Source organism: Enterococcus saigonensis (assembly GCF_011397115.1).
GTDB classification, from domain to species: domain Bacteria; phylum Bacillota; class Bacilli; order Lactobacillales; family Enterococcaceae; genus Enterococcus_C; species Enterococcus_C saigonensis.
Genome location: NZ_AP022822.1, coordinates 1,307,501 through 1,538,186, shown reverse-complemented (window position 1 = coordinate 1,538,186; position 230,686 = coordinate 1,307,501). Strand labels below are relative to the sequence as shown.

At 35.9% G+C, this 230,686-nt stretch carries 212 protein-coding genes, 1 tRNA gene, 1 other RNA gene and 1 pseudogene (2 of these 215 cut by a window edge); 152 read left to right on the top strand and 63 right to left on the bottom strand.

Annotation, left to right across the window (positions count from 1 at the left end):
- The 8 genes in view from EsVE80_RS07225 to EsVE80_RS13855 are tightly spaced (at most 57 nt apart) and all read left to right on the top strand, a layout consistent with a single transcriptional unit that may run on beyond the window.
- On the top strand, positions 1–751 hold the 3' portion of the coding sequence (locus tag EsVE80_RS07225; protein WP_173103118.1) for a PTS sugar transporter subunit IIC. The gene continues 584 nt to the left of window position 1, outside the view; only the last 751 of its 1,335 coding nucleotides appear in the window; its start codon lies off the left edge, out of view; its stop codon occupies positions 749–751.
- Positions 752–772: 21 nt separating this feature from the next.
- Positions 773–1,648, top strand: coding sequence for an ROK family protein (locus EsVE80_RS07220; protein ID WP_173103117.1), 876 nt, complete (start codon positions 773–775; stop codon positions 1,646–1,648).
- Entirely contained in the window at positions 1,649–2,998 is a 1,350-nt protein-coding gene (locus EsVE80_RS07215; RefSeq protein ID WP_173103116.1) for a glycoside hydrolase family 1 protein, read from the top strand.
- A gap of 43 nt (positions 2,999–3,041) precedes the next feature.
- On the top strand, positions 3,042–3,362 hold the full coding sequence (locus tag EsVE80_RS07210) for a PTS sugar transporter subunit IIB (protein WP_173103115.1): 321 nt from the start codon (positions 3,042–3,044) through the stop codon (positions 3,360–3,362).
- Between the two features lie 2 nt (positions 3,363–3,364).
- Complete coding sequence (locus EsVE80_RS07205) at positions 3,365–3,673, top strand: PTS lactose/cellobiose transporter subunit IIA (RefSeq protein WP_173103114.1); 309 nt, start codon at positions 3,365–3,367, stop codon at positions 3,671–3,673.
- A gap of 57 nt (positions 3,674–3,730) precedes the next feature.
- The gene (locus tag EsVE80_RS07200; protein ID WP_173104153.1) at positions 3,731–4,702 is read left to right on the top strand and encodes an alpha/beta hydrolase; all 972 of its coding nucleotides are present in this window, start codon (positions 3,731–3,733) and stop codon (positions 4,700–4,702) included.
- A gap of 6 nt (positions 4,703–4,708) precedes the next feature.
- Entirely contained in the window at positions 4,709–6,439 is a 1,731-nt protein-coding gene (locus tag EsVE80_RS07195) for a DUF4091 domain-containing protein (RefSeq protein ID WP_173103113.1), read from the top strand.
- Positions 6,432–8,072 carry an alpha/beta fold hydrolase gene (locus EsVE80_RS13855; protein ID WP_232061143.1) on the top strand — a complete coding sequence of 547 codons (1,641 nt, stop codon included), beginning with the start codon at positions 6,432–6,434 and terminating at the stop codon, positions 8,070–8,072. The genes EsVE80_RS07195 and EsVE80_RS13855 overlap by 8 nt, the downstream gene beginning before the upstream one ends.
- Here the strand turns inward: EsVE80_RS13855 and EsVE80_RS07185 are convergent.
- Positions 8,059–9,018, bottom strand: coding sequence for an IS30 family transposase (locus EsVE80_RS07185; protein WP_000222573.1), 960 nt, complete (start codon positions 9,016–9,018; stop codon positions 8,059–8,061). The two genes, EsVE80_RS13855 and EsVE80_RS07185, sit on opposite strands and share 14 nt — an antisense overlap.
- Positions 9,019–9,248: 230 nt before the next feature.
- On the opposite strand from EsVE80_RS07185, the gene EsVE80_RS14070 reads away from it, so the two are divergent.
- From EsVE80_RS14070 to EsVE80_RS07155, 6 genes are all read left to right on the top strand, one after another.
- On the top strand, positions 9,249–9,392 hold the full coding sequence (locus tag EsVE80_RS14070; RefSeq protein WP_173103112.1) for an LPXTG cell wall anchor domain-containing protein: 144 nt from the start codon (positions 9,249–9,251) through the stop codon (positions 9,390–9,392).
- A 3-nt stretch (positions 9,393–9,395) separates the two neighbouring features.
- Positions 9,396–10,388, top strand: a complete 993-nt coding sequence (locus EsVE80_RS07175; protein WP_173103111.1) for an alpha/beta hydrolase — start codon at positions 9,396–9,398, stop codon at positions 10,386–10,388.
- A gap of 155 nt (positions 10,389–10,543) precedes the next feature.
- The gene (locus EsVE80_RS07170) at positions 10,544–10,711 is read left to right on the top strand and encodes a hypothetical protein (RefSeq protein ID WP_173103110.1); all 168 of its coding nucleotides are present in this window, start codon (positions 10,544–10,546) and stop codon (positions 10,709–10,711) included.
- 282 nt (positions 10,712–10,993) lie between these two features.
- Entirely contained in the window at positions 10,994–11,365 is a 372-nt protein-coding gene (locus EsVE80_RS07165) for a hypothetical protein (RefSeq protein ID WP_173103109.1), read from the top strand.
- The gene (locus EsVE80_RS07160) at positions 11,366–11,677 is read left to right on the top strand and encodes a hypothetical protein (protein ID WP_173103108.1); all 312 of its coding nucleotides are present in this window, start codon (positions 11,366–11,368) and stop codon (positions 11,675–11,677) included.
- 190 nt (positions 11,678–11,867) lie between these two features.
- On the top strand, positions 11,868–13,652 hold the full coding sequence (locus tag EsVE80_RS07155) for an FAD/NAD(P)-binding protein (protein WP_173103107.1): 1,785 nt from the start codon (positions 11,868–11,870) through the stop codon (positions 13,650–13,652).
- A gap of 24 nt (positions 13,653–13,676) precedes the next feature.
- On the opposite strand, the gene EsVE80_RS07150 is transcribed toward EsVE80_RS07155, so the two are convergent.
- From EsVE80_RS07150 to EsVE80_RS07135, 4 genes are all read right to left on the bottom strand, one after another.
- On the bottom strand, positions 13,677–13,946 hold the full coding sequence (locus tag EsVE80_RS07150) for a hypothetical protein (RefSeq protein ID WP_173103106.1): 270 nt from the start codon (positions 13,944–13,946) through the stop codon (positions 13,677–13,679).
- A gap of 2 nt (positions 13,947–13,948) precedes the next feature.
- Positions 13,949–14,311, bottom strand: coding sequence for a hypothetical protein (locus EsVE80_RS07145; protein WP_173104151.1), 363 nt, complete (start codon positions 14,309–14,311; stop codon positions 13,949–13,951).
- Between the two features lie 364 nt (positions 14,312–14,675).
- Positions 14,676–14,981 (bottom strand): hypothetical protein, encoded by a 306-nt coding sequence (locus EsVE80_RS07140; RefSeq protein ID WP_173103105.1) that lies wholly within the window; start codon positions 14,979–14,981, stop codon positions 14,676–14,678.
- A 111-nt stretch (positions 14,982–15,092) separates the two neighbouring features.
- A tRNA-Leu gene (locus tag EsVE80_RS07135) sits at positions 15,093–15,176 on the bottom strand.
- A 179-nt stretch (positions 15,177–15,355) separates the two neighbouring features.
- Here EsVE80_RS07135 and EsVE80_RS07130 point away from each other — a divergent pair.
- Complete coding sequence (locus EsVE80_RS07130) at positions 15,356–16,294, top strand: DNA/RNA non-specific endonuclease (protein ID WP_173103104.1); 939 nt, start codon at positions 15,356–15,358, stop codon at positions 16,292–16,294.
- 61 nt (positions 16,295–16,355) lie between these two features.
- On the opposite strand, the gene EsVE80_RS07125 is transcribed toward EsVE80_RS07130, so the two are convergent.
- Positions 16,356–16,802: a hypothetical protein gene (locus EsVE80_RS07125; RefSeq protein WP_173103103.1), complete on the bottom strand. Its 447-nt coding sequence runs from the start codon at positions 16,800–16,802 to the stop codon at positions 16,356–16,358.
- Positions 16,803–16,901: 99 nt separating this feature from the next.
- Entirely contained in the window at positions 16,902–17,429 is a 528-nt protein-coding gene (locus EsVE80_RS07120) for an HdeD family acid-resistance protein (RefSeq protein WP_173103102.1), read from the bottom strand.
- A 154-nt stretch (positions 17,430–17,583) separates the two neighbouring features.
- Here EsVE80_RS07120 and EsVE80_RS07115 point away from each other — a divergent pair, with 154 nt between their 5' ends.
- Complete coding sequence (locus EsVE80_RS07115; protein WP_173103101.1) at positions 17,584–18,060, top strand: hypothetical protein; 477 nt, start codon at positions 17,584–17,586, stop codon at positions 18,058–18,060.
- Positions 18,061–18,108: 48 nt separating this feature from the next.
- Here EsVE80_RS07115 and EsVE80_RS07110 read toward each other — a convergent pair whose 3' ends face one another.
- Complete coding sequence (locus EsVE80_RS07110; RefSeq protein ID WP_173103100.1) at positions 18,109–18,705, bottom strand: nitroreductase family protein; 597 nt, start codon at positions 18,703–18,705, stop codon at positions 18,109–18,111.
- A 173-nt stretch (positions 18,706–18,878) separates the two neighbouring features.
- Between EsVE80_RS07110 and lepB the strand changes: the two genes are divergently transcribed.
- The 6 genes from lepB to pheT all read left to right on the top strand — a co-directional run bounded on the left by lepB (position 18,879) and on the right by pheT (position 30,978).
- Complete coding sequence (gene lepB / locus EsVE80_RS07105; protein ID WP_173103099.1) at positions 18,879–19,430, top strand: signal peptidase I; 552 nt, start codon at positions 18,879–18,881, stop codon at positions 19,428–19,430.
- A gap of 127 nt (positions 19,431–19,557) precedes the next feature.
- Positions 19,558–23,094: a PD-(D/E)XK nuclease family protein gene (locus tag EsVE80_RS07100; RefSeq protein WP_173103098.1), complete on the top strand. Its 3,537-nt coding sequence runs from the start codon at positions 19,558–19,560 to the stop codon at positions 23,092–23,094.
- Positions 23,087–26,767 carry a helicase-exonuclease AddAB subunit AddA gene (addA, locus tag EsVE80_RS07095; protein WP_173103097.1) on the top strand — a complete coding sequence of 1,227 codons (3,681 nt, stop codon included), beginning with the start codon at positions 23,087–23,089 and terminating at the stop codon, positions 26,765–26,767. The genes EsVE80_RS07100 and addA overlap by 8 nt, the downstream gene beginning before the upstream one ends.
- 60 nt (positions 26,768–26,827) lie before the next feature.
- A complete protein-coding gene (locus EsVE80_RS07090; RefSeq protein ID WP_173103096.1) occupies positions 26,828–27,151 on the top strand; it encodes a winged helix-turn-helix transcriptional regulator in 324 nt (107 codons plus the stop codon).
- A 359-nt stretch (positions 27,152–27,510) separates the two neighbouring features.
- The gene (pheS, locus tag EsVE80_RS07085; protein ID WP_173103095.1) at positions 27,511–28,554 is read left to right on the top strand and encodes a phenylalanine--tRNA ligase subunit alpha; all 1,044 of its coding nucleotides are present in this window, start codon (positions 27,511–27,513) and stop codon (positions 28,552–28,554) included.
- A gap of 6 nt (positions 28,555–28,560) precedes the next feature.
- Positions 28,561–30,978 carry a phenylalanine--tRNA ligase subunit beta gene (gene pheT, locus EsVE80_RS07080; protein WP_173103094.1) on the top strand — a complete coding sequence of 806 codons (2,418 nt, stop codon included), beginning with the start codon at positions 28,561–28,563 and terminating at the stop codon, positions 30,976–30,978.
- Between the two features lie 145 nt (positions 30,979–31,123).
- Here the strand turns inward: pheT and EsVE80_RS07075 are convergent, their stop codons facing one another.
- Complete coding sequence (locus EsVE80_RS07075; RefSeq protein ID WP_173103093.1) at positions 31,124–31,792, bottom strand: YoaK family protein; 669 nt, start codon at positions 31,790–31,792, stop codon at positions 31,124–31,126.
- Positions 31,793–31,975: 183 nt separating this feature from the next.
- Positions 31,976–32,986: a tryptophan--tRNA ligase gene (trpS, locus tag EsVE80_RS07070; protein ID WP_173103092.1), complete on the bottom strand. Its 1,011-nt coding sequence runs from the start codon at positions 32,984–32,986 to the stop codon at positions 31,976–31,978.
- Positions 32,987–33,325: 339 nt separating this feature from the next.
- Between trpS and EsVE80_RS07065 the strand changes: the two genes are divergently transcribed.
- The 8 genes from EsVE80_RS07065 to cbpB all read left to right on the top strand — a co-directional run bounded on the left by EsVE80_RS07065 (position 33,326) and on the right by cbpB (position 39,844).
- Positions 33,326–34,063 carry an amino acid ABC transporter ATP-binding protein gene (locus EsVE80_RS07065; RefSeq protein ID WP_269474232.1) on the top strand — a complete coding sequence of 246 codons (738 nt, stop codon included), beginning with the start codon at positions 33,326–33,328 and terminating at the stop codon, positions 34,061–34,063.
- A 66-nt stretch (positions 34,064–34,129) separates the two neighbouring features.
- A complete protein-coding gene (locus EsVE80_RS07060) occupies positions 34,130–34,936 on the top strand; it encodes a transporter substrate-binding domain-containing protein (protein WP_173103091.1) in 807 nt (268 codons plus the stop codon).
- Between the two features lie 12 nt (positions 34,937–34,948).
- Positions 34,949–35,596: an amino acid ABC transporter permease gene (locus tag EsVE80_RS07055; RefSeq protein ID WP_173103090.1), complete on the top strand. Its 648-nt coding sequence runs from the start codon at positions 34,949–34,951 to the stop codon at positions 35,594–35,596.
- 14 nt (positions 35,597–35,610) lie between these two features.
- Positions 35,611–36,267, top strand: a complete 657-nt coding sequence (locus tag EsVE80_RS07050) for an amino acid ABC transporter permease (RefSeq protein ID WP_173103089.1) — start codon at positions 35,611–35,613, stop codon at positions 36,265–36,267.
- A 252-nt stretch (positions 36,268–36,519) separates the two neighbouring features.
- Positions 36,520–37,332 carry a glutamate racemase gene (gene racE / locus EsVE80_RS07045; RefSeq protein ID WP_173103088.1) on the top strand — a complete coding sequence of 271 codons (813 nt, stop codon included), beginning with the start codon at positions 36,520–36,522 and terminating at the stop codon, positions 37,330–37,332.
- 4 nt (positions 37,333–37,336) lie between these two features.
- Positions 37,337–38,689 (top strand): ribonuclease PH, encoded by a 1,353-nt coding sequence (gene rph, locus EsVE80_RS07040; RefSeq protein ID WP_173103087.1) that lies wholly within the window; start codon positions 37,337–37,339, stop codon positions 38,687–38,689.
- A gap of 45 nt (positions 38,690–38,734) precedes the next feature.
- Positions 38,735–39,247 carry a metallophosphoesterase gene (locus EsVE80_RS07035; protein ID WP_173103086.1) on the top strand — a complete coding sequence of 171 codons (513 nt, stop codon included), beginning with the start codon at positions 38,735–38,737 and terminating at the stop codon, positions 39,245–39,247.
- A gap of 99 nt (positions 39,248–39,346) precedes the next feature.
- A complete protein-coding gene (gene cbpB, locus EsVE80_RS07030; protein WP_173104149.1) occupies positions 39,347–39,844 on the top strand; it encodes a cyclic-di-AMP-binding protein CbpB in 498 nt (165 codons plus the stop codon).
- A gap of 76 nt (positions 39,845–39,920) precedes the next feature.
- Here the strand turns inward: cbpB and EsVE80_RS07025 are convergent, their stop codons facing one another.
- From EsVE80_RS07025 to fabI, 3 genes are all read right to left on the bottom strand, one after another.
- Positions 39,921–40,838, bottom strand: a complete 918-nt coding sequence (locus EsVE80_RS07025; RefSeq protein ID WP_173103085.1) for a mechanosensitive ion channel family protein — start codon at positions 40,836–40,838, stop codon at positions 39,921–39,923.
- 154 nt (positions 40,839–40,992) lie between these two features.
- Positions 40,993–42,714 carry a Na/Pi cotransporter family protein gene (locus EsVE80_RS07020; RefSeq protein WP_173103084.1) on the bottom strand — a complete coding sequence of 574 codons (1,722 nt, stop codon included), beginning with the start codon at positions 42,712–42,714 and terminating at the stop codon, positions 40,993–40,995.
- A gap of 312 nt (positions 42,715–43,026) precedes the next feature.
- A complete protein-coding gene (gene fabI, locus EsVE80_RS07015) occupies positions 43,027–43,782 on the bottom strand; it encodes an enoyl-ACP reductase FabI (protein WP_173103083.1) in 756 nt (251 codons plus the stop codon).
- A gap of 207 nt (positions 43,783–43,989) precedes the next feature.
- Between fabI and EsVE80_RS07010 the strand changes: the two genes are divergently transcribed.
- A complete protein-coding gene (locus tag EsVE80_RS07010; RefSeq protein WP_173103082.1) occupies positions 43,990–44,424 on the top strand; it encodes a 3-hydroxyacyl-ACP dehydratase FabZ family protein in 435 nt (144 codons plus the stop codon).
- Positions 44,425–44,492: 68 nt separating this feature from the next.
- On the opposite strand, the gene EsVE80_RS07005 is transcribed toward EsVE80_RS07010, so the two are convergent.
- Positions 44,493–45,236: a peptidylprolyl isomerase gene (locus EsVE80_RS07005; protein WP_173103081.1), complete on the bottom strand. Its 744-nt coding sequence runs from the start codon at positions 45,234–45,236 to the stop codon at positions 44,493–44,495.
- Between the two features lie 174 nt (positions 45,237–45,410).
- Between EsVE80_RS07005 and EsVE80_RS07000 the strand changes: the two genes are divergently transcribed.
- The 17 genes from EsVE80_RS07000 (at position 45,411) to pcp (ending at position 64,781) form a co-directional block, all read left to right on the top strand.
- Positions 45,411–46,502 carry a DUF871 domain-containing protein gene (locus tag EsVE80_RS07000; RefSeq protein ID WP_173103080.1) on the top strand — a complete coding sequence of 364 codons (1,092 nt, stop codon included), beginning with the start codon at positions 45,411–45,413 and terminating at the stop codon, positions 46,500–46,502.
- A 204-nt stretch (positions 46,503–46,706) separates the two neighbouring features.
- Positions 46,707–47,327 (top strand): NUDIX hydrolase N-terminal domain-containing protein, encoded by a 621-nt coding sequence (locus EsVE80_RS06995; RefSeq protein WP_173103079.1) that lies wholly within the window; start codon positions 46,707–46,709, stop codon positions 47,325–47,327.
- A 20-nt stretch (positions 47,328–47,347) separates the two neighbouring features.
- Positions 47,348–48,283 carry an alpha/beta hydrolase gene (locus EsVE80_RS06990; protein ID WP_173103078.1) on the top strand — a complete coding sequence of 312 codons (936 nt, stop codon included), beginning with the start codon at positions 47,348–47,350 and terminating at the stop codon, positions 48,281–48,283.
- Between the two features lie 91 nt (positions 48,284–48,374).
- The gene (obgE, locus tag EsVE80_RS06985; RefSeq protein WP_232061139.1) at positions 48,375–49,688 is read left to right on the top strand and encodes a GTPase ObgE; all 1,314 of its coding nucleotides are present in this window, start codon (positions 48,375–48,377) and stop codon (positions 49,686–49,688) included.
- Positions 49,689–49,861: 173 nt separating this feature from the next.
- Positions 49,862–50,434: a DUF1269 domain-containing protein gene (locus EsVE80_RS06980; RefSeq protein ID WP_173103077.1), complete on the top strand. Its 573-nt coding sequence runs from the start codon at positions 49,862–49,864 to the stop codon at positions 50,432–50,434.
- Positions 50,435–50,518: 84 nt separating this feature from the next.
- On the top strand, positions 50,519–51,457 hold the full coding sequence (gene rnz / locus EsVE80_RS06975; RefSeq protein ID WP_173103076.1) for a ribonuclease Z: 939 nt from the start codon (positions 50,519–50,521) through the stop codon (positions 51,455–51,457).
- Between the two features lie 5 nt (positions 51,458–51,462).
- Positions 51,463–52,254 carry an SDR family NAD(P)-dependent oxidoreductase gene (locus EsVE80_RS06970; RefSeq protein ID WP_173104147.1) on the top strand — a complete coding sequence of 264 codons (792 nt, stop codon included), beginning with the start codon at positions 51,463–51,465 and terminating at the stop codon, positions 52,252–52,254.
- Between the two features lie 158 nt (positions 52,255–52,412).
- Complete coding sequence (recJ, locus tag EsVE80_RS06965; protein ID WP_173103075.1) at positions 52,413–54,713, top strand: single-stranded-DNA-specific exonuclease RecJ; 2,301 nt, start codon at positions 52,413–52,415, stop codon at positions 54,711–54,713.
- Positions 54,714–54,724: 11 nt separating this feature from the next.
- Positions 54,725–55,237: an adenine phosphoribosyltransferase gene (locus EsVE80_RS06960; RefSeq protein WP_173103074.1), complete on the top strand. Its 513-nt coding sequence runs from the start codon at positions 54,725–54,727 to the stop codon at positions 55,235–55,237.
- Between the two features lie 372 nt (positions 55,238–55,609).
- Entirely contained in the window at positions 55,610–56,509 is a 900-nt protein-coding gene (trhO, locus tag EsVE80_RS06955; protein ID WP_173103073.1) for an oxygen-dependent tRNA uridine(34) hydroxylase TrhO, read from the top strand.
- A gap of 233 nt (positions 56,510–56,742) precedes the next feature.
- Positions 56,743–57,906 (top strand): radical SAM family heme chaperone HemW, encoded by a 1,164-nt coding sequence (hemW, locus tag EsVE80_RS06950; RefSeq protein WP_173103072.1) that lies wholly within the window; start codon positions 56,743–56,745, stop codon positions 57,904–57,906.
- Positions 57,907–58,073: 167 nt separating this feature from the next.
- Positions 58,074–59,114, top strand: coding sequence for a heat-inducible transcriptional repressor HrcA (gene hrcA, locus EsVE80_RS06945; protein WP_173103071.1), 1,041 nt, complete (start codon positions 58,074–58,076; stop codon positions 59,112–59,114).
- 34 nt (positions 59,115–59,148) lie between these two features.
- Positions 59,149–59,682, top strand: a complete 534-nt coding sequence (gene grpE / locus EsVE80_RS06940) for a nucleotide exchange factor GrpE (RefSeq protein WP_173103070.1) — start codon at positions 59,149–59,151, stop codon at positions 59,680–59,682.
- Between the two features lie 46 nt (positions 59,683–59,728).
- Positions 59,729–61,558, top strand: coding sequence for a molecular chaperone DnaK (gene dnaK, locus EsVE80_RS06935; RefSeq protein WP_173103069.1), 1,830 nt, complete (start codon positions 59,729–59,731; stop codon positions 61,556–61,558).
- Between the two features lie 144 nt (positions 61,559–61,702).
- Positions 61,703–62,869: a molecular chaperone DnaJ gene (gene dnaJ, locus EsVE80_RS06930; protein ID WP_173103068.1), complete on the top strand. Its 1,167-nt coding sequence runs from the start codon at positions 61,703–61,705 to the stop codon at positions 62,867–62,869.
- Positions 62,870–63,056: 187 nt separating this feature from the next.
- Positions 63,057–64,121, top strand: coding sequence for an iron-containing alcohol dehydrogenase (locus EsVE80_RS06925; RefSeq protein WP_173103067.1), 1,065 nt, complete (start codon positions 63,057–63,059; stop codon positions 64,119–64,121).
- Positions 64,122–64,136: 15 nt separating this feature from the next.
- Positions 64,137–64,781 carry a pyroglutamyl-peptidase I gene (gene pcp / locus EsVE80_RS06920; RefSeq protein WP_173103066.1) on the top strand — a complete coding sequence of 215 codons (645 nt, stop codon included), beginning with the start codon at positions 64,137–64,139 and terminating at the stop codon, positions 64,779–64,781.
- Positions 64,782–64,890: 109 nt separating this feature from the next.
- Here the strand turns inward: pcp and EsVE80_RS06915 are convergent, their stop codons facing one another.
- Both EsVE80_RS06915 and EsVE80_RS06910 read right to left on the bottom strand, forming a co-directional pair.
- Positions 64,891–65,628, bottom strand: a complete 738-nt coding sequence (locus EsVE80_RS06915; protein WP_173103065.1) for an amino acid ABC transporter ATP-binding protein — start codon at positions 65,626–65,628, stop codon at positions 64,891–64,893.
- A 1-nt stretch (position 65,629) separates the two neighbouring features.
- Complete coding sequence (locus EsVE80_RS06910) at positions 65,630–67,783, bottom strand: amino acid ABC transporter substrate-binding protein/permease (protein ID WP_173103064.1); 2,154 nt, start codon at positions 67,781–67,783, stop codon at positions 65,630–65,632.
- 344 nt (positions 67,784–68,127) lie between these two features.
- Here EsVE80_RS06910 and uvrB point away from each other — a divergent pair, with 344 nt between their 5' ends.
- From uvrB to whiA, 7 genes are all read left to right on the top strand, one after another.
- Positions 68,128–70,122, top strand: a complete 1,995-nt coding sequence (gene uvrB / locus EsVE80_RS06905) for an excinuclease ABC subunit UvrB (protein ID WP_173103063.1) — start codon at positions 68,128–68,130, stop codon at positions 70,120–70,122.
- Between the two features lie 52 nt (positions 70,123–70,174).
- The gene (gene uvrA / locus EsVE80_RS06900) at positions 70,175–72,994 is read left to right on the top strand and encodes an excinuclease ABC subunit UvrA (protein WP_173103062.1); all 2,820 of its coding nucleotides are present in this window, start codon (positions 70,175–70,177) and stop codon (positions 72,992–72,994) included.
- Between the two features lie 184 nt (positions 72,995–73,178).
- Positions 73,179–74,390, top strand: a complete 1,212-nt coding sequence (locus tag EsVE80_RS06895) for a carboxylate--amine ligase (RefSeq protein ID WP_173104146.1) — start codon at positions 73,179–73,181, stop codon at positions 74,388–74,390.
- 5 nt (positions 74,391–74,395) lie between these two features.
- Positions 74,396–75,115: an amino acid racemase gene (locus tag EsVE80_RS06890; RefSeq protein ID WP_173103061.1), complete on the top strand. Its 720-nt coding sequence runs from the start codon at positions 74,396–74,398 to the stop codon at positions 75,113–75,115.
- Between the two features lie 203 nt (positions 75,116–75,318).
- On the top strand, positions 75,319–76,203 hold the full coding sequence (gene rapZ / locus EsVE80_RS06885; RefSeq protein WP_173103060.1) for an RNase adapter RapZ: 885 nt from the start codon (positions 75,319–75,321) through the stop codon (positions 76,201–76,203).
- Complete coding sequence (locus EsVE80_RS06880; protein ID WP_173103059.1) at positions 76,200–77,186, top strand: gluconeogenesis factor YvcK family protein; 987 nt, start codon at positions 76,200–76,202, stop codon at positions 77,184–77,186. Before rapZ ends, EsVE80_RS06880 begins: the two co-directional genes overlap by 4 nt.
- A 50-nt stretch (positions 77,187–77,236) precedes the next feature.
- Complete coding sequence (whiA, locus tag EsVE80_RS06875; protein ID WP_173103058.1) at positions 77,237–78,172, top strand: DNA-binding protein WhiA; 936 nt, start codon at positions 77,237–77,239, stop codon at positions 78,170–78,172.
- 199 nt (positions 78,173–78,371) lie between these two features.
- Here whiA and EsVE80_RS06870 read toward each other — a convergent pair whose 3' ends face one another.
- Positions 78,372–78,890: a DsbA family protein gene (locus tag EsVE80_RS06870; protein ID WP_173103057.1), complete on the bottom strand. Its 519-nt coding sequence runs from the start codon at positions 78,888–78,890 to the stop codon at positions 78,372–78,374.
- A gap of 203 nt (positions 78,891–79,093) precedes the next feature.
- Here EsVE80_RS06870 and cdaA point away from each other — a divergent pair, with 203 nt between their 5' ends.
- The 3 genes from cdaA to glmM are packed head-to-tail and all read left to right on the top strand — an operon-like array spanning position 79,094 to position 82,449.
- Positions 79,094–79,978: a diadenylate cyclase CdaA gene (gene cdaA, locus EsVE80_RS06865; protein ID WP_173103056.1), complete on the top strand. Its 885-nt coding sequence runs from the start codon at positions 79,094–79,096 to the stop codon at positions 79,976–79,978.
- Positions 79,975–81,063 carry a CdaR family protein gene (locus tag EsVE80_RS06860; protein ID WP_173103055.1) on the top strand — a complete coding sequence of 363 codons (1,089 nt, stop codon included), beginning with the start codon at positions 79,975–79,977 and terminating at the stop codon, positions 81,061–81,063. Before cdaA ends, EsVE80_RS06860 begins: the two co-directional genes overlap by 4 nt.
- Before the next feature lie 33 nt (positions 81,064–81,096).
- A complete protein-coding gene (gene glmM, locus EsVE80_RS06855) occupies positions 81,097–82,449 on the top strand; it encodes a phosphoglucosamine mutase (RefSeq protein ID WP_173103054.1) in 1,353 nt (450 codons plus the stop codon).
- Between the two features lie 170 nt (positions 82,450–82,619).
- Here the strand turns inward: glmM and EsVE80_RS06850 are convergent, their stop codons facing one another.
- Both EsVE80_RS06850 and glmS read right to left on the bottom strand, forming a co-directional pair.
- On the bottom strand, positions 82,620–83,816 hold the full coding sequence (locus EsVE80_RS06850; protein ID WP_173103053.1) for an amidohydrolase family protein: 1,197 nt from the start codon (positions 83,814–83,816) through the stop codon (positions 82,620–82,622).
- A gap of 187 nt (positions 83,817–84,003) precedes the next feature.
- Positions 84,004–85,809 carry a glutamine--fructose-6-phosphate transaminase (isomerizing) gene (gene glmS, locus EsVE80_RS06845; RefSeq protein WP_173103052.1) on the bottom strand — a complete coding sequence of 602 codons (1,806 nt, stop codon included), beginning with the start codon at positions 85,807–85,809 and terminating at the stop codon, positions 84,004–84,006.
- A 393-nt stretch (positions 85,810–86,202) separates the two neighbouring features.
- On the opposite strand from glmS, the gene EsVE80_RS06840 reads away from it, so the two are divergent.
- From EsVE80_RS06840 to yihA, 7 genes are all read left to right on the top strand, one after another.
- The gene (locus tag EsVE80_RS06840; protein WP_173103051.1) at positions 86,203–86,493 is read left to right on the top strand and encodes a hypothetical protein; all 291 of its coding nucleotides are present in this window, start codon (positions 86,203–86,205) and stop codon (positions 86,491–86,493) included.
- Between the two features lie 24 nt (positions 86,494–86,517).
- Positions 86,518–87,549 carry a signal peptide peptidase SppA gene (gene sppA, locus EsVE80_RS06835; RefSeq protein ID WP_173103050.1) on the top strand — a complete coding sequence of 344 codons (1,032 nt, stop codon included), beginning with the start codon at positions 86,518–86,520 and terminating at the stop codon, positions 87,547–87,549.
- Between the two features lie 3 nt (positions 87,550–87,552).
- The gene (locus tag EsVE80_RS06830; RefSeq protein ID WP_173103049.1) at positions 87,553–88,146 is read left to right on the top strand and encodes an RDD family protein; all 594 of its coding nucleotides are present in this window, start codon (positions 87,553–87,555) and stop codon (positions 88,144–88,146) included.
- A 24-nt stretch (positions 88,147–88,170) separates the two neighbouring features.
- Positions 88,171–89,118, top strand: coding sequence for a hypothetical protein (locus EsVE80_RS06825; RefSeq protein WP_173103048.1), 948 nt, complete (start codon positions 88,171–88,173; stop codon positions 89,116–89,118).
- A 116-nt stretch (positions 89,119–89,234) separates the two neighbouring features.
- On the top strand, positions 89,235–90,518 hold the full coding sequence (gene tig / locus EsVE80_RS06820) for a trigger factor (RefSeq protein WP_173103047.1): 1,284 nt from the start codon (positions 89,235–89,237) through the stop codon (positions 90,516–90,518).
- Between the two features lie 215 nt (positions 90,519–90,733).
- On the top strand, positions 90,734–91,972 hold the full coding sequence (gene clpX, locus EsVE80_RS06815) for an ATP-dependent Clp protease ATP-binding subunit ClpX (protein ID WP_173103046.1): 1,239 nt from the start codon (positions 90,734–90,736) through the stop codon (positions 91,970–91,972).
- A gap of 59 nt (positions 91,973–92,031) precedes the next feature.
- Entirely contained in the window at positions 92,032–92,616 is a 585-nt protein-coding gene (gene yihA / locus EsVE80_RS06810) for a ribosome biogenesis GTP-binding protein YihA/YsxC (RefSeq protein ID WP_173103045.1), read from the top strand.
- A 7-nt stretch (positions 92,617–92,623) separates the two neighbouring features.
- On the opposite strand, the gene EsVE80_RS06805 is transcribed toward yihA, so the two are convergent.
- Positions 92,624–92,788: an SPJ_0845 family protein gene (locus tag EsVE80_RS06805; RefSeq protein WP_173103044.1), complete on the bottom strand. Its 165-nt coding sequence runs from the start codon at positions 92,786–92,788 to the stop codon at positions 92,624–92,626.
- 133 nt (positions 92,789–92,921) lie between these two features.
- On the opposite strand from EsVE80_RS06805, the gene EsVE80_RS06800 reads away from it, so the two are divergent.
- Positions 92,922–94,256, top strand: coding sequence for a hypothetical protein (locus EsVE80_RS06800; protein ID WP_173103043.1), 1,335 nt, complete (start codon positions 92,922–92,924; stop codon positions 94,254–94,256).
- A 3-nt stretch (positions 94,257–94,259) separates the two neighbouring features.
- Complete coding sequence (locus EsVE80_RS06795; protein ID WP_173103042.1) at positions 94,260–94,457, top strand: hypothetical protein; 198 nt, start codon at positions 94,260–94,262, stop codon at positions 94,455–94,457.
- A 71-nt stretch (positions 94,458–94,528) separates the two neighbouring features.
- On the opposite strand, the gene EsVE80_RS06790 is transcribed toward EsVE80_RS06795, so the two are convergent.
- From EsVE80_RS06790 to EsVE80_RS06780, 3 genes are read right to left on the bottom strand one after another with little or no spacing between them, the layout of a single operon-like run.
- Positions 94,529–96,448, bottom strand: coding sequence for a PTS fructose transporter subunit IIABC (locus EsVE80_RS06790; RefSeq protein ID WP_173103041.1), 1,920 nt, complete (start codon positions 96,446–96,448; stop codon positions 94,529–94,531).
- A gap of 46 nt (positions 96,449–96,494) precedes the next feature.
- On the bottom strand, positions 96,495–97,412 hold the full coding sequence (pfkB, locus tag EsVE80_RS06785; protein WP_173103040.1) for a 1-phosphofructokinase: 918 nt from the start codon (positions 97,410–97,412) through the stop codon (positions 96,495–96,497).
- Positions 97,409–98,164: a DeoR/GlpR family DNA-binding transcription regulator gene (locus EsVE80_RS06780; protein WP_173103039.1), complete on the bottom strand. Its 756-nt coding sequence runs from the start codon at positions 98,162–98,164 to the stop codon at positions 97,409–97,411. Before EsVE80_RS06780 ends, pfkB begins: the two co-directional genes overlap by 4 nt.
- Before the next feature lie 185 nt (positions 98,165–98,349).
- Here EsVE80_RS06780 and EsVE80_RS06775 point away from each other — a divergent pair, with 185 nt between their 5' ends.
- Positions 98,350–99,813, top strand: a complete 1,464-nt coding sequence (locus tag EsVE80_RS06775; RefSeq protein ID WP_173103038.1) for an alpha-amylase — start codon at positions 98,350–98,352, stop codon at positions 99,811–99,813.
- A gap of 21 nt (positions 99,814–99,834) precedes the next feature.
- Positions 99,835–101,898 carry a hypothetical protein gene (locus tag EsVE80_RS06770; protein WP_173103037.1) on the top strand — a complete coding sequence of 688 codons (2,064 nt, stop codon included), beginning with the start codon at positions 99,835–99,837 and terminating at the stop codon, positions 101,896–101,898.
- 46 nt (positions 101,899–101,944) lie between these two features.
- Here EsVE80_RS06770 and EsVE80_RS06765 read toward each other — a convergent pair whose 3' ends face one another.
- The gene (locus tag EsVE80_RS06765) at positions 101,945–103,471 is read right to left on the bottom strand and encodes a ClC family H(+)/Cl(-) exchange transporter (protein WP_173103036.1); all 1,527 of its coding nucleotides are present in this window, start codon (positions 103,469–103,471) and stop codon (positions 101,945–101,947) included.
- Between the two features lie 249 nt (positions 103,472–103,720).
- Between EsVE80_RS06765 and pcrA the strand changes: the two genes are divergently transcribed.
- The 13 genes from pcrA to EsVE80_RS06700 all read left to right on the top strand — a co-directional run bounded on the left by pcrA (position 103,721) and on the right by EsVE80_RS06700 (position 120,995).
- Complete coding sequence (pcrA, locus tag EsVE80_RS06760; RefSeq protein WP_173104145.1) at positions 103,721–105,934, top strand: DNA helicase PcrA; 2,214 nt, start codon at positions 103,721–103,723, stop codon at positions 105,932–105,934.
- Positions 105,935–105,997: 63 nt separating this feature from the next.
- A complete protein-coding gene (gene ligA, locus EsVE80_RS06755) occupies positions 105,998–107,983 on the top strand; it encodes an NAD-dependent DNA ligase LigA (protein WP_408639875.1) in 1,986 nt (661 codons plus the stop codon).
- A complete protein-coding gene (locus EsVE80_RS06750) occupies positions 107,973–109,070 on the top strand; it encodes a CamS family sex pheromone protein (protein ID WP_173103034.1) in 1,098 nt (365 codons plus the stop codon). Before ligA ends, EsVE80_RS06750 begins: the two co-directional genes overlap by 11 nt.
- Before the next feature lie 96 nt (positions 109,071–109,166).
- A complete protein-coding gene (gatC, locus tag EsVE80_RS06745) occupies positions 109,167–109,472 on the top strand; it encodes an Asp-tRNA(Asn)/Glu-tRNA(Gln) amidotransferase subunit GatC (protein ID WP_173103033.1) in 306 nt (101 codons plus the stop codon).
- On the top strand, positions 109,472–110,941 hold the full coding sequence (gene gatA, locus EsVE80_RS06740; RefSeq protein ID WP_173103032.1) for an Asp-tRNA(Asn)/Glu-tRNA(Gln) amidotransferase subunit GatA: 1,470 nt from the start codon (positions 109,472–109,474) through the stop codon (positions 110,939–110,941). Before gatC ends, gatA begins: the two co-directional genes overlap by 1 nt.
- Positions 110,941–112,371, top strand: a complete 1,431-nt coding sequence (gatB, locus tag EsVE80_RS06735; RefSeq protein WP_173103031.1) for an Asp-tRNA(Asn)/Glu-tRNA(Gln) amidotransferase subunit GatB — start codon at positions 110,941–110,943, stop codon at positions 112,369–112,371. The genes gatA and gatB overlap by 1 nt, the downstream gene beginning before the upstream one ends.
- Before the next feature lie 7 nt (positions 112,372–112,378).
- Positions 112,379–113,431 (top strand): diacylglycerol kinase, encoded by a 1,053-nt coding sequence (locus EsVE80_RS06730; protein ID WP_173103030.1) that lies wholly within the window; start codon positions 112,379–112,381, stop codon positions 113,429–113,431.
- A gap of 144 nt (positions 113,432–113,575) precedes the next feature.
- The gene (gene rlmD, locus EsVE80_RS06725; protein ID WP_173103029.1) at positions 113,576–114,955 is read left to right on the top strand and encodes a 23S rRNA (uracil(1939)-C(5))-methyltransferase RlmD; all 1,380 of its coding nucleotides are present in this window, start codon (positions 113,576–113,578) and stop codon (positions 114,953–114,955) included.
- A gap of 177 nt (positions 114,956–115,132) precedes the next feature.
- Positions 115,133–115,939 carry a bifunctional hydroxymethylpyrimidine kinase/phosphomethylpyrimidine kinase gene (gene thiD, locus EsVE80_RS06720; RefSeq protein ID WP_173103028.1) on the top strand — a complete coding sequence of 269 codons (807 nt, stop codon included), beginning with the start codon at positions 115,133–115,135 and terminating at the stop codon, positions 115,937–115,939.
- Between the two features lie 275 nt (positions 115,940–116,214).
- The gene (alsS, locus tag EsVE80_RS06715) at positions 116,215–117,867 is read left to right on the top strand and encodes an acetolactate synthase AlsS (RefSeq protein ID WP_173103027.1); all 1,653 of its coding nucleotides are present in this window, start codon (positions 116,215–116,217) and stop codon (positions 117,865–117,867) included.
- 74 nt (positions 117,868–117,941) lie between these two features.
- Entirely contained in the window at positions 117,942–118,655 is a 714-nt protein-coding gene (budA, locus tag EsVE80_RS06710) for an acetolactate decarboxylase (RefSeq protein ID WP_173103026.1), read from the top strand.
- Between the two features lie 385 nt (positions 118,656–119,040).
- A complete protein-coding gene (locus EsVE80_RS06705) occupies positions 119,041–119,724 on the top strand; it encodes an ABC transporter ATP-binding protein (protein WP_173103025.1) in 684 nt (227 codons plus the stop codon).
- On the top strand, positions 119,721–120,995 hold the full coding sequence (locus EsVE80_RS06700; protein ID WP_173103024.1) for an ABC transporter permease: 1,275 nt from the start codon (positions 119,721–119,723) through the stop codon (positions 120,993–120,995). The genes EsVE80_RS06705 and EsVE80_RS06700 overlap by 4 nt, the downstream gene beginning before the upstream one ends.
- 171 nt (positions 120,996–121,166) lie before the next feature.
- Here the strand turns inward: EsVE80_RS06700 and EsVE80_RS06695 are convergent, their stop codons facing one another.
- Positions 121,167–122,486, bottom strand: coding sequence for a metallophosphoesterase (locus tag EsVE80_RS06695; protein WP_173103023.1), 1,320 nt, complete (start codon positions 122,484–122,486; stop codon positions 121,167–121,169).
- Positions 122,487–122,805: 319 nt separating this feature from the next.
- Between EsVE80_RS06695 and EsVE80_RS13995 the strand changes: the two genes are divergently transcribed.
- Complete coding sequence (locus EsVE80_RS13995; RefSeq protein ID WP_269474231.1) at positions 122,806–122,934, top strand: hypothetical protein; 129 nt, start codon at positions 122,806–122,808, stop codon at positions 122,932–122,934.
- Positions 122,935–123,180: 246 nt separating this feature from the next.
- On the opposite strand, the gene EsVE80_RS06690 is transcribed toward EsVE80_RS13995, so the two are convergent.
- Together EsVE80_RS06690 and lexA are read right to left on the bottom strand one after the other, a co-directional pair.
- Complete coding sequence (locus EsVE80_RS06690) at positions 123,181–123,393, bottom strand: hypothetical protein (RefSeq protein ID WP_173103022.1); 213 nt, start codon at positions 123,391–123,393, stop codon at positions 123,181–123,183.
- 121 nt (positions 123,394–123,514) lie between these two features.
- Positions 123,515–124,135 (bottom strand): transcriptional repressor LexA, encoded by a 621-nt coding sequence (gene lexA, locus EsVE80_RS06685; protein ID WP_173103021.1) that lies wholly within the window; start codon positions 124,133–124,135, stop codon positions 123,515–123,517.
- A 168-nt stretch (positions 124,136–124,303) separates the two neighbouring features.
- Here lexA and EsVE80_RS06680 point away from each other — a divergent pair, with 168 nt between their 5' ends.
- From EsVE80_RS06680 to nth, 8 genes are all read left to right on the top strand, one after another.
- A complete protein-coding gene (locus EsVE80_RS06680; protein ID WP_173103020.1) occupies positions 124,304–124,546 on the top strand; it encodes a DUF896 family protein in 243 nt (80 codons plus the stop codon).
- 87 nt (positions 124,547–124,633) lie between these two features.
- On the top strand, positions 124,634–126,628 hold the full coding sequence (gene tkt, locus EsVE80_RS06675; protein WP_173103019.1) for a transketolase: 1,995 nt from the start codon (positions 124,634–124,636) through the stop codon (positions 126,626–126,628).
- A 253-nt stretch (positions 126,629–126,881) separates the two neighbouring features.
- Entirely contained in the window at positions 126,882–127,778 is an 897-nt protein-coding gene (locus EsVE80_RS06670) for a glucosaminidase domain-containing protein (protein WP_173103018.1), read from the top strand.
- A gap of 170 nt (positions 127,779–127,948) precedes the next feature.
- Complete coding sequence (gene cysK, locus EsVE80_RS06665) at positions 127,949–128,881, top strand: cysteine synthase A (protein WP_173103017.1); 933 nt, start codon at positions 127,949–127,951, stop codon at positions 128,879–128,881.
- A gap of 270 nt (positions 128,882–129,151) precedes the next feature.
- Positions 129,152–129,595 (top strand): Fur family transcriptional regulator, encoded by a 444-nt coding sequence (locus EsVE80_RS06660; protein ID WP_173103016.1) that lies wholly within the window; start codon positions 129,152–129,154, stop codon positions 129,593–129,595.
- Positions 129,592–129,969 (top strand): RidA family protein, encoded by a 378-nt coding sequence (locus EsVE80_RS06655; protein ID WP_173103015.1) that lies wholly within the window; start codon positions 129,592–129,594, stop codon positions 129,967–129,969. The genes EsVE80_RS06660 and EsVE80_RS06655 overlap by 4 nt, the downstream gene beginning before the upstream one ends.
- A gap of 117 nt (positions 129,970–130,086) precedes the next feature.
- Positions 130,087–130,773: a DnaD domain-containing protein gene (locus EsVE80_RS06650; protein WP_173103014.1), complete on the top strand. Its 687-nt coding sequence runs from the start codon at positions 130,087–130,089 to the stop codon at positions 130,771–130,773.
- Between the two features lie 3 nt (positions 130,774–130,776).
- Entirely contained in the window at positions 130,777–131,427 is a 651-nt protein-coding gene (gene nth / locus EsVE80_RS06645; protein ID WP_173103013.1) for an endonuclease III, read from the top strand.
- A gap of 66 nt (positions 131,428–131,493) precedes the next feature.
- Here nth and EsVE80_RS06640 read toward each other — a convergent pair whose 3' ends face one another.
- Both EsVE80_RS06640 and recU read right to left on the bottom strand, forming a co-directional pair.
- Positions 131,494–133,791 carry a PBP1A family penicillin-binding protein gene (locus EsVE80_RS06640; RefSeq protein WP_173103012.1) on the bottom strand — a complete coding sequence of 766 codons (2,298 nt, stop codon included), beginning with the start codon at positions 133,789–133,791 and terminating at the stop codon, positions 131,494–131,496.
- On the bottom strand, positions 133,781–134,416 hold the full coding sequence (gene recU, locus EsVE80_RS06635) for a Holliday junction resolvase RecU (protein ID WP_173103011.1): 636 nt from the start codon (positions 134,414–134,416) through the stop codon (positions 133,781–133,783). Before recU ends, EsVE80_RS06640 begins: the two co-directional genes overlap by 11 nt.
- 62 nt (positions 134,417–134,478) lie before the next feature.
- Between recU and EsVE80_RS06630 the strand changes: the two genes are divergently transcribed.
- From EsVE80_RS06630 to EsVE80_RS06595, 8 genes are all read left to right on the top strand, one after another.
- Positions 134,479–135,021 (top strand): DUF1273 domain-containing protein, encoded by a 543-nt coding sequence (locus tag EsVE80_RS06630; RefSeq protein ID WP_173103010.1) that lies wholly within the window; start codon positions 134,479–134,481, stop codon positions 135,019–135,021.
- Between the two features lie 76 nt (positions 135,022–135,097).
- Positions 135,098–135,529, top strand: coding sequence for a cell division regulator GpsB (gene gpsB, locus EsVE80_RS06625; RefSeq protein ID WP_173103009.1), 432 nt, complete (start codon positions 135,098–135,100; stop codon positions 135,527–135,529).
- A gap of 20 nt (positions 135,530–135,549) precedes the next feature.
- Positions 135,550–135,914: RNase P RNA component class B (gene rnpB / locus EsVE80_RS06620), an RNA gene on the top strand.
- 147 nt (positions 135,915–136,061) lie between these two features.
- A complete protein-coding gene (locus tag EsVE80_RS06615; protein WP_173103008.1) occupies positions 136,062–137,225 on the top strand; it encodes a THUMP domain-containing class I SAM-dependent RNA methyltransferase in 1,164 nt (387 codons plus the stop codon).
- Complete coding sequence (locus tag EsVE80_RS06610) at positions 137,222–138,721, top strand: carboxypeptidase M32 (protein ID WP_173103007.1); 1,500 nt, start codon at positions 137,222–137,224, stop codon at positions 138,719–138,721. Before EsVE80_RS06615 ends, EsVE80_RS06610 begins: the two co-directional genes overlap by 4 nt.
- A 240-nt stretch (positions 138,722–138,961) precedes the next feature.
- Positions 138,962–139,618: an HD domain-containing protein gene (locus EsVE80_RS06605; protein ID WP_173103006.1), complete on the top strand. Its 657-nt coding sequence runs from the start codon at positions 138,962–138,964 to the stop codon at positions 139,616–139,618.
- A 148-nt stretch (positions 139,619–139,766) separates the two neighbouring features.
- Positions 139,767–140,120, top strand: coding sequence for a hypothetical protein (locus EsVE80_RS06600; RefSeq protein ID WP_232061137.1), 354 nt, complete (start codon positions 139,767–139,769; stop codon positions 140,118–140,120).
- A gap of 12 nt (positions 140,121–140,132) precedes the next feature.
- The gene (locus EsVE80_RS06595) at positions 140,133–140,357 is read left to right on the top strand and encodes a hypothetical protein (RefSeq protein ID WP_173103005.1); all 225 of its coding nucleotides are present in this window, start codon (positions 140,133–140,135) and stop codon (positions 140,355–140,357) included.
- Positions 140,358–140,464: 107 nt separating this feature from the next.
- On the opposite strand, the gene EsVE80_RS06590 is transcribed toward EsVE80_RS06595, so the two are convergent.
- A complete protein-coding gene (locus EsVE80_RS06590; protein WP_173103004.1) occupies positions 140,465–140,773 on the bottom strand; it encodes a hypothetical protein in 309 nt (102 codons plus the stop codon).
- 86 nt (positions 140,774–140,859) lie between these two features.
- Here EsVE80_RS06590 and EsVE80_RS06585 point away from each other — a divergent pair, with 86 nt between their 5' ends.
- From EsVE80_RS06585 to EsVE80_RS06570, 4 genes are all read left to right on the top strand, one after another.
- Positions 140,860–142,011, top strand: a complete 1,152-nt coding sequence (locus EsVE80_RS06585; protein ID WP_173103003.1) for a VanZ family protein — start codon at positions 140,860–140,862, stop codon at positions 142,009–142,011.
- A 57-nt stretch (positions 142,012–142,068) separates the two neighbouring features.
- On the top strand, positions 142,069–143,418 hold the full coding sequence (locus tag EsVE80_RS06580) for a DEAD/DEAH box helicase (RefSeq protein ID WP_173103002.1): 1,350 nt from the start codon (positions 142,069–142,071) through the stop codon (positions 143,416–143,418).
- 185 nt (positions 143,419–143,603) lie between these two features.
- On the top strand, positions 143,604–144,722 hold the full coding sequence (locus tag EsVE80_RS06575) for a C45 family autoproteolytic acyltransferase/hydolase (RefSeq protein WP_232061135.1): 1,119 nt from the start codon (positions 143,604–143,606) through the stop codon (positions 144,720–144,722).
- Positions 144,723–144,736: 14 nt separating this feature from the next.
- Positions 144,737–145,612 carry an AraC family transcriptional regulator gene (locus tag EsVE80_RS06570; RefSeq protein ID WP_173103001.1) on the top strand — a complete coding sequence of 292 codons (876 nt, stop codon included), beginning with the start codon at positions 144,737–144,739 and terminating at the stop codon, positions 145,610–145,612.
- Positions 145,613–145,737: 125 nt separating this feature from the next.
- Here the strand turns inward: EsVE80_RS06570 and EsVE80_RS06565 are convergent, their stop codons facing one another.
- Positions 145,738–146,169, bottom strand: a complete 432-nt coding sequence (locus EsVE80_RS06565; RefSeq protein ID WP_173103000.1) for a GNAT family N-acetyltransferase — start codon at positions 146,167–146,169, stop codon at positions 145,738–145,740.
- A gap of 84 nt (positions 146,170–146,253) precedes the next feature.
- Between EsVE80_RS06565 and EsVE80_RS06560 the strand changes: the two genes are divergently transcribed.
- The 4 genes from EsVE80_RS06560 (at position 146,254) to cls (ending at position 153,125) form a co-directional block, all read left to right on the top strand.
- Positions 146,254–147,309: a DUF7278 family profilin-like fold-containing protein gene (locus EsVE80_RS06560; protein ID WP_173102999.1), complete on the top strand. Its 1,056-nt coding sequence runs from the start codon at positions 146,254–146,256 to the stop codon at positions 147,307–147,309.
- Positions 147,310–147,583: 274 nt separating this feature from the next.
- A complete protein-coding gene (alaS, locus tag EsVE80_RS06555) occupies positions 147,584–150,226 on the top strand; it encodes an alanine--tRNA ligase (protein WP_173102998.1) in 2,643 nt (880 codons plus the stop codon).
- 253 nt (positions 150,227–150,479) lie between these two features.
- Positions 150,480–151,625, top strand: a complete 1,146-nt coding sequence (locus EsVE80_RS06550; RefSeq protein ID WP_173102997.1) for a cation diffusion facilitator family transporter — start codon at positions 150,480–150,482, stop codon at positions 151,623–151,625.
- Between the two features lie 33 nt (positions 151,626–151,658).
- On the top strand, positions 151,659–153,125 hold the full coding sequence (cls, locus tag EsVE80_RS06545; RefSeq protein WP_173102996.1) for a cardiolipin synthase: 1,467 nt from the start codon (positions 151,659–151,661) through the stop codon (positions 153,123–153,125).
- 89 nt (positions 153,126–153,214) lie between these two features.
- Here cls and EsVE80_RS06540 read toward each other — a convergent pair whose 3' ends face one another.
- Entirely contained in the window at positions 153,215–153,616 is a 402-nt protein-coding gene (locus EsVE80_RS06540; RefSeq protein WP_173104142.1) for a ribonuclease HI family protein, read from the bottom strand.
- A gap of 70 nt (positions 153,617–153,686) precedes the next feature.
- Between EsVE80_RS06540 and EsVE80_RS06535 the strand changes: the two genes are divergently transcribed.
- The 16 genes from EsVE80_RS06535 (at position 153,687) to EsVE80_RS06460 (ending at position 168,946) form a co-directional block, all read left to right on the top strand.
- On the top strand, positions 153,687–154,109 hold the full coding sequence (locus EsVE80_RS06535; RefSeq protein WP_173102995.1) for an EbsA family protein: 423 nt from the start codon (positions 153,687–153,689) through the stop codon (positions 154,107–154,109).
- Between the two features lie 21 nt (positions 154,110–154,130).
- Positions 154,131–154,820, top strand: a complete 690-nt coding sequence (locus EsVE80_RS06530; RefSeq protein WP_173102994.1) for a CBS domain-containing protein — start codon at positions 154,131–154,133, stop codon at positions 154,818–154,820.
- Between the two features lie 15 nt (positions 154,821–154,835).
- Positions 154,836–155,297, top strand: coding sequence for a signal peptidase II (gene lspA, locus EsVE80_RS06525; protein WP_173102993.1), 462 nt, complete (start codon positions 154,836–154,838; stop codon positions 155,295–155,297).
- Positions 155,294–156,199: an RluA family pseudouridine synthase gene (locus EsVE80_RS06520; RefSeq protein WP_173102992.1), complete on the top strand. Its 906-nt coding sequence runs from the start codon at positions 155,294–155,296 to the stop codon at positions 156,197–156,199. The genes lspA and EsVE80_RS06520 overlap by 4 nt, the downstream gene beginning before the upstream one ends.
- A 239-nt stretch (positions 156,200–156,438) precedes the next feature.
- Entirely contained in the window at positions 156,439–156,975 is a 537-nt protein-coding gene (gene pyrR, locus EsVE80_RS06515) for a bifunctional pyr operon transcriptional regulator/uracil phosphoribosyltransferase PyrR (RefSeq protein WP_173102991.1), read from the top strand.
- A gap of 32 nt (positions 156,976–157,007) precedes the next feature.
- Positions 157,008–157,934: an aspartate carbamoyltransferase catalytic subunit gene (locus EsVE80_RS06510; protein ID WP_173102990.1), complete on the top strand. Its 927-nt coding sequence runs from the start codon at positions 157,008–157,010 to the stop codon at positions 157,932–157,934.
- Positions 157,935–158,022: 88 nt separating this feature from the next.
- The gene (locus EsVE80_RS06505; RefSeq protein ID WP_173102989.1) at positions 158,023–159,303 is read left to right on the top strand and encodes a dihydroorotase; all 1,281 of its coding nucleotides are present in this window, start codon (positions 158,023–158,025) and stop codon (positions 159,301–159,303) included.
- Positions 159,304–159,305: 2 nt separating this feature from the next.
- On the top strand, positions 159,306–160,403 hold the full coding sequence (locus EsVE80_RS06500) for a carbamoyl phosphate synthase small subunit (protein WP_173102988.1): 1,098 nt from the start codon (positions 159,306–159,308) through the stop codon (positions 160,401–160,403).
- Entirely contained in the window at positions 160,381–163,563 is a 3,183-nt protein-coding gene (carB, locus tag EsVE80_RS06495; protein ID WP_173102987.1) for a carbamoyl-phosphate synthase large subunit, read from the top strand. The genes EsVE80_RS06500 and carB overlap by 23 nt, the downstream gene beginning before the upstream one ends.
- An 80-nt stretch (positions 163,564–163,643) precedes the next feature.
- Complete coding sequence (locus EsVE80_RS06490; protein ID WP_173102986.1) at positions 163,644–164,414, top strand: dihydroorotate dehydrogenase electron transfer subunit; 771 nt, start codon at positions 163,644–163,646, stop codon at positions 164,412–164,414.
- Entirely contained in the window at positions 164,411–165,337 is a 927-nt protein-coding gene (locus EsVE80_RS06485) for a dihydroorotate dehydrogenase (protein ID WP_173102985.1), read from the top strand. Before EsVE80_RS06490 ends, EsVE80_RS06485 begins: the two co-directional genes overlap by 4 nt.
- Positions 165,338–165,339: 2 nt before the next feature.
- Entirely contained in the window at positions 165,340–166,062 is a 723-nt protein-coding gene (pyrF, locus tag EsVE80_RS06480) for an orotidine-5'-phosphate decarboxylase (RefSeq protein ID WP_173102984.1), read from the top strand.
- The gene (pyrE, locus tag EsVE80_RS06475; RefSeq protein ID WP_173102983.1) at positions 166,055–166,690 is read left to right on the top strand and encodes an orotate phosphoribosyltransferase; all 636 of its coding nucleotides are present in this window, start codon (positions 166,055–166,057) and stop codon (positions 166,688–166,690) included. Before pyrF ends, pyrE begins: the two co-directional genes overlap by 8 nt.
- Before the next feature lie 184 nt (positions 166,691–166,874).
- The gene (locus EsVE80_RS06470) at positions 166,875–167,417 is read left to right on the top strand and encodes a sigma-70 family RNA polymerase sigma factor (RefSeq protein ID WP_173102982.1); all 543 of its coding nucleotides are present in this window, start codon (positions 166,875–166,877) and stop codon (positions 167,415–167,417) included.
- A complete protein-coding gene (locus EsVE80_RS06465; protein WP_173102981.1) occupies positions 167,414–168,229 on the top strand; it encodes a PH domain-containing protein in 816 nt (271 codons plus the stop codon). The genes EsVE80_RS06470 and EsVE80_RS06465 overlap by 4 nt, the downstream gene beginning before the upstream one ends.
- A 21-nt stretch (positions 168,230–168,250) precedes the next feature.
- Positions 168,251–168,946, top strand: a complete 696-nt coding sequence (locus tag EsVE80_RS06460; RefSeq protein ID WP_173102980.1) for a carbonic anhydrase family protein — start codon at positions 168,251–168,253, stop codon at positions 168,944–168,946.
- Positions 168,947–168,999: 53 nt separating this feature from the next.
- Here the strand turns inward: EsVE80_RS06460 and efbA are convergent, their stop codons facing one another.
- Entirely contained in the window at positions 169,000–170,700 is a 1,701-nt protein-coding gene (gene efbA / locus EsVE80_RS06455) for a fibronectin-binding protein EfbA (RefSeq protein WP_173102979.1), read from the bottom strand.
- A gap of 111 nt (positions 170,701–170,811) precedes the next feature.
- Entirely contained in the window at positions 170,812–171,207 is a 396-nt protein-coding gene (locus EsVE80_RS06450; RefSeq protein WP_173102978.1) for a DUF1622 domain-containing protein, read from the bottom strand.
- Between the two features lie 382 nt (positions 171,208–171,589).
- Between EsVE80_RS06450 and EsVE80_RS06445 the strand changes: the two genes are divergently transcribed.
- The 18 genes from EsVE80_RS06445 (at position 171,590) to EsVE80_RS06360 (ending at position 192,674) form a co-directional block, all read left to right on the top strand.
- Entirely contained in the window at positions 171,590–172,165 is a 576-nt protein-coding gene (locus EsVE80_RS06445; RefSeq protein WP_173102977.1) for a hypothetical protein, read from the top strand.
- A 342-nt stretch (positions 172,166–172,507) separates the two neighbouring features.
- On the top strand, positions 172,508–173,545 hold the full coding sequence (trpX, locus tag EsVE80_RS06440; RefSeq protein WP_173102976.1) for a tryptophan ABC transporter substrate-binding protein: 1,038 nt from the start codon (positions 172,508–172,510) through the stop codon (positions 173,543–173,545).
- A gap of 1 nt (position 173,546) precedes the next feature.
- Entirely contained in the window at positions 173,547–174,428 is an 882-nt protein-coding gene (locus EsVE80_RS06435) for an ABC transporter permease (protein WP_173102975.1), read from the top strand.
- A 3-nt stretch (positions 174,429–174,431) separates the two neighbouring features.
- Entirely contained in the window at positions 174,432–175,196 is a 765-nt protein-coding gene (locus EsVE80_RS06430) for an ABC transporter ATP-binding protein (protein ID WP_173102974.1), read from the top strand.
- Positions 175,197–175,578: 382 nt separating this feature from the next.
- Positions 175,579–176,445, top strand: coding sequence for a shikimate dehydrogenase (locus tag EsVE80_RS06425; RefSeq protein WP_173102973.1), 867 nt, complete (start codon positions 175,579–175,581; stop codon positions 176,443–176,445).
- 14 nt (positions 176,446–176,459) lie between these two features.
- Positions 176,460–177,485: a 3-deoxy-7-phosphoheptulonate synthase gene (aroF, locus tag EsVE80_RS06420; RefSeq protein ID WP_173102972.1), complete on the top strand. Its 1,026-nt coding sequence runs from the start codon at positions 176,460–176,462 to the stop codon at positions 177,483–177,485.
- A 3-nt stretch (positions 177,486–177,488) separates the two neighbouring features.
- Positions 177,489–178,553 carry a 3-dehydroquinate synthase gene (aroB, locus tag EsVE80_RS06415; protein ID WP_173102971.1) on the top strand — a complete coding sequence of 355 codons (1,065 nt, stop codon included), beginning with the start codon at positions 177,489–177,491 and terminating at the stop codon, positions 178,551–178,553.
- Positions 178,553–179,719 (top strand): chorismate synthase, encoded by a 1,167-nt coding sequence (gene aroC, locus EsVE80_RS06410; RefSeq protein WP_173104141.1) that lies wholly within the window; start codon positions 178,553–178,555, stop codon positions 179,717–179,719. Before aroB ends, aroC begins: the two co-directional genes overlap by 1 nt.
- A gap of 13 nt (positions 179,720–179,732) precedes the next feature.
- Positions 179,733–180,824: a prephenate dehydrogenase gene (locus tag EsVE80_RS06405; protein ID WP_173102970.1), complete on the top strand. Its 1,092-nt coding sequence runs from the start codon at positions 179,733–179,735 to the stop codon at positions 180,822–180,824.
- Positions 180,825–180,843: 19 nt separating this feature from the next.
- Entirely contained in the window at positions 180,844–182,136 is a 1,293-nt protein-coding gene (aroA, locus tag EsVE80_RS06400; protein ID WP_173102969.1) for a 3-phosphoshikimate 1-carboxyvinyltransferase, read from the top strand.
- Positions 182,129–182,638: a shikimate kinase gene (locus tag EsVE80_RS06395; RefSeq protein ID WP_173102968.1), complete on the top strand. Its 510-nt coding sequence runs from the start codon at positions 182,129–182,131 to the stop codon at positions 182,636–182,638. The genes aroA and EsVE80_RS06395 overlap by 8 nt, the downstream gene beginning before the upstream one ends.
- The gene (gene pheA, locus EsVE80_RS06390) at positions 182,635–183,459 is read left to right on the top strand and encodes a prephenate dehydratase (protein ID WP_173102967.1); all 825 of its coding nucleotides are present in this window, start codon (positions 182,635–182,637) and stop codon (positions 183,457–183,459) included. The genes EsVE80_RS06395 and pheA overlap by 4 nt, the downstream gene beginning before the upstream one ends.
- 111 nt (positions 183,460–183,570) lie before the next feature.
- Positions 183,571–184,791 carry an LCP family protein gene (locus EsVE80_RS06385; RefSeq protein ID WP_173102966.1) on the top strand — a complete coding sequence of 407 codons (1,221 nt, stop codon included), beginning with the start codon at positions 183,571–183,573 and terminating at the stop codon, positions 184,789–184,791.
- A gap of 161 nt (positions 184,792–184,952) precedes the next feature.
- Positions 184,953–185,801, top strand: a complete 849-nt coding sequence (locus EsVE80_RS06380) for a DegV family protein (RefSeq protein ID WP_173102965.1) — start codon at positions 184,953–184,955, stop codon at positions 185,799–185,801.
- 309 nt (positions 185,802–186,110) lie between these two features.
- On the top strand, positions 186,111–186,590 hold the full coding sequence (locus tag EsVE80_RS06375) for a DUF6530 family protein (protein ID WP_173102964.1): 480 nt from the start codon (positions 186,111–186,113) through the stop codon (positions 186,588–186,590).
- Between the two features lie 18 nt (positions 186,591–186,608).
- The gene (locus tag EsVE80_RS06370; protein WP_173102963.1) at positions 186,609–188,861 is read left to right on the top strand and encodes an AAA family ATPase; all 2,253 of its coding nucleotides are present in this window, start codon (positions 186,609–186,611) and stop codon (positions 188,859–188,861) included.
- Positions 188,862–189,064: 203 nt separating this feature from the next.
- Positions 189,065–190,807, top strand: a complete 1,743-nt coding sequence (locus EsVE80_RS06365; protein ID WP_173102962.1) for an ABC transporter ATP-binding protein — start codon at positions 189,065–189,067, stop codon at positions 190,805–190,807.
- On the top strand, positions 190,800–192,674 hold the full coding sequence (locus EsVE80_RS06360) for an ABC transporter ATP-binding protein (protein WP_173104140.1): 1,875 nt from the start codon (positions 190,800–190,802) through the stop codon (positions 192,672–192,674). The genes EsVE80_RS06365 and EsVE80_RS06360 overlap by 8 nt, the downstream gene beginning before the upstream one ends.
- A gap of 88 nt (positions 192,675–192,762) precedes the next feature.
- On the opposite strand, the gene EsVE80_RS06355 is transcribed toward EsVE80_RS06360, so the two are convergent.
- Entirely contained in the window at positions 192,763–193,314 is a 552-nt protein-coding gene (locus EsVE80_RS06355; RefSeq protein ID WP_173102961.1) for a TIGR01440 family protein, read from the bottom strand.
- Between the two features lie 113 nt (positions 193,315–193,427).
- Here EsVE80_RS06355 and EsVE80_RS06350 point away from each other — a divergent pair, with 113 nt between their 5' ends.
- From EsVE80_RS06350 to EsVE80_RS06315, 8 genes are all read left to right on the top strand, one after another.
- A complete protein-coding gene (locus tag EsVE80_RS06350) occupies positions 193,428–193,652 on the top strand; it encodes a hypothetical protein (protein ID WP_173102960.1) in 225 nt (74 codons plus the stop codon).
- A 128-nt stretch (positions 193,653–193,780) separates the two neighbouring features.
- Complete coding sequence (locus EsVE80_RS06345) at positions 193,781–195,304, top strand: ABC-F family ATP-binding cassette domain-containing protein (RefSeq protein WP_173102959.1); 1,524 nt, start codon at positions 193,781–193,783, stop codon at positions 195,302–195,304.
- 185 nt (positions 195,305–195,489) lie between these two features.
- On the top strand, positions 195,490–196,053 hold the full coding sequence (locus EsVE80_RS06340; protein ID WP_173102958.1) for a GNAT family N-acetyltransferase: 564 nt from the start codon (positions 195,490–195,492) through the stop codon (positions 196,051–196,053).
- A gap of 4 nt (positions 196,054–196,057) precedes the next feature.
- Positions 196,058–196,555: an AAA family ATPase gene (locus EsVE80_RS06335; RefSeq protein WP_173102957.1), complete on the top strand. Its 498-nt coding sequence runs from the start codon at positions 196,058–196,060 to the stop codon at positions 196,553–196,555.
- Positions 196,556–196,817: 262 nt separating this feature from the next.
- Positions 196,818–198,278 carry a ribosomal protection-like ABC-F family protein gene (abc-f, locus tag EsVE80_RS06330; protein ID WP_173102956.1) on the top strand — a complete coding sequence of 487 codons (1,461 nt, stop codon included), beginning with the start codon at positions 196,818–196,820 and terminating at the stop codon, positions 198,276–198,278.
- Positions 198,279–198,388: 110 nt separating this feature from the next.
- On the top strand, positions 198,389–198,655 hold the full coding sequence (locus tag EsVE80_RS06325) for a DUF3781 domain-containing protein (protein WP_173102955.1): 267 nt from the start codon (positions 198,389–198,391) through the stop codon (positions 198,653–198,655).
- A gap of 625 nt (positions 198,656–199,280) precedes the next feature.
- The gene (locus tag EsVE80_RS06320; protein WP_173102954.1) at positions 199,281–200,744 is read left to right on the top strand and encodes an APC family permease; all 1,464 of its coding nucleotides are present in this window, start codon (positions 199,281–199,283) and stop codon (positions 200,742–200,744) included.
- A gap of 873 nt (positions 200,745–201,617) precedes the next feature.
- Positions 201,618–202,607 (top strand): IS30 family transposase, encoded by a 990-nt coding sequence (locus tag EsVE80_RS06315; RefSeq protein ID WP_002337512.1) that lies wholly within the window; start codon positions 201,618–201,620, stop codon positions 202,605–202,607.
- 238 nt (positions 202,608–202,845) lie between these two features.
- Here EsVE80_RS06315 and EsVE80_RS14065 read toward each other — a convergent pair whose 3' ends face one another.
- The 13 genes and pseudogenes from EsVE80_RS14065 to EsVE80_RS06255 form a co-directional block, all read right to left on the bottom strand.
- A complete protein-coding gene (locus EsVE80_RS14065) occupies positions 202,846–203,361 on the bottom strand; it encodes an IS30 family transposase (protein WP_173102953.1) in 516 nt (171 codons plus the stop codon).
- Positions 203,333–203,890 carry an IS30 family transposase gene (locus EsVE80_RS06305; protein WP_173102952.1) on the bottom strand — a complete coding sequence of 186 codons (558 nt, stop codon included), beginning with the start codon at positions 203,888–203,890 and terminating at the stop codon, positions 203,333–203,335. The genes EsVE80_RS14065 and EsVE80_RS06305 overlap by 29 nt, the downstream gene beginning before the upstream one ends.
- Positions 203,891–203,952: 62 nt before the next feature.
- Positions 203,953–204,408, bottom strand: a complete 456-nt coding sequence (locus tag EsVE80_RS06300) for a GNAT family N-acetyltransferase (RefSeq protein WP_031644628.1) — start codon at positions 204,406–204,408, stop codon at positions 203,953–203,955.
- A gap of 363 nt (positions 204,409–204,771) precedes the next feature.
- Positions 204,772–205,266, bottom strand: coding sequence for an ECF transporter S component (locus tag EsVE80_RS06295; RefSeq protein ID WP_173102951.1), 495 nt, complete (start codon positions 205,264–205,266; stop codon positions 204,772–204,774).
- 54 nt (positions 205,267–205,320) lie between these two features.
- A complete protein-coding gene (locus EsVE80_RS06290) occupies positions 205,321–206,109 on the bottom strand; it encodes a hydroxymethylpyrimidine/phosphomethylpyrimidine kinase (RefSeq protein ID WP_173102950.1) in 789 nt (262 codons plus the stop codon).
- 264 nt (positions 206,110–206,373) lie between these two features.
- The gene (locus tag EsVE80_RS06285) at positions 206,374–207,492 is read right to left on the bottom strand and encodes an AI-2E family transporter (RefSeq protein ID WP_173102949.1); all 1,119 of its coding nucleotides are present in this window, start codon (positions 207,490–207,492) and stop codon (positions 206,374–206,376) included.
- Positions 207,493–207,668: 176 nt separating this feature from the next.
- On the bottom strand, positions 207,669–208,628 hold the full coding sequence (locus EsVE80_RS14060) for a metal ABC transporter solute-binding protein, Zn/Mn family (RefSeq protein ID WP_408639874.1): 960 nt from the start codon (positions 208,626–208,628) through the stop codon (positions 207,669–207,671).
- Positions 208,602–209,438 (bottom strand): annotated as a pseudogene (locus EsVE80_RS14055) (metal ABC transporter permease subunit); the annotation flags it as partial. The pseudogene EsVE80_RS14055 and the gene EsVE80_RS14060, both read right to left, overlap by 27 nt.
- Positions 209,435–210,154: a metal ABC transporter ATP-binding protein gene (locus tag EsVE80_RS06275; protein ID WP_173102947.1), complete on the bottom strand. Its 720-nt coding sequence runs from the start codon at positions 210,152–210,154 to the stop codon at positions 209,435–209,437. The gene EsVE80_RS06275 and the pseudogene EsVE80_RS14055, both read right to left, overlap by 4 nt.
- 144 nt (positions 210,155–210,298) lie before the next feature.
- The gene (locus EsVE80_RS06270; protein ID WP_173102946.1) at positions 210,299–211,159 is read right to left on the bottom strand and encodes a sce7725 family protein; all 861 of its coding nucleotides are present in this window, start codon (positions 211,157–211,159) and stop codon (positions 210,299–210,301) included.
- Positions 211,159–211,830 carry a hypothetical protein gene (locus EsVE80_RS06265; RefSeq protein ID WP_173102945.1) on the bottom strand — a complete coding sequence of 224 codons (672 nt, stop codon included), beginning with the start codon at positions 211,828–211,830 and terminating at the stop codon, positions 211,159–211,161. Before EsVE80_RS06265 ends, EsVE80_RS06270 begins: the two co-directional genes overlap by 1 nt.
- Before the next feature lie 131 nt (positions 211,831–211,961).
- The gene (locus EsVE80_RS06260; RefSeq protein ID WP_173102944.1) at positions 211,962–212,306 is read right to left on the bottom strand and encodes a hypothetical protein; all 345 of its coding nucleotides are present in this window, start codon (positions 212,304–212,306) and stop codon (positions 211,962–211,964) included.
- A gap of 6 nt (positions 212,307–212,312) precedes the next feature.
- Positions 212,313–212,957 (bottom strand): endonuclease III domain-containing protein, encoded by a 645-nt coding sequence (locus tag EsVE80_RS06255; protein WP_197745913.1) that lies wholly within the window; start codon positions 212,955–212,957, stop codon positions 212,313–212,315.
- A gap of 70 nt (positions 212,958–213,027) precedes the next feature.
- On the opposite strand from EsVE80_RS06255, the gene EsVE80_RS06250 reads away from it, so the two are divergent.
- Positions 213,028–213,594, top strand: coding sequence for an SOS response-associated peptidase (locus EsVE80_RS06250; protein ID WP_173102942.1), 567 nt, complete (start codon positions 213,028–213,030; stop codon positions 213,592–213,594).
- Positions 213,595–213,648: 54 nt separating this feature from the next.
- Here the strand turns inward: EsVE80_RS06250 and EsVE80_RS06245 are convergent, their stop codons facing one another.
- From EsVE80_RS06245 to ahpC, 12 genes are all read right to left on the bottom strand, one after another.
- Positions 213,649–215,004 (bottom strand): TrkH family potassium uptake protein, encoded by a 1,356-nt coding sequence (locus EsVE80_RS06245; protein ID WP_173102941.1) that lies wholly within the window; start codon positions 215,002–215,004, stop codon positions 213,649–213,651.
- A 231-nt stretch (positions 215,005–215,235) separates the two neighbouring features.
- Positions 215,236–215,871 (bottom strand): V-type ATP synthase subunit D, encoded by a 636-nt coding sequence (locus EsVE80_RS06240; RefSeq protein ID WP_173102940.1) that lies wholly within the window; start codon positions 215,869–215,871, stop codon positions 215,236–215,238.
- 5 nt (positions 215,872–215,876) lie between these two features.
- On the bottom strand, positions 215,877–217,253 hold the full coding sequence (locus EsVE80_RS06235) for a V-type ATP synthase subunit B (RefSeq protein WP_173102939.1): 1,377 nt from the start codon (positions 217,251–217,253) through the stop codon (positions 215,877–215,879).
- Entirely contained in the window at positions 217,246–219,027 is a 1,782-nt protein-coding gene (locus EsVE80_RS06230; protein WP_173102938.1) for a V-type ATP synthase subunit A, read from the bottom strand. Before EsVE80_RS06230 ends, EsVE80_RS06235 begins: the two co-directional genes overlap by 8 nt.
- Before the next feature lie 14 nt (positions 219,028–219,041).
- Positions 219,042–219,353, bottom strand: a complete 312-nt coding sequence (locus EsVE80_RS06225) for a V-type ATP synthase subunit F (RefSeq protein ID WP_173102937.1) — start codon at positions 219,351–219,353, stop codon at positions 219,042–219,044.
- Complete coding sequence (locus EsVE80_RS06220) at positions 219,343–220,335, bottom strand: V-type ATPase subunit (RefSeq protein WP_173102936.1); 993 nt, start codon at positions 220,333–220,335, stop codon at positions 219,343–219,345. The genes EsVE80_RS06225 and EsVE80_RS06220 overlap by 11 nt, the downstream gene beginning before the upstream one ends.
- Before the next feature lie 50 nt (positions 220,336–220,385).
- Positions 220,386–220,982 carry a hypothetical protein gene (locus EsVE80_RS06215; protein ID WP_173102935.1) on the bottom strand — a complete coding sequence of 199 codons (597 nt, stop codon included), beginning with the start codon at positions 220,980–220,982 and terminating at the stop codon, positions 220,386–220,388.
- Between the two features lie 27 nt (positions 220,983–221,009).
- On the bottom strand, positions 221,010–221,480 hold the full coding sequence (locus EsVE80_RS06210; RefSeq protein WP_173102934.1) for a V-type ATP synthase subunit K: 471 nt from the start codon (positions 221,478–221,480) through the stop codon (positions 221,010–221,012).
- Positions 221,477–223,453 (bottom strand): V-type ATP synthase subunit I, encoded by a 1,977-nt coding sequence (locus EsVE80_RS06205; protein ID WP_173102933.1) that lies wholly within the window; start codon positions 223,451–223,453, stop codon positions 221,477–221,479. Before EsVE80_RS06205 ends, EsVE80_RS06210 begins: the two co-directional genes overlap by 4 nt.
- Positions 223,443–223,763, bottom strand: a complete 321-nt coding sequence (locus tag EsVE80_RS06200; protein WP_173102932.1) for a hypothetical protein — start codon at positions 223,761–223,763, stop codon at positions 223,443–223,445. Before EsVE80_RS06200 ends, EsVE80_RS06205 begins: the two co-directional genes overlap by 11 nt.
- Before the next feature lie 315 nt (positions 223,764–224,078).
- Complete coding sequence (gene ahpF, locus EsVE80_RS06195; RefSeq protein ID WP_173102931.1) at positions 224,079–225,608, bottom strand: alkyl hydroperoxide reductase subunit F; 1,530 nt, start codon at positions 225,606–225,608, stop codon at positions 224,079–224,081.
- 126 nt (positions 225,609–225,734) lie between these two features.
- Positions 225,735–226,298 (bottom strand): alkyl hydroperoxide reductase subunit C, encoded by a 564-nt coding sequence (gene ahpC, locus EsVE80_RS06190; protein WP_173102930.1) that lies wholly within the window; start codon positions 226,296–226,298, stop codon positions 225,735–225,737.
- 240 nt (positions 226,299–226,538) lie between these two features.
- Here ahpC and EsVE80_RS06185 point away from each other — a divergent pair, with 240 nt between their 5' ends.
- On the top strand, positions 226,539–226,814 hold the full coding sequence (locus tag EsVE80_RS06185) for a hypothetical protein (RefSeq protein WP_173104139.1): 276 nt from the start codon (positions 226,539–226,541) through the stop codon (positions 226,812–226,814).
- 91 nt (positions 226,815–226,905) lie between these two features.
- Here the strand turns inward: EsVE80_RS06185 and EsVE80_RS06180 are convergent, their stop codons facing one another.
- Positions 226,906–227,544 carry a thermonuclease family protein gene (locus EsVE80_RS06180; protein WP_173102929.1) on the bottom strand — a complete coding sequence of 213 codons (639 nt, stop codon included), beginning with the start codon at positions 227,542–227,544 and terminating at the stop codon, positions 226,906–226,908.
- A gap of 267 nt (positions 227,545–227,811) precedes the next feature.
- Between EsVE80_RS06180 and EsVE80_RS06175 the strand changes: the two genes are divergently transcribed.
- Positions 227,812–229,152 (top strand): amino acid permease, encoded by a 1,341-nt coding sequence (locus EsVE80_RS06175; RefSeq protein WP_173102928.1) that lies wholly within the window; start codon positions 227,812–227,814, stop codon positions 229,150–229,152.
- Positions 229,153–229,233: 81 nt separating this feature from the next.
- On the opposite strand, the gene EsVE80_RS06170 is transcribed toward EsVE80_RS06175, so the two are convergent.
- Positions 229,234–230,208: a hypothetical protein gene (locus tag EsVE80_RS06170; RefSeq protein ID WP_232061296.1), complete on the bottom strand. Its 975-nt coding sequence runs from the start codon at positions 230,206–230,208 to the stop codon at positions 229,234–229,236.
- Positions 230,201–230,686, bottom strand: partial view of a viral A-type inclusion protein gene (locus EsVE80_RS06165; protein WP_173102927.1) — the 3' portion only. The gene runs 384 nt beyond the window's last position; the window shows 486 of its 870 coding nt (coding positions 385–870); the start codon falls outside the window, past its right edge; its stop codon occupies positions 230,201–230,203. The genes EsVE80_RS06170 and EsVE80_RS06165 overlap by 8 nt, the downstream gene beginning before the upstream one ends.

The window sequence follows — 230,686 nt, the reverse complement described above, 5'->3', positions numbered from 1 at the left end:
TACATTAGTTTTTTGTCTTCGCGTAGTGTTTGGTTATACTGCTTCAGGAAGTATTTTTCAATTCTTTATTGATGTAATTAATGCACCGTTAAACTCTTTGGTGGCAAGTCCAATTTCAATCATCATTATCATGGAACTACTGGCAGTATTATGGTTTTTTGGAATTCATAATGCCGTGTTACAAGGACCACTAGGTGCTATTAGTATGACTATGATTGTTGGAAACATGACGGCTTTTCAAAGTGGTGAAAAATTACCTTATTTATTACCATCTGTTATTTATATGGGCATGTATGCGGCCGGTTTTATGGGATTCGTCACATTTTTCATGATTCGTTGTCAATCAGCCAAAATGAAGCAACTTGGGAAACTTTCGTTTATTCCGTCAATCTTTAATATTACTGAGCCCTTGATGTTTGGGATGCCGATTATCTTAAACCCTATTTTCTTTATTCCGCAAGTATTTACACAATTAATTGCAGGTTTTGTAACCTGGGGACTAACAAGTACGATTTTGCCGATTTCCCTTAATCCAACAATGTCGTTATTGCCTTGGACAACACCAACTTTTATAAAAATGCCATTTGCTGGTGGTTTAAATTATACAATTTTGATGCTTATTTGTTTAGGTATTGGAATCGTGATGTGGTATCCCTTCATTAAAATTGCAGATAAAAAAGAATATGAATTAGAACTAGCATTAGAAAAAAATGGAACAAAAATTGAAAAGAAAGATGAAATGGAAGCATAAAGATTTTGAGGTAAAGATAAGATGAAAACATTAAGCATTGATATTGGAGGAACAACTATTAAATCAGCAGTAATCGATAATGGACAACTATTTGATAAAAAAAGTTTTCCCACATCTAAAAACTTAGCTGAATTAGCAGAGCTACTTCAAACTTTGATTAAGAACTATCAGAATAACGAGTCCTTTGAAAAGGTTGCTTTGGCTGTGCCAGGAGCTGTTTTAGAAACTGGCATTGTAAAATTTGGTGGGGCGGTCACTTACTTGAATCAAGTTGATTTAATCTCACTTGTTCAGTCTTTTTTTCCAGGAAAAGTTGTTGTCGAAAATGATGCTAAGGCGGCTACTCTTGGAGAGATGAAAAGAGGAAATTTACAGGGGGTAGAAAATGCAGCTGCGCTCATTTTAGGAACGGGCGTTGGGTTAGGTATTGTTATCAATGGAAAATTATACAAAGGCGAACATAGGCAAGCTGGAGAAATTAGCTTTTTGGTGCGGGATCGTCAAATAGTAGGGATAGATTCATTTGTTGGTTCAGGTCTTTCGGCAGTCGCTTTAATTGCGAAACTTGCAAAAGTATTAGAAGTACCAAAAGATGGAAAACTGGTTTTTGATGAACTAAAGAAAAATACAAATCCTGAAGCTGAAGAAATATTAAATGCGTATTGCCAAGAAATTGCACTCCTTTGTTTTAATCTACAAACAATCTTGGATTTAGAAAAAATCGTGATTGGTGGAGGAATTAGTCAGCAGAAGAGCCTTATCGATAAAATTCAAATGAATTATAAACAATTATTCTTGGTTTCACCACTAATTGAACAAACGTTAAGTAAGATCTCAATTGAAGCGGCAAAATTTAAGGCAGATGCAAATCTGTTTGGGGCAGCGGAGGTAAAGTAGATGAAAGAAAATTTTTTATGGGGCGCATCAACCAGTGCTTATCAAGTAGAAGGGGCCTGGAATGAAGCGGGCAAAGGGCCATCTGTTCAAGATGTCAAAGAAATTCCAGAAGGAACAACGGATTTCAAAGTTGCAGTTGATCATTATCATCGCTTTAAAGAGGATGTGCAATTGTTTAAAGAGCTTGGTCTTAAGGCGTACCGATTTTCTATTTCGTGGAGTCGAGTGATGCCAAATGGTCAGGTCAATGAACAAGGTATTGCGTTTTATGAAGCTTTAATCGATGAATTAATAAGCCAGGGGATTAAACCAATTGTCACCGTTTTTCATTTTGATCTGCCTGTGTATGTGGAAAAAAAAGGAGGGTGGGAAAATCGTGAGACGATAACTGAATTTTCAAAGTATTGTCAGTTATTGTTTGAACGCTTTGGCGAAAAAATTCCTTATTGGCAAACAATCAACGAGCAAAATGTGATGGCACTTGCAGGCTCTGTAATTGGTACAAGTAAAAAATCAATGAAAGAAAAATTCCAAGAAAACCATCATATGTTAGTAGCTCAAGCTTTAGTGACAAAATATTTTCATGAGCAAGATTATGCAGGGAAAATCGGACCAGCACCTAATATTGCCAGTGTTTATCCCGCTACAGATAAGCCAGAAGATCAATTGGCAGCTTTTTACATGAGTGCTTTACGAAATTGGCTGTTTTTAGATGTTGCGGTTTATGGAACTTACAACCACAACGCCTGGCATCTATTAGAAACGATTGGTGCTGCTCCTAAAATTACAAAAGAAGATCAAGCCATCTTGGCTTCTGGTACTTGTGATTATATAGCTATCAATTATTATAATACGATGACTGTTTCTGCTTATTATGAAAAAGAAAATAAAATTGATCAACAGTCAGGATTTGGAATACCAGGTTTTTTTCAATCGGTAGAAAATAAGCATTTACCTTTAACTGAATTTGGTTGGCCTATTGATCCAAAAGGGTTTCGCTTTACCTTAAATGAAATCTATTCTCGATATCGCTTACCTGTATTGATTACGGAAAATGGCATTGGTGCCAAGGATACCCTAACAATTGATGGGAAAATTCATGATAAGTACCGAATTGATTACTTACAAGAGCATATCAAACAAATGGAACTGGCAGAAAAAGACGGCGTTGAAATTATTGGATATTGTCCTTGGAGCGCGCTTGATCTGATTAGTACACACGAAGGCATTGAAAAACGGTATGGTTTTATTTACGTTAATCGAACCGAAACGTCCTTGTTAGATTTAGCACGTTACAAAAAAGATAGTTTTTATTGGTATAAAAAAATAATTGAAACAAATGGTTTGTAAATCTTGAAGTTTGTAAAAATTAGTTAGTAAAAGAGGGATAGTTATGACAAAAAATATTATGTTAGTATGCTCAGCTGGAATGAGCACAAGTATGCTTGTAACAAGAATGGAACAAGCCGCAAAAGCGAATAATTTAGAGGTTAATATTTTTGCTCGTTCTGCCTCAGAGGCAGAAACAATTATTGAAAATGAAAAATTGGCTGCAATATTATTAGGACCGCAAGTAAGATTTATGCTACAACAATTTAAAGAAAAAGTAGAACAATACCATACACCTGTAGCGGTCATAAATATGAGTGATTATGGCATGATGAATGGTGAAAAGGTACTGCAATTTGCGATGGAAATGATTGGAGGCGCATAATATTGGAAGATAAAGATTTACAAATAATCATGAGTTTGATTGTGAATGCAGGAAATGCAAAAAGTGATGCAATGGAGGCAATCCAATTTTCAAAAGAGAAAAACTTTGAGTTGGCTGATCGAAAAATTAAAGATGCAGAAAATGCGTTAGTAGCGGCGCACCATTCCCAAACTAGCTTATTAATAGATGAAGCTAAAGGGGATCATAAAAATCTCACATTATTAGCCGTTCATAGTCAGGATCATTTAATGACTGCGATTGCATTTACAGATTTAGCAAAAGAGATCATAGCAATATATAGAAATTTGTAAAGAAAAATCAGAATCAAGGGATGTTTTTTATACTAACAAAGAAGGTTGCGATTGAATATGGTATACAAAAAAGAAGTAATTTTCGATGAGGAAGCAAATTCGGGAATTACACTTTATCTTAACGACTTATGTGCTGAAAATGAACTGAGAAAAAAACCATTTATTCTAGTAATTCCAGGCGGGGGATATAGTTATTGTAGTGATAGAGAGGCTGAACCTATTGCATTATCTTATGTGGTACAAGGTTTTCATGCTGGTGTATTACGTTACCATGTTGGAAAATATCGGGACTTCGAAAAATCATTACAAGATGGCAAGAAAGCCTTAGATGTCATAGAGCAAATTGATGAAAAATTCAACGTTTCCCACGATAAAATTGCTATCATTGGTTTTTCTGCAGGAGGGCATCTTGCCGCAGCAATGTGTACTTTATTAAAGAAAAAGCCTACTCTTTGTATTTTAGGATATCCAGCAATTTTATCTTCTTTTGCAGAAGTAATGAAGATTAGTGCACCTTCTTTAGACCAGTGCGTCTCAAAGGATACGCCACCAACTTTCCTTTTTTCAACTTTTGAAGATAACGTTGTTCCTATTGAAAATTCTTTGTACTATTTAAAGGCTTTAGAAGAAAATGATATTCCCTTTGAGAGTCATATCTATCAAAAAGGGCTACATGGTTTGTCCTTAGCGAATTCGTTGACTGGGGATAATCCTAAGATGATTGACTCGCGATTTTCTCATTGGCTAAATTTATCTTGTGAGTGGATGAACTTGAATTGGAGCCATAAAGCAACAACAAATAGTTGTAAAAAAAGTATGATAGAAAGTTGTGTTCAAGAAATCATAAGTGATGACAGAAGACGTCAGAAAGTTTTGGAGTTATTTCCTAAAATACAAAATAAGAGTTATTACAAAATCGTTCGCAAATATACTTTACAACAACTGCATCATTTTGCTCCAGAAGAATTTACGAATGATAAAATAAAACGATTAACAGCGTTAATTCAAGGAAAAAATGAAATAGGGTGAAAATAAATGGAGTGTCTAATTGTATCCGAAAGTTATAAAGCATCCACCAAGTTGTTACAAGGAATACCTGAACAAATGGAAAAAATTGAAGCTGCCTACAATCAAACAGTGGCTTTTCAAATTTTACTACACAATGGTCAAAAAAATCATTATCTGTTGAACGAACAATTTTCTATTCCAGATGAGATTGAAACACCAATGTATCGAATTGCAATTAATACACAATTGAATTATCAGGCTCAGTTTGTGGAATACTATTTAGCAAAAGATAATATCGCTTATGCGGATAAGTTAATAGAAGAAAAATCATATACATGTGATGGAGATCGCTATGCACCAATTTATGTAGAAATCCCAATAGATGAAACAATTTCTAAAAAAAATTATTCTATAGAAATTTTGGTGTTTCAATCATTTATTAATCAAGATGATCGATTGATAGCTCGAAAACAGATTGATCTTGCTATTTCAGATTTTAAGTTTCCCAAAAATATAAAAGACAATTTCAAACTGGATATATGGCAACAGCCTTCTAATTTGGCAAGAACATTTAAGGTTCCTCTTTTTGGAGATGAACATTTTAAATTGATAGACCAAATGGCAAAAATTTTAGCGGGTATCGGTCAAAAGTCAGTAACAATCATTGCAGGTGAAATTCCCTGGAAAGGCTGGTTTAACTATATTGTAAAAGATTTTCCAGCCAATCTATATGAATATTCAATTGTTCCCATAAAAAGAAATAAAAACGGTGAAATCATTTGTGATTTTTCACTACTTGATCGCTATCTTAATACCTTTTTCAAATATGGAATAGACTGGGAGATAAATATTTTTGGATTACTAGGTGTGTGGACACCACCGTTTTTTCCGTTGAATAACGATATGGAACATCCAGAAAAACTGGTTCTACGATATTTTGACGAAGAATCTAGTAAGATGAAATTCATTAAGGATAAAGAAGATTTTCAAACATATTTTCGATTATTGGTAGATCATATGGTTGAACTTGGATTATGGGATAAAACGTATTTCAATGCTGATGAACCAAAATTTAATGAAGTTGATAAATTTCAAAGTTCTTTAAAAGCCTTAAAGGAAATTGAACCATCTATAAAAATAAAAGTAGCATTTGATAAAGAACCTGTATTAGAAGCTTTAATTCAAGATGTGGACTATCCGGTAACGTCTTTTTACTGTACTACTAAGCACTATAAAGAATTATCGGAAAAATTTTCTGAGAAAACGCAATACTATATTTGTAATTATCCAACAAAACCAAATACTTTTTTGCACAGCCCATTACTTGAAGCACGGGTACAAGGGCTATTGGCTTATTATTTAAAAACAAATGGGTTACTCCGGTGGGCATTTAATTGTTGGCCAATCCATGCTAGAACGGATATTCGTTATAACACAGCTGCATTACCCATAGGAGATAATTGTTTGGTTTATCCGGGATATAATGGAAATATTTTACTGTCATTACGATATAAGCAATTAAAAAGAGGGATAGAAGACTATTGGTTACTAAAAGAACTGGAAAATTATGATGAGCAGATAGCCGAGAAAATAGTTTCAGCGTTTTTAGAGAAAAAAAGTCCAAGCAAGTGGATGATGAACAGTCACGAAACAGATTCAAGTGTATTCAATTTAAGTGATGAAAAATTTTATATTTTACAAGAGACAATTATAAGCAAATTAATTGAAGTCAATCAAGGGAGAAAAAATGATGAATAAATCACGTACTATGCTCTTCGTTGCTACAATAATACTTTTTAGCGTCCCTTTTCGTTCCATTTTCGTAAACGCAATGACAGTAGAAACTGACCAGTCTAATAGTAGCGTTTCATCTTCTACTGAAGTAGTAGAAACAGAGGCATCTACAAATGAGAAAACGAGTTCCAGTGAAGAAAACGACTCAAGTCAGACTGATTCAAGACAAAGTAGTACTAGTACGCTTGATTCTACTGAAGAAAGTAATGATGAAGTAAACGATGCAACTTTATCAGACGATAATACTAATGATGATTCTGAGATTCTTGCTGCTATTGGAAAAGGGACGAATTTTAAAGCTAAATTATATTTAAATTATTTTGGGACAAAATTAGATGAGGCGTTTGAAGAATCAGGTGGTGGAGATTTCGTTAGTCTTTTTTTCAATTTGTATCGTGATCAATTAGATAAAGCAAAAAGTCAATTTGAAATAGAGGAATTAACCATTAAACAATTAATGTCAACATATATATTGTATGACATTGCCTTTGCTAAAAATAGTCATTTTATGTCCTTGATGGCAAATAATGATGGGACAACACCAGCAGAATACACAGGTTTTTATCCCAACACAAGTATTTTAACGGGCTCAGCTTTAGATCATCAAACGGGAAAACCGATGCATTTACAAGCGTATTATGTTAATCAAAAATCCAATAAAACAGTAGTGATCCATGGCGGGTTTCGTGGGAATTGGGATAATGGTGTTGTTACGCCAGAGTATGATATTTTTTATCAGGCGGGTTACAATTTACTTTTTGTTGATCCTCGGGCCACAGGTGCTAGTGATGGTGAATATGTTACGTATGGTCAATATGAATCTGATGATGTCTTATACTGGATTAATCAAGAAATTTCGGATAAACCACAACAAGGAATCTTGTTATATGGAGGTTCCATGGGAGCTGCGACAATGATGTCAACATTAGCAAAACCTATTCCTAAAAATGTCAAAGGAATTATTGAAAATTGTGGCTTTCAATCTATTGACAAGCAATTGAGGTATACCTACACCAACCTCGTTGCGCCTTTACTAGCAAATTTTGCTTTTCTTATTGACCTGGATATGGTTCCAGATCAAGCTCACGAAGATCTGTATATGAAACTATTAAAAGAAAATTACTTTGATCAAGAACTACACCTTAATACAACAGCAGAGTTGCCAGCTATTGGTATGAGTGAAACGAGTATTCCTAAATTAATAATCCACGGAACTAATGACAATGTTGTACCAGTTTCAAATGCCCAAAGTCTTTATGCTTTATCAAAAGGGTATAAAGATTTAGTTCTTGTTGAAGGTGCGGGGCATGGAGAAGCTCAAAAAATTGATCCAAAAACATATAACACACACGTTAACAATTTTTTAAATGTTGTTTTTAATGATCACGTTAGAGTTATATACGTAGATGAACAAAATCATAGTTTGCTGTCTAAAAGTGAGTTGGTACTTTCAGGGTTTTACGGTGATGATTATAAAACTGAAAGAAAGTCTTTTAATGGTTATACTTTAGTTTCAGTTGCAGGCAAGGAAAACGGAATTTTTAGTGAAAAGATACCTACTGTAACTTATATATTCTTAATTGTCAAATTAAGTTAGACAAATCATCAATACTTACGTAACTCAAAAATACTTCCAAAGGTGTTCGATAATTCAGTGATTTTCTAGGAATATTATTTCGTTTCGATGCGACAGATTGAATAAAAGATTCATCTACTGAATTGAAATCCATAGATTTCAATAAACCATCTCTACGTAACAATCCGTTAGAATTCTCGTTTAGGCCTCTTTGAGACGGCGTTCCTGGATCAGCGAAATAAATGGCAATATCATTGGCATTACTGATCTGTTTCCAATTTGAAAATTCCTTTCCACAATCAAAAGTGATGGATTTGAATAGATTTTTCGGTACAGATTCAAACCAATGATTTAATTTGTTTTCAATATCAATCGCTTGTCTACCACACGGTTTCAATGTGATGATAACTTTTGATAATCGTTCAACTAAGGTAATTACAGCACTTTTATGTTTCAAACCTACGATAGTGTCACCTTCAAGGTGACCAAACTCATTTGAGAATTGGCTATAATCTTTTTCACGTTCATGAATAGAGCGACGGAAAGCTTGTTTTCCACGTCTTTCTTGATGTCCATTTGGTTTACGCTTGCCTTTCATCGGTAAGTCAGAAGGATTAAATAGCCCCTTTTTGAACATACGATAAATGGTACGAGCAGAACAACGAATAGGAAACGCTGCACGACCAACAATCACATCGGGTGTCCATCCTTGAACAACCTTTCTTTGAATATATTCTGATTGTTCCTCAGGTAAAACAAGCGGGCGTCTACCACAGTTTGATTTGTTTTTCTTATACTGTTGATAGTACTCTAAGGCTGATTTTCCTTGCTTGAAGAACAGGTATACTTTATGGATCGTTTGTCTTGAACGATTCAAGCAATGCGCAGTTTTCGCAACAGATTGATTTATTTTGAAATAAGACTCTATCATTACAAGTTCATCCGTTGTAAGATGGGTATAGGTCATTTGTACTCACTCCTTATAATTCTTTGGACGGAACTATTTTGAGTGTAGCACAAATGACTTTTTTAGTTGTCTAGCTTAATTTTACAATCGGCGAATATAAAAAAGATGATATAACTACTAATGATTCCAACACTAATGGCCAAAACACAGATACAAGCAGTACACCAAGTACAGACAATCAGATTTTACCGTCTAATACTACAACGGATACTACTTCTAGTTCTACAAAAGTGAAACAAACAAAAAGCACAAATAATCAAGACTTAAAACGTTATCCCAATACGGGAGAAAAGCGATCTACGACATTTGTGGTAGTCGGTATATTACTTATCGTATTCGTTTTAGGTAGTGTTTATTGGCAAAAAAGGAGATAATATATGAAGTGGTTTAAACGTATTCTTTTAAGTTTACTAATTCTTCTAGGAATAATCATTATTGGGAGTTGGCTAACTCTACAGCTCACACCAAAACCGGTTAGTTTATTCGTTCGTAAGCAATTTGATACGAGCCAAAAGACACAAGTTTATGATAGACCGAACTTTTTTAACGAAAATATGCAAGAAATAACCATCACAACTGATGAAAAATATCCGTCAGAAAATGAAAATAATATTTTGGATGTCTATGCGCCCAAAAATTTAAAAGAGAATGTACCTGTTTTATTTTGGGTACATGGTGGTGCATATGTGGGTGGTGATAAAAGAGATTGCAAAGACTATTTAACCATGTTGTGTGCGCAAACAAAAACAATAGTGGTTAATCTTAATTATGCACTTGCGCCTGAAGCCAAACATCCAACACCTGTTCAACAGCTAAACGAAGCAATTGTGGCAATAAAGCAAAGTAAGCTTCGGATTGATTGGGATAATATTCGTTTAGGTGGTGATTCAGCAGGGGCCCAAATTGCCAGCGAATATCTGCTTAGCTTAACAAATAATAATTTGCAAGTAAAAAATCATTTGAAACCAGCCCTGGAAAGTTCTCAAGTTCGGAAATTTATCTCGCTTTCTGGTCTTCTTGAACCTGATAAATTCACAGAGATTGATGACACCGTTTCAAGCTTTTTATTTAAACAAAGTGGTTGGGCTTATTTTGGAGATAAAAATTTTTCAAATAGGGAAGAAATCAAAAATTTATCTTTGGCAAAACACGCAAAAGAGTTTTCCCAAGACTTCTTTTTCACTGATGGTAATCAAAAGACGTTTACAAAACAGATGGATAAGACTGTTGATGCTTTGAAAAAGCAAAATTTGTCAGTAACAAAGATTTCTTATGACAAACCAGAATTAGGTCATGAATATCAGTTTGATTTTAATAAACCAGAAGCTGAAAAGACGTTTAAAAAATTAGTTCATTTTTTAAACAGTTAAATAGCGTTGAACATTCTATTTTGATGATAGCTTAAATAAGATATAAGCATAAGCAGTATAATTGTTTACGAATAAAAGAATCAGGTATAATAATTGTACCAATTTCCTACAAGAAAAAATTCGCTAAACCGTCCTGTCTTACAAAGGAGTGTATTATGAAAAATCTACTTGCGTCAGGTTTTCTCTTTGTGGGTGGCTCAATTCTTATGACTGTGACTGAGATGGGGAAAGTTGTTCCGTTACTTGGTGCTGCTTGTTCCATAATAGGTGTGGGGCTATTAGTATTTTTTGTATTTAGTAATGATGGAAAATATGATAACTGAAAAAAACTACCCAAAGATACAATCCTTTGGGTAGTTTTTTTGTACTAAGACCAACTGGCATCGTTCTTATTTTACTTTTTGAAGGAAGTATATAAGAACTTGGTAAGAAAGTTATTTACCGTTTTCTTACGATAGTTGCTTTAAATAATTTATTTGATAGTGTTGTAAGTAGTCGTTATTACTTATTTGGGATTAGAGGAGGTGATAGTCTTGCAAGAAGGACAAGGGATGGTAAGCTATTGCCGTCATAAGAAAATAATCAAAAATTAAGGAGTAGCGAAAATGTATATAATCAAAGGAAATGCACGAAAAATAAATCATGTGTGGGAACACATAAAACGACACCATACAGGAGAAAAAATTGCAGTGGTTGGTTTTCCTAATAAGTTGCCTGAAAATTATTTGCGTAACAAACAAGTTATTTTTTATGAAAGTTTAACACATAAAGATGAGTGGCTGATACAAGCTGAAAAGTTTTTAACTAACTTTGAAGAAGAGTATGATGGTGTCATTTTTTACATCGATTGTACCTTAAAAGAAGCCGAAAATTTAAAGAAAGTTGCAACAAAATTTCGTAGTTTAATAACCGTAACTGTAGCAAGTGATTCGCCAATTACAATTGAAGAGTATCTTCTTAGTCAGCAGGTGGCTTAAATGTGGCGTCCTGTTATAGCTGAGAAGACAATCAAGAGTGGTATTTTGGTTAGTAGTTTGCGTTTAATGAATAATTCGCAATGGCGTTTAGATAAAAATGTGCAGGAGTTGTCTAAATTAGGACGACAAATTTCTAATATTATGGCAATGCACATGGTTTCAGATGAATTAATTATTGGTGTTCCGCAAAGAAGACAACAGGTGCTGCTATTTGAAGTGCCTCGCTATGATGAAGAAGAGGGTTTTCACATTCTAAATCAAATTAGTGAATCAACAGAAGGTTATTTTATCCGAACTGAAAAGATTGCATAAGAAAAGATGAGTCCAATTCTGGGCTCATTTTTTTATAATTAGAGTTTAGATTTGCATGCGCTACCATTATTCTTTAATCTAAGAGTAGTAAATAAAAACATATAGAATAGCTGACCTGATAATAAATCAAATTAGATAGGTAAGAAAATGATTACTTTCAACTATTTCATAATAAAAAGGAGGACAAGAAATGAAAAAAATTGCGATTATCGGTGGTGGACCGTTTGGGTTAATTGCTTTAAATACTTTAGTTAAAAAAGCAGTCGCACTTAATGAAGAAGTAACCATTTTAATTTTTGATCCTCATGGACCAGGAGGCAAAGTATGGCGTAGCAATCAAAGTAGTGAAGTGATAATGAATACGGTCATGCAACACGTAACACTATTTTCAGAAGATGAAGGGCCTAATCTTGGAGAATGGAGTCAAAATGAAGCAATAGATTTTTTAGCTTCACTAAATTTATTAGCGGAAGAAGAATTTCTCTTTGAGACAAATTTGGCTAAAAATGATTATTGTTCACGTCGGTATTACGGGATCTATCAGCGGTGGTTTTTTTCTGAAATCTTAAAGAAAATACCAGAATCTGTTACGGTACATTTTATGAAAGAAAAAATCATAGATTTAACAGTTGTAGCAGATAAAATCATTTTAACAGGAGAAAAGACATATCCTGTTTCAGATGTAATTTTGGCAACAGGACACGCATCCAATCAAGATAGTAAAGAAGAGAAAAAAAATCGAACTTTCGCAAAAGCCAATAAATTATTCTATCAGGGTCCAGCTAATCCTGTTGATGTGCCATTAGAAAATTTGGTACAAGGGGCTATCATTATTCGAGGGGTAGGACTGAGTTTTTATGACTACTTATCTTTATTGGTCAATAAATGGGGAGGCAAGTTTATTGAAAAAGAAGGTGAAATAATTTATCAGCCCTCAGGTAGAGAAGAAAAAGTTATCGTTGGTTCGGGTAGAGGCGTGCCTTATCGTGCACGCCCAATCAATCAAAAATTGCCTGGAGAAGAGGCACAGCCACAAATTCTAACAAAAAAATTTATGACCCAATTCCAAGGGTCCGTCACAGAGATAGTTGATAGATTAAAAAAAGAAGCGGAATTGGTTTATTACAAAATAGCTCTTAAGAACAGTAACGTTGATATGGTCAAATTTTTGTTTGATTATCAGAAACAAGATACCAATACACTTTTGAAAAAATACTGCATTCCAAAGCATTATAAATTAGATTGGGACAAACTTTTGAACCCTGCTCAAGATATTCCTGCAACAGATTTTTCTGAATTCATTTTTAATTATTTACAAGAAGATATTAAACAAGCAGAACTAGGAAATAAAAGAGGTGCAATTGCCGCGGCAATAGATACGTTTAAAGAACTCCAGGCGCCTTTTAATTATATGTTAGATCATGAAAAATTTGCGCCAAAAGAATATTATCAAGATTTTTGGGGAGATTTTAATCGAAGCTACAGCTTTTTAGCAATTGGTGCGCCTGTTATTCGACAAAAACAACTAGCAGCTTTTTATAAAGCTGGCTTTGTCGATTTTTTAGCCCCTGAGATGGTAGTAGAACAAAAGAATGGAGAATTTATTGCATACAGTAAAAAAGATAAAAAGCGTTGCTTTAAAGGAAAAAATCTAATTGAAGCGCGCTTACCAAAGACGGATTTAGCAAAAACGAAAAATCCACTAATCAACAAAATGCGTGACAAAGGCTACTTAGCCCCTCATATTGTTATTTTTGAAGGAGAGAAACATGAGACAGGGGCGCTATTAGTTCATCGCCAGACACATCAAATAATTGACAGTAAAGGAAAACTGCAGCCTCATATTTTTTGCTATGGCATTCCCTTGGAGGGACTGGATTGGCTTAATGCAGCATCGCCGCGACCAAAGAGTCATGATCGTGTATTTTATTTAGCTAATCAAATAATTGAAACAATCTACGAAAAGAAGCAGTAAAATGCTTCTTTTTTCAGTTAGAAATTAAATATGTTTAGGCGGATATAAGCTGTTTTCAAATGCAATAACAATTTGTGATTTCCCAAGGAGACTATATTTTTTTACGATAAACTGCTTACGTGAGTTATAATAACCCGCAATTCTAATTGTACTGCCGATAGCTACATCGGCTAAAAAATTCAGCGCATGGGTAGCAATTAGGCAATGAAAGTCATTTAATTGAAAGTAGACCAAAGGCTGATCAGATATTTTTAAGATTTTGATTTGATGAACAGTACCTTTTAAATTCATCATCACTATTCCTCCAATTCGGACCATTTTGGCACAGTTGTAAAAGCGACATTTCTTATTTCATCGTAATCAACTTTTTGATTTGCAAGATAAATTCCTAATTCATCATAGCCTTGTATTTTGCCGATAATATCAGGAAAATAGTGGCCTTCCTCGTCTACTTCTTCTTTTTGAATGGCAATCCAGCGATCTTTCAACTGGGCTTCATATAAGATTTGGTCGATTCTTCTTTTGTCCATCGCAATTTTAGCAGGCCAGATATGTACCTTTTTTGCTTTTGACACGGCTAACTGACGAGTGTGTTCTGATAAATAAAAACCATTCCATTTTAATAGTTTACGATCTTGATAAGAGGACAATAAAATCACTTCCAACTAATTTGATAACTTAATTATACGAACACGCGTTTGTTTTGTAAAGAAAAAAACAAAAAAGTTCTTTAAAATGGACAATAGCCCTCTCTATTACTAGAGAAGGCTATCTGACTAATCAATATTATTATTTAAGGTTGGATCAAGACTATTACTAAAAATTCAAGTTATTTCTCGTTTAAACGATGTATTCCCTAACCTCTAATACATCCATGTAACTCCTAAGTTACGCCAGTTTGATTAAATTCAACGAAATAAATTAATCTATCGCATAACAATATTTTTCGCGTAGGATTAAGTATAACAGATTATTAGCAGACTAATTATTTTAAGATAGAACTTATAAAATAATTAATACTTATTAGAAATTAGAAAAAATTAGATTATTCGCTCCAATGAAGTTTAAAATATAAAGGAACAGGACAATGGCATTAATTAGAAAAGAAAATACCATTATACCAAAACGAATGGTGAAATACGAATATCCTTCCGGTCGATAGCCCGTGTGCCGTTTGCCATGATAACCAATTAGCAACAGTAGTAATAGAACTGTCATTACTCCCTGAAAAATCAATCCTAAAAAACGCAAGGTATTAGAATTATTATTTAGTTGTAAAAAATAAGCGCCTAAAGTTAAGGCATCAATTAAAATAGCGATAAATGGCATAAAATTTCTCCTAACTAATTTGTATTGGTTAAAAAATGCTTAGGAATAAAATATTTTCCTTCAGTACAGTAATCTTGCGACAAAAACTTGGAATTATTTTACTCATAAAAATGCGGAGTAAGGGATTTGAACCCTCACGTCCATCATGGACATATGCGCCTGAAGCATACGTGTCTGCCGTTCCACCAACTCCGCATAAATTGAAACTATGATTTATTTTATGTCAATGAAATTTTTATTTCAAGGAAAAGGACTAGTAATTTTTGGCAGATGAAAAGAAAAAATACAAGGAGTGGAATATTTCTGCTTGTTTTCTAAAAAGCCATTTGCTAGTGTATAAAGGTGATTTAAATTTATAGAAAAGAAGGAAACAGATGGATACTATTTTAATATTAGGTGGCCTATTGGGAATAATCATCGGGATTATTTTTTTGATTCAAGCTATAAAAAGGCAGCGTAAAAAAAAGCCGAGTTTAGTTTTAATGGCTACAGCAGTAGTCGCTTTATTAACAGGAAGCGGACTGTTAGAGCCAGTTAATCAACAGCAGGTTACAAATAAAGATAAAGATACAGCAGAATCCACAATAATTACTACAAGCGAGTCACAATCAGATCTTTTTGACGCAACGTCTCAGACAGTCGATTCGACAAAAAATGATTCAAAACAGAATAGTCGCCAACAGAGTAGTGCTAAACTACAGGCTTTAAAAAATAAATTAGCGCTGTTAAATTTTGATGGGCAACAAACGATTGAAATTAATCATGGTCGCCCAACTTTTTCAAAGGCAGAATTATCTACTAAAGAAGGTGCATGGGAAAAATACTATCCACTGGATACGTTGAATCGAGCAACTGGGGCTGAAGCGTTACTAAATCAAAGTTTGATGCCCACAAAAAAGCGTGGTGATATTTCAAAAGTAACACCTACTGGTTGGCGAAATAAAAAAATAGGCGGTAGCTATTTGTATAATCGTTCTCATTTAATTGGATTTGCTTTAGCAGGAGAGAACGCAAATTGGCAGAATTTGATTACTGGTACGCGCCAACTTAATAACCCTGAAATGTTACGCTTTGAAATGGATATTAAGTATTATTTGGAGCAAGATAAAGATCATTTTGTCCGTTATGAAGTAACACCCATATTTCGCAATAACGAACTTTTAGCACGCGGGGTTCATTTAATGGCGCAGTCAGTAAATAGCGATACCATTCAATTTAATGTTTATATTTTTAATGTTCAAGATAATGTGAAACTAAATTATGCTGACGGTACCAGTCAAATAGTAAAAAGTGGTAGTTCAGCTGAAAAATAAAGACTAAGAGTAAAAAATAGCCCACTAGATGATTGAGTTGTAATCAGCCAGTGAGCTATTTTTAATTTAAAACTAAAAGATTGTTAGTTTTTTGATAGTGGTTGAGTAGTTCGTCAACTTTACTCAAACGTCTTGTAATCCGATGGAGTAACTCTTTTGGAGCGTTATTTTTTTCCTGGGCTCTTTTGGCAAGGAGTAAAATACACCGTTCTTTATCCAAACGATTTTGGGTGTGATACAAAGTGGCTAAGCGTTCTGTATATTCATAACGCTGATAAGCGGTTCCTTCACAAAGATAAATTAATAAATCTTCTGCTTGATCATAATTCTTTAAATAAAAATAATTTAAAGCTTCACGATACAATTTTAATTCAAAATCTTCTTTGGTATTATCAAAAGGATGATTTTCCATCCATTCTTTTACAGAAACTTTTCTTAATATCTGCCCCCGATCGTCTTTTACGATAATTACAGGTTGTTGCTTTAGTTGGCTTTTTTCAATTGGCATATTTTCACCTCCCGTATTCGCTGATAACAACAGTATTATAACGGGGAATGATTAAAAAAAGCGGCGAAAAACTTTAAAAAGATTGTCATAATGATGATTTTAAAGATTTCTTAAACGGAAAAAATCAATTAAGCGCGAAACGCCTAAGACAACTAATAATCCACCGAAAATTTGGAAAACGAGTAAAACACTACGAAATGGATTAAATAAGAGTAATGCACCGGCGATAATCATTAAGATGCTAAAAATAAACCATCCAGTGCGAGCTACGCCGTCTTTTTTTAATTGTAATTCCTGCATCAATTGGGTAATTCCACTGATTAGAATAAATAGCCCTAGGAAAAAGGGAATAATAGAAACAATTCCCTTAGCAAAAATCAAAATTAACAAGGCAGCTACTAAGAGTAGAATACCCGTTGTTAGTTGAGAGCTAGAATACCCCCCTTTTTTTGCGCGCTGATTGTTGATTAAGTTAATAATACCCATAACGCCAAAGAAAGCTGCGAAAATGTAGACGATTATATTGAAGAAAGGTTCTGGTTTGATCAAGATTAAAACACCTAAAATACTATAGCCAATCCCACTTAACAATAAGTTTTCCCGAAATGTTTTAAAAAAATTATCCATATTAACACTCCTCTATCTTTTTTCTTCTTTTCTTATTGTATCGAAATTTAAGAAATAAAGAAAATAGTAGCTTCTTTTCTCTGAAGATAGGGTACTTCGAATTTTGCTGGTAACGTTTTTATGGTAAGATTAAAGTAAAAGGAGGGGAGAATAGTTGGCAACATTTACAATTTTACTGTTAATTTTTGTGCTGGTGTTGTTTGCGTACTTATTCTTAATAGAAAGAGAAATTATCTTTAAATCTAGACGTAAATCTACGAGCTTTTATTTAATTCTAGTTTTAGGCTTGGGCGCTATTCTCATGGTTATAGTGAATCCGACAACTTTAGATGAGAATGTTCGGGGCATTCTAGCAGGGTTAATCATTTTAAGTTTTTTAATAGATGCTAAAGGCTTTGCTGAAAATCATATTAGTGTTAACCCAATGGATAAAAGAGGTATTCCATATACTGAAGTTGACCGAATCGTTTTGTTAAAAACTAAAAATCAAGTAAAAGTGAATTTTTTTAGACGGGGTATGCGTGGTCCATTATTTGTTTTAAACGAACCGTTAGAAGAAATTGTAGAATTTTTAGCAACACATTTAAAAGAAGGGACGCCAATTGACATTTTATTAGACGAAAAAAAATAGGCTAGCGCCAAACAATTGTTTAGCGGCTAGTCTATTTTTGTGTTTAAATTATTTAAAAGTTAAGAAACGTTCGTCGTCACTTAAAAATTCTTTTTCACCAGCTTCGGCTTCTTTTGAACCGAATACTAATTGAGAGCGTAATTGCCAATTTTCAGGAATATTCCATTCTTTTGCAACTGCTGCGTCAATTACTGGGTTGTAATGTTGAAGGTTGGCACCAAGACCTGCTTCTTCTAAGGCAGTCCAAGTATTTGCTGTTGCAATTCCGTTTGATTGTTCTGCCCAATCAGGAAAGTTATCAGCATATAAAGCAAACTGTTCTTGTAAAGTTTTTACTGTATCTGTGTTTTTAAAGAATAAAACTGTACCAAAACCGGCTTTAAAACCAGCTAATTTTGCTTGTGTGTTAGGAAATGCTTCTGCAGGTGTTAGCGGTTTTAACGCTTCTTCAGTCATTTCCCATAATTTTTCGTGTGCTTGCCCAAACAAGATTACGACACGGGGAGATTGTGCGTTAAATGCAGTAGGACTATATTTAACTGCTTCTTTAATAAGATTTTCAATTTCTGTTTCCTTAAGTTCAACGTTGCGTCCTAATGCGTAGATTGAACGACGATTTTTAATTGCTTCTAAAAAGTTTGACATGTAATAACCACCTTTTTTTAATTAAGTAACACCGTTAGTATACATACTTACATTTAGTTAGTAAACTAATATGCTCATTTAAATTTTTCTTATTACTAGTCGCAAATTTTGGTGAAAAAAGGACACTATGGTAATATTAATTTAGGAAAATATGAGGAAGAAGGATAACACGTTTGAAAAATAAAAATTATGAATGGCTCAAATCAGCACTCTTTTTAATTGGCTTAGTTGTGATATTAGTAGCAGTACGTTTATTTATTTTTACACCGGTAGTTGTTAAAGGGGATTCAATGGACCCTACCTTGCAAGATGGAGAACGGGTAATTGCGTTGTTAAATACTAAAGTGAAAAGGTTTGATATTGTAACTTTTCCCGCACCAGATGAACCAGACAAATACTATATTAAACGAGTAATTGGCTTACCAGGAGATGAAATTAGTTATCAAAATGATCAACTATTTATTAATGGAAAAAAGGTTGCAGAACCTTATTTAGCTGAGTACAAAAAACAATTGACTGATGGAATGCCGTTAACATTAAGTCCAAATCAAGAAGCCAGTTTTAAATTTGAAAAAGTACCCGCGGGTAAAATTTTAGTTTTAGGGGATAATCGACGGATTTCAAAAGACACACGCTCCATTGGATTTATTGATGAGAGTACAGTTTCTGGAGATGTCAAATTTGTTTTTTGGCCTTTAAAAGAAATTGGATTTATTAATAAATAAGTAATGTTTAAGAGTGAAAATAAAGTTGATAATTGAACGAATGCGTTCAAGTTGTCAGCTTTTTTTTGTTATACTAGGCTAGTAACAAGACAACTTCAATTGCTTTTTCCAAGAAAGGAAGTTTGACATGACTTTACAATTTCTAATTGGCAATGGTGCTTTAGATCATCGCCAATCGTATATAAAAAAAGCCCAAGAATGGTTGAATCAAGATACAGAAAACCAAGTCTTTTTCTTGGTGCCTAACTACAATAAGTTTGAACAAGAACAAGAGATTCTAAAAGCGTTGAAACCAGAAGATACGACTTCTTTTTCAACAATTCGTGCTCAAGTTTTTAGTTTTTACCGCTTAGCTTGGTTTTATCTGCAAAAAACGGGACAATTAGCCAACCAAACACTTTCAGAGGCTGGTAGTCTGATGCTGTTGCAAAAAGTATTGGAAGAAAGTAAAGAAGATTTATTACTGTATCGTGGTGAAGTTGAAAAATTAGGTTTTTCGACTAAGTTATTAGGGTTATATCAAGAATTAAAAGTAGGTAATCTCACACCAGAAGATTTGGTTACCACTTTGTCTGGGGTGGAAGCAAATGCGGATCAGCGTTTGAAATTTGCCGAATTAAGTTTAGTTTTGTCACAATATGAAGCAGAATTAATAAAGCGTGAATTACAGGTAGTAGATCCCTTAGCTTTGTTGACGGCTTATTTAAATGGTGAAAATAGTAGCAGCCTTTTTGGTCCGCCTGATTTAAGTAAAACGTTATTTATTGCTACTGATTTTCAAACACTTTATGCTCAAGAACGCTGCTTATTAACAACACTCGCTAAAAATGGTCATGTTTTATTAGATTTAGTATTAGATAAGGCGTACGTAGAAAATCCACCGGAGTCTTTAGATTTATTCCATGATACCGGAAAGATTTATTATCAGCTTTTACAAACTGCCCGTGAAAATGGGACAAAAATTTTAATTGATTTAAAAGCTGCACCGTCAAAGGAAGATACTTTGCAGGAAGCAGTAGAAAGTTTTTGGCGTAAAACCCAAAACGGAGGTGATGGCGCTACTTTTGCTTTGCCAAAAGAAAGTATTCATCTTTGGCAAGCATTAAAACCGACCGATGAAGTTAACCGTGTGGCCACTGAAATCCGAAAGCTGGTTGCTAGTGGACAATATCGCTATCAAGATATTCAAATCCTAACCAATGATCTAGAAACATATGGACATTTGATTGCACCAGTTTTTAATGAATTAGCCATTCCTTTTTATTTGGATCAGCAGATTTCCATGGCGCAGCATCCCTTAGTAGAATTTTTACAGGCGCTATTTGCTCTAGGTGAGTATCATTATCGTTTAAGTGATATTATGCGACTTTTAAAAACAGAACTGTTTATTCCGGATTATTTTTTTGAAGAGCAAAATGACGGCTTGCAAACTTATCGCAATATTGTAGATCAGACGGAAAATATTGCTTTAAAATTCAATTTTCAAGGGAGTTTTTGGACGCGTAAAGAAGATTGGCAAATCATTCAATATGATTTTGAAAATACAGAACAAGAAGATGCTGACGAATTGACGCGACAAAGCAATCGACTACGGAGGGCTTTTGCCGCTAAAATTGCAGAATTTTTGCAACGTTTACAAAAAAGTAAAACAGCAAAAGAAGCTGTCGAAAAACTGTATCAGTTTTTAATAGCGATTAAAGTAGATGAGCGAATTAAAGATTGGCGTGAAAAAGATATTGCAGCTGGCAACTTGGAACTGGGGCGCAATCATGAACAAACATGGTCAGCTTTGATGGCGCTCATGGATGATTATGTTGAAATTTACGGAGAAGATCCTTTTAATTTAGCGAATTTTAGCTTACTTTTTACCACGGGACTGGATAGTACTTTTTATGGGAAAGTTCCTTCTGCTATTGATCAGATTCAGTTAAACCAGCTAGATTTAGCTCGGATTGGCCAAGCAAAAATTACTTTTGCTATTGGTTTAAACGATAAGAATTTTCCTACTCTGGTTTCAGATGACAGTCTATTAACGGTAGAAGACAGAGAGATTTTAAATACTCGTTTAACAAGTGAAAAACAACTACGAGATCTTAGGACAGAAAGCGTGGCCAAAGCACCTTTTGTTGCGTACAAAGTCTTTTTATCCGCTTGCGATGAACTATTCTTAAGTTATGCTACCAATCATGATACGGAACAAAATTTACGTATATCGCCGTATTTGCAACGTTTTGTTGCGCAAGGTGACTTAAAGGTTATAGCGTTAGAAGAATTAACTTTAGTAAGTGAACCGGAAAATTTTGTCTCGACTTATCGTAATTTGGTTGGGCAATTGAATTTATTATATCGTCTTGCTAAAGATGAAAAGGTGGAGTTAAGCTCAAAATGGCGGACTTTGGAAAATATATTGCTTAGCTCATCTTATAAAAAATTAGCACGGCGCGCTTTTGAAAGTCGCAATCACATTAATGTTCCGGTAACATTACCAAAAGATGTGGCAGAAAAGCTTTATGGTAAAGACTTATACTCTTCAATTTCTCAAATGGAAAGTTTTTATCAGTGTAGTTACCGTTATTTTGCCAATTACGGATTACGGTTGAAAGAGCGGGAATTATTTGGCTTAGACGCTCTTACAACAGGGACGCTGTTCCATGACGCATTGGATTTATTTTTGCAAGCTGTTTTTGCAAAACAGAAGTTATTAGTAGAGTTGGATGAAAAAGAAGCACAACAATTAATCGACACTGTTTTACAACAGATTTTTGCTGAGCCTCGATTTATGATTTTACAGAGTTCTGCCCGAATGCATTATTTACGTTACCGTTTAGGCAAGACAATAAAAAAAGTAATCTGGGCGTTGCATAAACAAAGTCAGCGGACCAAAATGACCCCGTTAGCAACGGAAATTATATTTGGTCAATTAGCTGGAACTAATGGGATTAAAGGCATTGAAGCTTCTTTATCAACAGGCGGAAAATTGGCAGTGCGAGGGAAAATTGATCGTTTGGATACAGCACAATCCAATGATCATACCTGGCTTGGGGTTATTGATTACAAATCGGGTACAAAAGACTTCAATTTAACAGATGCTTACTTTGGCTTAGCAATGCAATTGCTGACTTATTTAGATGTGGCATTGGTAAATGCGGCTGAATTAGTAGGTACACGTGATGTGAAAGCTGCGGGTGCTTACTATATGCGAATTCATGATCCGGTACTAAAAGCAGAAGAAGCGAGCTTGGCTGAAGTATTGAAGGCATATAAATATAAGGGGATTTTCGCAGAAGACAGTGAATTATATCCACTTTTGGATAATACCTTAGATATAAAGGAACGTTCCACTATTTATCCAATTTTAAGTAATAAAGACGGTATCTTGACTAAAGAAAGTAATTCAACAGCTTTTTATCAAGCAGAAGAGTTGGAATTATTACGACAACATAACCGCAATTTAATGAAAAATGCCGCTGAAAATATTGTGACAGGTGAAATTACTTTGAATCCTTATAAAAAAAATAATGGTGAAAAAGCATGTAATTTTTGTCCTTTTCGCAGTCTATGTGGTTTTGATGTGATGCTTACGCAAAATGATTATCATGAAATTCCTAATTTATCAAAATCAAAAATTTTAGAAGATATTAAGGAGGAAAACGGCGATGCCTAGAACAAATTCAGTAATTCCAGTTAGACCGGAAAATGAACGCTTTACAGACCGTCAATGGCAAGCCGTTTTTGACGGTGGAGATAATTTATTGGTTTCTGCTTCAGCAGGATCTGGTAAAACAACTGTCTTAGTTCGACGTGTGATTGAAAAATTGAAAAGTGGTGCGGATATTGATCGTCTACTTATTGTTACGTTTACCGAAGCTGCCGCAAGTGAAATGAAAGAACGAATTGAAAAAGCGCTTCGACAAAGTATTAATCAAGAAAATAATAATCAGTTGCGGGCTCATTATGTAAAGCAATTAGTGTTATTACCGCAAGCGAATATTTCAACACTTCATGCGTTTTGTATGACAGTGATCAAACGTTTCTACTATTTGATTGATTTAGATCCAGTTTTTCGCCTTTTAAGTGACGAAACCGAAAAATTACTGTTACAAGAAGAAGTTTGGTCGCAGTTAAGAGAAGCATACTATGCCAATGACGACGAGGACTTCTTTAAATTGACGGAAAACTTTGGTAGTGATCGTTCAGATGAAGGCTTGACAGATTTAGTCATGCGCTTGTATCAATTTTCCTGTGCAGCACCAGATCCTACTTGTTGGTTAGATGATTTACCACAAAATTACCAAGCAGCTGAAGGATTTCAAGAGACTGCATTATATCAAACTGGAATAAAACCTACTGTATTGGCAGAATTAGAATTGGCAGTAGAAAATTACGAGCAAGCCATTGTTATTTGTCAAAATGAAGAAAAGTTTGTCAAAGATGTTGAATTGTTAAAAGGACAGTTAGGTCAGGTTAAGCAGCTACAAGAGGCACTCTTAGCAGATGATATGACAGCCCTGTTTGCACAAATTGAAGGATTAGATTTGAAAACGAATATTCGGAAAAAAAGAGGAGAACTTGCAGATCTTTCTCTGCATGTCAAAGAACTTCAAAAAACTGCAAAAGATAGTGTCACTCAAGTGGTCTCCTATTTTCCTTACCCTGAAGAGATTATAAATGAGCTGTTGGCAAAATCTTATGAATTGGTATTAAAAATGAGTGAGGTGACAAAAGCCTTTAGCCGCGCTTATACACAAAAAAAATTGGCCAAAGGCGTATTAGACTTTAATGATTTAGAACATTACACATTGGCAATTTTACAAGTTGTAGATAGTCCTGCAACAGCTTATTACAAAGCTAAGTTTTCTGAAGTAATGGTGGATGAATATCAAGATATCAATCGTTTGCAAGAAGCAATTTTAAGTTATGTGCGAGACAATACAGAAAATGCTGGCAATATGTTTATGGTAGGTGACGTTAAGCAATCGATCTATGCTTTTCGTTTGGCAGACCCCACCTTATTTATTGAAAAATATAATGATTATGGCGATGAAAAAAATGGGCGTAGAATTGTCCTAGCAGAAAATTTCCGGTCGCGTAAAGAAGTCTTGGATTTCACCAATTTGGTTTTTGAACAATTAATGGATGAACAAGTAGGTCAAATTAATTATGATGAAGCGGCAGCACTGACTCCAGGCTTTCCTAATTTTCCCGCAAGCGATGCATTTCACACAGAATTACTCTTATTTGAAAAAGGGACAAAAGATGCTGTTAAGCATTTTGAGACACGCCAAGCTGGTGAAATTCAACTAACTGCTCTAAAAATAAAAGAATTAATCTTTCAATCCTTTAAAATTTATGATAAAGACAAAAAAAAGATGCGTCCATTGGAATACGGAGATATTGTATTACTTACGCCAACTAAGGGAAACAATCAAGTTATTGTTGATACTTTTTATGATTTGGGGATCCCTTTGGAAATTACCGATGCAGAAAGTTATTTTCAAACTACCGAAATTCAAACAATCATTAGTTTATTAAAAATTATTGATAATCCTTATAATGATATTCCACTGGCTTCTGTACTTCGTTCGCCAATTGTGGGGCTATTAGAAGATGAGTTAGCACAAATTCGTTTGCAAAATAAAAATGGCTTTTACTATGAAGCTTTAATTGCTTATGGCAATTATGGTGAAAAAGAACAATTGAAAGAAAAAATCAAAGTCTTTTTAACTCAGCTAAAAAGTTGGCGCGCTTTTTCAAAACGAAACGCTTTACCAGATTTAATCTGGCGCCTTTATGAGGAGTCAGCTTATTTAGATTATTGTTTAGGTTTACCAAATGGTATTCAGCGTCATGCAAATTTAATTGCTTTAGTAGAACGAGCGAAAAACTACGAGAAAAGTAATTTTCGGGGCTTATATCAATTCATTAGTTTAATTGAGAAAATGCAAGAAAAAGATTTGGACTTGGCAGAACCTGCGACAAAATCAGTAGAAAATGCCGTTCGGGTCATGACAATCCATGGCAGTAAGGGGTTAGAGTTTCCGATTGTCTTTTTATTAGATATGGCACGCGATATTAATCGCTTAGATTTTAACCGCAATTATATTTTTGAAGAGCAGTTGGGGGCAGGAATTAAATATGTTGACCAACAAAGACAAGTAAGTTATGAAACTATGCCTTATCAAGGAATTAAGCAAGTCCGTTTAAATAAAGCATTTTCAGAAGAAATGCGAAAACTTTATGTCGCTGTAACCCGGGCTGAACAAAAGCTGTACTTAGTTGGTTCTTATGAAAATAAAGAAACAGCTTTACAGTCTTGGCAAATGGCCCTAACGCAGGAAAAACGTGTGTTAAATCCGGCTTTACGCTTAAAAGGGAGTCATGTTTTACTGAATTGGGTGGGCATGACTTTGATGCGACATCCAGATATGGAAGCTGTTTTTAGTGAAGCAAAAGATCGCAGCTACACAGTAAACAGTCCAGCTCATTTTACAATTCACTGGTTTAATCAAGAAGAGGTTAAAAATTGGCGGGAAAATTATGCAGGTAGTGTACTTTCTCCGTTAGAGCAGACAAGTAAAGAAAGTATGGAGCCAGATTTAACAGTGGTCAAAGAACGTCTGGATTTTATTTATCCCTATGAAAAAGCAACACAGACAACTAGTTATCAATCTGTAACAGAGATTAAGCGAGTTTTCGAAGATCCTGATAATACACAAGAAAATCGTTTGGACTGGCAAAGCAACCTGGAAAAACAAACTACTATCAATCGTTATACAGCTGAAAACTTGACAACACCAAGGTTTATATCAGAAACCAAAACGGATGCTGCCAGTGTCGGAACAGCCACACATACGGTTTTACAACTTTTAGATTTAAAAGAAGCCCCTACTGAAGCTAAATTAGAACAATTTATTGCAAAACTTGTAGCTGAGAAGATATTAACGACAGAGCTTGCAGGAGAAGTAAGTGTGCCAGACATTCTTTGGTTTTTTGAAACTCCCCTTGGTCAAAAGTTGATTGCGCAGCATGAAAAGTTGCATCGTGAAGAACCTTTTGCGATGCTGCAAAAAACAACGGCAATTTTTAATGATTATGATAATAAAGATGATGAATTATTGATTCATGGTATTATTGATGGTTATATTTTAACTGATGAAATTTTGCTTTATGATTTTAAAACAGATCATCTTTGGGAAGGAAATAAAGAACAGTTGGTAAAACGTTATCAAGGACAAATTAATCTTTATCGCAAAGCTTTGATGGAAACTTATGATTGTCCTGTTACTGAAGCTTATTTGGTTTTTTTAAAGGGACGTAAAATAATCTCACTTTTGTAATCTTTTGTGCTTACAAAATGTAAGAAGCGTGCTATAATGTGTCAAAAGAGGTGACCGAAGATGGAACAAGTTGTGGAAACAGAATTTTGTTTATGTCCGAAATTTGAAAAAGCTTTTTCAATTTTGGGGAAAAAATGGAACGGTTTGATTCTCGATGTGTTATTAGAAGATGGGTCCCAGCGTTTTGTTGATTTAGCAAATAAAATTCCAGAAGTAAGCGATCGTGTATTAGTGGAACGCTTGCGGGAACTAGATGCTGAAGGTATTGTAGTCAAAGAAGATAATTTGTATCAGTTGACAGCAAAAGGCCGCGATCTAGAAACAAGTTTGATTGCTGTTAAGGATTGGGGCAATAAATGGATCGATACTTCCGAATGCAGTTGATTTTCAGCCAAAAGTTTTGTACACTATATGCAATTGGATAAAAAGCAATGATGGAAACAAGTAATTTGGCTGATTCGGAAAAAGGGATACCTGTCGCTGACTGAAAGCAGGGACCGCAATCGAAAAATGAAATTCACTTCCTAGCTTGCTTAGTGAGAGCTAAGCCGGTTGTCTAGCAATCGTTATTAAAATTAAGTGCGTCATTTTTTGACGAATTAGGATGGTATCGCGAGACCTCGTTCCTTTAAGGAATGAGGTCTTTTTTTATTGTTAAAGCCAAAAGTTCAACAATCACATTTGTAACTATAAAATTTATCAATGTAAAAATAGTTGAACTTTTTAATTAAGGAGGAACAAGCATGTCTTTACAAGCCAAACTGGAATCATTGAAAAATGAAACCTTGGAAAAAATTGATAACGTCAGTGATTTACAGGCGTTAAATCAAATCCGAGTAGAAACATTGGGCAAAAAAGGTCCAATTACAGAAGTTTTACGCGGAATGAAAGATTTATCAATAGAAGAACGTCCAAAAGTTGGTAGTTTTGCAAATGAAATTCGTGACGAACTAACCCAAGCCATTGAAGCACGTAAACAATTATTGGAAGATGAAGCCTTGACTGTTGCTTTGGCAAAAGAAAGTATTGATGTAACATTACCAGGTCAACAAGTTCAAAAAGGAAACCGCCATGTTTTAACACAAATTATGGAAGAGATTGAAGACATCTTTATTGGTATGGGCTATCAAGTTGTAGAAGGTTATGAAGTTGAAAGTGATCACTATAACTTTGAACGAATGAATTTACCAAAAGAACATCCTGCCCGAGATATGCAAGATACATTTTATATTTCTGAAGATATTTTAATTAGGACCCACACTTCCCCTGTTCAAGCTCGAACAATGGAAAAACATGATTTTTCAAAAGGTCCATTGCGCATGATTTCACCGGGAAAAGTTTTCCGTCGCGATACTGATGATGCTACTCACAGTCATCAATTTCATCAAATTGAAGGTTTAGTTGTTGATAAACATGTGACGATGGGGGATTTAAAAGGTACTTTGGAAGTAATGATGCAAAAAATGTTTGGGGAAGATCGCAAAATACGTTTACGCCCAAGTTATTTTCCTTTTACAGAACCTTCTGTTGAAGTAGATGTTAGCTGTTTTAAATGCGACGGTGCTGGCTGTAATGTGTGCAAATACACTGGCTGGATTGAAATTCTAGGTGCAGGTATGGTGCATCCTAATGTCTTGAAAATGTCTGGAATTGATCCAGAAGAATATTCGGGCTTTGCTTTTGGGATTGGACCAGACCGCGTGGCAATGTTACGTTATGGCGTTAATGATATTCGGAACTTCTATCAAAATGATTTGCGGTTTTTAAGTCAATTCAAAGGAGAGTAAAAATTTATGTTAGTTTCTTATAAATGGTTAAATGAATATTTAGACCTTTCTCAAATTTCTCCCAAAGAATTAGGAGATAAAATGTCTGTAACCGGCATTGAAGTAGAAGGTATTGAGGTCCCAGCAGAAGGATTAAAGAAAATTGTCGTAGGAAAAGTAGAAAAATGCATTCCTCATCCTAATTCAGATCACTTGTCTATTTGTCAGGTGGACATTGGTGAAGAAGAGTTGTCTCAAATTGTTTGTGGGGCACCAAATGTCAAAGAAGGAATTAAAGTGATTGTTGCACTACCAGGGGCCCGAATTGACGGCAATGTGAAAATCAAAAAAGGGAAAATGCGTGGCGAAGTTTCAAATGGGATGATTTGTTCTTTACAAGAACTAGGAATTTCTGAAAATGTAATTCCTAAAGAATTTGCAGATGGTATTTATTATCTGCCGCAAGATGCTGTTGTAGGAGAATCGGTTTTTCCATATTTGGATTTAGATGATAGCATCATTGAATTATCTATTACGCCAAATCGCGCAGATGCTTTATCCATGCGAGGAGTAGCCTATGAAGTGGGGGCTATTTATAATCAAAAACCTCAATTTGAAAATGAAGATTTAGTTGAAAGTAATACTGCTGCAAGTGACAAAATAAAAGTTCGCGTCACCGATGAAAAGGATGCACCAGCTTATCAAATTCGGATTATTGAAAATGTGAAAATAGCACCATCTCCACAATGGTTGCAAAATCGCTTGATGAATGAAGGTATTCGGCCAATTAATAATGTTGTTGATGTTACCAACTACATTTTATTATTATTCGGGCAACCCTTGCATGCTTTTGACTATGCTAAATTAGGTAGTCAAGAAATTTTGGTTCGTCGCGCTAATGAAGAAGAAACTCTTGTTACTTTAGATGGTGAAAAACGAAAGTTAACCCAAGAAAATATTGTGATTACAAACGGAACAAAACCAGTAGCTTTAGCGGGAGTAATGGGTGGTTTAGATTCTGAAATTACAGCAGAGACTACCACAGTAGCACTAGAAGCTGCTTTGTTTGATCCATTGTCAATTCGCCTAACATCAAAACAGTTTAATTTACGCAGTGAATCTTCTGCTCGTTTTGAAAAAGGAATTAACAAAGGGGATATCACTAAAGCATGTGACGCAGCGGCTGCATTAATAGCTAAACTTGCTGGAGGAACAGTTTTAAATGGCAGTGTTATTGGTTCAACAATACCAGTAAAAGACGCAGTAGTAGAAATTAGCTTGGCAAAAATTAATCGTGCATTAGGAACGAATCTAAGTGTTCCAGAAGTTGGCGAAGTTTTTGACGCATTACAATTCTCTTATATAGAAAGTGATGAACGTTTTACTGTGACAATTCCGCCACGACGTTGGGATATTCACATTGAGGCAGATATCATTGAAGAAGTCGCACGGATTTATGGCTACGATAAAATTCCAAGTACCTTGCCAAGTGGACAGACTGTCGCTGGAGCTTTAACTAAAGAACAATTAAAAACGCGAGAAGTACGCAACGTTTTAGAAGGTGCTGGTGTAACAGAGGCGATTAGTTATGCCTTGACAACAGAAGAAAAATCACGTCAATTTATGATGCGTCAAAGTAATATTACCCGTTTAGATTGGCCCATGACCGAAGACCGTGCTGTTCTACGAATGAACTTAATTAGTGGCTTGTTAGATGATGTTGCCTACAATGTTGCGCGTAAGAATGAACGGATTGCGTTATATGAAATTGGACGTGTTTTTTATCAAGATACCGATCCATTGAAAAATTTGCCGGTAGAAGAAAATCACGTTGCCTTTGCATTATCTGGTTTGTGGCAAACAAAAGATTGGCATAAATCTGGGGAGAAAGTTGATTTCTTTTTAGCAAAAGGAATTGTCGAAACATTACTCGCTACTTTTGGAGTCAAAGACGTTTCCTTTGAAAAAACTACAGCGATGAAAGAAATGCATCCAGGCCAAACTGCTGAAATTTACCTTGGTTCAGAGAAGATTGGCTTTGTTGGTCAAATACACCCGACAGTTGCCAAAACATATGATATTGGGGCAACCTTTGTAGCTGAGTTGAATTTAGTTGCGTTGTTAGCTGCTGAAAAGGCACCACTTGTTTATCAACCAATTTCTAAATTCCCGACAGTCACTCGTGATATTGCGATGGTAGTAAAAGAAGCAATTGCTAACCAAGACGTTGTGGCGGCGATTAAGACAGCTGCAGGTAAGTTTTTAGAGGAAGTTACATTATTTGATGTTTATCAAGGCACCAATATTAAAGAGGGGTATAAATCATTAGCTTATAGCTTAACTTTTGTAAACACAGAAGCAACTTTAACGGATGAAGAAATTAACAAAGCGATGGAAAAAGTTACGAAAAACTTGACTGAGAAGTTAGCCGCAGAATTACGTTAATTTAGTCCGAAAATTGCAGTAAATTAAAGAAATGATTACTTATCTTTAAAAACTAAAAGCCATTGCTGCTATTACGAGCAATGGCTTTTAATTTCTAAAAATTACACTTGCTTTCATTCGTTAGATAAAATTAAGTAAGGGTATATTAATTCTTTTTTGTATGGAGGATAAACAGAGAAATTGTCAAAAAAACCGCGGATAGAACAATTGTTGCTGTATGAAAAATATTACCAAAAAAACTTGTTAGTACCGCACCGAAAATAAAACTTAAAATAACAATAGCAGTGTCTGTAAATTTAGTTCGTGCTTTTATGTCGTAGTGAACAAAAGCATCCCACGCCTTTTCTCCTAAAGTACGTAAGTTTCCTGTCATCATTAAAGAGGTAAAGGGTTCACCATGGAACTTGCGAAATTCTTGTAACTGGGCTGCTGCGACAAAAGACAGTAGTGCACTTGCTAGTTTATGGGAAATGTAAGGGGATAAAAGAGCAGTTGTTAGCATCAAAGAAATTTCAATGGTCAACACTATTTTTTTTCGTCTGCGCAAATAAGGTTCATCTGTTAGCTGACGCTGTAAAAAACGCGTGGCAACACTACCGATAAAAAAGGCACCAATTGGTATGATAAATCGAAGTGCAGTCCTAAAATTGCCACATCCCAAATTTAAACCAAGCAAAATAAAATTCCCAGTTTGCAAACCAGCAAAAACTTCACCATGAAAAAGATAGGTGTAGGCGTCTAATCCGCCAGTTGATGCGGCCAAAAAAACTCCAATAGTTAAGCGTTCATGCAAGGGATAATCTGTATCCTTCAATTTTATCACCTCGTAATCTTTACTGCTTTAATTTAATCTCACTAAAGACATTTGACAACTGATTTGTCTTTGAAAACACAGCAAAATTAAATTTGAGATTGCTAAAGAAAAAAAGCCATACTTTTTGACCAGAGAAGATATTTCTGCGTGACAAAAAGTACAGCTTACAAGTTAAATTTTATGTTAATTAAAATAAGCGATGCCCATAGCTTTTTTTACTTCAGCCAGTGTTTGGGCGGCAACTGCTTCTGCTTGTTTAGAACCTTTATTTAAAATTTCCATAATCGCAGAAGGATCTTTTGCCAATTCTTCACGACGGGTGCGGATTGGGGCAAATTCAGCTTCCAAAACATCAATCAAATAGCGTTTGATTTTAACATCGCCTAACCCTCCATGACGATAGTGTTCCTTTAATTCAGTAATGTACTTTTTATCTGTACCAAAGACATCTAAATAAGTAAAAACCATGTTCCCTTCAACTTGGCCAGGATCTTCCACGTGAATGTGATTAGGATCTGTATACATACTCATGACCTTTTTTTTGACTACATCAGCAGAATCTGCGATATAAATACCGTTACCTAAAGATTTACTCATTTTACCATTCCCGTCAATTCCTGGTAAACGTCCCATTCCTTTGGGTGGTAACACTGCTTTTGGTTCAACTAAAACAGGACGATACGTATTGTTAAAGCTGTGGACAATTTCTTGTGTTTGCTCCAACATGGGTTTTTGATCTTCTCCAACAGGAACCAGATTCGCTTTAAAAGCCGTAATGTCAGCTGCTTGAGAAACTGGGTAAATGAAAAATCCTGTTGGCACACCTTCTCCAAAGTTTTTTTGTTCAATTTCGCTTTTAACAGTTGGATTGCGGCGAACGCGACCGACTGAAACGAGATTTAAAAAGTACATCGTCAATTCTGCCAATTGTGGGATTTGCGATTGAATAAAGAGGGTTGATTTATTTGGATTTAAGCCAACTGCCAAATAATCCAGGGCAACTTCTAAAACATTAGAAGATACTTTTTCCGGATTTTTAGCGTTATCCGTTAAGGCTTGCATGTCTGCAATCATAATGTAAAGGTCATTATTTGAATCTGCCTGCATTTCTACTCTTTTTTTTAGCGAACCGACATAATGACCTAAATGTAGTCGTCCTGTGGGGCGATCCCCTGTTAAAATGGTATTTTTCAAAAATCGTCACCTTTTTCTAATTTCTATTCTCACATATGTCAGTGTACCTTTTTTTAAACTTTCCGGCAACTGACAAAAAAGCAAATAACTGGAAATTGATGCTTAAAACTGGGAAAATGAGGAGCGGTCAAACGAATAGAGTCTTTATCTTAGAAAGCGCACACAAGTAACATTTTGATGTTAAAAAAACTGCCAAGTTACGTTAATATTATTGTCAGAAAAATTAGTCAATTCTATTTTTTTTTGCAAAAAAACTTTACAAACGTTTTTTAATTTGCTTATAATACTACTTAAACTAAAAGATCAATAAATTTTAAACTTAAAACAGGAGTGACGCCAATGTCTATGATCGAATTTCAAAACGTAGAAAAATACTACGGTAAATTCCATGCGCTAAAAAATATTAATTTAAATTTCGAAAAAGGGGAAGTAGTCGTAGTAATCGGACCGTCTGGATCCGGTAAAAGTACGATGTTACGCTGTATCAATGGTTTGGAAAGCATTTCTTCCGGTCATTTATTAATTAATGATCAGGATCTTTACAGTAAAAATATCAAATTAACGGAGATTAGAAAAAACATTGGGATGGTGTTTCAGCACTTTAACTTATATCCTAATAAAACAGTGTTAGAAAATATTACATTGGCTCCAATTAAAGTTTTGAAACAAAATGAACAGGATGCAATTGCTTTAGCAGAGCGTTTGTTAGATCGTGTAGGCATGCTAGACAAAAAAGATTCTTATCCTTCTATGCTATCTGGCGGTCAACAACAACGGGTTGCTATTGCTCGCGGTCTAGCGATGCAACCACAAATGCTTTTGTTTGATGAACCAACTTCAGCATTAGATCCTGAAATGATTGGAGATGTTTTAAACGTAATGAAAAAGATTGCCAAAGACGGTATGTCCATGATTGTAGTTACTCATGAAATGGGTTTTGCCAAAGAGGTGGCTGACCGTGTTGTCTTTATGGCTGACGGAGAAGTGGTAGAAGAAAGTCGGGATGTGGAGAATTTCTTTAACAATCCACAGACAGATCGGGCAAAACAATTTATTAGTAAAGTAATTAATCATTAAGAAAGTAATAATCATTAAGCTTGTTCTTGGCTTTGTTTTGCAATTGTAAGGATCGGAGGAAAGTGAATGAAAAAAATCTTTTCATTTGTATTTGGTTTTGCAACGGTGCTGTTTTTACTAAGTGGTTGTGGTAAAAGCGTTGCAGACCAAGATATTTCAAAAGTTAGTAAAGAAAACAATCAAATCATTTGGGGCGTAAAATACGATACCCGTTTGTTTGGCATGATGGATGTCACAACTAATGATGTAAAAGGTTTTGATATTGATATTGCGCGGGCCATTACAGAAAAAATTCTTGGTCGTGATGGGAATGCAATTTTTGTTGAAGTAACTTCTAAGACGCGAATTCCATTGTTAAAAAACGGAAATATCGATGCCATAATTGCGACTATGACCATTACAGAAGAGAGAAAAAAACAAGTGAATTTTTCACAAGTTTATTTTGATGCTGGTCAGTCACTGTTAGTACCAAAGGATAGTAAAATTACCGATGTTGATAGTTTAACAGGAAATGATACTGTTCTGGCCGTTAAAGGATCAACTTCTGCAGTCAATATTCGGCAACATGCACCAGATGCTAAGATTTTAGAGTTGGAAAATTATGCTGAAGCTTTTACTGCTTTACAGTCTGGCCAAGGAGATGCTATGACGACTGATAATGCAATTTTATTAGGAATGGCTTCAGAGAATAAAAACTATAAATTGACCGGAAGTACGTTTACACAAGAGCCATATGGTATTGCCATTAATAAAGGGCAAGATAACTTTTTAAAAGAAGTAAATAAAGCCTTAGATGAAATGCACCAAGATGGTACGTATGATGAAATATATAATAAATGGTTCCCAAATGATAATACTGGGAAAGTAAAATAAAGGAGGCCAGTTATGCTGACATTATTTCAAGAATACAGTGGTATGTTTTTTGAAGGGTTCAAATTTACAATCTATTCCAGTATAATTGCCCTTTTCTTTAGCTTAATTATTGGTACATTAATGGCAATTTTACAATTGTCTAGTAACCGGTTAATAAAGTTTTTGGCACAGGCGTATGTTGAATTTTTCCGTAACATTCCCTTATTAATTATTGCAATGTTTTTCTTTGTTGTAGTTCCTTTATACTGGGTGCAAATTGACGGATTTCAAGCTGGAACTATCGGTCTAATTATTTATACATCAGCTTTTATCGCAGAAACAGTGCGTTCTGGAATTCAAACTGTGCCAAAAGGACAGACAGAAGCAGGACTTTCGCAAGGACTGACTTATAGTCAAACAATGCGTTACATTGTGCTACCGCAAGCATTTAAGATTGTGGTGCCGCCATTAGGAAATCAGTTTATCAATTTAGTAAAAAACTCTTCTGTCTTAGCCATGGTTGCTGGTCTTGATTTAATGTATCAAGGCGACTTAATTGCTAGTACGACGTTTAATACTTTTGACACTTATATTATTGTTGCTTTGTTTTATTTGGTTTTAACATTGCCACTTTCTTATTTGATGAATCATTTAGAGAAAAAATGGGCCATAACTGGCTAGAAAGGAGCGGTTAAATGAACTTTTTTGATGCATTTTCTTTTGTTAATATGCGTTTTTTGATGGATGGTTTACGAGTGACTGTCGAGGTTTCAGTGCTATCAATTATTTTTAGTTTTATCATCGGTGGTTTTATCGGCGTTATTCGTTTTAGTAATATTCCCTTTCTATCTAAAATTTTAGGTGTAGTTGTTGATATTATTCGAAATTTACCACTATTACTAATAATTTTCTTCACGTATTTTGCTTTACCACAAATTGGTATCTGCTTTGATATTTTCTGGTCAGCAGTGGTGGCATTGAGTATTTTTGAGTCTGCAATGCTTTCTGAAGTTTTTCGCGCGGGGTTGAATGCCGTACCAAAAGGTCAGATGGAAGCAGGGTTATCGACGGGATTAACATACGTGGAGACAATGCGCTCAATTGTTGTTCCTCAAGCTTTTAAATCAATGATTCCAGCAATTGTCAGCCAGTTAATTTCGTTAATTAAAGATACTTCGCTTGCTGTGATTATTTCGTTACCGGAACTAACACACAATGCAAAGATTATTTATGGTCAAAATGAAAATTATGTTTTACCAATGTTTTTAGCTATGACAATCGCTTATTTCATTGTCTGTTATGCTTTGTCTTTAGTTTCTAAATATTTGGAAACAAGACAATATAATTATTAAATCTTAAAATCCAGTGGCCTTTTCTTAGAGTTAATCTTTGCTAATTCAAGAAAAAGCTACTGGATTTTTCTTGAATTAGCAAAGTCAATTCAGAATGATTTTATAAAGACCGCTAATTTTTCTCTTTACCAACCAATGGATCAAAGGAGACGGGACTTGAAAAAAAACATAAAAAAAGGGAAAATAGAGACACTGAAATGAAATAAAACAAGTTTGGAACAATCAAGTTTCAAATTCTAAGGGATGAAGAATATGGGAAATAAGCGCGCAATCGGTCTGATTGATTCCGGTGTGGGCGGATTGACCGTTTTAAAAGAAGCATTAAAACAATTGCCAAATGAAAATTTGATTTATCTTGGTGACACGGCTCGTTGTCCTTATGGTCCCCGACCTGCAGAGCAAGTGATTGCGTTTACAAGACAGATGACACGATTTTTAATCCAAAAAGAGATTAAACTTTTAGTAATAGCTTGTAACACTGCGACAGCAGTTGCATTAGATATTATTCGTCAAGAAATCCAAATTCCAGTAGTCGGCGTTATTTTGCCAGGAACAAGAGCTGCTGTAAAAGCAACTAATAACTATAAAATTGGTGTAATCGGAACCGAAGGAACTATTAAAAGTGCTTCTTATCAAAAAGCACTTCAAAGCAAGACGCCCAATATAACTGTTCATAGTTTGGCTTGTCCTAAATTCGCCCCGTTGGTTGAAAGTAATCAGTTTTCTTCACCTGTGGCAAAAAAAGTAGTAGCCGAGACATTGTTGCCTTTACAATATAGTGGGATGGATACATTAATCTTAGGGTGCACCCACTATCCTTTATTGCGTCCAATTATTCAAAACATCGTAGGAAGTAATGTGCACTTAATTGATTCGGGCGCGGAAACAGTAGGGGAAGTTAGTGTTTTGTTGGACTACTTTGCAATAGCTAATAGTAGCGATAATAAAACGCCTAATTATGAGTTTTATACTACTGGTTCAACAAAAATGTTTGATGAAATTGCTAATGAATGGTTGAATGATATTTTTGTTCAATCAAAACATGTAGATTTGGAAGGGAATTAGAAGAATGAGACATGATGGTCGCCAAGTACAACAGATTCGTCCTGTAATAATTAAGACAAATGTATTTAAACATCCTGAAGGTTCGGTGGTTATTTCATTTGGAGATACGCAAGTAGTTTGTTCTGCTACAATTGAGGAACGCGTGCCACATTTTTTAAGAGATACTGGTAAGGGCTGGGTAAATGCAGAGTACAGTATGCTCCCTCGGGCGACACAGACTCGCAATCGGCGCGAAAGTGCCAAAGGAAAGTTATCTGGTCGAACGATGGAGATCCAACGTTTAATCGCACGCTCATTGCGAGCTGTTGTTGATTTAGAAAAATTGGGTGAAAGAAGTATTATTGTGGATTGTGATGTACTACAAGCTGATGGGGGAACTAGAACAGCCAGTATTACGGGGGCATTTGTTGCTTTGCGCTTGGCGATAAATAAACTCCTTCAGGCTAATGTGTTAACAGAAGACCCGATTAAAGAACATTTAGCGGCTATTAGTGTGGGCATTTTATCTGATGGGACGTGTGTAACAGACTTGGATTATGTTGAAGATTTTGAAGCGTCTGTTGACATGAATGTCGTTATGACAGAAAGTGGTCAATTTGTAGAGTTGCAAGGAACGGGAGAAGAAAGTACTTTTAATGGTGAAGAATTAAATGAAATGTTAGTTTATGCAAAACATGCCATTAACGACCTAATTGCTTTTCAAAAAGAAGCATTGTTGGGTAACGTAGCTTTAAAAGAAGTGATAATAAATGAGAATCCTAAAACAATTGTTATTGCTACTAAAAATCCTGGTAAGGCAAAAGAATTTGATGCTTTGTTTAGCGCGGCTGGTTACCAGGTTAAAACGTTATTGGACTACCCGGAAATTCCTGAAGTAGAAGAAACTGGACATACCTTTGAAGAAAATGCTCGTTTAAAAGCTGAAACGATTGCTCACCTTTTAAACCGACCAGTATTGGCAGATGATTCTGGTTTATCAGTCGATGCTTTAAACGGAATGCCTGGCGTGTATTCAGCGCGATTTGCTGGTGAAATGAAAAGCGATGCTGCCAATAACGCTAAATTACTTCATGAATTAACACATGTTCCAGATGAAGATCGTACTGCACATTTTCACTGCACATTGGTTTTTGCTGCTCCTGAAAAAAATAGTTTATCTGTCTCAGCAGATTGGCCGGGGCGGATAGGCAGAATTCCAAGAGGTGATGACGGTTTTGGCTATGATCCGCTATTTATTCCGCAAGGGATGGAAAAAACAGCGGCTGAATTAAGTCGTACTGAAAAAAATGCAATTAGTCATCGGGGACAAGCTATGAAAAAACTGCAAAAAGAGTGGCGTACATGGTTAGAAGCATAAAACGTCTTTTTAAAATTTTTAAAAAGAAAATAAAAGGAGTGGACTATGAAATATTTAGTAGTTAGTGATAATCATGGTGATCGGGAAATCTTAGTTGATATCTTAAACCATCGTCGTAACGAAGTGGATTATTTCTTTCATTGTGGCGATTCAGAATTACCGAGTAATGATGAATTGTTTCAAACTTATAATGTCGTTACAGGTAATTGTGATTTTGATCCTGGCTTCAAATCATATCTAGTGGTTAAAACGCCACAGGATATAATTTACATGACTCATGGACATTTATCGAATGTTCGTTTTGGTTTAACCCAAGTTTCGCTAGAAGCCAAAGAGAAACAAGCAGATATTTGTCTTTTTGGTCATACCCATCAAATTGGTTGTGAAGCGGTAAAAGGATGTTTGTATTTAAACCCAGGCAGTATCTCGCAGCCAAGAGGACCTATTCAAATTCAAAGCTATGCCATTATTGAAAGTACGACAGATAGCTGGGAGATACAGTATTACGATCGCACTCATATAGCAGTTAGCGAATTGAACTTCCGTTTCAAAAAATAATCTGTAAGATTTTCATAAGGCGAATGAGACAAGATGTTTCCCCTTACAATTTTTTTGTACAATAAGATTGTAGGTTGGGTGGAAATGGAGGCAATCAATTTGATAGGAACCACTGTCCAAGAACTTTTGTTAGAAAATCAAGATAATTTTTTAGTGCCAGCAGAAAACGTTGCATCATTGCTATATTCTAATCCTTTAGATCATGCATTATTAGTTTTATCAAAAGTAGGCTATTCGAAAATTCCGGTTTTAGATAAAGATGATCGATTTGTTGGCTTAATCGGTTTAAATGATATTGTTGGAAAAATGATTGATTTAAGAAAAATTGATACCGATAATTTGGCTGGATTAACAGTAGCAGATGTAATGGAAATTGGAGTAGATTATGCTAGAGATGATGCTGATTTGGAAGATATCTTACATCTATTGGTGAACAATGCTTTTTTACCAATTGTAAATAGCGAACGTATTTTTGTGGGGATAATTACCCGTAAAGAAGTATTGAAAGCGACTAATCATTTGGTTCATGAGCTTGAAAAGCGTTATAGTTTGGTTGAAAAAGCAGAAAAAAAGAAGGATAAACTCTTCGTTATTTAAAGACTAAGAATTCGTAACAAAGGCTCCGTCAACAATGTTGGCGGGGCCTTTGTCGTAAAAGAGATTAATATATAACTTATTTTGCTGCAGGTAAAATTGGGGTTGATGGAATCGTGAGTTCGTCGGCATTTAATTCAATAATTGCGGCCGCTAGTAAGTCTTCTTTTATTTTGAACTGCTGACCATTTAACACGTAAAAAGTAGTACGAATCGCGTAATTACTATTACCTAAATCAACTAAGCCAAAAATAGTTGGTTCTGTTTGGATTTCCGCTTGATACGTTTTGGAAATTTTATCATTTGCACGTTTAATCGCACTTTTAATTTTATCTAGGCCTTCGTTAGGGTCAATACGAACGTCCACAATTACTTGCATATTTGAACGTGAGTTATTGCTAATAGTCGTAATATTGCGATTAGGGATAAAGTGGACAGTTCCATTAGCCGAGCGTAATTCTAGTGTACGAATGCCTACAGAAGTAACTGTCCCTTCAATGGCTAAATTACTCAAAATAATATAATCACCTACGTCAATTTGTTGCTCCATAATGATGAAAAAGCCGGTAATGATATCATTCATAAATCCCTGGGCACCAAGACCAATTGCTAAGCCGGCAATTCCAGCTCCAGCTAGAAGTGAACCGACGGGCACACCTAGAGTGGATAGTAGGGAATAGATGAAAAAAAAGCCCAACGTATAATGAATGACATTGCGAATTAAAGTGTTTAATGTATTCATACGACTTTCACTGAATTTTTGCCTTTTTTGATAAGATTGATAACTGCGTTCGACTAAAAAATCACAAAGCCGTAATAGAGCACTGAATAAAATAATCAAAAAAATAATCATTAATCCTTTTGAAATTAATAGTCCTGTTACGTTCTCCCAATTAATAGTTCCCCACCAGCGTTGAAAGGCGTTTAATTGTCGGACTGCCGGTTCAGTAATAGCAGAACCAGTAGAGTCTGTTGTTTGTGCTGCAATGTATAACATCAAAATCCTCCCTTAAATATCTTTTATTCTAATTGTAATAAATCATTTGCACTATTTATCTTAACAAAAAGGCTATAAAAAAACTGCCAATTTGCTGACAGCTTTTCATTTTTTTAATTCTTAGAGAGTATTAAGTTTTTGTAGGGACAGACAACTAATGGTTATTTGTTTGTTGTAAATAAGTAACTGGCGCTTTAAAACCGTACACATTTCCTAAAATATACTTGGCAATATGCAAGGTGCGATCGCTGCTTCGTTCTAAATTCGAACTGATATCAATAAATAAGACACTATCAGCTGCCCTGCCGTGGCCTGAACTCATTAGACGGAAATATTTTTTTCTCAGTAAATCAACTAGTTCATTTACCTCTTTTTCTCGCAAAAGAATCTTTGCCGCAAGATCATGGTCATCTGTTTCTAAAACGATGAGCGCATCTCGAATATTTTTTAAAACCTTATCAAATAATAAAATTAAATCTTCATCATATAACAGTAGGGTTCTACGACTATTTTTTGACATATTACCATTGCGTTTTTCTTTGTTACGTTGTTTTTGCTCTAAATGGCAAGCTTCTTCGATGAAACTGATAATATTTTTACAATGGTCACCAATCCGCTCAAAGTCTTTGGTGAATTCTAGTAACATCGCTTGTTCCTGACTTTCAGTTTGTGAAAGTGCCACAGTAGCAGTTTTAGCTAAATAATCAGTTAATTCCACATCAAATTGATTGATAGCATCTTCGTATTGTAAAACATCATCTTTTCCATCTTCGGTGGGGGTAGCATAGAATTTTTTTGTAGCAGTTAATGCCTCAAGTGCATAATTTCCCATTTGAATAACTTCGTTTGAAGCTTGACGCAAGGCGATACTTGGGGAAGTATATAAAAAGTCTTCGTTTAACTCCACCATACGAATATCTAGCGATTTTTCGGTACCTGGAATAATTTTTTTCACGAGCAGTTCAATTTGCGGAATAAACCAAAATTGAATAGCTAAATTAGAAATATTAAACAAACCATGAGCAAAGGCTATTTGCATACTGGGATTTAATTTTAAAACATTTGTCATCGTAATAACTACCCGCGTAAAAGGTGCTAGTAGTATGGTAAAGATAATTGCGCCTACTAAATTAAAGACTACATGCGCCCCAGCAGTTCGCTTAGCTGCGATGCTTGCACCCAGCGCTGCAATTACGGCTGTGATTGTAGTACCAATGTTATCCCCAAATAAAATTGGCAAGGCAGCGCCTAAAGCTAGACTATTTTGGGCATAGAGTTGTTGTAAAATTCCAATTGTGGCGCTAGAACTCTGCAAAACCATTGTTAAAAGGGTTCCAATGCCCACGCCTAATACCGGATGGTGGGAGACATTAATCATTAAATCGTTAAATTGTGGTAAATCTTTTAAAGGCTCCATACTCGTTCCCATTAATTTAAGACCAAAGAATAAGCAGCCAAAACCAAATAATATTTGCCCCGTATTTTGAAATAGTTTTCGTTTGGTAAAAAACAAAAGAATAGCCCCAATACCAATGATAGGTAACGCGTATGCACTTAAGTTAAACCCGATGATAAAGGCTGTCACTGTTGTTCCTACGTTAGCGCCCATAATAACGCCGATGGCTTGACGCAATGTCATAAAACCAGCGCTCACTAGACCAACAGTTAGGACTGTTGTTCCAGAACTACTTTGAATTAAGCCCGTAACAACAATCCCCGCTAAAACAGCGCGCAAGGGGGTCGAAGTGAATTTATTCAACACTTCGCGTAGACGATCACCAGCAGCTTTTTGTAAACCATCTCCCATGTATTTAATACCAAATAGAAAAATTCCCAGACCACCTAAGAAGCTAAAAAGCATTTCTTGATACGACATATAATTTCCTCCAGCATTTTTTTGACCAATTAAAATTAGCATAGCGAAAGTAAAGGGCACTGTAATCGTTTTCTTTAATATTGGAATTTGCTGATTTTTACAAGAACATCGAAAAAAAGGGGAGAAACGAACGGTAACAGTAGATTATACTCTCGTTTTTTTGAGTACAAGTTTTTCGCTATTAACTCGATAAAGTCAATTTTATTACAAAAAATGTCCGCCAAAAAAGACCATAGTTTTTCAACTTGCCTTAAGCTCAAGGTAAAACAAAGTTTAAGGCTGCTTTAAAACTATGGTCTTTCATAAAGCTAACTAAGACAAATGGACTCCTTTATCGACAAAAATAATTTCCCCGATAATACCGCTAGATGCTGGACTAATTAGGAAAGCACAGGTATTTCCGACTTCTTCGATTGTTACGCCAACGTTATCTGGCGTTCTTTCTTCAGATAATTGGATTAGTTTTTGATAATCTTTAACGCCTGTTACAGCTAAAGTTTTGATCGCGCCAGCAGAAATACCGTTTACTCGAATACCTTCTGGTGATAATTCAGCCGCTAGATACCGGACTGAGGCCTCTAGCGCTGCTTTTGCAATGCCCATCATATTGTAATTTGGCACAGCCCGTTGTGAGCCTAGGTAGCTCATAGTTACGATACCGCTATTTTTAGCTAAAATATTTTTCGCGTAGCGTGTTACTGCGATCAGTGAATAAGAACTAATATCTTGAGCTAGTGCATAACCCTCTCGCGCAATATCAACAACACTACCAGACAGATCTTCTTTATTCGCGTAAGCAACAGCGTGCACAACGCCGTGAATTTCACCGGCGTAAGCACCAATGTTTGCAAAACATGCTGCAATACTTTCATCACTGGCAACATCACATTGAACTTTAAATGCTTCAGTTCCAACAAGTTTTTCTAATTGTTTGGCCATGCGGTCGTTTTGATAAGTATAAATAACTTCTGCGCCTTGCTCTTGTAATGCTTTGGCGCAGCCCCAGGCGATAGAACGCTTATTGGCAACGCCCATAACGACAACTTTTTTTCCAGCTAATAAACTCATGTGTACACTCCTTGAATAATCAAAATAAATAATTCCATTATTTGTTCCATATGATTTCTTATTATTAGATAAAATTGTTTGATTGTCAAACTATTTTTTTAGCTAGGTTTATAAATTTGCATCAAATAAAGAGATATGATACTTTGATAATCAAAATAGATTGTTTTATACTATTTTACAAACAAGAAAAAAACAAGGAGGGTTCTTATGAACCAAACATTAACAGTTACCGAGGTTAAGGAATTGATTCCAAATCGCTTCCCCATTTTATATATTGATAAAGTTACTTCGCTTTTAGCAGGAAAAGAAATCGTTGCAGAAAAGCAGCTTACTTACAATGAAGATTTTTGTCAGAGCCAGCCGGATAACCCTCATATGCCGGGAACTTTAGTTCTAGAAACTTTGGCACAAGCCGGTTCAATATTAATTTTAAAGTCACCAGAATTCCTAGGACAGACAGCTTATATTGGTGGCATTAAGGCAGCTCATTTTTATGAGCTAGTTCGTCCGGGAAATACTTTGACTTTACGATTTACAATCACAAAGATGAAGGGCAATGTTGGGACTGCTAATGCTGTGGCAACGATAGCAGATAGAAAAGTCGCCGATTGTATTTTCACATTTATTGTAGGAGCAAACTAAATAAATACTAAAATTTCATAAAAAAATCCTACAAAGAGAGATGCAGGCATTTTCTTTGTAGGACTTTTTTATTTTGTTTTAGCTTCTTGCAAAACTTTAATCGTTTTGATTTTTACAGGTGTTTCTGGTTTATCATTACCGTCAGTTTTTACAGCCGCAATTTTATCAACTACATCCATACCCTCTGTAACTTGACCAAAAACTGTATAGCTGCCATCCAAAGAAGGATATCCTCCTTTTTTATACGCTTCAATAATTTTGTTAGGAATCCATTCTTTTAAAAGACCATCACTCATATCATCTTTATTTTGAACGATATAAAATTGACTGCCAATACTATTAGGTTGTTGAGATTGTGCCATAGCTAGTGCTCCGCGAATATGATAAAGCTGGTTGGAAGGTTCTGCACCAAAACCTTCACCCCAAATACTTTCGCCACCAGTACCGTCACCTTTAGGGTCGCCACCTTGAATCATGAAATCATTAATCACGCGATGGAAAGTTAAACCATTATAATAACCTTTTTTAGCGTGTGTTATGAAATTTTCGACAGCTTTTGGTGCAATTTCTGGAAATAATTTGATTTTGATATTTCCTTTATCTGTTTGCAATTCAACTAAGTCTTCATTGTCTTTTACTGCAGGATCTAGTTGAGGTAAATCCAATTTATTGACGTCAATTTTTTCTGAAGTTTCAGTAGTTGTTGCTAAAGAGGAACTAGAAGATGCAGTATGGTTATTTGAATTGCATCCTGCGATGACAAAAAGTGTTGAAAATAACACTGCCGTCCCAAAAATATGTTTTTTAATCATGTGTGTAGCTCCTTTTATCTATGATAGTTAAAGGATAACAAATAAAAAAATGTTTGACCAGTCGTGAGTAACGCTCAAAATAAAAAGATAAATACAAAGGTGTAGACCAATTAAAGCGCTTTTGTTATAATGTAAGAGCATTCAAAATTGTAAACCTCAAGGAGGAAATTGGTAATGGGAAAATTAGGAATCTCAGTTTATCCGGAACGTTCAACATTTGAAAAGGATAAAGCATATTTAGATTTGGCACATAAATACGGTTTTAAACGCGTCTTCACCAGCCTTTTGGAAATTGATGGTGATAAAGAAAAAGTTTTGACCGGCTTTAAAAAAGTCGTAGATTATGCCAATAGTTTGAAAATGGAAGTTATGGTCGATATTAATCCTGGTCTTTTTGAGCAATTGGGTATTTCTTATGATGATCTTTCTTTTTTCGATGAGATGGGTGCATATGGGGTTCGTTTAGACCTTGGCTTTACTGGAGCAGAAGAAGCGAAAATGACGCGTAATCCCTATGGAATCAAAATTGAAATTAATATGAGCCAAGGAACAAATTATGTCGATAATATTATGAGCTACTCGCCTAATACTAATAACTTGTTAGGTTCGCATAACTTTTATCCACATCGCTACTCTGGTTTGAGCTATGATCACTTTGTCTTTTGTTCTGAAAAATTCCGTAAATATAATCTAAATACAATGGCTTTTGTCAACTCCCATGCTGCGACTTTTGGTCCTTGGCCAACACAAGATGGTCTATGCACATTAGAAGATCATCGTAATTTAGAAATTGCTACGCAAGTCAAACATTTCATGTTAACTGGTTTAATTGATGATATTTCAGTGGGGAATGCTTACGCATCTGAAGCAGAATTAAAAGCAATGTCAGAAGCTTTCTTTGCCGAATATCCTAGTTTGAAAGTTGATCCTGCCCAGGATATTACAGAAGATGAACGGATTTGTTTGTTTGACAATTTGCATAGTTATCGTGGTGATCGTTCAGAATATATTTTACGCTCAACAATGACACGTGTTTATTACAAAGATAAACCATTTCCAGCTCATAATACCTTAGATATGTCACGTGGGGATGTATTAATTGATAATGTGGGCTATGGCCAATATAAAGGTGAGACACAAATTGCCTTAAAAGAGATGAAAAATGATGGGCGCGTAAATGTCGTAGGACGTATCAGCGCTGATGAACTATTTTTATTGAATTTCTTAAAACCTTGGTCAAGTTTTAAATTAATTGAAAATAAATAATAAGTATACTTAATACCCGGTTGCATCGATTTTTAGCTAAACAAAAGGTAAGTTTTATTTTTTTGTCTGGCGATGATGCAAACTGGGTTTTTTTAGTTAATCTTTACCAAAGTAGCATCATTTTTCAATATTTTCATAATTCTTTTTCCGTGGTGCCCTATAGTTAAAGTTTTTTTGTATAATAATGAAGTTGGAGGTGTGAGGATGAAAAAGCAACTGGCACTTTTATTAAATGAATTACAAGGAATAGGTCAATCGGGAAAAAAGTATGGGCGTGATGTCTTTGACCAAGAACGCTATGAGCAATTGTTAATAGTAACAAGTAAGTTAATGAATTTATTGACAAATTGGGATGACGAACAGATTCAACAATATCTTTATACAGATGATGGTTATGCTACTCCTAAAGTAGACGTTCGTAGCGTTGTTTTTGTGGAGGATAAACTTTTATTAGTAAAGGAAAAAAGTGATAATAGTTGGACACTTCCAGGAGGCTGGGGAGATATTGGCTATTCGCCTTTTGAAGTTGCTGCAAAAGAAACGCTAGAAGAAGCGGGGATTTCTGTTAAGCCCTTGCAGTTAATAGCTGTTAAAGATAAGACCAAACATGATTATCCAGAAAGTTTGACCTATGTCTATAAACTTTTCGTCTATTGTGAAGCTTTGGATACAACCGTTACGCCTGGTGTAGAAACTCGAGATGCTGATTTTTTTGATCAAACAGAATCGAAAAAATTAAAATTATCTCTGGCACGAACTTCAAAAGAAGATATTAAAGAAGCCTTTGCTTACCACCACCAACCAAAAAACACTGTTTGTGATTAATCTGTAAGTGAGGAAAAGAAATGAAAAAAGTATGGATTACCATTGGTATTGTGTTAATAGTAATAACAGGTGGACTAACATTTGCGGGGAATTATTTCTATAATTATGCTTTTGTACCGTCTGAAAAAGACTTTTTAGCCAATGATAACGAGGCAGAGGCTGCTGCTGATAAGAAACCCACCGATGCCGCTTTAACGTGGTTTAATGGTAGTACGAGAAAAAATTGGTATATAACAAGCGCTGAGGGATTAAAATTGCGAGGTATCTATTTGCCAGCAGATCGAGATAATAACAAAACAGCAATTATTGCTCATGGTTATATGGGAGATGCAGAATCTATGTATCAGTTCGCCGATATGTATCACAGACTTGGCTATAACGTGTTAGTACCAGATGCAAGAGGACACGGAAAAAGTCAAGGGGACTATATTGGTTTTGGCTGGCCCGAGCGCAAAGACTATCTCAAATGGATTAATACGGTTTTAACGAAATCCAGTTCTAAAGAAACTATTATTTTACATGGTGTTAGTATGGGGGCAGCAACGGTGATGATGACTTCTGGTGAAAAATTACCATCTAATGTTAAAGCTATTATAGAAGATTGTGGCTATTCCAGTATTCAGGATGAATTGATTTACCAATATCATCAACTGTTTGATCTGCCAACATTTCCAATCATTCCTGTTACCAATTTAGTAACACGATTGCGGGCTGGTTTTTTCTTTACTGAAGGAGACGTAACAAAGCAACTTGCAAAAAATGAAACACCAATGTTATTTATCCACGGTTCTGCTGATAATTTCGTACCTTTTAACATGTTGGATAAGGTTTATAATGCAACAAATGGACCAAAAGAAAAATGGGTAGTAGAAGGTGCGGCGCATGCACAAAGTTTTAATAAAGACTCAAAACGTTATCAAGAAAAAATTAAGAGCTTTTTAAGTCAGTACGAATAAAATGCTATAATTTTAAAATTATAGACAAATGAGCATAAGGTCGTTACAATAATGAAGACTTAATTTATGGGAATAGAATGGAGGACAAAAAATGTCCATGTTTTTAGATCAAGTAACAATTGATGTCAAAGCTGGTAAAGGTGGCGACGGAATGGTTGCTTTTCGTCGAGAAAAGTATGTACCAGATGGTGGACCAGCCGGTGGTGACGGTGGTCGTGGTGGTGACGTTATTTTAGTTGTTAATGAAGGTTTGCGCACCTTGATGGATTTTCGTTTTAATCGTCATTTTAAAGCCACTCCAGGTGAAAATGGTATGAGTAAAGGGATGCACGGTCGAGGTGCAGAAGATACTTATGTGAAAGTTCCACCAGGCACAACCGTTCGTGATGCTGAGACAGGTGTACTTTTAGGAGACTTAGTCACAGAAGGTCAAACACTCGTAGTAGCCCATGGTGGACGTGGTGGACGCGGAAATACTCGTTTTGCCTCACCCCGTAATCCAGCACCCGAGCTTGCCGAAAATGGCGAACCTGGGCAAGAACGTAAAATTGAATTGGAATTAAAAGTTTTAGCAGATGTGGGTTTAGTAGGATTTCCTTCTGTCGGAAAATCAACGTTACTTTCTGTAATTTCTTCGGCTCGTCCTAAGATTGGTGCGTATCACTTTACTACGCTTGTTCCCAATTTAGGAATGGTGACAACAAGTGATGGTAGAAGTTTTGCTGTGGCTGATTTGCCTGGTTTAATTGAAGGAGCCTCGCAAGGAGTCGGTTTAGGCACACAATTTTTGCGCCATATTGAACGCACACGTGTTATTTTACACGTGATTGACATGAGTGGTATGGAAGGACGAGATCCTTATGATGACTATCTGGCAATTAATAAAGAGTTGGAAAGTCATAATTTGCGTTTATTGGAGCGTCCACAAATCATTGTAGCAAATAAAATGGATATGCCAGAATCAGCAGAAAATTTAAAACAATTTAAAGAAAAATTACAACTGCTGAAAACAGATGAATTTGCAAATGATATCCCAATTTTTCCAATTTCTGCTGTGTCTAAAAATGGCTTACAGGCATTATTGAATGCGACTGCTGACTTGTTGGAAACAACACCAGAATTTCCTTTATATGACGAAGAAATGGAAGAAGATGTGGTACATTATGGTTATCAATCAGATACCCCAGAATTTGAAATTACGCGGGAACCAGATGCAACATGGGTGTTAAGTGGTGACAAGATTGAGAAGTTGTTCCAAATGACAAATTTTGCTCATGATGAAACGGTAATGCGTTTTGCGCGTCAATTACGTGGACTTGGTGTTGATGAAGCACTGCGAGCGCGAGGAGCAAAAGATGGCGACATCGTCCGCATTGGTAATTTTGAATTTGAATTTGTTGAATAGTTGATGGTAGAAAAGCAAAACAATTTGAAATAATCTAAAACGGCCCTTAAGGCAATCATTTAGATATATTTCATTTTGGATTGCTTTTCTTTTTTCTTTCCTTGATTTAACTGGTACACTCAATTAAAGAAAGAAATTTGTAATAGCAGTGAGCTATTGTAAGGAGGAAAAAAATGAGTAAACGTGTTATTGTAATGAATTTCGAGGTTTCATCTGAAAGTTACCAGGCTTTTTCAGAAGTGAAACAATTAGTGTTAAAACGAGAATTAAAAGGTGAGCAAATGGCAGTGGTTACACATCAAGATGATGGTAGTCACCAATTTAAAATTGAAGATTTTATGGATTTTACTGGTAATGATAATGCCTCTAAGGGCGGTTTCATTGGGATGTTAGTCGGTGTGCTCATTAGTCCTTTGGCAATTTTACTAGGTTGGTTTGGAGGTAGCATGATAGGTGCTACACGGGATGCAAAAGAAATCAGTGAAGCACAAGACATATTCAAATTTTTACTTAATAAAATTGCACCAGGACAGACCGGATTAATTATAATTGCAGAAGAAGATGACAATCGACCTTTGAATAAAATTGTATTTGAACAATTGCATGGCGAAATTACGCGTTTTGATTTTGAAGAAGTGCAAGCTGAAATCCAAAAAGCACAACAAGTAACAAAAGAAACTAGCGAGAAAGCCAAAGATAGTTGGAAAAAAAGCCATTCTGAAGAAAACTCAGAAGAAAAAGAATAGAACAATCTTAAATTTTGGCTTTGAAGCGTGGTATACTACTAAAGAACCTCTCATGGTTAAATTTTTAGAAAGCCAGGTTGAATAATGGAATTAGAGTTTTTAGGAACTGGTGCTGGTGTGCCGGCAAAACATCGAAATGTGACGAGTATCGCGTTGAAATTATTAGATGAACGCAATGCTGTTTGGCTATTTGATTGTGGGGAAGGAACGCAGATGCAGATTTTGCGGACTAATATTCGTCCTCGCAAAATTGAAAAAATTTTTATTACTCATTTACACGGCGATCATATTTTTGGATTACCGGGTTTGATTAGTAGTCGTTCTTTTCAAGGAGGAGACGACGTGCTTGAAATATACGGACCAACAGGTATTAAGCAATTTGTGTTGAACGCTCTAAAAATTTCTCAAACTCGTTTGGCGTACAAGCTTAAATTTATCGAAGTTAAGCCGGGTGTTGTTTTTCGAGATAATCAGTTTACTGTTATTTGTGATTTATTAGATCACGGAATTGATAGCTATGGTTATCGGGTAGAAGAGCATGATCACGATGGACAATTACAGGTAGATAAATTAGCAGCTTTGAACATAAAACCTGGGCCAATTTTTGGACAACTAAAAAGAGGTGAAACAGTAACACTTGCAGATGGGCGTATGATAAGGGGCAAGGATTTTGTAGGTGCTGCCAAAACAGGACGAATTGTGACAATTTTAGGGGATACACGAATAAGTAGTGCTTCAGTTACTTTAGCTGAATATGCAGACGTTTTGGTTCATGAAAGTACCTTCAATAAAAACGAAGCAATAATGGCTCGAAATTATTTTCATTCTACTACCCATCAAGCGGCAGAAGTTGCCAAAAAAGCGCAAGTTAAACGATTAATCTTAACGCATATTAGTGCGCGTTATTTAGCACAAGATGCTCTTAATTTGGAAAAGGAAGCGCAAGAAATTTTTACGAATACAAAAATTGCCAAAGATTTTGATATTGTTGAAATTCCCTTTCAAAATGAAATAAAGGAATGATCATGATGGATTTGCAAGATAAAGTAGTTTTAGTTACAGGTGGTTCTGGTGGTTTGGGCGAACAACTTTGTTACGAAGCGGCAAAAAATGGGGCAATCGTAGTTGTTTGTGCTCGCCGGATTAATTTAATAGGTAAAGTAAAAGAACAATGTGAACGTTTGAGTGGGAAAGATGCTTTTGCCTTTCAGTTGGATGTTGCACAACCTGAAAGTGTTGAAGCAATGTTAAATAAGGTACAAACAGAAATTGGTCGCATTGACGTCTTAATTAACAATGCTGGCTTTGGAATTTTCGATGATTTTGTTTCTTTTGATATGGCAAAAGCCTATCAAATGTTTGAAGTGAATGTTTTGGGCATGATGGTTTTAACACAAAAGGTTGCATTAATGATGTTAGAATCTAACAGTTCAGGAAGTATCGTTAACATTGCTTCAATGGCTGGGAAAATGGCCACACCTAAAACAGCTATTTATTCAGCTACGAAATTTGCTGTGTTAGGCTTTTCTAATGCTTTGCGTTTAGAGTTAAAACCAGCAAACATTCACGTTATGACGGTTAATCCAGGACCAGTAGCAACCCATTTCTTTGAACAAGCTGACCCTAGCGGCAATTATTTAGAAAATCTAGGTAATTTCGTCTTAGAACCAGATAAATTAGCTCAAGCTATTATTAGAGGTGTCAAAAAGCATAAAAGGGAAATCAATCGCCCCCACCTTATGCAAGTAGCGAGTCAGCTTTATACGCTATTCCCACATGTTGGCGACTGGCTAGCCGGTGGGCTATTTAATCAAAAATGACAAAAAGAGTTAACCATCAATTTGGTGGTTAACTCTTTTTGTTTGATTGGTTTACGCATATGTCGTTATTTTTGCTTTAAATAAAATTCATTCATCATGGCGGAAAACTTTCCAACCTGTATTCTCTTTGCTATAATAATCTGGTTGGGAGTGATTTTTTGAGTAGCTCTATGTATAATTGGCAACTTCCAGAAGCCAAGGAAGTGCCAAAAGAATTTATTCAGATTTGTGAGAAATATAATTTAAATACAACTTTGGCAAAACTAATTTGGCAACGTGATATTCAAACCGAAGATCAGTTGATGGCCTTCTTACAACCTCAACTTAATCAGTTGCATGACCCATTTGAATTGTTTGGAATGGACAAGGTTGTTGATCGCGTCCAGGCAGCTGTCATGAATGGTGAGCGAATTTTGGTTTATGGGGATTATGACGCTGACGGCATAACAAGTACGACAATTATGACAGAGACATTAGAGCTTCTAGGAGCTGATGTTTCCTTTTATTTACCGAATCGTTTTAAAGATGGCTATGGCCCTAATTTGAAAGTTTACCAAGAAAAAATTGCTGCGGGAATTCAGTTAATTATTACGGTCGATAATGGAGTTTCAGGCCACGAGGCAATTAGCTATGCTAATTCACAAGGGGTAGATGTTATTGTGACTGACCATCACGAATTACCACGAGAATTGCCGGCAGCTTTTGAGATTATTCACCCGCGACACCCAGCTGGAAATTATCCATTCGGTGAATTGGCAGGTGTTGGGGTGGCATTTAAAGTAGCTTGCGCTTTATTAGAAGAGGTACCAGCTGAATTTTTGGATTTAGTTGCTATTGGAACAGTTGCAGATATGGTTTCGTTGACTGACGAGAATCGGGTTTTAGTAACGTATGGTCTAAAAGTTTTGCAACAAACAGAAAGATTGGGTTTACAAGCGCTACTAAAAATCAGCGGTATTGAAGAAAATAAACTAGATGAGCAAAGTATCGGTTTTGCTTTGGCACCTCGCTTAAACGCGATTGGTCGTTTATCCGATCCGAATGAAGCGGTAACTTTGTTAAAAACGTTTGATGCGGTCCAAGCGGAATCTCTAGCAAAAAAATTAGATGAAATTAATCAAAAACGCAAATTGCTAGTGGAAGAAATTACCAAAGAAGCACTGGCATTAATTAATCCGCAAGATGCAATTCATATCGTTGCCAAATCTGGTTGGCATGAAGGTGTGTTAGGAATTGTTGCAGGAAGGATTTTAAAAGAAACTGGAAAACCTGCGCTTGTTTTAACCATTAAAGAAGATGGAATCGCCAAAGGTTCTGGTCGTAGTGTGGAATCTTTAAATATGTTTGCCATGTTAGATGGCATGCGCGAATTATTTACAAGTTTTGGGGGGCATCATGCTGCGGTCGGGGTTAGTGTTCCGCTTACGTCATTAGAAGAATTCAAAGACAAGGTTGCTGACTTTGCTCAGGAACATAAAGATTTACTAACTGGCAACACACTAGTAATTGATAGTATGATAAATGTTGCCGATGCAACTATTGCCCTCGTTAAAGAATTGAAAAAATTGGCACCTTTTGGTATGGATAATCCACAACCGTACTTTATGTTACAAGGCGTCCATGCAATTGACTTAAAAACAATCGGAGCTAATAATACCCATCTGAAGTTCAACATCATTGGTAGTGAACAAACACCATTGACTACGATCGGTTTTGGCTTTGGGAATCAATTAGCTGCAATGGAAAATAATGAACTTTCTGTTGTTGGTCAGTTGCAAATTAATGAATGGAATGGGCGGCAGTCTCCTCAATTGCAATTAGTAGATTTTACTGCTGTGGGATTACAAGTAATCGACTTAAGGGCAAAGAAAAAATGGCAACAACTTCATTTTTCAACTGATACACTTTGTATTTACTTTGGCAATAAAATACCTTCAGAGATAAGTGATCAAATTGTAACAAATGTGCATCATTTCAAAGATCTACCAAATTTAAATCTATTAGTGCAAGAAAAAAACTATTCTAGTGTGGCTTTTTTAGATTGTCCTAATGAGGCAACCTTATTAAAAGAAATTATATCATTAGCTGATTTTCGTCAGTTATATTTAATTTTAACTGCCAGTGATGATGCCTATTTAGATGGATTGGGAACTCGGGAACAATATAGTCGGCTCTTTAAATTAATTGCGCAACAAGACACTTTAGATGTTCGTTATAAACTAACTAATATTGCGCAATTTTTAAAAATACCAGAAAAACTGCTAATTTTTATGATTCAGGTGTTTTTTGATTTAGAATTTGTTACAATAAGCGATGGTCTTTTACGTCAATTAGACGTTGGTGAAAAAAAAGATCTAACTACTAGTGAGATATATAAACGTAGACAACAAAAAATTAAAACAGAAGAATTTTTATTGCTAAGTGATATGGCAACTTTAAAAACTTGGTTTGAAAACTAGGAGGAAAAAACATGGATTTAAAAGATTACATTGCAAGTATTCCCGATTACCCTTCAGAAGGTATTATTTTTCGCGACATCTCACCTTTAATGGCTGATGGTATGGCTTACCGTGAAGCGACAAAGCAAATCGTAGATTATGCTAAAGAAAAAAGAATTGATATGGTTGTTGGACCAGAAGCACGCGGTTTTATCGTCGGTTGTCCAGTTGCTTATGAATTAGGGGTTGGTTTTGCTCCGGTTCGTAAAAAAGGAAAGCTACCACGAAAAACTATTGAAGTTACTTATGATTTGGAATACGGTACAGATACATTGACATTACATGAAGATGCGATTAAGCCTGGTCAACGTGTTTTAATTTGTGATGATTTACTGGCAACTGGTGGGACGATTAAAGCTACTACAGAATTAGTTGAAGAATTAGGCGGTGTAGTTGTAGGCTGTGCTTTTTTAATCGAACTAATGGACTTACATGGTCGCGACAAAATTAAAGACTATGATATGATTACCTTAATGGAATATTAAACGCTATTTACCTTGCAATCTTTATTGCAAGGTTTTTTGTTTTATTGCTAATTATTTTAGCGGAAATGACGTAATTATTGTCGAGAAGAAACTATAGTAACTATGAAAAAATGATAGTGTTTTTACCTAATAATGAAATAACAGATTTTAAAACTATTAAATTTACGCATGTATAACTTTTTTATATTTGTGAAGGATTTCCTTTTTTAGGTTGAAAAACAAATACAGCAAAAACTGTTTATTAAAGGCAAAATTGAAAAGTGATGAAATTTTTTTATTGGAAAAAGGTTCATTTTGAGATGCTTGCCACAAGCAGAGAAATTTCTTCTAAGTTTTTGATTAGTTATACTTACACATGAAAGGGGAATAGGTATGAATTATGAAGTGTTACTTTACTATAAATACACAACAATCGAGAATCCGGAAATCTTTGCACAAGAACATCTAGCATTTTGCAAAGAATTGGGACTAAAAGGGCGAATTTTAGTGGCAGAAGAAGGCATTAACGGGACTGTTTCAGGACTAAAAGCAGCAACTGCTGTTTATAAAGAAGTGTTAAAATCAGATCCACGTTTTAAAGATATTATTTTTAAAAGTGATGAGACAGATGAACATGCCTTCAAGAAAATGTTTGTCCGCTCTCGTCGAGAAATTGTATCGTTACAGTTATCTGAGGATTTTAGTCCTAATGAAGTTACTGGTAAGTATCTTTTACCAAAAGAATTTAAAGAAGCGTTGTTGGATGAAGATACAGTTGTAATTGATGCACGTAATGATTATGAGTATGATTTGGGTCATTTTCGTGGAGCCTTGCGGCCGGACATTCAAAATTTTCGGGAATTACCACAGTGGATTAAAGAACACAAAGAAGAATTTTTAGAAAAGCGAGTTGTTACTTACTGTACTGGTGGAATTCGCTGTGAAAAATTTTCCGGTTGGTTAGTAAAAGAAGGATTTAAAGATGTGGGGCAATTACATGGTGGAATTGCAACATATGGCAAAGATCCTGAAATTCGTGGAGAGCTATGGGATGGTAAAATGTATGTCTTTGATGAACGAATTAGTGTAGAAATTAATCAAGTAGACAAAAGAGTAGTAGGTCGTGATTGGTTTGACGGGACTCCTTGTGAGCGTTACATTAATTGCAGCAATCCAGAATGTAATCGCCGCATTTTGGCTTCTATCGAAAACGAGAGAAAATATTTTGGTGCTTGCAGTCAAGATTGTCGTAATCACCCCCGAAATCGTTACGTACAAAAAATGAACGCGTAATAAACAAAATGATAGGAAGTAAAAAGGTTGAAATTAATTTCAGCCTTTTTTATAATTCCCGATTATTAGGGCATCAATTTAGTTTGTCAGTTAATTTTAAAAATAGCGATACATCTTTAAAAGAGTTGTTTAAAAAAGCACCATTTTTCCACGAAGAAATTTACTTATGGTAAGATAGACAAGAAAATGAAACGATTATGAAAAAAGCAATGTTAATTGAGAGGAACTAAGGCATGCAACAAATAAAAGAACAAAGAGATATGGCGATTTCAGCTTATATCCACATCCCGTTTTGTGAACACATCTGTTACTACTGCGACTTTAATAAAGTTTTTTTAGAAAGACAGCCAGTCGACGAATATATTTCATGTCTTTTAAAAGAAATGAAACTAACCCTAGAAAAAAATCCAATAGAAAAAAGTCCAACTTTATATGTTGGGGGTGGAACACCAACTTCACTTTCAGCTACGCAACTAGAGACGCTTTTAGGAGGAATTAATGCGCTTTTCCCAATGGAGACTGTTACGGAATTTACGGTAGAGGCTAATCCGGGAGATTTGACTATAGATAAATTGAAAGTGATGAAAGATTATGGTGTAAACCGTCTTTCAATGGGCGTGCAGACCTTTGACGATGTTTTACTAAAAAAAATAGGGCGCAAACATACAGTCAAAGATGTTTACAATACAATGGCCTTTTTAGAAAAAGCGGACTTTCAAAATGTCTCAATTGACTTAATTTATGCGCTTCCGGGTCAAACATTAACAAGTTTCCGTGATACATTACGGCGAGCTATTGAATTAGATTTACCTCATTACTCTTTGTATTCTTTAATTTTAGAAAATAAGACGATGTTTATGAACTGGGTTAGACAAGGACGACTAGAAATGCCTGATCAAGAAATTGAAGGTCAAATGTTTGAAGAGACTATGTCAGCTATGTACAACACAGGGAAATTCCAATATGAAATTAGTAATTTTGCCAAACCCGGTTTTGAATCCCAACATAATTTAGTTTATTGGAACAATGAGCACTACTTTGGTTTTGGTGCTGGAGCAAGTGGTTATCTTGGGAAAACTCGCTACAAAAATTTTGGCCCAATTCAGCATTACTTAAAACCATTACGACAAAATCAATTACCTATTTATGAAACAGAAGAGTTAAGCCGCCATAATCAAATTGAAGAAGAAATGTTCTTGGGATTGCGTAAAAAAGCAGGGATTTCAAAAGCACATTTTATGGAAAAATTTGGTGTTGATATGACAACTATTTATGGGAATGTGTTGACTAATTTAGTAAAAAAAGATTGGCTGATTGAAACAAAGGATACTGTTAGACTTACTCAAAAAGGGTTATTGATTGGAAATGAAATTTTTGAGAAGTTTTTGTTAGATTAATTTTTTAAATAGGTGTAAGCCTTGATATGATTAAGTAATTACGTTAGCACTCTATGCAATAGAGTGCTAATTTTTTATGGCTTAATTCTTGACATTAAACTTTCTTGTGGTATATTAATAGGTGTTAGCACTTAGATAGATGGAGTGCTAAATACGAGGTGATGAATATGTTGACAAAAAGACAACAAGATATTCTGCGTCTCATTATCCAGCATTATACTAAGACCGGTTTGCCGGTAGGTTCCAAGTCTTTAATGGCAGCAGGGATTAATGCCAGCTCGGCAACAATCCGTAATGATATGAAGGCTTTAGAAGAAGCAGGTCTTTTACAAAAGACACATTCTTCTTCTGGGCGTATTCCTTCTATGATAGGGTACCGTTATTACGTTGACCATCTATTGAAACCTGCTCGAGTAGCAAAAACGGATATGCAAGCAATTAAGCGTTCTTTTGGAAAGGAATTTCATGAGATTAATGATATTATTCAACAATCTGCCGAGATTTTATCCAATTTAACGAGCTACACAGCATTATCCCTAGGTCCTGATATGAAGGATAGACGTTTGACCGGTTTTCGAATTGTCCCGTTAAATACACGTCAAGTAATTGCGATTATTGTAACGGATCAAGGCAATGTTGAAAGTCAAGTTTTTGCTCTGCCGCAAAGTGTCAGTGGAGCTGACTTGGAAAAGATGGTACGGATCATCAACGACAAATTAGTGGGTGAACCGTTACTAACGGTTTACCAACGTCTACGTACTGAGATTCCGATGATCTTGCATAAATACTTTCAGACAACAGAAGGTATTTTAGATTTATTTGATTTGATGTTGGGTCAAGTTTTTGAAGAAAAAGTTTTTGTTGGCGGTCGTATGAACATGATTGATTTTGAGCCTTCACAAGATGTGAATCAGTTTAAGTCAATTTACCGCTTTATGAAAGACCCTGAAGAGCTGGTTCAGCTTTTGATTCCACCAACAGACAGCATTGATATTCGTATCGGTGATGAGTTGGGTAATGACTTATTTCATAATATGAGCCTAATTCAAGCCAGTTATGATATTTCCGGTCATGGTAAAGGTGTGATTGCATTATTAGGCCCTGCAAGTATGCAGTATTCTAAAATGTTTGGTTTACTTGATGTGTTTTCCAGAGAACTAGCTGAGAAGTTGGCGGAATATTATCGTTCGCTAGACGCAACAAGTTAAAAAAAGAAATTTGCGTAGAAAGGTGGCAAGTTCAGTGTCAGAAAAAGATCAAGAATTGAAAGATCAAGAGGTAGCAGAGACTGCCGAGCAAAAAGATTTGGAACAAGAATCTGTCACAGATGAATTAGCTGAGCTGACAGAGAAAATTGATGAAATGGATGATCAATTGTTACGAGCACGAGCGGAGATTGCAAATATTACCAATCGTAATCGTAATGAAAGAGAGCTTTTACAACGTTATCGTTCACAAGACTTGGCAAAAAAACTATTGCCAGCCATTGATAATTTGGAACGAGCAATGGCGACAGATGTGTCAGATGAGCAAGGAATCAATTTGAAAAAAGGCGTTGAAATGACATTAGCTAGTTTGCAACAAGCTTTAAAAGAAGAAGGAATTGAAGAGATTGCCGCTGAAGGTGAAACTTTTGATCCAAACTTCCATCAAGGTGTGCAAACTGTTGAAGCAAGTGAAGATGCACCTGCCAATACAATTGTGCAGGTACTACAAAAAGGCTATAAGCTACACGATCGTGTGTTACGGCCAAGTATGGTTATTGTAGCCCAATAAATTAAGAGTAACTCTAATTGATTAAATTATTAAGGAGCGTTTTATTATGAGTAAAATTATTGGTATTGACTTAGGTACAACAAACTCTGCAGTCGCAGTTCTAGAAGGCGGCGAAGCAAAAATTATTGCAAATCCAGAAGGTAATCGGACAACGCCATCTGTTGTTTCCTTTAAAAATGGCGAAATTCAAGTTGGGGAAGTAGCAAAACGCCAAGCAGTTACAAACCCTAACACCGTTTCTTCCATTAAACGCCATATGGGTGAAGCTGGATATAAAGTAGAAGTAGAAGGTAAATCATACACTCCACAAGAAATTTCAGCAATGGTATTACAATATATTAAAGGGTTTGCTGAAGATTACTTAGGCGAAAAAGTAGAAAAAGCGGTTATTACAGTTCCTGCATACTTTAATGATGCACAACGTCAAGCAACAAAAGATGCTGGTAAAATTGCGGGGCTTGAAGTTGAACGTATCGTAAATGAACCAACTGCAGCAGCTTTGGCTTACGGTTTAGATAAAACAGATCGTGACGAAAAAATCTTAGTCTTTGACCTTGGCGGTGGTACTTTTGACGTATCAATCTTAGAATTAGGCGATGGTGTTTTTGATGTATTATCAACTGCTGGTGATAACCATTTAGGTGGGGATGACTTTGACAATAAAATCATCGATCATATGGTAGCAGAATTTAAAAAAGACAATGGCATCGACCTTTCCAATGACAAAATGGCAATGCAACGCTTGAAAGATGCTGCTGAAAAAGCGAAAAAAGACTTATCTGGTGTAACTAGCACACAAATTAGCTTACCATTTATCACTGCAGGGGATGCTGGTCCATTACACTTAGAAATGACATTAACACGGGCAAAATTTGATGAATTAACAGCTGACTTAGTTGAACGGACTAAAGTTCCCGTTCGTCAAGCTTTAAAAGACGCTGGCTTATCACAATCAGAAGTAGATGAAGTAATTTTAGTGGGTGGTTCAACTCGTATTCCCGCGGTTGTTGAAGCAGTTCGCAAAGAAACAGGGAAAGAACCAAATAAATCTGTTAACCCTGATGAAGTAGTTGCAATGGGAGCTGCTATTCAAGGTGGTGTTATTACAGGTGATGTGAAAGATGTCGTTTTATTAGACGTTACACCATTATCATTAGGTATCGAAACAATGGGTGGGGTCTTTACGAAATTAATCGACCGCAATACAACAATTCCAACAAGTAAATCCCAAGTATTTTCAACTGCGGCAGATAATCAACCTGCTGTTGATATCCATGTGTTACAAGGTGAACGTCCAATGGCTGCAGATAACAAAACATTGGGTCGTTTCCAATTGACAGATATTCCGGCTGCCCCTCGCGGTATTCCTCAAATCGAAGTAACTTTTGATATTGATAAAAACGGGATTGTAAATGTATCAGCAAAAGACTTGGGTACACAAAAAGAACAAAAAATTACTATCAAATCTTCATCAGGTTTATCAGACGATGAAATCGAACGCATGGTAAAAGATGCAGAAGCGAATGCAGAAGCTGACAAAGCTCGTAAAGAAGAAGTTGACTTGCGCAATGATGTAGATGCCTTATTATTCTCTGTTGATAAGACATTGAAAGAATTAGAAGGTAAAGTTGACGCGGACGAAGTGAAAAAAGCAGAAGATGCGCGAGATGAGTTAAAAGCCGCTGTTGAAGCCAATAATTTAGAAGAAATGAAAGCAAAACGTGATGCTTTAAGTGAAATCGTACAAAATTTAACAGTTAAATTATACGAACAAGCAGCACAACAACAAGCGAACGAAAATCCATCAGAAGCACAAGGTGGCGCAGATGACGTTGTCGATGCTGATTTTGAAGAAGTTGACGGCGAAGATAAATAATTTTGTAAAAGTGAATTAATTCGCTGTGTAGGAATTAGAAAAAGCCAAGGCCTAGCTTTGGCTTTTTCTATGAGATAGTTTAGCTTCCTTTTAAAATGTGTTAAAATACCCAAGTGAGACTAAATGTATGTGGAGGGAAAGCCTATGGCAGACAAACGTGATTATTACGAAGTTCTCGGGCTGCAAAAGGGAGCTTCCGATGACGAAATCAAAAAGGCATATCGCAAGCTTTCCAAAAAGTATCATCCTGATATTAATAAAGAACCTGATGCAGAAGAGAAGTTCAAAGAAATTTCTGAAGCTTATGAAATCTTAAGTGATCCACAAAAACGAGCAGCTTATGATCAATACGGTCATGCAGGTACAGACCCTAACTACGGTGGCGGTTATGGCGGTTTTGGTGGCGGTAACTATGGCGGGTTCAGCGGTGGCAGTTTTGGTGGATTCGAAGATATCTTCGAATCTTTCTTCGGGGGTGGCGGTGGTCGTTCCGCAGATCCGAATGCACCAAGGCAAGGTGCTGATTTACAATACGCGGTTAATTTAAAGTTTGAAGAAGCCATTTTTGGGGTGGAAAAAACAGTTAAATACAATCGTGAAGAAGTTTGTCATACTTGTGGAGGAAATGGTGCTAAACCAGGCACACAACCTGTGACATGTTCTAAATGTCATGGTTCTGGTACGATTAACGTCGAACGTCAAACACCACTAGGTCGAATGATGAGCCGCCAGACTTGTGATGTATGTCATGGAACTGGTAAAGAAATTAAAGAACCATGTCCGACATGTCACGGATCAGGTCATGAAAAGAAAGCGCATGAAGTCAAAGTAAATGTCCCTGCTGGGGTTGAAGATGGGCAACAAATGCGCCTACAAAATCAAGGAGAAGCCGGTGAAAATGGCGGACCTTACGGAGATTTATATGTTGTCTTTCGTGTAGAAGAAAGCGATATTTTTGATCGTGATGGTGCTGAGATTTATTACGAATTACCGCTTAATTTTGTTCAAGCAGCGTTAGGAGATGAGATTAACGTGCCGACAGTCCATGGCGAAGTGAAATTAAAAGTGCCGGCTGGAACGCAAACAGGCACGAATTTCCGTTTGCGAGGGAAAGGTGCACCGAAACTACGCGGAAGCGGGAATGGTGATCAACATGTAAAAGTAAAATTAATCACTCCCAAAAATCTAAACGAAGAACAAAAGCAAGCGTTGCGTCAGTTTGCTGAAGTTAGTGGTACAAAATTGACGGAGCAACAATCAGAAGGTTTTTTTGATAAAATGAAAGATGCTTTTGGTGGTAAGAAGAAATAAATAAAAAGAGTTCATCAGATTTCTCTGATGAACTCTTTTTCTTATTACTGGTCCATAAAAAAGCTTACCAACAGAAAAAAAGTAATGATTATTGCGTTTGTTTAAAATGATAGTAAATAAATGAAGTTCGTGAAGCTTTTTGTTTTTTGGGTTATAGTTAAAATATACCGACAAAAGGAGTAGTTGTATGCGTATTTTTGCAAGTCCTCAAACATATATCCAAAGATTCAATGCCTTTGAAACAGAACTTTTCCGCTTGAAACGATTAGGAGAAAAAGCTTTAATCGTGACGGATTCATTTGTTATGCATATAGCTGGGGAAAAGTTGATTGATAATTTAAAGAGAGTGGATATTAAAAGTATAGCTGTTTTGGTTGATAAAAGCAGTCAAACAGATTTTTTATTAAAAATGGAAACGACGATTCAGAATGGTAACTTTCAATTTGTCATTGCTTTAGGTGGTGGCAAAGCAATGGATTTGGGCAAAATTGTAGCAAATATCAATCGTCTACCAATTGCTGTTTTACCAACGTCAGCTGCTACTGATGCTGCTACATCGCGGATTTCTGTTATTTATGATGAAGCAGGAAACTTTTTACACTATGATTATTATGATAAAAATCCTGAAATAATTTTAGTAGACACTAAAGTTATTTTTGCCGCACCGCAAGCAATGCTGGTGTCTGGTTTTGCAGATGGCATTGCAACGTATATTGAAGCGCGAAGTGTTTGGGAAGATTGTGGATTAAGCGTTATCGGCGCAAAACCGACGCTTGCGGCTTTAAGTTTGGCAAAAACGTGTCATGAAGTTTTAATACGTGATATTAAGCCTGCGCTGCAAGCGCAAAAAGATGGAATAATAAATGAGGCTTTTGAAAATGTCGTAGAGTGTAATATTTTATTAAGTGGCTTGGGTTTTGAAAATGGTGGTTTAAGCCTGGCGCATAGTTTTCATAATGTCATAATGGGCGATAATCAATTAAATGTTACGAGAAGTCATGGACAAATCGTTGCAGTAGGACTACTAATGCAGTTGCTCGTTGAAAAAAGGATAACAGAGTTTAATAGACACCAGCAATTATTTACCAGTCTAAAATTACCAACTAGACTACCAGAACTTGATTTGCATTTATCTCAAACTGTAATCAAGGATATAGCAAAGAAAATTTTATTAACTAAAGATGCCGGAAATTACCTTAACAAGCAGATAGATGAAGCAAAAATTGTCACAGCGTTAACCAAATTAGCATAGAAAGTAGAGAGTGAGATGAAGATTTTAATAACAGGGTTTGATCCTTTTGGGAAAGAAAAAATCAATCCCGCTTTAGAAGTAGTAAGACGTTTGCCAGATGAAATCTTAGAGGCGAAAATTATTAAATTAGAAATTCCGACAGTATTTGAAAAAGTTGGTCTAACTATTGAAAAAGCTATTAAAGAAAATCAGCCGGATGTCGTAATTAATATTGGTCAGGCTGGGGGGCGTTTTGCAATTACTCCTGAAAAAGTAGCGATTAATCTAGCGGATGCGCGTATCGCGGATAATGCGGGATATCAACCGTTAGACAAAACAATATTTTCTGATGGGAAAACAGCGTATTTTACCCAATTACCGGTAAAGGCCATGGTAGCTGCCATGCAAGCAGAAAAAATTCCAGCTGAAGTTTCTTATACTGCAGGTACTTATGTATGTAACTACGTTATGTATTATGTTCAATACTTAATTGATAAAAAATATCCGAGTTTGAAAGGTGGCTTTATTCATGTACCGTTTATTTTCGAACAGGTTGTTGGCAAACCACAACAGCCTGCAATGAATTTAAATGACATGGTAATTGGTTTAACAGCAGCAATTGCAGCAGTAGTTACTCATAGCAAGGAGGATATTAAAATGGTTGGTGGTACTGAACATTAATAACCTTTTACATGAAAAGACAAAAGATTGTACACATCTATCAAAATCAAAAGTAAAAAAAGCAATCATTCAGCTGAGGATTACTCATATGAATGATTGCTTTTATCGTTTAAACATTTAAAACTTTATCTAAAAAGTCTTTGGTTCGAGGGTTAGTTGGATTATTAAAAACTTCATCTGGTGTACCATCTTCCAAAAATTTGCCACCGTCACAAAATAAAACGCGATTGGCAACTTCTTTTGCAAACCCCATCTCGTGAGTAACAATGACCATAGTCATGCCTTGTTTGGCTAATTTTTTCATAACGTTTAAAACATCGCCGACCATTTCTGGATCAAGCGCAGAGGTTGGTTCGTCAAATAGCATAATGTCTGGATTCATTGCTAAAGCACGGGCAATTGCGACGCGTTGTTTTTGTCCACCGGATAAACTACCTGGTAGCGCATCTTTTTTGTCAGCTAAGCCGACAGTTTCCAATAAACTAACTGCTTTTTTTTCGGCATCAGTTTTTGACATCCGACCAAGATCGGTAGGAGCCAAAGTAATATTTTGCATTACAGATAGGTGTGGAAACAAATTGAAGTGTTGGAATACCATCCCGATATGTTGGCGAACTTTATTAATGTTAGTTTCTTTTGCCATTAAGTGAGTACCGTCAATTTCGATATCCCCACTGGTTGGTTCTTCCAGCCGATTTAAACAACGTAAAAATGTGCTTTTACCGGAACCAGAGGGCCCGATGACACAAACAACTTCTCCTTCGTTAATTGTAATGCTCATATCATTTAAAACGGTATTATCACCATATTTTTTGACCAAGTTGGTTACTTTTATTTTTTCTGCCATTTTATTTCACCTTCTTTTCTAATACTTTCGCTAGTCGCGTTAAGGCTGTAATTACGATTAAATACATTACGCCAATGATTAAGTAGACATAAGTACTTTGCATATTACGGGCCACGATGATCTTACCAGTTTGTAGCAATTCAACAACCCCAATAACAGAAATAATGGTTGTGTCTTTTAATGAAATAACAAATTGGTTAACAAAAGATGGAATCATAATTTTAATAGCTTGTGGTAAAATAATTTTTCGCATGGTGTGTGTGTAACCTAAGCCCAAACTACGGGAAGCTTCCATTTGGCCCACAGGAACTGCATTAATACCCCCGCGGACAATCTCCGCAATATAGGCACTTGCGTTTAGAGTTAATGTGATAACTCCAGCAGTATAGTCTGGAATGGTAAAACCAATTGCGTCAGATAATCCAAAGAAGATAAAGAAAGCAAGTACCATCATTGGTATTCCTCGGATAATATCAACGTAGATCGAAGCAAAAATACGTAATCCTTTTACCGGTGCCACACTAAAGAGGCCAAAAATAACCCCAATTATCAGCGCCAAAACAAAGGAAATTAAAGCAAGTGAAATTGTTTTCCACAAACCTTCAAGTAAAACTTTCCAGTTGTTTTTCAACAAACCAGCAATGGTTGATTCATCCACTGTAGCTTTTTTTTGTTCATTACCATCAGCGATGTATTTGTCTAAAATTTTGTCATATTCCCCAGTTTTTTTCATTTCTTTTAAAGCTTCGTTAAACATCTCTAAAAGTTCAGGAGATTGCCCTTTTTTAACAGCAAAGCCATATGAACCACCACTTTCACGTTTGATTGGGGTAGTTAGTTTTTGTCCTTGGCTAATGGCATAACCAATTACAGGATAGTCATCCATAATGGCATCGATTTGACCACCACGGACAGAATCATAAAGTCCATCAGCAGTATCGTATTGTTTAATGGTATAGCCGTATTTTTCTTTGTTTTTTTGAAGAAAATCGGCACTTTCAGTTCCAATTTTTGCGCCAACTTTTTTACCTTTTAAATCATCATAACTTTTGATTTCGGTATTTCCTTTTTTAATCGCTAACTGGATTCCTGATTCAAAATAAGGATTAGAAAAATCAAAACTTTGTTTACGTTCGTCGGTAATGGTCATTCCTGCAATCATGGCATCCGCTTGATTACCTTGAACAGCTTGGACGGCACCAGCAAAACCAATATGATTCCACTTTAATTTAAAACCTTGCAGTTCGGCTGCTCTATTTAGTAAATCAACATCAATACCTTCATACTTATTATCTGTATTTTGAAATTCAAAGGGGGCAAATGCTGTATCACTAGCAATTACATATTCTTCTTTTTTCGGTTCAATTTTTTTCATCTCAACATTGGCGGTATTAGCGTCACTTTTGGCAACGTACTTTGCCACGATTTTGTCGTAATCACCATTAGCTTTTAAATCTTTTAATCCTGCATTGAATTTTTTTAGCAACGCTGCATTTTGATCTTTTTTTACTGCAAAACCATATGAATTCCCTTTTTCTTTATCCCCAACTAATTGCAAGGGTTGACCTTGGGTAATAGCATAGCCTAAGACTGGTTCGTCATCAAAAATCGCTTGTACTGTATTGTTATTTAGTGAACCGTATAAAGCATCAGCTGCATCATACAATTTGATACTGTAATTGTATTTTTCTTTATTTTCTTCTAAGAACGTTGCAGATTCAGTTCCGACTTTTGCACCAACCGTTTTTCCCTTTAGGTCAGTGTAATTTTTAATTTTGGTATCATCTTTGGCAACGGCCATTTGAATGCCACTATCATAATAAGGATCTGAAAAATCAAAGGATTTTTTGCGTTCGTCAGTGATACTCATTCCAGCAATCATACCGTCTAATTGATTGGACTGAACGCCTTGAATCGAGCTGTCAAAGCCTAGCGGTTTTAGTTCAATTTTAAATCCTTGATCTTTGGCGATGGCATTAAGTAAGTCAATATCAATTCCAACATATTCATTTTGCTCGTTTTGAAATTCAAAAGGGGCAAATGTGATATCTGTTCCGATTTTGTATGTTTCCTCTGCCGCAGCAGCGGGTTTATTGACAGCTAAAGTTAAAAAACCTGCCAAAAAAGATAAACATAAGATCAGTTTTCTTTTCATAAATAATTCCTCCTATTAAATAGATGTTAAAAAACTTCTATCTGCGAAAACGCAGAGAGCTAAGTTTTAACGGCATATAAAAATTTACATATGAAATATTATATTCAGTAATTGGTTAGTTAACAATGTTTTTTGCTAATTATGAGAAAAAAAGTCTCAAAAAAGTTACAACCCATGTCACGAAAAGTAACATTAAGAAAAGATTCAAAGGTGGCAGAAAACTAGCGAAAATATGTTCGGTATGGTAAAATATTTCGTGGATAAAATGCGTATTTATTTTCTTTTATGTAGGAAAAGAATACAATTTTTGTAGGAATAAAATATTTTTAAGGAGGAAGATGTGAATGATTGATCGAGTAACCTCCAATCAATTTAACTTGGTTTCAAAATATGAGCCGGCCGGTGATCAACCAGAAGCGATTAGCCAACTAGTAGCAGGTGTTAATGCGGGAAAAAAAGCGCAAGTATTGTTGGGTGCTACCGGTACTGGGAAAACGTATACTATTTCAAATGTTATTAAAGAGGTTAATAAACCGACTTTAATTATTGCCCATAACAAAACTTTAGCAGGTCAGTTATATGGGGAGTTTAAAGAATTTTTTCCTGATAATGCTGTTGAGTACTTCGTTAGTTACTATGATTACTACCAACCAGAGGCTTATGTTCCATCTTCTGACACTTATATCGAAAAAGATTCAAGTATTAATGACGAGATTGATAAATTACGCCATTCCGCAACGAGTGCCCTTTTGGAACGTAATGATGTTGTGGTAGTAGCTTCTGTTTCATGTATTTTTGGTTTAGGCTCACCCATGGAGTATCAAAAACAAGTTGTTTCTTTGCGAGTGGGAATGCAGATTAGCCGAGATCAGCTGTTGAGAGATTTAGTAGAGATCCAATTTGAGCGTAATGATATTGATTTTCAACGCGGTCGCTTTCGGGTTCGAGGTGACGTGGTAGAGATTTTCCCTGCTTCAAGAGACGAACGGGCATTACGGATCGAGTTTTTTGGTGATGAAATTGATCGAATTCGCGAAGTTGATGCACTAACTGGTGAAATAATAGCAGAGACAGAACATGTTTCTATTTTTCCGGCAACACACTTTGTCACCAATGACGATCATTTAGAGACAGCGATTGCTTCAATCCAAAAAGAATTGGACTTAAGATTAAAAGTTTTAAGAGAGAATAATCAATTACTAGAAGCACAGCGATTGGAACAGCGAACGAATTATGACATCGAAATGTTACGAGAAATGGGTTATACTTCTGGAATTGAAAACTATTCACGACATTTAGACGGTCGTAAAGAAGGGGAGCCACCTTATACTTTAATTGACTTTTTTCCAGATGACTTTCTGATTGTTATCGATGAATCCCACGTGACTATGCCACAAATCCGCGGAATGTATAATGGGGATAGAGCACGCAAACAAATGCTGGTAGATTATGGTTTTCGCCTACCTTCTGCTTTAGACAATCGTCCCCTTCGACTAGAAGAATTTGAAGAACATGTTAATCAGATTATTTATGTATCAGCTACACCGGGTCCATATGAAGAGGAGCAAACAGATACAGTAGTACAACAAATTATTCGTCCGACTGGGTTGTTGGATCCGTTGATTGAAGTTAGACCAATTATGGGACAGATTGACGATTTAGTTGGAGAGATTAATGAACGTTCTGCCAAAGATGAACGGGTCTTTGTTACAACGCTGACAAAGAAAATGTCAGAAGACTTAACGGACTATTTTAAAGAACTTGGGATTAAAGTTAAGTACCTTCACAGTGATATTAAAACATTGGAGCGGACAGAAATTATTCGAGATTTACGTTTGGGTAAATTTGATGTGTTAGTAGGGATTAACCTATTACGAGAAGGTTTAGACGTACCAGAAGTGTCTTTAGTTGCCATTTTAGATGCCGACAAAGAGGGATTTTTAAGAAGTGAGCGTTCTTTAGTACAGACAATTGGCCGTGCCGCCCGTAATTCCGAGGGTAAAGTTATTATGTATGCGGATAAAATCACCGACTCTATGCAAAAAGCGATGAACGAAACTGCTCGCCGTCGGAGTATTCAGGAAAAATATAACAAAGATCACGGTATTGTACCTAAGACAATTATTAAAGAGATTCGTGATCTAATTGCCATCACCAAAGCTAGTGATGCTGCCGGTGAAGAGGTTACTTTGGCAAATTACGATGAATTAACTAAAGAAGAAAAAGATATCTTGTTAATTAAGTTGGAAAAAGAAATGAAAGATGCTGCTAAAGCGTTAGATTTCGAGACAGCAGCGACTTTACGGGATACTATTTTAGAATTGAAAGCAACAGAATAAATTGAGATTGGAGCGTCTTTTGGCGCTTTTTATCTCATTAAGGAGTAAAAATATGGCAAATGATAAAATTATAATTCATGGCGCCAGAGCCCATAATTTAAAAAATATTGATGTTACAATCCCTCGGGATGAACTTGTCGTAGTGACCGGGCTGTCTGGTTCGGGGAAAAGTTCACTTGCCTTTGATACATTATATGCTGAAGGGCAAAGACGTTATGTCGAAAGTTTGTCTGCTTATGCAAGACAATTTTTAGGGCAAATGGACAAGCCAGATGTTGATAGCATTGATGGGCTGAGTCCGGCTATTTCTATCGATCAAAAAACAACAAGTAAAAATCCCCGCTCTACAGTGGGGACTGTTACAGAAATTAATGATTATTTGCGTTTATTGTATGCTCGTGTCGGACACCCAATTTGTCCCAATGATCATATTGAAATTACGAGTCAATCGGTCGAGCAAATGGTAGACGAAGTCTTAACTTTACCAGAGCGCACGAAGATTCAAATTTTAGCACCGGTTGTCTATCAAAAAAAAGGACAACACAAAAAAGTTTTTGAATTGATTCAAAAAGAGGGATATGTTCGCGTGCGTGTAGATGGTGAAATTTATGACATCAGTGAAGTGCCCGAATTAGAAAAGAATTTGAAGCATGAAATTGCGATCGTAATTGACCGAATTGTTGTAAAAGATGGCATTCGTTCCCGTCTATTTGATTCATTTGAAGCTGCGCTGCATTTAGCAAAAGGGTATGCTGTGGTGGATGTAATCGGTCAGGAAGAAAAGTTGTTTAGTGAACACTATTCTTGCCCTTATTGTGGTTTTACTGTAGGAGAATTAGAACCGCGTCTGTTTTCTTTTAATGCACCTTTTGGAGCATGCCCTGAGTGTGATGGATTAGGAATTAAATTAGAAGTAGATTTGGATTTAGTAATTCCTGATCAAAGCAAAACGTTAAGAGAAGGCGCAATTATTCCCTGGAATCCAATCAGTTCACAATATTATCCAGAAATGTTAGCACAAGCCTGTGATAGTTTTGGAATCGATTTGGATACACCTTTTGAAAAACTCCCTGAAGAACAACAACAAATTGTCTTACGGGGCTCAAATGGTGAGACATTTCATTTTCATTATGAAAATGACTTTGGTGGTGTCCGTGATGTAGAAGTCCCCTTTGAGGGTGTTTTAACAAATATTAAACGACGTTACCATGAAACCAATAGTGATTTTACCCGCGATCAAATGCGACTTTATATGACAGAACTTACCTGTGAAGCGTGTCATGGCTATCGCTTAAATCCGCAAGCTTTGTCTGTACAAGTTAACGGTACTCATATCGGTGAAGTCAGCGAAAAGGCTATTCATGGAGCATTAAATTTTTTTGAAACAGTAAAACTCACAGAACAAGAACAAATGATTGCCAAACCGATTTTAAAAGAAATCGGTGATCGCTTGAACTTTTTACAAAATGTCGGGTTGGATTATTTAACATTAAGTCGTGCCGCTGGAACATTATCTGGTGGGGAAGCGCAACGGATTCGCTTAGCAACACAAATTGGATCAAACTTATCTGGTGTATTATATATTTTAGATGAACCTTCTATTGGCTTGCACCAACGAGACAACGATCGTTTACTCGATTCATTGCGTAAAATGCGCGATTTGGGTAATACTTTAATTGTCGTAGAACATGATGAAGACACTATGCGTGCTGCAGATTATTTAATTGATGTGGGACCTGGTGCGGGTGCACAAGGTGGCGAAATTGTAGCTGCTGGTACACCAGATGAGGTCGCAGCTAATCCTGATTCTATTACCGGACAGTATCTGTCAGGTAAGAAGGTTATTCCAGTTCCTGAAAAACGTCGGAAGGGCAATGGAAATAAATTAAAAATCACCGGCGCGGCAGAAAATAATTTAAAAAATGTGAATGTAGAGTTTCCTTTAGGCAAATTTATCGCAGTCACTGGTGTTTCTGGTTCTGGAAAGTCAACGTTAGTGAATGAAATCTTGAAAAAGGCATTGGCACAAAAAATTAACCGCAATTCGAATAAGCCTGGAAAATTCAAAAAAATGACCGGCTATGAGTCAATTGAAAAAATAATTGATATCGATCAAAGTCCAATTGGTCGTACACCTCGTAGCAACCCAGCTACTTATACAAGCGTTTTTGATGATATTCGTGATTTATTTGCTAAAACCAATGAAGCAAAAATTAGAGGCTATAAAAAGGGGCGGTTTAGCTTTAACGTAAAAGGTGGTCGTTGTGAAGCTTGTCGTGGCGATGGAATTATTAAAATTGAAATGCATTTTTTACCAGACGTATATGTTCCGTGTGAAGTGTGTCATGGGAAACGGTATAATTCTGAAACCTTAGAAGTACATTACAAAGGAAAAAACATTGCTGAAATTTTAGATATGACAGTTGAAGATGCCGTGGAATTTTTTAAACATATTCCCAAAATTCATCGCAAGTTACAAACAATTGTGGATGTCGGATTAGGGTATGTTACTTTAGGGCAACCAGCAACAACATTATCTGGCGGAGAAGCACAACGGATGAAGTTAGCCAGTGAGTTGCATAAAAACTCCAATGGAAAAAGTTTTTACATTTTAGATGAACCAACTACTGGGCTTCATACTGATGATATCGCGCGTTTGTTAAAAGTTTTGGAGCGGTTAGCTGATGCAGGAAATACGGTTTTAGTGATTGAACATAACTTAGATGTCATTAAGTCAGCCGACCATGTTATTGATCTTGGACCAGAAGGCGGTGATGGCGGAGGGATGATTATTGCCAAAGGAACTCCAGAGCAAATTGCTAAAGTAAAAGAAAGTTATACAGGTCATTACCTAAAGAAAGTTCTAATATAAATCACTAATATTTCTTTTAGAAAGAGTGCAGTCAGAAGATAGCTTTTGATTGCTCTTTTTCTTTATGGTATGATACGAATGTTGTATCAATGCAAGTTTTTGACATTATTTAAAGTAAATCATGAAGTGAGTGTGGTAAAAAGTGGAACAACAACCTTTTGTCCCCATATTATTAGGTAGTGATATGAATGTTTATGGTATGGCCAGAGCATTTTATGAAGAGTATGGTATGAAATCAACGGCATATGCTTCTTTTCAGCTAGCACCAACAAAGTATAGTAAAATCGTAGATGTACATGTAATTGCAGGTTTTGATCAAGATCCTGTTTTTAGCGAAAAATTATTGGAATTGGCTAAATCTAAATATAATGATCCTAGCATAAAGTATTTATTGGTAGCCTGTGGCGATGGCTATGCTGAATTGTTATCCCAGCACAAAGAGGACCTCAAAGATTATTATGTTTTTGCTGCCAACGATTATTCTTTATTTGAAAAATTAATCAATAAAGTTAGTTTTTATGATATTTGTGAAAAATATCAGTTGCCTTATCCTAAGACATTGATCATTACAAAAGATATGGTTGTAGAGGGGAAATTAAATCAAGATTTGCCTTTTGATTTTCCAGTCGCTTTGAAGCCGGCTAATAGTGTGGAATGGTTATCGGTGGATTTTGAAGGTCGTAAAAAAGCATTTATTATTGATAATTTGACAGAATTCAATACGATTTTAGATCGTTTATATAAAGCTGGTTATAAAAGTGAAATGATTGCTCAAGATTTCATCCCTGGCGATGATAGTAATATGCGTGTATTAAATGCGTATGTTGATCAAAAAGGGAATACACGCTTTATGTTTTTGGGACACCCACTATTAGAAGATCCTGCACCTGCAGCTGTAGGAAACTATGTTGTGATTGTGCCAGATGAAAATGATGAAATTTATCAAACAATCAAAAACTTTTTGGAAAAGATTGATTATGTTGGTTTTGCCAATTTTGATATGAAATATGATCGACGTGATGGTCAATATAAATTATTTGAAATTAACTTACGACAAGGCCGTAGTAGTTTTTTTGTCACTTTAAGCGGATTTAATTTGGCTAAATATGTGACAGAAGATTTGGTGTTTAATAGTGTTTTTAGAGAAACTGAATATGGTCGGAAAGAGAATCCAAATGCAAAAGTTTGGTTAGGTGTACCAAAAAAAGTTTTTCGGAAATACGCTAAGGATAATGCAGATAAGCAATATGCAGAAAAATTAATTAAAGAAGGTCGTTATGGTACGACGTTATTTTATGAAAAAGATTCATCTATTCGTCGCTATGTATTGATGAAATATGCTTTCCACAATTACGTAACCGGCTTTAAGAAATACTTCAGTGAGAAAGAAGGCTAAATTTCGTGGAAAATTTTTTTAGTATTTTAGGCGGAATGGGAACACAAGCGACAGAAAGTTTTGTTAGACTTTTAAACCATCGTACTATTACTCATAAAGATCAGGATTATTTAAATTATGTTCTATTTAATCATGCGACAGTTCCTGATCGTACAGCTTATATTCTAGACGAAACTGCAGAAAATCCATTGCCTTTTTTATTGGATGATATTGCAAAACAAAATTTACTAAAACCAAATTTTATTGTCTTGACTTGTAATACAGCGCATTACTTTTTTGAAACGCTACAAGAGGCAACTAAGATTCCGATTTTACACATGCCAAGAGAAGCTGCTATTGAGATGAGTCATCGTCAAAATGGCGGTAAAGTTGCTTTTTTGGGAACAGAAGGCAGCGTGAAAGCTGGGGTTTATCAACGAGAATTGGAAAAAGTCGGCTTTGAGGTAATGTTGCCAAAAACCCAATTACAACAAAAAGTGAATGACTTAATTTATCGTGATATTAAAGAAAATGACTTTTTAAACAAAGACTTGTATTACGAAATATTAGCTGAAGCGATTGAAAAATGCGGTTGTGCCAGTGCTGTTTTAGGTTGTACTGAACTATCTTTAATGGAAGAGTTTGCTACTGGTCATAAGTACAATGTCGTGGATGCACAATCAATTTTGGTGGATCGAACCATCGAACGAGCCTTATCAGACCGTAAAAAAGCAGACCATTCATAGGAAATGGTCGCTTTTTTACTTACTAAAAATTTAGCGCTTTAAAACCTACAATACATATATAAATAAAAGTTTAAGGTTGAGTGGTGAGCATTACGATTTCTTGGGTAATTTCATTGCTAATGATACGCCCGGAATGTTATAATGTTTATGAGGAATCGTCGTTTCTTTGAAACGGCGATTTAACTATGAGGGGAGTTTTTAATATGCAAGACAACTTAAAACTAGTCATTATCACTGGTATGAGTGGTGCAGGCAAAACAGTTGCAATTCAAAGTTTTGAAGATATGGGGTATTTTTGTATCGATAATATGCCTCCGTCTTTAATTCCTAAATTTTGGGAACTCATTAAAGAATCAGGTAAAGTAACGAAAATTGCATTGGTAGTTGACTTACGCTCGCGTTCTTTTTTTGAAGAAATTCAAGAAATGTTAGTAGATATCGAAAATACTAATTTTATCGACACACAGGTATTATTCTTAGATGCTTCTGATGAAGAACTAGTATCCCGTTATAAAGAAACGAGACGTGTTCATCCATTAGCCATGGAGGGTTTGATTACTGAAGGTATAAGAAAAGAACGCGCCATTTTAGAAGATTTAAAAACAAAAGCGACTTTTGTAGTGGATACGACAAACTTAACTCCGCGTCAATTAAGAGAAAAGATAAATCAAGAATTCAAAACTTCAAGTGAAAGTGGTTTTCGTGTTGAAATGATTTCCTTTGGGTTTAAATATGGTTTGCCAATTGATGCTGATATTGTAATGGATGTTCGTTTTTTACCCAATCCGCATTATATTCCAGAACTACGGCCGTTAACGGGTAAGGATCCAGCAGTTTATGATTACGTGATGTCTTTTCCTGAAACAGAACAGTTTTATCAACAATTTTATCAATTGTTAGAAACGATTATGCCGGGCTATGTTAAAGAAGGAAAAAGTAGTTTGACGATTGCAATTGGATGCACTGGTGGGCAACACCGTTCGGTTGCGTTGACTGAAAGAGTCGGACAAGCGTTGAGTAAAAATTATAAGGTCAATATTACGCATCGGGATAAGGATAAACGTAAAGAGACGGTGAATCGCTCATGAAAATGAAAACATATCGAATTCGCAAACCAAAAGTTGTCGTAGTAGGTGGCGGAACAGGATTGCCCGTCATTTTACGGGGGTTAAGAAACCAAGGAATTGATATTACGGCAGTTGTTACTGTTGCTGACGATGGCGGTAGCAGTGGTGAAATTCGTAATTCTATTGCTATGTCACCACCTGGAGATTTGCGAAATGTGTTAGTTGCGTTATCTGATATGCCAAAACTTTATGCAGATATTTTTCAATATCGTTTCAAAAAAAGTGATAAATTTTTAGCTAACCATGCCTTAGGGAATTTAATCATTGCAGCGATGTCTGAAATGCGAGGAAGCACTTATGAAGCTATTCAGTTGCTGACAAAAATGATGCATGTTGATGGTAATATTTATCCTTCTAGTGAAAAACCGTTAGTTTTACATGCCATTTTTAAAGATGGAACAGAAGCAATTGGAGAATCAAAAATTGCGCTTGATCGTAAAACTATTGATCATGTTTTTGTTCGTAATCAAGATGGAGATAGTGAACCAAAAGCTGCACGAAAAGTGGTCTCTTCCATCATGGAGGCCGATATGATTGTTTTAGGACCAGGTAGTCTATTTACGAGTATTTTACCGAATTTGATGATTTCAGAAATTGGCAAAGCGTTGTTGGAAACGCAGGCTGAAACTGTTTATATTTGCAATATTATGACACAAAAAGGCGAAACAGAACATTTTACAGATGCCAATCATGTTCAAGTCCTTCATCAACATTTAAAAAAACCGTTTGTAGACACTGTTTTAGTGAATACTGAAAAAGTACCAGAAGGTTATATGGATCCTGAAGTTTATGATGAATATTTAGTACAAGTAAAGCACGATTTTAAAAGTTTACGACAAGAAGGTTGTCGAGTTGTCTCAGCAGACTTTTTGCAGTTGCGAGATGGTGGCGTCTTCCATGATGGTGAAAAAGTCGTGGAAGAACTATTACGTATTTTGTATTAAGGACTACTTTATAACGACAAATAAATTTTTAGCGGAAAGGAGTGACTGAGATGTCGTTTGCTGCGGATGTAAAAAAAGAATTAACAACTTTAGAAGTTCATAGAGAACATGCTAAAGCAGAATTGGCGGCTTTGATCAGAATGAATGGATCGGTGAGTTTAAGTAATCATCAATTTGTTTTGAACATTCAAACTGAAAATGCAGCGATTGCTCGTCGAATTTATTCGCTATTAAAAGATCATTTTGGCGTACGAAGTGAGTTGTTGGTACGACGTAAGATGAAATTAAAAAAGAACAATGTGTATATCGTTCGTTTGAAAGAAAAAACACAAGAAGTTTTAAATGAGCTCGCCATTATGGATGGCATTATGTTTCAAACGCATATATCAGATGAGATTATGGGAAATGCACAAAAAATGCGTTCTTATTTGCGAGGCGCTTTTATGGCCTCAGGTTCTGTAAATAATCCAGAAACCAGTCGTTATCATTTGGAGATTTACTCTCTTTATGAAGAACACAATCAAGATATTTGTGAGATGCTCAATTACTATGGCTTAAATGCACGTACCTTAGATCGACGCAATGGCTATATTTCGTATTTAAAAGGAGCTGAAAAAATTGCCGACTTTTTAACATTGATTGGCGCTACTAATTCTATGTTGAAATTTGAAGATGTGAGAATTGTTCGTGATATGCGCAACTCAGTTAATCGTTTGGTTAATTGCGAGACGGCCAATTTGAATAAAACGATTGACGCAGCATCAAAGCAAATTGAAAATATTGAATTTATCGAGCAACGTGTTGGTTTGCAGGCTCTACCTGAAAAATTGCAAGAAATTGCTGAACTGCGACTTGAGCATCCTGAAGTTAGTTTGAAGGAGCTTGGAGAAATGATTCCTTCTGGTGCGATTTCAAAGTCAGGTATTAATCACCGTATTCGCAAAATTAATGAGTTTGCTGAGCGCTTGCGTGAACAAGTAAGTTAATTTTAAAAATGACATGTATGGAATAAAGTCATTTGTTGTAGATTTTTTGCTCTGGAATAAAGGAAGCTGTATTTAGTGTTTTGGCTACACATTGGACTTTTTTGCCAAGAATAATTAATAATTCACAATAAAAACCGAAGTTCTCAATGTTGTCACCAATAAATAACGTGACAGACAAATGAACTTCGGTTTTTATTCTTTAATAATGAAGGTAATTCAATAATGTGGTTTCGCTGATACTTTCATCAAAAATGTGGTTATCAATAATCATCGTTGGGACAAATTGTATATTAGCTCTTTTTGCTTCATCGCGGATTGCTTTTTGAGTTAGTTCATCGGCATAATTAACCAATTTTAAATTGTTTTCAGCAAACTCAGCTACCGCATCTAATGACAAATTCCCCCATGAATCTTGAGATAAAAAGATTTTTTTGATATCTGCTAAAGCTTTTTTCTCATCTCCTTTAGTGATATATTGGTGCATTACATTGCCTCGTTGCAAGCTTTCTTTTTCTTTATCATAAAGTTTGATGACGCGTTTTACATTACCATTTGCCACTTCTTGTTTTAATAAATCTTCATGGTCTAAAAACCACTGGCGGCAATAAGGACAGCGCAAATTGATGAATTCGATTATTGTTTTTTTTGCATTTTTATTGCCAATCATAATCCCAACATCGGTGTTTGTTTCATTTGCATTAATAATACTAATATCCAAGTTATCTCATCCTTTCATATTTCCTTTTATTTAGTGTAACGAAAAGTAAATAAAATGGGAAATATTGTGTTTAAGTAGACCAATCTGGATTTAAAATAAAACGAGGTTATGAAAAAAATGTAACTTCCATTGTTTTGCAGGTGAGAGGATAAGAAAGCTGTGCTATACTATTGAAGTAAGTCAATTGTAAAGGGAGTCTGCCTATGTCATTTAGCATTCAAGAATTATTTAATATCGATTATTGGAAACAAATGCTTAATGTCGATATTTTTTCTTGGAACTTTTTTGTTAATATCTTGGATATTCTGGTTGTCTGGTATATTGTTTATAAGTTGATTCAACTTGTCCGGGGAACTAAAGCAATTCAGCTATTTAAAGGGGTGGCAATTTTTATTGCAATTCGTTTTGGAGCTGAGTTAATTGGTCTACACACTTTATCCTGGTTAATGGATCAAGTTATTACTTATGGGGTAATTGCAGCCATTGTCATTTTTCAGCCAGAAATAAGACGTGGCTTGGAACATCTTGGACGCAGTACATTCTTCAAAACTACAAAGCAAGAACAAAAAGAAGGTGAACAGTTGATTACATCGCTAGATAAAGCAATTCAATATATGTCAAAACGTAAAATCGGTGCATTAATTACGATTGAAAGAAATACTGGTTTAGAAGAATATATTGAAACAGGGATCCCGCTAGAAGCAGATATTACCGGTGAACTTTTAATTAACATCTTTATTCCCAATACCCCGCTACATGATGGGGCGGTAATTATTCGGAATGATAAAATTGCGGTTTCATGTGCTTATTTACCATTATCAGAAAGCATGTTAATTCCAAAAGAATTTGGTACGCGACACAGAGCTGCCGTGGGAATTAGCGAAGTGAGCGATGCGATTACAGTTGTTGTTTCAGAGGAAACAGGTGGTGTTAGTATTACCTTAAACAATCAACTGTTATCAGAATTATCCCAAGAAGAATATTTGAAAATTTTACACAGAGAATTAATTCCAGAAGAAAAAACAGAGACAAAGAAAAATCAGTTGCAATCCTTTATCGAAAGTATCGCTAAAGGAGGTAAGAAATGAACTCAAGTCGTAAAAGCAATCTTTTGTATGGCTTCATCGCGTTGGTTTTTAGCTTGATTTTGTTTTTTAATGCCAATGGACGTAATGTTCAAACTACTTTGAACACCAATCCGGAAAATTTTGAAGAAACAGTTAATAAAGTACAAATTCATCCTGTTTATGACTCAGAAAAATATTACATCTTAGGTTTTGATCCGTATGTTTCGGTGAAACTAAGTAGCGCTAATCGTATTCAATTAAACGCCGAAGCTAATCCTGATACACGTGGCTTTCGTGTAGTTTGTGATTTAACGGGTTTGGGTGAGGGGACTCATGAAGTAAAATTACGTATCCAAAACGGCAGTAGTGCAGTGGGATATACTATTAATCCTGCTAAAGTTACAGTAACAATTGAAAAAAAAGTAACACAATCTTTTAAAATCCACCCTGTTGTTTCCTCGTCTAATTTAGGAGAAGGATTCTCTGTGGACAGCGTAACGGTGACTCCAGAAGAAGCTCAAATTACAACCGGTGAAAAGACTCTAGCGCAAATTGATCGTGTTGTTGCAACTGTCGATCCTTCTAAAACAGCTAGTGCTGATTTCAAAGAAAATGCAACCATTGAAGCTTTGGATAAAGAAGGTAATCGCTTAAGTATTATTTCAGATCCACAAGAAGCTCAAGTAGTTGTAAAAGTAAAAGCGCCAGAAAAAATTGTCAGTCTATATGCTTCCCAAGTAGGCACACTGCCAAATGGTATTTCGCATTACGATTTCAAGTTAGAGAGTCTTTCGACAATATTAAGAGGACCACAATCAAAACTAGAGGCAATTGAAAGTATTGCATTACCAGTAGATATTACGAATATTACAGAAAAAACAACGAGGGAAGTCGTGGTTCCAACTGAAGACGGCGTTGTTGCAGCGCCAAAAACTGTCAAAGTGGAAATCACTCCAATTCGTAACACAACGCACACGGAAACTGAAACTACTTCTGGTAGACAATCTTCAAGTACTTCTAACGTTGTGGAAACAACACCGTCGTCAACAACGGCGGAGACACGTGAAACGAGCGAATCAGCTGTTGACTCAACGGCAAACGAATAAAATTAACTAAAACAATTTTGTGAGGTAAGAAAAATGGGTAAATATTTTGGTACTGATGGTGTACGGGGCGTAGCAAACGTTGAATTGACACCAGAGTTAGCATTTAAATTAGGTCGTTGTGGCGGATATGTTTTAAGTCAACATGAAGATAGCGAACATCGCCCCAAGGTTTTAGTAGGCCGTGATACACGTATGTCTGGTCAATTATTAGAAAACGCGCTTGTTGCAGGCTTATTGTCTGTGGGAATCGAAGTTTTTACGCTTGGCGTGATTTCTACACCAGGTGTTGCATATTTAACTCGTGTTCAAAAAGCAAGTGCAGGAGTCATGATTTCAGCATCACATAATCCTGCAGAAGATAATGGAATTAAATTTTTTGGGAGTGATGGTTTCAAGTTGGTCGATGATCAAGAGGCTGAGATTGAAGCTTTATTAGATGCCCCACAAGACACATTACCACGTCCTTCAGCAGAAGGCTTGGGAACTGTTGAAGAATTTCCAGAAGGTCTTTTAAAATACTCACAATTTTTAGAGCAAACTATTTCAGGAGATTTATCAGGTCTAACTGTTTGTATTGATGCTGCAAATGGAGCTACAGCTACAAGTGTGAATCGTTTATTTGCTGATCTAGAAACAGATTTTTATACAATGGGTACATCACCAAACGGCTTGAATATTAACGACGGTGTCGGTTCAACGCATCCAGAAAAATTGGCGGCCTTTGTTGTTGAAAAAGGTGCGGACGTTGGCCTTGCCTTTGATGGAGATGGCGATCGTGTCATCGCGGTAGACGAGTTAGGAAATATTGTTGATGGCGATAAAATTATGTACATTTGTGCGAAATATTTAGCAGCTAAAAAACGGTTGAAACAAGATACAATTGTGACAACGGTAATGAGTAATCTAGGTTTTCATAAAGCAGTAGAGGCAATTGGACTAAAAGATGTCATTACACAAGTTGGGGACCGCTACGTTGTTGAAGAAATGCGTAAAAATGATTATAACTTTGGTGGCGAGCAATCTGGCCATATGGTTTTCTTGGACTTCAATACAACAGGTGATGGTATGCTTTCTGGAATCCAATTATTAAGTATTGTCAAAGAAACAGGTAAAAAATTATCTGAATTAGCAGCGGAGGTAACGATTTATCCACAAAAATTAGTTAATATTCGCGTTACAAACAAAAATGGAGCAATGGAAGTTCCGGCGATTAAAGCAGTTATTGAAGAAGCTGAAAAAGAAATGAATGGTGAAGGACGCATTTTAGTCCGACCTTCAGGTACAGAACCATTATTGCGAGTGATGGCCGAAGCACCAACTGATGAATTAGTTAATTACTATGTTGATAAGATTGCAGCTGTTGTTCAAGCTGAAATTGGTGCATAATAAATAAGGATGAACGTCAAGTTGCGTACCGTGATTTTGACGTTCATCTTTTTTTAAATTTTAATATCTGTTACTATCAAAAAAATATGTTGTATTTCAATTCCTCTGGTTATTATGAATCAAAGAAGTGCCGTTTTATAAAGGCGGAGTAATTTTGGATACAACAAGTATCATTTCACTTTATTTCCCTTAAAATAGCTAGCAGCAACCGGCACTTTACGTGCTACAAATTCGGCAGTAGAACTGGCGTTAACCAAAGTGAAGCTGGCAGGCATGCCAATTTTTAACCAACCACTGGGCGTGATTATTTTTTTACCTGTCACTAATTCTAGACTTTCAGTTAGATCTTTTTGTGAAGTTAAGTCAAAAATTTCTGCATAGCGATTCAGCTTATCAATTACATCACCATTACCAAATGGTGACCAACAATCATAAATGTTATCACAGCCGATAAGTGTTTTAACACCGGCTTTTTTTAATTCAGTCAATGGTGGGATAACAAAGTTAAGTGGAATGCTAGAGATAATCGTGATTTGATTATCTGCCAGACGCGAAAGTAATTCAGCACGCTCCATAGAATCTAAATCACGCAAACCATAAGCGTGGCTAATAGTTACCTTGTCTTGCCATTTTGTTTCCTCGGTTAGAGTTACAATTTTATTAAAAGCTTTTCTAGCAGCGTCACCTCGTTCGTGAAGGTGATAGTCAATCGGAACATCAAATTCTGTTGCTAAATTAAAAGTTTGATTTAATGACTGCTCTAGATTGTTATCAATACTAATCGGATCGACTCCCCCAACGAGGTTAGCGCCGTTTTGTAAGGCATTTTTCATTTCGCCATAAGCGTTTGAAAGAATAAGTCCATGTTGCGGAAATGCAACCAGTTCATAGTCAAGTTTGTCCTGGTAATTTATTAAAACTTCTTGTGCAGCTTCTAAATATCGTTGCCCAACGAGAGGATGAATATCAATATGGGAACGAAAATGAGTAACACCAGAGTCGAGTTCCAAGTTAATTAAATTTTTCATTCGGTTGGAAAAATCTAACGGCGCTTTTTCTAAATACGAAAATTCTTTTGTAAAACGTTCTACACGATTTTTTGCTGGTTCGATGGGTGACCAAGGTAGCCCTAATTTGCTTTTATCAAAATGGATATGCATTTCCCGCAATTGAGGTAAAATTAGAGCATTTTGGCCATTGACAATAGTATAACCCGAGCTATTGATTGCGTGATTTTTTTCAAAAATGTCTGTAATAATCCCATTTTCAACAGCGATCGTAACGTTTTTAGTAGCAGTGCCATAAGTAAAATTGTTTTCTGTCAAAAAGCTGGTTTCCATTCGAACATCTTGTAATAAAAATTTCATAGAACACCTCCAGATTAGTTTAAAGATAACTTGAAAATGGAAAAAAAGCGAATTTTAAAATTTTAACCAGATAAAACGAAGACTCGCCAACTACTTAGAAACAAGGACAAAAACTCGTAAGAAAACCGTAATGTTAAAAAGAGTCTGTAACAAATTTGTTACAGACTCTTCAATCGATAGTTTGATTTTATTCGACGGTGACAGATTTAGCGAGGTTTCGCGGTTTATCAACATCGTATCCTCTTTGTAAAGTAGCAAAATAAGCTATTAACTGGGTTGGCACTACTGCTAGTAAACTTGTTAATAAGGGATGAACAGTTGGTAATAAAATTTGATCATCTGGTTTAGCCAATCCTTCACTTGAAATAACAAGTGTATTGGCTCCGCGGCTTTTGACTTCTTGTAAATTCCCTCTTGTATGTTGTCCGGTAACAGCATCTGTAATGATTCCAATCACTGGGGTCCCTTCTTCAATCAGTGCAATCGTTCCGTGTTTCAATTCACCGGCAGCGAAACCTTCAGCTTGAATATAAGAGATTTCTTTTAATTTTAATGCGGCTTCCATGGAGACATAGTAATCATTACCTCGGCCGATGTAAAAAGCGTTGCGAGTAGCACTTAAATAGTTCGCCGTTAATTCTTCCAAGTGTTCTTTTTCATTAATCATGGTTTCCATTGCGGTTGCAATTAAACCAAGCTCGTGAAATAGATCAAATTCAACTGCATTTGCAATTCCTTTTTCCGTACCTAAAGCTTTTGCTAAGACAGCCATGACTGCGATTTGTGCTGTATACGCTTTGGTAGAAGCAACGGCAATTTCTGGACCAGCATGTAATAGCAAAGTATAAGTTGCTTCGCGGGATAAGGTAGAACCAGCTACATTTGTAATAGTTAAAGAAGGGTGGCCTAATTCGTTTGTTTTGACTAAAACTTGACGACTGTCGGCGGTTTCACCACTCTGGCTTAAATAAATGAAAAATGGTTTTTTGGATAAAAGTGGCATATTGTAGCCAAATTCACTTGATAAATGAATTTCTACTGGCAAGTGTGTTAGAGTTTCAAAAAATTTCTTAGATGCCCACCCAGCATGACTACTTGTCCCGCAAGCGACAATATAAACGCGATCACTGCTTTTTAAGGTTGTTAATAAATCTTGGTCAATGGCAATTTCACCGTCAATCGTTTGATATTTTTGTACGATTTTACGCATTACAACTGGCTGTTCATCAATTTCTTTTAGCATGTAATAAGGGTAGGTGCCTTTTTCAATATCGCTAGCATCAAGTTCTGCAACGTAATAGTCTCGTTTGATAACTTCACCAGCAGGATTTTCAATGATAGCATCTGTTGCAGTTAAAGTCACCATTTCACCGTCCATTAATTCAACGAAGTGGCTCGTTTGGTCTAGCATTGCTAAAGCATCACTACATAATACATTGAAGTTCTCTCCTAAACCAATCAAAAGAGGACTTTTATTTTTTGCAACATAAATTGTTTCGCTGTCGTTTGTATCTACAAGAGCAAAGGCATAAGAACCTTCTATTAAGCTTAGTGCCTTTTTAAAGGCTGCTTTTGTTTGTAATCCTTGTTTTTTAAAAAGCGCAACTAGGTGAACTGCAATTTCAGTGTCAGTTTGCCCATAGAATATATCTTCTGATAAATAGCTTTGGCGTAAAGCATCGTAGTTTTCAATGACACCATTATGAACCAAAATTAATTCACCGTTTTCACTAGTGTGTGGGTGAGCATTTGATTCTGTTGGTTTGCCATGCGTTGCCCAACGTGTATGTCCAATTCCCATAGTGCCATTAATACTAGGGGTTAACTTTTCTTCTAAATTTTTGATTGGACCGATAGATTTTACTAGATGATTGCTACTCCCGGCAACATAGATACCAGCTGAATCATATCCTCTATATTCTAAACGTTTTAAGCCGTTTAAGATAATTTTTGTTGCGTCGTTTTTTCCAACGACACCGACGATTCCACACATGTATAAAACCTCTTTCTTATTTTAGACTTGTTTTCTTTTTATCTGTTTATTCGTTTGATGTCACATTCAGGTAAAAGATAAACATTAATTGGTATAGATTTATTTTTTATTGGTCTAATTACCAAGACATCCAAAATGATATTATTTATCGTGGTTTTTGTCAATGATAATTTTCTTATTTATAATTGGTATAGTCTTTTTTGGCGGTAAACCAATTTTGTATATTCAAATATGTGTCTCGTTTTTTTTTTTCTGATTTTGCAAATTTTTATTTAAGCGCTGTTTTTTTTGTAAGCTTTTCGCTACAATGAAAAAGAAAAACTTTTTTCTCGTCATAATTCAGCTGAGAAATTAGATTAACAGTTTACCGAGCTGAAATAAAAGGAGGACCAAATGGAAAATACAGTACGTTGTATGTCATTTAAGCAATTGAAAGCTGCTATTGCAAAGTTAGAGACCACAGCTGGCATCACGGAAGAAACTAAGATTTTTTTAGATACAGGCTGGGATAGCCTGCAAGAAATTTCCCCAGAAAGCATTGAAATAAAAAAAGCGCGTTATTTTGAGGTGCAAGATCCGGTCAGTAAAGAATATTTTGGTGGTTTTGCTTTAACTGAAAAAGCAGAGAAAGTAAAGGCTACGGGGGAAGAAGAAACAGTTATTGTCATTGAAAATTTGTATTAAATATTGCGTTAAAAGGAGTAGAAAATGAATAAAAGAAGATGGATTGCAGTTGTTATTGCCGTAGGATTGTTTATTTTTTCAGCCATATCTTCTCGCGTTGCCACGCATAATGAAGAAGATACTCAAAAAACATTAGCTGGAATAAATGCGTTATTATATGGCTCTAACCAATTAGAAAAAAAGGTAATAGAAGAAGGAGATGCGTCAAAACAAATCGTCAAATTGACGGTTGATGGAACAATTGCAGATACCGGTACTGGTGGTATTTTCTCAACGGCAACGTATAGTCACCAAGATTTTTTAGAGCAGTTAAAAGAGATTCAAACAGATAAAACAATTAAAGGAATTTTATTAGAAGTAAATTCACCTGGTGGTGGAGTTTATGAAAGTGCTGAGATTGCCAAAGAATTTGCTAAAATTAAAAAATTAAATATCCCTGTCTATGTAAGTATGAAAAATATGGCAGCAAGCGGTGGCTATTACATTTCGGCTGCTGCAAATAAAATTTTTGCTACTGATGAAACAGTCACCGGTTCAATCGGTGTAATCATGTCGGGAGTAAATTATAGCGGATTGATGGAGAAACTAGGGATTACTGATGAAACTTATAAAAGTGGTGCTTTAAAAGACATGGGATCTACCACTCGGAAGCCAACAGAAAAAGATAAAGAAGTATTGCAAACATACGTTAATAATGCTTATAACCGTTTTGTCAAAGTAGTTGCCAAAGGACGTGGCATGTCAGAAGAAGCGGTTCGGAAAGTTGCTGACGGTAGGATTTACGATGGTGCACAAGCAAAAGCAATTGGTTTAGTTGACGAAATTGGTTTTCCAGAAGATGCTTTAAAAGCTTTAAAAAAAGAGCAAAAATTAATTAACGCCCAAGTAATCGAGTATGCAGTTGGCGATACAGGTTTTTATTCATCTTGGTTAGGTAGTAAAGCAGCAAAATTGCAAGGACTTGCGCCAAGCGAGAGTAGTACAGTGTTGCATTTGTTTGAATCACTAGGAAATGCTCAAGCACCAAAGCCTCTTTATTATTATGGAGGTGAATAATTTATGAATGATAAAATACAAGGGCCAAAAGTATTTAAAACAACGGAAGGTAAAGAACGCTTTACAAAAGAGGAAGTTAAAAAGCAACAGAAAACTTGGCGTCCTTTATTACATGAAAAGACTGAAAATAAAAAGTTTTTTCCAAACTATTTCTATGCTGGTTTTTGGATTCGTTTGTTTGCCTATTGCATTGATTTAATATGTGTTAGTGCAATTACAAATGGTACAGTTGGTTTAGCTTATCGCGTGGCTGCTGTAAAAATATCAAATAGTTTTTTAAGTTTTTCTAGTCTTTTGGCGTTGGCCATTTATTTAGCCTATTTCACTTTATTAACCAAATTGAATCATGGGCAAACCATCGGGAAAATGATTTTTGGTATTCGAGTAGTTTCTTTAACAGAAACTGAGCTTTCTTGGGGTACTGTTATTATCAGAGAAACGGTCTGTCGTTTTATTTTAAAAGGATTTCCTTTTATTTTAGGGTACGTTGTAGCTGCTTTTACCGATCACAAGCAGCATGTAGGGGATTATTTTTCAGATACTTCAGTAATCACAATTAATGTTTTAAAAGCTTTTAATAAAGAAATGCGGGCTTAATTTCAAAAAAAGCAGGTGTAGTAGATGGGCGAAAAAATTGATTTCCCCGACGAATTAAAACGACATATTCGATTAGCAAAAAAAGCGATAGAAGAAAAAGAATATTTAGTTAGTATTAGATATTTGCAAAAGGCATATGAGATGGACATGTCATTTGAAATTAATCAATTGTACACTGAAGCGTTACTAAAGTGCGAAGACTTTGAAAGTGCATTACAAATAGCGCAGGATTTTATTATTGAGTATCAGCAAACAACTTTAACGCTAACAAAATACGTGCGAATTTTATTGTTGAATCAACATTTCTTAAAAGCTAGAAAATTGATTTTACAAAGTGTTTTTTTGACAAACGAACAAACAAAAACATTCATTCAGCAAGTGAATCAGTTAGAAGCAGCCGTTGATTTACTAGATCCAGAAAATATACAACAAAAACGACAATGGCTAAATAGTTGGGATGAAAAGGGCGCGCCCGTCATAACAGCTGATTGGGAAGCATTTCAGCGACAGGTGACATATCGACAATTTATCGCAATGATGCAAGACTTTTTACCAAAAAGTAAAAATGATTTTTTACGTCCACGTTTGATAGAGGAACTTGTTTTGTTAAAGTGTGATAAAACAATTACATGTTCAAGTTGGGACGGAAAAGCTACTGCTGTTAATTTAATGGAAATAACACTGCCTGAAAAAGTTGCGAGTTATCAAGAATTGAAAAAATACTTTGAAACAGAAGTTGCTGCACAGGACAGCCAAATGGCAGAGTTTTGTTTAAATGAGTTAAACGCACAATTAGCTATAACTTATCCTTTTGTCCCTTTTGTATCTGATACCAAAAAGTGGGGAGAAAGTTATATTTTAGAATACCAGGCCATGATGGGAAGCAAAAGAGCAAAAATAATCTTACAGAACTTTGCAGATATTACTGAACAAAAGGCACAAATCCGGCAAATTTATCAGAAGAATTTCTAAAGTTTTTTTACTTTCAGTAACCTTAAAATGTTTACAATTCCCAAGGCTTAGTGTAATATTTAAAAGTATGCATGAAAGTATTTCATAGTAAAATTAGTTTATTCGGAGGGAAACACATGACTGCAAAATGGGAAAAAACTGGCACCAATGATGGTGTATTAACATTTTCAATCGATCAAGCTGAAATCCAAAAAGGCTTGACACAAGCATTCAACAAAGTAAAAGGTAATTTAAACGTACCTGGCTTCCGTAAAGGGAAAGTTTCACGCCAAGTATTTAACCGTATGTATGGCGAAGAAGCGTTATATGAAGACGCATTGAACGCTGTTTTGCCAGAAAATTATGAAGCTGCAGTTAAAGAAGCAGGAATCGATCCAGTTTCTCAACCAAAAATTGACATTGATAGCATGGAAAAAGGTCAAGATTGGGTAATCAAAGCTGAAGTTACTGTTAAACCTGAAGTGAAATTAGGCGATTACAAAGACTTAACTGTTGAAAAACAAGATCGTAGTGTTACAGAAGCAGACGTTGATGCAAAATTAAAACAAGAACAAGAACAACAAGCTGAATTAGTGATTAAAGAAGACGAAGCAGCTGCAAATGGCGACACAGTTGTAATTGATTTTGAAGGTTTTGTTGATGGCGTTGCGTTTGAAGGCGGCAAAGGCGACAACTACTCATTAGAATTAGGTTCTGGTTCATTTATTCCTGGCTTTGAAGAACAATTAGTTGGTCATAAAGCAGGCGATGATGTGGAAGTGAACGTGACTTTCCCTGAAGACTATCAAGCTGAGGATTTAGCAGGTAAAGAAGCTATTTTCAAAGTTGTTGTTCATGAAGTTAAAACAAAAGAATTGCCAGAATTAGACGATGAATTTGCTAAAGATGTTGATGAAAACGTTGAAACTTTAGCGGAATTAAAAGAAAAATACATGAAAGAATTAACCGAAGCAAAAGAAAAAGCTGCTGAAGATGCTAAGGATGAATTAGCGATCCGCACGGCTGTTGAAAATGCTGAAATTCTTGATTTACCACATGTAATGGTGCATGATGAAGTACACCGTTCAATGGATGAATTTTTAAACAATATGCAACGCCAAGGTATTTCACCTGAAATGTACTACCAATTGACTGGTTCAACTGAAGCAGACTTACACAAACAATTTGAAGGCGAAGCTGAAAACCGCGTTAAAACAAACTTGGTGATTGAAGCTATTGCTGCAGCAGAAAACTTGGAAGCAACAGAAGAAGATGTTGAAAAAGAAATCGCTGAATTATCTGAAGCTTACAATATGCCAGTTGATCAAATCAAACGTGTTTTAACAGAAGATATGCTAAAACATGATATCACAATGAAAAAAGCAGTTGAACTTGTAACAGGAACAGCTGTAGAAAAATAATTTCTAAGATTGAAGCTACCAGCACAAGCTGGTAGCTTTTTTAATTTGCAGATGTGAAAGATATTAAAATTATTATATAAAAAATGTTTGTCCTTAATTACAATGAAAGCAACTACTTTTTCTTTCGCAAATAGTATGCTATCATAGTCTAAGACTGTTTAAATCAGTTATCCATCACTCGTTAAGAGGGCGGAAATTTTTCAAGGGGTGAGACCATGTACGACAACACTAACGGAAATGAAACTGTACGTTGTTCATTTTGCGGTAAATCGCAAGAGGAAGTTCGTAAGATCGTCGCCGGTCCCGGGGTCTACATTTGTAACGAGTGTATCGACTTATGCAAAGAGATCATTGACGAGGAGTTCCTGGATGAAGAAGTGCGGGAATTCATCGATGTACCTAAACCAAAAGAAATTCTAGCAATTTTAAATGACTATGTAATCGGACAAGACCGGGCAAAAAGAGCCTTGGCGGTTGCGGTTTACAATCATTACAAACGGGTAAATGCAGAAAGTAGCGAAGATGACGTTGAATTACAAAAAAGTAATATCTGCTTAATTGGGCCAACTGGATCTGGTAAAACTTTTCTAGCCCAAACATTAGCTCGTTCACTGAATGTTCCGTTTGCAATTGCAGATGCTACTAGTTTGACAGAGGCTGGTTATGTTGGTGAAGATGTCGAAAATATTTTATTAAAACTTTTACAAGCAGCTGACTTTAATGTTGAAAGAGCACAAAAAGGGATAATTTATATTGATGAAATTGATAAAATTGCCCGTAAAAGTGAGAATGTTTCGATTACACGTGATGTATCTGGTGAAGGTGTACAACAGGCCTTGCTTAAAATTTTGGAAGGTACTGAAGCAAGTGTACCTCCACAAGGTGGAAGAAAACATCCGCATCAGGAAATGATTCAAATTGATACAACCAACATTTTATTTATCGTTGGTGGAGCTTTTGATGGAATTGAAACAATTGTTAAAAATCGGATGGGTGAGAAGATTATTGGTTTTGGTACCAATAATAAAAAGATTGCCGAAGATGAGAGTGTCATGCAACATATTATTCCTGAAGATTTATTAAAATTTGGCTTGATTCCAGAATTTATTGGTCGTTTGCCTGTTATGGCCGCGCTAGATAAATTGACCAATGATGATTTGGTTCGTATTTTAACAGAACCGAAAAATGCCTTAGTTAAACAATATAAAAAGTTAATGGCTTTAGATGAGACTGAATTAACTTTTGAGCCAGCAGCACTAAAAGCGATCGCAGCAAAGGCAATTGAGCGTAATACTGGTGCGCGTGGTTTGCGTTCAATCATCGAAGATATTATGATGGATGTTATGTTTGACGTACCAAGTGATGAGGACATTAAAGAAGTTATCGTTACTGAAGATGCTGTCACTGGCATTGGTGCACCAAAAGTTATTTATGCTGAGAAAAAAGCGGGATAAATTACGAAAAAGCTGGGACTGGTGCCCAGCTTTTAGCTTGATTTAAAGGAGTGAAGTAGATGAAAGTTCATAACGCAGAAATTGTGATTAGTGCTGTTTCTCCAAAACAATATCCTGAAACAGATTTACCCGAAATTGCTTTAGCAGGTCGGTCAAATGTGGGGAAATCATCTTTTATTAATACATTAATCCAACGGAAAAATCTTGCCCGAACTTCTTCTAAACCCGGTAAAACGCAAACCCTTAATTTTTACTTAATTGAGGACACATTACACTTTGTTGACGTTCCAGGTTATGGTTACGCTAAAGTGTCTAAGAGCGAGCGGGCTAAATGGGGACAGATGATTGAAACTTATTTGACCCAGCGGGAACAATTAAGAGCGGTAGTATCTTTAGTAGATTTACGCCATGCACCAAGTCAAGAAGATATTCAAATGTATCAATTCTTGAAGTATTATGATTTACCAGTAATCGTAGTTGCAACAAAAGCAGATAAAATTCCTCGTGGTAAGTGGAATAAACATGAATCCGTCATCAAAAAAGCCTTGGATTTTGATAAATCTGATACTTTCATCATTTTTTCTTCTGTGACCAAAGAAGGAAAAGAAGAAGCTTGGCAGGCAATTGAGCAAGCAATCAAATAGAGCCGAATCATTTTTGATTCGACTCTGTTTTTTTGCTTTTTTTGTTTTGTTCTTTTTTTGCTTCTGGTTTTAAAAAACGGGAAATATCAACTTCTTCTTTCTTATCTGGTAAGATAACTAAATCATCAAACATTTTATCTAAAGAATCATCGCGTTCAAATTTCAAACCCATCTAAATCCCACCTCCAGTTAGAGTTTAACATGTTTTGATAGCTTTTTTAAGAAAAAGCGATTCCTTTTTGCTTTTTTTTAAAGCTGTTATTGGTTATAATGAAATTATAGAAAGATTAGAAGGTGGTGAGATAGTGAAGCTAACATATAAGATGTTTATTACAGTTCAATACATTAATTTAAATAAGCAGATGATTAAGCGTCATTTACAAGATTGGCTAGTTTTTATTCGTTTGCTATATCAACCGGAGCAAATGATCGTGAATCACGAAAAAATACAATCTTTTTCTTTAAAGAAAGTCCATCATCTTTTGAATCACTTAACTGAACAGGAAGATTTAGAGTTTATTGTAAAAAACGGACCCAATGAATCCTATTTTCATTTAGTAGATGGAAACCTGTTGGAAAAACATCTCATTTCACAAGATATTTTCCTAACTAATCAACAAATGATCTTAAATTATATTGAAGTTAAAATGAGTAAGCGGGGTTTATTCGGCTATATTCGTAGTTATGATGAGTATTTATACCATAATACAGATGAAATTGAAATGCGGCAAGTTTTTCAACCCCTGTCAGAAATTGAAAAATTACCTAAAATTCGCAATAAAGAAAATGAAACCGTAGTGGATTGTAATCAATTTGCTGGTTACGACATTTTTTACCGTGGCTTTTGTCTGACATCTTGTTGGCGGATTTACTTCACTTCTCGTTACCATAAAATCATACCCTTAGCTGTCTTAGAAGAAGTGCAGCAAGTTGAACAGGTAACCAAAACGGCAGAAGATGTTTGGTTTGTTGAGCTATATAAAGATCCCTACCGTTGGCAAGAGGAATTGAATTTGGGTTACCAGCGCCTATTTAGAGATCAGATGGGGATTGATCAATTAGCTTGGGATAATGGAGTTGGTATATTACGTGAACCATTAATTGAATATGCATACACAGATAACATTATTCAAACAGTACAATACCAAAATGATCGGTTGCAACCAACGCCTAAAAAGAATGCGACACATTTTGTAACGCGAGTATTCGATATTGTTCATGGAAATTATCAAGAAAAACGTGTCAAAGGCGTATTAAATGCTCAAGCTTATTTTCCTTGGATTGATGAACAAGGAATGAAAATGATGAATTATCTCGTTTTAAATCCGCAATATTCTCTTGATGAAGGTTTTTGTGCATATGAATTCTATTTGCGAAATTACCTAGAGATTAATGTAACAGACGAGCGATACCACGAATATCTAGCTATTCTAACTATTTATCTACCAGATGATTTTCTAGCTAAAGTACCCTATAAAGTTTTAAAAGAAGAAATGAAGGATGTTCATTTTACGCGATTGAAAAAGCGCAAACAACGGGTTTATTTTGATATTAAAAAAGGCGAAAATCATTTGCGAGTTAATTTTGTAGGATTTTCGGCAATGAAAAATACGAATGAAATTAGTCATGTAGGGGGTTAAAAAATGGAAGATTTGTTGTTTAAAAAATATATGGTACCAACAGGTATACTGACAATATTATTGTTGATGCTTCCGGATTTTTTTATGAAGATTCCTTTGGCTCTGGTGATTATTTTATTTGGGAGCTGTCTATGTATATACAAATATTGGCAATTAGAAGTAAAGTTGGAAATTAGAAAAATCAGGAGTAGAGAAGAGTGATATAGTAAAAGAATATTGTTTTCATAAAAAAACCAACGATGTGTTACATACATCGTTGGTTTTTTTCTTTTTTAATTAACGTCTTTTTTTAATAAGCCGAAAACAATCCCTGAAATTATCGCGCCAATCGCAATAAAGACAAGATATAAAATCGGATTACTTACCAAGAATACTACGAAAATACCACCATGAGGTGCAAGTAACAAAATATCTTTTGCTCCCACTAAAGCCCCGGTAATTGCTGAACCAATGATGAAACTAGGAATTGCTCGGAGTGGGTCTGCAGCAGCAAAGGGGATTGATCCTTCTGTAACAAAAGATAGACCCATTACGATGTTTGTTAAACCAGCATCTTGTTGATCTTTAGTAAATTTATTTTTAAACAAACGTGTTGCAACAAAAATTGCCAATGGCGGTACCATCCCACCAGCCATAACAGAAGCCATTACCACACTACCACCAGAAGCAACTGTATTAGCTAACGTTGCTGTACCAAAAACATATGCTGCTTTATTAATTGGACCACCTAAGTCAGCTGCCATCATCCCAGCTAGTAAAGCTCCAAGTAAAGCTGCGTTAGAACCGCTCAAACCTGTTAAGAAACTATTTAAGGCATCATTGATCACTTTCATTGGTACATTGATGATAAGCATTAGAAAACCTGTAATCAGAAGACCAAATACGGGATAAAACAAGATAGTCTTAATTCCGTCAAGTGATTTTGGGAGACCTTTAAACAGTTTTCGTAAGAATAAGATAACGTAACCGCCAAGAAAACCACCAATTAGAGCGCCTAAAAAGCCAGCGCCACCTGCATTGGCTAAAGCACCTGCAGCAAAACCAACGATTAAACCAGGTCGATCAGCAATACTTGAAGCAATAAAACCGGCTAAGACTGGTAACATAAAGCCAAAGGCGGCACTACCAATTTGGTTAAACCAAGAAGCCTGGATATTGTAGTTACCAAGTTGCGCTAAGCTATCTTGAGGAACGCCCATAAATTGGTCAATCATAAAGGATAGGGCAATGGCAATACCACCACCAATAACAAATGGCAACATATGAGAGACACCATTCATTAAGTCTTTGTAGATTCGTTGGCCAACAGTTCCATCGGCACTTTCATCTGAACTATTAGAAGCAGAACCATCTCCTTTAAAGACCGGAGCTGAACCACTCAAAGCTTCGTTAATTAAAGTTTCAGGTTTACGAATACCATCACTAACAGGACGATTTACGAGATGTTTACCATCAAAACGATCCATCTCAACTTTTTTGTCTGCTGCAACAATGACACCATCTGCACGTGCAATGTCTTCAGCTGTTAAACGATTTTTAATACCTTCTGAACCGTTTGTCTCTACTTTTATGTCGACGCCCATCTCTTTAGCTTGTTTTTTCAAGGCATCTTCAGCCATGTAAGTGTGCGCGATACCCGTAGGACAAGCTGTAACAGCCACAATATATTTGCGATTAAAACTTTTCAATTCCTCTTCTTCAGCAACTTTTTTTTCTGCTTTTTCTTCTTCTTCTTTTTTTGCTTCTGCATTGGCAAATAGCTGTTGTATCTCATCAGGTGTTTTCGCTGATTTTAATTGGGCGACGAAATCGGCATCAATTAGTAAGCGAGAAAGGGCAGCTAGGGCTTGTAAATGCGTATCATTTGCGCCTTCTGGGGCAGCAATCATGAAAAATAGGTAAGTTGGTTGTCCATCAAGTGCTTCGTAATCAACACCTGCATTACTTTTAGCAAATAATACAGTTGCCTCTTTAACAGCTTTATTTTTTGCATGGGGCATTGCAATGCCATCGCCTAAACCAGTTGAAGTTTGTGCTTCTCTGGCTAAAATACCGTCTTTGTATATCGTGATGTCAGAAATTCGACCCACATCATACATTTTTTGGACCATTTCATCAATTGCACCTTTTTTGTCAGTGGCCTTAAGATCCATAATCATGGCATCTTTGATCAATAAATCATTGATATTCATTTTTTTCCTCCTTTGTATTAAAACAGCAGCTTATTTTTACCAGAAATTAATCGGCAATTTTTTCAATTACGACTTCGGCTAATAGTTCTTGAATGAAGTCCGCTTGAGCCAAATCATCAGAAAATGCTGTAGCACTTCCGCAAGCAACACCCCATTTAAACGCGTTTACTGCGTCTTTATTTTTGCTATAGGCGCCAATGAAACCCGCAATCATAGAATCACCAGCACCAACTGAATTCTTTAGCGGACGTTTTAAAACGTTAGATTGATAAACGCCATCTTTGGTGAAGAGTAGCGCGCCATCGCCAGCCATTGAAATGATGGCGTTTTGGGCTCCAGCTTTCAGTAGCTTTTTCCCAAAAGGAATGATGTCTGTAACAGTATTAAAAGTAGTATGATAAGCTTCGGCTAATTCATGGTTATTTGGTTTTACTAATACGGGTTGATGAACCAGAGCATCCATTAAATCTTGACCAGTTGTGTCAATGACAAAATTTGCTTTATTTTCTTTTACTAATTGAACAAGTTCTTGATAAAAACCATTTGGTAAACTTGCAGGAGCACTGCCGGATAAAACAACAATGTCATCGTTAGAAATATTGCTTAATTTTTCTTTTAAATCACCAATATCTTTTGTTGAAATGTCAGGACCTAATCCATTGATTTCAGTTTCAGCTTTTGCTTTTAACTTAATGTTAATTCGAGTATCTGAAGTAATTTGGGTGAAGTTTTGTTGAATTCTTTCATGATTTAACCAGTCGGAAATAAACGTGCCGGTAAAACCACCTAAAAACCCTAAGGCGATATTTTCAATTTTGTTCCGCTTTAATATTCGAGAAACATTGATTCCTTTGCCACCAGGTAATTTCAAATCTTTTTTCATTCGGTTTACTTCACCAATTTTTAAGTCATCCACATGGACGATGTAATCGATAGAGGGATTTAGCGTTACGGTGTAAATCATTTTTTTGCCTCCAATATTTTGACTTCACGATACAATTCTACGTGTTCTTCAGGACAGTAATCCGTCAGAATTGTAGCTGCATCGAGTGGTGCAACTTTTGCAAAACTAATTTGGTTGAATTTACTATGGTCTGCCAAAATAAATCCTTCTTCTGCTTGTTGCAAAGCTATTTTCTTTAAAATAGCTTCTTCTGGATCAGGAGTAGTAAAACCTGCAGTTAAATCAATGCCATTCATGCCTAAAAAGGCCTTATTAAAATTAAACTCAACTAATTGTTTTAAGCTAGTGTTTCCTAATGTGGCATTGGTCGAGAGTTTAATAGCACCTCCCAAGATAATGGTATCAATATTTAAATCAATCAATTGTGCTGCATGTTTAACAGAATTCGTTACGACTTTCAACGGCGTTCCAGTTGGCAGCAGAGGGATAAGTTCTAAAGTGCTGCTACCAGCATCCAAATAGATAACGTCATCTTTTTCAATTTGTTTTACTGCCAATTTAGCAATCGTTTGTTTGGCAGAAACGTTTTCTTTTGTTTTGGTCTGCATGTCTGCTTCAAAACTGATGTGTTGCCCTACTCGTTTTGCTCCGCCGTGAATTCGAATTAGCAATTTTCTATTTTCTAATTCTTGTAAGTCTCGACGAATCGTTGACTCAGAGGCATCTAGCAGATTCGTTAATTCGTGCAATTTGACGATATTATTTTGAGCTAGGAGTTGCAAAATCTTTTGTTGTCTCTCTTCTGTAAGCATTTACAATTCCTCCTTCGACCATATAGTAGCATGTTTTTCTTTCAAATTCAACAATAAACGGTCAAAAACATTCAAAACGAAGCAACAAAGTCGGTGATGATGATGAAACTGTTGCTGTGTAAGGGTTAACAATTGATAAAAGTAAACTTTTTTGGCTTAATCATAAGTAGAAGGGTGTTGGTAAAATGAATAAAACTATCTTGCAAGCATTTCAGTGGGAGCTAGAAGCAAATAGCAGTCATTGGAAGTCTTTAGAAGCAGAAATTGATTATTTTAAAAAGCTAGGAATAAACGCCTTGTGGCTACCTCCAGCAGCCAAAGGTTCCGCAGGAGTAGATGATGTTGGTTACGGCACGTATGACTTATATGATTTAGGAGAATTTGATCAAAAAGGTTCCGTCCCCACGAAATACGGTACGAAAGAAGAGTATCTATCTGTGATAAAAAAATTACAAGAAAATCAAATTGAAGTGTATGCAGATATTGTTTTTAATCACTTTATGGGTGCGGATGAAACAGAAAAGGTTGCGGCTGTTAAATATAGTTGGGATGATCGCAATCAACAAATTAGTGATGAAGAAGAAATTGAGGCATGGACGCGTTTTACCTTTCCAGGACGTAATGGAAAGTATAATGATTATATTTGGACATGGCGTAATTTTTCTGGAGTTGATTATGATGTGCACAATAAGGATCATGCGATTTTTAATCTCGCCGATAAAGGATGGGTTTCAGATGTAGATTCTGAAAATGGCAATTTTGACTATTTGATGGGTTGTAATCTAGATATGACGTTTGAAGAGACGATTGAGCAATTAGATCAGTGGGGAAAATGGTTTTTAGATCAAACCAATGTGGATGGCTTCCGTTTGGATGCAGTAAAACATATTCAATTTGATTTTTTTGTAGATTGGCTATTAAAACGACGAGAAGAAAAAGGATCGCCACTTTTTGTTGTGGGAGAATACTGGTCAGATGAACTAGATAAGTTAGAAAACTATATTGATTCTTCTGGGAATCTCATTTATTTATTTGATGTGCCATTACATTTTAATTTTTATCAAGCTAGTCGGGGAAATGGTAACTTTGATTTACGTGAAATTTTTACCGGGACTTTAGTTGAATCAAGACCAGACTATGCCGTAACTTTTGTCGATAATCACGACACGCAAATAGGCCAAAGTTTGGAGTCTTGGGTTGATGGTTGGTTTAAAGTTCATGCTTATGCCTTGATTTTATTGCGCAAAATTGGGACACCAACTGTTTTTTGGGGGGATTTATACGGAATTCCAGCACAAGAAGTGGGACCAGTAGGTGAGCAACTTGAGTTTCTTCTCAAAATCCGACAACACTTGGCATATGGTAATGAAATAGATTATTTTGATGATCCAAACTGCATTGGTTGGGTTCATACGGGAGATTTTGATAAAGAGTTGTCTGGTTTTGCTGTCATCTTAACTGATTCTGAGGCTAATCAAAAAGAAATGACAATTAGTGCTATTCATGCTGGAAAAACGTTTGTAGATGTTTTGAGAAACAATGATACTAGTGTTGTTTTGGATGACAATGGTCGCGGTATTTTCCCAGTAAATGGCGGACAGATATCTGTATATGTTAACGAAGACGTAGCAGAAAAAATTTGGAACTAGCAGATAGAGGAGTGCATTTAAATGAAAAAATTGGGGATTTGGTTTGGTTTATTGTGTATTTTGCAAGGTGTGGTGCCGATGCAAGCGGTAGCGGAAAGTTTGGCGGAAACAAAAAGCAGTGTTAGCAGTCAAACTAAACTAACAACCGCAGAATCAATTGATTCAACTTCAGAAAGTTTTACAGGGGAAAGTTCTGCAGAAAATGAGATAGAGACAAGCGAAATAGACACAAGTAGTAGTAAAACAGAAGAAACAAACGAGAGCAGCTCAACTTTAATCGACGAGAGAACAGATTCAAGTACTATTCAAAGTGCAGTGGTGCAATCAGAAGAAGATTTCCACAAAAAGGCAAAGTTAACTCGGAATAATTTATTGAAAGCAGAATATGTCACTTTGACAAATAAGCATTCTTCTTTAAAAATTTATCAAAATTTAGCTGATTTAAATGCTTTTACAACCCCCGAAGCAGAGTGGTTAAATAAGACCTACCGTGTTACTGAAACTGCCAATTTAAATAATCAAGATTATTATTTAATTTCTGATGGTCGCAGTAATCTCGGTTATGTGCTGGTGGGTGATGTTATTGCTACAAGTTTCTCGCAAGGATCAGAGATTCCTTTAGAACAAAAGAAGTATTTTGTTGCAACAGAACAAAAAAATGCTTTGTTTTCAGACTTTCAATCTGCACCGAAATCTACGCAAAGTATCTTGCGTAGAACACTGAAGGCGACAGGATATTATATGGATTTTGATGGGACTTGTTACATCACATTAGTCGATCAAAATAATAATAAGATTGGGATGGTTGATCAGAAGGTCTTAAAAGAAACCACTGCTGGGGGAATTTATCAAGCAAACAGACAATATGTAACCTTTGTAAAATTAAATAGTGATATTTATAATAACTTTGATTTTGCCTTTCGTAGTAAAACAAATTCATACTATTTAAAAACGTATGAAGCTAAAGGTTTTTATCTTCACTTTAACGGCAAAAAGTATTATACAGTCTATGATAATAAAGGAAAATGGATTGGCTATGTACCAGAAGATACTGTGAAATCCGGTAATGGTAAAGGTGGAATTTATCAAAGCAGTAATCGTTATATTACCTTTACTAGTGCTAATTATGCGATGTACAGTAATTTTGACTTTAAAAAATTACGTACAACCAAGGCACTCTACAAAAGAACATACCAAGCTCGTGGTTACTATGAACATTTTAATGGTGCAAGGTATTACACAGTTTACGATAATAAAGGAAAATGGTTGGGGTATGTAAATGCTGCTAGTGCCAAAACTGGTAACGGTAAAGGTGGAATCTATCAAAAACTTGGAAACGACGGCGTGGTTATTTCTCGAAATTACGCAACGTACAACGACTTTAATTTTAGAAAACGGGGAACAACAGCATCTGTTTTTAATCAAAATGTTCAAGTTCGTGGTTATTACCAACATTTTAACGGAGCGAAATATTATACTCTTTATACTGCTAAAGGGAAGTGGATAGGCTATGTTAATAGTGCTGCAATACGGATTAAAAAAGGTGTGGCTGCGTATTTAGGAACTTCTAGAAGCCGTGTTTTGAATCATCTAACAGCTAATGAAAAAAATGGATTTTACGTTGGTACACGTTATAGAGGGCTAGGTTATGGTGGTATTAGTAACCAAGAAGTCTTTATGCAGCCAAAAGGACGTCCAAATCAATATGGACAAGGCATGAACTGTACGGGATTTGTAGCAGCTGCGATGCGTAACAGTGGTGCAAACTTAGCTCCCATTACCCGCTTGGGGTATGGCGGTGCGGCTAATGCGACGCTATGGCGGGATGCATTAAAGAAAAATTCCAAGTATTACACTTACGGCTCCATCAACGCATTATTGAAAAGCGGGCGAGCTAAAAAAGGGGACATTTTGTACCTCGAAGGACGTTGGGGAGAATATGGTGCAGACTGTCATATCGGAATTTTTTGGGGGAATAATGGTCATCAAAATCGATTCTGGCATCAAGTTTTGGCGGGTAATATGATTTCTAACATTTTCTCGGGTACACCGTATTCGATGATTTACTTATTTCCGCAAGAGTAAAAAAACGTGAGATTCTCTTTGAATCTCACGTTTTTTTTATTTATTTTTATATTTGCTCGTTAATTTTACGAATAATCTCACCAGCGTGGGTTGTATCAGTCAAAATCTCTAATGTATCGCCCATTTTCATGACGGTATCGCCGTGAGGGAGAATTTCACGATCGCCCCGATGTAAAAGTGCTAAAAGCATATGGTCAGGCCAATCAAAATCACGGACTAAAGTTCCATCTAATTTGCTTCCAGCCAAAACAGGAATTTCGACCGTTGTTCGTTGTCCGCTTAAATGTGTCTTTTTGCCTTTTACCAGACGTTCTAAAAGAGCTTCATAAATTGGATCACCGCCTAAAATATCCACTACAACATACGCTACGAGTGCAGTTAGTCCTAAAGGCATTAAATGGACGAGGGAACCAACCATTTCAGTGACTAAAATTATAGCAGTTAGTGGTGCTTTACCAATAGCCGCAAAATATCCAGCCATAGCAATTACGATAAAATCTTTAATAAAGGTTGGTTCTAAATTAAAGAAAATCACAGAAAAATTGGCAAATAGACTGCCTATTACTGCTCCTAAAGTTAATATAGGCAAAAATATCCCCCCCGGAAGACCTGAACCATAAGAAATCATCGAAAAGATAAAACGTAAACTAAGCAGACAAAATAAAGCAATTAGCGTGGGTGAGTGTTGTCCTAAAGCAAGGATAATCTGATTTCCGCCACCAAGATAATAAGGAAAATAAAGACCAATAGGAATGATTAAAAGAAATGGAACAATACCACGTAAATAAGATGGCAAAGGGAGAAAACTATACCACTTTTCTAACGCTAGTAAAATAATTTGATAGAAGCGGCCTAAAATTCCCAATACAATTCCTAGTAAAATTAATAGCCAATAATGTCTTAAAGGCAAAGAGGGAATATCACCTAGATGTAGCACTGGTTGGAGTCCAAAAATAGTTAAGGAAACAAAATTGGACATTAAGGCAGCGGCAAAAGAGGTTAACCAAACCAAGGGTGAAAAATTGTGATGAACTTCTTCAACCACAAATAATAATCCCGCAACAGGTGCATTAAATGCTGCCGCTAAACCAGCTGCAGCACCGCTAGATAATAAAATTTTTTCTTCGCTTTTGCCAACTTTCATTTTTGTGGCGACACCCTGAGCACAACTTGCACCTAATTGAATCGAAGGGCCTTCACGACCAAGAAATAGGCCTGTACCGACACTTAAAATACCCCCGATAAATTTTTTCCACAAAACTGACCACCAGGAAATAGAAACCTCATCTTTTAATTGTCCTTCAACTTGGGGAATTCCGCTTCCTTTAATATTAGGTTCGCTTTTTATCAATCTTCCCACAAACCAAGCACATAAAAGCATGAACAATCCCCAAGGTAAAAGGAAAATAGGTTGCAGCTTCAGTTGTTGATAAATAATCGGTAGTAATTCACCAATTTTTTCAATGCAAAGGCGAAACAGGCTTACAACTATCCCGGCCAAACTACCAACTAAAATTCCCTTTCCGATATATTTTATTTTTGTTTTATCTAACGTATCAAAAAAATTTTTCATTTTAACCCCGCCATTTCATTCATCTACTTGTCAAAATAGACTGCGTTATTATCATAGCGGATTTTTTTAAGGAGAACAAATAAATATTGAGGGTCGAGAAATTGTTCTTAAATTTTAGCTCATTCAGTTTTATAAAAAAACTAATATTTCTTCTTTTTCAATTTATCCAATGAAGCTAAAATGCTATAATTAAAAAGATTGAATTAGAGAGGATGTTGTTATGTGTCACCCAATCCATTATTAGAGGGAATGAATCCTCGTCAAAAAGAAGCGGTAAAAAAAACAGAAGGACCCTTATTGCTTATGGCAGGGGCCGGAAGTGGTAAAACACGCGTGTTGACGCATAGAATTGCGTATTTAATTGAGGAAAAAGAAGTGAATCCTTGGAATATTTTAGCGATCACGTTTACAAATAAAGCGGCAAAAGAAATGAAAGAACGTGTTAATAAGATTATCCCGGCTGGTGGAGAAGATGTCTGGGTTTCTACTTTCCATTCAATGTGTGTACGTATATTACGGCGTGAGGTAGATTATATTGGTTACTCACGGAATTTTACCATCATAGATGGCTCTGAGCAATTGACCTTAATGAAGCGTGTTTTAAAAGAATTAAACATCGATCCCAAAAAATATGATCCTCGTTCTATTTTAGCAGCTATTTCAAATGCGAAAAATGCACTTTTAACCCCCAGTGACTATGAAGCACAACAGGGCGCTTTTTTTGAAGAAATAGTTGCTCGTTGTTATGACATGTACCAGCAAGAGCTAAGAGTTAATGAATGTATGGATTTTGATGATTTGATTATGAACACCATTCGCTTATTTAATGAGCATCCAGAATCATTACAGTATTATCAAAACAAATTTCATTATATCCATGTCGATGAATATCAAGATACAAACCATGCCCAATATACATTAGTGAATATGTTAGCTGCGCGTTTTCGTAATTTATGTGTTGTCGGAGATGCAGATCAAAGTATTTACGGTTGGCGTGGAGCCGACATGCAGAATATCTTAGATTTTGAAAAAGATTATCCTGATGCTAAGGTCATTTTATTAGAGCAAAATTATCGCTCGACTCAGAATATTTTAAATGCTGCGAACCAAGTGATTCAAAATAATCAAAATCGTAAGGAAAAAAAACTTTGGACAGAAAATGATTTAGGGGAAAAAATCACGTATTATCGTGGTGATAATGAGCGAGATGAAGCCCGGTTTATCATAAGTGAAATGCAACAAAAACGTCGTGAGCAACAACGTGATTATGGTGATTTTGCTATTTTATATCGGACAAATGCCCAATCTCGTGTAGTAGAAGAAACATTATTGAAATCAAATATTCCCTATAAGATGGTGGGAGGGCATAAGTTCTACGATCGCAAAGAAATTAAAGACATTCTGGCCTATTTACAAGTCATTGCAAATCCAGCTGATTCGTTAAGTTTTGAACGAATTGTGAATGTTCCTAAACGAGGTATTGGTGCTACTTCACTAGAAAAATTACGGCAATTTGGCAATCTTCATGGTTTTTCGCTTTTAGAAGCGGCGACAAATGCAGCACTAGCTAACATTAGCGGTAAGGCTGGCAAAGAGTTGGAAGCTTTTGCAGAACTTATCGCTAACTTTCAAAAAATGCGCTCCTTTTTAACAGTGACTGAATTGACAAAAGAAGTCTTAGCAAAAAGTGGCTACGAAGATGAATTAAAACGACAAAATACTTTGGAGTCTCAAAATCGTTTAGAAAACTTGGAAGAGTTTTTGACTGTAACACAGGAATTTGATAAAAATTATGAACGAGAAAATAGCGAAGATTTGGAAAATGCGGCTGATAAATTATCTGTCTTTTTAAATGATCTAGCTTTATTGTCAGACGTGGATAGTTTTGAAGAATCAAATAGTCAAGTTACCTTAATGACGCTTCATGCTGCTAAAGGATTGGAATTTCCAGTTGTCTTTTTAATCGGCTTAGAAGAAGGTGTATTTCCATTATCGCGAGCGTTAATGGAAGAAAGCGAACTTGAAGAAGAACGACGCTTAGCCTACGTAGGAATCACTAGAGCTGAAGAAGAATTGTACTTAACCAATGCCTTTACCCGAACACTCTATGGTAAAACTCAATACAATCGGCCCTCTCGTTTTGTAGAGGAAATTGAAGAAGATTTATTGCAAAAAAGCGGTCAAGTTGCACAACCTACCAATAGTCGTCCTTTTTCTGGTCGAAAGGCTCAAGCAACACGAAATTATCAACAACCTTCCATTTCAGGTGTGAGTGCAAAACAAGGCACTGGCGGTGAACAAGCAGCGTGGCGAGTGGGTGATAAATTACGTCACAAGAAATGGGGAATCGGAACTGTTGTGAAAGCAAATGGTGCCTCAAAAGATATTGAGTTAGATGTTGCTTTTCCAGAACAAGGAATTAAGCGTCTTCTAGCAGCTTTTGCCCCGATTGAAAAAATTTAGTTTGAAGAAAGGAAATACGCTATGTCAGAATCTATAGCAAAGTTGGCCGATCAAGCGGCTAGAATGCGGCAAGAATTAAACAAATATGCTTATGAGTACTATGTTAAAGATAATCCGACAGTAGAAGATTATGTCTATGATAAACTTTATCACGATTTAGTTGCGATTGAAGAAAAATATCCCGAACTTATAACCTCGGATTCCCCTACCCAGCGAGTAGGTGGACAAGTATTACAAGGATTTGAAAAAGTTGTTCATGACGTACCTTTATACAGTTTGAATGATGTTTTTACTAAAGAAGAGATTGTCGCTTTTATAAACCGTGTAAAAAAAGAGTTAGGTGAAAATGTCACTTTCGTTTGTGAACTTAAAATTGATGGTCTTTCTATAACACTGCGTTATGAAGATGGGCTTTTTGTAAGAGGTGCTACGCGGGGGGATGGTACGGTTGGTGAAAACATTACCGAAAATTTGAAAACAGTTCGCTCCATTCCACTACGTCTCCAAGAACCTTTAACAATTGAAGTTCGAGGGGAGTGTTTTATGCCTAAAAAATCTTTTGTGACGCTGAATGAAAAACGAGACGAGGCTGGACAAGCCATTTTTGCTAATCCACGTAACGCAGCAGCAGGAAGTTTGCGACAATTAGATCCTAAAGTTACAGCCACGCGAAATCTAGATACTTTTTTATATACAGTAGTGGATTTTGGACCGTTACATGTCGCTAACCAGTTTACCGCTTTAAACCAATTAGAAAATGTCGGATTTCACGTTAATCATGAGCGGCGTTTATGTAAAAATGTAGAAGAAATTTGGGAATATATTGAAGAATTCCAAGAACGTCGCACTACACTCCCTTATGAAATTGATGGGGTAGTAATCAAAGTCAATGATTTTCACCAACAAGAAGAATTAGGTTTTACAGTTAAAGCACCGCGTTGGGCAGCGGCTTATAAATTTCCACCAGAAGAAGCCCAAACAAAATTATTGAAAATTGAATGGACGATTGGCCGTACAGGGGTTGTAACACCCACTGCTGTGATGACACCTGTACGTGTAGCTGGAACGACGGTTAGTCGGGCAAGTTTGCACAATGTTGATTTTATAAAGCAAAAAGACTTACACAATGATGATATGGTGACAATTTATAAAGCCGGAGACATTATCCCAGAAGTAGCGCAAGTCGTTTTATCCTCTCGAAAAAAAGATAGCTTACCTGTTTTTATCCCCACAAACTGTCCAGTTTGTGGGAGTGAATTAGTTCACTTAGACGATGAAGTGGCTTTGCGGTGTATTAATCCGAAATGTCCAGCCTTAATTAAAGAAGGATTACGTCATTTTGTTACACGTGATGCGATGAATATTGATGGTTTAGGTCCAAAAGTACTCGCTCAAATGTATGATAATAATTTGCTCACTGATGTTGCAGGATTATATAGTTTAACGAAAGAACAGTTATTGACTTTACCAAAAATTAAAGAAAAATCTGCTAATAATATTTTAAAAGCGATTGCTGCTAGTAAAGACAATTCAGTGGAGCGTCTGTTATTTGGTTTAGGGATTCGTCATGTAGGGGCAAAGGCCGCACGAATATTAGCAGAAAATTTCGGTGATTTAGAGTCAATTGCTAAAGCAGATAAGGTTAAGATTGTAGCTCTAGATACTTTAGGTGAGACGATTGCGGATAGTGTTGTGACTTATTTTGAAAATGAAGAAGTACAAGAGCTCTTACAAGAGTTAAAAACTGCGGGTGTTAACTTCACATTTAAGGGCCGAATTGTCAAACAACTAGAAATTGATTCGCCTTTCAATGGAAAAACAATTGTTTTAACAGGTAAATTGACACATTACAATCGAAATGATGCAAAAGAAAAAATTGAAAATCTTGGTGGAAAGGTAACCGGAAGTGTCTCTAAAAAAACTGATATTGTTGTAGCTGGAGAAGATGCCGGAAGTAAGCTTATAAAAGCAAAAGAGCTAGGTATTACTGTCTGGGATGAACAACAGATGGTAGCAGCGTTAGATGGGAGTTCTGTTAATGAAGATTAAATCGTTATTTTTAGCAAGTGCATTATTGGTGCTCCTTACTGGTTGCGGCAATTTAGATAAAGGCGTTAGTAATGTAGATAACGGAGGTAAAACCGAGGGTGGTAATATGACGACCGGACGAATTGATCGTTCAGAATATCAAGCAGTAATCAAAGATGGTCGTTATAAAACTAGTGCAGCCAGAGAGCTAAATGCCACTAAATTAAATAGTGGTTATAACCAAGATAATTTTGAAACGGGTTTATTACGGTTATCTCATCAAACTTTTTCGCCAGATAAATATTTTTTTCAAGAAGGTCAAAAATTAGACTATGATACCATTGAAAAATGGTTAGAGCGTAATTCCGATGAAAATAACCAAGGGTTAAATCCTGCTGATAATAATCAACCCATCATTTTCCAACAATTAATGGAACAAGATTTTCTAAAAGAAGATGGAAAAACATTAGCTGGCATGTCGTTAGGATTTGCTTTTAATTCAGTCTATTATGGAAATGATAGCCAAACAGTTATTTCCAGAGATGAGTTAATGGCAAATGCTCGAAAAACGATTAATGCAGTATTAACCAGAGTACGCAAAATGGATGGTATGAAAAATATTCCGATAGTAGTTGGTATTTTTGAGCAAGCATCAAAAGAAGATATTAATGGCGGTAGTTACATCTATACTGCTGTTAGTAAAAATGGCGATACGACAATTGCTGATTTCAAAAGCGTTAACGAAAATTATCTAGCTCTTCCAGTAGCAGCAGATAGTAAAAATAGTGCAACACAAGATGGTATGAGTACAAAGTTCAATTCATTTCAGTCTGCAGTTCAAAACTTCTTTCCAAACTTAATAGGCGTTACTGGTGAAATTTATTATGTGGATGAGCAAGCAGAAAAACTAACAATTAATATTGAAACAAAGTATTACAGCAAAACCGAAATTACAAGTTTTACTCAATATGTTGGGAAACAAGTTGAGTCCATTTTTGATTCAGTTAATGGTAATATAGAGGTTCAGATTAATTCTGTGGAGGGACCACAAGCCTTTGTAGCGAAAAAACCTGACCAAAAAGAGATTATTTCCTATATTTTTAATTAGTGACTTGAAAAATAAGCAGAATTATTTCATTATAGAAAAGAAAAAGTATTTTAAACATGATGTTTAAGTATTTAAAGGTAAGAAAGAAGGGGTAGTATGGCAATCAGTGAAGAACAAGTTAAGCATGTAGCCAAACTTGCAAAACTTTCATTTTCTGAGACAGAAGCAGCAGAATTTACCGATCAATTGGGTAAAATAATAGAAATGGTAGAACTTTTGGAAGAAGTAGATACTACCGGGGTTCCATTTACGTCAAATGTGGTGGAAACCGTTAACGTGATGCGCCCTGACCGTGCAGATGCCGGAATGAATCGGGAAGATTTAATGAAAAACGTACCAGAAAAAGAAGACGGCTTTATTAAAGTGCCGGCAATTATTGATAATGGGGAGGCTGGCGCTTAATGGAAAAATTGTATGACAAGAACTTAAGCGAGTTACACGACTTACTTGTTTCAAAAGAAATCACGGCCACTGATTTGACTGAAGCAACAATTGCACGAATTAAAGAAACAGAAGCAAATGTTGATGCTTTTATTACAATTAGTGAAGAAAAAGCGATGAAACAAGCAAAAGCTTTAGAAATAAAAGGAATTGCTGAAGATAATGTACTAGCAGGTATCCCGATTGGCATTAAAGATAATATTGTATCAAAAGATATTTTGACAACCGCGGCTTCCAAAATTTTATCTAATTTTGAACCTATCTACGATGCAACTGTAATGGATAAAATTTATCAATCTGATATGATTCCTGTTGGTAAGCTGAACATGGATGAATTTGCTATGGGTGGCAGTAGTGAAACTTCTTATTTTAAGAAAACTAAAAATGCTTGGGATGCCACCAAAGTTCCCGGTGGCTCTTCTGGTGGCTCTGCAGCAGCAGTAGCAGCAGGGCAAGTTCCAGTTTCGTTAGGTAGTGATACAGGTGGTTCTATTCGTCAGCCTGCTGCCTTTAATGGTATCGTTGGGATGAAACCAACTTATGGTCGGGTTTCTCGCTTTGGTTTGATTGCTTTTGCATCTTCTTTAGATCAGATTGGCCCATTAACACGAAACGTTAAGGATAATGCTTTAACTCTAAATGCCATTAGTGGCTATGATGAAAAAGATGGTACTAGCTCGGGTATTTCTGTCCCTGATTTTACTTCAAATCTTGAAAAAGGCGTTAAAGGTTTAAAAATTGGATTACCTAAAGAATATCTTGGTGAAGGTGTGGAACCTGGTGTTAAAGCAGCTATTGAAAAAGCTGCAGCGACCTTTGAAAAATTAGGTGCAACTGTAGAAGAGGTAAGTTTACCGCATTCAAAATATGGCGTAGCAGTTTATTATATTATTGCCTCTTCTGAAGCAAGCTCAAATCTACAACGTTTTGATGGTATTCGTTATGGATATCGTGCTGAAAATGTAGAAAATTTAGAAGATGTTTACGTAAAATCACGTAGCGAAGGCTTCGGTACAGAGGTAAAACGTCGGATTATGTTAGGGACGTTTTCATTAAGTGCAGGTTATTATGACGCTTATTTCAAAAAAGCTGGGCAAGTCCGGACACTAATTAAACAAGATTTTGATAAAGTCTTTAATGACTATGATTTAATTATTGGTCCAGCTTCACCAACAGTTGCTTTTGGCTTGGGTGAAAAAATTAACGATCCAATTACCATGTATATGAGTGATATTCTAACTATTCCAGTTAACTTAGCTGGATTGCCTGGTATGTCAATTCCAGCTGGATTTTCAGAAGGCCTACCTGTGGGATTACAAATTATCGGGAAACAATTTGATGAAGTAACCATGTATCAAGCAGCTGCAGCTTTTGAAGGTGCTACTGACTTCCATCTACAAAAACCAGTGATTTTAGGGGGGAATAAGTAATGAATTTTGAAACAGTTATTGGGTTAGAAGTTCACGTAGAACTAAAAACCAACTCTAAAATCTTTTCGCCTGCACCGGCGCACTTTGGAGCAGAACCAAACAGTAACACAAATGTGATCGACTGGGGTTATCCAGGTGTATTACCCGTTATGAATAAAGCTGCCGTTGAGTTTGGAATGAAAGCAGCTTTGGCTTTGAACTGTGAAATTTCAAAAGAAACCCATTTTGATCGTAAAAACTATTTTTATCCCGATAATCCAAAAGCGTACCAAATTTCTCAGTTTGATCAACCAATTGGACACGACGGTTGGATTGAAATTGAAGTGGATGGCAAAAAGAAAAAAATTAGAATTGAACGAGTTCATTTAGAAGAAGATGCTGGTAAAAATATGCACGGCATTGGCGGCTACTCGTATGTTGATTTGAATCGGCAAGGAACTCCGTTGATTGAAATTGTTTCAGAAGCAGATATGCGTTCGCCAGAAGAAGCCTATGCTTATTTAGAAGCTTTGCGATCCATTATCTTGTTTACAGATGTTTCAGATGTAAAAATGGAAGAAGGCTCAATGCGTTGTGATGCCAATATTTCTATCCGTCCTTATGGTCAAGAAGAATTTGGCACTAAAACAGAATTGAAAAACTTAAATTCTATGAGCTTTGTAAAAAAAGGTTTAGCTTTTGAAGAAAAGCGTCAGGCAAAAGTTTTACTTTCAGGTGGCGAAATTCAACAAGAAACACGCCGCTTTGATGAAACAACGAATAAAACAATTTTGATGCGGGTCAAAGAAGGTTCAAGTGATTACCGTTATTTCCCAGAACCAGATATTCCTCGTTTTGTCATTGATGATGAATGGATTAGTAAAGTGAAAGCAACATTACCAGAACTACCAGCTTCTCGTCGTTTACGTTACATTAATGAATTTGGTTTGCCAGAATACGATGCCAAAGTCTTAACTTTAACAAAAGAAATGTCTGATTTCTTTGAAGCGACATTACAAGCAGGAGCTGATGCCAAACTTGCTTCAAACTGGCTAATGGGAGAAGTTTCTGCTTATCTTAATAGTGAAAAACTAGAATTAGGTGAAACAAAACTCACGCCAGAAAACTTAGCCGGTATGATTGTTTTAATCCAAGATGGTACAATTAGTTCAAAAATTGCCAAGAAAGTCTTCCGTGAATTAATTCAAAATGGTGGCGAGGCTAAAGCTGTTGTAGAGGCAAAAGGATTAGTACAATTGTCTGACCCTGCACAACTATTACCAATCATCAATGAAGTTTTGGATCAGAACGCACAATCAATTGAGGATTTTAAAAATGGAAAAGATCGTGCAGTCGGCTTTTTAGTGGGACAAATCATGAAACAAACGAAAGGGAAAGCGAATCCGGCCGTGGTTAACCAATTGTTACAGACTGAATTGGCCAAACGCTGATAAGAGTATGAAAAAGGCACGCGTGATTTACAATCCAACTTCAGGTAAAGAAGCAACAAAACGTAGCTTAGCTGATATATTACAAGTATTAGAACAAGCTGGTTTTGAAGCCAGTGCTTTTGCAACAACTCCTGAACCAAACTCAGCTAAAAATGAAGCTTGTCGGGTTGCTAAAGCTGGTTTTGATTTAATTGTAGCAGCCGGTGGTGACGGTACCATTAACGAAGTCGTTAATGGTATTGCGCCATTAAAAAAACGTCCTAAAATGGCAATTATTCCGGCTGGGACTACGAATGATTATGCTAGAGCGTTAAAAATTCCTCGTGATGACTTAAAAGCGGCAGCAGAAGTTATTTTGAAAAACCAAACAATCAAAATGGATATTGGTCAAGCAAAAGAAAATTACTTTATTAATATTGCAGCCGGTGGGCATTTAACGGAATTAACCTATGAAGTGCCTTCAGAATTAAAAAGTATTTTTGGGTACTTAGCTTATCTAGCTAAGGGGGCTGAATTATTACCTCGGGTGAAACCAATTAAAATGCATCTGAAATATGATGAAGGCGAATATCAAGGTGATGCTTCGATGTTTTTCTTAGCTTTAACAAATTCAGTCGGTGGTTTTGAACAAATAGCACCAGATGCTAAGTTAGATGATGGTAAATTTTCATTAATTATTGTGAAAACTGCAAATATTTTCGAAATTGTCCATTTGGTGGCTTTGATGTTAAATGGTGGTAAACACATTAATGATAAACGTATTATTTATACAAAAACAAGCTATTTAGAAGTAAATACTGTGGGCGAAAAAAACCGCTTAATGATTAATTTAGATGGCGAATATGGCGGAGATGCTCCCATGACCTTTGTTAATCATCATCATCATATTGAGATGTATGCTAATTTGGATGCTATTCCAGATGATGCGGTGGTAGGGTATGAGGAAGAAGAAGCTGATTACGAAGAGGTTAGTCGTGACTTTATTAAAGAAGTTGAAAAATTAACCGATGAAGATATTGACGGTGATGGTCAAATTGCTGACCAAAATGATAAGAAATAATTATAAACTCCACATTCACTAAGTTGGATGTGGAGTTTTTGGTTGTATAAGTCAAACTTATGCCTTAGAATGAACAAGGATTGTTTTAGAAAAGTCAGTCAACAGCCTTTCTGGTTGTTTTTTGTTTTAAACTTAGGAGGAACTATGAAAAAAACAGATCACGTATATCCCGTAGAAAAGAATAATGCATATGAAGTTACTATTTTAGATTTAACGTATGAAGGAATGGGCGTTGCTAAGATTGACAACTATCCTTTATTTGTTGATAACGCACTTCCTGGTGAAAAAGTTATTTTAAAAGTAATTAAAGTTGGAAAAAAATTTGGTATTGGGAGAGTTGTTTCGTATTTAGAAAAAAGTGCAAAACGTGTTGAAGTTGCCAATGAAGATTTATTGCGAACAGGTATTGCACCATTAAGTCATTTGGCGTACGAAGAACAATTACTATTTAAACAAAAGCAAGTCGAAAATGTTTTGCAAAAAATTGCTAAGATGCCTGCTATTCCTGTTTTACCAACGATAGGAATGGCAAAACCGTCAGGCTACCGCAACAAAGCTCAAATCCCAGTACGTCGAAAAGATGGACAATTACAAACAGGTTTTTATCGTAAAAATAGTCATGATTTAGTAGCGATTGAAGATTTTTATATTCAAGATCCCGCAATTGACGCAGCCATTATTAAAGTTCGTGATATTTTAGAACGTTTTAAGGTAAAAGCGTACAATGAGCAACAACATGAAGGTTTATTGCGTCATATTGTTATTCGACAAGGTCACTATTCTCGTCAAATGATGGTTGTTTTAGTCACTTTACGTAATAAATTCTTCAAAGCCGAAGAAATTGCGTCCCAAATTCACAAAGAAATCCCTGAAGTTGTTAGTGTTATACAAAATATTAATACGGAAAAGACAAATGTCATTTTAGGCGAACATGAAAAAGTTCTTTATGGTCAAGATTATATTGAAGATACATTATTGGGAAAAACTTTCCGCATTTCAGCAAAATCTTTCTATCAGGTTAACACCGAACAAACAGAAGTATTGTATGAAACAGCTTTTGAAATGGCAGCACTAAAGCCTAATGATGTTGTGATCGATGCTTATGCTGGTATCGGTACAATTGGTTTGTCCGTTGCAAACCGGGTCAAACACGTTTACGGTATGGAGTCTATTGCAGAAGCTGTTGCAGATGCAAAGAAAAATGCCGAGTTAAATGAAATTGACAATGCAACTTACCTTGTCGGCGATGCAACAAAGGTAATGGGGCAATGGGTAAAAGAAGAAATGCAACCAGCTGTGATCTTTGTTGATCCCCCTCGTAAAGGATTAACAACAGATTTTATTACCGCGGCGTGTGAGATGAATCCAGAAAAAATAATTTATATTTCATGTAATCCAGGCACAATGGCGCGAGATTTAATTGATTTTAAGGCAAAAGGGTATACATGTGAGAAAATCCAACCCGTAGATTTATTCCCGCAAACCACTCATGTGGAAGCAATCGGGCTTTTAACTAAAAAATAATCCTAATTTGCAACTAAAAATAGCATGCAATAGAACAGAAGATTACTTCTTCTGTTCTATTTTATTGTCCTAAAACAGCTAAGGATTGATGTAATTTGAATACACAACATTTCGTTACGTATTTTTTTTGCAAAAGAGTATAATGAAAGGATAAAAGAATAAAGGAGATTGACAACGATGGAACAATACCCACAAGCTTTAACTATTGCAGGTTCTGATAGTGATGGCTCAGCTGGCATGCAAGCAGATCTACATACTTTTTTTGCAAGAAAAGTGTATGGTGCATCTGTATTGACGGCTTGTGTAGCAGGTAATTCTTATGGAATTGGGGCAAGTGTAACTTTACCGACAGAATTTATTGATAAACAATTTGAATTGCTAGCAGCCGATTACCAGATTCGTGCCAGCAAGACTGGAATGCTTGCCAATTCAGAATTAATACAGGCAATCGTTAGAAATTATCGTCAGTATGATTTTGGTCCTTTGGTGGTAGATCCTGTTATTATGACAAAACATGGTAATATGCTAATCGAAGAAGACGCTTTAGCAACGTTAAAAAAAGAGTTGATTCCTTTAGCTTTTGTTTTAACACCGAACTTTTACGAAGCAGAAAAACTAACAGATATGAAATTGGATACAGCAAAAGACTTTGAAATAGCTGCTCGCATTTTACAAAAAATGGGTGCTAAAAACATCGTAATCAAAGGTGCTCATCAAGATGGGAAACAAACAAAAGTTGTGGATTACTTGTTATTAGAAACAGGAGAAAGTCATTGGTTGGAGGCACCATACCATAAAACAGAACGGATAAATGGTACCGGAGACTCCTTATCGGCTTGTATTACTGCTGAGTTAGCCAAAGGTCAAGAAGTATTAATAGCAGTAAAAACCGCTAAAGAATTTGTCAATAAAGCAATTGCAGCTGAATTAGTTATTGGACACAAGTTTGGTCCGATTAATCACTGGGCTGGTAATGATTTTTAAGAAAGAGTAGTATGATTTGAGTGTGACGCAATAGAAGTTTGGTGTCTTATCGCAATAAAAAGGGTGCAGTGATGCATCCTTTTTCATTTGTTCTAAATATTTACGCAAACGATTTATTTGAAGTGAACGAATACACGGATCAATATCAAATGAATTGAAAAAAACATTAATTTTCAGTAAAACAATAATCGATAGTGTTACATTGTTGATAATTAAATAAATAAGTGCTAAATTATTATTTGATAATGATACAGTTTTTAAGGAGATGTAGTACAGTGGGTAAAAAAGGTGCAGAAATTATTGTTAATAGTTTGGAAAATCATAACGTTCCATTTATCTTTGGCATTCCCGGCGCAAAGATTGATGGTGTTTTTGATACGTTAGAAGATCATGGTCCCCAGTTGATTCTAGCGCGTCACGAACAAAACGCTGCTTTTATGGCGCAGGCAATCGGGCGTTTGACTGGTGAACCGGGCGTAGTAGTAGCAACCAGTGGCCCAGGAGCCAGTAATCTAGCAACAGGGTTAGTAACTGCAACTGCTGAAGGCGATCCTGTATTGGCTTTAGCAGGACAAGTGAAACGCTCTGATCTTTCCAAATTGACACATCAAAGCATGGATAATGCAGCATTATTTGCCCCAATTACCAAATATAGTTCAGAAATTCAGGATCCAGAAAATCTTTCAGAGAGTATTGCCAATGCTTATCGGATTGCCAAAACTGCTAAAAAGGGCGCAAGTTTTTTATCAATTCCACAAGATGTCACAGATGGTATAGTTAACAGTGAAGCAATTAATCCATTGTCAGCACCAAAGTTGGGTGTTGCTCTTAATGAGGATATTGATGAATTAATGCGACGAATTAATGAAGCCAAATTGCCCACGTTGTTGGTTGGAATGCGTGCTTCGGGTCAAAGGGAAACAGCTGCAATAAGAAGATTAGTTGAAAAAACGGGAATGCCGGTTGTGGAAACTTTTCAAGGAGCGGGTATTATTTCACGAGAATTGGAGGATCATTTTTTTGGGCGTGTTGGCTTATTTCGAAATCAACCAGGAGATATGCTGTTAAAACGTAGTGATTTAGTAATAGCAATTGGCTATGATCCAATTGAATATGAAGCCCGTAATTGGAATGCTGAAAAAGATGCTCGAATTATCGTGATCGATGAAGTACCAATGGAGATTGATCAATATATGCAACCAGAATTAGAATTAATTGGTAGTATTGCCCAAACAATTGAAAAACTAAGTGGTGCCATTAAAAAATATCAACTATCAGCAGATGCGAAATACTATCTAGCTACTTTGCAAAGTAAATTAACTGTAGTTACGCGCCAAAGTACGACTCAGCCAGGTCGTGTTCATCCACTAGAAGTTATTGATACTCTACAAAAAAATGTTTCCGATGAAATGACGGTGACAGTGGATGTTGGCAGTCACTACATTTGGATGGCACGGCATTTCCGGAGTTATGAACCTCGAACACTATTATTTAGTAATGGGATGCAAACGTTAGGCGTTGCTTTGCCTTGGGCTATTTCAGCTGCATTGGTACGACCAAATACGCAAATTTTTTCTATTTCAGGCGATGGTGGATTTTTATTTTCCGCGCAAGAACTCGAAACCGCTGTACGGCTAAAACAAAAAATTATTCATTTAATTTGGAATGATGGTAGTTATAATATGGTGGAATTTCAAGAAGAAATGAAATACAATCGTTCTTCTGGTGTTCACTTTGGTTCAGTTGACTTTGTTAAATATGCTGAAGCATTTGGCGCTAAGGGATTACGTGCAACTACTAAATCTGAGTTAGAGTCAGCAATTCAAGAAGGTTTGTCAACACAAGGACCAGTTATCATTGATATTCCTATTGATTATACAGACAATAAAGAATTGGGTAAAACAGTTTTACCCGATCAGCTTTATTAAAATTTTAGATAAATACTAGCAATGAAAGATGGTTACAGCGACTTTATTAAGTCTGAAATAAAAGGAGATTGAATATGTTAGTGAAAGCTCAAAATTATATTTATCAACACGGGACATTAGGGGCTTTGATGCAAGATTTAATGGATGGAACAGAAAAAATCGGGACCTTGTCTCACTATGGAGATTTTGGTTTAGGAACGTTGGAAGGCGCGAATGGAGAAGTTATTTTCCTAGATGGTGTAATTTATCACGCAGACGAAACGGGAACTGTCCATCAACTAAGTGGAGATGAATTGACCCCTTATGCAGCAGTTACTCATTTTGAATCAGATCTTCAATTTTTGCTATCTAATATGGCAGCTGACGAGTTAAAAGTAGAAATATTGAATAAAATAAGTCATAATTTGTTTGCCGCTGTTAAAATAACTGGAACATTTAGTTATATGAAGGTGCGGATAGCACCAAAACAAGTAAAACCTTACCCAAAATTCGTTGAAGTAGCTCGACATCAACCAGAATTTGAAGCTGATAAAATAACAGGAACAATTGTAGGTTTTTATACACCGCAACTATTCCACGGAGCAGCAGCTGCGGGATTTCATTTGCATTTCATTAGTGATGATCATAAATTTGGCGGTCATGTCTTGGATTTTAAGTTGACGACAGGACAAATTGATTTAATGGAGTTAGCTGAATTTCGGCAACATTTTCCAGTTGAAAGTTCTGATTTTTTAACCAATGAAATTAAAATAGATGAAATTTCAAAAGATATCAAAGAAGCTGAATAAGGTAAGAATTTCGGATAAACTTATGTATTTTTTGCGACACGTGACAGGTTGCTAACGAAGATTTAATTTGGCTGTAGGTTGAAAGATTCATAAACGAAACCTACAAAGATGGTCAAAGTAACAGTACGACGTTTTGATCAAATTTTTAGATGAGAATAAGATAGTGCTAGATTTGAAAAATAGTCTTCTAGCGCTATTTTATTTTGCTTTTAAACTGATAGTAACCAATAAAATATTTTATTTAAAGTAACAGACTAAAAGACTAGAAAAAAATACACCCTAAGTCTGATTTTTCTCAATTGTTAGAGCGGTAGACTGAATAAGTGAAGAAAATGCCTGTTATCTTATCAGTCATTGAGAAAAGTAGTTTTGAAGGAGGGTAAAAATGGAAGTGATCGAAACATTAAGTGTAGGAAAAACCTATGGTTCAGGGGATACTGCATTCACTGCATTAAAAGAAATTAGCTTAAAAATTGAAAAAGGGGAATCGGTGGCAATTATCGGAAAAAGTGGGTCAGGCAAATCAACTTTGATGCATATATTGGCACTGTTAGATAAGCCAACAACTGGACAAGTCAAAATTGTTGGTCAAGGAACAACTGATATTAAAAAGAAAGAGTTAAACAAATTACGCAATCAGACCTTTGGCTTTGTATTCCAACAATTCTTTTTGAACGCCAAAGATAGCGTCTTAGATAATGTTATTTTGCCGTTAAAAATTGCAGGTATTACGGGTAAACAACGTCAAGAAAAGGCAATGGCTGCTTTAGCCGCAGTAGATTTAGCTGATAAATCACAAAACAAAGCCACTAATTTGTCCGGTGGTCAAAAACAGCGAGTCTGTATTGCTAGAGCATTGGTTAACGATCCAGAAATTATTTTTGCAGATGAACCAACAGGAAATCTGGATTCTGCCACTGGTGAGAAGGTAGAAGAATTGCTTTTTCGTCTAAATCGACAAAAAGGTATTACTCTAATTATCGTAACTCATGATCCAGATCTTGCTGCGCGCTGCGATAGACAAATCCACATTAAAGACGGTTTTATTGTCAAGGAGGAACGGGCATGAATTTATGGGATACAATAACTTCTGCTAGTGCAAATTTATGGCGGAATAAAGGACGAACTATTTTAACTATTTTAGCAATTTTCATTGGTGCATTCACCATTTCAATGACGCTAGGCATTAAAGCTGGTGTGAACGATTATGTCGATAAGCAGGTGAAAAATGTGGGACGTGACGACTTATTAATGATTAATAAGGCCGTCAAGGAAGGACCAAGTCAAGAAAGTGATGAGCCGCAGGAATATACAGAAGAACAAGGAAATGCAGAAGATTCCTACTTATTGGACGAAAAAGATGTAACAAAAATTGCTAATACTTCTGGTTTAATAGATGTAAAACCAGCCGAATCTTTTAGTGCGGATTATATTGTTGGTAAAAATAATAAAAAGTATGTGTTAGCCGCATCGAGTACAGACGGTATTGCTGTTGATTTAAAAACAGGTAAGCAGGTAAGTCAAAAAAATGGCCCTTATGAAATTATCTTAGCCGCAAACTATACCAAAAGTTTGGGTTTTAAAAATGCGAAAGAAGCTTTAGGTCAAAAAGTTAAGTTGGCAGCTTCATCACAAGCGACAAAAACGCAGTCAGAAGTTGAAGCAACGATTGTTGGAGTACGCAATCCAAGTATCGTGAATAATGGTAATTCTGTCGTAAGTAAAAGTTTGTCTGAAAAATTAATCGCAATTAATAAAACAGGTTTGCCTAAAGGCATGCAAAATCAATATTACTCTATTTTAGCTACCGTAAAAAAACCAACTGAAAAGAATATCATAAAGTTAAAAGAAAAATTGTCTAAACAAGGATATGTGGCTAGTACTTTTGCAGATCAGGTAGGTATGATTCATTCAACGGTTGATGCGATTACCGGTGTTTTAACGTTATTTGGTGCTATCGCATTACTGGCGGCCAGCTTTGGTATCATTAACACGTTATATATGTCCGTACAAGAACGTACACGCGAAATCGGATTAATGAAAGCAATGGGGATGGGTAAAGGAAAAGTTTTTTTAACATTTAGTATTGAAGCGATTTTAATTGGTTTTTGGGGTTCTGCATTGGGTGTTACCGTTGCGATGGGGACTGCAAAAGTATTGAATAAAGTAGCCACAGACTCCTTTTTACAAGGATTAGATGGCTTTAATTTATTGCAGTTTAACTTTTCATCTATTGGTATGATTATGATAATTATTATGTTAATTGCCTTTTTAGCAGGAACATTTCCAGCTAATCGCGCAGCACGTTTAGATCCAATTGATGCATTGCGCTATGAGTAAAAATTTTTGTTTTAAGGAGATAGCTGCTTTTTTGTGAAATGGAAATAGCGGTTAAAAGCGTAAGAATTCAGCTATAACTGATTGCCAAACGATTAGCTGATTTAAGCTTAAACTAGCTTTTATAGGCAAAAAACTTCAGGAAACCGCTTATGTGGCATTTCCTGAAGTTTTTTATTTGAGTTTAATTCTTAATTTTTGATCAGGTAAATTTGTATCATTGATTGCAGAATCAACATATTTTTGTAGAAAGGGTGTGTATTTAGCTACTTCTTTATAAGCAGGTGATTTTTTTAGTTGCGTTCTTTTTTTTAACGAATAATTGTCTTGACCAGTAAAATAATTGTAATTCACTTCGCCTATTAAATTGGCTGCCGGTTCCAAAATACTCTTATTGCGAATATTTTGATCTAAAAGTTGCTGATAGGCTAATCTTTCCCCATCTTTTAGGAAAAGCTGTTTTAAATAGGTGTTATGATAACGGAGATCTTTAGCAGTCTTTTTATTTTCCTTAGCCCATAAGTCGACATCAACCGTTTTGCGCGTATAAGAAATGTTGTCTGGTGTAAGCTTTAATTCACCATAAGCATGATCGGCAATAGCAAAAGAACTAGTAACAACTTCTATAATATCGGTTTCTCTAGTAGGATCTTTTATAATATCTTGAGCATGAATATGACCGGAGAAAACTATTGGCACATGATAGTGTGCTAAAAGACTTTTAAGCGTTTGAGCATTTGACAAAACGTAACCTTTGTAAACAAGAGGATTATGAATAAAAAGATTATGGTGCATAAAGACAATTGGAATTCTTTTGTTGTTTTGTGCTCCTTTTAAACACTCTTTTAGCCAAGTCAATGTTTCTTTGGTTATTTGGCCACCCGTATGAGGTTGCGCACGACTTGGCTGGATGGGATACTCATTTGTATCCAAAAAAATGAAGTCGTATTTTTTATTAATTTTAAGCGCATAACTCAGAGAACTTTTGTCTACACTAGTTGCAAGGTTATAACCATCTGGAAAAAATTTTTTAAAATCAGCAGGTGAAATTTGGGCAATACGTTTCTTAGTATCTCCACTATACTTGCGTGCCCAGCCATCAAAAATATCGTGGTTTCCTGGAATTGCTAAAACTTTTATACCAATCTTTTGTAAAGGAGAAAAAATTTTTGCCATTTCTTTGGCACTTTGCTTTTCGCCGTTAAGTGTTAGATCGCCCGTTAAGATGATTGCTTTTGGCTTTACTTTTTTTGCTTTGTCAATAAAGGCAGTTAAAGCTTCTTGTTGATAATCCAAATCCTTACCGGCTGCAGTCTTTTTGATAAATTGAAATTCTTTCCCATCATCGTGAAGAGATGGGGCAATAAAATGAATATCCGTAGCTACCCAAAAAGTATTGTTTTTTGAATCGAATGCTGTTTTTTCAGCCTCTTTGTAGCAACCTGTCAAAACTACTCCTGTTAGAGTCAGTAGTAGCATTAGTATTTTTTTCATCTTCCACACTCCCGCAGGTTATCATAGCACAAAGTCGTTAATGATGTTAAAAACTTACCAAATTTTCAGTACAAGATTAACGAGTTGTGATGTTTTCAGAAATGTGATTCACGCATCGCTTTTTCTAAAAGCTATTAACGCCAGTACTGAATACTTTCAATAAGTTAGCCGGGTATCATTTTTACCAAGCTATCATTGGAAGATAGCGAATCTAACTTCCTTATCAAACATGCAGTATTTGCTTTAAGGAATTCTATCTTGTATAATCAGTAATCACAGGCTTTAAAAGTAATAGCTAAGGTAAACTAAGGAGAAAAAAATGAATCAAAAAGAAAAGATGCTCGAGTTAATTAAGAAAAAACAAGGCGGTGGCCGAGTAAAAGAAATGCAAGCACCAAAAAATGATCGTAAAAATATGCGAAAAGGTCCTAAAATTTATAACAAATAAGTAAAAATCGTACTCTCTAGTTGAGATAGTACGATTTTTTTATTTGCAAGTATTCGCGTAATAAAAAAATAGCAATATCTATAAAAAGTCTCGCAACGATTATATTTGTATTATTTAAGTAGCTTCATTTCAATTATTATGTTGTCAGACACAAAAAAAGATTTGACGTAAAAGTCCTGAGACTAATCTGTCAAATCTGAAAAATAATTTCTTATCAAAGTAATATTGAATGGCTATTAAGAAATTTTATTTGTATTGATGATAGGTATTTTGGCCTTTTTGGTTATAAGGATAAAATTTACGAATACTTTGACGATATTTTTTTTCGTCCCACATGGTAAACCAAATTAAAAAGGGAGGTACAAAAATCAAAGCGGCTAATGCAATACCATAGTGACTAATGACAAAGCTGACAATTAAACCCAAAACGATTAAAGAAATATTACGAAATGTATTCATCCTTTTCACCTCAATTAAAATATACGAACAAACGTTTGTATATTGATTATACGAAAGTATGTTCGGTTTGTAAAGTAAAAAAATAAATCCTCGAAAATTTCGAAGATTTATTTTTACCTTCTTAAAGTAAATCACGATAAAGGCCAACTACTAAACCCAAGATTTTAACATTTTGCAAGATGATAGGCTCCAGATAATCATTTTCTGGTTGAAGTCGGATATAATCACGTTCTTTGAAAAATCTTTTACAGGTTGCTTCGTCTTCATCAGTCATGGCAATTACAATATCTCCATTATTGGCGGAGGCTTGTTTTCGAACGATGACTTGATCGCCATCCAATATACCAGCATTAATCATACTTTCACCACGGATTGTTAGCATGAACAAAGAGCCACTGTCGTTTAATAAGTGTGGTGGAATTGGGAAAAAGTCTGATGCTTCTTCTACGGCTAAAATTGGTTCACCAGCTGTTACAACACCGAGCATTGGAATTGTTTCTGGTTGAGCTCCGATTTTTTCAAGCCCTAATTCGGTTAATTCAATTGCCCGTGGTTTTGTAGGGTCACGTAAAATTAAACCTTTCTTTTCTAAACGGGAAAGATGACCGTGAACAGTTGATGTGGAGGATAAAGAGACTGCTTCACCAATTTCTCGCACAGTAGGAGGATAACCTTTTTGCGAGACGCGATCGTGAATAAATTTTAAAATTTCAATTTGGCGATTTTCTGTGCGTTTAGCCATACTGCACCTTCTTTCTTTAATAATTTAAGTTTAGCATAAAGTATAAAACAAATCAAACAGACGTTCGCTTTGGGTTTGTGGTTGTCAGAGCGCTTTTTTTTAGCTAAGATAAGAAAAGAGTTGTGTTACTAAATAGTTTAAAGTTCATAATAAAAAGGGGATTTTAAAATGCTATCACAAGAAAAATTAGCACGTATTAATGAGCTGGCAAAAAAGAAAAAAGAAGCTAGCTTAACTGATGCAGAAGCACGCGAACAAATAAATTTACGTGAAGAGTATCTAAAAGCTTTCCGTTCAGGTATGCGACACCACATTGAAGGAATGAAAGTTGTTGATCCTAAAGGAAACGATGTAACACCGGATAAATTAAAGGAAATTCAAAAACAAAAAGGTTTACACAATCGGGATTGATATTTAATTGCTTTTCTAGTAATAATCCGCTACAATGAGGATGTAAACAATAAAGGTAAAAAAAACCTAAAATAGGAGGAAGCACAATTGTTTGATAAAATCGATGAATTGAGCGTTAACACCTTACGTACATTAAGTATTGAAGCAATTCAATCTGCAAATTCTGGTCATCCAGGGTTACCAATGGGAGCTGCACCGATGGCTTATGCTCTTTGGACAAAACATTTGAAAATTAATCCTGCCACATCTCGTAACTGGGCTGACCGTGACCGTTTTGTATTATCTGCAGGTCATGGTTCAGCATTACTTTACAGTCTACTACATTGCGCAGGTTACAAAGTTACAATTGATGATTTAAAAAACTTTCGTCAATGGGGTAGTAAGACACCTGGACATCCGGAGGTAAATCATACGGATGGTGTTGAAGCCACGACTGGTCCTTTAGGTCAGGGTATTGCAATGGCTGTTGGTATGGCAATGAGTGAGGCGCATTTAGCAGCTACTTATAATCGTGATAATTTTAATATCATTGATCACTACACTTACGCACTTTGTGGTGATGGTGATTTAATGGAGGGTGTCTCACAAGAAGCAGCGTCAATGGCTGGACACATGAAATTAGGCAAACTTGTCGTTTTATATGATTCAAATGATATTTCTTTGGATGGACCAACTTCAAAAGCTTTCACAGAAAATGTTGGAAAACGTTTTGAGGCTTATGGTTGGCAACATATTTTAGTAAAAGATGGCAATGATTTAGAGGCAATTTCTGCTGCAATTGAAGAAGCTAAAGAAAACGCAGACCAACCAACACTGATTGAAGTCAAAACAATTATTGGCTTTGGTGCACCGAATGAAGGTACAAATAAAGTTCATGGAGCTCCCCTTGGAGTAGAAGGCATCGCCGCTGCTAAAAAAGCTTACGATTGGAATTATCCCGATTTTACTGTACCTGAGGAAGCTTCAAAACGTTTTAAAGAAGCAATCAATGATCGCGGACAAAAAGCAGAAGATGCTTGGGATAAAATGTTTGCAGCGTATACGCAAGAATATCCACAATTAGCAGCACAATTTAAGGCTGCTTTTGCTGGGGAACTTTCTGATGGTTGGGATGCACAATTGCCTGTTTACGAAGAAGGAACGTCACAAGCAAGCCGTGTATCAAGTAAAGAAATGATTCAAGCTTTATCTAAAGCTGTGCCAACTTTATGGGGCGGTTCAGCAGATTTGTCATCGTCTAATAATACTATGGTGGCAGCAGAGAAAGATTTTGAACCTGGTCAATACGAAGGTCGTAATATTTGGTTTGGCGTTAGGGAGTTTGCCATGGCAGCTGCTATGAATGGTATTCAACTACATGGGGGCACCCGCGTGTACGGTGGAACATTCTTTGTGTTTACAGATTATTTGCGGCCAGCATTGCGCTTATCAGCAATTCAAAGTGCACCAGTTGTGTACGTTCTTACCCATGATTCTGTGGCTGTTGGTGAAGATGGACCAACGCATGAACCAATTGAACAGCTAGCAAGTGTGCGCTGTATCCCGAATGTTCAGGTTATTCGTCCGGCTGACGGAAATGAAACAAGAGCAGCTTGGAAAATTGCGATGACAACGACAAACAAACCAACTGTTTTGGTTTTAAGTCGCCAAAACTTACCGGTTTTACCTGGGACAAAAGAAAATGCTGATGAAAATGTTGCAAAAGGTGGTTATGTTCTTTCACCGCAACAAGGAGAAAAACCAGAGGGAATTTTACTTGCAACTGGTTCAGAAGTTGACTTAGCAGTGCAAGCGCAGGCAAAATTGCAAAAAGCTGGAAAAGATGTTTCGGTTGTGTCATTGCCGAGTCTTGATTTATTTGAAGCTCAAAGTGCAGAATATAAGGAAAGTGTTTTACCGCATGATGTAGTAAAACGAGTTGCAATTGAAGCGGCTTCCCCCTTTGGATGGGAAAAATATACGGGCTTTGCGGGAAAAGTAATTGCAATTAATCACTTTGGTGCATCTGCTCCTGGCGAAAAGGTACTTAGTGAATTTGGATTTACTGTTGAGAATGTCGTCGATGTTTACAATTCATTATAATTAAACTATTAAAAGACTCTTATAAGCTGATTTTCCTAACGGTTTATAAAGAGTCTTTTTTGTTTTTGTGGAAAAATAGACGAATTTTCGAAAAAAACATTTAAAAAACTTTTTAAATGTTGCGTATATTAAATATTTGTTACAAAGAGAGAATCATTTGATTAGCAAAAAAAATCAAGCTATAATACATATACTTAGTTATCTTTATATTTATCTTAATTTTATATAAGTTTTTATCATCAGGAGGAAGAAAATGTCAGAGTATCGTACCCGTAGTGAAAGACATCAAAAAAAACAAGTGACTTTTCAATATAAATTTACTGGTAAAAAAGCAATGTCACTAGTTGGTGTAGGCTTGGCATGTACACCAAGAGTGATGGCACTAATGCCAGCACACAGTGTACATGCAGCTGAATTACAAAGTCAAGGCGTAGATAACACGGCCAATCTAATTAATCAGATCGGTGGGGCTGCCTCTCAAATTGCGCAAGAAAATGACTTATATGCTTCTGTTATGATTGCCCAAGCAATTCTAGAAAGTGGAAATGGATCTTCTGTTTTGGCACAGGCGCCATACTATAATTTGTTTGGTGTAAAAGGAGCGTATAATGGACAGTCAGTCACTTTTCCTACTCAAGAATACTTAAACGGCCAATGGATAACCATGAACGAACCATTCCGTCAGTATAATTCTTACTGGGAATCTTTAGCTGACCATGCTTATGTATTACGCAGTACAAGTTTTGCTACTGGGACAGCTCACTATGCAGGCGCTTGGAAGAGTAATACTGCAAGTTATCTAGATGCGACAGCCTATTTAACTGGACGTTATGCAACGGATCCTACGTATAATCAAAAATTGAATTATTTAATTACAGCTTATAATTTGACGCAATATGACACACCAGCTTCTAGCTATGGTCAAACGAGTTATACTGTACAAGCACAAACAAATGTGCATGATGAAACTTCCGTTGAAAATACTGTGCCTGCTTCACAAAGCCAAACAACAGGTAGTGTATACACGGTTGTTTCAGGAGATACACTCTGGGATATCGCTGCAAAGTATGGTACGACTGTTGACCAACTAATGTTAAACAATGGACTATCCAGTGATACAATTATGGTTGGGCAACAACTTAATGTATAAATTTAATAATTAATAACCGCTTCTATTCTAAAACTACCGGCTAAATGAATTTCTGGTTAGTAGTTTTAGAATAGTTTTTTTAAGACAAAATATTCGCACAAAGGTAATAATTTCGTTATTATGTAAATAAGTACAGCTGTTTTTTTCAGCTAATACAAGGAGGAAGTAACATGAGTGAAATTTATCAATCTGTTTTGGATTTAATTGGTCAAACTCCCATTGTAAAACTTAATCATTTAGTTTCAAGTGATGATGCTGAATTGTATGTAAAATTAGAATTTTTCAATCCTGGTAGCAGCGTAAAAGACCGCATTGCCCAAAGTATGATTGAAAAAGCCGAAGCACAAGGAAATTTAAAACCTGGTGGAACAATTATTGAACCCACTTCTGGAAATACCGGTATTGGCTTAGCGATGGTTGGCGCTGCAAAAGGCTATAATGTCATTTTAGTTATGCCAGACACCATGAGCATTGAACGTCGCAAATTAATGCAAGCGTATGGCGCAAAATTAATTTTGACTCCTGGGTCAGAAGGGATCACAGGCTCCATTAAGCGTGCAGAAAAAGAAGCAAAAGAAAATGGCTACTTTTTACCTTTGCAATTTGAAAATCCAGCTAATCCAGAAGTTCATGAAAAAACAACAGGGAAAGAAATTGTTGATGCGTTTGGTGTCGGTGGATTAGATGCTTTTGTAGCAGGTATAGGTACAGGTGGAACGATTACTGGAGCGGGACATGAATTGCGCCGTATCTATCCAGAAATTAAAATTTATGGGGTAGAACCAGCCGAATCAGCGGTTCTAGAAGGCGGAAAACCAGGTCCTCATAAAATTCAAGGAATTGGTACTGGATTTGTTCCAGATACGTTAGATACAAAGGTATATGATGAAGCAGTAGCAGTATCAAGTGATGATGCGATTGCCACAGCTCGTAAAATGGGAACAAAAGAAGGTATTCTGGTAGGGATTTCCTCCGGAGCTGCCATTAAGGCTGCTGTTGATGTTGCAAAAAAACTTGGTAAAGGTAAAAAAGTTCTAGCAATTGTACCAGATAATGGCGAACGCTATTTATCAACTGTTCTTTATCAGTTTGATGAGGAATGATTTTTTAATAAAGTAAGCTGACAAAAAACTCTTGAGTATTGTATCGACCATAAGAAAAGTTAGGTTAAATAGCCAATTTTTCTTATGGTCATTTGTATTTAAGCGTTTTTTTGTTACTAAAAATTAGTATTAGATATTGTTGTTGCTTTGTTTTTGAGTTTTGTTCAAATTTGACCTATATTGATTTAGAATTTTAATCAGAGTCTTTTCTTTTGTCGCTGCACATAGTATTATTACACTATAAGATGAGAAAGAAGAGGAGGGGATTAAATGGAGGAACGTCTGACTGTTACAGAAGCAATTGAAAAATTAAAAAAAGATAATATTCGAGTGACTCCACAGCGACAAGCCGTTTTAGAATATTTAATTGGCCATAGATCCCATCCAACTGCTGATGAAATTTATCACGCTTTATCACCTTCGTTTCCTAGTATGAGCGTTGCTACTGTATATAATAATTTACGCTTATTTACTGAAATTGGATTTGTTCAAGAAATGAAATATGGTGATGCTTCTAGTCGCTTTGATTTTGCCGCTAAACCACATTACCATGCAATTTGTACAGACTGTGGTAAAGTAGTTGATTTCTTTTACCCATCATTAGAAGATGTTGAGATTGCTGCGAGTCAATTGACCGGTTTTAAAATTAATGATCATCGTTTGGAAGTATATGGATTATGTCCAGACTGTCAAGAAAAGGAGAACACAAAATGAAAGATGTCGTGACAAATTTAGCGCCCCAAGCCATTGGACCATATGTACAAGGAAAGATTGTAAATGGATTTTTATTTGCTTCAGGTCAGATTCCGCTGGATCCAAGTACTGGAGAAATAGTAGGGACAACAATTTCAGAGCAGACAACCCAAGTATTCAAAAATATCCAAGGCTTATTGAAAAGTTGCGATTTGACACTGGAGAATGTCATTAAAACAACGTGTTTTTTAAAAGATATGAATGATTTTTCGGCTTTTAATGAGGTCTATGCTTCATATTTTAATGGTTCTTTCCCTGCCCGTTCAGCAGTACAAGTGGCAGCTTTACCAAAAGATGCCATGGTCGAAATTGAAATTGTGGCAGTTGTGAAGTAGTACTTTGAACCGACTTTTATCAGCTAAAGTCAGTCCAGCCTGCTAGGTTGAGATTGGCTTTTTTTTCGCAGTAAAATAAAAATTACGCTATACTAGTAAAAAGAAATGAGGGATACAATGTTAGCTTTAGACGATTATTTTGCTGCTGGACAAACAGTTATTTCTAATTTGATTTTAGATTACTATCACGAATTAGGCTTAAGCAGTGAAGAACTAGTTTTTTGGTTGCAACTATACCGTCACCATGAACAAGGAGATCATTTTCCTGATTTAAGCCAAATCGCAACCGAGATGGGCGTGGCGCAACAGCAAATTTTTGAACTTCTGAACCAGTTGGTTTTAAAGCAGGTCATTAAAATTGAAACGGTAGTAGTAGACAATAAGCAACAAGACCATTATCTATTTACACCGATTTTTGAAAAAATTGCGCAATTACTAGCTCAGAAAAAAAAAGACAATAAGCAACAAGGACAACAACAAGAAATTTCACAAATGTTTTTGCATTTTCAACAGGAATTTGGGCGCCCTTTGTCATCATTTGAATATGAACGAATTGCTCAGTGGTTGGAAGAAGACAATTATAGTCCTGAAATTATTATATTAGCTTTAAAAGAAGCTGTATTAAATAACGCACGTAGCTTACAGTATATTGAAAGTATTTTATCAAGTTGGCGCAGCAAAAATATTCAGTCTGCTCAAGATGTGGCCAGTGATAAAACCCGCTATCAGAAGCAAAAAGCAAAGCCGAATAGTAATAAAGAACTTTCACCTTATTCCTTACAAAATTGGCTGAAAGGAGAATGATCCATGCTAAATGTGGAAAAAACGCGGTATGCTTTAAAGGTTATGGGCGAAATGTTCCCTGATGCGCATGGTGAATTGATTTATAATACACCATTTCAGTTGTTAATTGCTGTTATTTTAAGCGCTCAAGCCACAGATGTTTCTGTTAATAAGGCAACACCGGCATTATTTGCATCATTTGGTACAGCTGATACTTTGGCAGCAGCATCCTTAGATGATATTATTGCTAAAATTAGAACAATTGGTTTATATCGTACCAAAGCAAAAAATATAAAAGCTTGTGCGAATATTATTGCCACAAAATATGGCGGCATTGTACCGAATGATCGCAAAATTTTAGAATCTTTACCTGGGGTTGGTAGAAAAACGGCAAATGTAGTATTAGCAGAAGCATATGGTGTACCGACTATTGCTGTTGATACACACGTTGAACGAGTCTCCAAGCGTTTGCGAATTTGCAAATTGAATGCAACCGTTGGAGAGGTTGAAAAAACGTTAATGAGAAAGTTGCCGCAGGATGAATGGATTAAAGATCACCATCGCATGATTTTTTTTGGTCGTTATCACTGTCTAGCTCGTAATCCTAAATGTGAAGTATGTCCTTTGTTAACTATTTGTCAAGAGGGTAAAGAGCGAATGAAAATGAAAAATTAAAAGACTGTGGCCGTAACAAATAATCGTTACGACCACAGTCTTTTTCTAGCTAAAATTTACTATTAACTAGTTACCGCCACCTGCAGAACTAGTAGAAGGTGGTGTTGTACTGCTGTCTGGTGTCGATGATGATTCTGGTGGTGTTGTACTACTTTCTGGTGGCGTTGATGGATCTGGTGTAGGTGCAACACTACTACTTTGTTCTGGTTCAGTCGCAGCAGTAGACTCTTCTGTGCTTGAGCTTGATTCTGATTGCGTTTCAGAAGTTGCTTTTGAACTTGGAATGGTTTGGCTTTGAGAATACGAAGGCTGAGTTTCAAGCGATTGTTCATATTTATCGCGCCAATACAATTCATTGCCCACCCGAATTAAATCATCTGGAATTTTCCAATCATTATTTTCACCATTTTGTGCGACATACTGCATCAATTCACGATAAACATCTGAGGCGATCATATTTGATTCAGATGTGATTGGTGTCAGGTGTTTTTCATAACCTGTCCAAACAGAAATGGCATACTGCCGATTGTAACCTACAAAAGTGACATCTGGAGAAATACCGTCTGTCATTCCGATTTTTTCTAAATCTTCATCAGAATAGTTAGAAGTTCCAGTTTTACCGGCTTGAATTAAGCCATCAATCATAGCGTTCGTACCGGTACCTTGTGTAATCACATCTTTCAAAATGTCTGTAATCATATACGCTGTACCAACAGCCATCGCTTTTTTTCCTTCCGGCTTAAATTCATCAGAGGAGCCATCTTGGTAAACAATTTTATTCACATATTGTGGTTTATAATATGTGCCGCCATTAGCAAAAGCTGCATATGCAGCTGCCATTTTAAGAGAGGAAACACCGTATTTTGTTCCATCTTGAGCAGTATTACTTGAAATAGCGTTCGATTGCACCAAGTCTTTATATTGTATACCTAAACCATTTAAAAACTTCGTAACATTCTCTTTGCCGACATCGTTGAATAATTTGACAGCTGGAACGTTCCGTGATTCGTAAAGTGCTGTTCGTAGTGAAATATTCCCCATATATTGTTTGTCCCAATTGTTAACACTAATATTTGTACCGTCATACTTGTACGGTGCATCATCAATGCGTTTAGCTGTTGATAAATTCAAATTCTCAAAAGCAGGACCATAATCGGTGATTGGTTTGACCGTAGAACCAAAATCTCGAGCCGTGCTGACAGCTTGATTATTCCCAAAAACAACATTATCCGGAACATTGCGGGCACCAATTTGAGCTAAAACTTTGCCTGTATTAACGTCGACCATTGTGGTAGCAACTTGCAATTTCTCATCTGGATAATTGACGTATTTGTCTGTATTCACGATTTCATATAATCGTTTTTGAGCATTTAAATCTAAATTAGTATGAATTTCAAGGCCATCTGTATAAACATCCTTGCCCGTCGTGTTCTTAACTTCTTCAATAACTTCTTTGACATAATTATCTACTAACTGTAAATTTTCACTTGATTTTTCCAGATCCTTCAGTCCATCTTTAATAGGTTTTTTTATAGCTGCTTGATACTCATTATCAGTGATTTTATTATTTTCCTTCATCGTGTAAAGAACGGTGTCCCGACGTTCTTTTGCTGCTTCAGGATGCTGATAAGGATCATATGCGTTTGGCGCTTGCGGCATGCCAGCTAGAAGTGCTGTTTGAGCTAAATCAAGATCTTTTAAGTCTTTGCCATAATAAGTATCTGCAGCGGTTTCCATACCATACAAACCATTGGCCATATAGACTTTATTGATATAGTAGGTCAAAATTTCTTGTTTGGATTTTTCTTGCTCTAATTGCAAAGCTAACCAAGCTTCTTGTGCTTTTCGCTTTAAGGTCTGATCGGATTTTTTCGTTGAAAAGTAAGAAAGTTTAATTAACTGTTGTGTAAGTGTACTCCCACCTTGTAGACCACCTTTTGTTACGTTAGACAAAGCAGAGCCGACAATACGAATCGGGTCAACGCCAATATGTTTGTAAAAACGACGGTCTTCAACAGAAACTACAGCATCTTCTAATAGTTGTGGAACGTCTTGAGCGGAAATTTTTTTGCGATTTTCTGAACCTAAGTCAGCAATAATATCGTTATTACTTGCGTATATAACTGAAGAAACAGAAGCGTCTAACTTGTTGTCTTCAATTTTAGGAGCATCTTTAGCGTAAAACCAAAAAAGACCCATTCCTGAAAGTAGGCCGATACACCCAATGATGAAAAAGCCAATTAGACATTTTAAAATAACTGATCCAATAGAATTCTTTGTCTTCTTTTTCACCTTTTTTGGTTTCTTTTGTGGCGCGTTATTGCCACTGTGGCGAGACGCCCGTGATGGTGTGTCATTTCCCATTTTTATTTGACTCCTTTAAAACAAATTTTTCTACTGCCTCAAGATACGGTATCCGTGGGGCTATTTTAGGTGTAATTTCGATTCCAATTTTTTCAATCACAGTCAAAGAAATCGATTTTTTGCCATTTTTTTGTTGTGTCCACAATGAAATCAAGTTTTTACTATCTAGAAAAAAACAACGATGTAATGAGGAAAACCAAAGCAAAACAAAACAAATACCTCCTTGCGCTAAACAAGCTTCCATATGCCGAATTTGATGGTCATGGAAGTTTTTAAAAGGAAAAGATGTTTTATTTTTTGTTTCTTTCGCCTCAAAATCCAAATAAAACCCGCGATAAACGCCATTATAATCTGTGGTAGATGCTTCTTTGAAATAAGCTTCTTTAATAACCGCTGCACTACGTTTTGGATAATCCACATTCACGATTTGAATGGGAGTGGGCTTTTTATGAACCACTGCTTGGTTGTGCGTTAAATAGTAAAGGTTACTTTCATTGATTGCCTCTTCAAAACGCATACCGCGATTACTAAAACTAACTGGTTCTTGAGTTTTAGATTTTGTTTGTTTATGCTTAGCAGGTAGCGCAGCTTGATAAATTTGACCGTTGGGGTACTTTAAAACCATATTCGTCACACTCCTACCGGTGTATTATACCAAAAAGCCAAAAGGAAAGAAAAGGTATCGTTATGGAAACTATAAAAACATTATTATTAACAGGTTATCGTAGTTATGAATTAGGCGTCTTTCAAGATAAAGACCCTAAAATTTCAATTATTAAGAAAGCCATAAAAAACAATTTGGTGCCTTATCTTGATGCAGGATTAGAGTGGGTAATCGTTAGTGGAAATCTTGGTGTTGAAATGTGGGGAGCAGAGTTAATGAGTGAGTTGAAAGTAATATATCCAAATTTACATCTAGGAGTTATCTTTCCTTTTGAAGAGTTTGGAAAGCAGTGGAATGAAGGGAATCAAGAAAAGTTAGTCTTTTTAAGACAAGAAGCTGACTACGTAGAAGCAGTTAGTCACAAACCATATCACAGCCCACAACAATTACAAAATCATACAAAATTTTTATTGCAGCACACAGATGGAGTTCTAGCTGTTTTCGATCCGGAATTTCCAGGAAAACCGAAATATTTACTTGATGATGCCCAGAAAATTGCAGAAAATACCGAATATCTTATTCAACTAATTACTATGGATGATTTACAAAATACCTTCTACGAATGATTTTGGTTGCTTTCTATCTTATTTTTGATAGAATGTTTTAAGAGAGTTTCTAAAAATAAATGAGGTGTATGAATTAATGGCGAATTTAAACTATAGTCCAAAAGACATTTTGCAACAAGAATTCAAAACGAAAATGCGTGGTTATGATCCTGTTGAGGTCGATGAATTTTTAGATAACGTCATCAAAGACTATGAAGCATATAACAAAGAAATTTTAGCATTACAAGAAGAAAATGATCGCTTACAAGCTAAATTGAGCCAGCAAGCAGCAAACCCAGCACCTGCACCAAGTCGCGTGCAAACAGAAGCGCCGAAAAGTCAAACCGTGACAAATTTTGATATTTTAAAGCGTCTTTCTAACTTAGAAAAAGAAGTTTTTGGTAAAAAATTGGATCAAGATACTACAGCAGATAGAACAGAAGTAGCAACACGTGTCTCTCAATCGTTAAACGGTAATTATACAAATGATGAAAATAGTGATGATAACGAACGGACACGTCGTTTTTAAAAAATTTAATGAAATCTGTGATTTTCGGGTAATCGCGGCCTAGTAATAGGCTGAGGAAAGTCCATGCTCGCACAAGCTGAGATGCTTGTAGTGTTCGTGCCTGGCGAAATCATAAGCCAGGGTACTATTTTAGTAACGGCAGGAAAAATTCCTAAGGCGCAAGCTATGGATAAGTATCCTTGAAAGTGCCACAGTGACGAAGCGTCAAAGGAAACTTTGGCGGTGGAACGCGGTAAACCCCTCGAGCGAGCAACCCAAACAATGGTAGGGGCACTTCTTTGACGGAATTAAACGAATACAAGAAGGCATCTTCATGGTGCAGATAGATGGTTACCCCGTAATTTTTGACCCTGAAAAAATTACGGACAGAACATGGCTTATAGAAAATCACAGGATTCAGGGCTTATTTTGAGACTAAATTAAAAGCTGGACAGTGGGTTCAGCTTTTTTTCTTTGCAATCATTTGCATTCAAGAGATAGTCGTGTTTCAATACATTTAAGAACATTTATGCTTGCGGATAAAGGAGAATTTATGAAAGAACAAACATTTAATTTAGTAGCGACCTGTGCCAGTGGTTTAGAAGCGTTAGTAGGAAAAGAATTACGAGATTTAGGAATTGAATGTCAAGTCGAAAATGGCCGTGCGCGTTTTAAAGGTGATTTAACAACGATTGCAACTGCAAATTTGTGGCTGAGAACGGCAGACCGAATTAAAATCGTCGTAGGTGAATTTGATGCTTATACTTTTGATGAGTTATTTGAAAAAGTTAAAGCCCTGCCTTGGGAAGATTTATTACCACTGGATGCGGAATTTCCCGTTAGTGGAAAGTCGATTAAATCAAAACTTTACAGCGTGCCTGATTGTCAAGCAATTACAAAAAAAGCAATTGTTGATCGCTTGCGTTTATATTATCATCGGCCTGCACACGTACCGTTAGCTGAAACAGGTGCGCTTTTTCCTGTAGAAGTCGCACTTTTAAAAGACCATGTGATGGTGACCTTGGATACAACAGGACCAAGTTTATTTAAGCGGGGCTATCGTTTGGAAAAAGGTGGTGCACCGTTAAAAGAAAATTTGGCAGCAGCGTTGGTAATGCTAACCAATTGGCGCAAAGATCGTCCTTTTGTTGATCCTGTTTGTGGCTCTGGTACAATTTGTATTGAAGCGGCATTGATTGGTCACAATATTGCTCCTGGCTTTAATCGTGAATTCTTGTGTGAAACATGGGATTGGGTAGATGCAACTATTTTTGAAAAAGTTCGTACGGATGCTGATAATGCAGCGGATTATGATATAAAATTAGATATTAGCGGCTATGATATTAACGGCAAGATGATTGAAATAGCTAAAGCAAATGCTGAAGAAATCGGTTTGGGAGATTCAATTACGTTCAAACAACAAGCCGTAAAAGATTTTACCACGGATAAAGAATATGGGGTTATTGTAGCGAACCCACCTTATGGCGAACGACTAGGTGAGACAGAAACAGTACAAAGACTATACAAAGAAATGGGGACGGTATTACGTCCATTAAAAACTTGGAGTAAATATATTTTGACGAGTGATTTACAATTTGAATCATTTTATGGTGCTAAAGCAACAAAAAAACGCAAATTATATAACGGTGCTCTGCGCACAGACTTATTCCAATACTGGGGGACGCGACCACCAAGAGTCAAGGAGGAAGTAGAATGAAAGAAAAAGAATTCTTAGCGGAATTAGCAGAAATTACTTTATTAAATCAAACCTTAGCCTTGTTAGACTGGGATAGTCAAACTGGCATGCCAGAAGAAGCCGCAACCGAGCGTGGCGAAGCTAGTGGCTATCTAAGCGGACTAGCTTTTGAAAAGCAAACAGGGCCAAAATTAAAAGAAGCGCTAGACTATTTCAGCGCCCACAATGACGAGCTTTCAGAAGTTGGTAAAACTATTTTTACAGTAACAAAAAAAGACTATGACCAGTTACATGCCATTCCCAAAGAGTTGATGGTGGAACGCAGTCGTCTATATAGCGAAGCTCATACAGCTTGGGTAAAAGCTAGACAATCTAAAAATTTTGCAGATTTCAAACCAGCTTTGGAAGAAAATATTCGTATTACAAAAGAATTAATTCCCTATTATAAAAAAGATGAAGCAACGGATTACGATGTTTTGTTAAACTTATTTGAACCAGGAATGACTTCGGCTGTTTTAGATGAGGTCTTTAGTGAACTTAGAGATGGGCTAGTAAAGATACGCCAATTAATTGCGCAAAAAGGTATCACCCCAGATACCAGCTTTAAAAATAGAACCATGACCACAGCGCAACAAAAAGATTTTGTCAAAAACTTGGTAGCACAACTTGGCTTTGACTTTAATCGAGGGCGTCTTGATGATACCGTTCACCCTTTTGCAACGCGACTTGCCCATAATGATGTCCGAATTACGACACGCTGGAACGAACAAGATTTCACCATGGGGATTTTTGGTGTCATTCACGAAGCTGGACATGGTATTTATGAACAAAATATGGCAGGAAAATACAATATGACGCCGGTTTATGATGCGCCATCGATGGGGATTCACGAATCTCAGTCACTGTTTTACGAAATTATTTTAGGCAGTAAACGTAGTTTTTGGCAAAAACAATACCCGATTTTTCAAGCGGCTGCTGAGGGGACTTTTGATGATATTGATTTTGAAGCATTTTATCGTTCATTAAAGGCCACGGCAGCAAGTCTAATCCGAATAGAAGCGGATAGTTTAACTTATCCGCTCCACATCATTATTCGTTATGAATTAGAAAAGGCGCTCTTTAACGGTGATTTGACAGTAGCTGAGCTACCAAAAGCCTGGAATGACAAATATGAAGAATATCTAGGGATCAGACCAGATAACGACTTAGTAGGTGTTTTACAAGATGTTCATTGGTCTGGTGGAATGTTTGGCTATTTTCCTTCATACGCTTTGGGATATATGTATGCGGCGCAATTATTACACGCCATGGAAAAAGAATTGGCTATTGATAACTTGTTAATCAAAGGTGATTATGCGCCTATTAAAAATTGGTTAACAGAACATATTCATCAGTTTGGAAGAAGCAAGACACCTAACGAGTTAATCAAAGCAGCAACAGGTGAAACTTTGAATCCACAATATTTGCTTAATTATTTATCCGAACTTTATCAAAATGTTTATCAAATTAAAGCGTAAAAATTATAAATGATCTAATCTTTTATTAAACATACAACTAGGCAAATAAATAATGCCAGGCAGCCTGCCTGGCATTATTTGGGGAAGTGGCTAGAATTTGTTTGCATCAATTACCATTGTGGCATTGAAGGTAAAAGATTGAAATTATCCTGAAACAAGAGACCACTCTTTTGTCAGTGTAAACGCTTTTTATAAATTGTGAAAATTCGAATTTGCATATTGGTGTATGAAGGAGAAAATATGGACAAGATAACTCGAATTATAGCGTATGCTAAGACTAAACTCCAAGAGGATTTAACCGGGCATGGGTTTGATCATGCACAGCGGGTAGCGACACTAGCCCACCAGATTGCAAAAAAAGAAAAGGCTCAGGTAGATGAAATTACCCTTCTTGCCTCAGCTTATTTACACGATACAATTGACGATAAAGTTGTACCAGATGTGGCAGAAGCTTTGGCACAGTTGCAAATGTTTTTAGCAGAAATCGAAATAAGCGCAAAACAGCAAGCAGAAATTATTTTTATTATCACACACATGTCCTTTTCAAAAGAACTGGAAGAAAAAGTGACATTATCTACTGCCGGTAAAATCGTTCAAGATGCTGATCGTCTTGAAGCGCTTGGTGCAATGGGAATTTTACGAACAGCTTATTTTGGCGGCAGTCATCAACATCCTTTGTATGATCCGGCAATAAAACCAGTTGTTTTTACAGATAAAACCGAGTACCGAAAAGGCAGCACAGTGATTAATCATTTTTACGAAAAGTTGTTTTTATTACCGAAAAAAATGAATACTAAAACAGCTTATGAAGAAGCATTAAGGCGACAGAAATTTATGGAAACTTTTTTAACTGAGTTTTACCAAGAGTGGGAGCCGGAAAAAGCCAATTTCTTTTAAAAGAAACTGGCTTTACCTTTTTAATCCTCGGTAATGCGCGTTTAAAGACGAAAAATGAATTAAAAGCAACGATCTGTTTTCCACCACAACACTTTTTATTTTATTTTAGTCGGAATATCTCCTATAATCGAATTAAGGAGGGATGGAGATGTTCTATCAACAAGCTATGGAACCAGCAGAGCTTTTAAATACATTGGCTGTTAATAGTGAATGCTTTTTTGTAATTAAAGCGCAATTGCCCAATAAAGCTTACCATGTTGCAGTCTATAAGTATGATAAAGAATACTTCTTACTCTTAGACCCTCGTTTATTTCAACAGATTATTAAAACTAAAGCAGAGGTACATGGGGATGAAGATGAAGTGCTACCTTATATCGAAGAAGCTTTAGAAGATAATCTTTATCAGTTAGTGGCAGAGGATTATGTAAAACTAGATCTACACACACTAACTCATTTGGCTAAAAAAAATACCGTCAGTATTCGGTTTTACGAATTTTACTAGGAGAGGATAAAAATGAAAAAGACGGAGTATCTAACGTTTAAAGATGAAAACTTCATTAAATTGTTACAAAATTTAGGAGATGACTATTCTGCAGCAGAGTTAATTGACGAACAAAATGACGTAGATGTTGTGGTGTTATCTCAAGCAGATTTTGAGTATTTGGTTAGTCAATTAGATGAAGAAGAGCGTAGTCAATATCTTGAAGATAACGATGAATCTGAGTTTATTGAAGATTAGATTTATATGTACCCAAAAGACCCAAACAAGCGGGGCTAAATTATTGTATTTAGGTGTAATTAGCGCAGCAGTTTGGGTTTTTTATTGCCAGTAAAACAACGTTACTGTTATGACTTAATACGCTTATAAGCACGGAAAATATTAATTATAACTAAAATAACCCCAACTCCTAAGGGGATGTATAGTAACCAAAATGGATAGCTTAATACTAAGCTTTCACTAGCTTCTAGTAAATTATCTTGTTCTTTAAAGGCGTATTGCAATACTTGGTAACTAAACGCCACCATAAAACCTGCGATTATAAACAAAACAAATCCCAAATATGGAATTTTACTTTTTTTGCGTAAGAACAAGATAACACCATATAAAACCATTAATCCAATAGGAACTCCCAATGCAAAATATCCATTTAACATAGTTGCACCTCCTATAATGATCATACGCTAAAGTGATTTTTTTGGGAAATATTTTAAAATTTATCTAGAAAAAGAAAGGAATTTTTATGTCTGCCTATATTGTACCTCTCAAAACGGCTCTTTTGATCTTTCCCTTTTTAGCCTTGTTTATTTCATCATTTTTCTTTATTTATGAGTATCGCAAATTCGGACGATTTATTTTTAGTCGAGCTTTGATTATGTATTCTTTTGTCTTTTATTTGTTATGCGCTTATTTTTTGGTAATTTTACCACTACCACCGATTAATGAAGTTGCTCATTATACCAGTCCGCACTATGAACTGCGTTTAGGAGCTTCTTTATATAATTTTTTAAATCAAACTGTTTTAAAAGTTAATGACCCTAGCACGTATCTGGCTGCTATGAAACAAGGTGTCTTTTTAGAGCCCGTGTTTAATGTGTTTTTACTATTACCTTTTGGGATATACTTACGCTATTTCTTCGGTTTTTCTTTAAAGAAAACTATGTTGGCTAGTTTTTTACTATCTTTATTCTTTGAAGTTACCCAACTGACAGGACTTTATTTTATTTACCCGCGAAATTACCGGTTGGCTGATGTAAATGATCTTTTACATAATACATTAGGGGGAACCCTTGGGTATTTGGTTGAACCATTGTTTACTTTATTATTGCCTTCAAGAGAAGAGTTAGCGGAGACAGCCTATGAAAAAGGCCGAGATGTTACTCTTTTTCGTCGCTTTGTTGCATTTTTTTTAGATTGGTTTTTCATTTATTTCTTTACTTTTGTAATTACAGTCAGTTTGCGGTTAATTACACACGATTATACTATTGATTTTAGTGATACTCCTTCTTGGTATTTTGGTACTATTTTTGTTTATTTCATTCTTATGAATTATGGCTTAAATGGCCAGACACTAGGGAAAAAAGTTGTCAGAATACGTGTTGTTGAAAATAATCATCAACATATTACACTTAAGGCCTTAATAAAACGTTATGGTTTGTTGTATTTAATCTATGGTGGTATCGGCCAAATTGGGACGATGTTTGCCCCGTTAGTGAAAAGTAACAACCACTTTTTAGTCGGAATAGCTTCTATAATTACGATTGGAGCAGCTATTATTCAAGGTTTGTTTGTTATTAACGTGATTTGGTCTGTAATTCGTAAGAAAAGACAATTGTTTTATGAAAAAAGAAGTGGAACTTATGTGATTAGCACAATTTTACCAAAAGAAATCTGACGTCGTGAACCATTTGTGCTATAATCCCTAAGAACATTATGAAAAGAAGGTGGAAATATGCAATTTACGGATTTTCAATTTAAGCCCTTTATATATGAAGCTCTTAAAGATAAAAAGTTTGAAAAACCAACAGAAGTTCAAGAACGGCTAATTCCTGTCATCCAACAAAAACGAAGTGTTGTCGGTCAATCGCAAACCGGTACAGGCAAAACACATACTTTTCTATTGCCTTTGTTTGATGCCATTGATGCAACAAATGAAACGGCTCAAGTTGTCATTACAGCACCCAGCCGAGAGCTAGCAAACCAAATTTATACTGCTGCCAAACAAATCGCAGGTTTTTCTAATCCTGTTATTCGGGTAAGCAACTTTGTCGGTGGAACCGACAAACAACGGCAAATTGATAAATTGAAACATCAACAACCTCATGTCGTGATTGGAACCCCAGGGCGTTTATTAGATATGATTAATGAACAGGCTTTGTTTATTCATAAGGCTTTTGCATTTGTAGTTGATGAAGCAGATATGACATTAGACATGGGTTTTTTGCAAGAAGTCGATCAAATCGCGAGTCGTTTGCCAGAAAAGGTTCAAATTTTAGTTTTTTCAGCCACGATTCCAGAAAAATTACGCCCTTTTTTAAAAAAATACTTAGAAAATCCGGTTATTGAGGAAATCCAACCCAAAGCAGTTATAGCTGATTCTATTGATAATTGGTTAATTGCCACTAAGGGAAAAGACAAGAATCGCTTAATTTTTCAATTGTTGACGATTGGACATCCTTATATGGCTTTGGTTTTTGCTAATACGAAGCAACGGGTTGATGAAATTAGTGAGTATTTAAAAGAACAAGGATTAAAAGTTGCCAAAGTTCATGGGGATATCACACCTCGTGAACGCAAGCGTATTATGCGTAGCATTCAAAATATGGACTTCCAATATGTGGTCGCAACGGATTTGGCAGCAAGAGGAATTGATATTGAGGGTGTATCGCACGTCATTAATGCAGAAATTCCAAACGATTTAGAATTTTTTATTCATCGTGTTGGCCGGACGGGGCGTAATAATCTAGCAGGGACAGCGATTACTCTATATGGTCCGCAAGATGAAGAAAAAGTAGCAGCAATTGAAAATATTGGTGTAAGTTTTAAACCAAAACAAATTAAAAATGGTGAGATTGTAGATGGCTATGATCGTAATCGACGGAAAAAACGTGAACAAATAAAAAAAGATGAGTTAGATCCGACATTGATTGGTTTAGTGAAAAAGAAAAAGAAAAAAATTAAACCAGGTTATAAGAAAAAAATTCAATGGGCAGTTGATAAAGATAAAAAGCAAAAGCGTAAAGTCGAAAAGCGGCAACAGTTACGTACAGCACGAAAACACAAGAAAAAATCAAGTCAATAAATCTAAAAGAAGTCATGGTGCGCTGCACGATGGCTTTTTTGCTAGTTTTATAGTCTATAGTTTGAAAAAAATTTTACAATAAGGTTTTTTGTTAAAAATAGCAGAAATTATCATGCTGGTGTTTTCCTTTCTTGTTACACTAAAAGAAAGGTTTCTTATAATGCGAAAAAGGAGTGACGGTTTTTATGAAAGAAGTCGTGACAACTTATGCGATGAGTTTAACTGGTACAAATTATGAAATTGGGTATCAATTGGGACAAGAAGTATTGAAACAACCTGCATTATTAGCTTTGCATAAACAAAAAAAGACAAATTTTTCTCCAAAAGAACTTATTTCTGCAATCCGGTTGTTTGATCAGTGGTGTCCTGGTTTAACAGCAGAACTAACGGGTTTTGCTGATGCATTAAATGTCACTGCACACGAGATATTTTTTTATAGTATGACGTACTTGATTCCTCGTTGTAGTCAGATCGTCATTTTACCTAATCGTAGTGCAGACAATATCCCTTTATTAGCGCGTAATTATGAATTTAGCGCAAAATCAGAAGATTTTTGTATAATGAAAACAGCGGTGAAGGGACGTTATGCTCATATTGGAACTAGCGTTTTACATTTTGGCCGAGACGAAGGGTTAAATGAACAAGGATTGGCCGTAAGTATGAGTTCATCTGGATTTCCAGTAGGCGCACTAAATTATATGCGAAAACCAAAATTCAAAGGGTTACAGTTTTGGGCAGTTATTCGCACTTTATTAGAAAACTGCCGGAATGTTGACGAGGCATTAACTTTTTTAGCTGAAATGCCTATCGCATATAATATTAATCTAATGCTCGTAGATAAGTCAGGTAAAGCCGCTTTATATGAAACTTTGGATGGTAGAACACAGTCACAAGTAATCGATGCAGAATCTTTTAATCAAGTGCTTTTTGCGACAAATCATCCACTCTTTGCAAGCTTACGACAAATCGAACCAGAAATAACAGTGCATTCTGCCAAACGTTATGAATATATCGCAAAAAAATTAAAAAATGAAAACAAAGTGAGTTGTGCTATGCTAAAAGAAATGTTAGTGGCAAATTATCCTGCTGGTTTATGCTGTCACTTTTTTCAGGAGTATTTTGGAACGACAAAAAGTATGATTTTATCACCGACAAAAAGAGAAGTTGAAATTTTGTGGGGAGGCGAAGTGAGCAACGGTTGGCAGAAGTATTCGTTTGAAAAGTCTTTTACTACAGACCAACGCCAAATCTTTTACCATAATGAAAAAGCCCCTAAAGGAACTTTTGAATGGGTAAATAATTAAAGGAGCCAACGAATATGAATTATCGAAAAGCTTTGGAGAAAGCTATTACTTATATCGAGAATCACTTGTCTGAAAATATGACAGTTGACCAAGTAGCACAAATAGCTGGTTATTCCTATTATCATTTAAATCGACAATTTACAGCAGTTATAGGCGAGAGTGTTGGTAGTTATATTAAAAAGCGACGCTTGGCTAGAGCTGCTAAACAACTACTTAATACGCAAGAAAAGGTTATCACCATTGGGTTAGAGGCTGGTTTTGAATCTGCTGAAGCATTTAGTCGCGCATTCAAACAACTATATCAGGTTAGCCCACAGTTGTATCGTAAAAATCGTTTGGATATTTTTATCGGAGCTAAAGCCCGTTTAGATGAGGGATTGTTGGATCATCTTGCCGCAAATGTTACTGTTCACCCACAAATTGTTACGTTGTCAGAAATAAAAGTTGCCGGTATCCGTGGTCAAACGACTCTAAAGGATAATAAGTTAAAAGAGCTTTGGGATCACGCAAGTCCTCGCTTTAGCCAAATCCCCCACCAAGTAAATAATGCCAGAGGTTTTGGTATTTGCGAAGCCTGCCAAGAAAACACACTTTATACCATGAATGCAGATGTCCTTTTTACAGAAGTGGCAGGAATTGAGGTGCATTCTTTTAACGGATTAGCAACAACGTTTACCCGAAAAATTTTACCAGCAGGACGCTATGCTGTTTTTACACACCGTGGGTCGTTAAAAATGTTACCCAAAACATTTGATTACATTTGGGGCACTTGGTTTTTAACAACTAATCACAAGCTAGATTATCGGGAAGATTTTGAAATATATGATACGCGCTTTTTAGGCTATGATCATCCTGAAAGTGAAATAGACATATACATTCCAATCCACTAAAAATCTTTGTTTATGCCAGGAAACTTGTAAAAGATTCTGTCTTTTTGCAAAAGGGAAGAACATTGGTCCTTTTGAAGCTTCACTTTTTATAATGGGAGGAAAGAACGATTTTTATTGTACAAAAGCTATAATTTCTTAGCCATTTTCTGACAGAGAAGACCATCTTCGATAAAAACCTCGCTGATAATTTGATAACCTAATTTTTGATAGAAGGCGACCGCTTCAATTTCTGCTGTCAGCTGAGAAAAAGAATGGCCATCTTTTTTTGCTTGTGCTTCATAGACCGTTAATAATTTTCGTCCGTAACCGCGTTTGCGATAAGCTTTTAAAACACAAAAGCGATCGGGTTGGATGGTTTTCTCATCTAATGCTTGATAGCGAATAGTGGCTATAGGATTGTCAGCGATAAAAAGGACAAAATACTTTCTTTTCGTATCATCTAAACTATCAAATTCTAACTCTGGTTTAATTTTTTGTTCTAAAACAAAAACACAATAGCGGAGATAAAGTGCTGTTGTCTGTAAAACACTTTGACACCCGAAGGAAATTTTGTCCATAATCTTCTCCAATCATGATATACTGAATTTTAGCAAGTCAATAAAAGAATAACATGAAAAGTCATAGTTTAAAGGGGAATTTCGATGAATTTGTTTGAAATGTTACGCTGGAATAATTGGAAAAATTTAACAGACGAAGCAAAAATTCAAGCCTTCCAACAAGTCTTGATGTATTTTGTTAGTCCATTAAAAGAAATCACCAATCTTGAATTATTGACTTATCAATTAGATGGTGTAAAATGTCGGACTTTTGAATTGGAAATTGACGGCGAAATTTTTGTTTTTGTCCCAGGTCAGAGTGAAGCTATTTTAGGCTGGGATTTAGGCATACAGGGTTTACCAACGAATGCCTGGGCTATTTCAGACAAAACAGCTTTAAATGAAAATGACGAACAAATTATGAAAGAATATCATTTGAATGATTTAGATAGTTGGGATTTATATGTTAATTTACATACTTCACCATTAAGAAAAACCGATATTCCACCAATGCTTGTACAAAAACATGCATTACCAGTAGGAACACGTTATTTAGGGATGTTAGATACCGTTACAGGTGAATTTACAGGAGATATGGAAAAATTTAGTCTTTTCGAGTCAGAAGTAAAAGAACATTTTATGGCACCTAAAACATTTGCAGAAAGTCTAAGTTATTCCTTGCCTTACCATGTTTTATCACCAAATTCTTTTTATTTAGAGCTAGCTGATGGTACAGATAGCTACTACGTATTTGAACATTTTGAATGCACGCAGAAAAGTTTAATCCACACATTGCAAAATGAAGGCTTCGATTTATTAAATGAAGATCAATGGGAATTTATGGTCGGCGCGGGGACACGCAAGCTTTTTCGTTGGGGAAATAATGCTGATGTGGACGAAAGTTATTGGGGAAGACAAGTGAAAACTTTAAAACAAGGCGCTAATATGTTTGGTGTAGTTATCAACGGGGGAGCTAATCGTTACGAATTAATCACCAATACCGTGTTGAAAATGGATCACAGTCAAAAAAGTGCAATTCCTCTTTTAGGACTATTGCCAGAGGCGACATATTATCGTGCTAATCGTCGAATAAAGGAAGAAGAACAATTAATGCCACAAGACTTTTTATATCGTAAAGCAATTTTAATTGAATTAGAATAAATCGTTGACAAGTATAAGTTTGTCCCCTATACTTTGTAAGGAAAAAGGATATGACCTAACAGTTTCTTTGTTACAGAAAGCTTTTAATTGCTGAGAAAAAAGCACAAACCTGTTTGTAGTTGCTCCCTTTTTATAACTCAGTAGCAATACTGACGCAACTCTGCGTTATAGAGTTTAAGAGGTAATGAATGACATCATTGCAAACAAGGTGGTACCGCGGTTTTCGTCCTTGTCTTGCAGTGGTGTCTTATTTTTTTGGAAAGTAGGAGAAGTGATGAAAGAATTAACTAGCGGCCAGGTCCGCCAAATGTTTCTAGACTTTTTCAAGTCAAAAGGACACAGTGTTGAACCGAGTGCATCTTTAGTACCAGTAAATGACCCTACTCTTTTATGGATTAACTCTGGGGTAGCCACTTTAAAAAAATATTTTGATGGCTCTGTTGTTCCTGAAAATCCGCGTATTACAAATGCGCAAAAATCAATTCGAACTAACGATATTGAAAATGTAGGTAAAACTGCTCGTCATCATACAATGTTTGAAATGTTAGGGAATTTTTCAATTGGGGATTATTTTAAAAAGGAAGCAATTCATTGGGCTTGGGAATTTTTGACTAATGAAAAATGGATGGCTTTTGACCCTGAAAAGTTATATGTAACAGTTTATCCTAAAGATACAGAAGCAAAAAGGATTTGGCATGAAGAAGTTGGTCTACCACTTGATCATATTGTTGAAATTGAAGATAATTTTTGGGATATTGGTGCTGGTCCAAGTGGCCCGGATACTGAAATTTTTTACGATCGAGGCGAAGAGTTTAACGATTTAGCAGCTGATGACCCTGAAAACTACCCTGGTGGAGAGAACGAGCGTTATCTTGAAATTTGGAATTTAGTATTTTCTGAGTTTAACCATAAACCTGATGATACGTACGAACCATTACCGCATAAAAATATTGATACAGGAATGGGATTAGAACGTATGGTTTCCATCGTTCAAAATGCCCCAACTAACTTTGAAACAGATTTATTTATGCCGATTATTAAAGAAGTGGAAACTTTAAGTGGTAAATTCCAATATAGCGATGCGCCGCAGACAGATATCTCATTTAAAGTAATTGCTGATCATATTCGTGCTTTGGCTTTTGCTATCGGTGACGGGGCATTACCTTCTAATGAAGGCCGTGGCTATGTCTTGCGCCGCTTGTTACGTCGGGCAGTTATGCATGGTAAGAAATTAGGCATAGACGAAGCTTTCTTGTATAAATTAGTGCCAGTTGTTGGCAAAATTATGGCTAGCTATTACCCGGAAATTTTGGAACAACAAGAATTTATTGAAAAAGTAATCCGGACTGAAGAAGAACGCTTCCATGAAACAATTAACGAAGGTTTGGAAATTCTGACACAAGTTATTGAAAAAGTGAAGGTAGGGAAAAAAGATACCTTAAGTGGACAGGATATTTTCAAATTGTATGATACGTATGGTTTCCCGGTAGAATTAACCGAAGAAGTTGCAGAAGACGAAGGATTGAAGGTTGATCACGCAGGTTTTGAAGCAGAGATGCAAGCCCAAAGAGAACGTGCGCGTGCTGCAAGAAATACGGATACGTCCATGGGAGTTCAATCTGCGTTGTTAACTGAAATTAAAGTAGATAGTAAATTTGTTGGTTACGATAATTATGAAGCAGAAAGTGAATTGCTGGTTTTAATTCAAGATGAGGCAATTGTTAGTAGCGCAAATACCGGAGAAGCACAATTAATTTTTGCTCAAACTCCATTTTACGCCGAAATGGGTGGGCAAGTTGCGGATACAGGTATTGTTTGTGATACTGAGGGAAATATTGTAGCAGAAGTACACGATGTAAAAAAAGCACCAAATGGACAATTTTTACACACTGTAACACTGCAAGCCCCCGTGACAGAAGGAACTTCCTATTTCTTACAAATTAACGTTGCTCGTCGGAATCGTATTATTAAAAATCATACTGCAACCCATTTGTTACACAAAGCATTAAAAGAAGTATTGGGCAATCATGCAAATCAGGCAGGTTCATTAGTGGCACCAGGTCACTTGCGGTTTGATTTTACCCACTTTGGTCAAGTAACGACAGAAGAATTAAGCCAAATGGAAGCAATTGTTAATCAAAAAATATGGGAAGCTTTACCAGTTGTTACGATTGAAACGGATATTGATACTGCAAAAGGTATGGGAGCAATGGCGTTATTTGGTGAGAAATACGGTCATGATGTTCGTGTTGTGAATGTTGCAGACTGGTCAATCGAGCTTTGTGGAGGGACGCACGTAGCTAATACAGAAGATATTGGGATTTTTAAGATTGTTTCTGAATCTGGTATCGGAGCAGGTGTACGCCGAATTGAGGCTGTAACAAGTAAAGAAGCCTACGAATTACTTGATGGTGAAGAAACACAACTAAAAGAAATTGCCACAATCGTGAAATCACCACAATTAAAAGAAGTTGTTGCAAAAACAGTGCAACTACAACAACAATTAAAAGATTTACAAAAAGAAAATGAACAATTGGCAAGCAAATTAGCCAATCAACAAGCTGGGGATATTTTCAAAAATAGCGAAACAATAAATGGCATTTCTTTTATTGCAGCAGAAGTAAAAGTTAAAGATATGAATCAATTGCGACAACTAGCCGACCAATGGAAACAAAAAGCTACCTCAGATGTTTTAGTATTAGCGAATGCTGTGGGTGAAAAAGTGAATTTATTGGTTGCAATGAGTCCACAAGCAATTGCACGGGGACTAAAAGCAGGCGATTTAATTAAAGTCATTGCGCCACTTGTTGAAGGTGGCGGTGGCGGTCGTCCTGACATGGCGCAAGCCGGTGGTAAAAATCCAGCAGGAATTAACGCTGCACTGGCAAAAGTAGCAGATTTTTTACAACAAGTTTAATCTAAATTAGCAAACTTCTTACGACGCTAATTTTTTATAGTAAAAAATGACCCGAACTATAAATGTATTTTTTCTTCTTGTTTAGCAGGTTAGAAGAAAAAGTCTCTTATTAGAGAAGTATACATGATACGTTCGGGTTATTATTTGTGTTGTTTTTAAGGTGAAAATAATTGATCACGAATAGTCTTAAGTTTGTTTGAAAGTGATAAAAAGGGTAAAATAAAGAGAAGTTTAGTTGAAGGGGTTTGCAGCAATGCTAAATTATTTTATGAAAAAAGTCGAAACAAAAGATTCAGAGAAAACCCGAACGGCCTTTGGTTTTTTAGCGGGAAGTTTGGGACTTATTTCAAATAGTCTTTTATTTGTTATGAAATTTCTTATAGGACTTTTTGCTCAAAGTGTCTCAATTATGGCAGATGCCATTAACAGTTTAAGTGATACTGCATCTTCTGTTTTAACTTTAGTCGGCTTTCATATTGCTGCTAAACCAGCTGACAAAGAACATCCTTATGGCCATGAGCGATTTGAATATATTAGTGGTTTTATGATATCCATTATTATTACTTTTGTTGGTTGTCAATTCTTAATTTCATCTGTTGAGAAAATAATAGATCCTAGTAAAATTAAACTTTCACCTTTAGTTTTTATTATTTTGTTATTATCGATTGGTATTAAAATTTGGCAGAGTTTAATGTATCAAAAGCTTTCAGCTACAATTGACTCAGAAACATTAAAGGCCTCTTCACAGGACAGTCTAAATGATGTTATGACAACTGCAGCAGTTCTTATCTCAGCTTTTGTTGAACTTTTCACTGGATTGCATGTTGATGGTTGGATGGGACTTGTTATAGCGTTATATATACTCTACAGCGGTTTAAAAATGGTAAAAGAGTTCATTGATGAGTTATTGGGAAGTCGCCCAAGTACAGAAGAAATTTTGAAAATGGAAGAACGTCTTAATGAATACCCTGATATTTTGGGATATCACGATTTACTGGTTCACAGTTATGGTCCGAAAAAGCAATTTGCTACAGTTCATATTGAAGTGGATGATACATGGAGCTTAAATTATGCGCATAATATCATTAATAATATCGAAAAAGACTTTCGTGAAAAACTGAAAGTTGAACTGGTTTGTCATCTGGACCCGGTAGCTGTGAAAAGTCCTGAGTATCAGCAGAAGTGGGAATTAGTAAAGGCAGCAATAACGGCACTGCAATTGGATTTACGTGTTCATGATTTTCGTATTGAAAAAGAGCAATTATCATTTGATGTAGTGGTACCTCCTAAGTGTCCTCAAAGCGATTCTGAAATTCGAGAGGAACTGAAAAAATACTTAACCAAACAACTGGGGCCAATAACATTAGAAATAACTTTTGATCATAATTACTTATTATAATTGATCTGAAACTAAGCGAAAGGAGTTCAGCCAATGACTATTCAACAGGACTTAAGTATTTTACAATCTGTTTTTTTACTTGTAATTTTCATTAATACAATTGGAGCTTTGGTTACAGTATTTCGTAAACCGCGTTCTATTACAAGTATTTTAGCATGGTCTTTGACATTGATTTTTATTCCCATTATTGGATTTATTGTTTATTTATTTTGTGGTCGAGGAATAGATGGAGAGACTGTCTACAAATATGATGTAGAAACCAATCGTAAAGTTAAAGAAATCAACAACCTCATTCATCAAAATAATAAGCGATACGATGTAGAAGCGGTAGAAAAAGAATTAAAATTATTAGAAAGATATTTAAAGGCTGTTGATGAATCCCCGCTGACTAGGGGGAACAGCGTGAAAATTTATACAGATGGCAATGAAAAGTTTGAAGCTTTGTTTGAAGACATTAGGGCAGCTGAAGATAATATTCATGTTGAATACTATGCTTTTTTTTCCGATAAAATCGGGCAGCAATTTTTACAATTATTAATTGAAAAGGCAAATGCAGGGGTGGAAGTTCGCCTTATTTATGATCCTTGGGGTGCAAAAGGTTCCAATGACAAATTTTTTCAGCCTTTAGTTGCTGCTGGTGGAAAAGTCGCAGCTTTTATCACTTCAAGAGACTTAATTCGCAAAACGCGGTTAAACTATCATTTGCATCGTAAAATTGTTGTCATTGACGGCAAGATTGGCTGGACTGGCGGTTTTAATGTAGGAGATCAGTATTTAAGTCGCAGTGAAAAATTTGGCTATTGGCGTGACACACACGGACGGATTGTTGGGACAGCTAGTTTTAGTTTACAAGAAATCTTTATTCGAGATTGGAATGCATCGGTTAAACAAAAAAATGATCAGCTGGATTATGAAAAACGTTATTTTGTTGTTACAGAAGATACGGGTGGAGAAGCTGAAATTCAAGTTGTAGCAGATGGACCAGAAAATAAACTCGACATTTTAAAAAGCGCCTTTGTAAAAATGATATTGTCAGCTGATGAAAAAATCTGGATTCAAACACCTTATCTGATTCCAGATGACGTCATGTTTAATGCGTTAGTTACAGCGGCTCGTTCAGGCGTAGATGTGCGCATTATGATTCCCAACATGCCCGATCATCCGTTTATTTACCGCGCTACACAATATTATGCTAATTTATTACACAAGATGGGAATCAAAATTTTCCATTATGAAAATGGCTTTTTACATGCTAAAACAATTATTATGGATGATAATTTATGCTCTTTTGGTTCAACGAATCAAGATATCCGCAGCTATGAATTGAATTTTGAAGTTAATGCTTTTGTATACGACGAAATATTGACTAAGCAGCTGCAAGAAATTTTTTTAGCCGATCAAGAAAAATGCTATTTACTAACTGATGAAATAATTGCAAATCAATCTTATTGGTTACGCTTTAAGCAAAATTTCTCTCGCTTATTGTCCCCAATTTTATAAAAAGGGCCACCCACTATAAAAATTCAATTGGAAATTCACTTTGAATTTTTATAGTGGGTGGTTTTATCTTTTGTATTAAAATTTTAAATTTATTGTCTTAATGCTTTTTGGAGACCTTGTTTAGCTAATTGATCGGCGCCTTTGTTCTTGCTTTCGGGAATCCATTGTAAAATTAGCAAAGAAAAGTTTGCCAACAAAGCTTGAATTTTTTGAAAAATTTCTTGGAAATTTTCGTTATTAGTGTAGTTTTTATCTACGGTTTGGACTAAAATCTTACTATCAGAGTAAACAAAAATTGTTTCATTGGTATAATGGTGTTGAATCAAATAAGTTAATAATTCATAAAAAGCGTAAAACTCAGCTTGATGGTTACTCATTATCGCTAATGGAAGAGAAATTTGTTTGTGTAGATTATCTGAAACTATCAGTAATCCAGCCCCGCTTGGACCTGGATTTTCTTTTGTAGCGGCATCGATATAGGCTTTCATCAACAAATTACATCATCCTTTAAATAAAATAAGTCACGCTTTAACTTTAGCAGAAGAGGAGCAATTTACAAGCATGAAAAATAGAAAATATCGTTGGCAGCCAGAAATTGCGGTTAGTATCATTTATTGGTCACTGACATTGATTGTACTTTTTTATAGTTTGACATTGTCGTTAGAAAATACTAGACCTTATTGGAAAAGTAATTTAGTCATGGTCTTCTTTTTTGTCTGTGTTATAATTGGCTGTCTACGTCGATTTGTATTGACAGAGGACCATATTACAGTTTTTTATGCTCGCTTTTGGAAAAAGCAAGAATTTTATTACCGTAACATCAGTCAAATCGCTATTTTAAAAAATGGGATTGAGTTTTTGTACTTAGGAGAAGAATATCATTTTCTTATGCGCAAAAAAACCAAATCAGCTTTAATTACGGAACTCAAAGCCCATATACCAACTGAAAACTTTGTGACAAAAGACAGTGATCTCTTTCAATAAATTCAAAAAGGAGTATTCATTATGACCACAAATGCAGATTTATTTCTAGCTAGTTTTAATCGAATTAATAAATGGTTAAAAGATCAGTTGAACAACCCTAAAAATATGGGATTTAGTGAAATGGTACGGCGGCTAAGTAAAAAGCCAGAATTTTTAACCAATGATTATGTTGACGATCTATTACAAATGGCGCAGTTACGCAATGCTATTGTCCATGATCAAATTAGTACAGATTTTGTGATTGCCGAGCCTAATGAATGGGTAGTGAAACGAATTACAGAAATCGAAAGAGCGTTGTTGCAACCGGAACTGGTTTTACCTCGCTTTCGTAAAAATGTAACAGGGTTTGAAATCACTTTGCCGATTCATGAAATTTTAAAAACAATTGCCCAAAAACGTTATTCACAATTTCCTTTATATGAAAAAGGACAATTTAAAGGGCTCATCACGTTAAGAGCACTGGGCTATTGGTTTGCTAAAGAAAGTCTAAAAGGCGAAATCGTTTTAGGAAATCGTTTAGCTAATGAATTGCTGATCGAAGATGGCAAGATAACCAATTATCAGTTTGTTGACAGTGAAACTACTGTCGCAGAAGTGGAAAATATGTTTCATCAAAATGGATTGTTAGAAGCAATCTTAATTACTCGAGATGGAAATCCTAATGGTAACCTGTTAGGGATTATACGTCCCCGAGATTTATTTAATATTTAGAAATGAGTTGAATGTATGATACTTTTTATTCTTATTGCCGTACTTTTGATCACAATAGATCAAATTGTTAAAGCTTGGATTGTTGCTAATATTTCTTTAGGGACATCTATGTCAGTTATCAAAAATGTTTTTTCACTAACCTACTATCAAAATACCGGGGCAGCTTGGAGTATGTTAGAAGGACAAATAATTTTTTTTGCGATTGTCACAATTATTGCTGTCGGCGTGTGCGGATACTTATTATATAAAAATCGCAACGGTGCCAAAATTTATTCTCTGGGTTTAAGTCTAGTACTTGCTGGAGCATTAGGAAATTTCATCGATCGTATGCGCTTGGGTTATGTAGTGGATATGTTTCAAACTGACTTTGTCTCATTTCCTATTTTTAATGTGGCAGACTCATGTTTAGTAATAGGGGTTATTTTAATTTTTGTATATATTTTATTTGAAGAACGCTTTAAAGGAGTAAACGCATGAACGAACTTTTGATCGTGATAAAAGAAAACGGACCACGTATTGATAAAGCGTTAACGACATATTTACCAGATTACACGCGCTCGCAAATTCAGCAGTGGTTAAAAGAAGGTGTCGTCTTTTTACACGGACAGCCTTTAAAAGCTAATTATAAAGTTAAGGCCCAAGATGAAATTGTTATTTGTATTCCTGAGCCAGAAACATTAGATTTAAAACCGGAAAATCTTGACTTAGAAATTGTCTATGAAGATGAAGATGTAGCTGTCGTAAATAAACCTCAAGGAATGGTGGTTCATCCTTCTGCTGGACACAGCCATGGGACATTAGTTAATGGTCTTTTATACCAACTGAATAATTTATCGACAATCAATGATGTTTTACGTCCTGGTATTGTTCACCGTATTGATAAGGATACTTCAGGACTGTTGATGGTAGCTAAAAATGATGCCGCGCATGAATCTTTAGCTAGTCAATTAAAAAATAAAACGAGTTTGCGAAAATATGTAGCGTTGGTGCACGGCAACATTACGCACGAAAAAGGGACGATTGAAGCTCCAATCGGACGCTCTAAAGTTAATCGTAAGATGCAGGCTATTCGAGAAGATGGGAAGCTGGCTGTTACACATTTTACAGTTTTGGAACGTTTCGGCGATTTTACCTTAGTAGAATTACAATTAGAGACAGGACGTACTCACCAAATACGAGTACACATGCAATACATTGGTTTCCCGCTTGCAGGAGATCCAACTTATGGACCCAAGAAAACTTTAACAGGTAACGGGCAATTTTTACATGCGAAGTTACTTGGCTTCACGCATCCGCGTACCAAAGATAAAATGGTATTTGAAGCACCTTTACCGGAAATTTTTGAAAAAACATTAAAAAATTTACGAAAAAAAGATTGATTTTTGATTTAAAGAAGTGTAGTCTTGTTATAGAAAATTAAATAGTAATCCTTTAAGAATAGTCCCGTGAGGCTAAGAAGGAGACATGCAAGATTTTTAGTAAGGTGCGCCTTAGTAAAACTTGCTGGATAAGTTGTAGTATAAAAAGGTCAGTATACCTAGATACTAATTCGATTATCACTCCTGCCTAACTTCGGGCAGGAGTTTTTTTGTCTTTTAAACAAACGAGGAGGAAAAATATGGTAGCAAAAGAAGTAGTAGACGCAGTAACTATGAAACGGGCTTTGACTCGGATTACCTACGAAATTATCGAACGCAATCATGGAATTGAAGATTTAGTTTTGGTAGGAATTAAAACACGAGGTATCTACATTGCTCAACGTATCGCTGAACGTTTACAACAATTAGAAGGTGTTCAAGTCCCAGTGGGAGAATTAGATATTACGCTATATCGAGACGATGCAAAAAAAGAAGAAGATCCAACTGTACATGCTTCTGATATTCCGGTTAACTTAGAGGGGAAAGAAGTTATTGTTGTGGATGATGTCTTGTTTACTGGTCGAACGATTCGTGCCGCTTTGGATGCAGTAATGGATTTTGGCCGTCCACGTAAAATCTCTCTAGCGGTACTAGTTGACCGTGGTCATAGAGAATTGCCGATTCGCGCCGATTACGTTGGAAAAAATATTCCGACTTCCTTAGCTGAAGAAATTATTGTCGAGATGGAAGAAGTAGATGGAAAAGACCGGATTGTTATTAATAAAACAGACCAATAAAAAATTTTAGAGAGCAAGTAGGAGGAAAAAAGATGATCATCCAACAAGAAAGAATCAGTTTAAAACACTTATTAACAGTTGAAGCTTTAACTGACCAAGAAGTCATGGGACTAATCAGACGAGGACAAGAATTTAAAAATGGTGCAAAATGGACACCTGAAAAAGATCAATATTTTGCGACTAACTTGTTCTTTGAAAATAGTACGCGTACTCATAAAAGTTTTGATGTAGCAGAAAAAAAATTAGGCATTGAAGTCATTGAATTTGATGCTTCGACAAGTTCTGTTCAAAAAGGAGAAACCTTATATGATACTGTTTTGACGATGTCTGCATTGGGTGTCGATGTAGCAGTTATTCGTCATGGGGATGAAAACTATTACGATGACTTAATTCAAAGTAAAACGATTCAATGCGGTATTATTAACGGTGGCGACGGAAGTGGACAACATCCAACCCAATGTTTATTAGATTTGATGACCATCTATGAAGAGTTCGGTCGCTTCGAAGGCTTAAAAGTTGCAATAGTCGGTGATATTACCCACTCGCGGGTAGCTAAATCAAATATGCAAATGTTGAAACGTTTGGGAGCACAAGTATTCTTTTCTGGTCCTGAACAGTGGTATGATGAAGAATTTGAAGTCTATGGTCATTATCTTCCTTTGGATGAACTAGTTAGTGAAGTAGATGTGATGATGATGTTACGTGTGCAACACGAACGTCATGATGGCAATGAAAGTTTTTCAAAAGAAGGCTATCACGAGCAATATGGGTTGACCGTAGGGCGCGCGAAAAAGATGAAAGAGAATGCAATTATTATGCATCCAGCACCAGTTAATCGCGATGTCGAGTTGGCAGATTCATTAGTTGAAGGATATCAAGCACGAATTATTCAACAAATGACTAACGGTGTTTTTGTTCGAATGGCAATTTTAGAAGCCGTCTTAGCAGGTAGAGCTTAAAAGTAAACATAAAGGAGATGCGCTAGCAATTAGCCATCTCCTTTCCATTAAACATAGCAATTTTCTTAATAAGTTTAGGAGGAAGAATATGAAAACACTCATTAAAAACGGTAAAATTAATACTTATGAAAATCACTTAACCCCAGCAGAAATTTGGATTGAAAACGGCGTAATTAAAGCAATTGGGACAAATTTTGAACCAACCCTTTTTGATGAAGTGTTTGATGCAGACGGACAATTAATAACACCGGGACTTGTAGATGTTCACGTTCACTTAAGAGAACCAGGGTTTGAATATAAGGAGACGATTAAAACTGGTAGTCTAGCAGCTGCTCGTGGAGGTTTCACCACTGTTTGTGCAATGCCCAATTTAAATCCAGTCCCAGATACAGTCGAAAAATTTCAAAAAGTTCAAGCGATAATTAAAGAAGATGCTGTAGTTAAAGTCTTACAATATGCGCCAATTACTGAAGAATTGCGTAGTGAAGTTTTAACAGATCAAAAAGCGTTGAAAAAAGCAGGTGCTTTTGCCTTTACTAATGATGGAGTAGGGGTTCAAACTGCTGGAACGATGTATTTAGCAATGAAAGAAGCTGCCGCAAACAACATGGCGCTAGTCGCCCATACAGAAGATGAATCCTTGCTTTTTGGTGGCGTCATGCACGCGGGAAACAAAGCTGACGAATTGAATTTGCCAGGGATTTTGAGTGCAACCGAGAGCTCCCAAATTGCTCGGGACTTGATTTTGGCTGAAGAAACTGGTTGTCATTATCATGTTTGTCATGTTTCAACTAAAGAAAGCGTCCGAATTATTCGAGACGCTAAAAAAGCGGGTATTCACGTTACAGCAGAGGTTTCCCCTCACCATCTAATCTTGTCTGAAGATGAAATTCCAAATGATTTTGGATATTGGAAAATGAATCCACCATTACGTGGTTCAGATGACCGACAAGCTCTAATTGAAGGCCTATTGGATGGCACAATCGACTGTATCGCAACCGATCACGCGCCGCATGGCTTTGAAGAGAAAAATCAGAGTTTTCTAAAAGCACCATTTGGCATTGTTGGTTCTGAATATGCTTTTCAGTTAATTTACACGCATTTTGTTAAAACTAAAATTTTCACTTTAGAACAAGTTATTGCTTGGATGGCGACGAAACCTGCAACAATTTTTGGCTTAAAAGCAGGGCGCCTACAGATTGGTCAACCTGCGGATTTAGCAGTTTTTGCCATTGAAGAGGAATACGAAATCGACTCTGAAAAATTTTTATCAAAAGCAGTTAACACACCATTTGACCATAGTAAAGTTTATGGAGATACTCTTTTAACTTTTGTTAATGGTCAAAAAGTTTGGCAAAAAGGGGAATAAATATGAAACGTTGGTTAATCTTAGAAGACGGTACCTACTTTGAAGGGGAAGGATTTGGTGCTAGCAACAATGTATTTGGTGAAATTGTGTTTACAACTAGTATGACTGGCTACCAAGAAACGATTACCGACCAAAGCTTTAATGGACAAATTATTACGTTCACCTATCCAATGGTAGGAAATTATGGGATTAACCGGGATGACTATGAGTCAATTGCACCAACTTGTAAAGCAATAGTTGTAAAAGAACATGCACGACTTGCCAGTAATTGGCGAAACCAGATGACGCTAGACGAATTTTTAAAACATAAAGAAATTCCTGGTATTGCAGGAATTGATACCCGAGCTTTAACGAGAAAAATTAGAAAATACGGAACGATGAAGGCTAGCATTGTGGCAGAAGAAGATTTTACTCATGCATATGATCAATTAAAAGCTGCCGTTTTACCAACCAATCAAGTTGCTCAAGTTTCTACTGCTAAACCTTATCCAAGTCCTGGAGTTGGACATAACGTTGTTGTTATCGATTTTGGTTTAAAGCATAGTATCTTACGGGAACTCTCAAAGCGTCATTGTAACTTAACTGTTTTGCCATACGATACTGATGCGACTACAATTTTAGAGCTATGTCCAGATGGTGTTATGCTAACCAATGGACCGGGAGATCCTAAAGATGTTCCAACAGCGATAAAAATGATTCAGGAAATACAAGGGAAAGTCCCAATTTTTGGGATTTGCTTGGGGCATCAATTATTTTCATTAGCAAACGGTGCCGATACATTTAAAATGAAATTTGGCCACCGAGGCTTAAATCATCCAGTACGTGAAATTGCAACAGGACGAATTGATTTCACTTCACAAAACCATGGTTATGCCGTGGATGCTCGTTCAATTGACAACAAACGACTAATGGTGACGCATGTAGAGGTTAATGATGGGACAGTAGAAGGCGTTCGCCATAAAGACTTTCCTGCATTTACAGTCCAGTTTCATCCTGATGCAGCACCTGGTCCACATGATGCGCTACACTTATTTGATGAGTTTATTGAAATGATGGATGCATGGAAGGAGCAAAATAATGCCAAAGCGTACAGATATTAAAAAAATTATGGTAATCGGTTCTGGCCCGATTATTATTGGCCAAGCGGCTGAATTTGATTACGCTGGTACACAAGCGTGTCTGGCATTGAAAGAAGAAGGCTACGAAGTTGTGTTGGTCAACTCCAACCCCGCCACGATTATGACAGATAAAGAAATTGCAGATAAAGTTTATATTGAACCGATTACTTTTGAATTTGTTTCTCGTATTTTACGAAAAGAAAATCCTGATGCGTTATTGCCAACATTAGGCGGACAAACCGGTTTAAATATGGCAATTGAACTCGCGGCTTCGGGAATTTTAGCTGAATTAGAGATTGAACTTTTAGGGACCAAGCTCGCAGCTATCGATCAAGCCGAAGATCGTGATTTATTTAAAAAATTAATGGAAGAACTGGGACAACCTATCCCAGAATCTGCCATTATTCATACAGTTGATGAAGCAATTATTTTTGCCAATAAAATTGGTTATCCAGTTATTGTTCGGCCTGCATTTACATTAGGTGGCACAGGTGGTGGAATGTGTGATAACGAAGAAGAACTACGATTAATTGCTGAAAACGGGTTAAAGCTATCACCTGCAACCCAATGTCTAATTGAAAAAAGTATCGCAGGTTTTAAAGAAATTGAATATGAAGTAATGCGAGATTCTGCAGATAATGCGATTGTCGTATGTAATATGGAAAATTTCGATCCAGTGGGTATTCACACGGGAGATTCCATTGTTTTTGCGCCAAGTCAAACATTATCAGATATTGAATACCAACTTTTGCGAGATGCCTCGCTAAAAATTATTCGGGCATTAAAAATTGAAGGTGGGTGTAATGTTCAATTAGCTCTAGACCCCCACAGTTTTAATTATTATGTTATTGAAGTAAACCCACGAGTATCACGTTCTTCTGCTTTGGCAAGTAAGGCAACTGGTTACCCAATTGCAAAACTAGCAGCTAAAATCGCAGTTGGTTTAACACTGGACGAAATGAAAAATCCAGTAACTGAAACTACTTATGCGGAATTTGAACCTGCTTTAGATTATGTGGTAGCTAAAATTCCTCGTTGGCCATTTGATAAATTTGAAAAGGGTGAACGAATACTCGGTACCCAAATGAAAGCTACCGGCGAAGTAATGGCAATTGGACGAAACATTGAAGAATCATTATTAAAAGCCGTACGCTCATTAGAAATTGGGACCTCTCATATTGAGCTAGCCCAATTAGCTGAATTAACGGATAATACACTGACAGAAAAGATGATAAAAGCACAAGACGATCGCTTATTTTACGTAGCAGAAGCTATACGTCGCCATTATCCGATTGAAGAAATCGCGAAAATGACCAAAATCGATCTGTTTTTCTTAGATAAATTACTGCACATTGTTGAGTTGGAAAAAGCGTTAATGACGAAACCACAGAATCTTAGTATTTTAAAAGAAGCCAAACAGAATGGTTTTGCAGATAAAAAAATCGCTGAACTTTGGAACATGTCTGAAAGTGAAGTTCGCAACTTCCGTAAAGAGAAAAACATAGAGCCAGTATATAAAATGGTAGACACTTGTGCAGCAGAATTTGAATCAGAAACCCCATATTTTTACAGCAGTTATGAATTTGAAAATGAAAGTAAAGTGTCTGATAAGTCTTCGGTTTTAGTATTGGGATCAGGACCGATTCGAATTGGTCAAGGAGTCGAGTTTGATTATGCAACAGTTCACTCCGTCAAAGCAATTCAGGACGCTGGTTATGAAGCTATCATTATGAATAGTAATCCCGAAACAGTTTCTACAGACTTCTCTATTTCCGACAAATTATATTTTGAACCGTTAACTTTAGAGGATGTTTTAAATGTAATTGAACTGGAAAAACCAATTGGTGTCATTGTACAATTTGGTGGGCAAACGGCGATTAACTTAGCCGAACCTTTACAAAAAGCCGGTGTGAAAATTTTAGGTACCAGTATTGAAGATTTGGATCGGGCAGAAAATCGGGATCTATTTGAACAAGCGCTAAAAGAATTGGAAATTCCACAACCACCTGGAGAAACTGCAACAAATCAAGCAGAAGCCGTAGCGATTGCTAAAAGAATTGGTTATCCGGTGTTAGTTAGACCTAGTTATGTTTTAGGTGGTCGTGCTATGGAGATTGTGGAAAATCAAGCTGATCTTGAAGATTACATGAAAAATGCTGTTAAAGCTTCGCCAGAACATCCAGTTTTAGTGGACCATTATCTAACTGGTAGCGAATGTGAAGTTGATGCGATTTGTGACGGGAAGACAGTTCTAATCCCAGGTATTATGGAACATATTGAACGAGCGGGTGTACATTCTGGAGATTCAATGGCCGTCTATCCACCGCAGTTTTTAAGTCAAGAACTTCAAGATACCATCGCAGCATATACAGAAAAATTAGCTTTGGGACTGAATTGTATTGGTATGATGAATATTCAATTTGTTATTAGTGATAATAAAGTTTATGTTATTGAGGTAAATCCTCGAGCTAGTCGAACTGTTCCGTTTTTGAGCAAAGTTACAGGAATTCCAATGGCACAAATCGCCACGAAAGCTATTTTAGAAGAAAGTATCCTAGATCAAGGTTACAAAAATGGCTTGTATCAAGAAGATGACTACGTCCACGTTAAAGCTCCTGTTTTCTCTTTTACAAAATTGCAAAAGGTCGATACTTATTTGGGTCCTGAAATGAAATCCACAGGTGAGGTAATGGGAAGTGACCGCAACTTAGAAAAAGCGCTATACAAAGCTTTTGAAGCAGCAGGTTTAAAAGTTCCTGAATTTGGCTCTGTCTTATTTACTATTGCAGATGAGACAAAAGAAGAGGCATTAACTTTAGCTAAACGTTTTGCAGAAATTGGCTTTACTTTAATTGCAACAAAAGGAACAGCTAATTACTTTACCTCAGCTGGATTACGAGTTAAAGAAATTGCTAAGATTTCGGAATCAGAAGATACAAATGTTGTTGAATTAATTCGTAACAACCAAGCACAACTTGTGATTAATACGATGGACAAGAACCGTCAAAGCGCCTCTATTGACGGCTTCGTTATTCGCCGTGAGTCAGTCGAACACGGGGTGCCGCTATTAACATCTTTAGATACAGCTGATGCTATTTTAAAAGTAATGGAAGACCGTGCATTTTCGACAAAAGCAATCTAAACAAAGGAATATACGAATATTTGTATTCGTATACTCCATTTGTGAGAATAATGCGTATTTTGAATACCAGGGGGAGTAGCATGAAACAAGGAATGTTGACAGTTTTAACGCAACAAGAAATTGCGCCTAACATATTTGAACTGGTTTTACAAGGTGAGCTAGTAAAAGCAATGAGAAAACCAGGTCAGTTTTTGCATATTTTAGTACCAAGAAAAGATTTGTTATTACGTCGTCCAATTAGTATCAATCAATTTGATGTTGCGAGTTTAACGTGTCATTTGATCTATCGCATCGAAGGGCAAGGCACAAAAGCATTTACAGAATTATTACCTGGCGAAAAACTCGATTGTCTAGGACCCCTGGGAAATGGTTTTGATATTAGTCAACTTCAAAAAGGAGACACTGCATATATCATTGGTGGCGGGATCGGTATCCCTCCATTGTATGAATTATCACGACAGTTAGTAAAAAAAGGAGTAGAACCAATTCATTTTTTAGGTTTTGCAAAAAAAGAAGTTGTCTATTATGCTGAAAAATTCCAAGCTCTGGGTGAAACCCACTTTGCCACTGACGACGGTAGTTTTGGCATTCAAGGAAATGTATCTCATCTTTTAATTGGAAGAATAGAAAAACCTGATGCTGTGTTTGCTTGCGGTAACAACGGTATGTTAAAAATGGTAGACGAAAAATATCAAGAACATCCTAATGCACAGATTTCAATGGAAGCACGAATGGCTTGTGGGGTCGGTGCTTGTTATGGCTGTGTTTGCCACGTTAAAAATGAACCGACTAAGAGTGTGAAAGTTTGTGATGAAGGACCAATCTTTAAGACGGGGGTAATCGTGCTATGAGTAATCCGTTATATATTCAATTACCCGGACTTGATCTTCAAAATCCAATTATGCCGGCCAGTGGTTGTTTTGGTTTTGGTAATGAGTATGGAAAATTTTATGATTTAAATCAACTTGGTGCTATTATGATTAAAGCGACAACCCCTGAAGCAAGATTTGGCAATGAAACACCACGAATTGCTGAAACTCCTAGTGGTATGCTAAATGCAATTGGTTTACAAAATCCTGGTCTAAAGGTTGTTCAATCTGAAATTTTGCCTGATTTGCATGCTCGTTATCCGGATTTAAATATTATTGCCAATGTAGCGGGCTCATGTGAAGAAGACTATGTGACTGTTTGTCGAGAAATTGGTGATGCACCTAATGTGAAAGCAATTGAATTAAACATCTCTTGTCCCAATGTAAAACATGGCGGTATTGCTTTTGGCACAGATCCGAATGTGGCTGCCAGTTTGACAGAAGCTGTTAAAAGAGTTGCTAAAGTTCCGATTTATGTTAAATTATCACCTAACGTTACTGATATTATTCCTATTGCAAAAGCAATTGAAGCTGCAGGTGCCGATGGTTTTACTATGATTAACACGCTGCTAGGTATGCAAATCGATTTAAAAACACGTCAACCTCTTTTAGCCAATCAAACCGGTGGTTTATCTGGCGCAGCAATTAAGCCGGTTGCAATTCGTTTGATTCATCAAGTTTTTCACGCGACCAATATTCCAATTATTGGAATGGGTGGTGTACAAACGGTAGATGATGTGTTAGAAATGATGATGGCCGGTGCGAGTGCTGTGGCAGTTGGAACAGCTAACTTTACTGATCCTTATGTTTGCCCGAAATTGATCGAGGCACTACCAAAAAGGATGGCAGAGCTAGGCATTAACAATTTAAGTGAACTAATTCAACAAGTAAGAGAGGGAAAATAAAAATGAATGAACGTCCAATTATTGCGCTCGATTTTTCAAGTCGTGGAGAAGTTGAGCTATTTTTCAAAAAGTTTCCAAAAAAAGAACCACTATTTGTAAAAATTGGAATGGAGTTATTTTACCATGAAGGACCGGAAACAGTTCGTTGGTTGAAAAGAAATGGACACGATGTTTTCTTAGATTTAAAACTTCATGATATTCCTAATACAGTTGAAAAAGCGATGCGCGGATTAGCAGGTCTGGGAGTAGATATTACTTGCGTTCATGCAGCTGGTGGTGTGAAAATGATGACTGCTGCTATGCGTGGTTTAGAAGAAGGCACTCCAATGGGAAAAAAACGACCTAAACTCTTGGCGATTACACAGCTAACTTCAACTACTGAAAAAGAAATGCACGATGATCAGTTAATTGAAGTACCTTTAGACCAAAGTGTTATCCATTATGCGCAGTGTGCTAAAAAAGCTGGACTTGACGGTGTAGTTTCTTCAGCTTTAGAAGTAGCGGCAATAAAAAACGCAACTAGTGATGAATTCATTTGTTTAACACCAGGTATTCGTCCTACGGGCAGTGAAGTTGGTGATCAAAAGCGCGTGGTAACACCTGGTAACGCTCGAAATATTGGGTCTAATTATATTGTGGTAGGACGACCAATAACACTTGCTGAAGATCCTTATAAAGCATATACTCAAATAAAAAATGAATGGAATGGTATTGAAAATGACTAGTTTAGAAACCGCTATTGCAAAAGACTTATTAGATGTAAAAGCTGTATTTTTGAGCCCGAACGAACCATTTACGTGGGCCAGTGGCATCAAAAGTCCAATTTATTGTGACAATCGGATTACTATTAGTTATCCTAAAGTACGTAAGCAAATTGCACAGGGATTGGCTGATAAAATTAAAACTCAGTTTCCGGATGTAGAAGTAATTGCTGGCGCTGCAACTGGCGGAGTACCTCATGCGGCTTGGGTAGCAGATATTTTAGATTTACCAATGGTTTATATCCGTGCTAAGGCAAAAGACCACGGCAAAGGTAAACAAATCGAAGGTTGCATTGAAAAAGGGCAAAAAATGGTGATTATTGAAGATCTTATTTCCACCGGTGGGAGCGTACTTGGAACATGCGAAGCAGCTAAAAAAGAAGGTGCAGATGTTCTAGGTGTTGCAGCAATCTTCACATATGAACTTCCAAAAGGGAAAGCCAATTTTGAGTCTGCAGAAATGCCTTTAGTTACGCTAACGAACTACTCAACTTTAATCGAAGTAGCATTAGATAGTAACTACATCAGCAAAGCAGATCTTGAATTATTAAAAGCGTGGAAAGAAGACCCTGAAAATTGGTTAACTAAATAAAATGAAAAAGTTGTGGTTCTTGTAATTTAGTAGAATCACAACTTTTTTATCTATTACTTTAAGATAAGTATATCCAGGTACCTTTTCTTATCTTTTACGAATGTTTATTACATAAAGTTTTCAAATCATGATAGAAATGATAAATTCATTTCGTATATTAAGCGAACAATGAGGGGGAGGTAAGATGAAAGACGAAGAAATCATATCATTAATTAGGCAACATGATTTTACTGGGTTAGAAAAAATGATTGAAATTTACGGTGAAACTATAATTAAAACAATTCGGGGCGTGCTATCTGAAAGTTCTGAGCGAAATTTATGGTCGGACTGTGAAAATGAAGTTTTCTATACTTTGTGGAAGAAAATCCCAAGTTATGTAAAGGAAAAAAGTAGTTTGGCAACATTTGTAATGGTTGTCACGCGTAATAAAGCTATCGATTTCAAACGTAAGCAGTGCTTACAAATTAGTCGGCAAGCCAATTTAGAAACTGAGAAGATCGATAAAAATTATAATCAAGAAGTCTGTCCTTTGATGAAAGAACAATTCCTTGAATTGTTGGATGTTTTAAGTGCCCAAGATCAACTTATTTTTCTCCATTACTATTTTTACCAGACACCGCCAGCAGATATTGCCAAGCTTTTAGGAATTAAAACAAGTGCCATCTACAATCACCTAACTCGTGGGAAAACACAGTTGCAAAATGCACTGAAGGAGGAATTAGCATGAGTTTTAAAGAAATAATTTACGAAGAAAATGCCAAATTACAGCCAGGATATTTAAATACTAATGAAAAGAAAAGCTTATTTAACCGCAGTAAGTATTATATTCTCTTTCAAGAAGTCAAAGAAAAGTTGCAGCCTAAATTAGCTACTGGAGAAAAAATCACGGGCTATTTACCTATGACTAGTGGTGAAAATTCAGGGTTTATGAGTGCAGGTCCGATGGGCATGAGTTATGCCCGAACACCACAAGCAAAAAAATACGTCGACAACTTCAATGATACACGGGGAAATCGTCTACTAATTTTTACCGATACACGTTTGATTTTTCTCACTGTTTTAGATTTTTTTGAAACCAACTATTTTTCTAGTTTTCCTTACGAAAAAATAAAAGGGATCACGACTAAAAAATGGAGCATACATTATTGGGATGAAAAACGCAAACGTCAGACAGTAAATTGGTTTTTTCTTGATTTTGCTGCAGATACGAAAATTTTCAATGAAGTTTTAACCGAAAAAGATATGTTGTTGTTTAAAGAAAACTGGCAAAAAATTGCCAAAATGCGCGTTATACCAGAGACAGGCAAAGTTTTACGCAATCAAAAAATGGATATGTTCTTCAGTAATTTACGACTCTGGTATAATTTATTGCAAGGGGCCAATGTATTATTCATTGTGCTAGCTATCATTCTTATTTTAGCTATTTTATTCTTACTTGGACCGGGAAAAACATTATTTAGTGGTATAATTTTACCGAATTTTGAGTTTTGGAATTTGCCACAACTAAACAGATTTGATATGCTATTTAAAATCTTTTGATAAATCTTGTGAGGTGGCACAATGAAACGAAACTTAGATGTTCCTTGGAGTTATGGAGGAAAAAATGGTCCAGAATATTGGCATACCCTGTGTGATTGGTATGCACAAGGAGCAAAATTTGCTTATCAATCGCCAATTGCAATTGAAACAAATGATACAGTTATGGGTGATAAAAAACATCAATTGACTTTTTTTTATCAAGTTGAAAGATTTACTGAAAAGGAATTTAAAAATACTATTCATTTTGTTCCTTTTGATTGTCAGAGTTATGTCGTATTTGCAGGCGAAAAATATGGTTTAACTGATATCCATTACCATCTGCCTAGCGAGCACATCTTAGACGAGCAACAAGCACCTTTAGAAATACATTTGGTACACATGAAAAGTGACGGTACTAACCTGGTAGTAGGTGTTTTGTGTGATATTATGCCAGGCATTTTACCAGAAGGACCACTAAAAAAGGCACAACGTTGGGATCTAAACGAGCATATTGAAATTTTCAATCCAGAGCTATTTTTACCCAAACAGCGATCTTACTTTCATTACGTAGGTTCACTGACAACGCCGCCGACAAAAGGCCCAATTAACTGGTTTGTCTTTAAAGCACGTCATCAACTATCACGAGCGTTTTTATCACAGTTTCAAGAAGAAATTTTAAAAGGAAATAATCGTCCGCTACAAGATAAGAAAAACCGTATCGTTTATTTTTGTGAATAAAAAAGTCCGAACATGGCAACCTTGCTTGAGAAGGAGGTCTGTTCGGACTTTTTCTATTGTTTTTTCAGTCGTGTGATAATGTCTGATTCTGGGGTAATGTAATACGTTTTTTGATTTTCATAAATAACATAGCCAGGTTTTGCTCCATTTGGTTTTTTAATGTATTTTACTTGAACTAAATCGACTGGTACCCGCGCAGAATGACGATATTTAGAAAAATATGCAGCCAGTTCGGCGGCTTCTAAAATGGTGTTCTCACTTGGTTGGCTACTTTTAATAATTATATGTGATCCTGGAATGTCCTTGGTGTGTAACCAGTAATCTGTTTTACGCGCAGTTTTTAAGGTTAGCTGGTCATTTTGCAAGTTGTTTTTTCCAACTAAAATAGTTGTACCGTCACTTGAGAGATATTCATCCGGCTTTGATTTTGTCGTTGCTTTTTTACGTTTTGTCGTCTTCTTTAAATACCCTTGGGTAGTTAATTCTTCACGAATGAAATCTAAATCCATAGGCCCTGCAATTTCAATTTGTGCCAAAACAGATTCTAAATAAGCAATTTCAGCTTTTGCTTCATCAATTTGTTGATAGACCAATTTGACTGCATTTTTTAACTTCTGATAGCGGTGAAAATATTTTTGGGCATTTTGGCTAGGAGATAAAGCTGGGTTTAACTTAATTGCAATCGGACGATCTTCATCATAATAATTCATTAGTGTAACAGCACGTACGCCTTTTGGTACTTCGTGTAAGAAAGTTGTCAAAAGTTCTCCTTTTTGCCGATATTCCTCAGCTTTTTCAGATTCTTTTAACGTTTGCTGGCGTTTTTTAAGCTTAGTCTGATTGCGGACTAATTCATTCTCAACTTTTTTAAGCAATTGTCCGCCTTGTTGTTTAACACGATCACGTTCTGCTTTATCACCATAAAAAGCATCTAGTAGTTCACTGTAATTTTTATAGGTGGTGGTACTAATAGCATTTTCTGCTAAATAGCTAAAAGGAACTGGTGTGAAAAACTCCTTGGTTTCAGTCACTGTTAATGTAGGAATTCCAGAATGTAAACTGTCGAAAAATTGATGCCAAGTCATTACTTTATCGTTTTCATTTTTTCTTAGACGAAATGCTAATTCTTGCGCGGTGTCAAAACCTAAACCCTGAAATTTTTGCTGTAACGCTTTTGCAGTAATTTCCGGCAACTTTGATAGTGCATCAAAAAGTAAAACATCTGAGACAGTAAATGGATTTAATGAATCTTGTTTAGGCGGAGTGATATAGACAGCTCCAGGTAAAATAGAACGATACGTATTTTGACTGCTTCCAATATGCTTGATTGCGTCTAAAATTTTACCGTTAGCTTCGTTTAATAGCAAAATAGTACTGTGACGACCCATTAACTCCACAACTAGTAGAATGTTTTGCAAATCTCCTAATTCATCTCGTTTATTAAAAGTAAAGTGAACTACACGATCATTTTCAATCTGAGAAATATTCGTTAAAATCGCGCCATCCAAATATTTTCGAAGCATCATAACAAAATTTGGTGGTGTTTCCGGATTTTGATAGGCAATGTCAGTTAATTGTATCCGCGCATAACTGGGATGAGCAGATAAAAGAAGTTTATGGTTTTTTCCTTTTGAGCGGATAACCAAAATAATTTCATTTTGATAAGGTTGGTGAATTTTTGAAATACGGCCACCAACTAATAAATCAGTTAATTCATTTGTAACTAAATGGGTAAAAACACCATCAAAAGACATAGTGTAACCTTCTTTCATGCCAGAATAACTATATTATAGCAGATAAAAGCCAGATTCTACGATTAAGAATCTGGCAACTGATAGCTATCAGAAAAGAGTACAGTCCGTAAGTTATTTTTTATGAAGCTTTTTCATTGTTTCTTCGTTATCAAGAGCGTCTTGAATTTCTCGATGTAAGAAATAAGAAATTACTGTTCGGATAATCACGACTGCTGCAAGACGTAAGATATCAGCAGAAGTGGGATTTATAATAGACTCAATAATATCTGCTGCAATTAATATCTCCAAGCTCAATAAGACGTAACTCCCCAAAAAATTACGAATAAAGTTATTATGCCGTGCTGCTTCAACATGGTTGGCATGGGAACATTCAGATTTAATAAAATCATACCCAGCAATAATTACGCCCCAAACTAAAACTAATATGGATAAAAAATTAAGAAAAACGATGATAATATCAAATAATGGCACTGCTAGATGCATTATGGTATGACCAATATTATCCACTCGTTGTCCTCCTAAAGTTATTTTAAGTACTGATATTATGATAGCGAATATTTAAAGAATTGCCAACTATCTTGACGATTATCATTAATCATTGCTACTATTAAAGAGGATTAATAAGAAATGTTGTTACGAAATTTGATTTTCCTAACTGATACTCGTATTTGTATAATATTTTTAGATTTGTATTTTTTTATACTTGGAAAGCTTGACATATTTCATACTTTTTAACGCAAACTGCAAGAAAGGTGGAACCTCACCTTTTTAAGCCTAAGCAGTTTCTTTGGCTAGATTCTTGTTGTGGTATTTGATACAAGACGAGAATTTTCCAACAAGGTAGGTCATTGATCTTTTTTTCCTTATAAATTTTACTAGGAGAGACACAATGAAGATAATTCAAAATTTTTTTATCAGCGCTAAAGCGGGTTTTAGACAAATATGGGATGATTTTGCTAGTTGGGCTGAAAAAAACCAACGCAAAGCCCTTTTAACAGTGTTAGGTTTACTTATAGGTGTGACTCTTTTTTCTGCCATCATGGTTGTGGCTGTAGCTCATATCCGGCAATCTGAATATGTAGAGTTAATTCATCCCACTATTAAGAGTAAAAAAATTAAGACTTTTGCTTATGGTAGCGAAGATCAAGAAATAAAAACGACGAATGCCATCTCTGTCATGTTTGCGCCACCTTATGGTCGTGACTACGAGCAAGTGATGAATACATTGGCAGCAAAAAAAGGCGATGAATTAAACAGAACTTTTTACTATTATCCTTTAGTCTATGATACCCAAAATTTAGCCAAAAAATATAAAGTAAATCCAAGCAAAGTGACCTTTGTTTTCTTTGAAAAAGGAGTAGAAAAAAATCGGTTTGAAGTAGATGGACTATCAAATTATGCAGATGAATTCATCCCGGAATTAAATCGACTACCAATGTGGAATATTAAAGACTTAGATGATTAATCTGTTTAAATCTTCTGAAATTTTAAAGTTAGTATTGACGCTCGGAAAATTCTACGGTATTCTTAGCTATAATAAAACAAAACGAGGTGAACTATCATGAGACTATTTACTGCAACCAAAAGAAATTTATTAACATGGCAATTTTGGCGTAGATAGTTGTATTGATGGACTTTTCCATAGATACAACTTTTTAGAGAACTCTAAAACTTGTATCTATGCTGGTAATATTGAGATGAATCCGCATAGAGACAACTCTATGCGGATTTTGTTTGCTTGTAGCAATTTCCGCGATTAGAGGAAATTGCTTTTTTCATCTCAAAAAACATTTTAGGAGGAAATTTTATGAAAAACAAAGGATTAATGTACACTGTAATTGCGTTGGGGGTTGTCTTAGTAGGATTTTTAGTTTTTCAAGCGTTTGGAAGCTCAAAATCAAGCAATCAAAAAATGGAAAACAATAACGAAAAAGTCTATACTGTCGGCGTTTTACAATTTGTTAGTCACCCTGCTTTGGATCAAATCTATGAAGGGGTTAAAGAAGGACTAAAAAAAGAAGGGTATGAAGAAGGGAAAAACCTAAAAATTAATTTTCAAAATGGACAGGCAGATCAAAGTAAGTTGGATACTATGAGTAAACAATTAATTAGCGATGATGCAGATGCTTTAGTTGGGATTGCTACTCCAGCAGCACAAGCTCTAGCCAATTCCACTACCACTATTCCAATTGTTTTAGGGGCAGTAACAGATCCTAAAGGTGCGGGGTTGGTGAAGAGTAATGAAAAGCCAGGAGGAAATATTACAGGAGTCTCTGATCAACCTCCAGTAGCTTCAATTATCCAATTAGCACATAAACTAATACCGACAGGAAAAAAAGTTGGACTTTTGTATTCTTCATCTGAAATGAATTCAAAATTCCAGACGGGGCAAGCAGAAGCTGAAGCGAAAAAACTGGGCTTAGCAGTTGAACGTAAGGCCGTAACTTCAACCAATGAAGTAGCGCAAGCTGTACAAGTATTATCACAATCCGTTGATTTTATCTTTATTCCCAACGACAATACTATTGCTAATGCTATGGAAACCGTAAACCAAGAAGCAGATAAAAATAATGTTCCTGTTTTTCCATCTGTTGATACAATGGTTGAACAAGGGGGTCTTGCTACAATCGGTATTAATCAAAAAGAACTTGGAATTAAGACTGGTGAAATGGCCGCAGCAATTTTAGCCGGGAAATCAAAACCTGAAGATACAGCAGTGTATACCTTTACGAAAGGCGATACAATTATTAATAAAGATCAGTTAGCAAAATTCAACTTGACTTTACCAACAGACTTAAAAGAAAATGCGAAACTAGTTCAGACAGCTAAAGGAGACAAGAAATAAGATGATTGTTTCAACAATTGGTCAAGGACTGTTATGGTCTTTGTTGGGAATCGGGATCTACTTAACTTACCGTATTTTAAACTTTCCTGATATGACTACAGAAGGAACATTTCCATTAGGAGGAGCCATTTGCGTCACTGCAATTACCAGTGGCATCCATCCTATCATTGCAACGTTATTAGGCGTTATCGCCGGGATGATAGCAGGCTTTGTAACGGGTATTTTGTTTACCAAAGGAAAAATTCCTGTAATTTTAGCCGGAATTTTAGTTATGGCAGGATTAAATTCAGTTATTTTATTCGTCATGAAAAGTCCTAACAAAGGATTAAGTAATTTTCCACGAATTCAAACTTTTTTTACAAATTTAAATTTACCTAATTATTTTGATATTGTTATCTTAGGACTGATTGCAGTAGTTATTACCATAATGTTAGTACTATTTTTCATCAATACCGATTTGGGTCAGGCGTATATTGCAACTGGCGATAACGAGGTAATGGCACGTTCTTTAGGTATTGAAACGGATCGGATGAAAATTTTGGGATTAACGATTTCAAACGGGGTAATTGCGTTATCCGGAGCTTTAATTTCACAAAATGATGGCTATGCTGATGTTTCAAAGGGGACCGGTGTAATTGTTATCGGACTTGCGTCTATTATTATCGGAGAAGTGCTATTTGGAGAATTAGCCTTTTTGGAACGACTAATTGCAGTTGTAGTGGGTAGTATTATTTATCAAGCAATCATCACCTTAATTATTTATTTAGGCTTTGATACGACTTATTTGAAAATATTTTCTTCCACAATCTTGGCAATTTGCTTAATGATTCCAACGCTAAAGGAAAAATTGAATTTAAAAACCGGTTTGGAAAAGGAGGCGTAGCCAGTGAGTGTATTACTAATTGAACATGCTATCAAAAAAATTAGAAATGGCGTCGCTGATGAACGTACGATTTTAAACGATGTCAGTTTAACTTTAAATTCTGGTGACTTTGTCACAATCGTTGGGGGAAATGGAGCAGGGAAAAGTACTTTATTTAATACTGTTACAGGCACGTTGCCTTTGAATGGTGGTCAAGTTTTTTTAGACGGTAAAAATGTTACTAATTTAGGTGAAGAAAAACGCGCGAAATACTTAGGACGAGTTTTTCAGGACCCTAAAATGGGGACAGCTCCTCGTATGACTGTAGCAGAGAATTTACTTTTAGCAGAACGCAGAGGACAAAAACGGCTTTTGCGTTCTCGGAAACTAAATGAACGCAAAGCGTATTTTAAAGAACTGTGTGCAAAAGTAGGAAATGGTCTAGAAGATCATTTAGATACGCCAACGGGTCATTTGTCTGGTGGTCAAAGGCAGGCTTTAAGTTTGCTAATGGCTACCATTGAAAGACCCGAACTTTTATTGCTTGATGAACATACAGCAGCTCTTGATCCGAAAACTTCAAAAAATATCATGTCACTAACCAATGATTTAGTAGCAGAAAATAATTTAACGTGTATGATGATTACCCATCAAATGGAAGATGCTCTAAAATATGGAAATCGCTTGTTACTGTTGAAGAAAGGGGCAATTGTCAAAGACTTAAATAAAGCTGAAAAAGAGAAGCTTACATTGACAGATTTGCTATTGTTTTTTGAAGAAGATTTGTAAAAAGTACTGAAAGAAATATTACTTCTTACGAAAATTAGTTGACAGACCTAAAAATTCGCACTATACTTAACAACATCTTAATCAGTTCGGAGGTCTTTTTTATGTTACGAAAAAGCAAACCACAACTGAATAATTATTACTTTAGCTATTTTAGATAGTTTGTATTCATGAAGACATGGATACAAACCAAAGCAGTTTGTATCTATGATGGCTAGGGGATTTTGTAATGACTTTACAGCCACGTAGATCAAGAATCTATAGTGGCTATTTTTATACCATTGAAAGAGTATCTTTTTCATGTCAGGTGTTCACTGTAGATTGCTGTATCTTAGGTGGACACTTTTTTTGTACCCATAGGTTTAAAAATTAAGGAGTGGAGAAAATGAAAGTAACTGGTTACACTCGTTTAGCAGGGCTTATTGCTAACCCGGCCAAACATAGCATTTCGCCGTTAATGCATAATGCAGCTTTTAAAGCAAATGGTATTGATGCCGTTTATTTATCTTTTGAAGTCGAAAAAGCACAATTGGAAGCTTCCCTTAGAAGTATCACAGCCCTTGATATGATTGGGGTAAACGTTTCAATGCCGTATAAAATGGCGGTCATTCCTTATTTGAATGAATTAAGTGCTGCAGCCCAATTGATTGGCGCTGTTAATACCATTGTACCCACTCATGATGGTGCCCTCGTTGGACACAATACAGATGGCAGCGGCTTTATGCGTAGCTTGGCTGATATCGATGTGGATATCATTGGAAAAGAAATCACGATTATTGGAGCAGGTGGGGCAGCGACTGCTATTTGCGTTCAGGCTGCCTTAGATGGCGTTAAAAAAATTAATATTTTCAATCGCCAAGATAATTTTTTCATTCAAAGTCGAAAGAAGATTCAAACAATTGCACAAAAGACGCAATGTGAGATTCATTTACACGATTTAGCTGATACAAAAGTAGTAAATAATGCAATTAGTCGCAGTAGCTTGTTAGTAAATGCGACTGGCGTTGGGATGAAACCAAATGAAGATAGAACCGCAATCACTGACTTTAGTGCTTTCCACCAAAAATTAGCTGTCTATGATGTCGTTTACAATCCCAGGAAAACAAAATTATTACAAATTGCCAAAGAAAAAGGACTAAAACATACTAACGGTTTAGGTATGCTATTGTACCAAGGTGCCGATGCGTTTGAATTGTGGACGGGCCAAAAGATGCCGCTAGAGACGATTAAACCATTAGTAGAAAACAGTTAAAGGAGAATATTAAAATGATTGTAATTATGAAACCAGGGGCTACAAAAGAACAAGTAGAGTTAGTAGTAAAACGAATCCAAAAAGAAGGACTTGACGTAAACATCGATCAAGGGACTGAACATATTGTAATTGGTTTAAAAGGCGACGTTAGAGGAATTCAGGATGTGCCGTTTAACACTTATGAAGGCGTAGAAAAAACGTTAAAAATTTCCAATACGTACAAATTAACTTCTCGCGAATTTCACCCTGGTAATACTATTGTTGATGTCGATGGTGTAAAAATCGGTGATGGAAGCTTTGTCACAATGGCTGGACCTTGTTCCATTGAAGGACTAGAGCAAATTCGTGAATGTGCCAAAATTGCAAAAGCTGGAGGAGCGAAAATTTTACGAGGAGGAGCCTTTAAACCAAGAACTTCCCCATACGCTTTCCAAGGTTTGGAAGAAGAAGGCTTAAAATATATTCGTCAAGCAGCTGACGAATTCGATATGAAAGTTATCACAGAGGTAATGGATGAAGGGCATATTGAGATGGTGGCAGAATACAGTGACATTTTACAAATCGGCGCACGTAATATGCAAAACTACAAATTATTACAAGCTGTCGGCAAAACAGGAAAACCAATCGGCTTAAAACGAGGTATTGCAGGTACGATTGACGAGTGGTTAAATGCGGCGGAATACATTGCTGTTCAAGACAAATCACCTGTAATTTTCATTGAACGCGGAATTCGGACGTATGAAACTGCTACCCGCAACACATTTGACTTATCAGCTGTGCCTTTAATTAAAAAATTAAGTCATTTTCCAATTATTGTTGATCCAAGTCACGGTACGGGCGTTTGGGATTTGGTTGCGCCAATGGCTAGAGCTGGGGTAGCTGCAGGAGCTGATGGCATGATTGTTGAAATTCATCCTGATCCTAAAAATGCTTGGTCTGACGGACAACAGTCATTAAACGAAGAAAACTACATGAGGATGATGAAAGAAGTTGATATTTTGACTGCTGCGATGGAAAAAATTAAAGAAATCGAGGGCTAGTTTATGCGCGTTAATTTAAAGGAACATTCCTATGAAATAATAATAAAACGTGGTGCATTAGAACAATTAGGGACATGGGTCAGTTCTTTATGGATGCCGCAAAAAATCGCTGTCATTACCGATAGTAATGTTGCCCCTTTGTATAGTGAAATTGTGATGAAGCAATTAACAGCAGCTGGTTTTGCACCACATCTAGCTGTAGTTCCTGCTGGTGAAACGAGTAAATCTTTAAAGCAAGCAGCGCGATTATATGACTTTTTAGCAGAAGCTGGTTTCACCCGTAGTGATGGTATTGTTGCTTTAGGTGGGGGTGTGGTTGGTGATTTAGCTGGTTTTGTTGCTTCGACGTTTATGCGTGGGATTCATTTTTTGCAAATTCCTACAACTTTATTGGCTCAAGTAGATTCTAGTATTGGTGGTAAAACAGGAGTTAATACACAAAAAGCAAAAAATTTAGTCGGAACTTTTAATCAACCATCGGGAGTCTTAATCGACCCTGATGTTTTAAAAACATTAGAAATACGACGCGTGCGCGAAGGAATTGCAGAAATTATTAAATCGGCAGCAATTGCAGATTTAGTTTTATGGAACAAATTGACCGACTTAAAAGATGAAGCAGATTTATTAAAGCAGGCAGAGGAAATCATTACAGCTGCCCTTGAAATAAAGCGTCATGTGGTACAAGAAGATGAATTTGATAACGGAATGCGCCTCATTTTAAATTTTGGTCATACGATTGGACATGCAATTGAAAACACGGCGGGATATGGCGTGGTCAGTCACGGAGAAGGTGTTGCTTTAGGCATGATAAAAATCAACCATATCGCAGAGGCAAAAGGATTATCGCCACTGGGTAGCACAAAACAGTTGCAATTAATGATTGAAAAGTTTCATTTGCCTACAAATTTACCAAATTGGGATGAAACGGCACTTTATAGCGCGATTACACATGATAAAAAAGCTCGTGGTACTACCTTAAAAATAATTTTGCTAGAACAAATTGGGAAAGCAAAAATTGTTGAAATACCCTTAATTGAAATGAAAGATTACTTAAAGGAGGCGTTATGATGCGTTATTTAACAGCAGGAGAGTCTCACGGACCGGAATTAACTGCCATTATTGATGGTTTACCCGCTGGTATGCCATTACTAGCAGCAGATATCAATTTAGAGTTAGCGCGACGTCAAGGTGGCTATGGTCGCGGAGGACGTATGAAAATCGAAAAAGACCAGGTACGTATTACTTCTGGTGTACGCCATGGTAAAACATTAGGTTCGCCAGTTACTTTAGTTGTGGAAAATCGTGATTGGAAAAATTGGCAAACCGTTATGGCTACTGAAGAAGTAGATGCCAAAGAGCAAAAGCTTCGCCAAGTTACACGACCGCGTCCAGGTCATGCCGATTTAGTTGGAGGGATGAAGTATCACCACAAAGATTTACGGAATGTCTTAGAGCGCTCTTCGGCAAGAGAAACCACTATGCGAGTTGCTGTTGGTGCGGTAGCAAAAAAATTATTAAAAGAACTTGAGATTGAGATAGCTGGACACGTCACGGTTTTAGGAGGCATTAAAGCATCCATTCCGGCAGAAATTAGTATTGCAGAAGTAAAAGAGCGTTCTGAAAATTCCGAAGTTCGCGTAATTGATCCGACAGTGGAAGAAAAAATGAAACAATTAATTGATCAGACGAAAAAAAATGGCGATACAATCGGCGGTGTTGTGGAAATTTTAGTAGGAAATATTCCCGCTGGTCTAGGAAGTTACGTTCAATGGGATACCAAGTTAGATGCCAAACTGGCCCAAGCTATTGTGGGAATTAATGCTTTTAAAGGTGTAGAATTTGGCGTTGGTTTTGAAGCCGCAAATGTACCTGGTTCTAAAGTAATGGATGAAATTATTTGGTCAAAAGAAACTGGTTACCGCCGCAAAACCAATCATCTGGGTGGATTTGAAGGCGGAATGACAAATGGTGAGACAATTATTATTAAAGGCGTGATGAAACCAATTCCAACTTTGTATAAACCGCTAATGAGTGTTGATATCCAAACAAAAGAACCTTATAAAGCAAGTGTAGAACGTTCTGACAGTACTGCTGTGCCAGCGGCAAGCGTTGTTTGTGAAAATGTTGTTGCTACTGTTTTAGCAAATGAAATTTTAGCTAAATTTTCAAGTGATTCTTTTGAAGAGTTAAAAACTTCTCTGGCACAATATCGCCAGTATGTTAAAAACTTTTAGGAGGTCTTTTGAGATGAAACAAAAGGTGCTCATCGTAGGATTGGGGTTAATTGGCGCCTCTCTTGCTTTAGCGATAAAAAAAGAACATCCCAAAGTCAGCATTACGGGTTTTGATCTACATGAAAAAACTTGCAAAATTGCTTTGAAAAAGAGGATCGTTTCACATATTGCTACAGATTTTTCTGAAAGTGCTCAAACTGCTGACATCATTATTTTGGCGGTTCCGGTTTTTAAGACAATGGATTATTTAGAAAAATTATCCTCTTTAAATTTAAAAGAAGATGTCATTGTAACAGACGTCGCTAGCACTAAAAGTAGAATTATGCAAATGGCCTCTCATTTACCATTTACTTTTATCGGTGGACACCCAATGGCTGGTTCCCACAAGTCTGGCATAACTGCTGCAGATAGTAATTTATTTGAAAATGCCTACTATATTTTTACAAATCAATACGCAAAGAAAAGTATCATTTTGTTATTGGAACAACTACTAGCTGGAACACGAGCGAAATTTGTTGAACTAACTCCAGATGAACATGATCAAATCACTGCTATGCTTAGCCATTTACCTCACATTATTGCTGCAGGATTGGTTACACAAGGTGACAGTTTTAACCAAAAACACCCTCGTGCTAAACAATTAGCAGCCGGAGGATTTCGTGATATCACTCGGATTGCTTCTTCTGATCCAGTCATGTGGACCGAAATATTATTAAGCAATAAGCAGGCTATTTTACAACAGTTAAACGAGTGGCAAACAGAGATTAACAAAGTCCAAAATTGGCTTACAGCTGACGATGAAAATGCGATTTTTACTTTTTTTAATCAAGCTAAAGATAACAGAGATCGTTTGCCGGTCCATAAAAATGGGGCTATCCCAGCTTTTTACGATTTGTTTATTGATATTCCGGATGAGCCTGGTGTAATTGCTGAGGTAACGGGCCTATTAGGTCATCATCAAATTAACTTAATAAATCTGAAAATTCAGGAAACAAGAGAAGATATTCATGGAATTTTACAAATTAGTTTCCGCAACGAGCGCGACTTAACTCGAGCACAGGTGTGTGTTTTACAAAATACACCATATCCCGCTAGAATTAAATAAAAAATAAAAGGAGGTCATTATGGAATTATTACATGCACAAAAAGGTTTACAAGGAAGTATCACTGTTCCAGCCGATAAGTCAATTTCTCATCGTAGTATTATGTTTGGCGCTTTAGCAATGGGCCAAACCACAATTAAAAATTTTTTGCGGGCACAAGATTGCTTGAGTACATTAAATGCTTTTAAAAAATTGGGCGTCCCCATTAGCGATGATGGTAAGACAATTACGGTTACAGGAGTGGGATTTAATGGTTTAAAGGCTTGTGATAAAGCCATTGATATTGGAAATTCTGGTACTACGATTCGTTTAATGATGGGAATTTTGGCGGGACAGAATTTTACCACCACGTTGTTTGGTGACGAATCTTTAAACAAACGACCAATGCAAAGAGTTATGGCCCCATTATGTCAGATGGGCGCATCACTTACAGGAGATAATGCTAGTGAGTTTCCACCAATTAAAGTTATGGGGACAAATCATTTACAACCAATTTCTTATCACATGCCTGTTGCTAGTGCCCAAGTCAAATCGGCTATTATTTTTGCAGCACTTCAAGCTAGGGGAACTTCAATTATTGTCGAAAAAGAAGTTTCTCGTAACCATACCGAAGAAATGATTCGTCAATTTGGCGGAAAAATCATTTCAAAGGGAAAAGAAATTACAGTAAGTGGCCCCCAGACTTTTACAGGACAAAATATAACCATTCCCGGAGATATTTCTTCAGCTGCTTTTTTCTTAGTTGCAGGTGCGATTGTTCCAAATAGTCAGTTAATACTAAAAAACGTTGGGATGAATCCAACTCGAACGGGTATCATTGATGTTTTAAACCAAATGGGTGCGAATTTGAAAATTGAAAACTACGATGAGAAAAATCAAGCAGCTGATTTAATGATAAAATCTTCAGAGTTGACTGGAACGATTATTGCAGGAAAAATTATTCCTCGTCTAATTGATGAGTTACCCATTATCGCATTGCTTGCGACACAAGCACAAGGACAAACAATTATTAAAGATGCGCAAGAGCTAAAAGTGAAAGAAACTAATAGAATTGACGCTACTGCAGAAGAATTACAAAAAATGGGAGCAGATATTCTGCCAACTGATGATGGGTTAATAATTAACGGTCCAACTTCATTAAAAGGTGCGCACGTATCAAGTCGTGGTGATCACCGCATTGGCATGATGCTGCAAATCGCAGCTTTAATTGCAACAGGAAAAACAAAATTAGATCGTCCTGAAGCAATTGATATTTCTTATCCTGAATTCTTTGATGATGTCAAAAAAATTGTAGTAGGTGAAAGCAATGAGTAGTATTTTATTGATTGGTTTTATGGGGGCAGGCAAGTCAACTATCGGTAGCCTACTAGCTGAAGCGTTAGGACGACCACTGATCGATTTGGATGATTTGATTACTGATAAAATCAGAATGCCAATTAATGACTATTTTGCTCAGTTTGGTGAAGAAGCTTTTCGGCAAGTGGAATCAAGTGTTTTAAAAAATAATCTTACAACTGAAGCAATAATTGCGACTGGTGGAGGCGTTGTAGTGAATACAATAAATCGTAGTCTTTTAAAAGCACATCCTAACGTCGTTTATTTAAAAGCTGAACCTAAAATATTAGTTGCCCGAATCAAAAATGATACCAAAAATATCCGTCCACTAGCAACAGAAAAAAGTGAGGCAGAGATTGTCTCCTTACTAAAGGAACGGCTCAATTATTATGAAGAGAGTGCCGCCCTTAGCATCGAAACTACAAACCGCCATCCAAAAGACATTGTGGAAGAAATCATAGAAAGGTTGAGTAAGGTATGAAGATTGGTTATTTGGGACCGGAAAGTTCTTTTTCTCACCAAGCTGCAAAAAAACAATTCGCAGCAGCAGACTTGGTTGCCTATGCTTCAATTCCAGCTTGTCTACAAGCGGTGCTTAATGACGAAGTAGAATTTTCAGTTGTTCCGATTGAAAATTCTTTAGAAGGATCCGTTCATGCTACAATTGATACTTTGTCTCAAAATACCCAATTACAAGTCGTTGCAGAAATTATTTTACCGATTAAACAACAGTTGTTAGCGGTAAACGAAAGCAATTTTAAAAAAATCTATTCTCATCCGCAAGCTTTAGCTCAATCACAGATTTTTTTGGCTACTAATTACCCAAACGCAGAGTTAGTCCCAACCGCCTCTACAACAGCAGCTTGTGATTATGTTGCAAATAATGGCGAGGAAGAAATTGCGGCAATTGCCTCTTGTGAAGCGGCAACTGTTTATAACTTAAAAATTATCAGTCACCAGATTCAAGACAACGATTTTAATCAAACGCGTTTTTGGGTTGTTGGCAACCATCAAACTTTCTCTTTTGGAAAGCCAGAAAAAATGTCACTAATTTTAACTTTGCCATCTAATCATGCCGGTGCCTTGCATCAAATGCTTGCAGCATTTGGATGGCGTCAAATTGACTTGAGTAAAATTGAATCTCGTCCGCTTAAAACCAGTCTTGGTGAATATTTTTTTGTAGTGGATCTTCGATTAAATTGTCCGCAACAATTAATTGAAAATGCGCTTGAAGAAATACAACTCTTAGGAGGACAAATTGCTCGTTTGGGTGTTTATCCTATTACGAGTGTTACCACCTAACATAATTGCAAGAAATGCTATGAAATGCTTAAGTTTTTTCATAGCATCTTTTTTTGTCGTACAATTAGAGTAAACTTGTGGAGAAACGATTTACTTTTGGAGGTAAGCAACATGAGCCGCATGGATCGCTATAAAAAAATACACGAAGAAACTAGTAAAAAGGAGAGCTTATTTGCGCGTAAGCAAATTATAAACAATGATGAAACCGGAAAGTCTGCTCATCATAAAATAGATGACTATCAAGAAGATAGAGCCGCGACTGAATCCCCTTATAAAAAAAGAAATAAAAAATCACTGCCGCGCTTTGATATTACAAAACGAAATAATAGTCAGACTAATCATAATGGTCGTAATAACAAAGAATACGGTAATTCCGCTGAACCTAAAAATACAAAAACAATACACCAAGTAAAATCACAAAAAACAAAAAAACCAAAGAAAAAACATCCAGTTATTCGTTTTATCATTGGTCTCTTACTTTTTCTACTTATTTATAGTGGCGTTGCCTTTGCGATGGGAAAAATGGCAGCTTCTTCTGATAGAGAGATTTCAAAACAAGAAGCTGAAACCTTTAACGGCTTCACCGCAGCTGATGGCGCTAACAATATTTTGCTCCTTGGAAGTGACAGCCGCAAAGGAGAGACTGCGCGAGCAGATACGATTATGGTATTACAGTTAGATGGACCAAGTAAAAAGCCGAAGTTGATTTCATTTATGCGAGATACATTAGTTGATATACCAGGAGTTGGACAAAATAAGATTAATGCCTCTTATGCTTATGGCGGAGCTGATTTGGTTCGACAAACTTTATCACAAAATTTTGGATTAGAGTGTAAATATTACGCTGTAGTTGATTTTAAATCATTTGAAAAGGTCATTGATACACTATTTCCAGGAGGCGTAGCTATTAATGCCGAAAAAGATATGAGCACAAATTTAGAGGTACCAATCAAAAAAGGACAACAAGATATGGATGGTTTGCACCTCTTACAATATGCGCGTTTTCGGATGGATGAAGAAGGTGATTTCGGTCGGGTAAGACGTCAGCAACAAGTGATGAATGCCATTTTTAGTCAAATGAAAAGTCCATTAGCGATTGCTAAACTGCCTTATGCTGCTGGTAAAGTCTTAGGCTATACAGGAACAGATCTTAAAACCAGTTTTCTTGTTAAAAACAGTTTTAGAATTTTAAAAGGAGCAGGTGGAATCGACCGCTTAACTGTACCGGCTAAGGATACATGGGAATATGGTACTACCGCTGAAGCTGGTAGTGTTTTAGTTATAGATAAAGCAGCTAATAAAACAGCAATAAATAATTTTTTAGCAAAATAGTTTTTTAGTTTCATTAACAAAAAAGGATTGGACGAAATAAGCTAATCCTTTTTTGCTATTCACTTTCTTTTAAAGAGAATCTGGTATAAACTATTTTCCTGCAACGTAGTTTATGCTATATTTGTAGAAGTAGTGAAATTTTCTTGAAACGAGGATTATAAATGAAATTAGCAGTAGTAACAGATAGTTCTGCATTTCTACCTGAAACCATCCAAAATCATCCCGATTTATATATTATTCCGGTACCTGTTATTATTGACGGCCAGATCTACAACGAAGGGATTGATATTCAAGCCGATGAGTATTATACCATGTTAAATAGCAGTAAAGAGTTCCCTACAACTTCACAACCTGCACTGGGAGAAGTAATTGAACTTTATGAAAATTTAGTCGCAAAAGGGTACGATACTATTTTAAGCATTCATTTATCTGGAGGTATTTCCGGATTCGTCGCAACTTTGAATACCATTAAAGATGAAATTAAAGGTGCTAAAGTCATTCCTTATGACTCCAAAATTACCAGTATGCCAATGGGACATATGGTAGAAAGTGCTCTGCAACTAAAAGATGCTGGAAAAACATTGACTGAAATTATTAGCCATTTAGACATCATTCGCGATAATACTTATGCCTATCTAATTGTCGACGACTTGAATAATCTAGTACGTGGTGGACGTTTAACAAATGGGGCTGCCTTAATTGGAGGCTTATTAAAAATAAAACCAATTTTAACGTTTAATGACGGTAAAATCGAGTTGTTTGAAAAAATACGTTCTAGTAAAAAAGCTTTTAATCGGGCTGAAGAAGTAATTGGGCAGCGTGATCAAGAGATTAATCGTCCCGTTAAGTTATACGTTATTCATGCAAATAACTTGACTGTTGCTAAAGAAGAAAAACAAAAATTGGCAGAAAAATACCCAAATGCAGACATTGAAATTGGTTATTTTGGGCCAGTTATCGGAACGCATTTAGGCGAGAAGGCAATTGGGATTGCAATCTCAGCTGTATAAAGAATTTTTTATGTTAATTAAAGAGACCGACACAAAAATCACTTAAATTTTTGTGTCGGTCTCTTTTTAAAATACGTAGTTGATAAAACTTAAAGTGAATCTAGCCTAATAGAAAACAGCGCACTTTTTGTCCGACGTTTAGCTATCCCACTCTTTAGTCTTAGAGGAGATTTCTATTTGAAGAAAGCTAAATAAGTCAAAATAATTGGCAATTTATCCATCCTTTTTTATACTTTAGTAAAGTAGTATTTTAGTAAATTACTAAATGAAAAACTGCAAAATTATAAGAGGTTAAAAGGAGTGGTTAGAATGGAAATTCCAACAAATTTAAAACACAAACCTGTTTTAGTGGTAGAAAATTACGATAACGCCGATGGTAAACAAGCTTTTGAATCGGATGCAAAGGGACTTTCATTAGGCCTAGCTCAATGGAATGATCGCGGAAAAGTGGATATTTCTGGTAAAGTTTGGCGACACACTGGCGAGAAGTGGTCACGTCAATCTGAAGAACTGCCAATTAATCGTATTTTAGATTTGGCAATTTTAGTGGCACAAGCAAGTATCTATTTTCAGGATGCCTATCGCTATCCAAAATTCTATGATCCAGAAAACCCAATTGTCGATATCATTGGTGTCCAAGGAAACCGCATGACTGTTGAGGTAGATACCAATAATCCCATGATTGATGAAGATATCAAGCTTTTTCATGATACATGGCAAAAAGACGGTGAAATTTTAGGAGAACGATTTCGGATTTTAAAACGTTTATTAGAGGAAGCTGGATATTAAAACAAAGTAGGTGAAATTATGTCTATGCCGTATGAAGTTACAAATGGCCGTGTTTTTAGTCGCTTAGAAAAACAAATGATTTGGCAAAAACCAAAAACTCATCAAACGAGTGAAATTGAATTACGTATTGCTTCAGAGATTAAAAATAACTGGAACGATATTGAAATGAAGATTATGAATATCTTATTAGAAGGTGATGCTGGTTCTGGTAAAACACAACTAGCTAAGGCTTTATCTTATGATTTACAATTACCTTATACAAAAGTCACTTGTTTTGCTGACATGGATAAATCTGATGTTTTCGGAGCTCTGCTCCCTGTAGTGGCAACAGATGATCAAACAGATGGGGAATTGCTCGAAGCAATTTATCAAACCGATAGTTTGAACGCAGTTTTAGAGTTAATTGCGCAACACTATAGTATCGATTTAGGAGCAGCTAAATTGCGATTAGCAGAACTTGTGGAACGTATTGACGCGCATGAACAAGAAGCTATCCATTATAAATTTTATCCTTCTGAAATTGTACGCGCTGTTGAAAAAGGTTATTTATTGGAAATTCAAGAACCTACCGTCATACGTGATGCTTCTGTCTTAGTCGCTTTGAATTCCGCTTTAGAACCAAATGGAATGCTAAATCTACCTACTGGTATAATAAGGCGTCACTCAGACTGTGTAATTGTAATTACGACAAATCGTAATTACCAAGGAAATCGTCCGCTAAATGAGTCTTTACGTGACCGGATGCAGCATGCAGAACGTATGGACTTACCAGAAATTTCTGTTATGGTACAACGGGCAGTAGCCAAAACTAGCGTTACTAATTTAGTCCTACTTACCAAAATGGCAGAAATCATCCGCTTACTAGATGAATTAGCAAAAGTTAATACTATTAAAGGTGTAGCGGGAATGCGTTCTTATTTTTATTGGGTAAATACACTGAAACAAGGACAAGATATTTTCCAGACACTTTATCCAAAGGTTATTTATAAAATAACAACCGATCCTAGTGAAATTGCACTACTTGAACAAGGATTAAATGATAGTAAGCTTCTTGTATCATTAAGACAAATACTTCTACCAGATGCTAATCAAACGTTGAATGAAATAAAGGGCAGTAAAATTTCTGCTGAAGAAGCGGATAAACGTAATATTGCTGAAGAAGCACCAAGTGAGTCTGTTTTAGTGACTAATGAGCCAGATGAGGCAGACTTAGAAAAGGATACTAAAAAAAATAAAGAAGAGCATCAAAAAAATTCACCAAAGGAAAAAATTACAAAAGATCAACCGCAAGTAGCCGAAGAGCACAACGCACATGATGGCCTGAGTGAGTCCGGTAAAGAAAATTTAGAGGGGATTTCAGAAGAGCAAAATGTTGACATTGCGGCATATGAGAAATCAGAAAAAGAACTGCGCAAGGATTTGAATAAAGCTGCTCGAATTGCTATGAAGGGTACTATCCATGAAAAAGAAGGATTAATCATCCACAGACCTCAATTTACAAAAGAGGATATCACCAATGCCCAGATTTTAACACAACGTGTAATGCCGATAGTCACGCGATTAACAAAGAAAATTACAGATATTTTGGAAAATGAACAAAGCGAAATATTTGGTAAGTCAAAATATAGCGGGACTCGTTTTGATGCCAGCCGGGTGGCCTATGGCGATTATCGTACCTTCGATAAAAAAAATTCCCCTCATGAAGAACCGTCACTTGCTGTGGCGCTAAGAATTGATGAATCAGGCTCGATGTTAAAAGATGAACGCATAGCAAGTGCGCGATTAGCTGCTTTAGCCGTAGCGAGTTTTGCTGAAAAAGTTAATATTCCCTTAATGATTTATGGTGATACAGCAGACTTATCGCAGCGCGAAAAAACTTCACTATATTCCTATAAAGAGTTTAGTGAGGATTATTCTTATCTTGGAGCCAGACTTGTGACCATGAAACCACGACAAAATAACCGTGATGGTGTTTCTTTACGCCTATTGAGTCAAAAACTTGCAGCAGAAGATGCTACTACAAAATTATTGATCAATATTTCTGATGGACAGCCCAAAGCTTTGCCTGATTACACTGGTGCAAAAGCCAAAGTAGATATACAAGCTGTAATGACCGAATTTGAACGTCAGGGCATTATTTATTTAGCTGCCGCAATCGGAGATGATAAAGAAGCCGTCAAGAAAATTTATGGTAGTGAACGTTTCTTAGATATTAGTGACTTACAAACTTTCCCAGAAGATTTAATTCAATTAATTTCACGATATTTGTAACCATAAAATTATTATGTAAACACGGATTTCTTTCCAATGAAATTTCATGTTGAAATAATTCCTTTTATGAGAAAAATGAGAAATTTATTGTTTGAAAGAGCTGTTTTTATCCGTTAAAGTAATAGTAGACTCACTAATCGTTCTTGCGATTAGTGTCTATTTTTTGTCGTTTTATAACTTGAATCAAAGAAAGGACGGAGGGTATGATAAGAAAATTATTGGCCAACGTTGGTCAGTATAAAAAAGATAGTCTATTAACACCTTTGTTTGTTGCCGGAGAAGTCGCTCTTGACGTCATTATGCCATTAATTATGGCAATGATGATAGATCAAGGAGTTGAAAGAAGCAATAGTAGTGTCATTATTAAATTGGGCGCTGTATTATTTTTATGCGCATTAATTGCATTAGTTTTTGGTGCGTTAGGCGGACGAACCGCAGCAATCGCTTCAGCCGGATTTGCGCGGAATTTGCGTCATAATTTATTTAGTCGGATTCAAGATTTTTCATTTTCGAATATTGATCGTTTTTCAACATCTAGTTTGATTACACGCCTAACGACCGATGTGACAAACGTCCAAAATGCATATCAAATGATTATTCGTATTCTTGTCCGCAGTCCGCTAATTTTGATTTTTTCACTGATTATGGTTAGCCTCATTAATCCACAATTGATGCTTATCTATTTAGTTGTATTGCCATTTTTAGCAATTGGCTTGGCTATTGTGATTCATTTTGCTCATCCCTTATTTATGAAAGTTTTCCGTATTTATGACAAACTTAATAACGTCGTTCAAGAAAACTTACAAGGGATTCGCGTGGTGAAATCTTACGTACGCGAAGAACAACAAGAAAAAGCCTTCGATGAGGTTTCTACTGACGTTTACAAGAATTTTACCAAGGCCCAGCGAATTGTCGCGTTCAATAACCCATTGTTGCAAGTCTCTGTTTATACGTGCATGCTTTTACTTTCATGGTTTGGCGCAGAGTTAATTGTAGATAAAGGAAGCTTAACTACAGGCGAACTTGTTAGTATGTTCAATTACACTATGCAAATTTTAATGAGCTTAATGATGATGTCGATGGCTTTTGTTCAAATATTAATTGCACGCTCCTCTGCAGAACGAATTACCGAAGTTTTGTCTGAAGAAAGTGATTTGAAAAATGAAGAAGCACCGTTATTTGAAGTAGCAAATGGCGCAATTACTTTTGATGATGTTTGCTTTAGCTATGCTAATGACATGAACAAGTTGGCTTTAGAACATGTTAATCTTTCAATCAAGTCAGGAGAAGTCGTAGGTATCATCGGTGGAACCGGTAGTTCTAAATCGACTCTAGTTCAATTAATACCACGTCTTTATGATGTTACGTATGGATCGGTTAAAGTTGCCGGTGTGGATGTAAGAAAGTATGATCTTGCTACTTTACGTGATCAAGTAAGTATGGTTTTACAAAACAACGTCTTATTCACGGGTACAATTAAAGACAACTTACGTTGGGGAAATGAATTTGCCACAGATGAAGAATTAGTCGCTGCTTGTAAGATTGCGCAAGCTGACTCTTTTATTAATGAATTTCCTGATAAATATGACACAAAGATTTCTCAAGGAGGAAACAATGTTTCTGGTGGTCAAAAACAACGATTGACTATTGCTCGTGCCCTGCTCAAAAAGCCAAAAATTTTAATTTTAGATGATTCAACGAGTGCTGTGGATACAAAAACTGATCGCGCTATCAGAGAAGGCCTTGCGACGGCTATACCTGGAATGACCACACTAATTATTTCTCAAAGAATCAGCTCAATTCAAGATGCTGATCGCATCGTGGTTTTAGACGATGGAAAAATTAACGGGGTTGGCACCCATGAAGAATTATTAGCAAATAATCAAATTTACCAAGAAGTTTATCAATCACAACAGAAAGGATTTGGTGAAAGTGGAAATGAGTAAAGCGGCAGTGAAACGTTCAACCGGATCTAATCTGAAGCGGTTGTTAACTTTAATGTTTAGCCAGTACAAAATTCAATTAGTTTTTGTTTTAGGTATGATTTTACTTAGCGCTTATGCAAATGTTAAAGGTTCTTTATTCTTACAAGTGGTCATTGATCAATATATCACGCCTCTCATTGGTCAGTCTCATCCGAATTTTAGCGGACTACTTCAAGCAATTTTGCAAATGGCTCTTATTTATTTAATCGGAGTCATTGCCTCTTTAACATATAACTTTATGATGGTAAAAATCAGTGAAGGAACCCAAAAGAAAATCCGTGATCAAATGTTTACTCATTTAGAAAGTTTACCTATTCGTTATTTTGATGCAAATTCTGATGGCGACATTATGAGTCATTTTACAAATGATACAGATACATTACGCCAAATGATCTCTCAAAGTATCCCCAATTTAATGATGGCATTTGTTACTTTTATTTCAGTCTTCATCGCAATGTTTACGATTAGTTTACCTTTAACGGGTTTTGTTCTAATTTCAGTCTTTTTGATGTTAAATGTTATTCGCTTTATCTCTAAAAAAAGTGGTCGCTTCTTTGGCGCTCAGCAAAAAGATTTAGGGCAAGTGAATGGTTATATTGAGGAAATGATGCACGGTCAAAAAGTGGTCAAAATTTTTAACCATGAAAAAAAAGTCATGGAAGAATTTGATGAATTAAATGATCAATTACAAGAAAGTGCTACCAAAGCAAATATTAATGCTAATACATTAATGCCAATCATGATGAATTTATTAAACGTCCAATATGTTCTAGTTGCTATCATCGGAGGGCTATTTGCCATTAATGGAATTTCCGGGTTAACCGTCGGCATGATCGCTTCTTTTTTACAGTTGAGTCGCTCTTTAAATGGGCCGATTAGCCAAATTTCACAACAAATCAATTTTGTAATTATGGCTTTAGCTGGTGCGGGTCGTATTTTTAATTTACTTGATGAAAAGCCGGAACAAGATGATGGTTATGTTACCTTAGTAAATGCTAAAAAAGTTGATGGTAAACTAATAGAGACAGCAGAAAGAACAGGCTTGTGGGCTTGGAAACATCCTCATAGTGACGGTAGTATCACCTACACAGAATTGACAGGCGATGTTGTTTTTGAAGATGTTGATTTTGGTTACGTAGATAACAATATTGTCCTCCACGATATTAACCTTTATGCCAAACCTGGTGAAAAAGTTGCTTTTGTTGGTGCCACTGGTGCTGGTAAAACAACTATTACAAATTTAATTAATCGATTTTACGATATCCAAGATGGTAAAATACGTTATGATGGAATCAATATTAAAAAAATCAAAAAAGATTCTTTGCGCCGTTCTTTAGGTATTGTATTACAAGATACCCATTTATTCACCGGAACAATTCGAGAAAACATTCGTTTTGGTAAACTAGATGCTAGTGATGCAGATGTCTTAGCCGCAGCTAAATTAGCTAATGCTGATAGTTTTATCAATCATTTACCTGACAAATACGATACGGTGATTACCGGCGACGGTGAAGGATTATCACAAGGCCAGCGGCAGTTACTTGCAATTGCTCGGGCTGCAATTGCAGATCCACCAGTCATGATTTTGGATGAAGCAACATCAAGTATAGATACAAGAACAGAAAGTATCGTTCAATCGGGAATGGACAAGTTGATGCAAGGGCGAACCGTCTTTGTCATCGCACATCGACTATCTACCATTCAAAATGCTGATGTAATCATGGTGTTGGATCATGGTAGAATTATTGAACGTGGTACCCATGAAGATTTAATTACTGAAAAAGGCATGTACTATCAACTTTATACAGGAAAAGTCGAGTTAGCTTAATCTTATAAAAAATGCGGGACAGACCTTTAATAGGCATCCGTCTCGCATTTTTTTGTAAAAAAATTAATAAAACCAGAAAGTAAAGCTTTTATTCATAAACAGCTCGCGGGCCGCCAATATATTTAGGGCGACTCCGCAATGCAGTAACGTGCGCCGCGCCGAGCGTATTCGAAACAGGACGCACTGGAACTTGTACATGTTTGACGTGCATGCCAATGGAAGTATCCCCAATATCAATCCCTGCTTGCGCGACGATATGTTCAACTTCAACCGGATCATTAAATTGATCAAAGGCTGCTACTGAACAAGCACCCCCAGCATGTAATGCTGGTTTAACGGATACAATTTCAAAATGATTAGCTTTTGCTACCGAACGTTCCACCACTAAAGCCCGATTTAGATGTTCACAGCCTTGCACGGCCAAGTGAATCTTTAATGGATCCAATACATCTTTTAGCGTTTGAATCACCCATTGGCCAACTTCAGCACTGGAATTTTTACCAATCACACCGCCAATAATTTCACTAGTGGAACAACCTAAAACAAAAATATCTTCTTCTTTTAAATTAGCAACGGACAGTATGCTTTCCACCATTGCAGCTAATTGTTCTTTTAACTCATTTTCAGTAATTTGGCTCATTTTTCTCACCTCTGATTTTATTATCACTAAAAATAAAAACATTGCAAGTAACTCTTATTAGTATCAGAAAAATCTACCTCCGTGGTAAAATAAAGTGTAAGGAGGAGATTACGATGGAAGAAACAGTTTTTTTTAATCTTGGTAATGCCATTGCATCAAATTTTGATACCAAAGAACTAACCCGTACCGCCCAAATTGAACAAACAAAAGATTTAAAACGGCGGGGCCTTATCATCGCTACGGATCTTGATTCAGGAGAACATTTTCTTTTTTATGCCGACGATATAAAAGAGGCAGATCCTACTACTAAAGAGTTCAAACTCCACGATAAACTGTAATTTTTAATTCAGTCTTTGACAAGTTTTTAGCTTCATGTTAGGCTTTGTCTAATACCATCTGGATATAAATAAAAGCGGCGGATGAATTTTATCTGGCGCTTTTTACTATGAGAAATGAGGATCTAACCATGTTACGTTTAGAAAATATTACCCAGCAATTTGGAGATAAAGTTTTATATGAAGATGTGTCTGTTCAAGTTAATCGAGGGGAACACGTTGGATTAATTGGTCGCAATGGAGCAGGCAAAAGTACCTTGATCAAAATCATTACGGGCGAGATTTTGCCAGATAATGGGCAAGTTATTTTCCCTAAAAATTTACGTTTAGGCTATTTGGATCAGTATGTTGGAGTAGATGAACACTTAACAATTCGTAAATTTATGCAGACTGCTTTCAATGAAGATTTAAAAAAAGAAGCGAAAATAACAAGCCTTTATGAAGACTATAGTGAAAGTCTTGACGATCGTTTATTAGAACAGGCTGGCCGCCTACAAAACGAGTTAGATCAAGGCTCTTTTTATCAAATGGATACTTTAATTGATGACTTGGCGACAGGATTAGGCATTAATGTATTAGGAATGGATAATCTTTTAAAAAACTTAAGCGGAGGACAACGCTCTAAAATTATTTTGGCAAAAATGCTACTTGAAAAACCAGACTTGTTGATTTTAGATGAACCAACAAACCACTTAGATGATAACCACATTCAATGGCTAACACAATTTTTACAAGATTTTGATGGTACTTTTGTTGTTGTGTCTCATGATCAAGCTTTTTTAGATGCCATTACTACACATATTATTGATATTGAATTTGGCAAGCTGACGAAGTACACTGGAAATCTTTATCGTGCTTTGAAATTAAAAGAGCTACAACAAGAAACGTATATGCGCCAATACGAAGCACAACAAGATCACATAAAAAAGACCGAGGCCTATATTCGTAAATATAAAGCCGGTTCTCGGTCTACAATGGCCAAAAGTCGGGAAAAACAGTTAGCAAAAATCGAGCGCCTAACACCGCCAACAGATGCACCAAAACCACATGTCACATTTACTTATGCACCAATCGTGAGTACTTTAGCACTAGAGACCACTAAGCTTGTCATTGGCTATGACAAACCGCTTTTAGCACCTATTGATTTGACAATCCGAACTGGAGAAAAAATAGCACTACGGGGATTTAATGGAATTGGGAAATCAACATTAATTAAAACACTGCTGGGACTTATCCCTGCTTTTGGTGGTGAATTTCATTTTCCACAACATACAAAAATCAATTATTTTGAACAAGAATTAGCTTGGGAAAATCCCTTAGCAACTCCTTTACACTATTTAAGTGACAAAAACCCAACGATTAATAATAAAGAATTACGCCGCTACTTATCTCGTGCTGGGTTAACAAGTCAACATGTTCAAGAATCTTTAAAATATTTAAGTGGTGGTGAACAAACAAAAGTGAAGCTCGCAGAGATGATGATCCCAAAAAGTAATTTTTTATTTCTTGATGAACCGACAAATCACATCGATCAAGCTTCAAAAGAGAATTTGCAAGATGCTCTAGTTTCCTTTCCTGGTACAATTGTAGTCGTATCCCACGAAGCAGAGTTTTATGAAGACTTTGTTGACCGTGTAATTGAATTAGACAGTTAATCAAAAGGCCAAAACAGCGTTAACTACGCTGTCTTGGCTTTTTGCCTAACTTTAAAAAGTCTTTTCTTATCAAAAAAAAGCTAGTCTGTTATTTACTTTAGTTGCATAGGTTTTCTTCAATGAATAGATAGAGTATGCTAAAGTTAAGAAGAAGCGGATATAGTATAAGAAAAAGGAGGAAAGTTATGAATATAAAAGCAGCAAAAGCCCCAATTACAATTAGAAATATTCCAAAGACGGCGTTAGCGAAACTATGGGAAATAAGCTATGGTCCTAAAGCAAATTTGACTTGGAAGAATTTTGATGGCCCCTATTTTAAAGATCCAATTCTTTCTTGGGAAGAATATCAAAAGGGATTTGGTTCACGTTTTGTAGCCGGAGACAATGCGGGTGTCATTTTTTACGATGATGAGATGGTAGGTGTGGTAACAGCGTATTTTGAAGATGGTTCGTTGAAAAAATGGCTAGAGTTTGGTATTGCCATTTATCACCCTGAAAATTGGAACAAAAAAATTGGACAAACAGCTGCAACTTTATGGATTAACTACCTATTTGATATTTATCCAAAGATTGAACGAGTAGGGTACACAACGTGGTCTGGCAACTACGCAATGATTGCCTTAGGAAAAAAGCTAGGGATGAAAAAAGAAGCCCAAATTCGAAAGGTCCGCTATTGGCAAGGCCAATATTGGGATTCTGTTAAATATGGTATTTTGCGAACAGAACGTCAATTGTTGAAGAAGGTCTAAAATTATGAGTAAACTGATTATTTTACGTGGGAATTCTGGTAGTGGCAAAACAACTGTCGCAAAAGAACTACAAAACAGCTTTCCTAACGGCGTTGTCATGCGGATTGGACAAGATGAAGTACGACGAGATATGTTAAATGTCAAGGATGATACGTCTCATTTAGCGGTTTTAGCAATTGAAAACCTCGCCATGTTTGGTCACAAACATTATCCTGTCGTAATTATCGAAGGAATTTTGAATCGTGAAATATATGGTCAGATGCTAAATAAATTAAGGAAAATTTTTGATCAGACAAATTGTTATTATTTTGATCTTCCTTTTACAGTCACTGTTATGCGTCATCAACAAAGAAAGCAACGGTGTTCTTTTTCAGAAAAAGATATGGCTCGTTGGTGGTTAAATAAAGACTATTTAAGGTTTGAAAACGAGAAAATAATCGATCCAAAAATGTCGCAAAGAGAAATTGTGACAATGTTACGGCAAATTGTTTTATCTTCTTAGTAATTTATTGCACGATTTTTCTTGCTGTGCTATATTTTAATAGAATTAAAGAATGAAAAGAGGTATAGAAATGACTGCTGCGATGAAATTACGTTTTGACTTTTTAAATGATAAGTAAATAAACATTTAAAGAGTCTTGTAAAGCATGATACTTTCATAGGTGGCGTATATACTTTTTTATACGGTTTTATTTGAAATGTCAGAGACAGTTACAGACTGTCTCTTTTTTGTGCTTTTGCAAGCTGTTAAGGAGTGCAAAAACATGGAAAATTTAGTAGCAAAAATAAAAGATCTCGCATTAAGTTACGGTGCAAAAGAATTATTTACTATTTCAGAATTAACTGTCTATGAAAATGACAGAATTGGGATTATTGGCAAAAATGGAGTGGGGAAAAGTAGTTTATTGAAATTACTTGCGGATGTTACCCATAATGAAACAGGACAAATTGAAACATATATTCCTTTTAGTTACTATGAACAATGTAAAAAGCAAGCGATTATACATTCCGAGTTAGATTGGACGTTATTATCCCGTTTTCATGTTCCAAAAAAATCGGAGCAAATGAGTGGCGGTGAGGCTGCAAAACTGCGCTTAACACATACACTTTCAAAGTATCGGCAAGGTTTGTTACTGGATGAACCAACCACTCATTTAGATCAAGCAGGCGTAGATTTGTTGATTTCAGAATTGCATTATTATTATGGAACACTAATTACAGTTAGCCATAACCGCTACTTTTTGGATCAATTGGTCACAAAAATATGGGAAATAGCTGATGGTAAGCTAACAGAATATACCGGAAATTACACCGATTATTTGAATCAAAAAAAGGCTGAAGCAAATTCTAGAAAAAATGCTGCTAAAAATTATCAAAAAGAAAAACGACAATTAGAAAAAGCGATTATCCAAAAAAGACAGCAAGCAGATAAAATAACTAAAACTTCAGCAAAACAAAGAAAACGCAATATTAAACCAGACCGCTTAGCTGCCTCTAAACAAAAAGATACCATTCAAAAAAATGCTCATAGAACCGCTAAAGCTTTACAGAGCCGCTTAGAACGTCTAGAGGAGGTGAAAACAACAGGCAAGATAAGGCCAATTCATTTTCCTTTACCAAAGTCACTTGCAATTTATAATCCTTATCCTATTCGCGGAGAGAAAGTAACTTGTCTTCGTGGTGATAAAATTTTGTTAAAAGATGTAGATTTCCAATTTGCAAATGGCGAAAAAATTGCAATTATCGGCAAAAACGGCAGTGGCAAAAGTAGTTTGTTGCATCAAATTGTGACTGGTGGACAAGGTATTGTAATATCACCTAAAGTAAAGTTTGCAATGTATCAGCAGTTAGATTACATGTTCACAAGTTCTGAAACAATTTTACAGTACATGCTAAATCAAAGTGATTTTTCTGAAAGTGTTGTACGTAGTATTCTAAACAATTTGGGATTTACTCAAATAGAATTAGAAAAAAAGATAAACAATTTGAGCGGAGGAGAGGCGACCCGAGTTGCGTTAGCCCTTACTTTTATTGTGCCAAGTAATGTTTTAATTTTAGATGAACCTACTAACTTCGTCGATTTCAATACAATTGAGGCTCTGCAAAAGTTGATAAAAGAATATCCTGCTACTGTTCTTTTTACCTCACATGATCACTATTTTGTGGACAATGTAGCAACACAAGTATTTGAAATTGAAAACAAAGCTATGCAAAAACGCAGGTGAAGTTTAAGTGTATAGCGTGTTTTTTCAGTAATATTATTGGTGTAATTTGAATCTTACAGCCAAGTATACTATCTTAAAAGAAAGCCTTACCATGTAAAAGGAGACTTTTGATGTTAAAAAATATTGCACGTAATATTGGATACACACCACTTGTATACGATCGATTCAACAAAAAACTAAAAACAAACTATACCTCAGGTCAAATCGAGAAACTTGTACAAGTGATTTTGCTTGCTGAAGACACCAAAATCACCCGTTTTGGGAAAAATTACTATATCTGGCAACCGGAAAGAAAAATTCAATTGACAATTAATGCCAATAATTATCGTTTAATTACAGCCGATTCTGTTGAAAAACTTCCTACGCAAAAGAATTGACAAGAAAAAGCAGTGGTATCAAAGAAGTGATAAAGCAGAACGTCTCGTCTATTTGAATCAAATCACAAGAAAAAATAATTATCGACACTCTTATCTGGAAAAAACGATGATCATTCGGGAAGGTTGTAAGCAAAAAATCTCCTTTTTAGGAGGAGGAATAACAAAAGATAGGGAGAACATTTGTTTTGTCAAAACAAATAGCGATTGAATACATTCAGTATCGTGCCGTTATCAAAATCGTCATTAAATCTGAAAAATTACCCCTAAAAAATTCGCTTCTTTTGCAGAAAAATAAGCCATTCAATTTCAATAAAAAACAATTCTTTTCACTATAAACACGAGAAAAATATGTCTGACAGGATTATTATAGGAAATATGGCTACAATTTTAGAATAAAAGCTTACTAATATCAAAACAACTTTTTTACTTACTCAAAAGTTGTTTTGATATTTTGTTATTTAGATAACATTTATGTAAACGTTTTTACCAAAAATTCATCTTTTAAATGAAAGTAGTATTAATTGTTGGTGAAACTGTGCTAAATTCCGTATTTTAGTAGTTGAAGATTCCTCTAAAAATAACTATGATATAGAAGTTGCAATTTATTATTTAAAGGAGTTTTTTCATGAGTCAAAATCAAAAACAATTGCGGTGGTTCACCGTAGGCTTAATTGCTTTTAATATGGTTTGGGGTTTAGGAAATGTTGTAAATAACTATGCCCAACAAGGAATCTCTGTTGTCACGTCATGGATTCTGATCTTAGCACTTTATTTTATTCCATATGCTTTAATTGTCGGTCAGCTTGGATCAACCTTTAGAAACAGCAAAGGCGGCGTCAGCTCATGGGTTGAAAACACATCGACAAAACGCTTAGCTTATTACGCTGCGTGGACTTATTGGGTAGTGCATATCCCATATCTTGCGCAAAAACCACAAGCAATATTAATTGCACTAGGTTGGGCTGTGCAAGGCAACGGGGACATGGTATCAAACATGTCAATGACAACAATCGCACTTTTGAGTTTAGTTATTTTCTTGCTATTCTTATATTTATCAACGAAGGGTCTAACAACATTAAAAGTTATCGGCGGTCTAGCCGGTACAGCAATGTTTGTGATGTCAATTCTATTTATCTTATTAGCAGTCGGGGCACCTGCTGTAAGTAAAGGTATGGAATTTGCAACCCCTGATATGGGAAATATTAAAACTTACATTCCTAAGTTTGATTTTTCCTATTTCACAACAATCTCAATGCTAGTTTTCGCCGTTGGGGGAGCTGAAAAAATTTCGCCTTACGTAAATCAAACGAGAAATCCTGCGAAAGAATTTCCTCGTGGTATGTTCTTGTTAGCAGGAATGGTAGGGGTTTCTGCAATTTTGGGTTCTGTAGCAATGGGTATGTTATTTGCCAGCAATAATATACCAGCTGATTTAATGCGTAACGGAGCCTATAGCGCATTCCAACAATTAGGTAATTATTACGGTGTTGGAAACTTATTGATGATTATTTATGCACTAACCAATACTATTGGGCAAATTTCAGCATTAGCTTTTTCAATTGATGCACCGTTACAAATCTTATTAGCAGATGCTGATCCAATGTTTGTGCCAAATTGGTTAAGAAAACGTTCAGCTAAAGGTACTTTAGTTAACGGATACTTATTGACCGGTATTTTGGTCAGCATCATCATCTTGTTGCCAATTTTAGGAATTGGTAACACTGATGAGCTAGTTAAATGGATGACTAACCTGAATTCTGTTGTAATGCCAATGCGCTATTTATGGGTATTCTTTGCTTACATGATGCTAAACAAAGCTTGGAAAAATTATCAATCAGAGTATAAATTCTTAAAAAATCCAAAGCTTGGCTTTATCGCCGGTACATGGTGCTTTGCATTTACAGCGTTTGCCTGTGTCTTGGGAATGGTTCCAAAATTGGATTACGCAACAAATCCAAAGGCTTGGTGGTTCCAATTAATGACAAACATCTTAACACCAATTGTATTAATTTTATTAGGTATGATTTTACCTGCAATTGCTCGTAGAGATAAAGATAAAACAGTACTACCTGAATTAAAAGAAGTTTAAAAAAAAACTGCTGACAGCATAGAAGTCAGCAGTTTTTTTATGAATTAACATCATCTTATTAAAGACATATACAATCAATAAGAAATTTTGTTGTTAGTGCCTAACTATATCAATTAAAATGATAAAGAGGCGAGGTATTATTTATGAAATTGTATTAAGTCAAAGAATGTCTTTTTAAAATTTGGACACAGTTAATATCCAATGTTATTTTATTAAATTTACTGGATAGAAGCAAAATACCAACGATTTTATAAATTTAGAATGTCTGATTATCTCAGAATACAAATTTTATATTTTATTTTCTGTTTTTTTGTAATAATAGAAATACCTAAGTTAGCTTATTCGAAAATTATTTTATTATTTCAATACAATTATCGGATTTTATCATTAAAATGGTTGTATCTAATTCAAACAATTGATACGGATTCATATCCTACATAACCTTAATTGATAACTGCAATTAATTTAACATTTATTTTAAGAAGACAATATTGCTATAATGACTGGAAATGAAAAAAACTTTAAAGAGCAATAGTTTTATACTCGTAATCAATAGAAGTACAGTGAAGAAAAAAGCAAAAAAAGAAGCTTGTCCACTTTTAATTCAGACTATTAACTCCTGGTTAACAAAATAAAGCGCAACAAACCTCCGCAAACTTATATTGATGCTCGTTATTTAATATGATACGCTGTGCCTGCATAATGCAGGGAGTACGATTTGATTATGAACACAGATATGATAGCCTTGTATCGGCTGAGCTGACTTGTCTTAAGTTAGCTCCTAGTTGGAAGCGGATCTCATATCTGTGAAGGTTCATTGTCAAATCATTCGTTGCCGTAGTAATTAATAGAGCAAGGGAGCTAGTTTGATACATGGTATATAAACATTTAACCGCTGAAGAGCGTGGGAAAATTGAAGCCTATCTTGACGAAGGATTACGACCAGCTGAAATAGCACGTAGATTAGATCGCCATCGTTCAACAATCACTCGGGAGATTCAACGGGGGACTGAAGCTAGAAAAGCCAACAGTATCGCACGGTTGCCTTATCAAGCTTCAAGTGCACAAAATATCGCTAAATTGCGGAAAAAAAACTGTGGAGTTACTAAAAAAGCCACGATTCACAATACCAAAACTATTTTAAAATATCTGAATCTAAAATATTCTCCAGAACAAATTGCACATTCCATTAAAAGCGTAAAGGTATGTACATCCACGATCTATAACTGGATTTACTCAAAAACCATTGATTTCAACATCAAAAAGCTTAGGAGACATGGAAAAAGATATAAAGTAAAGTCATCTGGATCGAAGATTCGCATTGATCGAGCTTTCTTTGAAAATAGAACCATTGATTTGCGCCCAGAAGCTGTTCAGCTTCGTACAGAATTTGGTCATTGGGAAGCTGATACAGTAGTTTCAAAACGAGGCATATCAACCTGTCTAGCAACTTTTATCGAAAGAAAGACACGACAATACGTAGCAATTAAACTCCCTAATAAAACAGGCCGCGCTATGATGGCAGCGATTAAAAAACTAATAGAAATGTATCCTCAAGGGGTAAAATCTATTACTTGTGATCGAGGAACTGAATTTGTAAATCAATTTCAAGTCGGTCTTATTGAAGACACCTTCGGGTGCAAAATTTACTATGCAAATCCGTATGCACCTCATGAACGTGGTTCTAACGAAAATCATAATGGATTACTTAGAGAATATTTCCCTAAACCGTTTAATTTTAAGAATGTCTCGCAACGTATCGTCGATGACGCTGTAGAAAACTTAAATACTAGACCAAGAAAAATTCTAAATTGGAAAACACCAGCTCAAAAGTTTAAACTAGAATACGCGAGAATTACATGATATTTTCAAGAGATTATTTCATTTGTTATAAAATGTTTTTGTCGAACAATCGTATCAATTTAAGTTTACCGACAGGGTTTAAAAGAGCAAAAGACGAACTATATTTATATAAAAGCAATGTATAGTTGCGCTTAATCTTAACATTCGCCTCAGACTATTAACTTCGTATAATATATATTATGTAAACTAAAACACAAAAGGCGGATGTCAATAGTAAATGCAACATCTTAATAAAAACTTATACACTATTGTTGGGTATATATGCGTTGTCCCGTTCAAGTTTTAACACCTCATTTTTAAAGATTTCTGCGCAAGTTTTGAAGCCATGTATCTTTTTAGGCCTAGTGTTAAGTTGATTCGCAATATGGATCATATCAAACTGTGATTGCGATTCAAAAGTCTGCTTTTTGGGCAAATAAGCTCGTATTAAGCCATTTGTATTCTCGTTTGTTCCTCGTTCTTGTGGCGCATAAGCATGAGTAAAATACACTTTTTTATGATAGTTTCGTTCAATACAGCTTATGAATGTACTATTTGCGAACTCACGACCTCTGTCACACGTAATCGAATGTACAGCGTCTCCGTGAAGCGACATGAAGGTATCTATTACAGGAATCATTGAACTACCGCTCTGACTCGCTGCTAGGGCCATAAATGTGTATCTAGATTTGCGTTCAGTAAGTGTTACAATGCACTTTTTTCCTTCTCTTGATGGAAGTACACAATCAAATTTCCCAGTCTCCCAAACGTTCACGCTTATTAATAACACTAGGGCGCTGTTCAATAGATCTTTTTAACACCATTTCGCTTTCATTTCTGCCTAAAGCTCTATACTTTCTTGCTGATTTCTTACGATATCGTTTAACTAATCGGCGATCAAGCTCTTTAATAAAGCCACGCAAAATCCAGTTGTAAACAGTGTTTACGCATACGGATACCCTTGAATCGGCATTTACAATTTGCTCTGGAGACCATTTTTTCTTATAACCTTCGATGATTGCTGCCTTCATTTCATCAGTCAGTTTGGTATTCCTGCCGATTTTTAACTTTCGATGTCTAGCATTGTTCTGGGCGATTAAGGCGTTGTAACGATACATATGTTGTCGCCTTTTAGGAGAATAACGTTCGTAGTCTTGATACTCCTGACTACGAATAATTTCCCTAGAAATTGTACTACGGCTACGGTTTAATTCACGAGCAATCTCTGCTTGTTTGTGGCCTTGCTTCCACATTAGCTCAATTTTTCCACGCTCAAATTCAGATAAATGTTTAAAGGAACCCATATTCAGACAACTCCTTATGTAGAAATCTAAATATCAGACAAAGTTAGACTGTTAGCCTCTTTTTAAATAACTTGGTTCTTCTCCATAACATAATTAATTAAAGCCACGCCTTGACGTTCAACGACCTGTTTTCTCACAAGTTTGTAGCCTCTGTTCTCAAAAAAAGGTTTGGCAGTTATCGAGGAGTGAGTAGTGATTACACCGTTTGCGGTTGCTTCTAATGCGTCACAAAGTGCAGTAGCTATACCTTCGCCCTGATGGTTCTTATGCACAAACAAACAATCAAGGTATCCTGTAGAATCAATATTTCCAAACCCAACTACAACATTTTCTATTTCGGCTACGGCTGTTCGGGTCTCTAATAGTGACTTATTCCAACCTTTAAAGTCAGCCGATTTAGGTGCCCATACATTAAGCTGAATCTCAGAGTAGTCACGAATATTGACGTTGTGGACAGTATCATAAAACAAACTAACGATTGCTTCACAATCTGATTCACGGTATTTTCTTAACTTCATGCTTGTCCCTCCTTGAGCATTCACTATTTTACTCGGTTCCCAACCATCATAATTATACAGGATTATACATTTTCTAACATCCATGAAATGCTGATACTAAAGGGGTTTAAAATCAAAAGACGCAATTAAAGGGGGGGGGGTTTAATCTCTGTTGCATTTTATTTTGCATTCTACAACTAAAACACAAAATTATTCTTCTATTTCCACATTTCCGCTGATTTTGCTCCTCCCTTGTCGTTTTTTACAACTGCATTTAAAAAGTGTTAAATGCAGTTGTTCGCTTACAAAGTTAAAATACCTACGAGGCAATTTTTTAATCTATATAAAACAAGCTTATAAACTATTCTTTTTATTTGAACATTTTTAGTGGTTAAATTTCAAACGTTTTCCAGTTACTTTCTTTAACGTGGCAGTTATTGGTATGGCAACTATAACGCCAAAAGCGCTTTGAAAAAGATTGCTTGGCAGCGATGCAATTCCTGCGCCAAAACCGTACAATAAATCCGTTGCCAAAGCATAACCAATTACCATGACTAAAATACCCATAACTAATCCTAGTCCTTTTAAGGTTTTATTTTGTTTAAAAAAATAGCCAAATACAAATCCCTGTACCCCGTGTATAAGCAATGAAAAGACAATCCATTGCGGATAACCTGCTAACAAATCAATAAATCCACCACTAATAGCACCGACAAAAAATCCTGCTCCTGGTCCGAATAATAAACTTGTTATTGCAATTCCAGCATCACATAGCGTTACAATTCCATTTGTCCCTGGTATCGGAATAACTACAAGTAATGAAACTGCACTTGTTAAAGCTGCCAAAACAGCATATAAAGTTAGTTTTTTTATTGGCATAATTCTCTCTCCTGCTTCTTATCTTTTCTTTTTTTGTTTCTATTGTACGACTATTTATTCTGATAAATTATCAAAATAGACACTACCGAATTTTTCTGTCACTTTTACTCCCCTTTGTATACTTTTATAAACATATTTTTTTGCAAGATCCACAGCGCTTTCCATGGTATCAGTAACAAGTCCTGCCAAGACTGCCGCAGATAAACTACACCCTGCCCCATTGATTGTACGCGTACTAATTTTTGGCGCTTGATAATGTTTTACAATTTTTTCATCAGGTAAAGCTAGCAAGTCTGTCGCACTCTCCCCAATTAAGCGATTCCCACCTTTTAGTAAAACGGCGGTCTTATACTCGTCTCGTAATTGTATAGCGACATTTTTCATTTCGTCTAGACTGTTAATCTCTCTGCCACTCAATGTTTCTGCCTCAACCAAATTAGGTGTAACTAAAGTAGCAAGAGGTGCTAATTTATTACGAATCCCCGCCAACAGATCTGTTTCAATCGTTGAATCGCCTTCTTTAAAAGCTAATACGGGATCTAATACAAGCGGTACATTTGAATGAGATAATAAAAATTTTTGAATCAAAGGAATAAATTCAGGATTGGCGATTAAACCAATCTTAATCCCACTAAAACTCACATCTTCAACGCTTCTCAACTGCGCTACAAAAACTTCTTTTGGCACTGGGTGAATTTCCAACGTATTATCAACAAGGGTAACAATCGAAGTTAAGACAGATAAACCAAATGTATGGTAATTATTAAATGTTTTTAAGTCCGTTTGGATACCGCCACCGGAAAAAGGATCCGATCCACCAATTGTTAACATGATTTTCGTCATCGCTTTGTCCTCCTTATTGCTATAAAGTTTAGCAATAATTTTTTTTGCTGCCCACAACCAATTGGCATGATTTCAAACCAACCAATTAAAAAAATACCACCCAATTACATGGAGTGGTATAAGAACAATTATCCGACATATTTTTACTAAAGTTTCTCAAAAATAAAAACATCTGAAGATTTAGGTCTGCTTTTTTAACACAAAAGAATTGAGTGTTCAGACCTTTTGTAGATAATTAAAAATTTTTCAAAAAATCATTTTGAACTATTCTTCTGTTTCTTCAAGGTTCGTAGCTAAAGCTTCTGTTTTTTTGAGTAAATAAATTTTTCGGATATTAATAATTAGCGTTTTAATCACCGCGTAAACAGGAATACAAATTAACATTCCCATAATCCCTGAAACTCTTCCTGCGCCTAATAAGACTAAGATAATGGTAATTGGATGGACATTTAGCGATTTACCAAATAAAAGTGGCTTGATCACATTTCCGTCTAGTTGCTGAATAACCAAAATAGATAACGCCATATACAATGCTTGCCACGGAGAAATAAACATTCCGACAATAACAGCTGGTACTGCACCAATAAACGGACCAACATACGGAATTATATTGGTAATGCCGCAAATCAAAGCTAACAACAAAGAATAGGGCTGATTAAAAATAGTCATAGCAATAAAGCTCATGATCCCAATGATGAATGCATCTAAGACTGTACTGCTAATATAGGCAGAAAGTGTATCATTTAATTCACGAACAGTTTGTCTTAATTCCCTACGGATAGTCCGCGGGAAAAAATTTGATAGCGCATCTAAGAAACGGTGTCCATCTTTAAACATGAATAATAAAATAAAAGGCACTGTAAATAAGAGCACGAAAAATTTAGTTAAAACCGAAAATATGGAAGATAAACTAGAAGTAACGTTGACAATGACAAAATTGATAATCCGATTTATTGTAATATTGGCTGAATCCAATTGTTGCTCCAAATTAAAGTTTTTGAATTCATCTTGTTTGGCCAATTCATCTAACCATTTCACCAGTTCATCGGCATAAGTTGGTAATTGTTGCGTCAATTGAATAGTTTGTTCAATTAATTGCGGGATAACATTCATAGCAGCTAAAATAATAATAATTACTACAACAAAGAAAGAAAGTAAAAAGCCCCATACCCGCGACAAACCTCGCTTTTGTAAAAAATTAACTACGGGATCAAACATGTAATATAAAAAGCCTGCAACAAATAACGGCAATAATACTGCCCCTACCATTTTAAATACCGGAAGAAAAACTGCTGGCATCTGCCACAAAAAATAAACACCTACAATCACTAAAACTAGCTCGGCAGTCCAATAAAATAATTTTGAATTCTTAAACAATTCCATAACAAAACTCCTATTTAACGTGATAATTCTATTTTAGCATAACAATTTATGAAATCGTTTTTAAATTGGGAATTCTGTTAAAATTTTCGTTATTTTGCTAAAGATACATAAAAATTTCATAAAAAAGCAGCGAATGTCATCGCTGCTTTTTTATCGAAGAATTTCATTATTTTTTCTTATTGATTATTGGCTAAACCTGTGAAAATTGTTTCTATGTTATATTCCATCATGTTGTAATAGCTATCCCCCGGATTCCCCGGCTTAGCAATTGAGTCGGTAAAAATCTCTCCGTAAATTGGAATACCGCTATCTTTTGATACGCTTTGCATTGGTTTTTTATTAACCGAACTTTCCACAAAAAGCGCTTTAACCTCGGAAGCCTTTAACTTGTCAACTAATGAGGTAATTTGATCTGGTGTTCCCTCTTCTTCCGTATTGATTTCCCAAATATAAGCAGAAGGAATATTATATGCTTTAGAGAAATATTTGAAACAACCTTCGCTGGTTACAATTAATTTTTCATTCTTAGAAAGACTAGCAAACTGTTTTTTGGCTACTTTGTCTAAAGCGGTTAACTTTTCTTCATACTTAGATAAATTTTTTTCATAGATTGTTTTATTGACAGGGTCTTTTTCACTTAATGTTTTTGCAATATTTTTAGCATATAAAATTCCATTTTCGATATTTAGCCAAGCGTGGGGATCTTCCTTGCCGTGACCATCGCCTTCAAGGTAAATTACCTCAACACCGTCACTGACCGCAAAATAATCTTTATTTGGCTCTTTTTGTCCATTAACCATTAGTTTCGTAAACCAACCGTTACCGCCTGTCTCAAGATTCAACCCGTTGTAAAAAATTACATCTGCCTCTTGCGTTTTACGAACATCCTCAGCTAGAGGCTCATATTCATGGGGATCTTTTCCAACAGGAACGATGCTGTGGAGGATCACTTTGTCACCTGCGACTTCCCTTACCATATCCGCGATGATCGAATTCGTAGCTACGACAGAAATTTTTTCTTCACTGTCGCTTACTTGCGGTGTGCTAAATTGTCGGTAGCCGAAAAATCCAAGCCCGAAGATGACAATGGCTGCAATTATAGCATATATTTTTTGTTTCGCTTTTGTTTGTTCCATTTTTTTAGGGGATAGGAAAAAACCAATCAAAAACATCGTTGCGGCAGTTAGTACAATCGAAGAGCCAGCAGCAATATTAAAACTATACCCAATGAAAAGCCCAATTACAGAGGCTAAACCACCTAATGTTCCAGACAGTAATATCATATACTTTAAACGTTTAGTAAATAAATATGCTGTCGCTGCTGGTGTAATTAGCATCGCTACTACTAAAATCGTCCCTACACTTTGCATCGCAGTAACCGAGACCAACGTTAACATTAACATCAATAAGTAGTGGTAGACGTTTACTTTCATCCCAAATGCTTTAGCCATCATGGGATCAAATGATGTTAATAATAAAGGTCGATAAAAAATAATTAGTAGTAGTAAGACCAACGCAGAAATGCCAATCGTAATCCACTTATCACTATCTTGCACCGCCAGAACATTCCCAAATAAAATATGAAATAAATCAGTTGAACTATTAGCAATACCAATCAAAATCACACCTAAGGCTAGAAATGAACTAAACGTAATCCCGATTGCTGTATCACTTTTGACTGTACTGTTATTCGCAATATAGGTAATAATCAAACTTGCTAAAATGCCAAAAACGGCCGCACCAATAAAGAAGTTGATCCCTAAAATGTAAGATAACGCAACACCTGGTAAGACAGCATGAGAGATTGCATCTCCCATGAGTGACATACCTCGTAAAATAATGAAACAGCCAATTGCGCCAGCTACGATACCAATTACAATCGAAGTGATTAGTGCATTTTGTAAAAAATGGTAGTCCATCAATCCGTTAATAAAATGTACTATCATGCAAAATCACCTCCAACTAAAATAGAATCACCATAAGCCGCCTTTAAATAGTGAGGCGTAAATACTTCTTGAACTGTTCCGTAAACAATTTTTTGTTGCTTTAATAATAAAATTTCGTCAAAATACTCCGAAACCTTACTTAAATCATGATGAACAATAAAAATAGTTTTGCCTTGTTCCTTTAACTTGTGTAACAAACCCATAATAATCTGTTCGCTTGTTGCATCAATACCGACAAAAGGCTCATCCAAAAAAATCAAACTCGCGTCTTGTACTAATGTACGTGCAAGTAAGACCCGTTGAAATTGTCCCCCAGAAAGCTCACCAATTTGGCGTTTGGCAAAGTTTTGCATATCCACTGTTTCAAGTGCAGTCTTAACTTTCCCCCATTGATTCTTCATACTTGACCAAGGTTTTAAATGAGGATAAATCCCCAATGAAACTACTTCTGCTACTGTAATAGGAAACGTGTAGTCTATTGCACTTTTTTGTTCTACATAAGCGACTTCTTGCTGATTTTTCTGGAGTGGTTCATTTTTATACATGACCAAACCCGTTGCAGGAATTAACCCTAAGGCTGCTTTCAAAAAGGTCGATTTTCCTGCTCCATTTGGACCCAAAATACCTACGATGGTTGGCTTAGAAACTTCAAAACTAATGTTATCAACTGCAATTTGTTGGTTGTATGCCGCCGTTATATTTTCAAAACGAATCATTTATTTCACCTCGTCATTTAATTGTTTTAGGTGCGCCTAAATATAAAACTTTAATTTAGTATACCCAATTTTATATTTTTCGGCAAGCCTAACTTTTATGAAAATAAAAAATACGCAGTTGATAAACTACGTATCTAGCAAAAATTAATTTAATTTTCGGTCAAAAAAGCGACTCATCAACTCTAAATGATGCATAACACAAGCCTTACGCAAAACACCCATGCCTGGAAATTTTCCTTTAGCGTAAGCTTCCTTCAAAATTTTCAACCCTAACGTATCTTCGCTCTTAAACGCGTGAAACTGACTAACTTCTGTCATTACTGCTAAAAAACGGCTCGCAAAATCCGGTAATTCCTCAGGTGGAGAAACAAAATGATGGATTCTTAACTGCCCGTTTTCGGAAAAGTATACCAAATGCAATACAATTTCTTTTGCTGGATAGCTTTGTTCATAATAAAGACGACTGTCAATTGAAAAGTCGCTAAATCCTACAAACCCTCTTTTTAAATACGTCAAATGACTTGTAGTAAAAACTTCATCTGGTATTTCTCGATAAGCATTAGTTTTTAAGCGTAAAAAATTATCTTCCGAGACAATTTTTGGCCCCTTTATATGTTGCAACAAACGAAATTCCAAAGGGACAAGGATAGGTATTTCAAATTTAGGTAGATCAATGTCTTTTAATACTGCAGCACTTGGCGCAATCAACAATGGATATTGGCAAATGTCATTCAAAGAATTCGTAATAAAATGGGCTTTGCTGCTTTTTAACCGCTGTATTTTTTCTTGTCCTGCTAACGTTAGAAAATCACCAGCTTGTGGGTTGTCAATTAGAAAATAAGGTTGATTTGTCTTGTTAAATTGTTCTAATAATTTTACTAGTGCAGGATTATCTTTAACTGGTTCAATAACTGGACAAACAGCTGAACTTAATTTACCTACTTCGCTGAGTTGGCGTAAAGCTAATAAATCAAATTGTTTGCCACGAAAATATGGATAATACATTATTGCTCCTCCAACCAGCGTTGTTCAAGTGTAAAATACGCATCTCGCGTTGCATCTAACTCCTCTTTTAAAGCCTCAATTGCTTGGTTTTGTGTTTCTGCAATAAAACGATCGTAGTAATTGATGCCACCATTAAAGATATCATAATCTTTCTCCCGTCTTTTTAACTCTTTATAAAGTTGATCAGTACTAAATACGCGCAATCCACGTTCGGTTTGTTTTGCCTTGTTAACTTCTCGAGCTTGTGAGGTAATTAAATGATATAGAAGTTCATTTTCATTTACTTGTAAAGGTTGTCGTTGCGCCTTTTTTACAGTTTCAAAATATCCCGGTACATCGTATTGGCAATCAACTAGATACGGATGAAAGATAAGTACACCTACATGCGTTGGGATTTCTTCTTTGACTTTTTCATACAATGATTGGGGCAAAACAAAATAATTTAAATGGCCAACAAAAGACAATTTTGCTGTACTTTTAAAATCGGCTTTACTCACTTTCAATTCGTAACAACGCCATTCAAAAGTTTGATTTGGTAATATTTTACAAGACAAGGTATCAACGATTCCTTGGTCATCTGGCATCACGACTTCTTCAATTACCACGTCACCTTTTTGACGACAATGAAAATATAAAGCTTCTTCCATTGCCAAAGTTAGTGCTGTCTTCATAATATCCCTCATTCAATTAGTTATCCAACTACTAAAATTAGTCACGGAAGCGAATTTTATGCATTTATAAAATCAGCAGACTAAAAGTTGGTAATAACAATAGTATAGAACGTTTGTTCGTAAATGTGAAGTTAATGAACCCACAAAAAGTGAATATCCGCCAGAATGCTTTTGGCATCGCTTCTATCATTAAAAGATAAATAAATTGTCTCTGACTCAGTTGTTAAAGCAATCCTTTCTTTTGCTAAAGTTACTTGAACCTTAGCGGGCGTGTAAAAATTGTAGCTGAACTCGTCTAAGGACACATTAGGAATTACCAAATATAAGCCTTTTTGACTAATCAGACAAAATCGTTCATCTGTTGTTTCATTTAACAAAAATGTCATGAGCTCATCTGCATTCATAATTTCATCTGCATAAGCTTGTAACAAAAGAAATTGTTGTGTCTTTTTATAGACAGTAAAAAATGGATTCATAAATTTTTACTCCTGACGTAGATTAATTTTTTCATCATTTAAAAAACTGGTTTCAAAAGTATTTCTTTTTAAAAAAACTTTTCCAAATTCATCAATTAATCCATGAAATTCCTGCGCTTCTACTAAAGTAAATCGACTTAAATCAACAAGTTTTTTTAAAGATTGATAATTATGTAACTCTGGCGTACCAAGTTGAGTAAAAAGCCGTCTTGCGTAGGTGTCTGCTACAAAAACAGATACATCAAATACATAAAGCAATAAAACATCAGCCGTTTCTTCTCCAATTCCATGAAAAGAAAGCAATTTTTTTCTTAAACTTTTACCATAATAATTTTTAACTTTTAAAAAATTGCTATTAAATGGGATTAACCATGTGAAAATTTCGTGAATAGCCTGACTTTTACTTTTAAAAAATCCACTGGGACGAATTAATTCCTGCAAATTTTCTATTGATAAGGATGCGATTTGAGAACTAGAAAATCCTGTCACGGCTTTCAGATTTTTCAGCGAGATTGCGGCATTTTGCCAATTCGTATTTTGAACTAGAATGGCACCGAGTATAATTTCTTCTTTTGAATCAGCCGGCCACCAACCTTGCGGACCCATCTTTTGGAACATTTTCTGATATAATGCATATACCTGTTGCTTCAAATTATCACCCTTTTTTATTATAGCGCACTTGCGCATGAATGTATGAAACTGAGGTTAGGAGGCTTTTGTTATGTGTGGGCGCTATCTTTTTGACTTGCAGACACCAAAATTATTAAAATACTATCAGGAGTTACAACAATTGGGGAAATTTGGTGAAGTTGCCCCCAGTGAAAATGTCGTGACTCTTGCCATGGGCTCAGATGGCAAAATCCGATTAGGAGTTACACAGTGGGGATTTACGACACTGAAAAATAAGAATCGGATTATTAATGCTCGAAGTGAAACAGTAACGCAAAAACCATTATTTGCTGAAAGCTTTTATCAACGCCGCTGTGTGTTTCCGATGACAGGTTTTTTTGAATGGGACCAAAATAAAAATAAAATTCTATTCACACCGAAAGACGGCAATGAGATTTATGTTGGGGGTTTTTATCGATACCATAATGGCGTTTTAGAATCAGTTATTATGACAACTCAACCAACTGAAACAGTTGCAGCTATTCATGATCGTATGCCGTTAATTATCGAAAAAGGGGCAATTCGTTCCTGGTTAAGTGATATTCAATTTGCTGATAATTACCGCAAACAAACAATACAGTCAAAATTAAACATCCAAAAATGTATGCCAGAAAAATAAAGGTATACGTTTTTGGATGTTAGTTTACATATTCTTGTTATGTCAAACCTGCTGTTAACCAATTAAAACTGATTCTTCCGGGTACTTAAAGTGTTGCTCTTGCTGCCTTGACTTTGCAATTAGTGAGAATAATACGGTCATAATTCCAACTCTACCAATAAACATCAAGGAAATAATAATTATCTTACCTATTATACTAAGTTCAGGGGTTAGCCCCATTGTTAAACCAACTGTTCCAAAAGCTGAAACAACTTCAAAAACAATATACTCCAACCCTAAACCATCCACATCGGGAATTTTCTCGGTAATGGATAAGATCATCGTCGCAAAAATGCATAGCGTCAACGTAATAAAGAATAAAGTTAATGCTCTAAAAATAGCACTATTTGGAATAGTACGACCACTGAATTCGGCTTGATTTCGACCTTTCAAAATACTCTTCATTTGAATGAGTAAAACACCAAATGTTGTCGTCTTCAATCCTCCAGCAGTGGAGCCAGATGTTCCACCGATATACATTAAAACAATCGTTAAAATTAAGCCAGCATGGCTCATCTCAAAGTAGCTTACTGAGTAATAGCCTGCCGTACGTGGCGTTACTGCCATAAACATAGTATTAAATAGGCGTTGTAGCCAGTTACCCACCACTAAATTCTGCGCATTATGTTCCGTCAAATAAAATCCGAAAGTACCGAATATAAGCAGACTAGCTGTCATAGTTAATGCAATTTTGGAATGAATAGACAAACGCTTACGCGTATGATATTGCATAATATCATACCAGACTAAAAAGCCTAGACCCCCTGCAATAATTAAAGTCATGACAACAAAAAGGAGCCAGATATCTTGTTGATCATTTGCCAAGCTATCCCCTAACAGATCAAAACCAGCATTGCAAAAACTTGAAACAGAATGAAAAATACTAAACCAGATTCCTTTAATCCAACCATAGCGTGGCACAAAAGAAAAACTCAAAGCAAAAACACCCAATCCCTGAATAATGACAGATGTTAACAATATATAACGCATCAAGTTGACACCGCCATTCATCTGATCCAAATTAAGAGAATCTTTTAGGAGCATTCGAGTTCGCAAATTGATTTTCTTTTTAGCAATCATAAAAAAGAACACAGGCAGTGACATGAATCCCAGTCCACCTGTTTCAATCATGAGCAAAATAATGAGTTGACCAAATGGTGTCCAGTGCTGTGCAGTATTAACCGTAGTCAATCCGGTGACACAAGTTGCCGATGTCGCAGTAAACAAAGCGTCAATAAAAGGTGTAATTTCTCCTTGACGATTAGAGATTGGCAACATTAATAATAAAGCTCCACCAAAAATTACCGCTGCAAACCCCAGTGATATGAGCTGGGGGGTTGCTAAAGGAACTTTTTTATATCGTTTCAACAAACTTACCTCCATTTTACACGTTCTATCCTTTTTAATTAAAGTACTATTCGGATGCTTACCCTAGATTGTACCAGATAATAAAAAAACTGGGGAAAATTGTAGTGAATTTCCCCAGTTTTTTTGATATAGCAACGGCAAAAGCTATTCAGTATACAGATGAGTAAAAATCAAAGAAAATTCCAACAAGATAATTCTTTCATGCTATCAGAATAAATTTAAAGCACTATTTCATTATATACTGCGATTCATATTTTTAATTTTAATCATCCGCGTTACTTCAGAACGCTCATTTTCTTCTAGCTTCATTTTGATGTAATAAATTGTTTCCTCTAACTCTGGAATTGTCATATATTCTAATGCATTCACGCGACGTCTTGTTTTTTCAATTTCACTAGCCATCAACTGACAAGTCTTTTCAATCTCTGTCAAAGCTAAAAGCTGTGGTAACACGGTTGTAAAACGCTCAATAGCGTTATCTAAGGGAACGTTAGAATTAATGTAGCCATATTCTAACGGAGCCTCAAAAATATCTTCATCATAATGAAAATTCAAAACAGGGACTGCTACACTCATAATATTTTTTTGATCCATTTCCAGTTCTACCCGGGTAGCAGGTAAAATAAACAGTTCCTCAATAAAAGCTTCATTCAAAGTTGCATTAGCCAGGCGAAATGAACGCATCGCACTTTCCATCATTTTTTCAACTTTTTGGCGCAAGTGATTATTTTCTTTTATCATCAAAATAAAGCGGCGCATTAATTCATCTTGCTTATCTTTTAATAACTTATGTCCCCGTTTGGCTGTTGTCAGTTGTTTTTGCAATCGCGCTAATTCCATTCGGGTCGGATTAACATTTAAACGCGCCATTTAAACTACCCCTTTTCTGGCAAGTACTTTTCAATCATATCATCTTTAATACGTTTCAATTCAGTTTTTGGCAAAATACTCAATAATTGCCACCCTAAATCTAGTGTTTCAGTAATCGAACGATTTGTTTCATAACCTTGATTAACATATTCTGTTTCAAAACGTTCAGCAAATTTTGCATATATTTTATCAACTTCAGATAATGCAGAATCCCCTAAGACAACTGCTAGTTCTTTTGCCTGCTTTCCTTGAGCGTAGGCAGAAAACAACTGATTCATGGTTGCAGCATGATCTTCTCTCGTTTTACCAGCTCCAGTTCCTTTATCTTTAAGTCGAGATAAAGAAGGTAAGACATCAATTGGTGGCTTAATCCCGCTTTTATACAAGTCACGAGATAAAATAATTTGGCCTTCTGTAATATAACCGGTTAAATCGGGGATTGGGTGCGTTTTATCGTCTTCTGGCATAGTTAAAATTGGTATTTGGGTTACAGAACCTTTTAAGCCTTTGATTCTACCTGCACGTTCATACAATGTTGCCAAGTTGGTATATAAATAACCTGGGTAGCCACGTCGACCGGGAACTTCTCGCCGTGCTGCTGAAATTTCCCGTAACGCTTCACAGTAATTTGTCATATCAGTCATAATGACTAATACGTGCATTCCTTTTTCATATGCTAAATATTCAGCTGCAGTCAGCGCCATCCGTGGTGTCGCAATCCGTTCGATGGCAGGATCATTGGCTAAATTCATGAAAACAACCGACCGATCAATCGCACCAGTCTTACGAAAGTCCTCCATGAAATATTCTGCTTCTTCAAAAGTAATCCCAATGCCTGCAAAAACAACAGCAAAATCATCATCTGTATTGAGTACTGCAGCTTGTCTAGCGATTTGTGCCGCGAGTTCTTTATGGGGCAAGCCTGAACCAGAGAATACAGGCAGTTTTTGCCCTCGTACTAGTGTGTTCAAATGATCAATTGAAGAAATTCCAGTTTGAATGAATTCATCTGGATAATCTCTGGCCATCGGATTGATTACTTCACCATTTATATCTAACATTTTTTCAGGTAAAATTTCTGGTCCATTATCTTTGGGGCGACCTAAGCCATCAAAAGTCCGACCAATCATGTCCAGTGATACGCCTAATTGGAGTGGATGCCCCAAAAACCGAACGGCAGAATCCTTAAGATTAATACCACCAGTTCCTTCAAAAATCTGAACTAAAGCTTTATCTTCAGAAATTTCCAAAACTTGGCCTTTACGTAACTCTCCAGTTTGTAAACGTACTTCGATTAACTCTTCATACTTGACACCAGAGACCTTATCGACAGCCATCAAGGGGCCGACAACTTCGCCAATCGTTTTATACTCTTTAATCACGATTCATGCCCCCTTCTTGGATAATTGTTTTAATCGTTTCTTTTATTTCTTGTGCTAAATCATTAATTTTATCAAGTTCAGTTTCTGGTACATACTTCATACGGGCAATTTTATCACGCAATAATACTGTACCGCTCATAATTTCTGACAGGTACGAGCCCAATTCTAATGCTTTTTCTGCTTCTGTACCAAAGGTGAGAATATTAGAAAGCATTTGATATTGTTTTTCTCTTGAAGTGAATGTATCTATATCATCAAAAGCATTTTGCTGCAAGTAATCTTCGCGAATGGATTTGGTCACTTCTAATAATAACTGATCTTTTTCAGATAGTGAGTCAATTCCAACCAAACGCACAATTTCTTGTAATTCAGATTCCTTTTGGAGTTGACGCATGGCTTCGGTTACAAGTTCTGACCAAGGAACTTGTAACTCTTGATCTAAGTAATTCCCAACTTCCGTGTCATATAAAGAATAGCTTTTAAGCCAGTCAATCGACGGAAAATGGCGTTTTTGTGCCAAAGTAGAATCCAATCCCCAGAAAACCTTCACAACACGTAGCGTATTTTGTGTCACTGGCTCTGAAACATCTCCACCAGACGGGGAGACAGCACTAATAGCAGTAATGCTTCCCTCGCGACCTTCTTGCCCTAAAGCAATTACTTTTCCTGCTCGTTCATAATATTCTGCCAGTCGGGAACCTAGATAAGCTGGGTAACCTTCATCCCCTGGCATTTCCTCTAGCCGACCAGACATTTCACGTAAAGCCTCTGCCCAACGTGAGGTGGAATCTGCCATAATAGCTACCGAATAACCCATATCCCGGAAGTATTCGGCAATGGTGATACCAGTATAAATTGAAGCTTCTCTCGCTGCTACAGGCATATTTGATGTATTTGCAATTAAAATTGTTCGTTCCATCAAAGATTCTCCCGTATTAGGGTCAATTAACTCTGGAAATTCGTTCATTACATCTGTCATTTCATTGCCTCGTTCACCGCACCCAACATAAACAACTAAATCTACATCTGCCCATTTGGCAATTTGGTGTTGGACGACGGTTTTACCTGCACCAAACGGGCCAGGAACTGCCGCAGCTCCCCCTTTTGTCACAGGAAAAAAAGTGTCAATAACACGTTGGCCTGTAATCATTGGTGCCTGCGGATTCATTTTTTCTTTTACCGGTCTGGCACGGCGTACTGGCCATTTTTGTAACATAGTGAATTCTTTATCACCTGTTTTTGTTTCTAATCTATAAATAACGTCGTCTAACGTAAATTCGCCGGATTTAATTTCCTTTACTCTACCGGAAACTCCGTGAGGTACCATTATTTTATGGGTAATAATTTTTGTTTCTTGTACTGTTCCAATAATATCGCCAGTTGAAACAAAAGTATCTACTGCAACACTGGCTTGAAAATTCCATTTTTTCGTGTGATCTAAGGCTGGTAGCTGGACGCCCCGCGTTAAAAAATTACTCTTTGTTTGGGCCATAAAAACATCCAACGGGCGTTGAATACCATCAAACATTTGCGAAATGATTCCTGGCCCCAATTCTACTGACAAAGCTTCTCCAGTAGAACGAACAGGTTCTCCAGGACCAATACCAGCAGTTTCTTCATAAACCTGAATAGAGGCAATATCGCCTCGCATTTCGATAATTTCACCAACTACACCAAGACTACCTACAAAACAAATATCTTGGATGCTGGCTTCACTCATATTTTCGGCCATTACTAACGGGCCAGATACTTTGATTATCTTGCCAACTTGCACGATCTTTAGCTCCTTTACAAAATGTTTTGTCCGACTGCTTTTTCAACATTGTCTTGAATCATTTGACGTCCAATTCCTAACGTCCCATCATGATTTGGAATCAATACCACTGACAATTTTGGATTTGATTTATGCCGATTGATTTCTTCTTCAATTGCTTTGCCACAAACTTCTGTTAAATAAATAACACCATACCCTTCAGATGCCATTTGTCGAAACGCTTGTAAAACAGCCTCTTTTTTCGTATCTGAGAAGACAGTGAATCCAAACAATTTAAAAGGTAACACGGACGCTTTATCTCCGATTACACCAATTTTATATGTCATAGGTCATCCGCATCCTTTCTTTAATTTGTTCATTTGTAAAGCCACTTTTCTTACCAGTAATAATTAGGCGCAAATTTTTGGTCTCGACTTCTTTGGCATTCAAATAGGCCAATAGCGGTAAGGGGCCAAATGCTTCTGTTTGTGCCGATGCAAACAACTCTGTCAGCCGATTATCCTTAATCTTATCTAATTGGGAAAAATCAATTTCATCACCACGAAGAGCAGGAGATAAAAGATCACCATATTCCGTCGTCAAAAGATAATCTCGCAAAGATGAAACGTCTTTTTGGGCAAAATCCAAATATGTTTCTTTTGGAATACTACCCGAGCTCGATAAAACTGCAGTTAAAAAGGCTTGTGTACGTTTTTGTAAAAGACAGCGTAATGCAGTGATAATATTGGTTAAATCAATAAACACAACGATTTCTTTTAATAATTCTGGATAGCCTATTTCTTCTCCCAAACGTCGTTGTTCTTTTAAAAAACGACGATCGTAAATGACATCTATCCCTTGTAAAATAGCAGATTCAGCCAAGTATGCCTTAACTTCATGGATGCTCTTTAAGATTGAAGGCGGCAATACCGCAGATTTCCCCGTTTCAATCGCATGTTTTAACTCATCTAGGTCATAAAAACCATCGGGTAAATATAAATGATCGTAATTTTCACCGATGTAATATGCTTTTGTTAAGACCTTTAAATTATGCAAAGTAAAACGCATCGTAAAGATAAAAACAACTTCTGGTTTTGGGGCTCTTTCTACTAGTTCGCTATAACTTGCTAACAATTCCTGATTCAAAACAGCATCAAAATTATTGGGGAAATCTTCTGTGATATATTTACCATAGACCGTACCCATTAATAGTTCTTTTATCTTTGGCAAGTCAGATGCAATTAACTGCTCATAAAAATTAGGAGCTAAAATTTCTGTTTCTTTCAAGCGAACGTAAGGATTCAGTTGATGATATAAATCTTGTTTCATAAACGCGCTCCTTGTCATAAAATCAAACTTTCTTTCAAAGCTACTTTTCTTTATATTTCAAACAACATATTTGAAATAGTGCTGCTATTTGATGTTTTGATTTCATTGAGTAGGTCTTGGTATAAAAAGTTATACTGTACCCCTTCATCATCAATGACAAATCCATAAGAATCTGCCGGAATTTCTCCGCCATAAACCAATTCATAATCTAGTTTTTCATTCAAATGGGCTAACCATTCAGTTGAATAGCTTGATTTTGGCATAGAATGTGATGGTTTAAAAAGAACTTTCTTTCCTTTTTCCAAAGATAACTGTTCTAAACAAGTAGCTGCAAAATCTCGTATTTCTTCATTTTGCCAAGCTTGCATTTTGTTATAGGCTTCTGCAAATACTTGACTTAAATAATTTTGTTTTGCCATCAATGTTTCTTGTTTTACTTCCATCTGTTGCCGCGCATGAAGTTGTTTGTATTTGATGTTTTGATTTTTTTGTAATTGTGCTGTTAATTTTTCATCTTCAGCTTCGATCATCATTTTACGTTGTAGAAAATCAGCATCAATTTGTGCTAGTTGTTCTGATTTATAGGCAGTGCGTTTCGTTGCTGCTGCTTGGTCTATTTGTTCAATAATTTTCGTAATTGCATCCATAGCTTTGCCTCCTTCTACTATTAGAAATTAGATGCTACCTAAAAGTAAAAATGAGATAACAAAACCTAAAATGGCATACATTTCAACCATTACTGCAAACATAACTCCTTTAAAGAAGTGTTCTGGTTTTTTTGCTAAAATTTGAATACCAGCAGCAGCAACTTTCCCTTGGGCAATGCCAGAAAATAGACCAGTAAAAGCAACGGGTAAAGAAGCCATAAGATAAGCCATTCCATTTACGATTGACATGTCAGCAGATAAACTTCCATAAATCATAAAAGCAATAACAAAACCATATAGCCCTTGGGTCCCTGGTAGTAATTGTAAGATTAAAGCCTGTCCAAATTTTTCTGGTTGACTTGTCGTTAAAGCTGCAGCGGCTTCACCTGTTAGGCCTACTCCTTTTGATGAACCAATTCCTGAAAAAATCGTTGCAATCCCCATTCCGATAATTGCAAAAATCATACCACCTTGGTTGTTAATTAAAAAATCAATCATTTGTTCTTTCCTCCATTTTCTTCTTTAAAGTTGACATATTTTTCGGTCGGTTTAAACGTTTTAAATGCACGCCCGCCGCCATTATAAAATTTCCCAAAAAATTCGACGTATTGTAAGCGGGCCGCATGAACATAAGCACTAAGCAAGGATAAAAAAATATTTAAACCTTGTAAAGCTACAATTAAAACAGCCCCAGCTGTAAAGCGGGCTGCAGGCGGCATATAGCCCACTAACATGTTAAAAGCAGCGGCAATACTCCCACCAGAAATTCCTAACGCCATTAAGCGGCTATAGCTGACAAAATCGCCAATATAACTGGTTACACCATAAAGTTCATACAAACCCATGAAAAAGCCGCCAACTTTTGATTTACCAGTAATTGCTGGAATTAAAAGAACGCAAATTGCACCAATTGCAGCTACTACAATTCCTAGGATAAAAAGTGCTTCTGATACAAATACCATTTTCCCAGCAGCGGCAATAATAATTCCAGCCAAGATTGCTTGCCAAGAAAAACCTTGATTTACAGCTTGCAAATAATCTCTTTTTTTAATGTTTTCTTTTGCTGCTAAGAATAATCCCGTAAATAATTGTATTCCACCAAAAATCATTGAAATGCCAAAAATCGCCATGAAATCTTTGGAAGGAGATAATAGATAAATTGGCAATTCTGCCCCAAAGCAGCTCCCATAAATTAGACCCCAAATAATCGTTGAGATTGATAAATATTGAAACAATTTCATAAAGCGAGTAACACCTTTACTTAAGGTAATTCTCTTTAGTGCAAGCGTTGTAACTAAAAGCATTAATACTCCATAGCCCAAATCGGCCACCATCATGCCAAAAAAAACAAAGTAAAACGGTGCTAACCACGGTGTAGGATCAATTTCTTGATATTGTGGCAGACTATACATTTCTGTGAGCATTTCAAAAGGCTTGACCAGTCCAATATTTTTCAATTTAGTTGGTGTTTTTAATGCTTCAATCTCAACTTCTGTTGGATCAGCATACGTATAATAAATCTCATGGTTAGGAAAATAGGTTTTTAACTGGTCTTCAAATTGCCGGCAATCACTAACAGCTAACCAACCAGATAAGACAACAAGATTATCAGAATTGATTAATCCTGTTTTAATTATCTCCCGTTCTTTTTTGGCCAAGATAACCTCTTCTGCCAATTGTAAGTGTGCAATTTCTTTTTTTTGTTGACCAATTTCTACTACTAATTTTTTTTCTTCTTTAGAAAGTTCAGCTAACTGAGCCTTTGCTTCTTGTAAAACTTGTTTAGGTAGTTTATTAAACGAATTAACTTCTTCTTTTACACCGTGCTTTTGTAGTAATGCTTGTACACTTTTTTGCTCACACGTTAAGTAAATTAAAGCAAAACCGGTGACCTGCTTTTCGGTAAAAATATTCTCAACATACAGACTATCATTTTCTTTAACTTCACTTAAAAAATCTAACCAAGTCTTATCTTCTAAAGTACCTAATAGCAATTGAATGTTGGCTGCCTCATCTGCAGTGTATGCATCGAGACTTTGCCATAATGTTCCCCACTGTTCTTTTTCTAAATTTTCTTTTTTTGCTTCTTCCATTTTAGACCAACGATATTGTAAATCTGACAACTGATCTAAACGCGACTGTAATTTTTCTTCGTCAAATTCATTTTCAAAAGTCAAAAAATCAAGTGTTTGACGCTTTAATTCAGTCGTTTTTTCTTTTGCATTTCCGTGATTTTTCACAAACCGGATGGCCGTTTCAATTTGCTGTAATAACTTTTCATATTTTTGTAATTTTTCTTGCGAAAATTGCAATCCATTTGGAAAATAATACTTAATCCAAGCCTGATTTTCTTCATCTGAAACTAAATCTGTAATTTCAATAGTCTGAAGTGCTTGGAGAAGTTGGAGTAATTTTTCTTGTTGTGATTTTTCTAAAATTAAGGAAATCTTTTTTACTGCTTCAACTGCCATAAGTCTCCAGCACCCTTTCTATAATGAAAGTGGCGACTTTTTCATGACGCTCTTTATAAAGCGCGGTAAATGTCGCTTCTTCTTCTTTAGCAGCAGCTAATAGTGTCTCTTTTTCACTTTTTAATGCAGCTTTGGCAATTTTTTCTGCTGCATCAGTTTTTTGTTGACGTTTTGTTTTAAGACTATCTTGCAATAGCCGTAATTCGGTTTCCTTTTGTTCAGTGTATTCTTGTAAATCTTTTTGTAATTTTTTTTGTAAAGCTTCATTTTTTAATTCAGCTGCTTTAATTTTATCTAAAGCTTCTTTCAATTGATTTCCTCCTTTGCACGTGAACCTGAAAAATTTTCAATCACTCGAAAAACTTTTAGCTTTCAAATTAACTTGATATTAATAAAAAAAACGCACTTCAAATATATTGAAGTACGTTTAAAAAAGCACTTCAAAAATGCTCTTCTCACCCCTTGAAGAACGCGATCCTTGAAGTCTTTGACTCAACCATTACAAAATATGGAAAAAATATTACTCATTTATGATAACAAACCCTGATAAAAAAAGCTATGTCTTTACAAAAAATTCACAACTTTTTTAGCTATAAAAAATTATGACATTCCTATTTCATTCGTATTAGCCTTGACGAATCAAATAGTCAAAAGCTCCTAATGCAGCAGTTGCGCCTGATCCCATAGCGATGATAATTTGCTTATAGCGACTATCCGTGCAGTCTCCAGCGGCAAAAATTCCTGCTACGTTTGTCGCGCCATCTGCAGCAGTAATAACTTCTTTGCGATTATTTAAAGCAATCGGAGTATTCTCCAACCACTTCGTATTTGGTTGTAATCCAATTAAAATAAATGTTCCAGCCACAGAAATACTTTCTTTTTCACCTGTTTCACGCTTACGATAAGTTAAGCTTTCCACTCTATCTGTTCCGGTAATGCTTGTTGTCTCAGCATTTAAGATAACTGTTACATTTTCAATTCCTGCTAATCGTTCTTGTAAGATTTTATCTGCCTTTAGTTCCGGTAAAAATTCAAGTACATAAACATGGCGACAGATGCCAGCTAAATCAATAGCTGCCTCAATACCAGAATTTCCACCCCCGATAACCGCTACATCTTTGCCAGCAAATAATGGACCGTCACAATGTGGGCAATAAGCTACCCCTTTATTTTTAAATTCATCTTCACCTGGAATACCTAAATTTTTCCAATGTGCTCCAGTTGCTAAAATGACAGCCTTACTTTGAATATTTGCGCCATTTTCTAAATTAACAGTCACTAAGTCATCTTTTTGAATACTCGTTGCAACTTCACCACTGATTAAATCTACATCATATTCTTCGACGTGTTGTTTCACCTCGGCCATAAATTTAGTGCCTTGAGTTTTAGGCGTGCCAATAATATTTTCAATGGATAAAGTTTCCAATACTTGTCCCCCAAATTCATTAGCCAACAACCCCGTTTTAATACCTTTACGTGCAGCATAAATTGCGGCGCTAGCACCAGCAGGACCGCCTCCTACTACCAAAATATCAAAAGGATCTCTATTTTTAAATTCTTTTTTTTCATTGGTTGGAATTTTCTTTAATAATTGTGTCAGAGTCCCTCTACCACTTGAAAATTCTACGCCATTTAAAAAGACTGTCGGGACTGCTAAAATATTTTTTGCTTCTACTTCTTCTTTAAAGGTTCCGCCTTCAATCATCGTATGACGAATATTAGGGTTTAAAACAGCCATAATATTTAATGCTTGAACAACATCCGGACAGTTTTGACACGTCAAACTAATAAACGTTTCAAAGTGTAAGGGGTCGTTAATCGCTTCAATTTGCTTATAATCCTCTTCAGAAATTTTTGGAACACGACCACTAACTTGTAAAACAGCTAAAATGAATGAAGCAAACTCATGTCCTAAAGGTAATCCAGCAAAAATAATGCCACTGGCGTAATCTGGTCGATCAACTGCAAATTGCGGTTTTCGTGTACCTGTTACTTCTTCTAAGGTTAATAGGTGCGACAATGCTGTAACTTCTAACAAAAATTCTCTCATCTTATCAGAATTCTCATCCGTGCCTAAACTAGCCCGAAAAACGACTGGGCCTTCTAGCATTGTCAAATATTGTTTTAACTGCTGAATCGTATTATTATCTAACAATTTTTTTCTCCTTTAAATAAAAACCGTCAATCTTCACAAGCCGACAGCAAACAGTGTTGGTAATTGCAAAGGATGACGGCAATATTTTTCTTAATTCGATGCTTACTATAAACACATAAAGACTACTTAAATTTTACCAACTAAATCAAAACTTGGTGTCAAAGTTTCGCCACTTTCTTTCCATTTTGCCGGACAAACTTCTCCTGGATGCGTACGTACGTATTGAGCTGCACGAATTTTATCCACTAAAGTACTTGCGTCACGGCCAATACCGTCAGCATTAATTTCTACTGCTTGGACAATCCCATCTGGGTCAATGATAAAAGTACCACGTTGCGCTAATCCTTCAGCTTCGTCTAAGACATCAAACATTTCAGCAATTTTATGACTAGGATCCCCAATCATATAGTATTTGATTTTACCAATTGCTTCTGATGTTTCATGCCATGCTTTATGGGTAAAGTGAGTGTCTGTTGAACAAGAATAGACTTCTACATTTAAAGATTGTAATGTTTCATATTGTTCTTGCAAATCCTCTAATTCTGTTGGACAGACAAAAGTAAAATCAGCAGGATAAAAACACAAAACACTCCATTTTCCCTTAAAGTTTTCTGCTGATACTGCCACAAATTCACTATTATGATATGCTTGTGCGCTGAATTCTGTAACTTCTTTTCCAATCATTGACATTGTTTTCCCTCCAGTGATTTATTGAGAATATACTTTACTAATTGAAAATAAGCCCTTTGTAAAAACCATTTACTAAGGAATTACTAATTATCAATTTATAATAACTATAATCTAAAAAGATAGGAATGTGAACCTTTTCTTGCAAAAAGATGTATTATTTTTTTCCATATTGATAATAAGTGTTTATTTATACTCCCTTTTGTGAATGGTGGTACTATGTATATGAAGGGATTGATAATCATGGCATTAACAATTAAACAAGCGGAAGATTATTTGACAAATCACGTATCAGGAATCACAGTAATGGATATTACAGTGGAGTATCCGGACCAAAAAGAAGTCCTTTATATTGAAGGGGAAAAAGATTACTACTTTTTTATTAACTCAGATAATACTTATCTTTTTACTGATGGGCAAAAAAACGAAAAAGCTTTTTCACATGGAGACTCAGAAAATCCTATGACAGAAGAAGAATTCTTAGATAAGATGGTAAGAGTCATTTTAGCAGAAGAGTAAAAGGAAAAAAGCCCCAAGTCGATTTGACTTGAGGCTTTTTATTAAGACCATCTCCAGTTTTATTTGAATTATTTACTCTCATTTTTTAAAACTAACGCACATTATATTGATAATAACCATTATTCTTTTTGCTAATATAGTTTTTTTCGTGCCAAACGCCAAGGCTTTTTTGTTGTGCAAAATTTTGAGCCTTCATCAACTCATCGACATAACTATCGCCACCCACATTCACGTAACGCACAATGCCCAGTCCTGCTTTTAATAATGCTATTTGTAGCATTTCATCTCCAGTATATACATAGGCTAAGTAACGTCCGTATTTATCTTTTACTTGTCCTTTATCAAAAACGATACTAACATCTTCGTTTTTAAGTTTGTTTTTAGTAAAAGAACTCGCTTCTTTACCAAACGGTTGGATAGGCAAATCTGGTTTAACACTTTCGGGGGTATCCACCATCAAAAGCCGTAATTTGAACTCTTTGTTATGAATATAAAATGCGAAGGTGTCCCCGTCTACATTGCGAATATTTTCCACAGCAATTTTTTTCAAACGAGGCGGATCGTCTAAATTGACCTTCTCGATTGAAAGTACTGAAGGAGCTATTCCATTACTATGTTGCGTGTGTTGTTGTGGCGCATTTTTTTCTGTTGTTGGTAGTATTCCTGTGACTTGCAAAATAAAAAGCAGCAAGACCGCCAAAATACCGCTAAAGCTAATTTTTTTCTTCATCTTTTCCCCTTTTATAAAAGTCATATTTGGAAACATTTGCAAGGACAAACAGAACTCGCAATTTCTACAGTCAAACTTAGCTTAACTTGATTTAGCCAAACGCGTTTTTATTATGCCCTAATATTCCATTTAGAACAACTGAAAGAAAATTTTGAAAAATTTATATAATTTTTTGTTGAAATTTTCAGAATATTCAAGTATGATACTGTTTGTTCTTTAAAAATTTGGCTATTGTTATTTTACATAGCTTTTAAGATAGGTGAAAAAATGGAAAATAAATTACAAAAAAAGATGCATTCTCGCCACGTAACAATGTTGGCTTTAGGAGGTGCAATCGGAGCTGGGTTATTTAAAGGCAGCGGCGAAGCAATCAATCTAGCTGGTCCTTCTGTTATTCTTGCCTTCTTTTTAGGGGGACTATTATTATTTAGCATCATGAATGCAGTAGGGACTCTAGCTGTTAAAAACAGCCATGCTCAAAGTTTATCAGGTGTAGTCGCACCTTATATCGGTTCTTTTTCGGCCTATTTTACCGATTGGTTGTATTGGACGATGTGGATGATTAATATTGTTGCTGAAGCTGTTGCAGCAGCGAGCTTTATGCAATTGTGGTTTCCAAACACTCCTGCTTGGATTTTTATATTAATCATTTCCCTACTAACTACTATGATTAATTTTTTATCGGTTAAAATCTTTGCCGAAACTGAATTTTGGTTAACAATGGGAAAGATCAGTGTTGTTGTTTTACTAATTATTTTTGCCAGTTACTTGGTGATTAGTAGAATTTTTCACGATGGACTTGTACCAACGATGAGCGCACTAACTAATCATGGTGGATTTTTTCCCCATAAAGTTCAAGGGTTATTAAATTCATTACTACTAGTTGTTTATTCTTATGGTGGGACAGAACTGGTCATCATTGCAATGGGAGAAACAGAAGATCCGGCTAAATCAATTCCTAAAGCGATTCGTAGCGTCTTATTTCGCATTATTGCTTTTTATATTGTACCAATGTTTTTACTACTCATAATCTATCCTTGGCAGACCTTAGCCAATTCCAATGCCAGTCCTTTTGTCTTAGTGTTTGAAAAAATGCAAATTCCATTTGCTGCTGATCTGGTCAACTTAGTCATTGTATTTGCTTTGTTTTCTTCAATTAACTCTGGCATTTATGCATCATCACGAATTTTGCATTTACAACTTTCTAAAACAAAAAAATTCAGTAAATATATGCAATTGAATAAGCATGGTGTGCCCAACAGAGCTGTTATGTTTTCAACTGGAATGCTCTATGTTGGTGTTTTATTATCTTATGTATTTGGCGAGTCTCTTTTTAATTATTTAGTTGGTTCTCTTTCTTATACAGTTCTTTTAATTTGGTTACTGCTGTGTTTAGCATATTTTTGTTATTTACGGAAAAACGCTGGCTCTTTGTTTAAAAGAACTATCAATCTCGTAACTTTATTAAGTTTGACTGCCATCTTGATTGCAATTTTGTCTACTAGTAATTTAATAGTTACCCAAGTGACAGTTATTATGTATAGTATAATTGTAGCATCATATTTTTTTCAAAATCGTAAAAGTATTTCTAAACCTGCGCTAGATTAGTTTTAATAATAAAAGAATCCAAGAATAAAAGCACCTCTTCTTATAATCTGAGGCTAATCGCTTTTATTCTTGGTTTTTTTATTATTTTCGCACTAATAAAGGCACTAAAAAAGAATAACTCGTAAAAAAGTCCAGTAAGGATCTACGCCGTTTATTAGAATCAATGAATAATGCTGTTTTGTTATTATCATCTGGATAGATAGCAACTTTTTGTTCTTGATCTAATAAGACTTCATAGTGACTGGTATCTAGTTTTTCAAAATCGAAATCTTCATTTTCCATTGTAATGATGAAAATTTCATCAAGAACATTCGCAGTCATCGGGTAACTAGTCTCTAGTTCAACATGTAATTTTTGTGTGTTATCCAAAAGTGTCGCAGCAACTTCAAAGTCTAACCTTCGAAAATGTTGTAGTAATAAATTAATATCATAATTTACGAGTGACAACTGACTTTTTGAAAATACTTTGTCGGCATACCATAAATGAATTAGACGTAATACCTCTTCATCGTTAACTATAACCTTCATCTCTTGCACGTTAACAGTTACTAGTGGCATAAATTCAGAAGCAAAACGCGAATCTACAGGATTAATTTTAAAACTAAAAACTAAATTTTGGTTATTATCTAAATAATATCGAACCAAAAAATGTTTCGTCTCCCATAAATCATAACTATTTTCTGCCGGTTTTAAACCTACTGAGTGTAATGGATTTAAAAGTTCATAAGAAAAATATTCTAATAGAATCTTTTTTGCAATTACAGATATTTCTTTTTGTGGAAGAATCAAACGCCGAAACTCTGCTAGTAACTCTTCAAAATCAGCCTCCATTAATGCTTTACGTAATTTTAAATCAGCTAATTCTTTTTCTGAAGCTGCAATTAACAATACAATTTCATTGTGATCGTTTGCTTTATTTTTTTGGTAAGCTTCTGCTTCTGTAGTTTTTGGTAACTCTGTAGTCAATTTTTCCTCCACTTCTAATGATTGATTGGAATTATTAGCTACTGGAACCGTTAACGATTCTTGGGATAAAGGATCTCTATTTTCAGTCATTCTCTTTGCCTCCTTTATTTAAATATTCTGCTATAAAATTTGCTAGTTGTTTTTGTAAGACCTCTAAATCACCGAAATATCGTTTAATCTGTCGGAATTCTTTTATAACTAAGGCGCGATTTAATCTCAATTGCTGGTATTTAATTTCCAATACTTCTTTTTGTTGAAGTGTTTTTTCTCGTTCTTCTACAAATGGTAACCACTTGGCGCGTTGAGCAGATAGTTCTTCTTTTTGCTTAAGAAGAGTTTCTAACTCTTCATCTGTTTTTCCACGGTTGAAAAAACTTTTGTTATTTTCAATTGCTTTTTCTTTTTGAATAAGCTCTTTAAGTTTTTCATCAAGTTTTTCAATTTGCATTTTTGCTGTAATTGCATTTGCCGTCAACTGATCGATTTCCTGTTCGATTTTCTTCATTGGACTCTCATGATCGCTAATGAAGCTTTCCCATTCACTATCAATTTTAGGAATAATAAAAAT

What these genes read in the sequence shown, in the direction of transcription:
- rlmD (WP_173103029.1), top strand. Translation starts at nt 113,576, where the DNA reads ATGAAAAAAACAGATCACGTATATCCCGTAGAAAAGAATAATGCATAT.
- EsVE80_RS07175 (WP_173103111.1), top strand. Translation starts at nt 9,396, where the DNA reads ATGAAGTGGTTTAAACGTATTCTTTTAAGTTTACTAATTCTTCTAGGA.
- EsVE80_RS06585 (WP_173103003.1), top strand. Translation starts at nt 140,860, where the DNA reads ATGTCTGCCTATATTGTACCTCTCAAAACGGCTCTTTTGATCTTTCCC.
- pheS (WP_173103095.1), top strand. Translation starts at nt 27,511, where the DNA reads ATGTCTTTACAAGCCAAACTGGAATCATTGAAAAATGAAACCTTGGAA.
- EsVE80_RS06895 (WP_173104146.1), top strand. Translation starts at nt 73,179, where the DNA reads ATGAATGTTTATGGTATGGCCAGAGCATTTTATGAAGAGTATGGTATG.
- EsVE80_RS06775 (WP_173103038.1), top strand. Translation starts at nt 98,350, where the DNA reads ATGAATAAAACTATCTTGCAAGCATTTCAGTGGGAGCTAGAAGCAAAT.
- pheA (WP_173102967.1), top strand. Translation starts at nt 182,635, where the DNA reads ATGAAGATTGGTTATTTGGGACCGGAAAGTTCTTTTTCTCACCAAGCT.
- EsVE80_RS06505 (WP_173102989.1), top strand. Translation starts at nt 158,023, where the DNA reads ATGAAAACACTCATTAAAAACGGTAAAATTAATACTTATGAAAATCAC.
- glmM (WP_173103054.1), top strand. Translation starts at nt 81,097, where the DNA reads ATGGGTAAATATTTTGGTACTGATGGTGTACGGGGCGTAGCAAACGTT.
- pheT (WP_173103094.1), top strand. Translation starts at nt 28,561, where the DNA reads ATGTTAGTTTCTTATAAATGGTTAAATGAATATTTAGACCTTTCTCAA.
- EsVE80_RS07125 (WP_173103103.1), bottom strand. Translation starts at nt 16,802, where the DNA reads ATGCCAATTGAAAAAAGCCAACTAAAGCAACAACCTGTAATTATCGTA.
- EsVE80_RS06260 (WP_173102944.1), bottom strand. Translation starts at nt 212,306, where the DNA reads ATGAATCCATTTTTTACTGTCTATAAAAAGACACAACAATTTCTTTTG.
- EsVE80_RS06375 (WP_173102964.1), top strand. Translation starts at nt 186,111, where the DNA reads ATGGAAATTCCAACAAATTTAAAACACAAACCTGTTTTAGTGGTAGAA.
- EsVE80_RS06300 (WP_031644628.1), bottom strand. Translation starts at nt 204,408, where the DNA reads ATGAAGTTAAGAAAATACCGTGAATCAGATTGTGAAGCAATCGTTAGT.
- EsVE80_RS06345 (WP_173102959.1), top strand. Translation starts at nt 193,781, where the DNA reads ATGTTACGTTTAGAAAATATTACCCAGCAATTTGGAGATAAAGTTTTA.
- EsVE80_RS07000 (WP_173103080.1), top strand. Translation starts at nt 45,411, where the DNA reads ATGGGAAAATTAGGAATCTCAGTTTATCCGGAACGTTCAACATTTGAA.
- rnz (WP_173103076.1), top strand. Translation starts at nt 50,519, where the DNA reads ATGGAATTAGAGTTTTTAGGAACTGGTGCTGGTGTGCCGGCAAAACAT.
- EsVE80_RS06805 (WP_173103044.1), bottom strand. Translation starts at nt 92,788, where the DNA reads ATGGGTTTGAAATTTGAACGCGATGATTCTTTAGATAAAATGTTTGAT.
- EsVE80_RS07210 (WP_173103115.1), top strand. Translation starts at nt 3,042, where the DNA reads ATGACAAAAAATATTATGTTAGTATGCTCAGCTGGAATGAGCACAAGT.
- EsVE80_RS06285 (WP_173102949.1), bottom strand. Translation starts at nt 207,492, where the DNA reads ATGGAATTGTTTAAGAATTCAAAATTATTTTATTGGACTGCCGAGCTA.
- gatC (WP_173103033.1), top strand. Translation starts at nt 109,167, where the DNA reads ATGGCAATCAGTGAAGAACAAGTTAAGCATGTAGCCAAACTTGCAAAA.
- budA (WP_173103026.1), top strand. Translation starts at nt 117,942, where the DNA reads ATGTTAGTGAAAGCTCAAAATTATATTTATCAACACGGGACATTAGGG.
- EsVE80_RS06990 (WP_173103078.1), top strand. Translation starts at nt 47,348, where the DNA reads ATGAAAAAAGTATGGATTACCATTGGTATTGTGTTAATAGTAATAACA.
- EsVE80_RS06765 (WP_173103036.1), bottom strand. Translation starts at nt 103,471, where the DNA reads ATGAAAAATTTTTTTGATACGTTAGATAAAACAAAAATAAAATATATC.
- EsVE80_RS07160 (WP_173103108.1), top strand. Translation starts at nt 11,366, where the DNA reads ATGTGGCGTCCTGTTATAGCTGAGAAGACAATCAAGAGTGGTATTTTG.
- addA (WP_173103097.1), top strand. Translation starts at nt 23,087, where the DNA reads ATGCCTAGAACAAATTCAGTAATTCCAGTTAGACCGGAAAATGAACGC.
- recU (WP_173103011.1), bottom strand. Translation starts at nt 134,416, where the DNA reads ATGGTTTTAAAGTACCCCAACGGTCAAATTTATCAAGCTGCGCTACCT.
- nth (WP_173103013.1), top strand. Translation starts at nt 130,777, where the DNA reads ATGCTAAATGTGGAAAAAACGCGGTATGCTTTAAAGGTTATGGGCGAA.
- thiD (WP_173103028.1), top strand. Translation starts at nt 115,133, where the DNA reads ATGGAACAATACCCACAAGCTTTAACTATTGCAGGTTCTGATAGTGAT.
- EsVE80_RS07005 (WP_173103081.1), bottom strand. Translation starts at nt 45,236, where the DNA reads ATGATTAAAAAACATATTTTTGGGACGGCAGTGTTATTTTCAACACTT.
- lspA (WP_173102993.1), top strand. Translation starts at nt 154,836, where the DNA reads ATGATACTTTTTATTCTTATTGCCGTACTTTTGATCACAATAGATCAA.
- EsVE80_RS06240 (WP_173102940.1), bottom strand. Translation starts at nt 215,871, where the DNA reads ATGGCGCGTTTAAATGTTAATCCGACCCGAATGGAATTAGCGCGATTG.
- yihA (WP_173103045.1), top strand. Translation starts at nt 92,032, where the DNA reads ATGAAAGTTCATAACGCAGAAATTGTGATTAGTGCTGTTTCTCCAAAA.
- racE (WP_173103088.1), top strand. Translation starts at nt 36,520, where the DNA reads ATGGGAAATAAGCGCGCAATCGGTCTGATTGATTCCGGTGTGGGCGGA.
- EsVE80_RS06960 (WP_173103074.1), top strand. Translation starts at nt 54,725, where the DNA reads ATGGATTTAAAAGATTACATTGCAAGTATTCCCGATTACCCTTCAGAA.
- EsVE80_RS06220 (WP_173102936.1), bottom strand. Translation starts at nt 220,335, where the DNA reads ATGAAACAAGATTTATATCATCAACTGAATCCTTACGTTCGCTTGAAA.
- EsVE80_RS06460 (WP_173102980.1), top strand. Translation starts at nt 168,251, where the DNA reads ATGAAACGAAACTTAGATGTTCCTTGGAGTTATGGAGGAAAAAATGGT.
- trhO (WP_173103073.1), top strand. Translation starts at nt 55,610, where the DNA reads ATGAATTATGAAGTGTTACTTTACTATAAATACACAACAATCGAGAAT.
- pyrF (WP_173102984.1), top strand. Translation starts at nt 165,340, where the DNA reads ATGAATGAACGTCCAATTATTGCGCTCGATTTTTCAAGTCGTGGAGAA.
- obgE (WP_232061139.1), top strand. Translation starts at nt 48,375, where the DNA reads ATGTCCATGTTTTTAGATCAAGTAACAATTGATGTCAAAGCTGGTAAA.
- EsVE80_RS06395 (WP_173102968.1), top strand. Translation starts at nt 182,129, where the DNA reads ATGAGTAGTATTTTATTGATTGGTTTTATGGGGGCAGGCAAGTCAACT.
- EsVE80_RS07050 (WP_173103089.1), top strand. Translation starts at nt 35,611, where the DNA reads ATGAACTTTTTTGATGCATTTTCTTTTGTTAATATGCGTTTTTTGATG.
- EsVE80_RS07110 (WP_173103100.1), bottom strand. Translation starts at nt 18,705, where the DNA reads ATGTCAAACTTTTTAGAAGCAATTAAAAATCGTCGTTCAATCTACGCA.
- EsVE80_RS06750 (WP_173103034.1), top strand. Translation starts at nt 107,973, where the DNA reads ATGAAGATTAAATCGTTATTTTTAGCAAGTGCATTATTGGTGCTCCTT.
- gpsB (WP_173103009.1), top strand. Translation starts at nt 135,098, where the DNA reads ATGGCGAATTTAAACTATAGTCCAAAAGACATTTTGCAACAAGAATTC.
- EsVE80_RS07130 (WP_173103104.1), top strand. Translation starts at nt 15,356, where the DNA reads ATGGATACTATTTTAATATTAGGTGGCCTATTGGGAATAATCATCGGG.
- EsVE80_RS07010 (WP_173103082.1), top strand. Translation starts at nt 43,990, where the DNA reads ATGAACCAAACATTAACAGTTACCGAGGTTAAGGAATTGATTCCAAAT.
- hrcA (WP_173103071.1), top strand. Translation starts at nt 58,074, where the DNA reads ATGTTGACAAAAAGACAACAAGATATTCTGCGTCTCATTATCCAGCAT.
- EsVE80_RS06550 (WP_173102997.1), top strand. Translation starts at nt 150,480, where the DNA reads ATGCTAAATTATTTTATGAAAAAAGTCGAAACAAAAGATTCAGAGAAA.
- EsVE80_RS06445 (WP_173102977.1), top strand. Translation starts at nt 171,590, where the DNA reads ATGAAGATAATTCAAAATTTTTTTATCAGCGCTAAAGCGGGTTTTAGA.
- EsVE80_RS06790 (WP_173103041.1), bottom strand. Translation starts at nt 96,448, where the DNA reads ATGAATATCAATGATTTATTGATCAAAGATGCCATGATTATGGATCTT.
- EsVE80_RS06695 (WP_173103023.1), bottom strand. Translation starts at nt 122,486, where the DNA reads ATGAAAAAAATACTAATGCTACTACTGACTCTAACAGGAGTAGTTTTG.
- dnaJ (WP_173103068.1), top strand. Translation starts at nt 61,703, where the DNA reads ATGGCAGACAAACGTGATTATTACGAAGTTCTCGGGCTGCAAAAGGGA.
- EsVE80_RS06485 (WP_173102985.1), top strand. Translation starts at nt 164,411, where the DNA reads ATGAGTAATCCGTTATATATTCAATTACCCGGACTTGATCTTCAAAAT.
- sppA (WP_173103050.1), top strand. Translation starts at nt 86,518, where the DNA reads ATGAATAAAAGAAGATGGATTGCAGTTGTTATTGCCGTAGGATTGTTT.
- gatA (WP_173103032.1), top strand. Translation starts at nt 109,472, where the DNA reads ATGGAAAAATTGTATGACAAGAACTTAAGCGAGTTACACGACTTACTT.
- EsVE80_RS06915 (WP_173103065.1), bottom strand. Translation starts at nt 65,628, where the DNA reads ATGGCAGAAAAAATAAAAGTAACCAACTTGGTCAAAAAATATGGTGAT.
- tig (WP_173103047.1), top strand. Translation starts at nt 89,235, where the DNA reads ATGACTGCAAAATGGGAAAAAACTGGCACCAATGATGGTGTATTAACA.
- EsVE80_RS07025 (WP_173103085.1), bottom strand. Translation starts at nt 40,838, where the DNA reads ATGTTATACATTGCAGCACAAACAACAGACTCTACTGGTTCTGCTATT.
- EsVE80_RS06980 (WP_173103077.1), top strand. Translation starts at nt 49,862, where the DNA reads ATGAGTAAACGTGTTATTGTAATGAATTTCGAGGTTTCATCTGAAAGT.
- EsVE80_RS07150 (WP_173103106.1), bottom strand. Translation starts at nt 13,946, where the DNA reads ATGATGAATTTAAAAGGTACTGTTCATCAAATCAAAATCTTAAAAATA.
- EsVE80_RS06605 (WP_173103006.1), top strand. Translation starts at nt 138,962, where the DNA reads ATGGACAAGATAACTCGAATTATAGCGTATGCTAAGACTAAACTCCAA.
- EsVE80_RS06700 (WP_173103024.1), top strand. Translation starts at nt 119,721, where the DNA reads ATGAATTTATGGGATACAATAACTTCTGCTAGTGCAAATTTATGGCGG.
- EsVE80_RS06335 (WP_173102957.1), top strand. Translation starts at nt 196,058, where the DNA reads ATGAGTAAACTGATTATTTTACGTGGGAATTCTGGTAGTGGCAAAACA.
- EsVE80_RS06860 (WP_173103055.1), top strand. Translation starts at nt 79,975, where the DNA reads ATGAACTCAAGTCGTAAAAGCAATCTTTTGTATGGCTTCATCGCGTTG.
- pyrR (WP_173102991.1), top strand. Translation starts at nt 156,439, where the DNA reads ATGGTAGCAAAAGAAGTAGTAGACGCAGTAACTATGAAACGGGCTTTG.
- EsVE80_RS07200 (WP_173104153.1), top strand. Translation starts at nt 3,731, where the DNA reads ATGGTATACAAAAAAGAAGTAATTTTCGATGAGGAAGCAAATTCGGGA.
- EsVE80_RS06850 (WP_173103053.1), bottom strand. Translation starts at nt 83,816, where the DNA reads ATGAAATTTTTATTACAAGATGTTCGAATGGAAACCAGCTTTTTGACA.
- EsVE80_RS06600 (WP_232061137.1), top strand. Translation starts at nt 139,767, where the DNA reads ATGTTCTATCAACAAGCTATGGAACCAGCAGAGCTTTTAAATACATTG.
- EsVE80_RS06780 (WP_173103039.1), bottom strand. Translation starts at nt 98,164, where the DNA reads ATGCTTACAGAAGAGAGACAACAAAAGATTTTGCAACTCCTAGCTCAA.
- EsVE80_RS07035 (WP_173103086.1), top strand. Translation starts at nt 38,735, where the DNA reads ATGAAATATTTAGTAGTTAGTGATAATCATGGTGATCGGGAAATCTTA.
- EsVE80_RS06970 (WP_173104147.1), top strand. Translation starts at nt 51,463, where the DNA reads ATGGATTTGCAAGATAAAGTAGTTTTAGTTACAGGTGGTTCTGGTGGT.
- EsVE80_RS06385 (WP_173102966.1), top strand. Translation starts at nt 183,571, where the DNA reads ATGAGCCGCATGGATCGCTATAAAAAAATACACGAAGAAACTAGTAAA.
- EsVE80_RS06690 (WP_173103022.1), bottom strand. Translation starts at nt 123,393, where the DNA reads ATGAATACATTTCGTAATATTTCTTTAATCGTTTTGGGTTTAATTGTC.
- EsVE80_RS06575 (WP_232061135.1), top strand. Translation starts at nt 143,604, where the DNA reads ATGAAAGAAGTCGTGACAACTTATGCGATGAGTTTAACTGGTACAAAT.
- EsVE80_RS06275 (WP_173102947.1), bottom strand. Translation starts at nt 210,154, where the DNA reads ATGATTCGTTTTGAAAATATAACGGCGGCATACAACCAACAAATTGCA.
- rapZ (WP_173103060.1), top strand. Translation starts at nt 75,319, where the DNA reads ATGCAAGACAACTTAAAACTAGTCATTATCACTGGTATGAGTGGTGCA.
- EsVE80_RS06265 (WP_173102945.1), bottom strand. Translation starts at nt 211,830, where the DNA reads ATGAAGACAGCACTAACTTTGGCAATGGAAGAAGCTTTATATTTTCAT.
- EsVE80_RS06730 (WP_173103030.1), top strand. Translation starts at nt 112,379, where the DNA reads ATGAAAAAGGCACGCGTGATTTACAATCCAACTTCAGGTAAAGAAGCA.
- EsVE80_RS06290 (WP_173102950.1), bottom strand. Translation starts at nt 206,109, where the DNA reads ATGACGAAAATCATGTTAACAATTGGTGGATCGGATCCTTTTTCCGGT.
- EsVE80_RS07195 (WP_173103113.1), top strand. Translation starts at nt 4,709, where the DNA reads ATGGAGTGTCTAATTGTATCCGAAAGTTATAAAGCATCCACCAAGTTG.
- EsVE80_RS06570 (WP_173103001.1), top strand. Translation starts at nt 144,737, where the DNA reads ATGAATTATCGAAAAGCTTTGGAGAAAGCTATTACTTATATCGAGAAT.
- EsVE80_RS06535 (WP_173102995.1), top strand. Translation starts at nt 153,687, where the DNA reads ATGAAAAATAGAAAATATCGTTGGCAGCCAGAAATTGCGGTTAGTATC.
- whiA (WP_173103058.1), top strand. Translation starts at nt 77,237, where the DNA reads ATGTCGTTTGCTGCGGATGTAAAAAAAGAATTAACAACTTTAGAAGTT.
- EsVE80_RS06180 (WP_173102929.1), bottom strand. Translation starts at nt 227,544, where the DNA reads ATGAAGAAAAAAATTAGCTTTAGCGGTATTTTGGCGGTCTTGCTGCTT.
- ligA (WP_408639875.1), top strand. Translation starts at nt 105,998, where the DNA reads ATGCGGCAAGAATTAAACAAATATGCTTATGAGTACTATGTTAAAGAT.
- EsVE80_RS06925 (WP_173103067.1), top strand. Translation starts at nt 63,057, where the DNA reads ATGCGTATTTTTGCAAGTCCTCAAACATATATCCAAAGATTCAATGCC.
- EsVE80_RS06580 (WP_173103002.1), top strand. Translation starts at nt 142,069, where the DNA reads ATGCAATTTACGGATTTTCAATTTAAGCCCTTTATATATGAAGCTCTT.
- EsVE80_RS06880 (WP_173103059.1), top strand. Translation starts at nt 76,200, where the DNA reads ATGAAAATGAAAACATATCGAATTCGCAAACCAAAAGTTGTCGTAGTA.
- EsVE80_RS06380 (WP_173102965.1), top strand. Translation starts at nt 184,953, where the DNA reads ATGAAATTAGCAGTAGTAACAGATAGTTCTGCATTTCTACCTGAAACC.
- cls (WP_173102996.1), top strand. Translation starts at nt 151,659, where the DNA reads ATGACTATTCAACAGGACTTAAGTATTTTACAATCTGTTTTTTTACTT.
- EsVE80_RS06490 (WP_173102986.1), top strand. Translation starts at nt 163,644, where the DNA reads ATGAAACAAGGAATGTTGACAGTTTTAACGCAACAAGAAATTGCGCCT.
- pfkB (WP_173103040.1), bottom strand. Translation starts at nt 97,412, where the DNA reads ATGATTTACACCGTAACGCTAAATCCCTCTATCGATTACATCGTCCAT.
- aroF (WP_173102972.1), top strand. Translation starts at nt 176,460, where the DNA reads ATGATTGTAATTATGAAACCAGGGGCTACAAAAGAACAAGTAGAGTTA.
- EsVE80_RS07090 (WP_173103096.1), top strand. Translation starts at nt 26,828, where the DNA reads ATGGAACAAGTTGTGGAAACAGAATTTTGTTTATGTCCGAAATTTGAA.
- EsVE80_RS06520 (WP_173102992.1), top strand. Translation starts at nt 155,294, where the DNA reads ATGAACGAACTTTTGATCGTGATAAAAGAAAACGGACCACGTATTGAT.
- EsVE80_RS06320 (WP_173102954.1), top strand. Translation starts at nt 199,281, where the DNA reads ATGAGTCAAAATCAAAAACAATTGCGGTGGTTCACCGTAGGCTTAATT.
- EsVE80_RS06610 (WP_173103007.1), top strand. Translation starts at nt 137,222, where the DNA reads ATGAAAGAAAAAGAATTCTTAGCGGAATTAGCAGAAATTACTTTATTA.
- EsVE80_RS07140 (WP_173103105.1), bottom strand. Translation starts at nt 14,981, where the DNA reads ATGCCATTTATCGCTATTTTAATTGATGCCTTAACTTTAGGCGCTTAT.
- hemW (WP_173103072.1), top strand. Translation starts at nt 56,743, where the DNA reads ATGCAACAAATAAAAGAACAAAGAGATATGGCGATTTCAGCTTATATC.
- EsVE80_RS06250 (WP_173102942.1), top strand. Translation starts at nt 213,028, where the DNA reads ATGTGTGGGCGCTATCTTTTTGACTTGCAGACACCAAAATTATTAAAA.
- EsVE80_RS07220 (WP_173103117.1), top strand. Translation starts at nt 773, where the DNA reads ATGAAAACATTAAGCATTGATATTGGAGGAACAACTATTAAATCAGCA.
- EsVE80_RS06305 (WP_173102952.1), bottom strand. Translation starts at nt 203,890, where the DNA reads ATGGGTTCCTTTAAACATTTATCTGAATTTGAGCGTGGAAAAATTGAG.
- EsVE80_RS06435 (WP_173102975.1), top strand. Translation starts at nt 173,547, where the DNA reads ATGATTGTTTCAACAATTGGTCAAGGACTGTTATGGTCTTTGTTGGGA.
- aroC (WP_173104141.1), top strand. Translation starts at nt 178,553, where the DNA reads ATGCGTTATTTAACAGCAGGAGAGTCTCACGGACCGGAATTAACTGCC.
- clpX (WP_173103046.1), top strand. Translation starts at nt 90,734, where the DNA reads ATGTACGACAACACTAACGGAAATGAAACTGTACGTTGTTCATTTTGC.
- EsVE80_RS07120 (WP_173103102.1), bottom strand. Translation starts at nt 17,429, where the DNA reads ATGGATAATTTTTTTAAAACATTTCGGGAAAACTTATTGTTAAGTGGG.
- lexA (WP_173103021.1), bottom strand. Translation starts at nt 124,135, where the DNA reads ATGGCTAAACGCACAGAAAATCGCCAAATTGAAATTTTAAAATTTATT.
- EsVE80_RS06595 (WP_173103005.1), top strand. Translation starts at nt 140,133, where the DNA reads ATGAAAAAGACGGAGTATCTAACGTTTAAAGATGAAAACTTCATTAAA.
- EsVE80_RS06210 (WP_173102934.1), bottom strand. Translation starts at nt 221,480, where the DNA reads ATGATTGATTTTTTAATTAACAACCAAGGTGGTATGATTTTTGCAATT.
- EsVE80_RS06655 (WP_173103015.1), top strand. Translation starts at nt 129,592, where the DNA reads ATGAAAGATGTCGTGACAAATTTAGCGCCCCAAGCCATTGGACCATAT.
- EsVE80_RS06615 (WP_173103008.1), top strand. Translation starts at nt 136,062, where the DNA reads ATGAAAGAACAAACATTTAATTTAGTAGCGACCTGTGCCAGTGGTTTA.
- fabI (WP_173103083.1), bottom strand. Translation starts at nt 43,782, where the DNA reads ATGAGTTTATTAGCTGGAAAAAAAGTTGTCGTTATGGGCGTTGCCAAT.
- EsVE80_RS06325 (WP_173102955.1), top strand. Translation starts at nt 198,389, where the DNA reads ATGTTAAAAAATATTGCACGTAATATTGGATACACACCACTTGTATAC.
- EsVE80_RS13855 (WP_232061143.1), top strand. Translation starts at nt 6,432, where the DNA reads ATGAATAAATCACGTACTATGCTCTTCGTTGCTACAATAATACTTTTT.
- EsVE80_RS06315 (WP_002337512.1), top strand. Translation starts at nt 201,618, where the DNA reads ATGGTATATAAACATTTAACCGCTGAAGAGCGTGGGAAAATTGAAGCC.
- EsVE80_RS06185 (WP_173104139.1), top strand. Translation starts at nt 226,539, where the DNA reads ATGGCATTAACAATTAAACAAGCGGAAGATTATTTGACAAATCACGTA.
- pyrE (WP_173102983.1), top strand. Translation starts at nt 166,055, where the DNA reads ATGACTAGTTTAGAAACCGCTATTGCAAAAGACTTATTAGATGTAAAA.
- dnaK (WP_173103069.1), top strand. Translation starts at nt 59,729, where the DNA reads ATGAGTAAAATTATTGGTATTGACTTAGGTACAACAAACTCTGCAGTC.
- uvrB (WP_173103063.1), top strand. Translation starts at nt 68,128, where the DNA reads ATGATTGATCGAGTAACCTCCAATCAATTTAACTTGGTTTCAAAATAT.
- EsVE80_RS07060 (WP_173103091.1), top strand. Translation starts at nt 34,130, where the DNA reads ATGAAAAAAATCTTTTCATTTGTATTTGGTTTTGCAACGGTGCTGTTT.
- EsVE80_RS06530 (WP_173102994.1), top strand. Translation starts at nt 154,131, where the DNA reads ATGACCACAAATGCAGATTTATTTCTAGCTAGTTTTAATCGAATTAAT.
- EsVE80_RS06170 (WP_232061296.1), bottom strand. Translation starts at nt 230,208, where the DNA reads ATGACTGAAAATAGAGATCCTTTATCCCAAGAATCGTTAACGGTTCCA.
- EsVE80_RS06660 (WP_173103016.1), top strand. Translation starts at nt 129,152, where the DNA reads ATGGAGGAACGTCTGACTGTTACAGAAGCAATTGAAAAATTAAAAAAA.
- EsVE80_RS06215 (WP_173102935.1), bottom strand. Translation starts at nt 220,982, where the DNA reads ATGGATGCAATTACGAAAATTATTGAACAAATAGACCAAGCAGCAGCA.
- EsVE80_RS06270 (WP_173102946.1), bottom strand. Translation starts at nt 211,159, where the DNA reads ATGTATTATCCATATTTTCGTGGCAAACAATTTGATTTATTAGCTTTA.
- EsVE80_RS07100 (WP_173103098.1), top strand. Translation starts at nt 19,558, where the DNA reads ATGACTTTACAATTTCTAATTGGCAATGGTGCTTTAGATCATCGCCAA.
- EsVE80_RS06770 (WP_173103037.1), top strand. Translation starts at nt 99,835, where the DNA reads ATGAAAAAATTGGGGATTTGGTTTGGTTTATTGTGTATTTTGCAAGGT.
- EsVE80_RS06680 (WP_173103020.1), top strand. Translation starts at nt 124,304, where the DNA reads ATGCTATCACAAGAAAAATTAGCACGTATTAATGAGCTGGCAAAAAAG.
- cdaA (WP_173103056.1), top strand. Translation starts at nt 79,094, where the DNA reads ATGTCATTTAGCATTCAAGAATTATTTAATATCGATTATTGGAAACAA.
- pcrA (WP_173104145.1), top strand. Translation starts at nt 103,721, where the DNA reads ATGAATCCTCGTCAAAAAGAAGCGGTAAAAAAAACAGAAGGACCCTTA.
- EsVE80_RS06470 (WP_173102982.1), top strand. Translation starts at nt 166,875, where the DNA reads ATGAAAGACGAAGAAATCATATCATTAATTAGGCAACATGATTTTACT.
- gatB (WP_173103031.1), top strand. Translation starts at nt 110,941, where the DNA reads ATGAATTTTGAAACAGTTATTGGGTTAGAAGTTCACGTAGAACTAAAA.
- EsVE80_RS06205 (WP_173102933.1), bottom strand. Translation starts at nt 223,453, where the DNA reads ATGGCAGTTGAAGCAGTAAAAAAGATTTCCTTAATTTTAGAAAAATCA.
- EsVE80_RS14060 (WP_408639874.1), bottom strand. Translation starts at nt 208,628, where the DNA reads ATGGAACAAACAAAAGCGAAACAAAAAATATATGCTATAATTGCAGCC.
- EsVE80_RS07055 (WP_173103090.1), top strand. Translation starts at nt 34,949, where the DNA reads ATGCTGACATTATTTCAAGAATACAGTGGTATGTTTTTTGAAGGGTTC.
- EsVE80_RS06590 (WP_173103004.1), bottom strand. Translation starts at nt 140,773, where the DNA reads ATGTTAAATGGATATTTTGCATTGGGAGTTCCTATTGGATTAATGGTT.
- aroB (WP_173102971.1), top strand. Translation starts at nt 177,489, where the DNA reads ATGCGCGTTAATTTAAAGGAACATTCCTATGAAATAATAATAAAACGT.
- glmS (WP_173103052.1), bottom strand. Translation starts at nt 85,809, where the DNA reads ATGTGTGGAATCGTCGGTGTCGTTGGAAAAAACGACGCAACAAAAATT.
- aroA (WP_173102969.1), top strand. Translation starts at nt 180,844, where the DNA reads ATGGAATTATTACATGCACAAAAAGGTTTACAAGGAAGTATCACTGTT.
- EsVE80_RS06225 (WP_173102937.1), bottom strand. Translation starts at nt 219,353, where the DNA reads ATGACATATAAAATTGGTGTAATCGGAGATAAAGCGTCCGTGTTACCT.
- EsVE80_RS06465 (WP_173102981.1), top strand. Translation starts at nt 167,414, where the DNA reads ATGAGTTTTAAAGAAATAATTTACGAAGAAAATGCCAAATTACAGCCA.
- EsVE80_RS06425 (WP_173102973.1), top strand. Translation starts at nt 175,579, where the DNA reads ATGAAAGTAACTGGTTACACTCGTTTAGCAGGGCTTATTGCTAACCCG.
- EsVE80_RS06355 (WP_173102961.1), bottom strand. Translation starts at nt 193,314, where the DNA reads ATGAGCCAAATTACTGAAAATGAGTTAAAAGAACAATTAGCTGCAATG.
- EsVE80_RS07020 (WP_173103084.1), bottom strand. Translation starts at nt 42,714, where the DNA reads ATGTCGTATCAAGAAATGCTTTTTAGCTTCTTAGGTGGTCTGGGAATT.
- EsVE80_RS06405 (WP_173102970.1), top strand. Translation starts at nt 179,733, where the DNA reads ATGAAACAAAAGGTGCTCATCGTAGGATTGGGGTTAATTGGCGCCTCT.
- EsVE80_RS06510 (WP_173102990.1), top strand. Translation starts at nt 157,008, where the DNA reads ATGATCATCCAACAAGAAAGAATCAGTTTAAAACACTTATTAACAGTT.
- EsVE80_RS06350 (WP_173102960.1), top strand. Translation starts at nt 193,428, where the DNA reads ATGGAAGAAACAGTTTTTTTTAATCTTGGTAATGCCATTGCATCAAAT.
- trpX (WP_173102976.1), top strand. Translation starts at nt 172,508, where the DNA reads ATGAAAAACAAAGGATTAATGTACACTGTAATTGCGTTGGGGGTTGTC.
- pcp (WP_173103066.1), top strand. Translation starts at nt 64,137, where the DNA reads ATGAAGATTTTAATAACAGGGTTTGATCCTTTTGGGAAAGAAAAAATC.
- EsVE80_RS06630 (WP_173103010.1), top strand. Translation starts at nt 134,479, where the DNA reads ATGGAAACTATAAAAACATTATTATTAACAGGTTATCGTAGTTATGAA.
- EsVE80_RS06825 (WP_173103048.1), top strand. Translation starts at nt 88,171, where the DNA reads ATGGGCGAAAAAATTGATTTCCCCGACGAATTAAAACGACATATTCGA.
- EsVE80_RS06295 (WP_173102951.1), bottom strand. Translation starts at nt 205,266, where the DNA reads ATGCCAATAAAAAAACTAACTTTATATGCTGTTTTGGCAGCTTTAACA.
- rph (WP_173103087.1), top strand. Translation starts at nt 37,337, where the DNA reads ATGAGACATGATGGTCGCCAAGTACAACAGATTCGTCCTGTAATAATT.
- EsVE80_RS06500 (WP_173102988.1), top strand. Translation starts at nt 159,306, where the DNA reads ATGAAACGTTGGTTAATCTTAGAAGACGGTACCTACTTTGAAGGGGAA.
- EsVE80_RS06840 (WP_173103051.1), top strand. Translation starts at nt 86,203, where the DNA reads ATGGAAAATACAGTACGTTGTATGTCATTTAAGCAATTGAAAGCTGCT.
- uvrA (WP_173103062.1), top strand. Translation starts at nt 70,175, where the DNA reads ATGGCAAATGATAAAATTATAATTCATGGCGCCAGAGCCCATAATTTA.
- EsVE80_RS06560 (WP_173102999.1), top strand. Translation starts at nt 146,254, where the DNA reads ATGAATTTGTTTGAAATGTTACGCTGGAATAATTGGAAAAATTTAACA.
- ahpC (WP_173102930.1), bottom strand. Translation starts at nt 226,298, where the DNA reads ATGTCAATGATTGGAAAAGAAGTTACAGAATTCAGCGCACAAGCATAT.
- EsVE80_RS07215 (WP_173103116.1), top strand. Translation starts at nt 1,649, where the DNA reads ATGAAAGAAAATTTTTTATGGGGCGCATCAACCAGTGCTTATCAAGTA.
- abc-f (WP_173102956.1), top strand. Translation starts at nt 196,818, where the DNA reads ATGGAAAATTTAGTAGCAAAAATAAAAGATCTCGCATTAAGTTACGGT.
- EsVE80_RS06670 (WP_173103018.1), top strand. Translation starts at nt 126,882, where the DNA reads ATGTCAGAGTATCGTACCCGTAGTGAAAGACATCAAAAAAAACAAGTG.
- EsVE80_RS07170 (WP_173103110.1), top strand. Translation starts at nt 10,544, where the DNA reads ATGAAAAATCTACTTGCGTCAGGTTTTCTCTTTGTGGGTGGCTCAATT.
- EsVE80_RS07165 (WP_173103109.1), top strand. Translation starts at nt 10,994, where the DNA reads ATGTATATAATCAAAGGAAATGCACGAAAAATAAATCATGTGTGGGAA.
- EsVE80_RS06175 (WP_173102928.1), top strand. Translation starts at nt 227,812, where the DNA reads ATGGAAAATAAATTACAAAAAAAGATGCATTCTCGCCACGTAACAATG.
- EsVE80_RS06910 (WP_173103064.1), bottom strand. Translation starts at nt 67,783, where the DNA reads ATGAAAAGAAAACTGATCTTATGTTTATCTTTTTTGGCAGGTTTTTTA.
- EsVE80_RS06995 (WP_173103079.1), top strand. Translation starts at nt 46,707, where the DNA reads ATGAAAAAGCAACTGGCACTTTTATTAAATGAATTACAAGGAATAGGT.
- cysK (WP_173103017.1), top strand. Translation starts at nt 127,949, where the DNA reads ATGAGTGAAATTTATCAATCTGTTTTGGATTTAATTGGTCAAACTCCC.
- EsVE80_RS07185 (WP_000222573.1), bottom strand. Translation starts at nt 9,018, where the DNA reads ATGACCTATACCCATCTTACAACGGATGAACTTGTAATGATAGAGTCT.
- EsVE80_RS07155 (WP_173103107.1), top strand. Translation starts at nt 11,868, where the DNA reads ATGAAAAAAATTGCGATTATCGGTGGTGGACCGTTTGGGTTAATTGCT.
- carB (WP_173102987.1), top strand. Translation starts at nt 160,381, where the DNA reads ATGCCAAAGCGTACAGATATTAAAAAAATTATGGTAATCGGTTCTGGC.
- efbA (WP_173102979.1), bottom strand. Translation starts at nt 170,700, where the DNA reads ATGTCTTTTGATGGTGTTTTTACCCATTTAGTTACAAATGAATTAACT.
- alaS (WP_173102998.1), top strand. Translation starts at nt 147,584, where the DNA reads ATGAAAGAATTAACTAGCGGCCAGGTCCGCCAAATGTTTCTAGACTTT.
- EsVE80_RS07065 (WP_269474232.1), top strand. Translation starts at nt 33,326, where the DNA reads ATGTCTATGATCGAATTTCAAAACGTAGAAAAATACTACGGTAAATTC.
- EsVE80_RS06705 (WP_173103025.1), top strand. Translation starts at nt 119,041, where the DNA reads ATGGAAGTGATCGAAACATTAAGTGTAGGAAAAACCTATGGTTCAGGG.
- EsVE80_RS06795 (WP_173103042.1), top strand. Translation starts at nt 94,260, where the DNA reads ATGGAAGATTTGTTGTTTAAAAAATATATGGTACCAACAGGTATACTG.
- EsVE80_RS06640 (WP_173103012.1), bottom strand. Translation starts at nt 133,791, where the DNA reads ATGGGAAATGACACACCATCACGGGCGTCTCGCCACAGTGGCAATAAC.
- EsVE80_RS06365 (WP_173102962.1), top strand. Translation starts at nt 189,065, where the DNA reads ATGATAAGAAAATTATTGGCCAACGTTGGTCAGTATAAAAAAGATAGT.
- EsVE80_RS06650 (WP_173103014.1), top strand. Translation starts at nt 130,087, where the DNA reads ATGTTAGCTTTAGACGATTATTTTGCTGCTGGACAAACAGTTATTTCT.
- EsVE80_RS13995 (WP_269474231.1), top strand. Translation starts at nt 122,806, where the DNA reads ATGAATCAAAAAGAAAAGATGCTCGAGTTAATTAAGAAAAAACAAGGC.
- EsVE80_RS06360 (WP_173104140.1), top strand. Translation starts at nt 190,800, where the DNA reads ATGAGTAAAGCGGCAGTGAAACGTTCAACCGGATCTAATCTGAAGCGG.
- EsVE80_RS06830 (WP_173103049.1), top strand. Translation starts at nt 87,553, where the DNA reads ATGAATGATAAAATACAAGGGCCAAAAGTATTTAAAACAACGGAAGGT.
- EsVE80_RS06370 (WP_173102963.1), top strand. Translation starts at nt 186,609, where the DNA reads ATGTCTATGCCGTATGAAGTTACAAATGGCCGTGTTTTTAGTCGCTTA.
- EsVE80_RS06565 (WP_173103000.1), bottom strand. Translation starts at nt 146,169, where the DNA reads ATGGACAAAATTTCCTTCGGGTGTCAAAGTGTTTTACAGACAACAGCA.
- EsVE80_RS06340 (WP_173102958.1), top strand. Translation starts at nt 195,490, where the DNA reads ATGAATATAAAAGCAGCAAAAGCCCCAATTACAATTAGAAATATTCCA.